This is a genomic window from Stenotrophomonas sp. YJH_SMC_82, assembly GCF_059368875.1.
The window spans coordinates 846,425-1,077,110 of the sequence record NZ_JCAFSE010000001.1; the positions used below are offsets into that span (position 1 = coordinate 846,425).

At 67.1% G+C, this 230,686-nt stretch carries 194 protein-coding genes and 2 tRNA genes (2 of these 196 cut by a window edge); 132 read left to right on the top strand and 64 right to left on the bottom strand.

Annotated elements, in window-relative coordinates; genetic code table 11:
- From AC5P53_RS03820 to AC5P53_RS03855, 8 genes are all read left to right on the top strand, one after another.
- A protein-coding gene (locus tag AC5P53_RS03820) for a citrate synthase (RefSeq protein WP_014648268.1) crosses the window boundary here: on the top strand, positions 1–943 show its 3' portion. 335 nt of this gene lie to the left of the window's left edge; only the last 943 of its 1,278 coding nucleotides appear in the window; its start codon lies beyond the left edge, outside the window; it ends in the stop codon at positions 941–943.
- A 417-nt stretch (positions 944–1,360) separates the two neighbouring features.
- Complete coding sequence (locus AC5P53_RS03825; protein ID WP_164077196.1) at positions 1,361–2,425, top strand: hypothetical protein; 1,065 nt, start codon at positions 1,361–1,363, stop codon at positions 2,423–2,425.
- 449 nt (positions 2,426–2,874) lie between these two features.
- Positions 2,875–3,372 (top strand): CS1 type fimbrial major subunit, encoded by a 498-nt coding sequence (locus AC5P53_RS03830; protein WP_046432313.1) that lies wholly within the window; start codon positions 2,875–2,877, stop codon positions 3,370–3,372.
- Between the two features lie 60 nt (positions 3,373–3,432).
- On the top strand, positions 3,433–6,162 hold the full coding sequence (locus AC5P53_RS03835) for a TcfC E-set like domain-containing protein (RefSeq protein WP_495227124.1): 2,730 nt from the start codon (positions 3,433–3,435) through the stop codon (positions 6,160–6,162).
- The gene (locus AC5P53_RS03840) at positions 6,159–7,304 is read left to right on the top strand and encodes a CblD like pilus biogenesis initiator family protein (RefSeq protein ID WP_241887074.1); all 1,146 of its coding nucleotides are present in this window, start codon (positions 6,159–6,161) and stop codon (positions 7,302–7,304) included. The genes AC5P53_RS03835 and AC5P53_RS03840 overlap by 4 nt, the downstream gene beginning before the upstream one ends.
- An 18-nt stretch (positions 7,305–7,322) precedes the next feature.
- Positions 7,323–8,030, top strand: coding sequence for a pilus assembly protein (locus tag AC5P53_RS03845; protein ID WP_126411314.1), 708 nt, complete (start codon positions 7,323–7,325; stop codon positions 8,028–8,030).
- A 62-nt stretch (positions 8,031–8,092) separates the two neighbouring features.
- The gene (locus AC5P53_RS03850; protein ID WP_495227126.1) at positions 8,093–13,030 is read left to right on the top strand and encodes an ESPR-type extended signal peptide-containing protein; all 4,938 of its coding nucleotides are present in this window, start codon (positions 8,093–8,095) and stop codon (positions 13,028–13,030) included.
- Between the two features lie 69 nt (positions 13,031–13,099).
- On the top strand, positions 13,100–13,846 hold the full coding sequence (locus tag AC5P53_RS03855; RefSeq protein ID WP_014648263.1) for a membrane protein: 747 nt from the start codon (positions 13,100–13,102) through the stop codon (positions 13,844–13,846).
- 357 nt (positions 13,847–14,203) lie between these two features.
- Here the strand turns inward: AC5P53_RS03855 and AC5P53_RS03860 are convergent, their stop codons facing one another.
- Entirely contained in the window at positions 14,204–14,848 is a 645-nt protein-coding gene (locus tag AC5P53_RS03860; protein WP_014648262.1) for a hypothetical protein, read from the bottom strand.
- Positions 14,849–15,060: 212 nt separating this feature from the next.
- Positions 15,061–17,484, bottom strand: a complete 2,424-nt coding sequence (locus AC5P53_RS03865; protein ID WP_014648261.1) for a penicillin-binding protein 1A — start codon at positions 17,482–17,484, stop codon at positions 15,061–15,063.
- Positions 17,485–17,703: 219 nt separating this feature from the next.
- On the opposite strand from AC5P53_RS03865, the gene AC5P53_RS03870 reads away from it, so the two are divergent.
- From AC5P53_RS03870 to AC5P53_RS03940, 15 genes are all read left to right on the top strand, one after another.
- Complete coding sequence (locus AC5P53_RS03870) at positions 17,704–18,762, top strand: pilus assembly protein PilM (protein ID WP_014038321.1); 1,059 nt, start codon at positions 17,704–17,706, stop codon at positions 18,760–18,762.
- A complete protein-coding gene (locus AC5P53_RS03875) occupies positions 18,762–19,643 on the top strand; it encodes a PilN domain-containing protein (protein ID WP_014648259.1) in 882 nt (293 codons plus the stop codon). Before AC5P53_RS03870 ends, AC5P53_RS03875 begins: the two co-directional genes overlap by 1 nt.
- Entirely contained in the window at positions 19,640–20,296 is a 657-nt protein-coding gene (locus tag AC5P53_RS03880) for a type IV pilus inner membrane component PilO (protein WP_014648258.1), read from the top strand. The genes AC5P53_RS03875 and AC5P53_RS03880 overlap by 4 nt, the downstream gene beginning before the upstream one ends.
- On the top strand, positions 20,296–20,829 hold the full coding sequence (locus AC5P53_RS03885; RefSeq protein ID WP_005418914.1) for a pilus assembly protein PilP: 534 nt from the start codon (positions 20,296–20,298) through the stop codon (positions 20,827–20,829). Before AC5P53_RS03880 ends, AC5P53_RS03885 begins: the two co-directional genes overlap by 1 nt.
- Before the next feature lie 21 nt (positions 20,830–20,850).
- Positions 20,851–22,821 (top strand): type IV pilus secretin PilQ family protein, encoded by a 1,971-nt coding sequence (locus AC5P53_RS03890; protein WP_241887072.1) that lies wholly within the window; start codon positions 20,851–20,853, stop codon positions 22,819–22,821.
- Positions 22,822–23,007: 186 nt separating this feature from the next.
- On the top strand, positions 23,008–24,033 hold the full coding sequence (locus tag AC5P53_RS03895) for an AAA family ATPase (protein ID WP_014648255.1): 1,026 nt from the start codon (positions 23,008–23,010) through the stop codon (positions 24,031–24,033).
- Positions 24,034–24,041: 8 nt separating this feature from the next.
- A complete protein-coding gene (locus AC5P53_RS03900) occupies positions 24,042–24,971 on the top strand; it encodes a DUF58 domain-containing protein (protein ID WP_032962159.1) in 930 nt (309 codons plus the stop codon).
- Positions 24,968–25,417, top strand: coding sequence for a DUF4381 family protein (locus AC5P53_RS03905; protein WP_032962172.1), 450 nt, complete (start codon positions 24,968–24,970; stop codon positions 25,415–25,417). The genes AC5P53_RS03900 and AC5P53_RS03905 overlap by 4 nt, the downstream gene beginning before the upstream one ends.
- Positions 25,414–26,418 (top strand): vWA domain-containing protein, encoded by a 1,005-nt coding sequence (locus AC5P53_RS03910; protein WP_014648252.1) that lies wholly within the window; start codon positions 25,414–25,416, stop codon positions 26,416–26,418. The genes AC5P53_RS03905 and AC5P53_RS03910 overlap by 4 nt, the downstream gene beginning before the upstream one ends.
- Positions 26,415–28,253, top strand: a complete 1,839-nt coding sequence (locus AC5P53_RS03915) for a VWA domain-containing protein (protein ID WP_049440451.1) — start codon at positions 26,415–26,417, stop codon at positions 28,251–28,253. The genes AC5P53_RS03910 and AC5P53_RS03915 overlap by 4 nt, the downstream gene beginning before the upstream one ends.
- The gene (locus AC5P53_RS03920; RefSeq protein WP_142235233.1) at positions 28,250–29,959 is read left to right on the top strand and encodes a BatD family protein; all 1,710 of its coding nucleotides are present in this window, start codon (positions 28,250–28,252) and stop codon (positions 29,957–29,959) included. Before AC5P53_RS03915 ends, AC5P53_RS03920 begins: the two co-directional genes overlap by 4 nt.
- 57 nt (positions 29,960–30,016) lie before the next feature.
- The gene (locus tag AC5P53_RS03925) at positions 30,017–31,336 is read left to right on the top strand and encodes a dicarboxylate/amino acid:cation symporter (RefSeq protein ID WP_014648249.1); all 1,320 of its coding nucleotides are present in this window, start codon (positions 30,017–30,019) and stop codon (positions 31,334–31,336) included.
- A gap of 213 nt (positions 31,337–31,549) precedes the next feature.
- Complete coding sequence (gene tkt, locus AC5P53_RS03930; RefSeq protein WP_014648248.1) at positions 31,550–33,547, top strand: transketolase; 1,998 nt, start codon at positions 31,550–31,552, stop codon at positions 33,545–33,547.
- 306 nt (positions 33,548–33,853) lie between these two features.
- Positions 33,854–34,132 (top strand): type II toxin-antitoxin system RelE/ParE family toxin, encoded by a 279-nt coding sequence (locus tag AC5P53_RS03935; RefSeq protein ID WP_032962148.1) that lies wholly within the window; start codon positions 33,854–33,856, stop codon positions 34,130–34,132.
- An 11-nt stretch (positions 34,133–34,143) separates the two neighbouring features.
- The gene (locus AC5P53_RS03940) at positions 34,144–34,449 is read left to right on the top strand and encodes a HigA family addiction module antitoxin (RefSeq protein WP_241887071.1); all 306 of its coding nucleotides are present in this window, start codon (positions 34,144–34,146) and stop codon (positions 34,447–34,449) included.
- Between the two features lie 87 nt (positions 34,450–34,536).
- Here AC5P53_RS03940 and AC5P53_RS03945 read toward each other — a convergent pair whose 3' ends face one another.
- A complete protein-coding gene (locus AC5P53_RS03945; RefSeq protein WP_241887070.1) occupies positions 34,537–36,489 on the bottom strand; it encodes an acetyl-CoA hydrolase/transferase C-terminal domain-containing protein in 1,953 nt (650 codons plus the stop codon).
- A gap of 33 nt (positions 36,490–36,522) precedes the next feature.
- Positions 36,523–37,080, bottom strand: coding sequence for a flavin reductase family protein (locus AC5P53_RS03950; protein WP_241887121.1), 558 nt, complete (start codon positions 37,078–37,080; stop codon positions 36,523–36,525).
- Positions 37,081–37,198: 118 nt separating this feature from the next.
- Between AC5P53_RS03950 and AC5P53_RS03955 the strand changes: the two genes are divergently transcribed.
- From AC5P53_RS03955 to AC5P53_RS03965, 3 genes are read left to right on the top strand one after another with little or no spacing between them, the layout of a single operon-like run.
- On the top strand, positions 37,199–37,564 hold the full coding sequence (locus AC5P53_RS03955) for a BlaI/MecI/CopY family transcriptional regulator (protein WP_049406228.1): 366 nt from the start codon (positions 37,199–37,201) through the stop codon (positions 37,562–37,564).
- The gene (locus AC5P53_RS03960; RefSeq protein ID WP_241887069.1) at positions 37,557–38,798 is read left to right on the top strand and encodes a M56 family metallopeptidase; all 1,242 of its coding nucleotides are present in this window, start codon (positions 37,557–37,559) and stop codon (positions 38,796–38,798) included. The genes AC5P53_RS03955 and AC5P53_RS03960 overlap by 8 nt, the downstream gene beginning before the upstream one ends.
- A complete protein-coding gene (locus tag AC5P53_RS03965) occupies positions 38,795–39,358 on the top strand; it encodes a hypothetical protein (protein ID WP_495227127.1) in 564 nt (187 codons plus the stop codon). The genes AC5P53_RS03960 and AC5P53_RS03965 overlap by 4 nt, the downstream gene beginning before the upstream one ends.
- A gap of 53 nt (positions 39,359–39,411) precedes the next feature.
- Here AC5P53_RS03965 and AC5P53_RS03970 read toward each other — a convergent pair whose 3' ends face one another.
- The 3 genes from AC5P53_RS03970 to AC5P53_RS03980 all read right to left on the bottom strand — a co-directional run bounded on the left by AC5P53_RS03970 (position 39,412) and on the right by AC5P53_RS03980 (position 42,230).
- Positions 39,412–40,212: an MBL fold metallo-hydrolase gene (locus AC5P53_RS03970; RefSeq protein ID WP_197575474.1), complete on the bottom strand. Its 801-nt coding sequence runs from the start codon at positions 40,210–40,212 to the stop codon at positions 39,412–39,414.
- An 11-nt stretch (positions 40,213–40,223) separates the two neighbouring features.
- Positions 40,224–41,042 carry a S1/P1 nuclease gene (locus tag AC5P53_RS03975; protein ID WP_049440438.1) on the bottom strand — a complete coding sequence of 273 codons (819 nt, stop codon included), beginning with the start codon at positions 41,040–41,042 and terminating at the stop codon, positions 40,224–40,226.
- Positions 41,043–41,600: 558 nt separating this feature from the next.
- A complete protein-coding gene (locus tag AC5P53_RS03980) occupies positions 41,601–42,230 on the bottom strand; it encodes an OmpW/AlkL family protein (RefSeq protein WP_014648239.1) in 630 nt (209 codons plus the stop codon).
- Between the two features lie 192 nt (positions 42,231–42,422).
- Between AC5P53_RS03980 and gap the strand changes: the two genes are divergently transcribed.
- The 8 genes from gap to AC5P53_RS04020 all read left to right on the top strand — a co-directional run bounded on the left by gap (position 42,423) and on the right by AC5P53_RS04020 (position 54,250).
- Positions 42,423–43,427 (top strand): type I glyceraldehyde-3-phosphate dehydrogenase, encoded by a 1,005-nt coding sequence (gap, locus tag AC5P53_RS03985; RefSeq protein WP_005414333.1) that lies wholly within the window; start codon positions 42,423–42,425, stop codon positions 43,425–43,427.
- A gap of 125 nt (positions 43,428–43,552) precedes the next feature.
- Positions 43,553–46,231 carry a DUF2339 domain-containing protein gene (locus tag AC5P53_RS03990; RefSeq protein ID WP_241887067.1) on the top strand — a complete coding sequence of 893 codons (2,679 nt, stop codon included), beginning with the start codon at positions 43,553–43,555 and terminating at the stop codon, positions 46,229–46,231.
- Entirely contained in the window at positions 46,228–47,604 is a 1,377-nt protein-coding gene (locus tag AC5P53_RS03995) for a DUF3999 domain-containing protein (protein ID WP_032962132.1), read from the top strand. The genes AC5P53_RS03990 and AC5P53_RS03995 overlap by 4 nt, the downstream gene beginning before the upstream one ends.
- 643 nt (positions 47,605–48,247) lie before the next feature.
- Positions 48,248–49,423, top strand: coding sequence for a phosphoglycerate kinase (locus AC5P53_RS04000; RefSeq protein ID WP_014648236.1), 1,176 nt, complete (start codon positions 48,248–48,250; stop codon positions 49,421–49,423).
- Entirely contained in the window at positions 49,420–50,073 is a 654-nt protein-coding gene (locus AC5P53_RS04005) for an HAD hydrolase-like protein (RefSeq protein WP_241887066.1), read from the top strand. The genes AC5P53_RS04000 and AC5P53_RS04005 overlap by 4 nt, the downstream gene beginning before the upstream one ends.
- A gap of 210 nt (positions 50,074–50,283) precedes the next feature.
- Positions 50,284–51,750 (top strand): pyruvate kinase, encoded by a 1,467-nt coding sequence (pyk, locus tag AC5P53_RS04010; RefSeq protein WP_032959168.1) that lies wholly within the window; start codon positions 50,284–50,286, stop codon positions 51,748–51,750.
- Positions 51,751–51,973: 223 nt separating this feature from the next.
- Complete coding sequence (locus AC5P53_RS04015; RefSeq protein ID WP_014648233.1) at positions 51,974–52,978, top strand: class I fructose-bisphosphate aldolase; 1,005 nt, start codon at positions 51,974–51,976, stop codon at positions 52,976–52,978.
- A gap of 129 nt (positions 52,979–53,107) precedes the next feature.
- Positions 53,108–54,250, top strand: coding sequence for an ABC transporter substrate-binding protein (locus AC5P53_RS04020; RefSeq protein ID WP_241887065.1), 1,143 nt, complete (start codon positions 53,108–53,110; stop codon positions 54,248–54,250).
- 92 nt (positions 54,251–54,342) lie between these two features.
- Here AC5P53_RS04020 and AC5P53_RS04025 read toward each other — a convergent pair whose 3' ends face one another.
- Together AC5P53_RS04025 and cysK are read right to left on the bottom strand one after the other, a co-directional pair.
- The gene (locus tag AC5P53_RS04025) at positions 54,343–54,942 is read right to left on the bottom strand and encodes an O-acetyl-ADP-ribose deacetylase (protein WP_014648231.1); all 600 of its coding nucleotides are present in this window, start codon (positions 54,940–54,942) and stop codon (positions 54,343–54,345) included.
- Between the two features lie 273 nt (positions 54,943–55,215).
- On the bottom strand, positions 55,216–56,175 hold the full coding sequence (cysK, locus tag AC5P53_RS04030; protein WP_046432270.1) for a cysteine synthase A: 960 nt from the start codon (positions 56,173–56,175) through the stop codon (positions 55,216–55,218).
- A gap of 208 nt (positions 56,176–56,383) precedes the next feature.
- Between cysK and AC5P53_RS04035 the strand changes: the two genes are divergently transcribed.
- From AC5P53_RS04035 to AC5P53_RS04080, 10 genes are all read left to right on the top strand, one after another.
- On the top strand, positions 56,384–57,367 hold the full coding sequence (locus tag AC5P53_RS04035; protein ID WP_010481448.1) for a LysR family transcriptional regulator: 984 nt from the start codon (positions 56,384–56,386) through the stop codon (positions 57,365–57,367).
- Between the two features lie 607 nt (positions 57,368–57,974).
- Complete coding sequence (locus AC5P53_RS04040; RefSeq protein WP_049404920.1) at positions 57,975–58,394, top strand: DUF2946 family protein; 420 nt, start codon at positions 57,975–57,977, stop codon at positions 58,392–58,394.
- Positions 58,395–58,466: 72 nt separating this feature from the next.
- Positions 58,467–60,530, top strand: coding sequence for a TonB-dependent copper receptor (locus AC5P53_RS04045; protein WP_241887064.1), 2,064 nt, complete (start codon positions 58,467–58,469; stop codon positions 60,528–60,530).
- A gap of 273 nt (positions 60,531–60,803) precedes the next feature.
- Positions 60,804–61,910, top strand: coding sequence for an efflux RND transporter periplasmic adaptor subunit (locus tag AC5P53_RS04050; RefSeq protein ID WP_032957171.1), 1,107 nt, complete (start codon positions 60,804–60,806; stop codon positions 61,908–61,910).
- Positions 61,907–65,032, top strand: coding sequence for an efflux RND transporter permease subunit (locus tag AC5P53_RS04055; RefSeq protein WP_032957173.1), 3,126 nt, complete (start codon positions 61,907–61,909; stop codon positions 65,030–65,032). The genes AC5P53_RS04050 and AC5P53_RS04055 overlap by 4 nt, the downstream gene beginning before the upstream one ends.
- Positions 65,025–65,627: a GNAT family N-acetyltransferase gene (locus tag AC5P53_RS04060; RefSeq protein ID WP_126411301.1), complete on the top strand. Its 603-nt coding sequence runs from the start codon at positions 65,025–65,027 to the stop codon at positions 65,625–65,627. The genes AC5P53_RS04055 and AC5P53_RS04060 overlap by 8 nt, the downstream gene beginning before the upstream one ends.
- 180 nt (positions 65,628–65,807) lie before the next feature.
- Positions 65,808–67,316: an alanine/glycine:cation symporter family protein gene (locus AC5P53_RS04065; RefSeq protein ID WP_134809222.1), complete on the top strand. Its 1,509-nt coding sequence runs from the start codon at positions 65,808–65,810 to the stop codon at positions 67,314–67,316.
- Positions 67,317–68,150, top strand: a complete 834-nt coding sequence (locus tag AC5P53_RS04070; protein WP_046432259.1) for a TrmH family RNA methyltransferase — start codon at positions 67,317–67,319, stop codon at positions 68,148–68,150.
- Between the two features lie 166 nt (positions 68,151–68,316).
- Positions 68,317–69,303, top strand: a complete 987-nt coding sequence (locus tag AC5P53_RS04075) for a hypothetical protein (RefSeq protein WP_241887063.1) — start codon at positions 68,317–68,319, stop codon at positions 69,301–69,303.
- A 10-nt stretch (positions 69,304–69,313) separates the two neighbouring features.
- Positions 69,314–70,765 carry an alanine/glycine:cation symporter family protein gene (locus tag AC5P53_RS04080; RefSeq protein WP_241887062.1) on the top strand — a complete coding sequence of 484 codons (1,452 nt, stop codon included), beginning with the start codon at positions 69,314–69,316 and terminating at the stop codon, positions 70,763–70,765.
- A 126-nt stretch (positions 70,766–70,891) separates the two neighbouring features.
- Here the strand turns inward: AC5P53_RS04080 and AC5P53_RS04085 are convergent, their stop codons facing one another.
- The 4 genes from AC5P53_RS04085 to AC5P53_RS04100 all read right to left on the bottom strand — a co-directional run bounded on the left by AC5P53_RS04085 (position 70,892) and on the right by AC5P53_RS04100 (position 74,091).
- On the bottom strand, positions 70,892–72,313 hold the full coding sequence (locus AC5P53_RS04085) for a M28 family peptidase (RefSeq protein WP_032957185.1): 1,422 nt from the start codon (positions 72,311–72,313) through the stop codon (positions 70,892–70,894).
- Between the two features lie 245 nt (positions 72,314–72,558).
- Positions 72,559–72,963, bottom strand: a complete 405-nt coding sequence (gene mscL, locus AC5P53_RS04090) for a large-conductance mechanosensitive channel protein MscL (RefSeq protein ID WP_241887061.1) — start codon at positions 72,961–72,963, stop codon at positions 72,559–72,561.
- A gap of 54 nt (positions 72,964–73,017) precedes the next feature.
- A complete protein-coding gene (locus AC5P53_RS04095) occupies positions 73,018–73,734 on the bottom strand; it encodes a fumarylacetoacetate hydrolase family protein (protein ID WP_014648218.1) in 717 nt (238 codons plus the stop codon).
- 75 nt (positions 73,735–73,809) lie between these two features.
- A complete protein-coding gene (locus AC5P53_RS04100; protein WP_005410817.1) occupies positions 73,810–74,091 on the bottom strand; it encodes a hypothetical protein in 282 nt (93 codons plus the stop codon).
- A 178-nt stretch (positions 74,092–74,269) separates the two neighbouring features.
- Here AC5P53_RS04100 and AC5P53_RS04105 point away from each other — a divergent pair, with 178 nt between their 5' ends.
- A complete protein-coding gene (locus tag AC5P53_RS04105) occupies positions 74,270–74,605 on the top strand; it encodes a Rieske (2Fe-2S) protein (RefSeq protein ID WP_012511947.1) in 336 nt (111 codons plus the stop codon).
- Between the two features lie 242 nt (positions 74,606–74,847).
- Here the strand turns inward: AC5P53_RS04105 and AC5P53_RS04110 are convergent, their stop codons facing one another.
- The 4 genes from AC5P53_RS04110 to thiS form a co-directional block, all read right to left on the bottom strand.
- Entirely contained in the window at positions 74,848–76,695 is a 1,848-nt protein-coding gene (locus tag AC5P53_RS04110) for an SLC13 family permease (protein ID WP_032957191.1), read from the bottom strand.
- Positions 76,696–76,722: 27 nt separating this feature from the next.
- Positions 76,723–77,457, bottom strand: a complete 735-nt coding sequence (trmB, locus tag AC5P53_RS04115; protein ID WP_019660186.1) for a tRNA (guanosine(46)-N7)-methyltransferase TrmB — start codon at positions 77,455–77,457, stop codon at positions 76,723–76,725.
- On the bottom strand, positions 77,457–78,251 hold the full coding sequence (locus tag AC5P53_RS04120; protein WP_005418798.1) for a thiazole synthase: 795 nt from the start codon (positions 78,249–78,251) through the stop codon (positions 77,457–77,459). Before AC5P53_RS04120 ends, trmB begins: the two co-directional genes overlap by 1 nt.
- Before the next feature lie 118 nt (positions 78,252–78,369).
- Positions 78,370–78,570, bottom strand: coding sequence for a sulfur carrier protein ThiS (gene thiS, locus AC5P53_RS04125; RefSeq protein WP_005418796.1), 201 nt, complete (start codon positions 78,568–78,570; stop codon positions 78,370–78,372).
- A 207-nt stretch (positions 78,571–78,777) separates the two neighbouring features.
- Between thiS and AC5P53_RS04130 the strand changes: the two genes are divergently transcribed.
- The 10 genes from AC5P53_RS04130 to AC5P53_RS04175 all read left to right on the top strand — a co-directional run bounded on the left by AC5P53_RS04130 (position 78,778) and on the right by AC5P53_RS04175 (position 87,237).
- Positions 78,778–80,631 (top strand): autotransporter domain-containing esterase, encoded by a 1,854-nt coding sequence (locus tag AC5P53_RS04130; protein ID WP_046432240.1) that lies wholly within the window; start codon positions 78,778–78,780, stop codon positions 80,629–80,631.
- Positions 80,632–80,792: 161 nt separating this feature from the next.
- A tRNA-Gly gene (locus AC5P53_RS04135) sits at positions 80,793–80,866 on the top strand.
- Positions 80,867–80,989: 123 nt separating this feature from the next.
- The gene (locus AC5P53_RS04140; RefSeq protein WP_032957205.1) at positions 80,990–81,208 is read left to right on the top strand and encodes a hypothetical protein; all 219 of its coding nucleotides are present in this window, start codon (positions 80,990–80,992) and stop codon (positions 81,206–81,208) included.
- Positions 81,209–81,385: 177 nt separating this feature from the next.
- Positions 81,386–82,264, top strand: coding sequence for a 30S ribosomal protein S6--L-glutamate ligase (gene rimK / locus AC5P53_RS04145; protein WP_005418651.1), 879 nt, complete (start codon positions 81,386–81,388; stop codon positions 82,262–82,264).
- A 258-nt stretch (positions 82,265–82,522) separates the two neighbouring features.
- The gene (locus tag AC5P53_RS04150) at positions 82,523–83,002 is read left to right on the top strand and encodes a hypothetical protein (RefSeq protein WP_049440385.1); all 480 of its coding nucleotides are present in this window, start codon (positions 82,523–82,525) and stop codon (positions 83,000–83,002) included.
- A gap of 95 nt (positions 83,003–83,097) precedes the next feature.
- Positions 83,098–83,568, top strand: a complete 471-nt coding sequence (locus tag AC5P53_RS04155; protein WP_014648207.1) for a hypothetical protein — start codon at positions 83,098–83,100, stop codon at positions 83,566–83,568.
- 115 nt (positions 83,569–83,683) lie between these two features.
- Positions 83,684–84,145, top strand: coding sequence for a hypothetical protein (locus AC5P53_RS04160; protein ID WP_014648206.1), 462 nt, complete (start codon positions 83,684–83,686; stop codon positions 84,143–84,145).
- 163 nt (positions 84,146–84,308) lie between these two features.
- Positions 84,309–84,986: a response regulator transcription factor gene (locus AC5P53_RS04165; protein WP_005410804.1), complete on the top strand. Its 678-nt coding sequence runs from the start codon at positions 84,309–84,311 to the stop codon at positions 84,984–84,986.
- Entirely contained in the window at positions 84,949–86,319 is a 1,371-nt protein-coding gene (locus AC5P53_RS04170; RefSeq protein WP_075676409.1) for a sensor histidine kinase, read from the top strand. The genes AC5P53_RS04165 and AC5P53_RS04170 overlap by 38 nt, the downstream gene beginning before the upstream one ends.
- A gap of 531 nt (positions 86,320–86,850) precedes the next feature.
- On the top strand, positions 86,851–87,237 hold the full coding sequence (locus AC5P53_RS04175) for a hypothetical protein (protein ID WP_032957214.1): 387 nt from the start codon (positions 86,851–86,853) through the stop codon (positions 87,235–87,237).
- 173 nt (positions 87,238–87,410) lie between these two features.
- On the opposite strand, the gene coaE is transcribed toward AC5P53_RS04175, so the two are convergent.
- From coaE to AC5P53_RS04190, 3 genes are read right to left on the bottom strand one after another with little or no spacing between them, the layout of a single operon-like run.
- Positions 87,411–88,022 (bottom strand): dephospho-CoA kinase, encoded by a 612-nt coding sequence (coaE, locus tag AC5P53_RS04180; RefSeq protein ID WP_241887060.1) that lies wholly within the window; start codon positions 88,020–88,022, stop codon positions 87,411–87,413.
- 11 nt (positions 88,023–88,033) lie between these two features.
- Complete coding sequence (locus AC5P53_RS04185) at positions 88,034–88,897, bottom strand: prepilin peptidase (RefSeq protein WP_005418626.1); 864 nt, start codon at positions 88,895–88,897, stop codon at positions 88,034–88,036.
- A 7-nt stretch (positions 88,898–88,904) separates the two neighbouring features.
- Positions 88,905–90,164, bottom strand: coding sequence for a type II secretion system F family protein (locus tag AC5P53_RS04190; protein ID WP_119006713.1), 1,260 nt, complete (start codon positions 90,162–90,164; stop codon positions 88,905–88,907).
- Between the two features lie 354 nt (positions 90,165–90,518).
- Between AC5P53_RS04190 and AC5P53_RS04195 the strand changes: the two genes are divergently transcribed.
- The 3 genes from AC5P53_RS04195 (at position 90,519) to pilB (ending at position 93,404) form a co-directional block, all read left to right on the top strand.
- A complete protein-coding gene (locus AC5P53_RS04195) occupies positions 90,519–90,926 on the top strand; it encodes a pilin (protein WP_241887059.1) in 408 nt (135 codons plus the stop codon).
- 115 nt (positions 90,927–91,041) lie between these two features.
- Positions 91,042–91,449 (top strand): pilin, encoded by a 408-nt coding sequence (locus tag AC5P53_RS04200; RefSeq protein WP_241887058.1) that lies wholly within the window; start codon positions 91,042–91,044, stop codon positions 91,447–91,449.
- A gap of 224 nt (positions 91,450–91,673) precedes the next feature.
- Entirely contained in the window at positions 91,674–93,404 is a 1,731-nt protein-coding gene (gene pilB, locus AC5P53_RS04205) for a type IV-A pilus assembly ATPase PilB (protein WP_014648200.1), read from the top strand.
- A 112-nt stretch (positions 93,405–93,516) separates the two neighbouring features.
- On the opposite strand, the gene AC5P53_RS04210 is transcribed toward pilB, so the two are convergent.
- Both AC5P53_RS04210 and AC5P53_RS04215 read right to left on the bottom strand, forming a co-directional pair.
- Positions 93,517–94,890: a sigma-54-dependent transcriptional regulator gene (locus AC5P53_RS04210; protein ID WP_241887057.1), complete on the bottom strand. Its 1,374-nt coding sequence runs from the start codon at positions 94,888–94,890 to the stop codon at positions 93,517–93,519.
- Between the two features lie 60 nt (positions 94,891–94,950).
- Complete coding sequence (locus tag AC5P53_RS04215; protein WP_014648198.1) at positions 94,951–96,564, bottom strand: sensor histidine kinase; 1,614 nt, start codon at positions 96,562–96,564, stop codon at positions 94,951–94,953.
- 405 nt (positions 96,565–96,969) lie between these two features.
- On the opposite strand from AC5P53_RS04215, the gene sucC reads away from it, so the two are divergent.
- The 3 genes from sucC to AC5P53_RS04230 all read left to right on the top strand — a co-directional run bounded on the left by sucC (position 96,970) and on the right by AC5P53_RS04230 (position 100,851).
- The gene (gene sucC / locus AC5P53_RS04220) at positions 96,970–98,139 is read left to right on the top strand and encodes an ADP-forming succinate--CoA ligase subunit beta (RefSeq protein ID WP_004154430.1); all 1,170 of its coding nucleotides are present in this window, start codon (positions 96,970–96,972) and stop codon (positions 98,137–98,139) included.
- Positions 98,140–98,159: 20 nt separating this feature from the next.
- Positions 98,160–99,035 carry a succinate--CoA ligase subunit alpha gene (gene sucD, locus AC5P53_RS04225; RefSeq protein ID WP_005410793.1) on the top strand — a complete coding sequence of 292 codons (876 nt, stop codon included), beginning with the start codon at positions 98,160–98,162 and terminating at the stop codon, positions 99,033–99,035.
- 181 nt (positions 99,036–99,216) lie between these two features.
- A complete protein-coding gene (locus tag AC5P53_RS04230) occupies positions 99,217–100,851 on the top strand; it encodes an NAD+ synthase (RefSeq protein ID WP_014648197.1) in 1,635 nt (544 codons plus the stop codon).
- Positions 100,852–100,993: 142 nt separating this feature from the next.
- On the opposite strand, the gene AC5P53_RS04235 is transcribed toward AC5P53_RS04230, so the two are convergent.
- Both AC5P53_RS04235 and AC5P53_RS04240 read right to left on the bottom strand, forming a co-directional pair.
- The gene (locus AC5P53_RS04235; RefSeq protein ID WP_111206595.1) at positions 100,994–102,196 is read right to left on the bottom strand and encodes a lipase family protein; all 1,203 of its coding nucleotides are present in this window, start codon (positions 102,194–102,196) and stop codon (positions 100,994–100,996) included.
- 199 nt (positions 102,197–102,395) lie between these two features.
- Entirely contained in the window at positions 102,396–103,283 is an 888-nt protein-coding gene (locus AC5P53_RS04240) for an outer membrane protein assembly factor BamD (protein WP_032960726.1), read from the bottom strand.
- A gap of 113 nt (positions 103,284–103,396) precedes the next feature.
- Between AC5P53_RS04240 and rluD the strand changes: the two genes are divergently transcribed.
- The 4 genes from rluD to AC5P53_RS04260 are packed head-to-tail and all read left to right on the top strand — an operon-like array spanning position 103,397 to position 106,095.
- Complete coding sequence (rluD, locus tag AC5P53_RS04245; protein ID WP_197606113.1) at positions 103,397–104,386, top strand: 23S rRNA pseudouridine(1911/1915/1917) synthase RluD; 990 nt, start codon at positions 103,397–103,399, stop codon at positions 104,384–104,386.
- Positions 104,386–105,156, top strand: coding sequence for a peptidoglycan editing factor PgeF (gene pgeF / locus AC5P53_RS04250; RefSeq protein WP_241887056.1), 771 nt, complete (start codon positions 104,386–104,388; stop codon positions 105,154–105,156). The genes rluD and pgeF overlap by 1 nt, the downstream gene beginning before the upstream one ends.
- A 20-nt stretch (positions 105,157–105,176) precedes the next feature.
- Positions 105,177–105,683, top strand: a complete 507-nt coding sequence (locus AC5P53_RS04255) for a DUF4166 domain-containing protein (RefSeq protein WP_241887055.1) — start codon at positions 105,177–105,179, stop codon at positions 105,681–105,683.
- Positions 105,658–106,095, top strand: a complete 438-nt coding sequence (locus AC5P53_RS04260) for a thiol-disulfide oxidoreductase DCC family protein (RefSeq protein ID WP_241887054.1) — start codon at positions 105,658–105,660, stop codon at positions 106,093–106,095. Before AC5P53_RS04255 ends, AC5P53_RS04260 begins: the two co-directional genes overlap by 26 nt.
- Before the next feature lie 70 nt (positions 106,096–106,165).
- Here AC5P53_RS04260 and otsA read toward each other — a convergent pair whose 3' ends face one another.
- The 4 genes from otsA to AC5P53_RS04280 all read right to left on the bottom strand — a co-directional run bounded on the left by otsA (position 106,166) and on the right by AC5P53_RS04280 (position 112,695).
- Positions 106,166–107,530: an alpha,alpha-trehalose-phosphate synthase (UDP-forming) gene (otsA, locus tag AC5P53_RS04265; RefSeq protein ID WP_014648191.1), complete on the bottom strand. Its 1,365-nt coding sequence runs from the start codon at positions 107,528–107,530 to the stop codon at positions 106,166–106,168.
- Complete coding sequence (locus AC5P53_RS04270; protein ID WP_032960733.1) at positions 107,527–109,308, bottom strand: glycoside hydrolase family 15 protein; 1,782 nt, start codon at positions 109,306–109,308, stop codon at positions 107,527–107,529. The genes otsA and AC5P53_RS04270 overlap by 4 nt, the downstream gene beginning before the upstream one ends.
- Before the next feature lie 41 nt (positions 109,309–109,349).
- Positions 109,350–110,108 (bottom strand): trehalose-phosphatase, encoded by a 759-nt coding sequence (gene otsB / locus AC5P53_RS04275; RefSeq protein ID WP_014648189.1) that lies wholly within the window; start codon positions 110,106–110,108, stop codon positions 109,350–109,352.
- Between the two features lie 151 nt (positions 110,109–110,259).
- Complete coding sequence (locus AC5P53_RS04280; protein WP_180835131.1) at positions 110,260–112,695, bottom strand: TonB-dependent receptor plug domain-containing protein; 2,436 nt, start codon at positions 112,693–112,695, stop codon at positions 110,260–110,262.
- 214 nt (positions 112,696–112,909) lie between these two features.
- On the opposite strand from AC5P53_RS04280, the gene AC5P53_RS04285 reads away from it, so the two are divergent.
- The 5 genes from AC5P53_RS04285 to AC5P53_RS04305 all read left to right on the top strand — a co-directional run bounded on the left by AC5P53_RS04285 (position 112,910) and on the right by AC5P53_RS04305 (position 119,454).
- On the top strand, positions 112,910–113,392 hold the full coding sequence (locus AC5P53_RS04285; RefSeq protein WP_126411289.1) for a DUF3574 domain-containing protein: 483 nt from the start codon (positions 112,910–112,912) through the stop codon (positions 113,390–113,392).
- Positions 113,393–113,428: 36 nt separating this feature from the next.
- Entirely contained in the window at positions 113,429–114,286 is an 858-nt protein-coding gene (locus AC5P53_RS04290; protein ID WP_241887053.1) for an XAC2610-related protein, read from the top strand.
- 108 nt (positions 114,287–114,394) lie between these two features.
- Positions 114,395–115,387: an SH3 domain-containing protein gene (locus tag AC5P53_RS04295; protein WP_241887052.1), complete on the top strand. Its 993-nt coding sequence runs from the start codon at positions 114,395–114,397 to the stop codon at positions 115,385–115,387.
- Positions 115,388–115,495: 108 nt separating this feature from the next.
- A complete protein-coding gene (locus AC5P53_RS04300; protein WP_241887051.1) occupies positions 115,496–117,214 on the top strand; it encodes a thiamine pyrophosphate-dependent enzyme in 1,719 nt (572 codons plus the stop codon).
- 629 nt (positions 117,215–117,843) lie between these two features.
- Positions 117,844–119,454 carry a hypothetical protein gene (locus AC5P53_RS04305; RefSeq protein WP_241887050.1) on the top strand — a complete coding sequence of 537 codons (1,611 nt, stop codon included), beginning with the start codon at positions 117,844–117,846 and terminating at the stop codon, positions 119,452–119,454.
- Positions 119,455–119,619: 165 nt separating this feature from the next.
- Here AC5P53_RS04305 and AC5P53_RS04310 read toward each other — a convergent pair whose 3' ends face one another.
- A complete protein-coding gene (locus AC5P53_RS04310) occupies positions 119,620–120,330 on the bottom strand; it encodes a glutathione S-transferase (protein ID WP_241887049.1) in 711 nt (236 codons plus the stop codon).
- A gap of 169 nt (positions 120,331–120,499) precedes the next feature.
- Here AC5P53_RS04310 and AC5P53_RS04315 point away from each other — a divergent pair, with 169 nt between their 5' ends.
- The 3 genes from AC5P53_RS04315 (at position 120,500) to AC5P53_RS04325 (ending at position 124,727) form a co-directional block, all read left to right on the top strand.
- Positions 120,500–121,321, top strand: coding sequence for a DUF3014 domain-containing protein (locus tag AC5P53_RS04315; protein WP_241887048.1), 822 nt, complete (start codon positions 120,500–120,502; stop codon positions 121,319–121,321).
- 181 nt (positions 121,322–121,502) lie between these two features.
- On the top strand, positions 121,503–124,088 hold the full coding sequence (gene clpB, locus AC5P53_RS04320; RefSeq protein ID WP_012481080.1) for an ATP-dependent chaperone ClpB: 2,586 nt from the start codon (positions 121,503–121,505) through the stop codon (positions 124,086–124,088).
- 93 nt (positions 124,089–124,181) lie between these two features.
- Positions 124,182–124,727 (top strand): hypothetical protein, encoded by a 546-nt coding sequence (locus AC5P53_RS04325; protein WP_227864321.1) that lies wholly within the window; start codon positions 124,182–124,184, stop codon positions 124,725–124,727.
- Between the two features lie 39 nt (positions 124,728–124,766).
- On the opposite strand, the gene AC5P53_RS04330 is transcribed toward AC5P53_RS04325, so the two are convergent.
- The 3 genes from AC5P53_RS04330 to AC5P53_RS04340 form a co-directional block, all read right to left on the bottom strand.
- The gene (locus tag AC5P53_RS04330) at positions 124,767–125,567 is read right to left on the bottom strand and encodes a MipA/OmpV family protein (RefSeq protein WP_046432175.1); all 801 of its coding nucleotides are present in this window, start codon (positions 125,565–125,567) and stop codon (positions 124,767–124,769) included.
- Between the two features lie 140 nt (positions 125,568–125,707).
- On the bottom strand, positions 125,708–126,997 hold the full coding sequence (locus AC5P53_RS04335) for an ATP-binding protein (protein ID WP_049440348.1): 1,290 nt from the start codon (positions 126,995–126,997) through the stop codon (positions 125,708–125,710).
- A complete protein-coding gene (locus AC5P53_RS04340; RefSeq protein ID WP_014648178.1) occupies positions 126,994–127,731 on the bottom strand; it encodes a winged helix-turn-helix domain-containing protein in 738 nt (245 codons plus the stop codon). The genes AC5P53_RS04335 and AC5P53_RS04340 overlap by 4 nt, the downstream gene beginning before the upstream one ends.
- A gap of 179 nt (positions 127,732–127,910) precedes the next feature.
- On the opposite strand from AC5P53_RS04340, the gene AC5P53_RS04345 reads away from it, so the two are divergent.
- Positions 127,911–129,197, top strand: coding sequence for an O-acetylhomoserine aminocarboxypropyltransferase/cysteine synthase family protein (locus tag AC5P53_RS04345; RefSeq protein ID WP_049440347.1), 1,287 nt, complete (start codon positions 127,911–127,913; stop codon positions 129,195–129,197).
- Positions 129,198–129,620: 423 nt separating this feature from the next.
- On the opposite strand, the gene ybaL is transcribed toward AC5P53_RS04345, so the two are convergent.
- From ybaL to AC5P53_RS04365, 4 genes are all read right to left on the bottom strand, one after another.
- Positions 129,621–131,318 (bottom strand): YbaL family putative K(+) efflux transporter, encoded by a 1,698-nt coding sequence (ybaL, locus tag AC5P53_RS04350; RefSeq protein ID WP_041863753.1) that lies wholly within the window; start codon positions 131,316–131,318, stop codon positions 129,621–129,623.
- A 194-nt stretch (positions 131,319–131,512) separates the two neighbouring features.
- Positions 131,513–132,394: an XVIPCD domain-containing protein gene (locus tag AC5P53_RS04355; RefSeq protein ID WP_169410657.1), complete on the bottom strand. Its 882-nt coding sequence runs from the start codon at positions 132,392–132,394 to the stop codon at positions 131,513–131,515.
- Between the two features lie 9 nt (positions 132,395–132,403).
- Positions 132,404–132,712, bottom strand: coding sequence for a hypothetical protein (locus tag AC5P53_RS04360; RefSeq protein WP_005418535.1), 309 nt, complete (start codon positions 132,710–132,712; stop codon positions 132,404–132,406).
- A gap of 279 nt (positions 132,713–132,991) precedes the next feature.
- Positions 132,992–135,379 (bottom strand): TonB-dependent receptor, encoded by a 2,388-nt coding sequence (locus AC5P53_RS04365; RefSeq protein WP_241887047.1) that lies wholly within the window; start codon positions 135,377–135,379, stop codon positions 132,992–132,994.
- A 334-nt stretch (positions 135,380–135,713) separates the two neighbouring features.
- Here AC5P53_RS04365 and AC5P53_RS04370 point away from each other — a divergent pair, with 334 nt between their 5' ends.
- Positions 135,714–137,579 (top strand): ABC-F family ATP-binding cassette domain-containing protein, encoded by a 1,866-nt coding sequence (locus AC5P53_RS04370; protein WP_014648175.1) that lies wholly within the window; start codon positions 135,714–135,716, stop codon positions 137,577–137,579.
- Between the two features lie 79 nt (positions 137,580–137,658).
- Here AC5P53_RS04370 and ampR read toward each other — a convergent pair whose 3' ends face one another.
- The gene (gene ampR, locus AC5P53_RS04375; protein WP_049440344.1) at positions 137,659–138,525 is read right to left on the bottom strand and encodes a LysR family transcriptional regulator AmpR; all 867 of its coding nucleotides are present in this window, start codon (positions 138,523–138,525) and stop codon (positions 137,659–137,661) included.
- Between the two features lie 175 nt (positions 138,526–138,700).
- Here ampR and blaL2 point away from each other — a divergent pair, with 175 nt between their 5' ends.
- The 3 genes from blaL2 to AC5P53_RS04390 all read left to right on the top strand — a co-directional run bounded on the left by blaL2 (position 138,701) and on the right by AC5P53_RS04390 (position 141,610).
- Positions 138,701–139,615 (top strand): L2 family extended-spectrum class A beta-lactamase, encoded by a 915-nt coding sequence (blaL2, locus tag AC5P53_RS04380; RefSeq protein WP_049440342.1) that lies wholly within the window; start codon positions 138,701–138,703, stop codon positions 139,613–139,615.
- A gap of 85 nt (positions 139,616–139,700) precedes the next feature.
- Positions 139,701–140,915, top strand: coding sequence for a cation:proton antiporter (locus AC5P53_RS04385; RefSeq protein WP_032958940.1), 1,215 nt, complete (start codon positions 139,701–139,703; stop codon positions 140,913–140,915).
- 53 nt (positions 140,916–140,968) lie between these two features.
- Positions 140,969–141,610, top strand: coding sequence for a hypothetical protein (locus tag AC5P53_RS04390; protein WP_014648171.1), 642 nt, complete (start codon positions 140,969–140,971; stop codon positions 141,608–141,610).
- Between the two features lie 99 nt (positions 141,611–141,709).
- Here the strand turns inward: AC5P53_RS04390 and AC5P53_RS04395 are convergent, their stop codons facing one another.
- A complete protein-coding gene (locus AC5P53_RS04395; protein WP_032958942.1) occupies positions 141,710–142,444 on the bottom strand; it encodes a DUF3011 domain-containing protein in 735 nt (244 codons plus the stop codon).
- Positions 142,445–142,602: 158 nt separating this feature from the next.
- Here AC5P53_RS04395 and aspS point away from each other — a divergent pair, with 158 nt between their 5' ends.
- The 18 genes from aspS to queC all read left to right on the top strand — a co-directional run bounded on the left by aspS (position 142,603) and on the right by queC (position 158,613).
- Positions 142,603–144,354, top strand: a complete 1,752-nt coding sequence (aspS, locus tag AC5P53_RS04400; protein ID WP_111206115.1) for an aspartate--tRNA ligase — start codon at positions 142,603–142,605, stop codon at positions 144,352–144,354.
- A gap of 16 nt (positions 144,355–144,370) precedes the next feature.
- Positions 144,371–144,694 (top strand): hypothetical protein, encoded by a 324-nt coding sequence (locus AC5P53_RS04405; RefSeq protein ID WP_014648168.1) that lies wholly within the window; start codon positions 144,371–144,373, stop codon positions 144,692–144,694.
- A gap of 31 nt (positions 144,695–144,725) precedes the next feature.
- Entirely contained in the window at positions 144,726–145,247 is a 522-nt protein-coding gene (locus tag AC5P53_RS04410; RefSeq protein WP_014648167.1) for a GNAT family N-acetyltransferase, read from the top strand.
- Between the two features lie 75 nt (positions 145,248–145,322).
- Entirely contained in the window at positions 145,323–145,955 is a 633-nt protein-coding gene (locus tag AC5P53_RS04415) for an esterase/lipase family protein (RefSeq protein ID WP_032958946.1), read from the top strand.
- Positions 145,956–146,130: 175 nt separating this feature from the next.
- The gene (locus AC5P53_RS04420) at positions 146,131–146,862 is read left to right on the top strand and encodes a YebC/PmpR family DNA-binding transcriptional regulator (protein ID WP_495227137.1); all 732 of its coding nucleotides are present in this window, start codon (positions 146,131–146,133) and stop codon (positions 146,860–146,862) included.
- A 105-nt stretch (positions 146,863–146,967) separates the two neighbouring features.
- On the top strand, positions 146,968–147,489 hold the full coding sequence (gene ruvC / locus AC5P53_RS04425; RefSeq protein ID WP_014648164.1) for a crossover junction endodeoxyribonuclease RuvC: 522 nt from the start codon (positions 146,968–146,970) through the stop codon (positions 147,487–147,489).
- A gap of 13 nt (positions 147,490–147,502) precedes the next feature.
- Positions 147,503–148,096, top strand: coding sequence for a Holliday junction branch migration protein RuvA (gene ruvA / locus AC5P53_RS04430; RefSeq protein WP_014648163.1), 594 nt, complete (start codon positions 147,503–147,505; stop codon positions 148,094–148,096).
- Between the two features lie 49 nt (positions 148,097–148,145).
- A complete protein-coding gene (locus AC5P53_RS04435) occupies positions 148,146–150,065 on the top strand; it encodes a potassium transporter Kup (RefSeq protein WP_014648162.1) in 1,920 nt (639 codons plus the stop codon).
- Between the two features lie 136 nt (positions 150,066–150,201).
- Positions 150,202–151,242 (top strand): Holliday junction branch migration DNA helicase RuvB, encoded by a 1,041-nt coding sequence (gene ruvB / locus AC5P53_RS04440; RefSeq protein ID WP_014648161.1) that lies wholly within the window; start codon positions 150,202–150,204, stop codon positions 151,240–151,242.
- A complete protein-coding gene (gene ybgC / locus AC5P53_RS04445) occupies positions 151,232–151,663 on the top strand; it encodes a tol-pal system-associated acyl-CoA thioesterase (protein WP_014648160.1) in 432 nt (143 codons plus the stop codon). Before ruvB ends, ybgC begins: the two co-directional genes overlap by 11 nt.
- A 10-nt stretch (positions 151,664–151,673) precedes the next feature.
- Complete coding sequence (tolQ, locus tag AC5P53_RS04450) at positions 151,674–152,453, top strand: protein TolQ (protein ID WP_005410752.1); 780 nt, start codon at positions 151,674–151,676, stop codon at positions 152,451–152,453.
- A gap of 24 nt (positions 152,454–152,477) precedes the next feature.
- Positions 152,478–152,906 (top strand): protein TolR, encoded by a 429-nt coding sequence (gene tolR / locus AC5P53_RS04455; RefSeq protein ID WP_006438804.1) that lies wholly within the window; start codon positions 152,478–152,480, stop codon positions 152,904–152,906.
- Entirely contained in the window at positions 152,896–153,951 is a 1,056-nt protein-coding gene (gene tolA / locus AC5P53_RS04460) for a cell envelope integrity protein TolA (RefSeq protein ID WP_014648159.1), read from the top strand. Before tolR ends, tolA begins: the two co-directional genes overlap by 11 nt.
- 285 nt (positions 153,952–154,236) lie before the next feature.
- Positions 154,237–155,556 carry a Tol-Pal system beta propeller repeat protein TolB gene (tolB, locus tag AC5P53_RS04465; RefSeq protein WP_014038220.1) on the top strand — a complete coding sequence of 440 codons (1,320 nt, stop codon included), beginning with the start codon at positions 154,237–154,239 and terminating at the stop codon, positions 155,554–155,556.
- A gap of 64 nt (positions 155,557–155,620) precedes the next feature.
- Positions 155,621–156,139: a peptidoglycan-associated lipoprotein Pal gene (pal, locus tag AC5P53_RS04470; RefSeq protein WP_241887046.1), complete on the top strand. Its 519-nt coding sequence runs from the start codon at positions 155,621–155,623 to the stop codon at positions 156,137–156,139.
- 3 nt (positions 156,140–156,142) lie between these two features.
- Positions 156,143–156,961, top strand: coding sequence for a tol-pal system protein YbgF (gene ybgF / locus AC5P53_RS04475; RefSeq protein WP_049406165.1), 819 nt, complete (start codon positions 156,143–156,145; stop codon positions 156,959–156,961).
- A gap of 206 nt (positions 156,962–157,167) precedes the next feature.
- Positions 157,168–157,869 carry a 7-carboxy-7-deazaguanine synthase QueE gene (queE, locus tag AC5P53_RS04480; protein WP_046432157.1) on the top strand — a complete coding sequence of 234 codons (702 nt, stop codon included), beginning with the start codon at positions 157,168–157,170 and terminating at the stop codon, positions 157,867–157,869.
- Between the two features lie 78 nt (positions 157,870–157,947).
- The gene (gene queC, locus AC5P53_RS04485) at positions 157,948–158,613 is read left to right on the top strand and encodes a 7-cyano-7-deazaguanine synthase QueC (RefSeq protein WP_241887045.1); all 666 of its coding nucleotides are present in this window, start codon (positions 157,948–157,950) and stop codon (positions 158,611–158,613) included.
- Positions 158,614–158,731: 118 nt separating this feature from the next.
- On the opposite strand, the gene AC5P53_RS04490 is transcribed toward queC, so the two are convergent.
- On the bottom strand, positions 158,732–159,688 hold the full coding sequence (locus AC5P53_RS04490; RefSeq protein ID WP_241887044.1) for a DUF2268 domain-containing putative Zn-dependent protease: 957 nt from the start codon (positions 159,686–159,688) through the stop codon (positions 158,732–158,734).
- Between the two features lie 177 nt (positions 159,689–159,865).
- Here AC5P53_RS04490 and AC5P53_RS04495 point away from each other — a divergent pair.
- Positions 159,866–159,941: transfer RNA gene (locus AC5P53_RS04495), tRNA-Lys, on the top strand.
- A gap of 290 nt (positions 159,942–160,231) precedes the next feature.
- On the opposite strand, the gene AC5P53_RS04500 is transcribed toward AC5P53_RS04495, so the two are convergent.
- Both AC5P53_RS04500 and AC5P53_RS04505 read right to left on the bottom strand, forming a co-directional pair.
- Positions 160,232–160,600: a hypothetical protein gene (locus tag AC5P53_RS04500; RefSeq protein ID WP_014038214.1), complete on the bottom strand. Its 369-nt coding sequence runs from the start codon at positions 160,598–160,600 to the stop codon at positions 160,232–160,234.
- Positions 160,554–161,060, bottom strand: a complete 507-nt coding sequence (locus AC5P53_RS04505; RefSeq protein WP_041863715.1) for a hypothetical protein — start codon at positions 161,058–161,060, stop codon at positions 160,554–160,556. Before AC5P53_RS04505 ends, AC5P53_RS04500 begins: the two co-directional genes overlap by 47 nt.
- An 85-nt stretch (positions 161,061–161,145) precedes the next feature.
- On the opposite strand from AC5P53_RS04505, the gene AC5P53_RS04510 reads away from it, so the two are divergent.
- From AC5P53_RS04510 to AC5P53_RS04540, 7 genes are all read left to right on the top strand, one after another.
- Positions 161,146–161,406, top strand: coding sequence for a helix-turn-helix domain-containing protein (locus AC5P53_RS04510; RefSeq protein ID WP_014648118.1), 261 nt, complete (start codon positions 161,146–161,148; stop codon positions 161,404–161,406).
- On the top strand, positions 161,396–161,824 hold the full coding sequence (locus AC5P53_RS04515; RefSeq protein WP_014038211.1) for a hypothetical protein: 429 nt from the start codon (positions 161,396–161,398) through the stop codon (positions 161,822–161,824). The genes AC5P53_RS04510 and AC5P53_RS04515 overlap by 11 nt, the downstream gene beginning before the upstream one ends.
- Before the next feature lie 125 nt (positions 161,825–161,949).
- Entirely contained in the window at positions 161,950–162,147 is a 198-nt protein-coding gene (locus AC5P53_RS04520; RefSeq protein WP_014038210.1) for a hypothetical protein, read from the top strand.
- Complete coding sequence (locus AC5P53_RS04525; protein ID WP_014648117.1) at positions 162,144–162,680, top strand: glycoside hydrolase family protein; 537 nt, start codon at positions 162,144–162,146, stop codon at positions 162,678–162,680. Before AC5P53_RS04520 ends, AC5P53_RS04525 begins: the two co-directional genes overlap by 4 nt.
- Positions 162,681–162,683: 3 nt before the next feature.
- Positions 162,684–163,148 (top strand): lysis system spanin subunit, encoded by a 465-nt coding sequence (locus AC5P53_RS04530; RefSeq protein WP_014648116.1) that lies wholly within the window; start codon positions 162,684–162,686, stop codon positions 163,146–163,148.
- Positions 163,149–163,197: 49 nt separating this feature from the next.
- Positions 163,198–164,061: an alpha/beta hydrolase gene (locus tag AC5P53_RS04535; protein WP_100450488.1), complete on the top strand. Its 864-nt coding sequence runs from the start codon at positions 163,198–163,200 to the stop codon at positions 164,059–164,061.
- An 84-nt stretch (positions 164,062–164,145) separates the two neighbouring features.
- The gene (locus AC5P53_RS04540; RefSeq protein WP_046432083.1) at positions 164,146–165,084 is read left to right on the top strand and encodes an alpha/beta hydrolase; all 939 of its coding nucleotides are present in this window, start codon (positions 164,146–164,148) and stop codon (positions 165,082–165,084) included.
- Positions 165,085–165,092: 8 nt separating this feature from the next.
- Here the strand turns inward: AC5P53_RS04540 and AC5P53_RS04545 are convergent, their stop codons facing one another.
- Positions 165,093–165,515, bottom strand: coding sequence for a response regulator (locus tag AC5P53_RS04545; RefSeq protein WP_014648113.1), 423 nt, complete (start codon positions 165,513–165,515; stop codon positions 165,093–165,095).
- A gap of 92 nt (positions 165,516–165,607) precedes the next feature.
- Positions 165,608–166,375, bottom strand: coding sequence for a CPBP family glutamic-type intramembrane protease (locus tag AC5P53_RS04550; protein ID WP_241887043.1), 768 nt, complete (start codon positions 166,373–166,375; stop codon positions 165,608–165,610).
- 149 nt (positions 166,376–166,524) lie between these two features.
- On the opposite strand from AC5P53_RS04550, the gene AC5P53_RS04555 reads away from it, so the two are divergent.
- Complete coding sequence (locus AC5P53_RS04555) at positions 166,525–166,830, top strand: TFIIB-type zinc ribbon-containing protein (RefSeq protein ID WP_046432080.1); 306 nt, start codon at positions 166,525–166,527, stop codon at positions 166,828–166,830.
- A 78-nt stretch (positions 166,831–166,908) separates the two neighbouring features.
- Here the strand turns inward: AC5P53_RS04555 and AC5P53_RS04560 are convergent, their stop codons facing one another.
- The 6 genes from AC5P53_RS04560 to AC5P53_RS04585 all read right to left on the bottom strand — a co-directional run bounded on the left by AC5P53_RS04560 (position 166,909) and on the right by AC5P53_RS04585 (position 173,908).
- Entirely contained in the window at positions 166,909–167,421 is a 513-nt protein-coding gene (locus AC5P53_RS04560; protein WP_111206107.1) for a GNAT family N-acetyltransferase, read from the bottom strand.
- Positions 167,422–167,502: 81 nt separating this feature from the next.
- A complete protein-coding gene (locus AC5P53_RS04565; protein ID WP_111206106.1) occupies positions 167,503–168,513 on the bottom strand; it encodes a copper resistance protein B in 1,011 nt (336 codons plus the stop codon).
- Positions 168,510–170,321: a copper resistance system multicopper oxidase gene (locus AC5P53_RS04570; protein ID WP_046432074.1), complete on the bottom strand. Its 1,812-nt coding sequence runs from the start codon at positions 170,319–170,321 to the stop codon at positions 168,510–168,512. The genes AC5P53_RS04565 and AC5P53_RS04570 overlap by 4 nt, the downstream gene beginning before the upstream one ends.
- A gap of 75 nt (positions 170,322–170,396) precedes the next feature.
- Positions 170,397–170,777 (bottom strand): CopL family metal-binding regulatory protein, encoded by a 381-nt coding sequence (locus AC5P53_RS04575; RefSeq protein WP_014648107.1) that lies wholly within the window; start codon positions 170,775–170,777, stop codon positions 170,397–170,399.
- 204 nt (positions 170,778–170,981) lie between these two features.
- A complete protein-coding gene (gene recQ, locus AC5P53_RS04580) occupies positions 170,982–172,787 on the bottom strand; it encodes a DNA helicase RecQ (RefSeq protein ID WP_032958973.1) in 1,806 nt (601 codons plus the stop codon).
- A gap of 572 nt (positions 172,788–173,359) precedes the next feature.
- Positions 173,360–173,908, bottom strand: coding sequence for a Dps family protein (locus AC5P53_RS04585; RefSeq protein WP_005410730.1), 549 nt, complete (start codon positions 173,906–173,908; stop codon positions 173,360–173,362).
- Between the two features lie 86 nt (positions 173,909–173,994).
- Here AC5P53_RS04585 and hrpA point away from each other — a divergent pair, with 86 nt between their 5' ends.
- Complete coding sequence (hrpA, locus tag AC5P53_RS04590; RefSeq protein ID WP_049440316.1) at positions 173,995–178,077, top strand: ATP-dependent RNA helicase HrpA; 4,083 nt, start codon at positions 173,995–173,997, stop codon at positions 178,075–178,077.
- Between the two features lie 75 nt (positions 178,078–178,152).
- Here hrpA and AC5P53_RS04595 read toward each other — a convergent pair whose 3' ends face one another.
- Entirely contained in the window at positions 178,153–178,677 is a 525-nt protein-coding gene (locus AC5P53_RS04595; protein ID WP_014648104.1) for a hypothetical protein, read from the bottom strand.
- A gap of 130 nt (positions 178,678–178,807) precedes the next feature.
- On the opposite strand from AC5P53_RS04595, the gene AC5P53_RS04600 reads away from it, so the two are divergent.
- Together AC5P53_RS04600 and AC5P53_RS04605 are read left to right on the top strand one after the other, a co-directional pair.
- Entirely contained in the window at positions 178,808–180,964 is a 2,157-nt protein-coding gene (locus AC5P53_RS04600; RefSeq protein ID WP_053496019.1) for a RelA/SpoT family protein, read from the top strand.
- Between the two features lie 30 nt (positions 180,965–180,994).
- A complete protein-coding gene (locus tag AC5P53_RS04605; RefSeq protein ID WP_241887042.1) occupies positions 180,995–182,560 on the top strand; it encodes a hypothetical protein in 1,566 nt (521 codons plus the stop codon).
- On the opposite strand, the gene AC5P53_RS04610 is transcribed toward AC5P53_RS04605, so the two are convergent.
- The gene (locus tag AC5P53_RS04610; RefSeq protein ID WP_014648101.1) at positions 182,557–184,656 is read right to left on the bottom strand and encodes a glycosyltransferase; all 2,100 of its coding nucleotides are present in this window, start codon (positions 184,654–184,656) and stop codon (positions 182,557–182,559) included. The genes AC5P53_RS04605 and AC5P53_RS04610 overlap by 4 nt on opposite strands.
- 96 nt (positions 184,657–184,752) lie before the next feature.
- Here AC5P53_RS04610 and mrcB point away from each other — a divergent pair, with 96 nt between their 5' ends.
- The 4 genes from mrcB to tsaB all read left to right on the top strand — a co-directional run bounded on the left by mrcB (position 184,753) and on the right by tsaB (position 191,089).
- The gene (gene mrcB, locus AC5P53_RS04615; protein WP_032958979.1) at positions 184,753–187,191 is read left to right on the top strand and encodes a penicillin-binding protein 1B; all 2,439 of its coding nucleotides are present in this window, start codon (positions 184,753–184,755) and stop codon (positions 187,189–187,191) included.
- On the top strand, positions 187,188–187,724 hold the full coding sequence (locus AC5P53_RS04620; RefSeq protein WP_014648099.1) for a hypothetical protein: 537 nt from the start codon (positions 187,188–187,190) through the stop codon (positions 187,722–187,724). Before mrcB ends, AC5P53_RS04620 begins: the two co-directional genes overlap by 4 nt.
- A 593-nt stretch (positions 187,725–188,317) precedes the next feature.
- Positions 188,318–190,366 (top strand): DNA repair helicase YoaA, encoded by a 2,049-nt coding sequence (gene yoaA, locus AC5P53_RS04625; protein WP_014648097.1) that lies wholly within the window; start codon positions 188,318–188,320, stop codon positions 190,364–190,366.
- Between the two features lie 9 nt (positions 190,367–190,375).
- Positions 190,376–191,089: a tRNA (adenosine(37)-N6)-threonylcarbamoyltransferase complex dimerization subunit type 1 TsaB gene (gene tsaB, locus AC5P53_RS04630; RefSeq protein ID WP_049440310.1), complete on the top strand. Its 714-nt coding sequence runs from the start codon at positions 190,376–190,378 to the stop codon at positions 191,087–191,089.
- 653 nt (positions 191,090–191,742) lie between these two features.
- Here tsaB and AC5P53_RS04635 read toward each other — a convergent pair.
- Positions 191,743–192,627, bottom strand: coding sequence for an energy transducer TonB family protein (locus AC5P53_RS04635; protein ID WP_495227142.1), 885 nt, complete (start codon positions 192,625–192,627; stop codon positions 191,743–191,745).
- Positions 192,627–193,574 (bottom strand): glutathione synthase, encoded by a 948-nt coding sequence (gene gshB, locus AC5P53_RS04640; protein WP_014648094.1) that lies wholly within the window; start codon positions 193,572–193,574, stop codon positions 192,627–192,629. Before gshB ends, AC5P53_RS04635 begins: the two co-directional genes overlap by 1 nt.
- A gap of 240 nt (positions 193,575–193,814) precedes the next feature.
- On the opposite strand from gshB, the gene pilG reads away from it, so the two are divergent.
- The 7 genes from pilG to AC5P53_RS04675 all read left to right on the top strand — a co-directional run bounded on the left by pilG (position 193,815) and on the right by AC5P53_RS04675 (position 205,822).
- Positions 193,815–194,216, top strand: coding sequence for a twitching motility response regulator PilG (gene pilG, locus AC5P53_RS04645; RefSeq protein WP_005418455.1), 402 nt, complete (start codon positions 193,815–193,817; stop codon positions 194,214–194,216).
- An 18-nt stretch (positions 194,217–194,234) separates the two neighbouring features.
- Complete coding sequence (locus AC5P53_RS04650) at positions 194,235–194,597, top strand: response regulator (protein ID WP_005410717.1); 363 nt, start codon at positions 194,235–194,237, stop codon at positions 194,595–194,597.
- Positions 194,597–195,127: a chemotaxis protein CheW gene (locus AC5P53_RS04655; protein WP_014648092.1), complete on the top strand. Its 531-nt coding sequence runs from the start codon at positions 194,597–194,599 to the stop codon at positions 195,125–195,127. Before AC5P53_RS04650 ends, AC5P53_RS04655 begins: the two co-directional genes overlap by 1 nt.
- Before the next feature lie 41 nt (positions 195,128–195,168).
- Complete coding sequence (locus AC5P53_RS04660; RefSeq protein ID WP_014038185.1) at positions 195,169–197,205, top strand: methyl-accepting chemotaxis protein; 2,037 nt, start codon at positions 195,169–195,171, stop codon at positions 197,203–197,205.
- 100 nt (positions 197,206–197,305) lie between these two features.
- On the top strand, positions 197,306–204,037 hold the full coding sequence (locus AC5P53_RS04665) for an Hpt domain-containing protein (RefSeq protein WP_241887040.1): 6,732 nt from the start codon (positions 197,306–197,308) through the stop codon (positions 204,035–204,037).
- Positions 204,024–205,361: a chemotaxis protein CheB gene (locus AC5P53_RS04670; protein ID WP_241887039.1), complete on the top strand. Its 1,338-nt coding sequence runs from the start codon at positions 204,024–204,026 to the stop codon at positions 205,359–205,361. The genes AC5P53_RS04665 and AC5P53_RS04670 overlap by 14 nt, the downstream gene beginning before the upstream one ends.
- Positions 205,358–205,822 carry a chemotaxis protein CheW gene (locus AC5P53_RS04675; protein ID WP_014648089.1) on the top strand — a complete coding sequence of 155 codons (465 nt, stop codon included), beginning with the start codon at positions 205,358–205,360 and terminating at the stop codon, positions 205,820–205,822. Before AC5P53_RS04670 ends, AC5P53_RS04675 begins: the two co-directional genes overlap by 4 nt.
- 99 nt (positions 205,823–205,921) lie before the next feature.
- Here AC5P53_RS04675 and AC5P53_RS04680 read toward each other — a convergent pair whose 3' ends face one another.
- The 3 genes from AC5P53_RS04680 to bioA all read right to left on the bottom strand — a co-directional run bounded on the left by AC5P53_RS04680 (position 205,922) and on the right by bioA (position 208,312).
- Positions 205,922–206,035: a 16S rRNA (uracil(1498)-N(3))-methyltransferase gene (locus tag AC5P53_RS04680; protein ID WP_080355779.1), complete on the bottom strand. Its 114-nt coding sequence runs from the start codon at positions 206,033–206,035 to the stop codon at positions 205,922–205,924.
- Between the two features lie 157 nt (positions 206,036–206,192).
- Positions 206,193–206,930, bottom strand: a complete 738-nt coding sequence (locus AC5P53_RS04685; protein WP_227864666.1) for a 16S rRNA (uracil(1498)-N(3))-methyltransferase — start codon at positions 206,928–206,930, stop codon at positions 206,193–206,195.
- On the bottom strand, positions 206,921–208,312 hold the full coding sequence (gene bioA / locus AC5P53_RS04690; protein WP_049441317.1) for an adenosylmethionine--8-amino-7-oxononanoate transaminase: 1,392 nt from the start codon (positions 208,310–208,312) through the stop codon (positions 206,921–206,923). The genes AC5P53_RS04685 and bioA overlap by 10 nt, the downstream gene beginning before the upstream one ends.
- 77 nt (positions 208,313–208,389) lie before the next feature.
- Here bioA and nudE point away from each other — a divergent pair, with 77 nt between their 5' ends.
- From nudE to AC5P53_RS04730, 8 genes are all read left to right on the top strand, one after another.
- Positions 208,390–208,953, top strand: a complete 564-nt coding sequence (gene nudE, locus AC5P53_RS04695) for an ADP compounds hydrolase NudE (protein WP_241887038.1) — start codon at positions 208,390–208,392, stop codon at positions 208,951–208,953.
- Positions 208,950–209,753 carry a 3'(2'),5'-bisphosphate nucleotidase CysQ gene (gene cysQ, locus AC5P53_RS04700; protein WP_495227144.1) on the top strand — a complete coding sequence of 268 codons (804 nt, stop codon included), beginning with the start codon at positions 208,950–208,952 and terminating at the stop codon, positions 209,751–209,753. Before nudE ends, cysQ begins: the two co-directional genes overlap by 4 nt.
- A 13-nt stretch (positions 209,754–209,766) precedes the next feature.
- Positions 209,767–210,606 (top strand): nucleoside triphosphate pyrophosphohydrolase, encoded by an 840-nt coding sequence (mazG, locus tag AC5P53_RS04705; protein WP_241887037.1) that lies wholly within the window; start codon positions 209,767–209,769, stop codon positions 210,604–210,606.
- The gene (locus AC5P53_RS04710) at positions 210,603–210,932 is read left to right on the top strand and encodes a YnfA family protein (protein WP_014648085.1); all 330 of its coding nucleotides are present in this window, start codon (positions 210,603–210,605) and stop codon (positions 210,930–210,932) included. Before mazG ends, AC5P53_RS04710 begins: the two co-directional genes overlap by 4 nt.
- A 218-nt stretch (positions 210,933–211,150) precedes the next feature.
- Positions 211,151–211,453, top strand: a complete 303-nt coding sequence (locus AC5P53_RS04715; RefSeq protein WP_014648084.1) for an Mpo1-like protein — start codon at positions 211,151–211,153, stop codon at positions 211,451–211,453.
- 157 nt (positions 211,454–211,610) lie between these two features.
- Entirely contained in the window at positions 211,611–212,723 is a 1,113-nt protein-coding gene (gene gcvT / locus AC5P53_RS04720; protein ID WP_014648083.1) for a glycine cleavage system aminomethyltransferase GcvT, read from the top strand.
- Between the two features lie 93 nt (positions 212,724–212,816).
- A complete protein-coding gene (gcvH, locus tag AC5P53_RS04725; protein ID WP_014648082.1) occupies positions 212,817–213,212 on the top strand; it encodes a glycine cleavage system protein GcvH in 396 nt (131 codons plus the stop codon).
- Between the two features lie 775 nt (positions 213,213–213,987).
- Positions 213,988–214,482: a hypothetical protein gene (locus tag AC5P53_RS04730; RefSeq protein ID WP_014648081.1), complete on the top strand. Its 495-nt coding sequence runs from the start codon at positions 213,988–213,990 to the stop codon at positions 214,480–214,482.
- 124 nt (positions 214,483–214,606) lie between these two features.
- Here AC5P53_RS04730 and AC5P53_RS04735 read toward each other — a convergent pair whose 3' ends face one another.
- A complete protein-coding gene (locus AC5P53_RS04735; protein WP_014648080.1) occupies positions 214,607–215,500 on the bottom strand; it encodes a LysR family transcriptional regulator in 894 nt (297 codons plus the stop codon).
- A gap of 114 nt (positions 215,501–215,614) precedes the next feature.
- On the opposite strand from AC5P53_RS04735, the gene AC5P53_RS04740 reads away from it, so the two are divergent.
- Positions 215,615–216,373 (top strand): SDR family oxidoreductase, encoded by a 759-nt coding sequence (locus tag AC5P53_RS04740; RefSeq protein WP_241887036.1) that lies wholly within the window; start codon positions 215,615–215,617, stop codon positions 216,371–216,373.
- Positions 216,374–216,475: 102 nt separating this feature from the next.
- Here AC5P53_RS04740 and AC5P53_RS04745 read toward each other — a convergent pair whose 3' ends face one another.
- A complete protein-coding gene (locus AC5P53_RS04745) occupies positions 216,476–217,876 on the bottom strand; it encodes a serine hydrolase domain-containing protein (protein ID WP_032960851.1) in 1,401 nt (466 codons plus the stop codon).
- 284 nt (positions 217,877–218,160) lie between these two features.
- On the opposite strand from AC5P53_RS04745, the gene AC5P53_RS04750 reads away from it, so the two are divergent.
- A complete protein-coding gene (locus AC5P53_RS04750; protein WP_014648077.1) occupies positions 218,161–219,489 on the top strand; it encodes an NTP/NDP exchange transporter in 1,329 nt (442 codons plus the stop codon).
- Between the two features lie 74 nt (positions 219,490–219,563).
- On the top strand, positions 219,564–219,914 hold the full coding sequence (locus AC5P53_RS04755; RefSeq protein WP_014648076.1) for a DUF1304 domain-containing protein: 351 nt from the start codon (positions 219,564–219,566) through the stop codon (positions 219,912–219,914).
- 491 nt (positions 219,915–220,405) lie between these two features.
- Here AC5P53_RS04755 and AC5P53_RS04760 read toward each other — a convergent pair whose 3' ends face one another.
- The 3 genes from AC5P53_RS04760 to AC5P53_RS04770 form a co-directional block, all read right to left on the bottom strand.
- On the bottom strand, positions 220,406–220,873 hold the full coding sequence (locus AC5P53_RS04760) for a hotdog fold domain-containing protein (RefSeq protein WP_014648075.1): 468 nt from the start codon (positions 220,871–220,873) through the stop codon (positions 220,406–220,408).
- A gap of 75 nt (positions 220,874–220,948) precedes the next feature.
- Positions 220,949–223,426, bottom strand: coding sequence for an acyl-CoA dehydrogenase (locus tag AC5P53_RS04765; protein ID WP_014648074.1), 2,478 nt, complete (start codon positions 223,424–223,426; stop codon positions 220,949–220,951).
- Positions 223,423–224,340, bottom strand: a complete 918-nt coding sequence (locus AC5P53_RS04770) for an alpha/beta fold hydrolase (RefSeq protein WP_014648073.1) — start codon at positions 224,338–224,340, stop codon at positions 223,423–223,425. The genes AC5P53_RS04765 and AC5P53_RS04770 overlap by 4 nt, the downstream gene beginning before the upstream one ends.
- Before the next feature lie 153 nt (positions 224,341–224,493).
- Here AC5P53_RS04770 and AC5P53_RS04775 point away from each other — a divergent pair, with 153 nt between their 5' ends.
- Positions 224,494–225,096 carry a TetR/AcrR family transcriptional regulator gene (locus AC5P53_RS04775; RefSeq protein WP_005418411.1) on the top strand — a complete coding sequence of 201 codons (603 nt, stop codon included), beginning with the start codon at positions 224,494–224,496 and terminating at the stop codon, positions 225,094–225,096.
- 139 nt (positions 225,097–225,235) lie between these two features.
- On the opposite strand, the gene AC5P53_RS04780 is transcribed toward AC5P53_RS04775, so the two are convergent.
- The 3 genes from AC5P53_RS04780 to hslO form a co-directional block, all read right to left on the bottom strand.
- Positions 225,236–228,124, bottom strand: a complete 2,889-nt coding sequence (locus AC5P53_RS04780) for a TonB-dependent receptor plug domain-containing protein (protein ID WP_053496147.1) — start codon at positions 228,122–228,124, stop codon at positions 225,236–225,238.
- Positions 228,125–228,507: 383 nt separating this feature from the next.
- Positions 228,508–229,356 (bottom strand): XOO1806 family protein, encoded by an 849-nt coding sequence (locus AC5P53_RS04785; protein WP_014648071.1) that lies wholly within the window; start codon positions 229,354–229,356, stop codon positions 228,508–228,510.
- 116 nt (positions 229,357–229,472) lie between these two features.
- Entirely contained in the window at positions 229,473–230,366 is an 894-nt protein-coding gene (gene hslO, locus AC5P53_RS04790; protein WP_014648070.1) for an Hsp33 family molecular chaperone HslO, read from the bottom strand.
- A 77-nt stretch (positions 230,367–230,443) separates the two neighbouring features.
- Between hslO and mtgA the strand changes: the two genes are divergently transcribed.
- Positions 230,444–230,686, top strand: the 5' end (the start) of a protein-coding gene (gene mtgA, locus AC5P53_RS04795; RefSeq protein ID WP_032957384.1) for a monofunctional biosynthetic peptidoglycan transglycosylase. Its footprint extends 507 nt past the window's final position; the window shows 243 of its 750 coding nt (coding positions 1–243); its start codon is at positions 230,444–230,446; the stop codon falls past the right edge of the window.

Below are 230,686 nucleotides of genomic sequence, written 5' to 3' on the forward strand. Positions count from 1 at the left end.
AGCCAATGTCGACGACTCGATCAACACCCTGATCGGCAGCTTCGCCAAGGACGCCCACCCGATGGCCATCCTGGCTGCTGCGATCGCGCAGTTGTCGGCCATCTACCACGACGCGCTGGACCTGTCCGACGCCGAACAGCGCCGCCAGGCCGCCGTGCGCCTGATCGCCAAGGTGCCGACCCTGTCGGCGCTGATCTACCGCCATGGCAAGGGCCTGCCGGCCAACAAGCCGGACACGTCGTTGGACTACGTCAGCCGCTTCCTGAAGCAGACCTTCGAGTCGGCTGACGGCCAGTACGATCTGAACCCGGATGTGGTCAAGGCGCTGGACCTGCTGTTCATCCTGCACGCCGACCACGAGCAGAACGCCTCGACCTCGACCGTGCGCCTGGTCGGTTCGACCGGTGCCAACCCGTACGCGTCGGTCGCCGCTGGCGTCACCGCGCTGTGGGGTCCGGCCCACGGCGGTGCCAACGAAGCCGTGCTGAAGATGCTGGAAGAGATCGGCAGCGCCGACAACGTCGAGTCCGCCGTGGTCAAGGCCAAGGACAAGACCTCCGGCTTCCGCCTGATGGGCTTCGGCCACCGCGTCTACAAGAACTTCGACCCGCGCGCCAAGGTCATCGGCGAGATGACCAGCAAGGTGCTCAAGCAGCTGGGCGTGCAGGATCCGCTGCTGGACGTGGCCGTGAAGCTGGAACAGGCCGCGCTGCAGGACGAGTACTTCGTCGCGCGCAAGCTGTACCCGAACGTCGATTTCTACAGCGGCATCATCTACAAGGCGCTGCAGATCCCGACCGAAATGTTCACCGTCATGTTCGCCCTGGGCCGTACCTCCGGCTGGGTCTCGCATTGGCTGGAACAGCAGGTCGATCCGGAAATGAAGATCGGCCGTCCGCGCCAGGTCTACACCGGCAGCGATGTGCGCGACTACCAGGGCTGATCGCCCCGCGTAGGTTGTGCCGAGAACGCCCCGCATGCGCGGGGCGTTTTTTTTTTTCTGCCGCCCTGGTGGGTGCCAACTTGGGTTGGCACGCTTTCGACATTCGCGGAAAACCATCCACGCATGGCGTGGATCCACTTGTTCCCAACCTTGGTTGGCACGCTCCCCCATCCACGCGTGGCATGGATTTACCGCGTCCCCGCCTTTGGTAGGTGCCAACCTTGGTTGGCACGCTCCCCCATCCACGCGTGGCATGGAGTTACCGCGTTCCCGCCTTGGTAGGTGCCAACCTTGGTTGGCACGCTCTTCAACGCGCCAAGACCGCGTGATCCGGGGGTCTCATCAGCTTCACAAGCGCTCGCGCAGCCTCAGGACGCCAGCTGCATTCGCAGCACCTGAAATGGAGCGTCCATCCCGATGAGTACCCGATTCGACCCACCCGAGCGCGGCCCGCTCGGCGCTGACGTCGCCGCTGTCGTCACTGCCCCCATCGTTCCGCCCGCCAGCGAAAGCGCGGTGTCGTGGGGAGCCATCTTCGCTGGCGCCGCCGCCGCCGCTGCGCTCTCTCTCATCCTGCTGATCCTCGGCGTGGGCCTGGGGTTGTCGTCGGTGTCGCCCTGGTCGTTCGAAGGCGTCAGCAAGGAAACCTTCGGCTGGTCCAGCATCGCCTGGCTCACCTTCACCGCGCTGGCCGCTTCCGGCCTGGGTGGCTATCTGGCGGGTCGCCTGCGCACCAAGTGGACGCAGATCCACGGCGACGAAACCTACTTCCGCGACACCGCGCACGGCTTCGTGTCGTGGGCGGTGGCCACGCTGCTGACCGCGGGCCTGCTGACGTCGGCCATCGGTGGCGTGCTGGGTGCGGGCGCAAAGGTGGCCGGCGCCACTGCCGGTGCCGCTGCGTCCACCGTCGGCGTGGCTGCAGCCGGTGCCAGCGGCGCTGTGGCGGCTGCACCGGAAGGCGACCTCGACTATTGGGTGGATGCGCTGTTCCGCAGCACGACCCACGCAGGGCCGGCCGATCCCGCAGCGCCGCCGCCGGGCACACCGATGGACCCGGATGCCGCGCCACCGCCGGCAGCGGGCGCCGGTCCGCGCGACGCGCGCATGGCCCCGCCGCCGCGACCGGCGCCGGGCAACGGTCCGATCGGCGATCGCCGCGAAGTGCGTGCCGAAGTGAACCGCATCATCGTCAACAGCCTGCAGGGGGAAGGCTTGGATCCGGCCGATACCCAGTACCTGTCACAGCTGATCGCGCGCGATACCGGGATGAGCCCGGCTGAAGCGCAGGCCCGCGTGACCGATGTGCAGACGCGCATGCGTGCAGCGCTGGAGAAGGCCAGGAATACCGCCAAGCAGGCTGCCGACGATGCGCGGAAGGCGACCGCCTACGCCGCATTGTGGCTCTTCATCACCCTGCTGATCGGCGCGTTCTTCGCCAGCCTCAGCGCCACCTGGGGCGGCCGCCGCCGCGACCTGTAATCCACCCTTCCATGCAAGGAGACCTGCCATGAAGATGATTCTGCTCTGGTTGCTGGGCGTGCCGATTCCGCTGCTGATCCTGTACGCGATCTTCTTCTGATCGCGCACCACCGCGCCGTGTCATCAGGCCGCCGAAAGGCGGCCTGATGCCATCCCGCAGGCGTGGATGCCCCACTATAGAGTCGAGCAATGCTCGACTCTACAAAGGCAAAGCAATGAGGTTTGTTGCATTGAGCCGATGAGGAAAATTGCATAACCCTCAAACATTGAACACCTTCAAAAATTCTCCTTAACGTTCAACGATTTAGGAATGCTTGAATGGCCTGCATGGCAATGGATTTCTAACATTCTCTCCGTCGCCCGCACCCATCCCCGCGGGCGGCGCTTCCCTCCCTTTTCTCCTTGGGGAGGGGAGCTTTCAAATTCCCCCTTGTCCGAGAGAGACAACCATGCACGCCATTATCAAGAAGGCCGCGCTCGCTGCAGCGCTGGCTACTGCTTCGCTGTCCGCGCACGCGCTGGAAACCAAGATCACCGTCTACGCCGACGTCGACCCGACCCTGGCGCTGCTGCGCGACGATGGCACCCCGCTGCCGGACACCGTGCAGCTGACCCACGATCCGCTGCGTGGCCTGCTGCCGTCGACGCAGCAGGTGCGCATCCATTCCAATGACGAAACCGCGGACATCGAGGTGCGCCTCGGCCACGATCCGGTGCTGCTCAATGGCGCCACGCGCGTGCCGCTGGCCGTCAGCCTGAACACCGACGCGCTGACCACTGCGGTCACCGAGTTCAAGGCGGCTGACCTGTTCAACGGCGCCAGCTCGACGCCGGGTGCCTCCATCTCGATGCCCCTGACCATCGCCCAGGCGGGTGCCGGTGGCCCGCTTACGGTCAACGGCCGCTACGAAGGCATGGTCTACATCGTCATGAACCAGAAGCCCTGATCCACGGCTTCCCGCGCCGGCCCGCACTCCGGGCCGGCCGCTACTCCAGCGGTACCCCCCATGACCCCACATGCCCCCGCCGTTACACGGTTGGCGGTCGCGCTCGCCCTGGCACTGGCTGCTCCCTCGGTAGCGGCCCACGGCGTCCCCGCCGGCTTCGAGGATCTGGTCGAAGGCCAGACCGAACAACTCGACATCCAGCTGTTCGGCCGCTCGGCCGGGCTGTCGCCAGTACGCGTGACCCTGGAGCACGTGCAGCTGGAAGACCCCGCGCGCGTGCTGCAGGCGCTGGCCCTGCCTGCCGAAGCACAGGCTGCGTTGCTACCGGCGCTGTCGCAACCGTTGCCGCGCAACAGCCACCTGGCCTGCCGCTTTGGTGGCGCCACGGCGGGGTGCGGCTATCTGGACCCGCCCGAAGAGCCCACCGCGGCGCGCGCGCTGTACGACGAAGGCGAGGGCGCCGTGCGCCTGTTCGTGGCGCGGCAGTGGATTCCCGGTGAACCGGCGGCTGAGCGTTACCACACGGTCACGGCCAATGCCGAGAACGCCTTCCTGCACCAGCAGACACTCAACGTCAGCGGCGGCCGCGACTACCAGGCGCTGTCCGCGCGCGGCGTGGGCACGCTGGGCCTGTTTGATCGCGGCCACCTGTCCGCCGACTGGTACTACACCCAGCAGCGCTACCGCAGCCGTGGCAGCAACGACGACTTCCAGTTCGACAACGTCTATTACCGCCATGACCTGGGCCAAGCGCATTACCTGCAGGCCGGGCGCATGGACCGCCGCAACCTGTCCAGCCCGCAGGGCGGCACCTTCAGTTTCAGCATGCTGCCGCTGGACCGTTTCCAGGGCGCACGCGTGGGCACCACCCAGGCCTATGTGGACACCGACGCGGCCGTGCAGGCCACGCCGCTGACCGTGCTGCTGGCGCGCGATGCACGCGTCGACGTGTTCGACGGCGAGCGGCTGCTGCAGACCTTCTACCTGCAGGCCGGCATCAACCAGATCGACACCCGCAATTTCCCGTTCGGCAACTACCTGGTGCGCATGCGCATCTACGAAGATGGTGTACTGGTGCGCACCGAGGAGGCACCGTTCGACAAGGGCGGCAACTGGACCAACAGCCAGTGGCAGTGGTTCGTGCAGGGCGGCCGCCGCAATGAGCGCCGTAGCGACCGCTTTGATGGTGAAAGTGTGGCGATGGCCGGTGTGCGCGTGCCGCTGGGCCGCGATGCCGCCATGACTGCCGGCGCTGCCAACCTCGGCGGCCACAGCTACGGCGAGCTGCGCCTGGACCTGCGCCGCGTGCTGGCCACCCAGGAAATGCGCGCCTCGCTCAGCGGCATGCGGGGAAGCGATGGCAGCAATGGTCAGCAGCACCAGCTGTCATACCGGCGCAAGGCGTCGTGGAATCTTTACCAGCAGCGCATGCGCGGCAAGGCCTGCCAGTTCGAGGCCGATGCACGCGACCAGCTGGGCTGCACCAACTCACTCAGCGGCTCGGTATCGCTGCCGCTGGCCGGTGGCAATGTCTACGTGGGCTATACCCGTCGCCAGACCTGGCGCACCGGCTGGCATCGGCCCGGGTTCGAGCAGGACCCGTTGTTCGGGCTGGATCCCTTGCTGCCGCCCGGTCCGCTGGAACCGCGCCGCGAGCCCGTGCTCAGCCGGACCTGGCAGGCCAGCTTCAGCCGCAGCCACCGCTGGCAGGACTTCAGCGTGTCCACGCGCGTGGGGCTATGGCAGCAGCGCAGCACCGACAGCGTGCGCGGCAGCAACGAGCGTGACCGTGGCATCTACTTCAACCTCAGCCTGACCCGCCTGCAGCGCAGCCATGACAGCAGTGGCCAGCGCCGCTATGCGGTGGACGTGCGCCAGCCGCAGCATCAGCGCCCGGCCATCGACTACAGCGTGGGCCAGAGCCTGCGCCAGGACCGGGACACGCACTATCGGGAGCTGAACGCCGAACTGCGCGCCAACAACAACGATCGCTACAGCGCGTCACTGAGTGGCCAGCTGCAGAACGGCATCGGCAACACCACCGCCAGCATCGCGCACTATCAGCAGCGCGGGCGTGGCGAGACCGGCTACAGCGGCAGCCACAGCTCCGGCTTCGCACTGGGCCGTCGTGGTTTCTACTGGAGCGGTGCCAACGGCGCCGAGGCCGGCCTGGCCGTGCAGGTGGACGGTTTCGACGATGCCGACCTGCATGGCGTGGCCGCGGAATTGCAGGTGGGTGGGCTGCGCCGACAGCGTCTGCAGATCGGCGAGCGCCGGCTGCTGCCGCTGCAGGCCTATCAGTCGCAGCGCGCCGAAGTGCAGGATGCCAGCACGCTGGACAGCATCGCCGCGATCCGCGTGACCGGCGTGGGCGGTGCACGGCCGATGTTCCTCACGCCCGGCAAGCTGATGCGCATGCCAGTGCCGATCGAAGTGACCTACACCTTCATCGGCAACGCCAAGGACCTTGCGGGGGCGCCCCTGGGCGGCGCCCGCATCCTCAATGCGCCGGTGCCCGGCACCAGCGCCAACGGCAGCTTCGTTGCCGATTTCCCGCGCCGCGAAACAACGCTGTACCTGCTGCAGGACGACCGTCTGCTGCATTGCCCGTTGCAGGTGCGCGAGCGCCGCCAGGTGGTGCTGCTGGTCGGCGCCGTGCACTGCGAGCCGCTGGCCGTGGCCCAGCTGCCCCCCGAGATCCGCCAGCAGGCCCGCGTGACCCGCCTGCTGCAGGAACGCGCGTTGATCGCCGCCACGCCCCAGACCGCTGCTGCAGGAGGTGCGCCATGAGCCGGCGTTGGATGTGTGTGTTGATGCTGGTGTGTGCGCTGGTTCTGGTGATGCCACGGGCGTGGGCGCAGTGGCCGCCGGAGACGCATCCGACTGACCAGAGCCGGGACATCGTGATGAGCTGGGATCGCTCGGCGGTGCCGGGTGATGTGGAGCTGTGGGCGCCGCGGACGGTGCTGGGGTTCAGTCACGATCTGGCGTTCAAGTATGGGCAGATCCATGTGGTTTGTGGATCTGCTTCTGATAGTGAATTTGGGAAGTGCCCGACGGAAAGTGAGCCGAGCATGTCAGGGGGGACAACAGAGATTGCGTTGCGTCTCGTTGAGCTGAGGACTGGCCTGCAAACGGAGATTCGTGCGGTGGGAAGCTTGCAGCGGGCTATGTCGGGCTATCGCTGCGCTAGCGATCTCTGGGACAGTGACAAGCGCATTCTGAACGGATCATTCTGGTTCACCTGTGGCATAGGTAGCGGGGCAGATCAGCCGCTCGGAACCGGCGTCGAGATGATCTTGCCTCAACGCGAAATTTCGCGGCTCGTCGCAGGCCACTGGAAGGCCACGATGCGCCTGAACATCAAGGCCGATCCAACCGCACCACCAGTCGCCACAGCCACCTTCAACTTCGACTTCACCGTCACCGACTACGACGCGATCTCGATCTACTTCCCCGGCTTCGACGGCATCGCACCGCTGGTCAACATGGACCTGCGCTACGACCCCATCCGCAAGATGGTCGGCGGCTACAAGGAAGTGGACATGTGCCTGTACGACGGCGTGGGCTCGCAGAGCGAGTTCCTCGGCGTCACCGTGCGCGACAGCGGGCCACGGCCCCCGCCTGGGCGGGACTACGCGGTCTGGCACGGAGATGGCGGCAGTGACGACACTCAACGCCTCGACTACCAGGTCGGCCTGAAATACGGCGGAAACCTGCTGGCCATGAAACACGGCGAGGAACAGCTGCTGCGCGGCATCGACAGCGCGCAGCTGCGCCTGGTGATGCTGCCGGGCATCAATCAACCCGTGTACTGCGTGCCCACGCCGCTGGTGCTGGAAACGCCGCCTACCCCCATCGCCAGCAAGCGGCCCGGTCTTTACGACGGCGAGCTGACGGTAGAGCTGCGCGTGCCGACCGCCAAACCCTGATTCCCACGGAGCCTCATCATGAAGAAGCTGTTGTTCTGTCTGCTGCCGTTGAGCGCGCTGCTGGCGCCGCCGGTACATGCCAACCTCTCCATCCATCCAATGCGCGCGGCCGTCGATGGCAAGCGCGGTACGCAGATCCGCGTCTACTCGCACTCCACCCAGCCGCAGTACGTGCAGGCGCGCCTGCTGCGCATCTCGAATCCTGCGCAGGTTGGCGAGGAAGAGGTGGAAATGGAGGCGGCCGATGCCGCGGTCGCCATCACCCCCGGGAAGTTCGCACTGAGTGGCGGAGGCAATCGCCTGATCCGGGTGATTCCGCTACGCAGCGTGGAGAAGGAAGTGGCCTACCGCGTCTACTTCGAGGGTGTCAGGGGACCAGACGGGACTCTGCTTGAGGGTGACGAGCAGGCGGCACAGGCCAACGTCGGCGTCAGCCTGGTCTGGGGTGCGCTGGTGAACGTGCTGCCCACCAACGGCAGCGTGGATCTGCAACTGCAGGGCGACACCCTGCGCAACGTGGGGACCTTGCGGGTCGGCATCACAGGGCTGGCCGAGTGCACCGGCAGTGGTGCCTGCACGACCCACGACTTTGCCAAAAGCCTGTACCCGGACGCGGAGCTGAAGCTGCCGTTCCAGCCTCAACCGGGCAATACCGTGCAGCTGCATTACCGCCTGTCCAAGGACGGCTACCGCGAGCACGTAACCACCCTGGCGCCAAGCGCCTGATCGTTCCTGGCCCCGCGCTGTTCGCGGGGCCTCATTTTCGATGTCCTGTTAAGGGAGAGAGTATGAATCGCATCTATCGTCGTATCTGGAGTACCGCCAAGCAGTGCTGGGTGGTTGGCAGTGAGTTGAGTGCGTTGCGTGGGAAACCGCACGGTGGCGGAGCACGCTTGTCGGGAAACTGCGCTGTACTGGCTGCTTGTTTCTTCTTCCTGCCGCTGGCGCAGGCGATGGAGCCTGCGCACTGCGAGTCCGAGCAGACCGAGTGCGCCCCGGATGCTTCTGCGACGAACACGGTGCGCATGAATTCGTTGCTCAAGGCAACAGATGACCTTTCCCGTGCCGGTCTCCTGGCCGTAGGTGAGACGATCTGGGGTGACGGCATCAAGCGCAACGGCGATCACAACACTGCCTTTGGCTACCGCGCCGAGGTGACCGGCGGCTACAACACTGCGGTGGGCTCGAACGCACGCGCGCATGGTCTGGGCTCAACCGCGCTGGGCAACAACTCCTGGGGCAGCGGCGTCAACAGCGTAGCGGTGGGAAGTGGCGCGCAGGTCACCACCAATGGCGGCGTGGGTGCCATTGCCATTGGCGCAGACGCTCGTGCTGGAACGAGTGGCGTTTCCGGTGCTGTATCAATCGGCCATCAGGCGGTCGCTCGATACGATGGGGTGGCACTGGGGTACCGTGCCAATGCCTTGGCCTATAACTCGGTTGCCCTGGGAAACGGTTCCACAGCCTATGAGGACAATATCGTATCGGTCGGGAGTTCGAGCAACAAACGGAGAATCGTCAACGTTGCCCGCGGCAGTACGTCCTATGGGAGCACCGATGCTGTAACGGGCGGGCAACTGTACGAAACAAACCAGACTGTCAGCGCCATTGGAAGCGTGGCAGGCACCGCCAGTTCGAATGCCAGTGCTGCGCTGCGCGACGCCAACGCGGCCCAGTCGACCGCAGACACCGCCCTGCTCAGAGCCAACATCGTGACCGGTCTGCTCAATCAGACGTCTCCTTCCAGTAACGTCCGCATCGGCGGGAGCAATAGCGGAACAATGCTCGATGTCCGCAACAGCGCCAGCGCAAATCGCAGGATCACGGGCGTGGCAGATGCCACGCTAAGCACGACAAGCACGGATGCTGTGTCAGGCAAGCAGTTGAATGCCACCAATATCGGTGTCATCGGAGCGCGCTCCATCGCCGACTCCGCGAAGATCGATGCTGGCAACGCACTGGCGAAGGCCAACTCGCTTTGGGGCATTCTGCGCGAGACATCCACCTCGGGAGATGTCCTCCTCGGCGCATCCAACGGTGGCACCATGCTGGACATCCGAAACAGCTCCAGCGCCAATCGCACGATCACGGGCGTGGCGGATGCCAGATTGAACACGACCAGCACGGATGCGGTGTCCGGCAAGCAGTTGAATGCCACCAACACCAAGCTGGCAGATGCACAGCGCGCCGCAGACGCGGCAACCGCGCGCCTGAATGCATCCGCCCCGGCCATCGGGCTGGCGGCAGAAGCGGAGGGGAGCGGAAGCGCTGCGAGTGCAGCGATGGGGCGCTCGGCGAAGGCCTACAACACCAACAGCATCGCAGTTGGCGCAGATGCTCGCGCCGGTGTGGATGCCGATGGTGACAAGAGCGCTGCCACGGGTGCAGTTGCTCTCGGCGCTGCAACGCGCAGTGGCAACGGCGCGGTGGCGGCAGGTCTGCGTGCTTCGGCAGTGGGCGACCGCGCCGTGGCCGTGGGCAATGATGCAACGGCCGCGGCAACCCATGCCGCCGCGCTGGGTTACAAGGCAGATGCGAGCGGCAATCAGGCCGTCGCCGTTGGCCGGGAGGCCGCCGCATCGGGTTTGTATTCGACGGCGCTTGGCAATCTTGCAAAGGCGGGTGCCGAAAGTGCCATAGCGTTGGGCGACCGCGCCCTGGCATCACATACGGGAAGTGTCGCTCTGGGCAACGGCTCGCAGACCACCGGCATCAATCAGGTCTCGGTCGGCAGCTCCAGTATCAAGCGCAAGATCGTCAACCTGGCGGATGGCGCTGTCAGCAGCAGTACCGAGGCCATTACGGGCAAGCAGTTGAATGAAACCAACGGCCGCGTAGCGACTGCGCAGAATGCCGCGAATGGCGCGGAGGCCACTGCCAATGCCGCACAGGTTGATGCCACCAAGGCCTTGGCTGAATCCACCGTTCTGGGTGGGCTGGTCGGGCAGGTTTCGCCCACGGAGGCTGTCCGCCTGGGTGAGAAGAATAGCGGCACCGTGCTGGATGTGCGCAATAGCGCGAATGCGAACCGTAAGCTGACCGGCGTGGCCGATGGCGTGGTCAGCGCCAGCAGCTACGAAGCCGTCAACGGCAGGCAGCTCAATGCCACCAATGAGAAGGTGGTGGCTGTGGAAGGCGTGGCCACCTCTGCAGCTGCGGACGCGACCCTGGCAAAAGCGGATGCGGCCAAGGCGCTGGCCGAAACAGCGGTTCTGGGCGGGTTGGTGGCGCAGGTCTCCGCCTCTGGCGATGTTCGTTTGGGAGAGAAAAACAGCGGTACGACCCTGAATGTGCGTAACAGCGCCAATGCCAACCGGAAGATCAGTGGTCTGGCGGATGGATTGCTGAGCGCAAGCAGTGCTGAGGCGGTGTCCGGGAAACAACTGTATTCAACGAATTCGCGCGTCTCAGATCTTGAGGATGTCGCGCAATTTGTGAGTATCGGCTCAGCTCCCTTCAGTGAGCGCGCACAAGCCGGTGTCGCAGGTGTCGCGGTCGGAAATTCTTCCAAGACGGGACTGGATGGAGGAACCGCGGTAGGCACGTTTGCGGAGGCGATGGGGAAGAACTCCACCGCAATTGGTCGAGCGGCAGCTGTTTCTGAAGGTTCCGAGAATGGATTCGCTATGGGGGCAGGTGCACAGGTTGGCGGAGACGCTGGCAGTGCGTATGCAGGTGTGGCGATTGGTGCTAGCGCAAGCGTTGAAGGTGGTGCTCACGGCTCGCTGGCACTTGGAAATGGCTCACTAGCGGATGAAGAAGGAGTTGCGTCATTCGGAGGTGTCGGCATCCAGCGCCGTCTCGTGAATATTGCCCGAGGCACCGCCGACCACAACGCCACCACCGTTTCCCAGCTCAAGGGCTCCCTCGCCACCCTCGGCGGCGGCGCAGGCATGGATGCCAACGGCAACATCATTGCCCCTACTTATGCAGTGCAGAGTGGAACTCAGGGCACCGTTGAGGAGGCGCTGATGGCACTCGATGGCGCTGTCGTCACCGCAGGCCGTCGCGCGGAAAAGGTGGAAGGCCAGCTCAGCTCGATCTTCCAGGATTCACCTTCGGCCCGTGCCGACGGGATGAAGCAGATCGCGCTGAATGGCGTGAATGGCATGTTGCTGACCAACCTGGCTGACGGCCGAGTGGCGCCGGGAAGCCGCGATGCCGTAACCGGCAGTCAGTTGTACGCCGCAGAGCAGAAGATCTCGCAGAATCGGAACGATCTGGAGGCGATGCGTAAGGAGCGGGAGATAGGTGAGCAGGCCATGCGTGGATTGGATGCGAGCGGCCCGATCGATTTCGGCGGCGCGCGTTTGACTGGTGTGGCTGAGGCGAAGCTGTCCGCTGACAGTTCGGATGTCGTGCGTGGCAGCCAGCTCTATGAGACCAATAGCCGTGTTTCGGCCATGGAAGGCATCGGCCAGTACGTCAGTGTGGGTACCGCTCCAGGCTATGGCCCTGCTCAGGCTGGACCGGTTGGTCTTGCAATTGGGAACTTCGCTAAGACCGGCAACGATGGAGGAACTGCAGTGGGAACCCATGCGAAGGCACTGGGCAGAAATTCCATAGCCCTTGGTCGCGCTTCGGTCGTGCATGAGGATTCCGATAGTGGATTTGCACTAGGTACTGGAGCGGAGGTGGGCATTACCGGAGGTGGCGCACGAGGAGGCATTGCTATCGGCGCTGGAGCAAAAGTGGGTAAAGGAGCGGATGGTTCGCTGGCAATAGGCGAAGGCTCTCAGGCGAATGAGGCCGGAGTGGCTTCATTTGGAAGTGCAACTACTTATCGCCGTCTCGTAAACATCGCCAACGGCACCGCCAACCACAACGCCGCCACCGTCGGCCAGCTGCGCGGCGCACTCTCCGCCCTCGGCAGCGAAGTCGATGCCAATGGCAACATCGTGGGCCCCAGCTTCAACGTGCAGGGCCAGTCCCAATCCACCCTCAACGGCGCATTGGAAGCGCTCGACGGCGCCGTGGTCAGCACCACCTCGCGCGTGAACCAGGTCGAATCCCAGCTCCGCTCCGTGTTCCAGGAAACTCCCTCGGTACGCGCAGACGGTACCGCCCAGCTCACCCTGGCCGGTGCCAACGGCATGGTCATCTCCAACGTGGCCAACGGCCTGATCGCGGCCGGCAGCCGCGATGCGGTCAACGGTGGCCAGCTGCATTCGATGCAGCAGCAGATCAACGGCCGCATGGATGGGCTGGAGCAGCGCATCGACGATCAGCCGCAGGCCCGCGCCATGGCGGCAGCATCCACGCCTTCGCCGTCCACCGAAGACATCGCGCCGGCACCGGAAACCAGCGGCTCGCCGCAGATCGCCTCGACCGGTGAAGGTGACAAGCCCACGCCGCAGCCGAAGCAGGACGACACGCCCAAGCCGCAGGTCGATACCGCCGAGCTGGAAAAGATGCTGGCCCGGGCCAACGAGTACACCGATGGTGCGATCAGCAACTTCGAGCGCCGCCTGGACAAGATGGACAAGCGCTTCAACCGCATGGCGGCAATGAGCAGCGCACAGAGTGCGATGGCGATGAACACCGCTGGCCTGGCCACCTACAACCGCCTGGGTGCGGGCGTGGGCTACAGCCAAGGTGAGTCTGCGATGGCGGTGGGCTACCAGCGTGTGCTGAACGAGAAGGGTTCGGCCACCTTCAGCCTCAATGGTGCGTTCACCAACAGTGGCGAGCGCAGCATGGGCGTCGGCGTGGGCATCGGCTGGTAAGCCGTGCAGCCCCGGCGTGGTGCGCGTAATGAACCCCGCCGCGCCGGGGTCCTTGCCGAGGAGATGGCAATGTATCGATGGGTAAGCCGATTCATCAGCTACCGCACGTTCTATCTGTGGCGGGCGCGTTTTTACTACTACACCCGCAATCTGGATCGCTGGGTGCAGTTCACCTTGTTGTGCCTGGTGGGCATGGTGCTGGTGCTCTGGTACCACTGGCGGGTGGCGAGCGTGCCGCCACCGCGCGTGCATCCGGAGGCCGCCGCGCTGCGCGTGGAGAACATCACCCAGGAGGCGATCCATCGCATCGTGCTGGTGCGGCATGGTGGCCCGACACCGGGCGAGCCGTTCACCACGCCGGAAGACGTCCGCGCGGGAACGCTGCGCACCCTGCGGGTGCGACAACTGCTGGACAGTGAGAGGGTGTGGCAGCTGAAAGCCCACATGCTGGCCGACATGGCGGCGTACATCGAAGCCACGGGCAGCTGCTTCCCCTTCCCATGCTGGCAGGTGAGCCACCGGCTGGAGCTCATGCGTGCGGCGGAGGCGGAGAACGCGGCCATCAACCGGGGGCTGGAGCCGGTGCTGGAGGTGCCGTTGGACAGGATGCCCAACCTCAACGGCGGTGAGCGCGCGCGGATACAGACGGCGTGGTCGGACCCGTTCGGCGATGTCTACAACCAGACTTGGTTGCTGGGCGATCTGCAGAACATGCACGCGCGGATGATGATGGCGTACCCGCAGCGGGTGGGAGCACCGTGGCTGATGCGCCTGCTTGGCGATGAGCCGGAGGAGCAGCACCATGATGTCTGGTAGGTCAGCGCGCCTTCTGTAGAGCCGAGCCATGCTCGGCTGCTCTTGGGCCAGGTGTCCGGATGCCTGATGCACAGTGCGGACCAACGGTCCGCACCCACCAGAAGAAGGAAGCAGGCAGCGCGCCTTCTGTAGAGCCGAGCCATGCTCGGCTGCTCTTGGGCCAGGTGTCCGCATGCCTGATGCATCGTGCGGACCAACGGTCCGCACCTACCAGAAGAAGGAAGCAGGCAGCGCGCCTTCTGTAGAGCCGAGCCATGCTCTGCTGCTCTTGGACCAGGTGTCCGGATGCCTGATGCATCGTGCGGACCGACGGTCCGCACCCGCCAAGGCCGGAACCATCCAAGGTCGGCGCAACCGTCACCCCCCGATATACGCGGTGATCTCCGCCTCGGCCAGCAGCTGCCGCAACTGTGCGACAGACGCGCGTCGCATCGGCTTCTCATCCACCGGCGACAAGGGCGCCTGGCGCAGGGCGTCATACGGCAGCACGGCCAGGTCGAAGGTCAGCTCTTCGGCGCTGAACACCCACACCGGCACGTCCAGGCTCCGTTCGCGGTCCATCCGCAGTCGGCGCGTCCGCGACTCGGCGGGAATGCCGTGCTCGTCCAGGAAGCGGTGCACGGCTTCCGGGTCGTCACTGTGCAGGTGCAGCTGTACGGGGCTGTTGGCATCGGCGGTGCCCTCCAGCACCGGGCCGGCCAGGCGCGGTGCGAAGCCGTGCAGGAACTCCAGCGCACGCAACGCGGCTTCGCGGCGGCGCTGCAGTTCGTTGCCGTGCTGGGGGCCGGAGAACAGCCGCTGGTACTCGCGCAGGGCGTCTTCGATCTCGGTGTTGCGGGGCAGGGAGGCATCGTCGTGGATGCCGAGCCGGCTGGCGGCCTTCAACTTGGCCTGGTGGTAGTCGCGGATGCCGCCTTCGGCCATCAGGCGGGCGGCTTCGTGGGCGAGGCGATGGCGCCGCTCGCGGGTCTGGCTGGCAGCATGCTGACGGGCGCGATGCATGCGATGACTCCTGTTGCGACCTGGCTACAGACTAGCGCAAGGATGTGACATCCGCGTGGGTATTTCATGGAGGCGAGCAAGCGGGTGTCGTTGATCCTGTAGAGCCGAGCCCATGCTCGGCTGCTCTACCGCAGGCGCCCGGAGCCGAGCATGGGCTCGGCTCTACAGCCGCATGGGTGCCAACTCACCGTTGGCACCCACCAGAACCTTCCTCAGAAGATATCGAACGCGGCGGCGTCGGCCTGCGGCGTATTGAGGTTCAGGTCGTAGTCGGTCAGGCGGTCCATGTCTTCCACCTTCACCCACTCGGTCGCGCCGTTGAGGGTGGCCTGGACCATGCCGCTGGGCGGGTCGTTCTGCGCGATCGGGGTGTCCTTCAGCGCGGTGCGCATGTAGTCGATCCAGATCGGCAGGGCGGCCTTGCCACCGTATTCGCGGTAGCCCAGCGAGCGGAAGTCGTCGCGGCCCACCCACACGGTGGTCACGTACGGGCCACCGAAGCCGGAGAACCAGGCGTCGCGGTGGTCGTTGGTGGAGCCGGTCTTGCCGCCCACGTCCTCGCGGCCGAGCACCTTGGCCTGGACGCCGGTACCGCGCTGGACCACGTCGCGCATCATCGATACCAGCTGGTAGGCGGTGCGGGCGTCGATCGCGCGCGGGGCGGTGCGGGCATCCGGGTTGGCCGGTGCCGCCGGGGTTTCGACCTTGGCTTCGGCCTTGGCTGCGGCGGCCGGGTCCACCTTCGGGGCCGGAGCGCCGAAGTTGAAGCCGTCCACCACCTGGTTGACCGGCTGGTCACTGCTGCCGGCGCAGTCGCGGCAGGCCAGCGCCGGGTTTTCCTTGAACACCAGGTTGCCGTCGCGGTCATTGACCTGGTCGATCAGCCAGGTGTCCACGCGCGAGCCGCCGTTGGCGAACACGGCGTAGCCACGCGCCACCGACAGCGGGGTCAGCGAGGCGGTGCCCAGCGACATCGACAGGTTCGGCGGCAGCTCCGATTCGGCAAAGCCAAACTCGCTGATGTACTTGCGTGCGTAGTCCACGCCCATGCCATCGAGCAGGCGCACCGACACCAGGTTGCGTGACTGCACCAGCGCTTCGCGCAGACGCATCGGGCCGCGGAAGCCGCCGCCGTCGTTCTGCGGGGCCCAGGTCTTGCCGCGGCGATCGCGGAACACGACCGGGGCGTCGAGCACGATCGAGGCCGGGTTGTAGCCCTTGTCGAAGGCAGCTGCGTAGACGAACGGCTTGAAGCTCGAACCCGGCTGGCGGCGGGCCTGGGTGGCGCGGTTGAACTTGTTGCCGGAGAAGCTGAAGCCACCCACCAGCGCCTTCAGCGCGCCGCTGTGGGCATCCAGCGAGACCAGCGCGGACTGGCCGCGCGGGATCTGGTCCAGCAGCCACTCGCCCTCCTTGGCCCCGGCGCGCACGCGCACGATGTCACCGCGCTGCACCAGCTTGCCCGGGGTCTTGTTGGTCCACTTGGCGGCGCCGGCCGGCAGCACGATCTCGCTGCGGTTGGCCAGAACCACGGTGGCGCTGCCGTCGGCGCCGGTGCTGGCGACGATCGCCGGCAGCAGGCCGGCCTGGCCGTACATGCCGCGCAGGTGCTCGGCCAGGGCGGCGGCGTCTTCGCCGGCACCCACCTGCACCTGTTTCTCCACGCCGTGCCAGCCGTGGCGGTGGTCGTACAGCAGCAGGCCGTCGCGCACCGACTGGTTCGCGGCGGTCTGCAGGGTGGAGTCGATGGTGGTGGTGACGTGATAGCCCTTGTTGACCACGTCGCCGCCGAAGCGGGCGATCATCTCCTGGCGTACCAGCTCGGCCACGTACGGAGCATCGACCTGCACCGGCGGCTCATGCGCGGTGGCGTGCATCGGCACGGCCTTGGCCGCGTCGGCCTCGGCCTGGCTGACGAATTTCAGGTCGGCCATGCGCTGCAGCACGTAGTTGTCGCGGCGCTGGCGGGCACGCTCCGGGTTGGAGATCGGGTTGCCCGACGAGGGGAACTTGGGGATGCCGGCCAGCGAGGCCATCTCATCCAGGTCCAGCTCGTTCAGTTTCTTGCCGTAATAGAACTCGGCGGCAGCGGCCACGCCGTAGGCGCGGTTGCCGAAGAAACTCTTGTTCAGGTACAGCTCGAAGATCTCGTCCTTGCTCAGCTCGGACTCGATCTTGCGCGCCAGCAGGATCTCGGCCAGCTTGCGGGTGTAGCTGTACTCGGAGCTGAGGAAGAACTGGCGGGCCACCTGCTGGGTGATGGTGGAGCCACCCGGCACGCGCTTGTCGCTGGTGGTGGCCAGCAGCCAGACCGCCCGGCCGATGCCCATGTAGTCCACGCCGCCGTGCTCGTAGAAGCGGGCGTCCTCGGTCGCCAGGAAGGCCTGCTTCAGCTTCTCCGGCACGTCCTTCATGGTGATCGGGGTCCGCCGGGTCTCGCCGAACACCGCCATCAGCTTGCCATCGGCAGCATAGACGTACATCGGCTCCTGCATTTCCACGTCGCGCAGGGTCTGCACGTCGGGAAGCTTGGAGGAAACGGCGTAGTACAGACCGCCCACGGCGGCCGCGCCGATCAGCGCCAGGACCAGGACAATCAAGAAGATCCAGCGCAGCCAGCGGCGGAGTCGAGTCATCGGGTTCAGATTCCGATTGCGAATTTCGTGGTCGCAGAGTATAGATTACGCAAGGTGCCGGCTGGGGTCGGCACCGGGGAGCGCAAGGGGAACAGTCAGGGGCTGCATGGTGAATCCGTGAAGGAATTCACAGCAGGGCCGTTGCCATTTGCTAAGAATACGTTATTAATGCTTGGGCGCAGGTCTTGCGTCCAAGTGCCCGTCGGCAGGGGAGAAACCGTGGGGCTCATCCCAAAAAGTCAGTCGCCGCTCGTAGGCGTCGACATCAGTTCGACTGCGGTAAAGCTTTTGCAGCTGTCCCGCAGCGGCAATCGTTTCCGCGTGGAACATTACGCTGTGGAACCTCTGCCGCCCAATGCGGTGGTGGAGAAGAACATCGTTGAAGTGGAGGCCGTGGGTGAGGCCATCCGTCGGGCGATGAACCGTTCAGGCAGCAAGGCCAAATTGGCCGCTGCCGCCGTCGCGGGGTCGGCAGTGATCACCAAGGTGATCCCGATGCCGGCCGATCTCGACGAAAACGACATGGAAGCCCAGATCGAGCTGGAAGCGGTCAACTACATTCCGTATCCGATCGAGGAAGTGAACCTGGACTTCGAGGTGATCGGGTCGATCCCGAACAACCCGGAGATGGTCCAGGTGCTGCTGGCCGCGTCGCGTTCGGAGAATGTCGAGCTGCGCCAGTCCGCGCTGGAACTCGGTGGCCTGCAGGCCAAGGTGATGGACGTGGAGGCCTTCGCGGTCGAGAACGCCTACGCCCTGGTCGCCAGCGAGCTGCCGGTATCCATCGACGGCGTGGTCGCGCTGGTCGACATCGGCGCCACAATGACCACCCTCAATGTCCTGCGCGGCGGCCGCAGCCTCTACAGCCGCGAGCAGGTGTTCGGTGGCAAGCAGCTGACCGATGAGATCATGCGCCGCTACGGGCTGAGCTACGAGGAAGCCGGGCTGGCCAAGCGCCAGGGCGGCCTGCCGGAAAGCTACGAGATGGAAGTGCTGGAGCCGTTCAAGGAAGCCACGGTCCAGCAGATCAGCCGCCTGCTGCAGTTTTTCTACGCAGGCAGCGAATTCAACCGCGTCGATCACATCGTGCTGGCCGGCGGCTGCGCCGTGCTCGGTGGCCTGCCGGAGATGGTCGAGGAACAGCTGGGCGTGCCGACCGTGGTCGCCAACCCGCTGGCGCAGATGACCCTGGGGCCGAAGGTGAACGCGCATGCGTTGGCCCAGGATGCCCCCGCGCTGATGATCGCGACCGGTCTGGCGCTGAGGAGCTTTGACTGATGGCACGCATCAATCTATTGCCCTGGCGCGCCGAGCGGCGCAAGCAACGCCAGCGCGAGTTCTACGCAATGCTGGGCATGGCCGCCGTCGGTGGCCTGCTGCTGTCGCTGATGATCTGGTTCTACTACGACCGTCAGGTGAGCGGCCAGATGGACCGCAATGCCTATCTGGAAGCCGAGATCGAGAAGGTCAAGGAACAGAACAAGGAGATCGACCGCCTCGACGCGCAGAAGGAACGCCTGCTGGCGCGCAAGAAGGTGATCGAGGAGCTGCAGGCCAAGCGCTCGCAGATGGTCCACCTGTTCGACGCGCTGGTGCGCACCATCCCCGACGGCGTGGTGCTGACCGCGCTGAAGCAGGAAGGGGATGTACTGACGCTGGAAGGCCGCACCCAGTCCAACGCCCGCGTTTCGGCCTACATGCGCAACCTGGAGACCTCCGGCTGGATGACCAACCCGGAGCTGTCGATCATCGAAGCGCGTGACCCGGAGAAGGACAAGGACGGCAAGGCCGGCCCGCTGGCCGACATCAAGGCGCTGCCCTACGTGTTCGTGGTCAAGGTGAAACTGCCGGCACAGAGCGAAGAGGTGTCGGCGACGCCGGGCCTGAACGCCGATGGCTCGGTGGCGACGGCTGCGCCGGCACCGGTGGCTCCGTTGGCCGCAGGTCCGGATGCCGCAACGCCTGCGGCGCCGGCGGCGGGCCAGCCGGCAGCAGCTCCCGCCGCACCGGCCACTGCACCGGCCACGCCGGCCAAGCCGAACCAACCGGCCGCTCCGGCCGCCGCGCCGGCCCCGGCACCTGCCCCGAAGCCTGAGGGCAGCCGCCTGGCGCAGCCGCCGCAGGCCTTCAATGCGCTGCTGCAGGGGGACCGCGCATGAGCCAGAAGATCGACATCAAGAACCTGGATTTCAACGACATCGGCAACTGGCCGCAGAAGGCCAAGATCGTCTTCTGCTCGTTGCTGGCGCTGGTCATCATGTTCGTGGCGTGGATGCTGCTGATCAGCGGCAAGCGCGAAGAACTGGCCGGCCTGGAATCGAAGGAAGTCGAGCTGCGCACCGAGTTCACCAAGCAGCAGGAACGCGCGGTGAACCTGGGGCCGCTGAAGCAGCAGCTGGCGCAGATGGAGCAGGTGCTGCAGCAGATGCTGCGGCAGCTGCCGAGCAAGACCGAAATGCCCGACCTGATCATCGACATCTCGCAGACCGCGCTGTCCAGCGGCCTGACCAACGAGCTGTTCGAGCCGGAGCAGGAGCAGATCAAGGAGTTCTACGCCGAGAAGCCGATCAAGCTGCGCATGGTGGGCAGTTACCACCAGTTCGGCGCGTTCGTCAGTGGCGTGGCCTCGCTGCCGCGGGTGGTGATCCTGACCATGCATGACATCAACCTCAAGCCCAAGGAAAAGACCGGCGGCAACGTCCGCAGCGGTGCACTGGAACTGTCCGGTACGGTCAAGACCTACCGCTACCTGGACGAGACCGAGGTGCAGGCGCAGCAGGCGTCCGACGCTGGCAAGGAGGGCAAGAAGTGATGCGCGCGCAGACCGTACGTGGTGCGATGGTGCTGGCTGTGCTGCTGCTGGCTGGTTGCGGCCGTGGCGTGACCAGCACGCCCGGCGACGCACCGAACCTTGAGAAGTGGGTGGAAGGCGAGCGCGCGCGACCGGCGCAACCGCTGGAGCCGCTGCCGGTGATGCAGCAGTTCGAGACCTTTGAATACTCCGCGCAGGGCATGCGCGATCCGTTCACCGATGCCTGGACCAATCCGCAGCAGGGGAACGGCGGATTGCGACCGGACCCGAACCGGCGCAAGGAGCCGTTGGAAGGCTTCCCGCTGGATGCGCTGGACATGGTCGGCACCATCGGTACCGGCGCAGGTACCGTGGCGCTGGTGATGGGGCCGGACAAGGTCACCTACCGGGTTCGCCCGGGCGGTTACCTGGGGCAGAGCGACGGGCGGGTCACGGCGGTCTTCGAAGACCGCGTGGAGCTGATCGAACTGGTGCCGGATGGCGCGGGTGGCTGGCTGGAACGGCCGGCAACGCTCTCGCTTGAAGATCAATGATCGTTTACTGGGGATAGCACGATGACCTTTCACCAAGCCAAGGGGCTGCGTCCCATCCGGCGCTCTACCTTGAACCGTGTCAGCGCGCTGGGAGTCGCGCTGATGCTGGCCTGCGCTCCGGCGCTGGCTGCCGCACCGGCGGAAAAGACGGTGGGCGCCACCGTGGCACCGGCCGCCGCGCCGGCGGGCCTGTCGGTGGCCAAGATCGATTTCAAGCGTGGCGATGACGGCGCCGGGCGCCTGATCGTGCAGTTCGACGGGCAGGGCGCGATCCCTGACCTGCGCACGCAGGGCAACAGCGTGGTGGTCGACGTCGGCAATGCCCGGCTGCCGGCCAACCTGCAGAAGCCGATGAACGTCACCGACTTCGCCACGCCGGTACAGCGCATCGACGCCAAGCCGTCGGGCGCCGGCACCCAACTGGTGCTGAGCACCGGTGGCGCGGTGGAGTCGCTGGCCTACCAGAGCGGCAACGAATACGTGGTCGAGATCAGCCCGCGCCAGGCCCAAGCCGCCGTGGGTGCGGTCACCGCCGGCAGCGTCACCCAGGCGGCCAAGGCCGTCGGCCAGCGCGGCTTCACCGGCAAGCCGGTGACCTTCAACTTCCAGGACGTGCCGGTGCGCACCGTGCTGCAGTTGATCGCCGAGGAGTCCAACCTGAACGTGGTGGCGTCCGACTCGGTGCAGGGCAACGTGACCCTGCGCCTGGTCAATGTGCCGTGGGACCAGGCGCTGGACATCGTCCTGCGCGCCAAGGGCCTGGACAAGCGTCGCGACGGCAGCGTGATCTGGGTGGCGCCGCAGGCCGAACTGGCCAAGTTCGAGCAGGAAAAGGAAGACGCGCGCATCGCCATCGAGAACCGCGAAGACCTGCAGACCGACTACATCCAGATCAACTACCACAGCGCCACGCAGATCTTCAAAGCGCTGACCGAGGCCAAGGGCATCGGCGGCAGCGGTGGTGGTGGCAGTGGTGGTGGTTCGGGCAGCTCCTCGCAGGAAGACAGTGGCTTCCTGTCCTCGCGCGGCCGCATCGTGGCCGACGAACGCACCAACACGCTGATGATCAGCGACATCCCGAAGAAGATCGCGCGCATGCGCGAGCTGATCAACGTGATCGACCGCCCGGTCGACCAGGTGCTGATCGAAAGCCGCATCGTCATCGCCACCGATACCTTCGCCCGCGAACTGGGTGCGAAGTTCGGTGTCAGCGGCAGCCGTGACAACGTGTACTTCAGTGGCAGCCTGGATGCCAATGCCGAGACCCGCAAGTCGCAGGTCGCAACCGACCTGGCCAATGCCAAGGCCGAGCGTGACTGGGAAGCCGGTGGCCGGGTCGGCCCGCCGCCGGTGAAGTCCGGCTCGGCGATCACCCGCGGCCTGAACTGGAACCTGCCGGTGGCCGCCGCCAGCAACCCGGGTTCGCTGGCGCTGTCGATCCTCAATGCCGGTTACCTGCTGGACGTGGAGCTGTCTGCCATGCAGCAGGAATCGCGAGGCGAGGTGATCTCCAACCCGCGCGTGGTCACCACCAACCAGCGCGAAGCGATGATCAAGCAGGGCAAGGAAATCGGCTACGTCACCATCAGCGGTGGTACCGCTGGCGGCGTGGCGACCCCGAACGTCCAGTTCAAGGAAGTGGTGCTGGAGCTGAAGGTCACCCCGACCATCACCAACGACAACCGCGTGTTCCTCAACATGCAGGTGAAGAAGGACGAAGTCGACCAGCTGATCCAGCTGGAGGGCTACGGCACCGTGCCGTCGATCAACCGTCGCGAAGTCAACACCGCGGTGCTGGTCGAGGATGGGCAGACCGTGGTGATCGGTGGCGTCTACGAGTTCACCGATCGCAACAGCATCAGCAAGGTGCCGTTCCTGGGCGACGTGCCGTTCCTGGGCAACCTGTTCAAGAAGCGCGGTCGCAACAAGGACAAGGCCGAACTGCTGGTGTTCGTCACCCCGAAGGTGCTGCGCGTGGCCAAGCAGAACTGAGCCCGCGCCTCCCGCGAAACGAAGAAGGGCCGCCCCGTGCGGCCCTTTTTCGTTTGGGCTGGCGGCATGCACGAAGCAGATCCATACCCGGTGTGGACGGCTGTTCAGCGGTTCTTGATGCCAATCGCAGGGCACCCTGCGATGATGTCGGGAACCCGTGCCGTCCTGCGCCGGTCAAAGGCCCCCATGAACCTGCCACCGCCGATGCCCGAAACCGTCTCGCCGCCGCCCGCGCCGGCCACCTCCCGCCTGCATGCGGCGTTCACCCAGCTGCGCGACGCGCTGTCGGCCGAGATCGTCGGCCAGGCGGCACTGGTCGAACGCCTGCTGATTGCATTGTTGGCCGACGGCCATCTGCTGGTGGAGGGCGCGCCGGGCCTGGCCAAGACCACGGCGATCCGTGCACTGGCCTCGCGCCTGGAAGCAGACTTTGCCCGCGTGCAGTTCACCCCCGACCTGCTGCCGGCCGACCTCACCGGCACCGAGATCTGGCGCCCGCAGGAGGGCCGCTTCGAGTTCGTGCCCGGCCCGATCTTCCACCCGATCCTGCTGGCCGACGAGATCAACCGGGCACCGGCCAAAGTGCAGTCGGCGCTGCTGGAGGCCATGGGCGAGCGCCAGGTCACGGTTGGCCGCCATACCTATGCGCTGCCGCCGCTGTTCCTGGTGATGGCCACGCAGAACCCGATCGAGCAGGAGGGCACCTTCCCGCTGCCGGAAGCGCAGCTGGACCGTTTCCTGATGCATGTGCGCATCGGTTACCCGGACCAGGCCGCCGAATCGGAAATCCTGCGGCTGGCCCGTGAGCGTGCCCGTGGTGCATTGGGCGAGGCTGCGCCGGCGCCGGACAAGATGCCGATGCAGGACGTGTTCGACGCCCGCCGCGAAGTGCTGGACCTGCACATGGCACCGGCACTGGAGCGCTACCTGATCGAACTGGTGCTGGCCTCGCGCGATCCCGCGCGCTACGACGCCGGCCTCGGCCGCCGCATCGCCTGGGGGGCAAGCCCGCGCGGTTCCATCGCACTGGAGCGCTGTGCCCGTGCGCGGGCGTGGCTGGCCGGCCGTGACTTCGTCACGCCCGACGACGTGCGTGCAGTCGCCGCCGACGTGCTGCGCCATCGCGTGCTGCCCAGCTATGAAGCCACCGCCGAGGGCTGGGACGGCGAGCGCCTGGTGCAGGAGCTGCTGGCCCGGGTGCCGGCACCCTGAGCCTGCGCATGACCGATCCATCCCTGGAACAGGCACCGTCCGCGCTCGAAGGTGACGGGCTGCGCCCGCAGCTGGCCGAACTGGTCGCGCTACGGCGGCTGGCACAGCGTCCGCCGCCGCCGCGCCGTGGCCGCACCGGCAACGCGGGCCAGGCACCGTCCCAACTGCGCGGCCGCGGCATGGAATACGCCGAGTCGCGCGAATATGTAGCTGGCGACGACGCGCGCCACATCGATTGGCGCGTGACTGCGCGCACCGGCCGCGCCCATACCAAATTGTTCCAGGCCGAGCGCGAGCGGGTCAGCCTGATCGTGGCCGATACGTCGCCGGCGCTGTACTTCGGCACGCGCGTGCGCTTCAAATCGGTACAGGCCGCCCGTGCCGGTGCGGTTGCCGCGTGGTCGGCGCAGCGCCGCGGCGACCGCGTGGGTGCGCTGCGCGGCAGCGATCGCGAAGCGCCGATTGCCCCCGCGGGTGGGCCACGCGGCGTGCTGCGCGTGCTCGACGCGCTGACCCGCTGGTATGCACAGCCGCCGGCCGACGATCTGGGCTTGGCGCGCGCGCTGGATCATGCCGGTCGCGTGCTGCGCCCGGGGGCACGCATGCTGGTGCTGGCCGATCCGCAGCAGGCCATCCGCATTCCGCCCGCGCGCTGGAGCGCGCTGGCCCAGCATCACGATCTCAGCCTGGTGCTGCTGGTTGATCCACTGGAACTGCATCCCCCCTCGGCGGCGCTGCAGTTCCAGACCGCACAGCAGCGCATCGGCCTCGACCTGCGCCGCAGTGAAGTGCAGGCGCATTGGCAGGCACACTTCGTCGAACCGCTGCAGGAACTGCGGCGCCAGCTCGGCGCACGCCGTGTCGATGTGCAGGTGCTGTCCACGGATGCGCCCAGCGACGCGTGGCTGGCGCCGTCACCGACCGAGGTGCCGGCGTGAGCGCCGCGCTGCCGCTGCGCGATGTGCAGTTGCCACCGGCACCTTCATGGTGGCCGCCTGCCCCCGGTTACCTGATGGTCGGCGCGGCGGTTGTGCTGGTGCTGTTGGTGATCGCCGTGCTGATGTGGCGGCGTCGCCGTCGCCGCCAGCGTTGGTTGCAGCTGTTCGATAGCGAGCTGGCAGCCACCACCGACGCTGCGGCCGAACTGGCGGCCATTGCCGGATTGCTGCGCCGTGCCGCACGCCGTGCAAAGCCGGGCAGTGAATCGCTGCGCGATGATGCCTGGTGGCAGCGTGTAGACCCGCAGGGCACGTTGCCCGATGCGCGCCGCAGCCTGCTGGCCGAAGGCGCGTATCGCCCACGCGTCGACAGCAACGACGTGGCGGCCGTGCGCAGCTGGGCCCGCGAGCGCTATCTGGCGATGCTGCTGGAGCGCCGCCGATGAACCTCTGGACGACCTATTGGCCATGGCCGGACCTGCAGCTGGCATGGCCACTGGCATTGCTCGCGCTACCGTTGCCGTTGCTGATGCGCTGGTGGAAGCGCCGTGCAGAACCGGGCGCCGCGCTGCGTGTGCCCTACGCCGCCGCCGAGCTCGAAGCGCTGTCCGGTGGGGGCCGCGTCGACGTGTCGTGGCTGCGCACGCTGCTGCTATGGCTGGGCTGGTGCGCGCTGTGCATCGCGCTGGCACGGCCGCAGCAGCTGGGCGAAGCCATCACGCCGCCGCAGCAGGGCCGGCAGATGATGCTGGCGATGGACGTGTCCGGCAGCATGGGCGAGGGTGACATGGTGCTGGGAGCCCAGGCGGTTGATCGCCTCACCGCGGCCAAGGCCGTGCTGGCCGACTTCCTGGATCGTCGTGCCGGCGACCGCGTCGGCCTGCTGATTTTCGGTGATCGCGCCTACACGCTTACGCCGCTTACCGCAGACCTGGCCAGCGTGCGCGATCAGCTGCGCGACAGCGTGGTCGGCCTGGCCGGGCGCGAGACCGCCATCGGTGATGCCATCGGCCTGGCGGTGAAGCGCCTGCGCAGCCAGCCGGAGGGACAGCGCGTGCTGATCCTGTTGACCGATGGTGTCAGCAACGCCGGTGTGCTGGAGCCGCTGCGCGCCGCGGAAGTCGCGCGCGCCGAAGGCGTGCGCATCCACACGGTTGCATTCGGCGGCGATGGCAGCATGCGCCTGTTTGGTATCCCGATTTCCACCGACCAGGATCCGGTCGATGAGGCCACCCTGAAGAAGATCGCCAGCATGACCGGTGGCCAGTTCTTCCGCGCGCGTGACACCGCGCAGCTGGCCGGGATCTACGCCGAGCTCGATCGCCTGGAGCCGGTCGCCGCGAAGGGGCCGAGCCTGCGTCCGCGCGAAGAACGCTATGCCTGGCCGTTGGGGCTGGCGTTGCTGCTGGGCGTGCTGGCCTGGCTGTGGCCGGAGCGTCGCCGATGATCGCGTTTGCTTCGAATCTCCCCGATTGGAGCGCATTGCACTTCCTGCGACCGGAGTGGTTGTGGGCGCTGCTGGCGTTGCCCCTGATCCTCGCGCTCGCGGTGTACCGGCAGCGACGCAGTGATGCGTGGCGGCAGGCGGTGGACGCACACCTGTTGCCACATCTGCTGGCCGCGGGCGCGAAGCGGCGAGTGCGCCTGCCATGGGCGCTGCTGCTGGGCTGGACACTGGCATCGCTGGCCATGGCCGGGCCGAGCTGGCGCCAGCAGGCACAACCGATGTTCCAGGCCAGCGCACCGCTGCTGGTGGTGCTGGACCTGTCCAGCCGGATCACGGCAACCGATCTTCCGCCGTCGCGCCTGCTGCAGGCGCGGGCGAAAGTGGGCGAGCTGCTGCGCGCGCGCCAGGGCGGGCAGGTGGGGCTGGTGGTGTATGCCGATGATGCCTACACCGTGGCGCCGCTGACCGACGACGGCAGCAATGTTGCGTTGTATCTGGATGCGCTGTCGCCGGACGTGATGCCGCGTGATGGCCAGCGTGCCGACCGCGGCATCGACTGGGCGACACGCTTGATGCGGCAGATCGGCGCGTTGCAGGGGCAGATCCTGCTGGTCAGCGATCAGGCGGACAGCGAAGCTGCACTGGCGGCGGCGCAGGCACGCAGCCTGGGCCTGCAGGTGTCGGTGCTGGGCCTGGGCACGCCTGCCGGTGCGGCGTACCGCGATGGCAATGGGCAGATCCGCCAGGCCGCGCTGGATGAGGGCAGCCTGCGTGCAGTCGCCACTGCCGGTGGCGGCCGCTATGCGCGCATCTCTGCCGATGACGGCGATCTGCGTGCGCTCGGTGTACTCGACGCGCGCGACGGCACGGCGGCGCAGCGGCCGGGCGAAGGCAAGCAGTGGCGTGACGAAGGCTTCTGGTTGCTGCCGCCGGTGATGCTGCTGGCATTGCTGGCCTTCCGCCGTCGCGCGGTGCTGGCCGCGGTGCTCGCGGTGGGTCTGCTGCCATGGATGAATGACGCGCAGGCGCAGGCCCCTGCGACGCCTGTCTCGCAGCCGGCGCAGGGCACGCTGTGGAAGCGCAGCGACCAGCTGCAGCATCAACGCCTGGCCGAGGGGGTTCAGGCCTACCGCAAGGGCGACTTCGCCACTGCACGCAGACAGTTCGAAGGCATCGACAGCGATGCCGGTTGGTACAACCTGGCCAACACGCTTGCACGCGAAGGCAACTACGACGAAGCGATCGCCGCCTACGACCGCGCACTGGCGCTGCATCCGGGCATGGCCGATGCAGTGGCCAACCGCGCCGTGGTCGATGCCGCACGCAAGCGCAGGCCATCCGGGGGCGGCCAAGGCCAGGATCAACAGAAGCCACCGCAGAACGGGCAGCAGAAACAACCGCAGGGCCCGCAGGGCCAACAGAACCCACAGGGACAGCCGAAGCAGGGCCAGCAGCAACCCGGCCAGGGCCAGCCGCCGTCGGGCCAGCAGGGCCAGCCCAAGGCGGGTGACAACAACGCGCAGTCGGAGCCTCAGCCTGGCGAACGTGGCCGCGATGGCCAGCAGGCACCACCGCAGGTGGAAGATGCCAAGGCGCAGGCGCAGGCCGATGAACAGCAGCGCCAGCGCATGCAGCAGGCGATGCAGCAGGCACGCGAGGGTGAGGCCGGCAAGGGGGGCAAGCCAGTGCCGGGTGGTGAGGGCCGCACGCCGCGCCAGCGCGAGGAGCAACAGGCGGTGGAGGCATGGATGCGGCGTGTGCCGGATGATCCGGGCGCATTGCTGCGGGCCAAGTTCCAGCTGGAAAACGAACGCAGGAAGAGGGAAGGGCGATGACGCGGTCGATCAACATGCACGGGCACTGGCCTCGACAGGTACTGGCGGCGCTGCTGTTGTGGCTGCCGCTGCTGGCCTGGGCGCAGCCGCGCGCGTGGCTGGACCGCGACCGCATCGCGATGGGCGACACGGTCACGCTCAATGTCGAGAGCGACCAGGGCGCCCCTGACTTCACGCCATTGCGCACCGACTTCGACCTGAGCGGGCAGACCAGCAGCCGCCAGGTGGAATGGAGCAATGGCAGCATGCAGCAGCGCAACCTGTATGGCGTGGCGCTGACACCACGACGTAGTGGTGCGCTGGTGGTACCGGGCCTGCAGGTGGGCAGTGTGCGCACCGCACCGCTGACGCTGCAGGTCGATGCGGCCGCCGTGGCGGGGCCCGACAGCAATGCGATGGCCTTCATCGAAACCGTTGTCGATGACGATACGCCGTATGTGCAGCAGAGCGTGGGCGTGGTGGTGCGGCTGTACTTCGCCTCGCAGCTGGCCTCCGGCGAGCTGGTGCTGGATACCCCGGCGGGCGCGTCGTTGCAGCGTGTGGGCGACGACCGCACCGATGTACGCCAGGTCAACGGGCGCCGCTACAACGTGGTCGAACGGCGTTTCCTGCTGATCCCCGAGCGCAGTGGCGCGTTGCGCCTGGCCGGTGCCCGTTTCAGTGGGCGCAGTGCGGGTGGCTTCTTCGACGACTTCTTCGGCGGTGGCGATGGCCGCATGAATGCCACCGGCGCAGACCGCACGCTGCAGGTGCAGGCACAGCCGGCGCAGGCCCCGCAGCCGTGGCTGCCACTGCAGAGCCTGCAGCTGCGCTACACCAGTGCGCCGACCAGTGCCCGCACCGGTGAGGCCGCCAACGTGGTGGTCGAAGCGGTTGCCGAAGGCGCGACGCGCGCGCAGTTCACCGACCTGCCGGTGCCGGATGTCGGCACCAATGCGCAGGTGTTCGCCGAACCGGCACAGTACGAAGAGACCTTCAACGGCAGCACGCCGCGCCTGAAGATCACCCGCCGCTATTCGATCGTGCCGCGCCAGCCGGGTTCGCTGGTGGTGCCGGGGCCGCGCCTGCCCTGGTGGGATGTGCGTAACGGCAAGGCGCAGGAGGCGAAGCTGCCGGACCTGACGCTGGCCGTCGCGGCCGGCACCGGCACTGCCTCACCGGCGCCATTGCCGCCGATCGACACCGATGCCGCGCTGCCGGGCGCCGATGGCCAGGACAGCCGCATCGCCGCGACCGATCCGCGTGCCAGCGGCCTGTCCGAGCGTCCGTGGCCGTGGATGGCGGCGGCCATCGGCCTGGCGTTGCTGTGGCTGCTGACTCTCCTGTGGGGCTGGCAGCGAGGTCGGCGCCCGCGCGCAGTGGCGCCTGTAGCGGGCAAGCCCTCTGTGCCGACTGCGGCGGGCGGGCGTGCCGGCCTGGCAGAACTGCGCCGCGCGCTGGATGGCGAGGGCTTCGACCAGGTGGAAGCACAGCTGTGTGCGATGGCTGGTGTGGAACGCATCGAGCAGGTCATCGCGCGGCTTGGGGATGCAGCCCAGCGTCAAGTGCTACAGGACCTGCAGCAGGCGCGGTGGGGCGGGCAGGGGGATCTGGCGCCGCTGCGCACGCGCCTGCGCGAGGTCTTCCGTGACGGACCGCACTGGTCGGCGGCTGCGGGCACCGCCGACACTGACCTGGCGCCGCTGTATCCGCCGCGGCGAACCTGAACCGGCGCCGCTTGCGCGCTTTGTTAGAGTGCATTCATTTTTCGAGGAAACCCGCGTATGACAGCAGCTGCTGCCGACAAGAAGAAGTTGCCCCTGCATTGGAAGATGGGCATCGGCTTTGCGATCGGCCTGGTCCTGGGACTGATCGTGCACGCCCTGGGCGGCAGCGTCGATGGTCTGCAGGCTGGTGCCAAGTGGGTAATGGACTACGTCACCACCCCGGCGTCGGGCCTGTTCCTCAACCTGATCTTCATGCTGATCGTGCCGCTGATCTTCTCGGCGCTGATCATGGGCGTGTCGGAGATGGGCGACATCCGCGCCCTCGGCCGCATCGGCTGGAAGACCCTGGCCTACACCGTGCTGCTGTCCGGCATCGCGGTGGGCATCGGCCTGGTGCTGGTCAACCTGCTCAAGCCGGGCGCGGGCGTCGATCCGCAGACTGCGGCACTGATGCTCTCGGAGAACGCCGAGCGCAGCAAGGAAATCGTCGCTGGCATCCACGGCACGCCGAAGGGCATGGACATGCTGCTGTCGATCGTGCCGAGCAACGTGCTGCAGGCCGCGTCGGACAACGGCGCGATCCTGTCGCTGATGTTCTTCGCGCTGATGTTCGGCATCGGCATGGTGCTGACCGACAATGAAAAGGTTGCCCCGCTGCGCCGCGCCATCGAAGGCGTGTTCGAAATCTCGATGACCCTGATCAACCTGGTCATCCGCCTGGCCCCTTATGCGGTGGCCTGCTTCATGTTCAACCTGGCCGCGCTGTTCGGCTTCGAGCTGATCATCCGCCTGGGTGCCTATGTGGGCGTGGTGGTGCTGGCGCTGGGCCTGCACATGATCGTGACCTACGGTACCGCGGTGTGGCTGTCCGGCCGCTCGCCGCTGTCGTTCTTCCGCGATACCCAGGAAGCAACGGTGATGGCGTTCTCCACCGCCTCCAGCAATGCCACCCTGCCGACCGCGCTGCGCGTGGCCGACCAGATGGGCCTGCCGCAGCGCGTGTCGCGCTTCGTGCTGACCGTGGGTGCCACCGCCAACCAGAACGGCACCGCGCTGTTCGAGGGCGTGACGGTGATCTTCCTGGCCCAGTTCTTCGGCGTTGACCTGAGCATCGGCCAGCAGATCATGGTGATGGCGGTCTGCATCCTCGGTGGCATCGGTACCGCCGGCGTGCCGTCGGGATCGCTGCCGGTGGTGGCGATGATCTGCGCGATGGTCGGTGTGAATCCGCTGGGCATCGGCCTGATCCTGGGCGTGAATCACTTCCTGGACATGTGCCGTACCGCGCTGAACGTGACCGGCGACCTGGCCCTGACCACGCTGGTGGCCAAGGGCGAGTCGCACGATGGCCCGGCCCTGGGTCCGCAGCAGGACTGAGTCCAACGCCACTGCTGGCGACCTGATCGGGGTCGGATTCCTTTCCGCAGGGAAAGGGCTCCGACCCCTTTCACATGCGGAATCCGGCGGAGATCATGACGTGCCGGCCAGCGGCCGGCACGACCGGGCAAGGTGAACTGACCCCCCGCCCGGCGACTATGGGACAATAGGCCGCCCGCACGTCCGCGGCCGCCTCCCGATTCCGACAGAACCATGACGCAGCCTACCCGTCGCCAGTTGGCCAACGCCATCCGCTTCCTTGCCGCCGATGCGGTTGAAACCGCAAAGTCCGGCCACCCCGGCATGCCCATGGGCATGGCCGACATCGCCGAAGTCCTCTGGAACGACTACCTCCGCCATAACCCGAGCAACCCGCACTGGTTCAACCGCGACCGTTTCGTGCTGTCCAACGGCCACGGTTCGATGCTGCAGTACGCGCTGCTGCACCTGAGCGGCTACGACCTGCCGATCGAGCAGCTGAAGCTGTTCCGCCAGCTGGGCAGCCACACCGCCGGTCACCCGGAACGCCACGAGACCCCGGGCGTGGAGACCACCACCGGCCCGCTGGGCCAGGGTTTCGCCAATGCCGTGGGCTTCGCCCTGGCCGAGAAGCTGCTGGCACAGCGCTTCAACCGTCCGGAGCTGGAAGTGGTCGACCACCGCACCTGGGTGTTCATGGGCGATGGCTGCCTGATGGAAGGCGTGTCGCATGAAGCCGCTTCGCTGGCCGGCACCTGGGGCCTGCACAAGCTGGTCTGCTTCTGGGACAACAACCACATCTCCATCGACGGCAACGTCGAGGGCTGGTTCACCGACAACACCCCGGAGCGTTTCGAGGCCTATGGCTGGAACGTGGTCCGCGACGTCGATGGCCATGACCCGGACAGCATCAAGGCCGGCATCGAGGCCGCGCTGTCGCAGAGCGACAAGCCGACCCTGATCTGCTGCCGCACCACCATCGGGTTTGGTTCGCCGAACAAGGCGGGCAAGGAATCCAGCCACGGCGCACCGCTGGGCAAGGACGAGCTGGAAGCCACCCGCAAGCAGCTGGGCTGGGAATACGGTCCGTTCGAGATCCCGCAGGCGATCTACGACGGCTGGCGCGCCAATGGCGCCGGCACCCTGCGTCAGGCCGAGTGGGAACAGCTGTTCGACAAGTACGCCAGCCAGTACCCGGCTGAAGCAGCCGAACTGACCCGCCGCTCGCATGGCGAACTGCCGGCCGACTTCGTTGCCAAGGCCGATGCGTACATCGCCCAGGTGGCCGCGGAAGGCCCGACGATCGCCTCGCGCAAGGCGTCGCAGCTGGCCATCGAAGCCTATGCCCCGCTGCTGCCGGAAATCGTCGGCGGTTCGGCCGACCTGGCGCACTCCAACCTGACCCTGTGGAAGGGCAGCAAATCGGTTGCCAGCGACGACGCCAACGCCAACTACGTGTATTACGGCGTGCGCGAGTTCGGCATGACCGCCATTGCCAACGGCCTGGCCCTGCACGGTGGCTTCATTCCGTTCGACGCCACCTTCCTGGTGTTCAGCGACTACGCCCGCAACGGCGTGCGCATGAGCGCGCTGATCCCGGCGCACGCCATCCACGTCTACACCCACGACTCGATCGGCCTGGGCGAAGACGGCCCGACCCACCAGCCGGTGGAGCACCTGGCCTCGCTGCGCTACATCCCGAACAACGACGTGTGGCGTCCGTGCGATGCGGTCGAGTCGGCGGTGAGCTGGAAGGCCGCGATCACCCGCCAGGACGGCCCGAGCTGCCTGGTGTTCAGCCGCCAGAACCTGCCGCACCAGCCGCGCAGCGCCGAGCAGATCGCGCAGATCGAGCGCGGCGGTTACGTGCTGGCCGATGCCGCCGGTACCCCGGATGTGATCCTGATCGCCACCGGTTCGGAAGTCTCGCTGGCCACCGAAGCCAAGGCCCAGCTGGATGCGGCTGGTCTCAAGACCCGCGTGGTCTCGATGCCGTCCACCGACGTGTTCCTGCGCCAGGATGCGGCCTACCGTGAATCGGTGCTGCCGAACGCCGTGCGCAAGCGCGTGGCCGTGGAAGCCGGCGTCACCGGTTTCTGGCGCCAGTTCGTCGGCCTGGACGGTGCCGTGATCGGTATCGACACCTTCGGTGCCTCCGCCCCGGCCGACCAGCTGTACAAGCACTTCGGCATCACCACCGCGCACGTGGTGGAAGCCGCCAAGGCGCTGTAAGCAGCATCGCGACGTAATGAGGAAAGGCCGGCGCAAGCCGGCCTTTTCTTTGCCGCAGGAAAAAGGGGACGGAGGGGATTAAGTCGTTTGTGCACAAACGACTTAATCCCCTCCGTCCCTATTTCTTTGTCCGGCATGTTCCACCCGGCGGTCCCGGCGTCGCGTTGGCCTCTTCATCTGACCTGCGTTCTCTGCGAAAAAAGGACCTGCCGAGGAACCCTCAGAAGTAGGCATGGATAAGAAGCGCGGCGCAGAAGACCACGGTGGATTTGCGGGGTGTAAGGTCATGCCTTACACTTGCGCTGCATGATCGTCAGCTTCAGGCACAAGGGCCTGAAGGCGCTCTATGAGCGGGGCGACATTTCCGGAGTCCGTGCCGATCATGTGGCTCGGTTGCGGCGTTTGCTTCTGCAGCTGGATCAGGCCCGGCTGCCTGGGGACATGGGGCTTCCCGGAAATCGCCTGCACCCCCTGCGCGGAAGCTATAGCGGCTACTGGGCTGTAAGTGTCTCGGCGAGTTGGCGATTGGTGTTCCGCTTTCGTGGGCTTGACGTTGAACTGGTCGATTACCTTGACTACCACTAAGAGGCTGCTCGATGCCGTTGCATGATCCGCCGCATCCCGGAGAATCGCTGCGCGAAGACATCCTGCCGGCGATCAGCATGTCGATCAGTGCGTTGGCGCAGCATCTTGGCTATTCGCGCGGACAGCTGTCGACCATCATCAACGGGCACGCCGGTATCTCCGCGGAACTCGCGTACCGTCTTGAACTTGCAGGTCTGGGCAATGCCCGCATGTGGCTGGCGATGCAGGCGGCATATGATCTGTGGCAGGTCGAGCATCGGGCGCATCCACCGATTGCCCGCCTGTATCTTGAGGAAGCAGTGAGGGTTGGTCAGTAGATCCGCGCCATGCATGGATGAGAAAAGGGGACGGAGGGGATTAAGTCGTTTGTGCACAAACGACTTAATCCCCTCCGTCCCCTTTTCTCAGGCGGTGCGCGCCAGTGCCAGCCGCAGCAGGCGCGCGTCCAGGCGTTCGGCGAAATCCTTCGGTGCCTGCAGGCCCATGCGCTGCAGGTACACCGCATCGCCGTCGCCGGCCGGTTGCCGTAGTGCTGCCCAGACGGCACGCAGCTTGTCGCCGCGGGTCTGCGTATTGGCCTTCAGCCACGCCAGCGCTTTCACCAGCACCTGCTCGATCTCGTTGAAGTCACTGCCCAGCGGATAGTCCGGCAGGCTGCCATCGGCGCGGAACGGGGCCAGCGCCGCTGTCAGCGCCTGCGGCGTATTGCGCTGCTGCCGCTGCGGATCCGGTTGCGCGACCGCCAGCAGTTTGCGCGAGGCGTGCGCCTGCTGCAGCAGGCCGCCCTGGAACGGGGCCTCGGTGATTGCGGTCATCGCATGCACGCAGTCCTCGTCGGTCAGTCCGCGCAGGTCGGCAATGCCGTATTCGTTGAGGTAGATGTCGCGCAGGTGGCGCGGAATGGTGGTGTGCCCGTAGTTCCAGCGCACGTTGGATTCGCGTCGGCCCTTGTCATCGCGCGCGGCGCGGAACATCAGCACGCTGCGGGCTTCCGGCAGGGCATGTGCCATCGCCACGAAGTTGTACTGGCCGCCCACACCGGATACCACGCGTCCATCGTCCAGCGCGTCCGACACCGCCGCGCCCAGCGCGGTGGCCATCATGCAGGAGTTGAAGAAGCGCGCATGGCGGCGCTGCAGGCGTTCCAGCGTTTCGTTGCCGCCGTACAGCTGGTTGATCTCGCTGATGCGGCGCATGCCGATCGCACGGCACTCGTCCTCTGGCAGCGTGCGCAGCCACTCGTAGAATTCCGGCGAGCCCAGGTAGAACGCGCCGTGCAGGTACTCACCTTCGGCCGCCAGGGTGGCGTGGTCGATCGACAGCGTGCTGCCGTTTTCGATGCGCTGCATCAGCGCAAGGTCATCGTGTACCTTGCGCTTGATCACCCCGGTCTGCACCAGCCTGCGGAAGCCCTCGTTGAGCATCTCGCTGCAGCCGTACAGGCCCACTTCGAACGGGTCCACACCGCCGATCTCCTGCACCAGCGGGTGGCTGGCCAGCTGCGGATCCAGCGCGTGCAGCACGCGGCGGTAGCGCGCGTTGTCGGTGTGGCGCAGCACCAGCGCATGGCTGAGCGCGTCGGCCAGCGTACCGATGCCGATCTGCAGCGTGCCGCCATCGCGCACCAGCGTGCTGGCGTACAGGCCGATGGCGTAGTCGACATCGCCGACCGGCTGCCGCGGCAGCCCGAACAGCGCCGGGTACGGCGGCGGTGGGGTGATCACCAGATCGAAGAACGAGACATCGACCGTGGCCGAGCCGCCCAGATAGGGCAACTGGGGATCGATCTCGGCAATCAGCAGCGGACGCGGCAGGCCACGTGCGGTCATCGCGTCCAGCGTGTCCTGGGTGATGTCGTTGTTGCACGACAGGGAAAGCCGGCGGTCGTTCGGGCGCATCGCCACTTTCTGCACGATCACCTGTGGCGCGCGCTGCGCCACCGCATCGGCGGCGTGGGTGTAGTTCAGGCTGGTATAGCTGGACTGCGCCTGGCGCGACCCGAGCAGGGCGCCGGACTGCATGTAGAACTCTTCCACCTGCACATGTGCAGGCAACGCGTCGCGCGCGATCGCATCGGCATAGGCCAGGCGCGGGAAGTCGTCGCCGAAATGGCGCTGCGCGAACGGTGCCAGGAAGCGGGCTTCCAGGCCGTTGCCCCGCGCCTTCGGCGGATTCAGCGACAGCGCGGTATACAGCTGCAGCGGCCGCGACGGATCGTGCTCGACGCGCGCGTAGAGGGCATTGAGCAGCCGATGCGGCTTGCCCAGTGCCAGCGGTGCCCCGATCCGCAGCGGCCCGTCCACGCGCGCAAACAACCAGTCGACGGCGGCGTCCAGGTCGGTGAGGTGTTCGGTCATGCGCGGCGGTCCTGCGTCGGGGGAGTGCGGGCATTACAGCATGTCGGGCTTGAACCGCCGTCGACGCGAGACTTCCGCGCCGGCCACCATGAACTGCCCATCGCCGCGGTAATGCACCGTGCGCGGCAGTTTCGGCCGGGGCGCAACATGGGCGTGCACGATTTCCCAGATGAACAGATTGCTCGCTGCCACCTGGCTGTCGTCGTACAGGCGGCATTCGAAGCACGAATGGCATTGGCCGACGAGTGGCGCGCCGACCTCACGCGCGGGCAGTGCGTCGAGCCCGAAACGGGCGAACTTGTCGACCTCGCGGCCGCTGCAGTTGCCGATGTCCACCACGGTATCGAGCAGCTCCACCCCGGGCACGTTGATCACGCACTCGCCGCTGCCGCGCGCCAACGCGTGGCTGTGGTTTGCGTCCCACAGGTAGGTGGCGACCAGTGAAGGCGAGAAGCCCATGACCATGTGCCACCCCATCGTCATCAGGTTGCGCTGGCCGCCCCATGCCGTGCTGACCAGCACGATCGGGCCGGGTTCGAGGAAGCGGCGGGCCTGCTCGACCGGGAAATCCTTCTTCGGCAGTGCTTTCATCCGGGGCCAGGGGCGGGAGGAACCGATGCTGGCGCAGCCGGGATGAACCCGGAGTCGAGGGGCTTGACAGGCAGTTCGATTACGCGCGTAATCAATCTGTCGATTACGGATGTAAACCATGACCCCGATCAGCGAAGCCGAAGCCGTCGTGATGGAGGTGCTGTGGCAGCAGGCACCGCGTAGTGCCGATGACGTGGTGGCCGCGCTGGCCCATCGCGACTGGGCCGAGCCGACCATCAAGACCCTGCTCAACCGCCTGCTGACCAAGGGCGCGATCACTGCCGAGCGCGATGGACGGCGTTACCTGTACCGGCCGCTGCTGCAGCGACAGACGTGGGTGGAGGCGCAGAGCCAGGACTTCATCGGCCGTGTCTTCGAAGGGCGCGTGGCGCCGCTGGTCGCGCACTTCAGCGAACGCGGCCAGCTGAGCGCGCAGGACATCGCCGAACTGAAGAAGCTGATCCAGGAGCTGGACCATGACTGAGCTGCTCGACGGACTGTGGCGGGCCAGCTTGTGGCTGGCCGTGGGTGTGGCCCTGCTGGCGGTGCTGCGACCGCTGCTGGTGCGGTTGGGGGGCGCTGGGCTGGCCTACCGCAGCTGGTGGCTGCTGCCGCTGCTGCTGGTGGCCCTGACGCTGCCATTGCCACAGGTTGCGGTGTTGCAGCAGGTACCCACGCTGCCGCTGAAAGTGATGCCCGGTGCCCTCGATGCCCTGAGCGGGCCCTCGCTGCCATGGGCCGGGCTGTTGTTCGCGCTGTGGGCATTGGGCGCGGGCATCCGCCTGTTGCGCGACCTGCGCGCACAACATCGTTTCGAACGGAGCATGGGCCCACTGACGCCGCGCACCGATGGCAGCTGGCAGGCCAGCGGCGATCCCGGCTTGCCCGCGCTGGTTGGCCTGTGGCGCCCACGCATCGTGGTTGGTCCCGACTTCGACCTGCAGTTCACCGCACAGGAACAGAGCTTGATCCTGCAGCACGAGCGCAGCCATCACCGTCATGGCGATCACTGGGCCAACGGTGCGCTGCTGCTGGTGCGCGCGGTGTTCTGGTTCCACCCGCTTCTGCCGTGGGCTGCGGGCCGCTTCCTGCGCGACCAGGAACTGGCCTGCGATGCCCGCACCATGGCCCCGCAGCCGGCGCTGCGCGGCCTCTACGCCAGCACGCTGCTGAAGGCGCAGCTGGTCCACCCGGTTGCGCCCGCGGTCTGCCATTGGCGCAGCCAACCCGTGTTGAAGGAGCGTATCGCCATGTTGAAGCAGTCCAAGCGGAAGGCATTGCCGTGGGTGTCCGGGCAGGTGCTGGTGGTCGGGTTGTGTGTGGGCATGGGCGCGGTGGCATGGGCCAGCCAGGGCGGCGCGGCCGGGAGCCCGAGGATCGGTGTCGAGCCGTACGCAACGGCGGAAGAAGGTGCGGCCAAGGCTGGGCTGGACCGTCCGATCCAGATCGACAGGATGCCACCGCCGTCCTATCCAAAATCCGCGTTCGAGCAGCGCCAGGTAGGCGTGGTGAACCTGCGCGTGGAGGTGGATGCGCAGGGGCGTCCCAGCGATGTCCGCGTGCTCAGTGCCACCAATCCGGGCGTGTTCGATGCGGTGTCGATCGCTGCGGCACGCAGCTGGACCTATCGGCCGGCGATGAAGAACGGTAAGCCGGTTGCAGCGGCGGTGAAGATTCCGATCACGTTCGCCATGGACAACACCGAGGACACCCAATGAAGTCCGCTGCGCTGATCATGGCGGCAGCGCTGCTGGTGGGGTGTGCGAGCCAGGACCGCCTGATCACGGTGGATACCCGCAGCGAAAATGTCGGCCACCAGCGCCTGCAGCCGCAGGCGGGCAGCGGCGGTGGACAGCTGCAGGTGTATTCGCTGGGTGCGACCGAAGGCTACCGGATGCCCCAGCTGTACGCGGCACCAGACCCGGAGGTTGGCGATCGTGACCCGCGCGCGGAACTGGCGCCGACCACGATCTGCCTGCAGGTGGTGGTTGATGCCAATGGCGCCGTGGAGCGAAGCCTGCCATTGACCGATCGTCCGGAGTGCGCGGCAGGTGCTGCGGGCGAGAATGCGCCCCTGCTGCAGGCTGCCCAGGAAGCCGTAGCGATGTGGAAGTACTCGTCCGCAGCGGTCTGCCACTTCGCGGCGGGCAAGGTGCCTGCCGACCGCGGTGACTGCCGGGGCGCCGAGCGCGTCGAGCCGGTAGCGGTCACCCTGCAGTACGCCTTCACGTTCGAGATCGTGAAGGGCCAGCACGTGGTGCGGATGCAGGGAAAATGAACACTGGCGGTCCGTGATGGACACCGATGGCGCCGGGCTCTGCCGGGCGTACGTCAGGCCCCGCCCTGGATATTGGCCTTTACCGCAGGCTGCATCAGCTTCGGTTCTTCCAACGTCGCATCGCGGGCCTGGCGCACGCTGACGAACTCCGCCTCGGCCACGCCGTCGTGCACGTGGATGTTGTGCGCGCGCTGTTCACCGATGGTGGTTTCGTTGGCGAAGTCGCGGCCGCCCGGGCCGTAGTCGTGGCAGACGAACACGCGGGTGGCATCCGGCAGGGCCAGCAGGCGCTGGATCGAGCGGTACAGCTGTGCGGCATCACCGCCAGGGAAGTCGCAACGGGCAGTGCCGCCGTCGGGCATGAACAGCGAGTCGCCAGTGAACAGCGCATCGTCGATCAGGTAGGCGATGCTGTCGCTGGTGTGGCCGGGCACGGCGATCACCTGGCAGCGCAGTTCGCCCAAAGTGAAGGTCTCGCCATCACTGAACAGGTGGTCGAAGATTTCATCGGCGCCCGGAAGCTGCAGGCCATAGCGTGGCGCAAACGTCGCCTGCACCGCGCGGATGCCTTCACCGATGGCCAGCGTGGCCTGCGGAAAGTGCTGCTTGAGTCGGCGCCCGGCCGACACATGGTCGGCGTGGGCATGCGTCTCCAGCAGCCAGCGCAGCTGCAGGCCCTGTTGTTCGATGGCCTGCAATGCCGCGCGCAGCGGTGATTCGCTGCTGGCGTCGGTGTCCGGGTCATAGTCCAGGACCGGATCGATCAGCGCCGCCTCGCCGCTGGCCGGGTCGCTGACCAGGTAGCTGAAGGTGTTGCTGTCACGGTGGAAGAACGACTGCACCTGGACCGGCATTGGAGCTCTCCTCAGCGCGTGCCGAGCACGCGGTTCAGCAACTGCGCCAGGTTTTCACCGGCCAGCCGCAGCTGCGCTTCGGCCAGCGGCCGGTAGCGCTCGGTGTACTCGTCACCGATTTTACGCGAGGCCGGATAAACGCCAGCTTGCATGGAGATGCGGCAGCTGGCCTCGGCCCAGACCTGCGGGTCGCGCTGCGGGTTGGACTGGCGCGCCAGCTTCGGTGCGCGCTGGCTCTGCAGCACCGGCAGGTAGCCGGCATCGTCCAGCTTGCGGGTGTTGAGCATGCCGCTGTCCCACAGCGAGTGCAGGTTGGTACCGCGGTTGCCGAACTGCAGCTGGAAATCATTGCCGCCCTTGTCGTGGGCGTAGCCGGCGTGCATCGGCTGGTGGATGTCGCCGACCAGGTGCACGACGAACTTCAGCGCCTGCAGGCGCTCGCCGTCAGTCAGGCTGCGGTCGCCCAGAATGGCGCTCTGCGCCTTGAGGGCTTCGACGATGCAGTTGCCGTTCCTGCAGTGCTTCGGTGCTTCGTAGTGGCAGTCGTCTTCGGCAATGTTGACGTAGTGCCAGCCGGCCGAGCGACGGCCCAGGCCCGGGTCCTTGGCGCGCAGCTGGTCGGCCCAGGGCGCGATGCTGGCCAGGGTGGCGTCCGGTTCGGTGGCCAGCAGGCGGTCCACTTCGGCGCGGGCGGCGGGGGTGAGGCGGGCGTCGGCGACTTCGGCGACAAGGCGGTGGCCTTGCGCGCCCCAGGCATGGGCAGGGGCGGAGACGGACAGCAGGGCCGGCGCCAGGGCGGCGGCGAGGAACAGGGAGTGCAGGGCTTTCATGCGCCCATTCTAGCGGGGTAGGTGGATTGAAGAGCGGCGCGTTCCTGTTCCGAAGTGGAAGCGTAGAGGGAGGGGCGGCGGGACACGCCGTAAATCCGTCCTTGGAGGCTCGATGGCGCCATTCATGCCGCCAACGGTCCCGCCGCCCCTCCCTCTGCGCTCCCCTCCAAACATGGCCGCGGAGGCGGATGCAAACGTCAAATGCAACATCAAAAACAAATGCAGGATCAAAATCGGCCTCCTGCAATTACAGGCAATCACTGCGCCTCGGATGCACGGGTTCTGCTCTTGCCTTTGCTTGAGCTGGTACGCACGCGGTGATGGGAAGGGGCAAGGCGGGGTGCGGAGCCGGGACCGTTGGCGCCATGGATGGCGCCATCGAGCCCCCAGGGATGGGTTTACGGCGTGTCCCGGCTCCGCTCCCTGCCTTGCCCCAGCTCCGGAACCGCTTCAGTCCCAGGCACAAAAAAGCCCCGGCAATTACCGGGGCAACATGCTGCGAGGGTTCTGCGTGTAGCGGGGGAGCGGGGGCGAAGCCCCCGCGCCCAATACACCGCTTTAGAACTTGAAGACGTACGAAGCGCCGTAGACCAGCGGATCGATGTTGACCGTGCCGATCTTCTCGCCGTTCAACTTCACCTTGCTGTCGATGTCGATCCAGCGCATGTCCACGCGCAGGGCGCCCTTCTCGCCGATCGCAAAGTCCACGCCGGCGTGTGCGGCCAGGCCCCACGAATCCTGCAGCTTCAGCTTGCTGCCGGCCAGCGCACCCGTAGTGTCTTCGCTGAAGAAGGTGGTGTAGTTCAGGCCGGCGCCGACGAACGGCGACACCTTGCCCTTGCTATTGAAGTGGTACTGCAGGGTGACCACCGGCGGCAGCTGCTTGGTGCTGCCGACGCGGCCCAGGCCGTTGATGTTGATGTCGTGCTTGAACGGCAGCGCGGCCAGCACTTCGATGCCCAGGTTGTCGGCGATGAAGTACTCGCCGGTGATGGTCGGCTTGACGTCATTGTCGACGTCGACCTTCAGGGTGCCGCCGGCCAGCCAGCCGTTGTTCGACTTCGGCGCCACCTGGTGCACGCCGGCCGAGACGGTCCAGTCGCCCTTGGACTGGGCCATGGCCGGGGCGGCGGCGAGCGACAGGGCGGCGGCCAGGCTGGCCACGATCAGGGGGGAGGTCTTGCGCATGGGGGTGTTCTCGTTGCTGGGTGGATGGCGACAGTCTCGGCCTCACGCCGCGCTAACGCTTTGATCCGGATCAAATCCTGTCCGTGGGCCGGCCGGCGGTCCCGGCTGGCCCACGGTGGCCAGCGGCGGTTTGCTAGACTTGTGGGCCCTATCCATCCCGCCGCACCTGTCGCGGCCGCAGGAGCTTGAGAAATGGCAATCAAGGTTGGTATCAACGGTTTCGGTCGCATCGGGCGTAACGTCCTGCGCTCGGCGGTGCTGAACTTCGGCGACGACATCGAAATCGTGGCCATCAACGATCTGCTGGAGCCGGACTACCTGGCGTACATGCTCAAGTACGACTCCGTGCACGGCCGCTTCAAGGCCGACGTGGCGGTGCAGGGCAATGACCTGCTGGTCAACGGCAAGAAGATCCGCCTGACCCAGGAACGCGACCCGGCCAACCTGAAGTGGGATGAAGTCGGCGCTGATGTGGTGCTGGAAGCCACCGGCCTGTTCCTGACCAAGGAAACCGCGCAGAAGCACATCGATGCCGGCGCCAAGAAGGTCATCATGTCGGCCCCGTCGAAGGACGACACGCCGATGTTCGTGTACGGCGTGAACGACAAGACCTACGCCGGCCAGGCCATCATCTCCAACGCTTCGTGCACCACCAACTGCCTGGCCCCGCTGGCCAAGGTTATCAATGACAAGTGGGGCATCAAGCGCGGCCTGATGACCACCGTGCATGCGGCCACCGCCACCCAGAAGACCGTCGATGGCCCGTCCAACAAGGACTGGCGCGGCGGCCGTGGCATCCTGGAAAACATCATTCCCTCGTCCACCGGTGCGGCCAAGGCCGTCGGCGTGGTCATTCCGGAACTGAACAAGAAGCTGACCGGCATGAGCTTCCGCGTGCCGACCTCGGACGTGTCGGTGGTCGATCTGACCGTCGAGCTGGAAAAGGAAGCCACCTACGCCGAGATCTGCGCCGAAGTGAAGGCACAGAGCGAAGGCCCGCTGAAGGGCATCCTGGGCTACACCGAAGACAAGGTGGTGGCCACCGATTTCCGCGGCGAAACCTGCACCTCGGTGTTCGACGCCGATGCCGGCATCGCCCTGGACGGCACCTTCGTCAAGCTGGTGACCTGGTACGACAACGAGTGGGGCTACTCGAACAAGTGCCTGGAAATGGCCAAGGTCATCGCCGCCAAGTAAGGCCGGCGTAGATCGCAGACGAACCCCGGCCTGGCCGGGGTTCGTCGTTTAAGGGGCCCACCCTGTCGTAGCATGGGGCGGTCGACCGCTGCCGCTGTGGCGCGGGAACGCAATGGAAGCACGCAATGGAAGCACTGATCGCACTGGTCGTATTGGTCCTGTTGGCCATCCCCCTGCTGCTGGTGGTGGCGCTGGTGATGATCTCCGGCCTGCGCCGCCGCGTCGCGGCGCTGGAAAGCGCGATGGCCGCCGCGCCTGCCACCGCCAGGCCGGCCGCCAGCGCGCCCACGCCCGAACGGGCTGCGGCCACGCCCACGGCCAGTGCCGATCCACCGTTCCTGCGGCCGGTCGCCGCTGCTGCGCCGCACCCCCCGCAGCCACCGGTGCGCGAAGCAGCGCCGACCGAGGCGCCTGTTCCCCGACCTGCTGCGCCACCGCCGGTGCCACCGGTGCCGGTGCAGCCGCCGCTGCCTTCCGAGCCGGCACTGCCCAACGTCATCGAGCGCGGCATCAGTGCGGTCAAGCGCTGGTTCACCGAAGGCAACGTGCCGGTCAAGATCGGCATGCTGGTGCTGCTGGCCGGTGTCGCGGCGCTGCTGAAGTACGTCAGCGACCAGGGCTGGCTGGTGTTGCCGATCGAGCTGCGCTTGGCCGGCATCACCGTGGGCGCGCTGGGCCTGCTGGCCTTCGGCTGGCACCAGCGCGAGCGCCGGCGCCTGTTTGCGCTGGCCTTGCAGGGCGGTGCCATCGGCGTGCTGCTGCTGACCATCTTCGCGGCCTTCAAGCGCTTCGACCTGATTCCGCCGGGCTTCGCCTTCGCCAGCTCCATTGCCCTGGTGGCCGGGCTGTGCGTGCTGGCGGTGGTGCAGAACTCGCGCACGCTGGCCGTGCTGGGGATCCTGGCCGGCTTCATGGCACCGCTGTGGCTGTCCACCGGCAGCGGCAATCACGTGGGGCTGTTCAGCTATTACGCGGTGCTCAACGCGGGCATTTTCGCCATCGCCTGGTTCCGCCCTTGGCGCGCGCTGAACCTGCTGGGCTTCGCCTTCACTTTCGGCATCGGCACCTTCTGGGGCGTGCTGCAGTACGTACCGGACAAGTTCAGCAGCACTGAGCCGTTCCTGCTGTTGTTCTTCGTGTTCTACCTGCTGATCCCGCTGCTGTACGCGCGCCGCCAGCCGGCCGGCCGGCGCGATCTGATCGATGGCAGCCTGGTGTTCGGCGCGCCGCTGGTCGCATTCTCGTTGCAGGCAGGCATGCTGCACGAACAACCGATGACGCTGGCACTATGCGCGCTGGGCCTGGCCGCGATCTACGCGGTACTGGCACGGGCGCTGATCGCACGTGCGTCGTACACCATGCTGGCGCAGTCGCATGCCGTGCTTGCGGTGGGCTTCGCCACGCTGGCGGTGCCGCTGGCCTTGTCGGCGCGTGCCACCGGTGCCGTGTTTGCGCTGGAAGGTGCAGGCCTGGCCTGGTTGGGGCTGCGCCAGAAGCGCTGGCTGCCGCAGGTATCCGGCGCGTTGCTGCAGATCGGCGCCGCATTCGCCTTCGTTGCCGGTGGCGACCACTGGCACGAAGACCTGCGCTTCCTGATCAACCCGACCGCCATCGGCGCGCTGTTGCTGGCCCTGGCCGGCTTCGCGTCGGCGTGGAGCTACCAGCGCAGGTCACGTCATGAGGTCGCACTGGTGTACTACCTGTGGGGCCTGCTGTGGTGGCTGGGCGGCCTGATCCATGAGATCACGCGCTTCTTCCCGTACCGCACCGAAGTGGACGCGTTGCTGGTGCTGGCCGCGGTCACTGCCTGGCTGGTGGCCGAAGTGCAGCGTCGCCAGCCGGCGCGTGCACTGGGCGTGACCGCACTGGCCATGCTCGCGCTGGGCTTCCCGCTGGCCCTGGTGCAGAGCGATGCACACCACCAGCCGTTCGCAGGTTATGGCGCGCTGGCCTGGGCGGTGTTCGCGGTGCTGGGCGTGCGGACCCTGCTGTGCCTGCGCCAGGGCGGCGATACCGTGGCCCGCATCGCGCAGTTCCTGTGGTGGCTGCTGTGGCCGTCGCTGCTTTCGCTGCTGGCCCTGTGGGGCGGTGGCGAAGCCGATCTGGCGCAGGGCTGGACGACCCTGCTGGTGACCTTGCCATGGCTGCTGATGGCGGCACTGTCGCTGTGGCGCTGGAATGCGCTGCGCTGGCCATTGGGACAGGCCTTCGACAGCGTGCGCGTCCCGCTGCAGTGCGTGCTGTTCGGCCTGCTGTCGATCGGCTGGCTGTTGGGCCAGCTGCTGCCGGGCGACGCTGCACCGCTGTTGTGGCTGCCGGTGCTGAATCCGGCCGAGATCGGCCAATGGTTGAGCCTGCTGCTGCTGGCGCGCTGGCTGTACGGCGATCAGCAACCGCAGGCACCGCAGGCATTGCTGAACATCCGCATGCCGCTGCTGGCACTGGCGGCCTTCGTCGCACTGACCAGCCTGGTGCTGCATGGCGTGCACCAGTGGGGTGGGCTGGCATGGAACGCGTCGATGATGCGCTTCAGCCTGGCCCAGACCAGCCTGACCGTGTTGTGGAGCGTGCTGGGCGTGATTGCCTGGGTGTGGGGTTCGCGTCGTGGCCAGCGTGTGCTGTGGATGGTCGGTGCCGTGCTGATGGGCGTGGTACTGGCCAAGCTGGTCATTGTCGATCGCCAGCACCTGGGCAACCTGCTGGGCATCGCATCGTTCATCGCCTACGGCCTGCTGTGCACGGTCGTGGGTTATCTGGCACCGGCTCCGCCGAGCGTGGCGCCGACCGTGGAGGAAAAGCAATGAGGAAGTGGAGCAGGGCGCTGCTGCCGGCGATGTTCGGCATGCTGGCCGCCGTCGTGGTGCAGGCGGCTGATTACCGCACGCAGTATGCCGAGCAATGGCCGCTCACATTGTCCAGCGCGCAGTCCGGTGCCTACCGCATCGTGCTGGAGCCGGCGATCTACCGCCGTGCCGTGAGCCCCGACCTCAGCGACCTGCAGGTGTTCAATGCAGCCAGCCAGCTGCTGCCGTCGGCACTGCTGGCGCCGGACCAGCCGCTGGCGCAACCGCCGGTGCAGCGTGAACTGCCGTGGTTCGTGCTGCCGCCGCTGGCCGATGCCCAGCGCAACGATCTGCAGCTGCTGACCGAGCGTGATACCGATGGGCGCGTGCGCCGGGTCGAAGCACGGGTGAGTGGCGGGGCGACGGCGAACGGGCAGGGCGGCTGGCTGATCGACGCCAGCATGCTCGACCAGCAGCCGCTGGCGGCGCTGGTGCTGGACTGGGCCGACAGCGGCCAGCCGCTGCAGGCGCAGGTTCAGCTGGATGCCAGTGATGACCTGCAGCACTGGCGATCGATGGGTCGCGACGTGCCGCTGGTGGATCTGCAGCGCGCCGGCAAGCGCCTGCTGCAGCGCCGCCTGCAGGTGGACGGCACTGCACGCTACCTGCGCATCCTGGCGCAGGGCGACTCGCGGCTGCCGACCCTGCGCGGCGTGTTGGCGGAACTGCCGCCAGCGCCGGCCACGCTGCCGTGGGAATGGCTGTCGCTGGAGCCGACGTCGAAGGGCAAGGGCGAATACACCTTCGAGATGGATGGCCGGTTCCCGGTGGCGCGCGCCGATGTGGCCAGCACCGACAACAGCCTGGTGCAATGGACGCTGTTCAGTCGTGATGACGAGAGTGCCGAGTGGCAGCGCCGCAGCGCGCCGTGGATCGCCTACCAGGTGCAACAGGGCACGCAGGGCCAGCGCCAGCAGTCGGCGGCGCAGCCGCTGGGCGGCGTGCACCGCGACCGCTACTGGAAGCTGGTGGCGAATCCGGCGGAATCTGCCACTGCGCCGACGCTGCGCCTGGGCTACCAACCGGAAGTGCTGGTGTTCCTGAGCCAGGGTGCGGCGCCCTACGCACTGGCGGTGGGCAGCGCGACCGCGCGCCGCACGGACGCGCCGATCGGGGTGTTGATCGAGGAACTTCGGCAGCGCAACGATCCGTCGTGGCAGCCGACGCTGGCGCGACTGGAAGGCAGCCCGGAACCGCTGGCGGGTGACGCGGCGCTGAAACCGCAGCATGACTGGAAGTCGTGGCTGTTGTGGGCGCTGCTGGGTCTGGGCGTGCTGGTGGTGGGTGGCTTGGCGCTCAGCCTGCTTCGGCAGAAGCCGACGCCTTCGGCTTAGGTTCCGGCGAACGGCGCAGCCCCTCGTGGGTGGCTGCAAAGCGCGATCCCGGGGATGGGCCGAGCGGGTGGGCTGGGCAGGGGACGCCGTGAATCCGTCCCTGGAGGCTTAGCCGCGCCATCCATGGCGCGGATACCCCTGCCCAGCCCACCCGCCCGGCCTCTGACAGTTTCCGTGTGCGTCCACCCACGGAAAGAAAAAAAGAAGAGCAAAAGCTGCTTGGCTGGGCGCTCTTTGTAGAGCCGAGCCCACGCTCGGCTGCTCTCCACGAGATCCCCAGCCGAGCATCAGCTCGGCTCAACCTTCCATCTCCCTCCGACACCAGAAACCGCCTTTGCTTTCGCCGTCCGCTCCGCCTCATGAACCTGTCGAGGCCAGGGTGGTCTGGGCTCGCGGGGGCGTAAGCGCCATGGATGGCGCGCCCGAGCCTCCAGGGATGGATTCACGGCGTCCCCCGCGAGCCCACACCGCCCCGGCCCACCCACAGCATCACAAGGCGCCAGCGCTTTGGCTCTGGCTGTTGCAGTTGCAGTTGCAGTTGCGCCGCTGCCTGCCGCAGGCATCGGCCCTCCCACCAGCCGCACCCGATACAATGGCCGCCTGCCGTAGCCCGGCATCCCGTCCCTGAGCCAAAGAGTTGCCCATGTCCATCGTCCGCATGACCGACCTCGACCTCTCCGGCAAGCGCGTGCTGATCCGCCAGGATCTGAACGTGCCGATCGAGAATGGCCGCATCACTTCCGAACAGCGCATCACCGCTTCGCTGCCGACGCTCAAGCGCGCGCTGGAGCAGGGCGCGGCAGTGATGGTCACCTCGCACCTGGGGCGCCCGAAGGAAGGCGTGTGGAGCGAGGCCGACTCGCTGGCGCCGGTCGCCCAGCGCCTGTCCGAGCTGCTCGGCCGCGAGGTTCCGCTGGTGCGTGACTGGGTCGACGGCGTCGACGTGCAGCCGGGCCAGCTGGTGCTTCTGGAAAACTGCCGCATGAACGTCGGCGAGGGCAAGGACGACGAGGCCCTGTCGAAGAAGTACGCCGCCCTGTGCGACGTGTTCGTGATGGATGCCTTTGGTACCGCACACCGCGCGCAGGCCTCGACCCATGGCGTCATCCGCTTCGCCCCGGTCGCGGCCGGTGGCCCGCTGCTGATGGCCGAGCTGGACGCGCTGGCGCAGGCGCTGGACGCACCGGCCAAGCCGCTGCTGGCCATCGTTGCCGGCAGCAAGGTCAGCACCAAGCTGGAACTGCTGGCCAACCTGGTCGGCAAGGTCGACCAGCTGATCGTTGGTGGTGGCATCGCCAACACCTTCATCGCTGCCGCCGGCTACAAGGTCGGCAAGTCGCTGTATGAGCCGGACCTGCTGGACACCGCGAAGAAGATCGTGGCCGATGCCAAGGCGCGTGGCGCCGACATCCCGCTGCCGGTCGACGTGGTCACCGCCAAGCAGTTCATGCCGGACGCTGTTGCCGAAGTGAAGGCGGTCGACGCCGTCGCCGAGGACGACCTGATCCTGGATATTGGCCCGCAGACCGCTGCGCAGTACGCGCAGCTGATCGGAAAGGCCGGCACCGTGGTCTGGAACGGCCCGGTCGGCGTGTTCGAGTTCGAAGCCTTCAGCAAGGGCACCGAAGCGCTGGCCCGCGCCATCGCCAGCTCGCCGGCATTCTCCATCGCGGGCGGTGGCGACACCCTGGCGGCGGTCGACAAGTTCGATATCGCCGGGCAGGTCAGCTATATCTCCACTGGCGGTGGTGCGTTCCTGGAGTTCCTGGAAGGCAAGACCCTGCCGGCCGTCGCCGCGCTCGACGCGCGCGGCGCATGAGTGCCGACCGTAGCAAGGATGTCCTGTTCTTCGACCTCGACGGCACGCTGATCGATTCGCAGGTGGGCATCACCGCCTGCATCGCCTATGCGCTGCAGAAGATGAACCATCCGGTGCCGCCGCAGGAGACGCTGCTGGGCTGGATCGGTCCGTCGCTGCGCACCACCTTCGCGCCGCTGTTCGTCGAACCGGCACGGGTGGAACAGGCGGTGGGCTACTACCGTGAGCGCTTCGACGTCGAAGGCTGGCGCGAACACACGGTGTACCCGCAGATGGAAGACACGCTGCGCACGCTGCATGGCCGTGGCCACCGCCTGGCGGTGGTCACCGCCAAGAACGAGCCGCATGCGCGCCGCATCCTTGCGCACCTGCCGTTTGGCGGGCTGTTCGAGGAGATCATCGGTTCGACCCTGGATGGCTCGCGCAGCCACAAGCCGGAGCTGGTCGGGGAAGCTCTGCGCCGGCTGCAGGTGCAGCCCGCACAGTGCTGGATGATCGGCGACCGCCGCATGGACATCGAAGGCGCGCGTCACCACGGCCTGCGCAGCGTGGGTGTGCTGTGGGGCTTTGGCGGTGAGGCGGAACTCACCGCGGCCGGCGCTGGCCAGCTGGCACGCGAACCGGCGCAGCTGGAAACGCTGCTGGCCTAGCTTCCTGTAGCGCCGAGCCGATGCCCGGCTGCTCCGGCGAGTGGCCAGCCGGGCATGGGCTCGGCTCTACGGAATGCCCTGCGCCAGCGTATGTCCGGACAATGTCCGTTGCATGACCTGCGGAGTCAGGCAGCACAAGGCTGTAACCGTATACATGCGGCGTGAAGGATGTGCTAATTTCCGTTCTTTAACGGGAGAGGCCCATCCACCATGTTCGAGCGTCAGCGTCGCACCAAGATCCTTGCCACCCTCGGTCCGGCCACTGATCCGCCGGGCGTGCTGGAGGATCTTTTCCGCGCCGGCGTCAATGTGGTGCGCCTGAACTTCAGCCATGGCGATCCGTCCGGCCAGGCCAAGCGTGCTGCCGAAGTGCGCGCCGCGTCGGCCCGCGTGGGCGTGGAAGTGGGCATCCTGGCCGACCTGCCGGGCCCGAAGATCCGCATCGAGCGCTTCGCCGAAGGTAAGGTGCAGCTGAAGGCGGGTGACCGCTTCGACCTGATCGCCAGCGAGAACGCCGGCCCGGGCAACGCCAGCCAGGTGGGCGTGAGCTACCTCGGCCTGCCGCAGGACGTGGGCCCGGGTGATGTGCTGCTGCTCGACGACGGCCTGATGCAGCTGCAGGTGGTGGAAGTGCAGGGCGAGCGCATCGTCAACACCGTGCTCAACGATGGTGTGTTGTCCGACCGCAAGGGCCTGAACAAGCAGGGCGGCGGCCTGTCGCTGGGTGCCCTGACCGAGCGCGACAAGGAACTGATCGGCATCGTTGCCAAGATCGGCGTGGACTTCATCGCCGTGTCGTTCTGCCGCAACGCGCAGGACATGAACGACGCGCGCGACATCGCCCGCTCGCACGGCTGTGATGCCGCCCTGGTGTCGAAGATCGAGCGCACCGAGGCGATCGAGAACCTGGAAGAAATCGTCGAGGCCAGCGACGTGGTGATGGTTGCCCGTGGCGACCTTGGCGTGGAAATCGGCGATGCCGAGCTGCCGGGCCTGCAGAAGAAGATCATCAAGGCCTCGCTGGCGCAGAACAAGGTGGTGATCACCGCCACGCAGATGCTGCAGTCGATGGTGGAAAGCCCGATCCCGACCCGCGCCGAAGTGCTGGACGTGGCCAACTCGGTCATCGACGGTACCGACGCGGTGATGCTGTCGGCGGAAACCGCCGCCGGTGCCTACCCGGTCAAGGCGGTGGAAGCGATGGCACGCATCTGCCTGGGTGCCGAGCGCCAGTTCCAGACCGAGACCGATTTCAACGCCTCGCCGCGCAACCTGGAACGTGCCGACCAGGCAATTGCCATGGCCACCATGTTCCTGTCGCAGCATGTGGGCGTGCGCGCGATCGTGGCCATGACCGAATCCGGCGGCACCGCGCGTTACCTGTCGCGTTTCCGCGCCAAGGCGCCGGTGTTCGCGGTCACCCGCCACGACGGCGCGCGTCGCCAGATGGCGCTGATGCGCGATGTGTTCCCGATCAACTTCGACAGCCGCGGCCTGACCCCGCGCGAAGCGGCGCGCGGCAGCATCCGCCTGCTGGTCGAATCGGAACTGCTGCAGGCCGGTGACCGCGTTGTGTTCACCAGCGGCGAGCACATGGAAACCCATGGTGCCACCAACACCCTGCGCCTGCTGGAAGTGGGCGAGGATGGCCGCGCCATCGGCCTGGGCGATCTGTAAGCCCTGACGGTCGGGTCGGCGCTGCCGATCTGGGGTCAGAGCCCTGAAGGGATCTGACCCCGTACTGACCAGGGGTCAGATCCCTGAAGGGGCTCTGACCCCATGCCGCAGGACATCCTTTGTCCTGCGTAGACGTGGAAGCGTTTCCATCCTGTCCTCCACGGCGAGGCAACGGGCAGCAGGGCTATACTTACGTTTTTCCCGCACCCGCCACAGGAAATACATGAGCATCGAACAGCTGGCTGAAACCGCCCAGGCCATGGTCGCCCCGGGCAAGGGCATCATCGCGATCGACGAATCCACCGCTACCATCGCCAAGCGTTTCGCCGGCGTCGGTATCGAGAACACCGAGGAGAACCGTCGCGCCTACCGCGAGCTGCTGCTGACCACGCCGAAGCTCAACGAGCACATTTCCGGCGCCATCCTGTACGACGAGACCATCCGCCAGTCGACCAAGGACGGCGTGCCGTTCGCCAAGTACATGGCCGACCACGGCATGATTCCGGGCATCAAGGTGGACAAGGGTGCGCACCCGCTGGCCGGCTGCCCGGGCGAGCTGGTGACCGAAGGCCTCGACGGCCTGCGCGAGCGCCTGCAGGAGTATTACAAGCTGGGCGCGCGCTTCGCCAAGTGGCGTGCGGTCATCAACATCGGCGAGAGCATCCCGTCGGGCACCTGCATCGAGTCCAACGCCCATGCGCTGGCCCGCTATGCAGCGCTGTGCCAGGAATGCGGCCTGGTGCCGATGGTCGAGCCGGAAGTGATCATGGACGGCGACCACGACATCGAAACCTGCTACGAAGTCACCGAAGCCACCCTGCGCTCGCTGTTCGACGCGCTGTACCAGCAGAACGTGCTGCTGGAAGGCACCATCCTGAAGGCCTCGATGGTCATCTCCGGCAAGGACTGTGAAGAGCAGGCCGATGTCGAGGAAGTGGCCGAGTCGACCGTGATGTGCCTGAAGAGCACCGTGCCGGCGATCCTGCCGGGCGTGGTGTTCCTGTCCGGTGGCCAGAGCGACGAGCAGTCCACCGAGCACCTGAACGCGATGAACCAGCTGGGCAACCTGCCGTGGCCGCTGAGCTTCTCCTACGGCCGCGCCATGCAGCAGGCCGCGCTGAAGCTGTGGGCCAAGGACATGAAGGGCAACTACGCTGCTGCCCAGAAGACGGTGTACGAGCGCGCCAAGGACAACGGCCTGGCCGCGCTGGGCAAGTGGAACGGTTGATCCGTCCCATCGCCGGATGAACAAGGCAGCGCCGGCATCACGCCGGCGTTTGCTTTTGCGGGTATCTTTTCCGCCCCCGCGTGCCTGGCCGGTATGCGGGAACCACATGGAAGGCCAAGGAGAAACAACATGCGTTTGGCAGCAATCACACTGGCCGTTGCCACGGTCCTGGTCGCCAGCGGTTGCAACCGCATCGGCGGCGGCGCGGACGCGGGCAAGGCCGCGTCACTCGATTTCGACAAGCCGGTATCCGGCGAGATCACCTCGCGCAGCGGCATCAACTACAACGACGGCAGCCACCACCAGCTCTACCAGATCAAGCTGGAAGACAAGCAGCTGGTCGGGCTGAAGCTGACCGGTTCGCTGAGCGGCTCGATCGCCGTGTTCAACAACGGCAGCCTGGTGGCCAGCAGCAACACCGGCTACGAGCGCGAAGGCGACGTCTCGGTGGCCTTCCGTGCCAACGGTGGCGGCACCTACCAGGTGGCGGTCAACGCCAACGGCTCGACCGACTACGGTCCTTACCGCCTGCGCGCCGAGAAGCTGGTGCCGTACGACGGCAAGCCGCTGCCGGGCAGCGGCGAGATCGTCGACATGCTGGCCGGTGGTTCCCAGGACTACACCCTGCAGGTGGACAAGGCCGGCCTGTACGAGATCCGCCTGGTGTCGGATGTCTTCGATCCGGTGCTGAAGCTGTCGGGCCAGGGCGTGGATGCAGAGAATGACGATGGCGGCGACAGCACCAACTCGCGCCTGACCCTGTCACTGAAGCCGGGCAAGTACACCCTGACCGCGCGCGGCCTCGGCGACGGCGTCAGCGGCATGTTCACCCTGTCGGCCAACCGCATCGAGCTGCCCGGCAATCTGGTCGAGCGCGATGGCACGGCACTGCCGAAGTCGGGCAGCGTGTACACGATGCTCGACAACGATGGCCGTCGCCGCTTCCTGCTGTCGCTGGACCGCCCGGCCGATGTGCGCCTGGATGCGATATCCAGCCAGGTTGATACCGTGCTGCGCGTGGTCGGCGGCGATGTCGAGCTGACCGACGACGATGGTGGCAACGGCACCAATTCGCGCTTGGAAGAGACCCTGCCGGCCGGTCATTACACGGTCGACGTGTCCAGCCTGAACAATGGCGCGGGCATGGTGGAAGTGCGCGTGCAGGTGGATGGCGCCAGCGCCGATGGGGCTGCGGCCTCGGCGGCACGTGCCGCAGCCGACGCAGCCGCCGTGGCCGATGACGCCGCCGCGGTGGAAGCTGCCAGCCGTTGAGCGTGCCCCACGCCATGCGTGGCTGAGCACGACGGTGCAACGGAAAAGGCCGGGCACTGCCCGGCCTTTTTCTTTACGTCGCGCACCGGGATTCAGTGCGCGGCGGCAAAACCCGCATCGCCCAGGGGCGGCAGCATCGACCCGCGCGGTTCGCTGTCCGCGCTTTGCCCGGCGGCGCTCAACGCCTGCTGGTAGGCCTTGGCCGTAGCGGTATTGAACGCCACCAGCACGATGCGCATCGGTTGCGCATGGCTGCGCTGCCACGCCAGTGTTTCGGTCACTGCGATCTGCGCCGCCTGGTACAGCGGATAGCCATAGACGCCGCAGCTGATCGCCGGGAACGCGATCGACTGCACGCCCAGCGACTCGGCCAGCTGCAGCGACTTCCAGTAGCAGTTGGCAAGCAGCGCCGGTTCGTCGCGCTGGCCGTCATGCCAGACCGGGCCCACCGTGTGCAGTACATGGCGCGCCGGCAGCGCATGGGCGCTGGTGGCGCGCACTTCGCCCGTCGGGCAACGCACGCCCGGGCGCAGCTCCGGCAACTGCGCGCACTCGGCCAGCAATGCGGGGCCGGCCGCGCGATGGATCGCGCCGTCGACACCGCCGCCACCGAGCAGTGTTTCGTTGGCCGCGTTGACGATCGCATCCACCGCCAGGGTCGTGATGTCACCCTGCCAAACCTCGATCTTCATGCGTCCGTCTCCTGCCTGTGAGGTGATCCGCGCAGCATCTGCGCCGGCTGTTCCCACGGTAGGGGACAGGGCATCGATACTGCGTCATGACCGTCTCACGCGCTGCGATCCGACGGCCTTCACGCACGATGGCGGGCGACGCCTTCACGCAGGCTGAAGCAGAACGGGGTCAGATCCTTTCCCGCATGGGAAAGGCTCTGACCCCTGTCGCTGATCCACGCGGGTGGGGTCAGAGCCCTTTCCCTGCGGCAAAGGGATCCGACCCCGGGCGGTTTACGGCAGGCCGGCCAGCCAGTCGTCGTCGGAGCCTTCGTTGACATCGGCGAACAGCGGTGTGGAGAAATAGCGTTCACCAGTGTCCGGCAGCATCGCCAGGATCACCGAGCCGGGTTCGGCGCGGGCAGCCACGTCCAGCGCGCTGGCCACGGTGGCACCGGCAGAGATGCCGACGAAGATGCCTTCCTCGGCGGCCAGGCGGCGCGCGGTGGCGATCGCGCGGTCATCTTCGACCGAGACCAGTTCGTCCACCACATCGCGGTTGAGCACGTCCGGCACGAAGTCCGGGGTCCAACCCTGGATCTTGTGCGGCTTCCAGTCATCGCCCTTGAGCAGGGCGGCGCCGGCCGGCTCGGTGGCGATGATGCGGGTCTGCGGGCGCGCGACCTTCAGCACTTCGCCCACACCAGTGAGCGTGCCGCCGGTGCCCCAGCCGCTGACGAAATAGTCCAGCCGCTTGCCGGCGAAGTCGCGCAGGATTTCCGCGGCGGTGGTGTTGCGGTGATAGGCCGGGTTGGCCGGGTTGGCGAACTGGCTGGCCAGGAACCAACCGTGCTGTTCGGCCAGTTCGGCTGCCTTGCGCACCATGCCGCTGCCGCGTTCGGCAGCCGGGGTCAGGATCACCTTGGCACCATAGGCACGCATCAGCTTGCGGCGCTCGACCGAGAAGGTCTCGACCATGGTCGCCACGAACTTGTAGCCGCGCGCTGCGGCGACCATCGCCAGTGCCACGCCGGTATTGCCCGAGGTGGCCTCCACGATGGTGTCGCCCGGCTTGAGCAGGCCACGCGCTTCGGCGTCGAGGATGATCGCCAAAGCCAGGCGGTCCTTGACCGAGCCGCCCGGATTGAACGACTCGACCTTGGCGTAAACGCTGACCTGCGGCGGTGCCAGACGCTGCAGCTTGACGATGGGGGTGTTGCCGACGGTGTCGAGGATGGAGTCGTACAGGGCCATGGAAGCGCTCCGGAAACGGGGCCGCGCCGGGTTTCGGCGGGCGAAGGGGGAGGGCTGGCTGTTCAGGCCAGCGGCTGCCGGCTGACCGTAGCGCCGGCATATGACGCCCGGAAATGACCAGATACCTTTCTTAAACAACCTTTGGTTATAAGCTGGTGACGGCAATTGACCCTAGAGTGGACCTCCGCCCCACGCCGCCTGCCTGCCCATGACGCTGACCCAGCTGCGCTACCTGGTTGCCATCGCCGACGCCGAGCTGAACATCACGCTGGCCGCCTCGCGCGTGCATGCCACCCAGCCGGGCTTGTCCAAGCAGCTCAAGCAGCTGGAGGACGAGCTGGGTTTCCTGTTGTTCGTGCGCAAGGGCCGCAGCCTGGAGTCGGTCACCCCGGCCGGGACCGAGGTGATCGCCCGCGCCCGCGCCGTGCTGGCCGAGGCCAACAACATCCGCACCTACGCGGCCAACCAGCGGCGCGAGAGCCAGGGCCAGCTGATCCTGACCACCACCCACACCCAGGCGCGCTTCGTGCTGCCGCCGGCGGTGGCGGCGATCAAGCAGGCTTACCCGCAGGTCAGCGTGCACCTGCAGCAGGCCGGTGAAGCCGACGCGCTGGATCGCTTGAACCAGGGTGACGCGGATATCGCCATCATCAGCACCGCTGGGGGGGAGCCCACCGATGGCATCGCGGTGCCACTGTTCCGCTGGCGACGCCTGGTGGTGGTGCCCAAGGGCCACCCGCTGGACCGCGCCGGGCGTGCACCGGACCTGGCCGCGCTGGCCCGGCAACCATTGATCAGCTACGAATCCTCGACCCGCCCGAATTCGTCGCTGCAGCGTGCGTTTGCCGCCAACGGGCTGGTGCCGGATCTGGCGCTGACCGCGCTGGATGCCGATCTGATCAAGACCTATGTGCGTACCGGCCTGGGCGTGGGCCTGCTGGCCGAAATGGCGGTCAGTTCCAACGACGAAGACCTGAGGTCGTGGCCGGCGCCGGACCCGATCAGCGAGTGCATCGCCTGGGCGGTGCTGCCGCGCGACCGCGTGCTGCGTGATTACGCGCTGGAGCTGGTGCATGTGCTGGCACCGCAGATCGATCCCCGCGACCTGCGGCGGGTGCTGGATGGCAACCAGGCGGCCGCGTGGCCGGTGCCACCGACCTGGGAATCACTGACCCAGACCATCACGGTGTGAGGGGGGTCGAGCAGGGCTTGCAGCCCTGCACCTGCCGCGGCATTCAAGCAACAGCAACAGCAGAAGCGGCATTCCGTGGGTTGGCGGGGCGGTGTCGGAGTGCGGGGACGCTGCAAGTACGTCCCTGTAAGCTTGGCAGCCGCATCCATGCGGCTGACACCCCGCACTCCGACACCGCCCCACCTCTGACAGATCTTCGCGGCTGTTGGTAGGTGTCGACCTTGGTCGACACGGTAGATCCACGCCATGCGTGGATGAAAGCTGTCAGATGTCGAAATGCATCTGGGGTCAGATCCGTTTTCCTTCGGAAAACGGATCTGACCCCAAAGCCGTTCCAACAGACCGCAGGAAACTGTCGAAGGCGGGGTGGGTCCGGTTGCGGGAGTGTCCGCGGCATGGATGCCGCGGCCAAGCCCCCATGGATGGGTTTACGGCGTCTCCCGCAACCGGACCCGCCCCGCCTACCCACAGGAACCCGCTTTTGCTGTTGCTTCGGCTCTTGCCGTGGACGTGGCCTCTGCAGGTGCAGGGCGCAGCCCTGCCGATAAACCCCTCCTGCGACGGTTCGTCGCACGGGCAACCCTGGACCCGGCTCTACACTAGCGGGATGACCCGGCTGTCCCGCCCGCAGCGCCTTCTGCTCCAGCTTGCCGTTCTGGCGACGCTGCTGATGGTGCTTGCGCCGCTGGTCAGCCGCGCGCTGCAGGCGCCATCGGTGGGCCACGCTGCGATGGCCGGCATGGACCACGCGCACATGCATCACGATGGCGCCGGATTGGGTCAGAGCCCTCTGCATGGGCAGAGGGATCCGGCCCCACCGGCCGATCCCCACGCCATGCACGGCGAAGCCTGCGAATACTGCGTGCTGGCGATGCGCCTGCTGCCGTGGCTGGCCGTGCTGGTGCTGCTGTTGCCGCTGTTGTGGCGGCCGCGGCTGGTGTTCCCCTGGTCGCGGCAGGTGCTGCCCGCGCTGTGCTGGCCGGCGCATGCCGCGCGTGGGCCGCCGCCTTTCTCCATCGTTCGCTGATGTCCCTGTCGAATCTGCCGCACGACGCCTGACCGGGCGCCGTGCGCGCGTGCGTACCTTGGAGCTGTTCCGATGAAAATGACTTCCCGCCCCGCGGGCGCCTGTGCGCGCCTGCCGGTTGCCCTTGGCCTGGCCGTAACTGCAACGCTCGCCCATGCCGCGCCCGCCGAAGAGGCGCGTACCCTCGACACCCTGGTGGTCACTGCTGCCGCACCGTCCTCGCCACTGCACTGGGTGACCGACCCACGCCTGCCGCGGCAGCCGGTACCCGCCAGTGATGGCGCCGATTACCTGAAGACCGTTCCCGGTTTCTCCGCCATCCGCAACGGCGGCACCAACGGTGACCCGGTGCTGCGCGGCATGTTCGGTTCGCGCCTGAACATCCTCAGCAATGACGGCAACCTGATCGGTGCCTGCCCGTCGCGCATGGACAATCCGCTGTCCTACATCGCGCCGGAAAGCTTCGACCGGCTGACCATCATCAAGGGCCCGCAGAGCGTGCGCTGGGGCGCAGGTGCCTCGGCTGGCACCGTACGCTTCGAGCGCGATACACCGCGCTTCGAAGAGCCGGGCCTGCGTGCCGATGCCAGTGCGCTGGTCGGTTCGCGCAACCGCAACGACCAGGTGCTTGACCTGACCCTGGGCAACCCGACCGGCTATGTGCGCGCCAGTGGCAACCGTTCCGAAGCCGATGACTACAAGGACGGCCACGGCGATGTGGTGCCATCGAAGTGGCGCAAGTGGAACGGTGACGTGGCGATCGGCTGGACGCCGGATGCCGACACGCTGCTGGAAATTTCTGCCGGTGCCGGAGATGCGATCGCACGCTATGCGGGACGCGGCATGGACGGGGCAGCGTTCGAACGCACCAGCTATGCCGCGCGCTTCGAGAAGCGTAACCTGCCGGGTGCGTGGGACACGGTGCAGGCCAACGTGTACTACAACGAGGCCGATCACGTGATGGACAACTACACGCTGCGTGCGCCGAACCCGAACAGCATGATGCCGATGCCGATGGCCTCGAACGTGGATCGCCGTACCCAGGGCGGCCGGGTCAGTTCCGAGTGGCGCTGGCAGGACGTGCAGCTGGTGGCGGGCGTGGATGGCGAGGACAGCCGCCATCGTGGCCGCATGGGCATGGGCCGCGACACCTACCGCCAGGCCGCCTGGGAGACCGATGCCAACTTCCGCCGCTACGGCGTGTTCACCGAGTTGACCCTCGGCGCCGGCACCGACCAGCGTTGGATCAGCGGCCTGCGCATCGATCGCGCCAGCGTGCGCGACGAGCGGCAGTTGCTCCGCGGAATGATGGGCAACATGCCCAATCCGACTGCGGGCCAGCGTCGCAAGGAATGGCTCGGCAGTGGCTTCCTGCGCTACGAGCAGGACCTGGCCGACGGCCTGACCTGGTACGCCGGCCTCGGCCACAGTGAACGCATGCCCGACTACTGGGAGCTGTTCTCGCCCGACCACGGCCCGGCCGATGCGGTGAACGCGTTTGCCGGCATCCAGCCCGAGCGCACCACCCAGCTCGACGCTGGCCTGCAGTACAAGGGACCGCGCGTGCAGGCCTGGGTCTCGGCGTACGCCGGGCAGATCCAGGACTACATCCTGTTCACCTACCACCGCAGCGGCGCGATGGGGATGAGCCAGGCCAGCAACGTCGATGCGCGCATCGCCGGTGCCGAGGCGGGGCTGGAAGTGAGCGTGGCCGAACAGTGGAAGCTGGGTGGCACGCTGGCCTATGCCTGGGGCGAGAACCGCGACCAGCAGCGTCCGTTGCCGCAGATGCCGCCGCTGGAAGCGCGCCTGAGTGCGAACTGGGAAGGCCAGCGCTGGAGCGCCGGTGCGCTGCTGCGCGCGGTGACCCACCAGCACCGTGTCGCAGATGGCCAGGGCAACGTGGTCGCACAGGATCTCGGGCCGAGCGCGGGCTTTGCCACCTTCGCGCTCAACGCGGCGTACCGTTTCGGTTCGCAGCTGCAGCTCAGCGCAGGCGTCGACAACCTGTTCGACCGCGCCTACAGCGAGCACCTGAACCTGGCCGGCAGCGCCGACTTCGGCTTCCCGGCCGACCCGGTGCGCATCAACGAGCCGGGGCGCGCCGTGTGGATGAAGCTGAACTACCGGTATTGATCCGCCGGATGTAAAAAAACGGGGCCGGATCCCCGCCAGGATCCGTCCCCGCCCGACGCCCTCCGTCGGGCAGCTTCGACTCTACGATGACTGACCCGGTGGTGCACGACGGGATACACCCCGATACACGCCGACACTGCCCATGGCAGCCTTGCACGGAATGGGTTCAAGGCGCTATCGCAGCCCTGGTTCCACGCCGGTAAACGCTTGGCACATACCGCTTTCAGGGGCACTTGCCTACACTCGGCGGCCGTGGATCAATTTGGACCGTTCATGTTGGCTCGTATCGCTTCGACCCTGGCCCTTGGCCTCAGCCTGGCCGTGCTGGCCGGGTGCGCAGGCAAACAGGAGGCCGCCGCGCGTCGGCAGGGAGAAGCGGTGCCGGTCACTGCGCAGGTCGTGCAGTCCCGTCAGTGGAGCGACACCCTGCAGGCGCTTGGCACGGCCAAGGCGCGCGAATCGATCAGCGTGACCGCCAAGGTCAGCGAGATCGTCGAGAAAGTGCATTTCGAAAGCGGCCAGCACATTGCTGCCGGTGCGCCGATCGTGACCCTGCGTGGGCAGGCCCAGGAGGCCGCACTGGTGCAGGCGCAGGCGACCTTCCATGAAGCCGATCAGCTGTACAAGCGCCAGCGCGAGCTGGCCGCCCAGCGGCTGGTGTCCAGCGCCACGCTGGATACGCAGAAGTCGATCCGCGATGCCGCCGAAGCGCGCGTGATGCAGATGCAGGCAGACATCGGTGATCGCCGTGTGCGCGCGCCGTTCGCCGGCGTGCTCGGCATCCGCCAGGTCAGCCCTGGCTCGCTGGTGACCCCGACCACGGTCATCGCCACGCTCGACGATATCGAGCACATGCACATCGATTTCCAGGTGCCTGAAGTGGAACTGGCTGCGCTGGGCGTCGGTGACAAGGTCAGCGCCACCAGCGTGGCCTGGCCGGGCCGCACCTTCGAGGGCGTGGTCAGCACCATCGATGCGCGCATCGACCCGGCCACCCGTGCCGTGACCGTGCGCGCCGACTTTGCCAACGGCGACCATGCGCTGCGTCCTGGCATGCTGCTGGACGTGCGCCTGTTCCGCCCCGAGCGCCCGGCGCTGGTGATTCCGGAAATCGCCGTGGTGCAGGTCGGTCGCGATACCTTCGTGTACCGCATCAAGGCTGACGACAGCGTCGAGCGTGTGGACGTGGTGACCGGCGCGCGCCGTGCCGGCGTGGTCGAGATCAGGCAGGGTCTGGAAGCGGGCCAGCGCATCGTGGTCGATGGCACCGGCAAGCTGCGTCCGGGCCTGAAGGTTGCCGCCAAGGACGCAGCGCCCGCCAGTGGTGCAAAGCCCGCTGAAGACGCTGCGCCGGCCGCGGCCGAGGGCCACGGCGGATGAAGCTGTCCGACATCTCCATCCAGCGGCCGGTGTTCGCCGTGGTGATGAGCCTGTTGCTGCTGGTGCTGGGCGTGATGTCCTTCACCCGCCTGACCCTGCGCGAACTGCCGGCCATCGACCCGCCGATCGTCTCGGTCTCGGTGGACTACACCGGCGCCTCGGCGGCGGTCATTGAAAGCCGCATCACCCAGGTGCTGGAAGATGCGCTGGCCGGCATCGAAGGCATCGATACGATCAACGCGCGCAGCACCAACGGCCGCTCGCAGGTCAGCATCGAGTTCACCTCCAACCGCGATATCGAAGCGGCGGCCAACGACGTGCGCGATGCGGTCAGCCGCGTGGCCGACCGCATGCCGGAAGAGGCGCGGCCACCGGAGATCGCCAAGGTCGAAAGCGATGCCGACCCCATCATCTGGTTCAACATGGTCTCCTCGACCATGGACACGCTGGAGCTGAGCGACTACGCCGACCGTTACGTGGTCGATCGCTTTTCCAGCCTCGATGGCGTGGCCCAGGTCCGCATCGGCGGCCGCCAGCGCTATGCGATGCGGATCTGGCTGGACCGGGACCAGCTGGCCGCACGCGGGCTGACCACCGGCGACGTGGAAACCGCGCTGCGCAACGAGAACGTGGAGCTGCCGGCCGGCCGCATCGAGTCGACCGACCGTGATTTCACCCTGCGCGTGGAGCGCAACTACATCAAGCCCGAAGACTTCGCGACCATCCCGCTGGGCAAGGGCCGCGACGGTTACGTGGTGCGCATGGGCGACGTGGCGAAGATCGAGCTGGCCTCGGCCGAACGCCGCGCGTACTACCGCAGCAATGGCGAGCCCGGCATCGGGCTGGGCATCGTCAAGACCTCCACCGCCAACTCGCTGGACGTGGCGCGTACCGCGCGCGCTGAAGCCGAGCGGGTGGCGCTGACCCTGCCCAAGGGCACGCAGATCTTCGTCGCCTTCGACAACACCACCTTCATCGAAGCGGCGGTGGACCGCGTCTACGCCACGCTGGTGGAGGCGATGATCCTGGTGCTGGTGGTGATCTGGCTGTTCCTCGGCAGTTTCCGCGCCGCGTTGATCCCGGCGGTGACGGTACCGGTCTGCCTGGTCGCGGCGTTCATCGCACTGTATGCGTTCGATTTCTCGATCAACCTGCTGACCCTGCTGGCGCTGGTGCTGTGCATCGGCCTGGTGGTGGACGATGCGATCGTGGTGGTGGAGAACGTGCAGCGCCGCATCGACCTGGGCGAACCCCCGCTGGTGGCCTCCAAGCGCGGCACCGCGCAGGTCGCCTTCGCGGTGATCGCCACCACCGCCGTGCTGGTGGCAGTGTTCCTGCCGGTCGGCTTCCTGGAAGGCAACACCGGGCGCCTGTTCCGCGAGCTGGCAGTGGCGCTGGCCGCCGCCGTGGCGTTGTCCGCGTTCGTGGCGCTCACACTGACGCCGATGATGGCCTCCAAGCTGCTCAAGCCGCACACCGGGCAGGCGCCACGTGGCCTGCACGGCTTCATCAACCGCAACCTGGAACGCCTCGCGGGTGCCTATGGGCGGGTGCTCGATCACCATGTCGACCGCACCTGGATCTACCTGCTGGTGATGGTGGCCGCGCTGGTCGCCAGCTGGGGCCTGCTCAAGCTGCTGCCCTCGGAACTGGCGCCGGCCGAAGACCGCGGTTCGTTCCAGATCATGATCGACGGCCCGGAAGGTGCCGGCTACGACTACACCGTGCAGCAGGTGCAGCAGGTGGAGGCGCTGCTGGCCCCGCATGTCGGCCCGGACAAGCCGATCGTGCGTGCCAACCCGCGCGTGCCCGGTGGCTTCGGTGCCAGCGAGGAAATGCACACCGGCCGCGTCAGCATCTTCCTGCAGCCGTGGCGCCAGCGCAGCGAGGCCACGCCGGACGTGGCCAACGAACTGCAGAAGGAACTGGACACCATCCGTGGCGTGCGTGTGCGTACCCAGGTCGGTGGCGGCCTGGTGCGCAGCGGCGGGCAGCCGTTCCAGATCGTGCTGGGTGGGCCGGAATACGCGGAGATCGCGCAGTGGCGCGACCGCATCCTGCTGCGCATGGCCGACAACCCCGGCCTGGTCGGCCCCGACTCGGACTACAAGGAAACCCGGCCGCAGATGCGGGTCAACATCGACCGCCAGCGTGCGGCCGATCTCGGCGTGCCGGTCACCGCGATCGGTTCGGCGCTGGAAACCATGATGGGCTCGCGCCGCGTCACCACCTTCGTCGACAACGGCGAGGAGTACGACGTGCTGGTGCAGGCCGGACGTGACGGTCGCGCCAGCCCGGCCGACCTGGCCGCGATCCGCGTGCGCGCCACCTCTGGCGAACTGGTGCCGCTGTCCAACCTGGTCACGTTGAGCGAAGTGGCCGAGGCCGGCACCCTGAACCGCTTCAACCGCCTGCGCTCGATCACCATCAGTGCCGGCCTGGCGCCGGGCTATCCGCTGGGCGAGGCCATTGCCTGGGCGCAGAACGTGGCCCAGGAAGAGCTGCCGCAGTACGCGCAGGTGAACTGGAAGGGTGAATCGCGCGAGTACCAGAGCGCCGGTGGCGCCGTGCTGCTCACTTTCGCCATGGCCCTGCTGGTGGTCTACCTGGTGCTGGCCGCGCAGTTCGAGAGCTTCATCCACCCGCTCACCATCATGCTGACCGTGCCGCTGGGCGTGCTCGGCGCGCTGGTCGGGTTGTGGGTGAGTGGCGGTACGGTGAACCTGTTCAGCCAGATCGGCATCGTGATGCTGGTTGGCCTGGCCGCGAAGAACGGCATCCTCATCGTCGAATTCGCCAACCAGCTGCGCGACGATGGGCGCAGCGTGCGCGAGGCGATCATTGAATCGGCGATGGTGCGCCTGCGCCCGATCCTGATGACCTCGATCGCCACCGTGGTCGGCGCCATTCCGCTGGTGGTGGCCGGTGGTCCCGGTTCGGCCAGCCGTGGCACGATCGGCATCGTGATCATCTTCGGCGTGACCCTCTCGACCTTCCTGTCGCTGTTCGTGGTGCCGGCGTTCTACGCGCGGCTTGCCCCGTACACCCGTTCGCCGGAAGCGGTGAAGCGCGAGCTGGAGAAGCAGGAAGCGGAATCGCCGTCGGTGGGCGGCCATGCCTGACCGGCACGCCGACGGGGTCGGGTCCCTTGCTGACGGGGTCGGACCCCTTTCCCAAAGGGAAAGGGCTCTGACCCCACTTCGAGGCGACGGCTTCCAGCTGCGCCCCTGGCGCCCGGATGATCTGGAATCGCTGCTGCGCCACGCCAACGATCCCGAGGTGTCGCGCGGCCTGCGCGACCGTTTCCCGTACCCGTACACGCGCACCGATGGCGAGGCCTTTCTCGCCGGCCGCGTCCTGGCCCCCGGAACCCTGAATCTGGCCATCGAGATCGACGGCCAGGCCTGCGGCAGCGTCGCTGCCCAGCAGGGCATGGCCGAGCGTGGGCACACCGCCGAACTGGGCTACTGGCTGGGCCAGGCCTATTGGGGGCACGGCGTGATGACCCGTGTGGTCGGGCTGTTCGCACCGTGGGTGATGGACGAGCTGCGCCTGTTCAGGCTGCAGGCCACGGTCGTCGACTTCAACCTCGGCTCGGCGCGGGTGCTGGAGAAGAACGGCTTCCAGGAGGAGGGCGTGGAGCGCTGCGCGGTCTACAAGCGCGGCGTGCTGCACGACCTTCGCCGTTTCGCCCGGGTACGCACCCAGCTGCCGTGAACACGCGGGCTGGCCGCTGTAGAGCCGAGCCCATGCTCGGCTGCCCTCGGGGGGCCAAGCCGAGCATGGGCTCGGCTCTACAAAACAGCGCTACCGCAGCGGCCTGCGATCAGGGAGAATCGACCGGTCCCTTCCAGCCGACGGGACGTCCTTACAACCCGCCGACTGGAGAGAGCGCGCGTGGAAGCAACCGTACACTTCATCAACAGCATCATCTGGAGCAAGGCACTGATCTTCGTGTGCCTGGGCGCCGGCCTGTTCTTCAGCCTGCGCACGCGCTTCATGCAGATCCGCGGCTTCTTCGAGATGTGCCGCCTCACCGTCAAGGGTGAGAAATCCGACGCCGGCGTGTCCTCGTTCCAGGCCCTGGCCATGTCGATGGCCGGCCGCATGGGCATCGGCAACATCGCCGGCGTGGCTACGGCCATCGCCTTCGGCGGCCCCGGTGCGATCTTCTGGATGTGGGTGATGGGCTTCCTCGGCGCGTCCACGTCTTATGTGGAATGCACCCTGGCGCAGATCTACAAGACCAAGGACGCCGAAGGCCGCTACCGCGGTGGCCCGGCGTACTACATCGAAAAGGCCATGGGCCTGAAGTGGTACGCGCTGGCCTTCGCCATCGCCACGATCATCGCCGCCGGCTTCCTGATGCCGGGCGTACAGGCCAACGCCATTGCCGACAGCATCATCAACGCCTGCCGTGGCACCGCGCTGTGCGGTCCGCTCGATGGCCAGGCCTTCGGCATGGAATCGGTGCAGGCGCTGAAGCTGGGCATCGGCATCGTGGTGGCGCTGCTGCTGGGCGTGGTGATCTTCGGTGGCGTCAAGCGCATCGCCAACTTCGCCGAAGTGGTGGTGCCGTTCATGGCCGCCGGTTTCATCCTGATGGCCATCGTCATCATGATCATCAACTACGACCGCGTGCCGGAGATGTTCAACATCATCTTCAGCAGCGCCTTCGGTACCCACGCCGCGTTCGGCGCGATGATGGGCCTGGCGGTGGAGTGGGGCATCAAGCGTGGCATCTATGCCAACGAAGCCGGCCAGGGCTCGGGCCCGCATGCAGCGGCCGCCTCGGAAGTCTCGCATCCGGCCAAGCAGGGCTACGTGCAGGCCTTCGCGATCTACTTCGACACCATGATGGTGTGCACCGCCACCGCGTTCCTGATCCTGGCCAGTGGTACCTACAACGTGTACTCGCCGGTGGAGGGCGCCGCGCCGATCTTCCAGGGCCTGGCCGGTATTCCCGAAGGTGCGGGCTACGCCCAGGCCGGCGTGGAAGCGGTGCTGCCGGGCTGGGGTTCGGCGTTCGTGTCGGTGGCCATCTTCTTCTTCGCCTTCACCACCATCATGGCGTACTACTACATGGCCGAGACCAACCTCAGCTATGTGAACCACAACAGGAAGCGCCCGCTGACCGTGCTGGTGCTGCGCCTGGGCATCATCGGCATGGTGGTGTTCGGCGCGTTCCATAATGCGACCCTGGCCTGGGCGCTGGGTGACATCGGCGTCGGCCTGATGGCCTGGCTGAACATCATTGCCATCCTCATCATCCAGAAGCCGGCGATGCTGGCCCTGCGTGACTACGAACGACAGAAGAAGCTGGGCCTGGATCCGGTGTTCGACCCTGATGCCCTGGGCATCAAGAACGCCGATTTCTGGCGCCAGCGCAAGCAGGAGAGTGTGTAAGTGAACAACCCCTGGAACAACCGCCGCCCGTCCGCCCGTCCGCCGCGCGCAACGCCGTTGCCGCGCCCGGAGGTGCCGGCCACGGGCGGTGGTGGGCGCGGTGGCAGCGACGAGCTGCGCCTGTACGGCCTGAATGCCGTGCTGGCCGCGTTCGAAGCGCGGCCACAGGCGCTGCGCAAGCTGTACCTGCTGGAGGCGCGCATTCCGCGCCTGCAGCCGCTGCTGAAGTGGTGCGTGGCCAACCGCGTGGGGTATCGCGTGGTTGAAGACGGCGATCTGAACAAGCTTGCCGGCACCACCCACCACGAAGGCGTGGTGGCCGATGTGCTGCGCGCACCGGCGCTGCCGCTGGCGCAGTGGCTGGAGCAGGTCGGCGACGGCCCGGCGCTGGCGCTGTGGCTTGATGGCGTGGGCAACCCGCACAACCTCGGTGCGATCCTGCGCTCGGCCGCACACTTCGGCGCCAAGGCGCTGCTGCTGCCGGCCGGCAGCACGCTGGCGCTGTCCGGTGCCGCCGCGCGCGTGGCCGAGGGCGGTGCAGAAGCGGTGCCGCTGGTGCAGCTGCCGGAGACCGCCCAGGCGATGACGCAGCTGCGTGCGGCCGGCTTCGGCCTGGCGGCGACCCTGGTGGAGGGCGGTGACGACGTGTTCCGCACCTCGCTGCCGGCCCGCCTGGTGTATGTGATGGGCGCCGAAGGCGAGGGCATGGACCGCAGCCTGGCGGGAGCGTGCGACCAGCAGGTCTCGATTCCCGGCAGCGGCGCGGTGGAGAGCCTGAACGTGGCCTCGGCCACGGCGGTACTGCTGGCGCAGTGGGCGAGCCGCCGCGGCTGATCCGGTATCCCGGGTCGGATCCCTCGCCGCAGGCGAGGGCTCTGACCCCTTCCAGGGTCCGTAATTGCGTCAAGCGCGCATGATGTTTTGAAAGTTTCCTTATTGGTCAGCCGCTTCCGGCAACGCAGGGTGGAACTCCATCCCACGTTGTCCAGAAGAGGCTGCCATGCATCACCCACGCTGTATCCTCATCGCATTGCTGGTCCTGACCAGCGTCCTTGCCAACGGCCGTGCCGCAGCCAGCGAACGCAGCCTGGACGGCGTCAACTTCACCGGGCCGCTGATCACCCCCAACCCGGCTGGCCTGCCGCAGGGCAACTGGTACATCGAACCCTATCTGGTGCGGCTCGACAGCCGCGATCATTACGACGATGGCGGCCATCGCCGCCGCAGTGGGCAACGCAGCGGCGCATGGGCAACGGTGGTACCGATCATCTACGGCTTCAGCGACCGGGTGATGGGGCAGGTCAATCTCAGTGCATCGCGTGCCGAACAGGGCGGCGCGCGCAGCAGTGGTTTCCGTGCCGGTGACACCACCGCGCGCCTGCAGTACCTGTTGCAGGCGCCCAATGCCGATGGCACGCGTCCGGCCGTCTCGGTTGCGCTGGTGCAGCGCTTCAGCACCGGCAGCCATGACCGCATCACCGGCAATCCGCTCGATGCGCAGGGCGACGGTGTGCAGCGCACCACTGCCGCATTGGGCGTGCAGCAGGTGGTCTGGCTGGGTAACGACCGCCCGCTGCGCTGGCGTGCCCAGCTCAGCGCCGGGCCTGCGCCGTCGCGGACGGCGATCTCCGGGGCCAGCGTCTACGGCACCGACGACAGCTTCCAGGGGCACATCTCCCGGGGGTCGGTGCTGGGCCTGTCGGTCGGCGCCGAGTACAGCTTCAATCCGCGCTGGGTGGGCGTGATGGAAGTGGCCGCCAGCCGCGAGACCGGCCAGCGCCTGAGGGGTTTCGCGCGCAACCCCAGCGGTGGTTTCGAACGCATCGACGAGCATCGCCCGGCCAGCCGCAGCGTCACCCTGGCGCCGGCCGTGGAGTACCACTTCAGCCCGTCACTGGGCCTGATCGCCGGCGTCGAGTTCAGCGTGGCCGGCCGCAACACCGGCCGCATCATCAGCCCCCAGGTCGCCCTGGGCATGTTCTTCTGAGGGGCCGCCGATGAACATCGAATCCATCGTCAACGCGATCCTTGGCGTCGTCTGGAGCCCCTACCTGGTGGTGCTGTGCCTGCTCACCGGCCTGTACTTCAGCGTCCGCACGCGCTTCATCCAGCTGCGTGCATTGCCGGACATGCTGCGCCTGATGTTCCGCCATGAGCGCTCCGATGCCGGCGTGTCGCCGTTCCAGGCGTTGTCCCTTTCGCTGTCCAGCCGCGTGGGCGTGGGCAACATCGCCGGCGTCGCCATGGCCATCGCCTTCGGCGGGCCCGGCGCGATCTTCTGGATGTGGATCGTCGCCTTCCTCGGCGCATCCAGTGCCTTCATCGAATCCACGCTCGCACAGATCTACAAGGAGCGCGACGGCAAGGGGCAGTACCGGGGCGGCCCGGCGTACTACATCGAAAAAGGCCTCGGCCAACGTTGGTATGCAGTGCTGTTCGCATTGGTGACGGTGCTGGCGGGCGCGATGCTGGCCGGCACGCAGTCCAATGCGATCACCAGTGCGGTGAACGAAGCCTGGGACGTGCCGGTGATGACCACCACGGCGGTTCTGCTGGTGGTGCTGGGTGCCATCCTCATCGGCGGTGTGCGGCGCATTGCGCGCGTGGCCGAATGGGTGGTGCCGCTGATGGCCGTGGCCTACCTGCTGGTCGCGGCGCTGGTGATGGTGCTCAACGCGGACAGGGTGCCGGAGGTGATCATGCTGGTGCTGCGCAGTGCATTCGGCGTGGATGCGGCGTTCGGCGCGATGATCGGCACCGCCATCCAGTGGGGCGTGCGCCGTGGCGTGCTGTCCAACGAGGCCGGCATGGGCAGTGGTGCGCATCCGGCCGCCGCCGCGGAAGTCTCGCATCCGGTCAAGCAGGGCCTGGTGCAGTCGTTCTCGGTCTACATCGACACAATGGTGGTGTGCAGTGCGACCGCCTTCCTGATCCTGTCCACCGGCCTGTACAACGTCTACGACCCGGCGGTGAACGGTATTCCGGATGAGGCGCGCCTGCTGCTGGGCAATCTGCCGGGTGTCGAAGCCGGGCCACGCTTCGTGCAGCACGCGGTGGAATCGACGCTGCCGGGCTTCGGCCGTTCGTTCGTGGCGCTGGCGATCCTGCCGTTTGCGTTCACCACCATCCTCGCGCTGTACTACATGGCCGAGACCAACGTCAGCTATCTGTGCCGCGATCGGCCGGCGGCGTGGCTGATGGGCGTCTTCCAGTTGCTGTTCCTGGCAGCGACCGGCTACTCGGCGGTGAACAGTGCCACAGTGGCCTGGTCGCTGGGCGACATCGGCGTCGGCCTGATGAGCTGGCTGAACATCATCGCCATCCTGCTGTTGCAAAGGCCTGCCCTGGCCGCACTGCGCGACTACGAGCAGCATCGCCAGGCCGGCAAGGATCCGCCGTTCAACCCGAAACTGCTGGGCGTGCGCAACGCCAGCGTGTGGGAAGGCTGACAGGATCGGGGTCAGATCCCTCGCCAGGGCGAGGGCTCTGACCCACGCCATTGCCCGGTGGGTGCGAACCTCGGTTCGCACCGCTCTTCCCGCTGCACTCGCCGGGCATGGCCCGGCGCCAGCGCATCACTCGTTCGGCGGCGTGGTCGCCTTGGCCTCGCTGCCGAAGCTGCCGTCGGCTTCCGCCGCTAGGTAGGCGAACACGGTATACGCGGCCACGTTCTGCGCCAGTGCCTTCGGGTCGATCTTGTCCAGCGTGTCGTCGGCGGTGTGGTGCAGGTGGAAGTAGTCCGAGCCGTCCTGCGCCAGCCACGCCCACGCACCGCCCTTGGCGGCCAGCGGGCCGACGTCCGGGCCCGGGCCACCCTTGTCGGCCTGGTACTCGATGCCCAGCGGCTTCATTACTTCGGCAATCTGCTTCGTCGCTTCACGTGAGCCTTCCGGATTCGGTGAACCAGTATTGAAGGCATAGATGCGGCCTGCGCCGAAGTCGCTCTCGGCGGCCAGCTGGTGCAGGGCCACGTCCTTGGCGTGTGCCTCGGCATAGGCCTTGCCGCCGTAGAGGCCCTGTTCCTCGTTGGCGAAGGCGATCACGCGGATGGTGCGCTTCGGTGCCTGCTTGAGCTGGCCGATCAGGTGGCCGGCGGCCATCGTGATGCCCACGCCCGCGCCGTCATCCACGGCGCCGGTGCCCAGGTCCCACGAATCCAGGTGACCACCGATCACCACCACTTCCTTCGGCAGGCTGCGGCCGGTGATCTCGCCGATCACGTTGTACGAGGTGGCGGTGCCGTCCCAGCCGCAATCCAGTGCCACCTTCACCGTGGTGCTGCCACGCGCCAGCAGGCGGGCCAGCTGGTCGGCATCAGGCACCGACAGCGCGGCCGACGGCACCGGGGTCAGGCCGTCATCGAAACGGGTGATGCCGGTGTGCGGCACGCGGTGCGAGTCGGTACCGGCCGAGCGCATCAGGAAGCCGACCGCGCCCTTGCGGATGGCTTCGGATGGGCCCTTGCTGCGGATCGCACCGCCGCGGCCGTAATCGCGGCCATCGCGGAAGGGCAGCATCTGGTAATCGACGAAGGCGATCTTGCCCTTCAGCGAACCTGCCGGTGCGGCCTGCAGCGCGGCCAGATCGGCGAAGCGCACCACCTCGGCTTCCACGGTGCCACCCGGGCTGCCGCCAAGTGCGGTGATCTGCAGCGGCTGCGGGTTCCTGCCGGTCACGGCGGCGTGTTCGCTGCGACGCTCCCATTTCGGGAACGTCACCGGCTCCTTCCAGACCTTGTCGAAGCCCAGGGCCTTGAACTTGGCTTCGGCCCAGGCAACGGCGCGGGCATCGGCTTCGCTGCCGGCGATGCGCGGACCAATCTCGGTGGTGAGCGACTCGACCACCTTCCAGCCGGTGTCATCGGCCAGCGCCTGGTCGCGCAGCTGCGCGGCGGTCGCCAGCGAGGCGGGGGGCAGGGTGGTGGTGCGCGGTGCCGCGAAGGCCGGGGCGGCCAACAGGGCGAGGGAGGATGCGATGGCAAGGACGCGGCGACGCATGGACAACTCCGGGAAGGGACCTAAGCCTTGGAGCTTAACAGTCGTTCAGCCCGGCGCATGGGCGGGAGGTCATGGCTGGCGCGGATGCTGTTTTCCGCCAGATGCAGCAAAGCGAAAGCCCCGCCGGAGCGGGGCTTTCGCCTGCTTCTGTAGAGCCGAGCCCATGCTCGGCTGCCTTTCGCAGATCAGCCGAGCGTGGGCTCGGCTCTACAGGTGGGAGGGGCGCCCATAGGCGCCCGGTACCCTTACTTCTTCAGGCTGTCGCGGATCTCGCGCAGCAGCACCACTTCTTCGGCCGGCGCCGCCGGTGCCGCTTCCTTCTTGCGCGACAGGCGGTTGATCGCCTTGACCACGATGAAGATCGCGAAAGCCACGATCACGAACTGGATGACGGTGTTGATGAAGTCGCCGTAGCCAACCACCACCGCCGGGATCTCGTTGCCATCCGGTCCGAGCCGGGCTGGCGACAGCGTCCAGGCCAGGCTGGAGAAGTCCACGCGGCCGATCAGGTAGCCCAGCGGCGGCATGATGATCTTCTCGACCAGTGCGGTCACGATCTTGCCGAAGGCCGCGCCGATCACCACGCCGACGGCGAGGTCGATGACGTTGCCGCGCATCGCGAATTCCTTGAACTCGGTGAGCATTCCCATTGTTGTTTTTCTCCGGTGGGGAAGTGGACAGCGCGCAGGGTAGCGCAGGTGATGTCAGCCGGCGATCACGCCGTGGCGCTCGGCCACGTTTTCCAGGCGCGCGCTGAAGCGGTCGCCGGGCTTGAGCGCGGCCACGCCGGACGGCGTGCCCATGAACACCAGGTCGCCGGCACGCAGCTGCCACAGCTTGGACAGCTCATGCAGGATCTCCGGCACGTTCCAGATCATCTGGTCGAGCAGAGCCTGCTGACGCACCTCGCCGTTGACCTCCAGCGACAGGTTCAGCGCGGCCAGGTCGCCGACTTCCTCGGCGTGGACGATTTCGCTGATCGGCGCGGAGGCATCGAAGCCCTTGGCCGCGTCCCACGGGTGGCCCTTGTCCTTGGCGGCGGCCTGCAGGTCGCGGCGGGTCAGGTCCAGGCCGACGGCATAGCCGTAGACCAGTGCGTCGGCGTCGGCCACGGCCAGCTCGCCGGCGGGCGCATCGCGGCCGATCGCCACCACCAGCTCCACTTCGTGGTGCAGGTTGGCGGTCGCTGGGGGGTAGGGGATTGCATCGTCGTGGCCGACCACGATCGCATCGGCCGGCTTGCTGAAGAACATCGGGCGGCCACGGTCATCGGCCGCCGGCACTGCCGCACCCATTTCGCGGGCGTGGTCGGCAAAGTTGCGGCCGACGCAGTAGATGCGGTGCACGGGGAAACTGCCACCACCGGCTACCGGCACACGCGGCAGGGCTACGGCAGGGATCACATCGGAGACATGGGACATGCGGGCATCCAGGAAGAGCGTGCCCGCAGTCTAGAACGCATGGCGCCCGCCGTCAGCGGGCGCGCAGGAGGTGGATCAGCGCGAGGCCGGCAACACCGGCTTGCGTACCACGCGGTACTCGCCTTCGACCACGGTCGGGTCGACCGGGCGGGCAACACCCGGCTTGCGCGAGGCCAGCAGCTTCCACGCCAGGCCGACCAGGATCATCGCCGCACCGACGAACACACCGATGAACACCATCGCGGCCAGGATCGCTAGGCCAAGCAGGCCCACGGCAACGCGCACCAGCGGGTGGCGCGGCTTGCGCGGCGCGAACAGGGTGCGGAACTGGTTGAAGGCGGATGCGCGATTGAACATGGCGGCTCGATAGGCTGGGATCAGCGAAACCAGAGTATCGGGACGCGCCACTGTCATTGAGTGAAAAACTCGTTAAATATAGCCTGTGCTTATTACGGATCAATGACTTGTGTTCATGTCGGAGCCAGTCACCTGAGTGGGCATGCGACAATGCGGGTTTACCGTACGAGCCTTCGCCATGACTGCCGCTGCTGCCCTGATCGCCCTGGATGCCATTGCCGATGGCGCGTTTGCCGAGGTCGAAGCGGTGGTCGATGGAGATGCCGAATCGCTGGTGCTGTACCGCGACGGCGCGCAGGTGCGCGCATTCCTGAACATCTGCCCGCATGCCGGCCGCCGCCTCGACTGGGCGCCGGGGCAGTTCCTGAAGAGCCGCGAGGGCCACCTGGTGTGCGCCGCGCATGGCGCGTCGTTCGCGCTGGACAGTGGCGACTGCATCGCCGGCCCGTGCAAGGGCGACCGCCTGCGCGCGGTGCCGGTGGACGTGCGCGACGGGCAGGTCTACCTGGCTTGAGGCCGGCTAGAGGGCGGATCCGTTTTCCGGAGGAAAACGGCTCTGACCCCATCACGCCAGGAGCAGTCGAGCATGGCTCGACGCTACAAAAGCCGTGTCGACCAAGGTCGACACCTACCAAAGCGATGCACGACGCCGTTCTGACAGATCGCGGCAACCTGCCATGCCACCGAATGCCAGCCTTTGACGTTGACGTTGATTCGGCGGGTGCAGGGCGCAGCCCTGCCAACAAACCCCAACCCTCAGAACATCAGGTTGATCATCAACACCACCACGCAGGTGTAGATCAGCGACAACGGGCCGCCGACCCGCCACATCTCGCGCGGGGTGTAGTTGGCCGGGCCGGTGATCATCGAGATCACCGGGTTGGAGGCCGTCATCAGGTTGTTGGACGCCGACAGCGCCACGATCAGCGCGAACGCGGTCGGGTTGCCACCCGCCGCCAGTGCCAGGTTCACCGCAATGGGGACCATCACGATGGTCGCGCCCACATGGCTGATCACCAGCGAGAACGCCGTGGTCAGCAGCGCCAGCGCCACCTCCAGCACCCACACCGGAATGCCGGTCGGCAGCTTGTCGATGGTATGGCCGGCCACCCACGCGGCCGCACCGCTGGAGTCCATCGCCCAGCCGAGCGGAATCAGCCCGGCCATCATGAACACCGTCTTCCAGTTGATCGAGGCATAGGCCTCGTCCATGCGCAGCACGCCGGTCAGCAGCATGCCGGCCACGCCGGTCATCAGCGTCAGCGCCACCGGCAGCTTGCTGGTCAGCGCGATCAGGATGGTCAACGCGAAGATCGCCATCGCGATCTTGAACTTGTGCGGGCGCTGCTCGCCGGTCGGGTAGTCGGTCACCACCACGAAGTCGCGGCTCTTGGCAGCCTGCGCCAGGTCGGTCCAGATGCTGTGGAACACCAGCATGTCACCGGCGCGCAGCTGCACGTCACGCACGTCCTCGCGGATCACCTGCTTGTCGCGGTTGATCGCCAGCAGGCTGATGCCGCGCTCCTTGCGCAGGCGCAGGTCGGCCGCACTCTTGCCGATCACGTTCGAGGTCGGCGGCACCACCGCCTCGGAAATGCCGGCGCGGCTGGGGTTGAACAGGTCGCCCAGGTGCTTCAGGCGCGAGGACATGCGCAGGAACTGGTTCTGCGCGAAGTCGCTGATCTGCTGGCGCGGGCCCATCGCACCGAGCACGCTGCCGACCCAGATGCGCATCTCCGCCGGCGGCGCCAGGCGGGTGTCATTGCCGGTCTTCAGGGCCAGCAGCAGTGGCGCATCGTGCAGGGTCTCGGCCTCGCCCAGGGTCATGCCGACCAGCGGGCTTTCGGCGCTGACCACCAGCTCGAACACATCGCCTTCGATGCCGTAGGTCTTGGCAAAGTAGCTCTCGGTTCGCGCCGGGGTGACCCCGTCGTTGACCAGGTTTTCTTCCTCGATCAGCTTGCGGTCGCCGTAGTAGCGGAAGTACAGCAGCGAGGCGACCAGCAGTGCCACGCCGATCGGCAGCGGCGCGAACATGCGCAGCGGCTCGATGGTGGCCAGGCCGGAGGGCAGGTTGTTGTTGGCCGAGGCCAGCAGATCGTTCAGCAGGATCAGCGGCGAATTGCCGACCATGGTCAGCGCGCCGCCCATCACGATCGCCGCCGAGATCGGCAGCAGCAGGCGCTGCATCGTCAGCCCGGTGCGCGCTGCCAGTCGCGAGGCGACCGGCAGGTACAACGCCATCACCGACGGGTTCTGCATGAAGGATGAGTTCAGGCCGGCGATGGCCGTGGTCATCATCAGCAGCCGCTGCTCGACACCGTGGCCGCGCCGCAGCAGCCAGGCGGCCAGCCGGTTCAGCGCCCCGGTGCGGTCCAGACCCGCACCGAGGATGGTGGTGGCGATGATGCTCATCACCGCGTTACCGGAGAAACCGCCGAAGATTTCCTCCGGCGCGATCAGTCCGGTGACACCGAGCACCACCAGCACCACCAGCGCGACCACGTCGGCGCGGATGCGCTCGAACAGGAACATCGCCATCGTGAAGCCGACCAGCCCGAGCACGAGCTTCATGTCGTTGGTCAGCGTCAGCGCGGTATCCATGTGGGGCGCGGCGTCCTCAGGCGATCGTCAGGTGCGGTCGTACAGCAGGTCCCAGACGCCATGGCCGAGCTTCTGGCCGCGGGTCTCGAAGTGGGTCTGCGGGCGCCAGTCCGGGCGCGGCACGCTGCCACGCGGGCCGGCACGGTTGACCAGGCCGGCGGTGGCATCGAGCACATCCCACATCTGCTCGGCGTAGTCCTCCCAGTCGGTGGCACAGTGCAGGCGGCCGCCCGGGCGCAGCTTGCGCACCAGCAGTTCGGCGAACGCCGGCTGCAGCAGGCGGCGCTTGTTGTGGCGCTTCTTGTGCCACGGGTCCGGGAAGTAGATGCGCACTTCATCGAGCGCGCCGTCGGCGATCTCGTTCTGCAGCACTTCCACCGCATCGTGGTGGTACAGGCGCACGTGGTCGGCATTGTCCTCGGCCAGCGCGTTCAGCAGACGGCCCACGCCCGGGGCGTGCACCTCGATGCCGATGTAGTCGCGCGACGGGTCGTGCTGGGCGGCGAAGCGCAGCGCGGCACCGTTGCCGAAGCCGATTTCCAGCACCTTGTGTGCCGGGCGGCCGAAGGTGGCGTCCAGGTCACGCGGTTGGCCGGTGTAGTCGAGGCCGAAGCGCGGCCAGCGTTCGTCGAACGCGCGCTGCTGGGCAGGGGTGAAGCGGCCCTGGCGCAACACGAAGCTGCGCACCTCGCGGCGGCCCTCGCTCACGGTGAAGGGCTTGGGCGGGGCCTTGGAACCGGCGCTGTCAAAAGGATTGGTCATCAGCCGATCAGCCCATCCACCGGCGAGGAGGCGCTGGCGTAGCGCTTGCGCGGGATGCGCCCGGCAAGGAAGGCCTCGCGGCCGGCCTCGACCGCCTTGCGCATCGCACTGGCCATCAGCACCGGGCTGCGCGCACCGGCAATGGCGGTGTTCATCAGCACGCCGTCGCAGCCCAGCTCCATCGCGATCGCCGCATCCGAAGCGGTACCGACGCCGGCGTCGACGATGATCGGCACCTTGGCGTCTTCGATGATCTGCAGCAGGTTGTACTTGTTCTGGATGCCCAGGCCCGAGCCGATCGGCGCGGCCAGCGGCATCACCGCAGCGCAGCCGATCTCTTCCAGGCGCTTGGCCAGGATCGGGTCGTCGGAGGTATAGACCATCACCTCGAAACCGTCCTTGACCAGCTGCTCGGCGGCCTTCAGGGTCTGCATCACGTCCGGGTAAAGGGTCTTCTGGTCGCCCAGCACTTCCAGCTTGGTCAGGTTGTGGCCGTCCAGCAGCTCACGGGCCAGCCGGCAGGTACGCACGGCGTCCTCGGCGGTGTAGCAGCCGGCGGTGTTGGGCAGGATGGTGAAGCGCTCCGGCGGCAGCACGTCCAGCAGGTTCGGCTCGCCCGGGTTCTGCCCGATGTTGGTGCGGCGGATGGCCACGGTGACGATCTGGGCGCCAGCGGCCTCGGTGGCCAGGCGGGTTTCTTCCAGGTCCTTGAACTTGCCGGTGCCGGTCAGCAGCCGCGAGCCATAGGTCTTGCCGGCGATCACCAGCGAATCGGGGGAGACATGAACGTTCATGGCGCGATTATCGCTTATCCGCCTGAAGATGGGGTCACGCAGAGGGCGGGGTCGAGCGTGGGGTCAGATCCCTTTGCCATCGGCAAAGGGATCTGACCCCTGAACACCCGCGCAGGCCTCAGCCCCCGCCCAGCGCGTGCACGATCTCCACCACGTCGCCTTCGGCCAGGACGTGCTCGCCATGGCGGCTGCGGCTGACGATCTCGCCGTTGACCTCCACCGCCACCCGGCGCTGCAGCAGCTGCTCGGCCTGCAGCAGGTCGTGGAGGGTCGCCGAAGCCGGCAAGGTACGGGGTTCGCCGTTGAGCTGGATGTTCATCGCCGCATTGTCGCCGATGGCCTGCGCGGATCGGAACCCTTGCAAATTTCGTTGATCGCCAGCCCCGGCACAGCGTGGTCCAGCGCCCTCAGGCGACAATCCATGCGGCGGCGCAGCGTGAGCAAAACGCGGCGCAGTGGAACCATTCACCGTGCGCCGGCGTACGTCCGCCGGGTCCTCAACGATATCCCCACAGGAGTTTTTTACATGCTGCTCAGCAAACGCCCGATCCGCTCCCTGATGGCGGCCGCGATCGCGCTGGCCGCGCTTCCGGCCATGGCAGGCGAATCCCCCTATTCCAAGGCCGTGTTCTTCGGTGACAGCCTGACCGACGCTGGCTATTTCCGCCCGCTGCTGCCGGCCGATGTGCGTCCGGTGACCGGCCAGTTCACCACCAACCCGGGTTGGGTGTGGGCGCAGCAGGTCGCCAACTACTACGGCCTCAACGGCACGCCCAACGGCAATGGCCAGAACGGTGACAACTACGCCGTCGGCGGCGCCCGTGTATCGGCCGACGAAGCGGGTGGCCTCGGAGCCATTCCGTCGCTGAAGTCGCAGGCGACCCGTTACCTTGCTGCGAATGGTGGCAAGGCTGACGCCAATGCCCTGTACACCGTATGGGGCGGTGCCAATGATCTGTTCGCGGCCACGCGCGCAGCGGCCGGTGGTGCCTCGCAGGCCCAGGTGCAGGGCATCATCGGCGCCGCGGTCACCGACCAGATCGCGCTGGTGGGCGCCCTGAAGCAGGCCGGTGCCCAGTACGTGCTCGTGCCGAATCTGCCGGACGTGGGCATCACTCCGCAGTTCCGTGGCCCCAACGCCGCCGCCGCCACTGCACTGTCGGCCGGTTATAACAAGGCCCTGTACGGTGGTCTGAAGCAGGCGGGCATCGAGTTCATTCCGCTCGACACCTTCAGCATCCTGCGTGAAGTGACCGCCAACCCGGGCATGTACGGCTTCACCAACGTCACCAGCACCGCCTGCAAGATCGATCCGGCCAACTCGACGCAGAGCATCCTGACCTGCAACCCGACCAGCTACGTCAGCCCGGATGCGGCCAACACCTACCTGTTTGCCGATGGCGTGCACCCGACCACTGCCGGTCATCAGCTGCTGGGCCAGTACGCGGTCTCGGTGCTGGAAGGCCCGCGCCTGCAGCAGGTGCTGAGCCACTCGGCACAGACCATCGGCCGCTCGCGTGCCGACCAGGTCAGCATGCACCTCGGTGGTCGGCCGGCTGACGGCCTGTCCTGGTGGGGGGGCGTGCGTGGCGACCTGCAGCGCTACGACCACGCCGACCTGTACGACGGCCTGGCCCCGGCCGGCCTGTTCGGTATCGACTGGGCCCGCGACGGCATGGTGTTCGGCGGTTTCGCCGGCTTCGGCCGCCTCAGCGCCGACTTCGGCAACAGCCGTGGCGACTTCACCCAGAAGGACACCACCGCAGGTCTGTTCGCCGGCTGGTATGGCGACCGCATCTGGGTGAACGGCCAGGTCAGCTACACCTGGCTGTCCTATGACGTTAACCGCAAGGTCCAGCTGGGCCCGGCCACCCGTGAGCACGGTGGTTCGCCGGACGGCAGCAACCTGACCGCGGCCCTGAACGCCGGTTACGAGTTCGGCACCGAAGGCGGCTTCCGCCACGGCCCGATCGCCTCGGTGATCTGGCAGAAGGTGAAGATCGACGGTTACACCGAAAGCGCTGCGGCTGGCACCCTGGCCACCGCACTGGGCTACGACCGCCAGAACGTCGATTCGACCGTCGGCCGCCTCGGCTGGCAGGCCCGTTTCGATGGCGGCGCCGTCAAGCCGTACGCGCAGGTGACCTACGATCACGAGTTCGAGGACACCAAGCAGGCCAGCGCCTGGTTGCAGACCCTGCCGGAACTGGGCAGCTACCGCGTGCCGGGCCTGAAGTTCGACAAGAACTACGCCACCGTCGTGCTGGGTGCCCGTACCGAACTGTTCGGCCTGCAGAGCAACTTCGGCCTGAGCGCGTCGACCGGCCAGAAGCGCGCGCAGGACGCTACCCTGTTCGCCAACTTCAGCGGCACGTTCTAAGCAGCACCCGCCGGGGTCGGGGCCCTTTCCGCCAAGGAAAGGGCTCTGACCTTTTGCGCCGGGGGTCGGATCCGTTTCCGCCAGGAAACGGCTCTGACCCCATTGCGGCATGCTGCCATTGCGCAACACTGGCCCAACCGCATAGACTTTCACCGCGCACTGCGGGCGTAGCTCAATGGTAGAGCTGTAGCTTCCCAAGCTACTGACGTGGGTTCGATTCCCATCGCCCGCTCCAATCGCGCCACGCGCGTAGACAGAAGGCCGCTCATCAGCGGCCTTCTTCATTTCTGATTAGTTTCATATCCACGCCCATACGCGCCCGGTTAGCGTTGCCGCATTTCCTACACGGAAGCAGCGCATGGAAACGAAGGACGACGTCGTCGGCAGCCTTCATGAGATCTACAGGAACTCCGGTGCCGGCACCTCCCGCCAGCTGGCCGCAGTGCGCGCACTGGGTCGCGCCGGTGGGCCGAAGGCCGCGCAGCTTCTGTGGCAGATCTATGAGGGGACCTCGGCCGGATCGGTCACGCAGATGGCCTGCATCGCAGCGCTGGGTGAATCCGCGCGCGGGTTCTGAAGCGGAACCAGCCCGCATGGTGATGCGGGCCTGTGGTGTATCCGGCGACGGTTACTCTTTCGCCGGAATCGTCGCCGCAGGAGCCGGCCACTACCGGCGCAGGCGGCACGGGCCAGGCATCATCCACCCGCCACACGCCCGCGCTATGCTTCGCGCCTGCCGACCGATCCCACCGCGATGAAGCTCGCCATCCTGTCCCGCAACAGCTCCCTGTATTCCACCCGTCGGCTGGTCGAGGCGGCGCGCGCGCGCGGCCACACCGTGCGCATCCTGGACCCGTTGCGCTGCTACATGCGCATCGCCGCCGATGGCTTTTCCATGCACTACAAGGGCCGGCCAATGACCGGGGTGGACATGGTCATTCCGCGCATCGGTGCCTCGATCACCCGCTACGGCACCGCGGTGCTGCGCCAGTTCGAGCTGATGGGCGCGCGCACGCCCAATCCGTCCGACGCCATCCTGCGTTCGCGCGACAAGCTGCGCGCGCACCAGCTGCTGGCGGCCAAGGGCATCGACATGCCGGTCACCGTGTTCGGCGACAACCCCGACGACACCGTCGACCTGCTGTCCATGCTGGGCCCGCCGCCGCACGTGGTGAAGCTCAATGAAGGCACCCAGGGGCGCGGCGTGATCCTGACCGAGAAGGCCAGTGCCTCGCGCGGCATCGTCGAAGCGCTGCGCGGCCTGTACGCCAACTTCCTGATGCAGGAATTCATCGGCGAGGCCAAGGGGGCCGACCTGCGCTGCTTCGTGGTGGGCGACCAGGTGGTGGCGTCGATGCAGCGGCAGGCACCGGAGGGCGACTTCCGCTCCAACCTGCACGCCGGGGGTACCGCCGTGGCGGCCAAGGCCAGCCGTGCCGAGCAGCAGGTGGCGGTGCGTTCGGCGAAGGCGCTGGGCCTGTCGGTCTGCGGCGTGGACCTGATCCGTTCCGCGCGCGGCCCGCTGGTGCTGGAGGTCAACTCCACGCCCGGGCTGGAAGGCATCGAAGCGGCCTGCGGGGTCGACGTGGCGACACGCATCATCGAGCACGTAGAGAAGATCAAAAAACCCTGATTATCCATGGGGTTATGATTCTCACCGGCAAATGATCCGGGCCTTTAACGAGGCTTTAATCGGATCGGGCGTAGGCTTCAGCGAACCGCAGCTCTGCCTCTCAGCAGGATCGGTATCGGGATACGACTTCAGGCCCAGGCGGGTGCACCGTCTGGGCCTTTTTTATGCCTGTCGGCCCCATGCCCAAGGTCTCTTGTGGAGGCCGCGTGACGGTCGTAGAGTTGGCCCTTCGTTCCGGGATGGATCGGGAGGTTGGCGATGTACCGCATCATGATGATCGCGTTGCTGCTGGGCCTGTCTGGCGCTGTTGCCGCCAAGCCGGAGAAAGTGGCTGTACAGATGGACCGGCAGGGGTCGGTCGCCGAGCAGATGCGCCAGGTGGAGACCGCCCTGGCCGCCCCCGACTATGCCGAACTGTCCGCCGAGGATCGCGGCCAGGTGCAGCAGTCGCTGTCGCGTATCCGCCAGCACATGGGCGAACGCCAGACCGTGCAGGAGCTGCCGCCGCAGTTGCAGGCCGAGGTCTTCAACGAGCAGGAACGCATCAACACCGTGTTGGCGCGTGGCCATGAAGACAGCCGGCAGATCTGCAGGTACGAACGCACCACCGGCAGCAACATGCCCAAGAGCCGCTGCCTGACCGTGGCCGAACGGCGCCGGATCGAAGAGAAAGGCAAGGCGCTGATCAACGACCAGCGCAGCTACAACACGCTCAGCCCACCGCCCGCCGGGCGTTGACCGCACCGCCCTTCGGCCCATCGAGCGTGCTGTGACGGCGCATCGGTGGCACCGCAGGATCGATGTTCCATTCATGGAAGAACCTGGAGGTAACGATGCAGCGCATGACCCCCTTCGCCCTGATGCTGGGCCTGGCCCTGGCCACCACCGCCCACGCCAAGCCCGAGAAAGGGCAGGTGAAGTTCGACGCCAACGCACCGGTGGCCGAACAGATCCGCAACGTTGAGACGGCGATCAACAGCGAGGACTACAGCGAGATCGGGCTGGAAGACAAAAGCCGCGTGCAGCAGGCGCTGGGCCGCATCAAGATCAAGATGGGCGACCACGAACGCGTGGAGCAGGTCAGCCCGCAGGACCGCACCGAGATCTTCAACGACCAGGAAGTGATCAACACGATCATGACCCGCGCCCACGCCGACAGCCGCATGGTCTGCCGTCGTGAACGCACCACCGGCAGCAACATGCCGCAGAGTGTCTGCCTGACCGTGGCCCAGCGCCGCAAGGCGCAGGAAGACAGCCGCAAGGCGCTCAACGACAACCAGCGCTTCAACAACTACAAGCCCTGATCGCTGCCGGACCGATCGCATGCCGCCATCGGTCACCCTGCCGTGCGTCCCTTGTGGGCGCATCGGCGGAATCGTAAAGTCGAGACCCTATTCATGGACGAACATGGAGCTCGTCATGTACCGCAACACGACACTTGCCCTGATGCTGTCGCTCGGCCTGGTAGCCACCGTGCAGGCCAAGGCGCAGAAGGACACCGTGCAGATGGATGCCTTCACCCCGGTGTCCGAGCAGATCCGCCGCGTTGAAACGGCCATGGGCAGCGAGGACTACAGCGAGATCGGGCTGGAGGACAAGAGTCGCGTGCAGCAGGCACTGAACCGGATCCGGATCAAGATGAATGGCCGGGAGAAGGTGGATGAGCTGGCCCCGCAGGAGCGCAACGACCTGTTCAACGAGCAGGAGATCGTCAACACCATCATGACCCGCGCCCAGGCCGACAGCCGCATGATCTGCCGCCGCGAGCGCCTTACCGGCAGCAACATGCCGACCAGCGTCTGTCTGACCGTGGCCCAGCGTCGCAAGGCCCAGGAAGACAGCCGCCGGGCGCTGACCGACCAGCAGCGCATCAGCCGCTGACCGCTCGCCGAGGGGGCTTTTGTCGGTGTCGGCCCTTCGGTACGAAATGTTAAGAATGGAACCTGTATCGTTCAGCAGGTAGACGTCGCGTCCACCCACGCAGGGGCATCCTGAGCGGGTGGGCCTGGCCCCCCCGACGACCCTTCAAGAACCAGAGGTCCCAGTGCGCATTCTCGTAATCGAAGACAACAGCGACATCGCCGCCAACCTTGGCGACTACCTTGAGGATCGTGGCCACACCGTGGACTTCGCCGCCGACGGCGTGACCGGCCTGCACCTGGCCGTGGTCCACGAGTTCGACGCCATCGTTCTGGACCTGAACCTGCCGGGCATGGATGGCATCGAAGTGTGCCGCAAGCTGCGCAACGAAGCGCGCAAGCAGACCCCGGTGCTGATGCTGACCGCCCGCGACTCGCTGGACAACAAGCTGGCCGGTTTCGATTCCGGCGCCGATGACTACCTGATCAAGCCGTTCGCGCTGCAGGAAGTGGAAGTGCGCTTGAACGCGCTGTCGCGCCGCGGCAAGGGCGTGCAGACCCGCGTGCTGGAAACCGGCGACCTGGAATACAACCTGGACACGCTGGAAGTGCGCCGCCAGGGCAAGCTGCTGCAGCTCAACCCGACCGCGCTGAAGATCCTGCAGGCCCTGATGGAGGCCGCGCCGGCCGTGGTCACCCGCCAGGAGCTGGAAACCCGCGTCTGGGGCGAGGAGCTGCCCGACTCGGATTCGCTGCGTGTCCACATCCACGGCCTGCGTGCGGTGGTCGACAAACCGTTTGAAGTGCCGCTGATCCAGACCCGCCATGGCATCGGATACCGCATCGCCACCCCGGAAGCCTGATTCCGTGGCAACCAAGGGGGAGCGCCGGCGTTCGCCGTATCGCCGGCGCCTGCGCAGCCGCATCATCGTCTCGTTCGTGTTGTTGGGCTTCTGCCTGACGACACTGTTCGCGTTTGCCACCAACTGGGCCCGCATGCGCGTGGAAAACCAGCTGGTGGAAGACGTGATGAACCGCAACATCAACGAGTACGTGCGGCGGTTCTACGAGAGCCCGGATCGCAACCCCGACCTGCCCGTGCAGCAGATGCGTGCGCGCCTCGTCAAGCCCGACAAGTTCGATGCGCTGCGTGAGGAAGAACCTGATTGGGCAGCGTTGCCCGACGGCAACCACAATATCTCGGGCACCGACGAACGTGGGCAGCCTTACGCCTACAAGCTGGCCGTGCGCAAGACGCCGGACGCCTGGGCGTTCCTGGCCTATGACATGACCGACAGCGTGCGCGGTGGGCAGCAGCTCAACCGCGCGCTGGTGCTGTCGGTGCTGGTGTTCAGCCTGTTGTCGCTGGTGCTGGGCTGGTGGTCGGCATCGAAGGTGATGAAGCCGGTCTCGGACCTGGCCGCGCGGCTGCGTGCCTATCGCGGCGGCACCAGTGATCCCGAGCCGCTGGCGCCGCGTTTCCCCGATGACGAAGTGGGGCAGCTGGCGCAGGCGCTGGATGATTATTCGTCGCGACTGACCGAAGTGGTGCAGCGCGACCGCGAGTTCAATGCCGACGTCAGCCACGAACTGCGCACGCCGCTGGCGGTGATCCGTGGCGCCACCGAACTGCTGCTGACCCGGCCCGGCCTGGATGAGAAGGTGCTGCAGCGGCTACAGCGCATCCAACGCGCCGAACAGCAGTGCAGCGACCTGATCGGCGCGCTGCTGCTGCTGTCGCGCAACGAGCGCGGGCAGGGCACCAGCAACGTCGCGCGCGTGGCCGAACAGCTGCTGGACGCCCACCGCGCCCAGCTGGGTGGCAAGCCGCTGGAGCTGGCGCTGGAAGGCGAGCGCAACCTGGTGATCGATGCGCCGGAGGCGGCCTTGTCGGTGGCGCTGGGCAACCTGATCGGCAATGCGGTGAAGTACTCGCAGGATGGCGAGGTGCGCGTCTTTGTCGGCAGCAATTCAGTGTCGGTGACTGACAGCGGCCCGGGCCTGAGCGAAGAAGACGCCGCCAAGCTGTTCCAGCGCGGCTATCGCGGCACCCATGCCGGCCATTCGCAGGGCGGTGGCATCGGCCTGTCGATCGTCAGCCGCCTGTGCGATCTGTACGGCTGGCAGGTCAGCGTGCGCCCCGGTGGCGAGCGCGGCGTGATCGCCACGCTGACGTTCTCGCCGAAGCCGTTGTAAGGGCCCCTGCCTGGGTGGGTGCTCCACTTGTAGAGCCGAGCCTGCGCTCGGCTGCCGTGGCTTCCCGAAGCCGAGCATAGGCTCGGCTCCACAGCGGGTTCGTGTCGCGCCCTCTGTCGCTTGTGCCACCGAATTCCCCTCGCAGGAAGGATGGGCCAGAAGCCCAACACGACATCACCGTGACCGTTGCCACGTAGCGCGCGTGTCCGCATGCACGCATTCGTACACCCAACAGCGGCTTGAGAATTTCCTTACAGATCACAGCGCTGCGTGATGGCCAGATGGGGCGGCCGGGGCAGGTGCCCTGGCCGGGATTGGCGTCCTGAAAAAAACCAACATTCAGCTCTCTTCGACGGCCCCTCGGCCAGTCGTTGAAAATGCACCGCGTGCCTTGCTTCGGCGGGCGGTGCGTGGGGATTCATCAGAATCCGCTGGAGTATTTTTGCTGAATGTCGGATCTCCGGTACGCCAACCCGCACCGTCCGCCACCTCGCATCCGCAGGTGGCTCGTCGTCTGCGAGGAGATTCACCATGTCCGCACGCCCCGTGTTCCCTCAACTGCACGCCCTGATCGGCGAAGCCGCTGACCTGCTGCCGGCCGACGTCGCCGCGCGCATCGAAACCCTGCTCGATGATCCGAAAGATCTGCTGCCTGCGTTGCTTGCCCGCATGGACGGCCGCGATGCCGCCGACGGCCGGCGACTGGAAGCGCAGGGCCTCAGCCCTGCCCAGGCGGCCACCATGGCCGGTCTCAGCCGCACCCTGGCCGGCTTGAATGCACTCATGCAGGTGCTGCACGCCGCCGAAGCCGCCCGCGAACAGGGCGGTGCCCACCAGCAGCTGAGCCCGGATGTCGTCGACGGATTGCTGCTCGGCGCCCGCGAACTGGCCCGCTACGCCCGCCTGCAGCTGGAATAGGTCCACGCCACGCGTGAATGCAGAACGCTTTGTAGAGCCGAGCCCATGCTCGGCTTGATGATCGCCGCCGAGCATGGGCTCGGCTCTACAGCAGTTCCACGCTGGCGCCGGGTAGATCGCCGCCATGTGTGGATTGGCTTCGGTAGTGCCGGCCGCTGGCCGGCAACCAAGCCTCAACCCCCAGCCAGCCCCAGATACCGCTCATGCAGCGCTTCCACCTGCGCCTGCAGCTCTTCCGGGTGACCATCGTTGACCACTACATCATCGGCCAGTGCCAACCGCTGCGCGCGGCTGGCCTGGGCGGCGATCATCTTGTCGGCCAGCGCGGCGTCGATGCCGTCGCGCTGCATCAGCCGGGCGTGCTGCACGGCTTCGGGCGCATCCACCAGCAATACCCGGTCCAACCACGGGTAGGCCTGCCGCCCACCGACCTCAGTCAGCAACGGAATGGCGGCAATCGCATAGGGGCTGGCGGCCTGCTCGCACTGCTGTTGCATCAGCAGACGGATGGCCGGGTGGGTGATCGCTTCCAGCGCCGCCCGTTCGGTCGGGTCGGCGAACACGTGGGCCCGCAGGCGTACCCGATCCAGGCTACCGTCCGCCTGCAGCATGCCGGCGCCGAAGCGCTCGGCGATACGGTCCAGGGCCGGGCTGCCGGCGGCAACCACCGCGCGGGCGGCCAGATCGGCGTCGGCCACCACGATGCCCAGCGCCTCGAAGCGCCGGGTCACCTCGCTCTTGCCGGCGGCAATGCCGCCGGTCAGGCCAACCACATAGCGGCTCATGGGGATTCCCCTCAGCGCAGTCCGCTCAACACCAGGTACTGCTCCACCACGGGCGCGCCCCACATGAAGTACAGCCAGCCCGCGATGGCCAGGTAGGGGCCGAACGGGATCGGCGTGGCGCGGTCACGGCCCCGGGTGTACAGCCAGATCGAGCCGATGATGGCGCCCAGCACCGACGACAGCAGGATGATCGGCAGGATGCCCTTCAGCCCGCACCAGGCGCCGAGGGCGGCCAGCAGCTTGAAATCGCCGTGGCCCATGCCTTCCTTGCCGGTCAGCTGCTTGAACAGCCACCAGACCATCCACAGCGACAGATAGCCCACTGCCGCGCCGACCAAGGCAGGCTTGGCCGGCATGTACAGGTTGTCGATGTTGCCTATCAGGCCCAGCCACATCAGTGGCAGGGTCAATTGGTCGGGCAGCAGCTGGGTGCGCAGGTCGATGCCGGACAAGGCGATCAGGAAGCAGGTCAGCACAATGGCGCCGAAGCCCTGCCAGCCGAAGCCGAACTGCCAGACGCAGGCCAGCACCAGCACCGAGGTCAGGGCCTCGACCAGCGGGTACTGCAGCGAGATCGGCGCCTTGCAGTGGCGGCACTTGCCGCCCTGGATGATCCAGCTGAACAGCGGGATGTTCTCGTACCAGCTCAGCTTGTGCTTGCAGTGCGGGCAGTGCGAGGGCTCGACCACGATCCCCGGTGGCGGGGGCTCGTAGAAGTCCGGTTCTTCCAGAACCTCGCGCGCATCGCGCTTCCACTGCCACTCCAGCCGCTTCGGCAGGCGCAGGATGACGACGTTGAGGAAACTGCCCAGCAGCAGCCCCAGGGCGGCCGCGGCGGGGTAGCCGAGGCCGGGATGCTGGTCGAGAAATGCCATGTAGTGATTATCCGACGACGGAAGCGAGCTTGAAGATCGGCAGGTACATGCCGATGACCATGCCGCCGACGATGGTACCAATGATCACCATGATGATCGGTTCCAGCAGGCTGCTCAGGGCGTCAACGGCATTGTTGACCTCCTGCTCATAGTACTCGGCCACCTTGAACAGCATGGCGTCCAGGGCGCCCGCCTCTTCACCGATGCCGGTCATCTGGATGACCATGTGCGGGAACAGGGCGGTCTGTTTCATGGCCATGTTGACCGGGTAGCCGACCGACACGTCGTCGCGCATCCGCAATACGGCATGCTCGTAAACCGTATTGCCGGTGGCGCCGGCCACGATGCCCAGGGCCTCCACCAAAGGCACGCCGGCCTTGAAGGTGACGGCGGTGGTACGGGCAAAGCGGGCGATCGAGCTGTTGTGCATGATCTGCCCGATGACGGGCAGCTTCAGGACCAGCCGATCTATGCTGTGCTGCATCTTCGGCGACCGTTTATAGGCGGCAATGAAGCCGACGATCGAACCGATGATGACCAACAGGATCAGCCACCACCACGAGACCATGAACCTCGACATGTTCACGATCATCTGGGTAAAGGCGGGCAGGTCCGCGCCGAATCCCTTGAACACGTCCTCGAACTGCGGCACGACCCAGACCAGCAGGATGCCACTGACCAGCAGAGCAACCGCCAGCACCATGGCGGGATAGAACATCGCCTTCTTGATCTTGCCCTTCAGGGCTTCGATGTTCTCTTTGTAGTTGGCGACAGTGTCCAGCACCGTCTCGAGGACGCCAGCGCCTTCACCAGCCCGTACAAGGTTGCGGTAGAGCTCGTCGAACTGCACCGGATATTTGCTGATGGCCTCATAGAGTGACGAGCCGCCTTCAATATCGGTACGCAGGCCATCCACCATCTTCTTCATGCGTGGGTTCTTGTGCCCGTTCGCAATGATGTCCAGCGATCCCACAATGGGTACGCCCGACTTCATCATGGTGGCCATCTGCCGGCTGAAGAAGGCGATTTCCTTCGGCGTGATCTTGCTGCCTGCAGCGCCGAACAGCGGCTTAGGCTTCGGCTTTACTGTGCCTGGGGTGATGCCTTGACGACGTAGCTCTGCTCTCAGCAGATTCGCGTTCTTCGCGGTCTGCTCACCCTTCATCTTCACGCCCCGCTTGTCGGTCCCCTCCCAGACAAACGGCTGCAGTTCCGTGGTGCTGCGCGCCACGGGCTCCTTCTTGATCGCACTGCGACTGACAGACATATCGGCTCCCCAAGACCCGCCATCCCCAGGCGGGCGTCTAGCCGTTGATGGTAGCGGGTTCATGCCCGTCTGGGCAGTTGCCAAGGGGCCCATGATGCGAATTCGTGCCGGGTGCCGACCAAAGGTGACGCACTGCGTCACATTGCCGCGTCCATCGCAGATTCGCATGCGGGGGGTTCCCATCCGTGAAATAGCTGCCATCATGGGCGCGGGGAAATCCAGGGGGAGGCGTGCCGGGGTTGGCACGCAACCTGCGTTGATCCACCCGCAGGGGGCAGGACCCGCTCAGCTGGCCGCCGGCCAGACCGATCCTGTGCTCTGAAATCAACCACCACTATCTTGGGGATGTACCAAATGAAGAACCAGAAGGGCTTCACCCTTATCGAACTGATGATCGTCGTCGCGATCATCGCCATCCTGGCCGCCATCGCCCTGCCGATGTACCAGGACTACGTGGCCAAGTCGCAGGCTACTGCTGGTCTGGCGGAAATCACCCCGGGCAAGACCCAGGCAGAAGTGCTGCTGAATGAAGGCAAGGCCTTCGACAAGTCCGCGGCGCAGATTGGCCTGAAGAACTCGGATCGCTGCGCGATTTCGGTTGACGGCGATGCGACCGCTGGCACCGCATCGATCACCTGCAAGCTGTCGGGTAATTCCAAGGTTGCCAAGGGCTCGCTGGCTCTGACTCGTGCAGCAGATGGTACCTGGGCTTGCACCGCGACCGATCTGGACGCTAAGTACATTCCGGGCGGCTGCAAGTAATAGCTAGCAGCGGTTATGGCAAAAGGCCCCGTATATCGGGGCCTTTTGTTTAATGGGTAATGAAATGCATAGGGGCAGACATCTCGTGAACAAGTCTCTCATTGGGGAGGGGGGCATGAAGCGAAGCAATGGCTTTACGTTGATTGAGCTGATGATTGTCATCGCAATCATCGCAATCCTCGCTGCGGTCTCCATTCCGATCTATATGAACTATGTGTCGCGGGCGCAATTGGCCGCCGCGCTTTCCGACATACGCCCAGGTAAAACCACGTTTGAAGCGGTGGCACAAGACAGCAGGAACGCTGCTGACGTTACTGCTGCATACATTGGATTGAAGGCGACGGAACGTTGCTCCAAAGTAAAGGCCGAGCTTACTGATGCCGGGGTAGGGAGCATCGTTTGCACAGTGAGTGGAGGCGGAGCAGTACAAGGCAAAGACCTCATCCTCCGCCGCGCAGCCGACGGCATCTGGACCTGCGATGGCAGCGCCTTCGAAGCGCGCTATCGCCCAACCGGCTGTTGATCACACTTCGGCCTGCCAATGGGATGTTGGCGGGCCGTTGACGGGGCTATCATCCCCGGGGGAGTCAGGATCGTGCCTGCCGGGCTGGGAGTGCCGGGCGAGGCAGTCATGCTGAAGGATTGGCATCGTCGTCGGCCATCGGGTCGCGTCAGGTTCTGCTGCCCTGTGCGGTGCCTCTGGAAGGCGCGCCGCACTGCCTGACCCATGATGAGCCAAGGATCCATATGAACGCCGTAACCACCGCCAATCTCGTCGGCATCACCGGCCTGGCCCGTCGCCTGGTCCAGGATGGTGCGCTGGACGAGGCTTCCGCCCGCGACGCCATGGCCAAGGCCGCTGCGGCCCGGCAGCCGCTGCCGACCTGGTTCGCGCAGAACAAGGTGGTCGGGGCGGCCCAGTTGGCGGCGGCCAATGCGGTCGAGTTCGGCATGCCGCTGTTCGACGTGTCCACGTTCGACGCCAGCCAGAACGCGATGAGCCTGGTCAGCGAGGAGCTGCTGCGCAAGCACAACGTGCTGCCGCTGTTCAAGCGCGGCGGCAAGCTGTTCGTGGGTACCAGCAATCCGACCCATTCGCTGGACGAGATCAAGTTCCACACCAATCTGGTGGTGGAGCCGATCCTGGTGGATGAAGACCAGATCCGCCGCACGCTCGAGCAGTGGCATGCCAGCCATGACACGCTGGGCGACGCGCTGGGCGGTGACGACGATGGCATGGGCAACCTGGATGTTGCGGCCGGAGACGAGGATCTCGGCGCCGGTGGCGACTCCGGCATCGATGCCAAGGGTGATGACACCCCGGTGGTGAAGTTCGTCAACAAGGTACTGGTGGACGCGATCCGCAAGGGCGCCTCGGACATCCACTTCGAGCCCTATGAAGACGACTATCGCGTGCGCCTGCGCATCGATGGCCTGCTGAAGATGGTGGCGCGCGCGCCGGTGAAGCTGAACCAGCGCATCGCCGCGCGCCTGAAGGTGATGGCGCAGCTGGACATCGCCGAGAAGCGCGTGCCGCAGGACGGACGCATCAAGCTCAACCTCTCCAAGACCAAGCAGATCGACTTCCGCGTTAGCACGCTGCCGACCCTGTTCGGCGAGAAGGTGGTGCTGCGTATCCTGGACGGCAGCGCGGCCAAGCTGGGCATCGACAAGCTGGGTTACGAGCCGGACCAGCAGAAGCTGTTCCTGGACGCCATCCACAAGCCCTACGGCATGGTGCTGGTGACCGGCCCGACCGGTTCGGGCAAGACGGTGTCGCTGTATACCGCGCTGGGCATCCTCAACGACGAGACGCGCAACATCTCCACCGCCGAAGACCCGGTGGAAATCCGCCTGCCCGGCGTCAACCAGGTGCAGCAGAACAACAAGCGCGGCATGACCTTCGCCGCGGCACTGCGCTCGTTCCTGCGACAGGATCCGGACATCATCATGGTCGGCGAAATCCGCGACCTGGAGACGGCCGAGATCGCGATCAAGGCGGCGCAGACCGGCCACATGGTGCTGTCCACGCTGCACACCAACGATGCACCGCAGACCATCGCGCGCCTGATGAACATGGGCATCGCGCCGTACAACATCACCAGCTCGGTGACGCTGGTGATCGCCCAGCGCCTGGCGCGCCGGTTGTGCAACAACTGCAAGCGCCCGGCCAACCTGCCCGAACATGCGTTGCTGGCCGAGGGCTTTACCCAGGCGCAGCTGGATGCGGGTATCGAGCTGTACGAGGCGGTCGGCTGTGACGAGTGCACCGAGGGGTACAAGGGCCGCACCGGTATCTACCAGGTGATGCCGATGACCGACGAGATCGCCACGATCGTGCTGGCCGGTGGCAATGCGTTGCAGATTGCCGAGGCCGCACAGCAGATCGGGGTGAACGATCTGCGCCAGTCGGCGTTGAAGAAGGCGGCGGCGGGTGTCACCAGCCTGGCCGAGATCAACCGCGTTACCAAGGATTGAGGTAGAGCCGAGCCTATGCTCGGCTGATGGTTCGAAGAGCAGCCGAGCGTGGGCTCGGCTCTACAGTAGATCTGCGTCGTGCGTGGATGGGGTGGCCCGCGTCGGGCCCCCCTTACTCCATCCCCAGCTTTTTCAGCTTGTAGCGCAGCGCGCGGAAGGTGATGCCCAGCTGCGCGGCGGTGCGGGTCTTGTTCCAGCGGTTCTCTTCCAGCGCGCGCTGGATGGCGCTGCGCTCGAGCTGTTCGATGTACGAGGGCAGGGCGGCGCTGCCGGGCTGCAGGTCCACCACGGCTTCGGCGTGCGCTGTGCTGCCGGGCGTGCGCGGGGCATGCTGCGGCAGGCGCAGGTCGTCGGCGCCGATGCGGTCTTCTTCGGCCAGGGCCAGCGCGCGTTCCAGGATGTTCTCCAGTTCGCGCACGTTGCCGGGGAAGGCGTACTGGGCCAGTGCGTCCAGCGCCGACGGCGCCAGCAACGGCGTCGGGCGGCCATGGCTGCGGGCCAGTCGTGCCAGTACCGATGCGGCCAGTTCCGGCAGGTCCTGGCGACGCTCGCGCAGCGGCGGCACCCTCAGTTCGATCACGTTGATGCGGTAGTAGAGGTCGTGGCGGAAGCGCCCGTCCTCGACCAACTCGGCCAGGTCCTTGTGGGTGGCCGAGAGGATGCGCACGTCCACCGGCTCCTCGGTGGCAGCGCCGACCGCGCGAACTGACTTCTCCTGGATCGCGCGCAGCAGCTTCACCTGCATCTGCAGTGGCAGCTCGGCCACTTCGTCGAGGAACAGGGTGCCCCCATGCGCGGCCTGGAACAGCCCGGGCTTGTCGGCGTGGGCGCCGCTGAAGCTGCCCTTGCGGTGGCCGAAGAATTCGCTTTCCATCAGCTCGCCGGGAATGGCGCCGCAGTTGACCGGCACGAACGGGCCGGCCGCGCGGGCGCCCTGGGCGTGGATGGTGCGTGCGACCAGCTCCTTGCCCACGCCGGATTCGCCGAGGATGTAGACCGGCGCCTGGCTGCGCGCGACCTTGCCGATGGTGGTACGCAGCACGTCCATGGCCGGCGAATCGCCGAGCAGGCGTGCGCCCTGTTCGGCGGCGGGGCCGGGTGCAGGGCGCTCGGTGTTGTTCAGTTCCAGCGCGTGCTTGACCAGGCCGCGCAGCACGGCGATATCCACCGGCTTGCTGACGAAGTCGAAGGCGCCGGCCTTCAGCGCTTCCACGGCCAGGTCCATGCTGCCGAAGGCGGTGATCATCGCCACTGGCGTGCGCGGGTAGTGCTGCGCGATCTCGCTGACCAGCTCGATGCCATTGCCGTCCGGCAGGCGCATGTCGGTGATGCACAGGTCGTACGGATTGCTGGCCAGCAGTTCGCGCGCTTCTGCAAGGTTGGCTGCCGTACTGATGCGCAGCCCCATGCGGCCGAGCGTCAGTACCAGCAGTTCGCGGATGTCGCGTTCGTCGTCGACGACGAGGGCGCTGCGGGTTTCGTTCATGGGCGTGAAAGATAAACGAGGGGGCTGGAAGCGACAAATGTTTGACGCACGGAATCGAGATCAGGTGGGCAACAGCGTATGCGGGCCGGGCAGCACCAGGCGGAAGCAGGAGCCTCCAGCGGGAACCGGGATGTAGTCCAGCCGCGCCTGGTTGGCCCGGCACAGCTCGCGGGCGATATACAGGCCCAGCCCGGTGCCATGCTCGGACGTGGTGAAGAACGGCCGGAACAACTGTGCGGCCACACTCTCGGGAATACCGGGGCCACGGTCCATCACGTCGATGACCGCACTGCGCTCGTGCTGCGCCACGCGCAGGCGCACCCGCGCCGGCTGCTGGCCGATGCGGCCATATTTGAGCGCGTTGTGCACCAGTACGGTCAGCACCTGGTAGAGGTGCTTGGTGTCGACCTGGGCCAGCACCGAGGTGTCGTTGATGATCGGCTCGATGCTGTCGGTCTCCAGCGTCTGGCCCTGCTTGTACTCCAGCACGAAGCGGCGCACGAAGGCGGCCAGGTCGACGTTCTCCGGCGTGGCGCGCTCGCGCCGGGCCAGGCCCAGCACGCTTTCGACGATGCCGTTGGTGCGCTGGCACTGCTGGCGGATGATCTGCAGCAGGCGGCGGTCGCTTTCGTTGAAGCCGGTGCCTTCTTCCAGCAGCTGCACCGCGTAGTTGATCGCGGCCAGTGGGTTGCGGATCTCGTGGGCGAGGCTGGCCGAGAAGCGGCCCATCGCCGACAGGGTGAGCGATTCGGCGCGGCGCGAGACCACGCTGGAGTCGTCCAGGAACACCAGGGCCAGGTCGCTGCCGGCCAGCAGGCGGGCAAAGCGCGGCTGCACTTCGGGCTGGTCGGGGTTGAGCTGCAGCGGTAGTTCGTCCTGCGCCCAGCCATTGCGCCAGCGCTGCAGGCGACGGGCGAGTTCCGGGGCGGCGCTGGCCAGGTCCAGGCGGCCGCTTTCGCCGCTGCCATCACTGTCACCGAGCAGCATCGAGGCGGCCTCGTTGGCCAGGGTGACGCGGTTGTCGGCGTCGACCACCAGCACGCCGGTACGCATGCGGCGGATGATCAGCTCGTTGATCTGGAACAGGTTGGCCACTTCATCGCCGCGCTGGTTGGCCAGCTGCTGGTTGCGGCGCGCGCGGCTGCCGACCTGGTAACTGATGAAGGCCAGTGCCAGGTAGCTGGTGGCGAACATGGCCAGTTCGGCCAGGGTACGGGTGGGGTCGCCGCCTTCCAGCAGCTTCCAGGTGTACTCCACGCCGGTGGCGAGGCTGGCGGCCAGGGCCAGGCCCAGCCCCAGGCTGAGCGGCAGCAGGGTGGCGGCGGCGGCGATGTTGAACAGCAGCGACATCGAGATGCCGGCGCTGGCACCGGGCAGGGCATGCGACAACAGGGTGGCGGCGACGATATCCACCAGCACGCCGCTGACCACGATCGGGCGCAGCCAGCGTTCGTTGCGGCCGATCACCAGGGCCAGCAGGGACAGCACCAGGTAGATGGCGGCGACGGTGTCGGCCAGCCGCGGGTGGTGGGCTTCGCCGACCATGGCCGACAGCGGGCTGTAGAGCAGGGCGGCGATGACCGAGGCGATCAGCACCCGGTACAGCGCGAAGAAATACAGCTCACGCCGCGGAATCGATTCGATGCGGTCGATCAATGAAGCACTGGGTGACACGCCGGAACTCCCCTTCTGGCTGCCTGGGTCTGGACGCTGCGGCGGGCCTGCCTGGCGTCCCCTGAGGCCGGGCGGGCACGTCGCTTCGATGTGGCCTGCGGTGGAAGCAGCAGGGCAAGCCCGACTCTACACACCTTGGTCGGCCAGTATAGGGCCCCAGGCAGGGCGCCGCCGGAGCCGCCCGGATCGCGCATTTGGCCCGGGATGGATACCGGTGGCCAGTGGGCCGCCGGGCGCAACTGCCTGAATGACCGCGGAAATCTGGCCGGGTCTGGCGTTTTGTACAGACTTCTTTGCGCCCCGGCGCCGGCTCGGCCACAATAGTGGGCCCGCCGCGGTCCATGCCGGCGCCCCGCCGGGGCCCTGAGGAATTGCGTGCGGTCGTTCCTATTCCCACGGTGACGCATGAATTTCCACGAATACCAGTCAAAACAACTGCTTGCCGAGTACGGCATCCCGGTCCCGGCCGGCAAGGTCGCTGCGACCCCGGACGAAGCGGTTGCCGCTGCCAACTCCCTGGGCCAGGGCCCCTGGATGGTCAAGGCGCAGATCCACGCTGGCGGCCGCGGCAAGGCTGGCGGCGTCAAGTTCTGCAAGACCACCGACGACGTGAAGGCCGCTGCGGCCAAGATGCTCGGCACCAAGATGGCCACCTACCAGACCGCAGGCGTTGAACTGCCGGTCAACCTGGTGCTGGTGACCACCGCCGGCGAGATCGTCAAGGAACTGTACCTGTCGGTGCTGGTCGACCGTGGCACCAAGACCATCACCTACATCGCCTCTTCGGAAGGCGGCGTGGAAATCGAGCAGGTCGCTGCTGAAACCCCGGAGCTGATCCACTCGCTGAACGTCGACTTCGTCGAAGGCGTGCAGGGTTACCACGGCCGTGATTTCGGCTTCAAGCTGGGCCTGACCGCCAAGCAGGCCGGCCAGTTCGCCAGCATCATGGTGAACCTGTACCGCCTGTTCAACGAAAAGGACCTGGCCCTGGTTGAAATCAACCCGCTGGCCATCCTGGACGACGGCAACCTGTACGCGCTGGACGGCAAGTTCGACAGCGACGACAACGCCGCGTTCCGCCAGAAGGCCCTGGTCGCCATGCGCGACAAGACTCAGGAAGATCCGACCGAAGTGATCGCTTCGGAGCTGGACATCAACTACGTCACCATGGACGGCAACATCGGCTGCATGGTGAACGGCGCCGGCCTGGCCATGGCCACCATGGACGTCATCAAGCTCAACGGCGGCGAGCCGGCGAACTTCCTGGACGTGGGCGGCGGTGCCAACAAGCAGCGCGTCATCGAGGCGTTCAAGCTGATCCTGTCCTCGGACAAGGTTGAAGGCATCTTCGTCAACATCTTCGGCGGCATCGTCCGCTGCGACATGATTGCCGAAGGCATCATCGCCGCCGTGAAGGAAGTGGGCGTCAAGGTTCCGGTCGTGGTGCGCCTGGAAGGCACCAACGTGGAAGAAGGCAAGCAGCTGCTGCGCGACAGCGGCATGGCCATCATCCCGGCTGACAACATCAACGATGGCGCCAAGAAGATCGTTGAAGCTGTCAAGAACGCTGCCTGATTCGACACCAAGGAATTCCCATGTCTGTTTTGATTAACAAGAACACCAAGGTGATCGTGCAGGGCTTCACCGGCCAGCAGGGCACCTTCCACGCCACTCAGATGATCGAGTACGGCACCCAGGTTGTTGGCGGCGTGACCCCGGGCAAGGGTGGCACCACCCACATCGACCTGCCGGTCTTCAACACCGTTGCCGACGCCGTGCAGAGCACCGGCGCCAACGCTTCGGTCATCTACGTGCCGCCGCCGTACGCGGCCGACGCGATCCTGGAAGCCGCTGCTGCCGGCATCAAGGTCATCGTCTGCATCACCGAAGGCATCCCGGTGCTGGACATGCTGCGCGTCAAGAACGTGCTGACCCGTTCGCATCCGGACACCGTGCTGATCGGGCCGAACTGCCCGGGCGTCATCACCCCGGGTGAGTGCAAGATCGGCATCATGCCGGGCCACATCCACCAGCCGGGCAAGATCGGTATCGTGTCGCGTTCGGGCACCCTGACCTATGAAGCGGTCAAGCAGACCACCGAAGTCGGCCTGGGCCAGTCCACCTGCATCGGCATCGGTGGTGACCCGATCAACGGCCTGAACTTCGTCGACTGCCTGAAGCTGTTCAACGAAGACCCGCAGACTGAAGGCATCATCATGGTTGGCGAAATCGGCGGCGACGCCGAGGAAGCCGGCGCCGAGTACATCAAGAACCACGTGAAGAAGCCGGTCGTCGGTTTCATCGCCGGTGCGTCGGCTCCGGCCGGCAAGCGCATGGGCCACGCCGGTGCGATCGCCTCGGGCGGCAAGGGCACTGCCGAAGGCAAGTTCGCCGCCATGGAAGCTGCCGGTGTTGTCACCGTCCGCTCGCCGGGCGACCTGGGCGCTGCCATCGCCAAGCTGGTGAAATAAGATCGACTGCCTCCGGCAGACGATGCTGTAGAGCCGGCCGCTGGCCGGCTGCTTGAACACAGAAAGGCCGCCTCCGGGCGGCCTTTCTGCGTCTGGCGTGGGGCCAGATCCCTTTTGCTGCGCAAAACGGATCTGACCCCGGCGTTACAATGGCGGCATTGCAACCACAGGCTGGAATCCCATGGCTTCGATCCGCATCGCGATGGCGCAGTTCGACTTCCCGGTCGGCGATGTCGCCGGCAACACCGAGCGCATCATCGAGATGATCGGCCAGGCGCGCGACGAGTACGGCGCCGAGCTGGTGATGTTCCCCGAGCTGGCGGTGAGCGGCTACCCGCCGGAAGACCTGCTGCTGCGCCCGGGCTTCCTGTACGAGTGCGAGCAGGCGATGGCCCGCATCGCTGCCGCCTGCCGCGGCATCACCGCCGTGGTCGGCTGGCCGCAGGCGGCTGGCGCGGTGGTCTACAACGCCGCCAGCGTGCTGCGTGATGGCCTGGTCGAGCAGACCTACCGCAAGCGTGAGCTGCCCAACTACGCCGTGTTCGACGAGCGCCGCTACTTCGATGTCGATCCGGATGGCGGCAGCTGCGTGTTCGAGGTCAACGGTATTCCGGTTGGCCTGCTGATCTGCGAGGACCTGTGGTTTGCCGAGCCGCTGGCCGACACCATGCGCGCCGGTGCGCAGCTGGTGGTGGTGCCGAATGCTTCGCCGTACGAGCGTGGCAAGCATGCCCAGCGCGACGCCGTGCTGGCTGCACGTACCCGCGAGAGCGGGGCGGCGATCGCTTACCTCAACGTGGTTGGCGGCCAGGACGCGCTGGTGTTCGATGGCGCCTCGGTGGTGGCCGACGGTGATGGCACGGTGCACCCGGCCGCTGCTGCCTTCGTCGACCAGTGGCTGGTGGTGGAGTACGACGGCGCCAGCCGCCGCTTCATGCCGCACGTGTGGATGGACGACGGCGACGAGAGCATGGACGCGCTGGCCTGGCGCGCGGTGACCCGTGGCATCCAGGACTACTGCCGCAAGAACGGCTTCAAGAAAGTGTGGCTGGGCCTGTCCGGCGGCATCGACTCGGCGATCGTGCTGGCCATGGCGGTGGACGCGATGGGCGCGGAGAACGTAACCGCCGTGCGCCTGCCGTCGCGCTACACCGCGGGCCTGTCCAACGACCTGGCGGCCGAGCAGTGCCAGGCGCTGGGCGTGAAGCTGGAGGCGGTGTCGATCGAGCCGGCGTTCAAGGGCCTGATGGAAGCGTTGGCGCCGATGTTCGAGGGCACCGCGCCGGACGTGACCGAAGAGAACCTGCAGTCGCGCAGCCGTGGCGTGATCCTGATGGCGCTGGCCAACAAGTTCGGTGGCCTGCTGCTGACCACCGGCAACAAGAGCGAGTATGCGGTCGGCTACGCCACCATCTACGGCGACATGTGCGGTGGCTATGCGCCGCTGAAGGACCTGTACAAGACCGAAGTGTTCGGCCTGTCCAAGTGGCGCAATACCGTGGGCGGCGCGCCGGTGATCCCGCCGGCGGTGATCAGCCGCCCGCCGTCGGCCGAGCTGCGCGAGAACCAGCTGGACCAGGATTCATTGCCGGCTTATGACGTGCTGGACGGCATCCTGTACCGCTACATCGACCAGGAACAGTCGCGCACGGAGATCGTGGCCGCCGGTTACGATGCGGCCGTGGTTGACCGCGTGCTGCGGCTGGTGCGCATCAGCGAGTGGAAGCGGCACCAGGCCGCGCCGGGGCCGAAGGTCTCGCGCCGCGCCTTTGGCCGCGAGCGTCGTTACCCGATCAGCAACGGCTACAAGGGCTGAGGCAGCGGTTGGCAGGTAGTGCCGGCCGCTGGCCGGCAACGCCCTATAGCGCGTATCCACGCATGGCGTGGATCTACTGCATTCGGTAGTGCCGGCCGCTGGCCGGCAACTTCCTGGATCGCGTATCCGGCATGGCGTGGATCTACCGGGCTTCGTCGAGCCGTTGTTCGAGGCCTGCGATCTCCGCAGCGTCGTTGAAGTGGTCGCCCTCCAGTCGTGCACGCACGAACGCCAGGGCATCCGCCGCCGCCGCATCCAGCGTGCCGCGATGATCGACCGGGTAGCGCCGGAACGCGACCGGCTCACCTCGCAAGGCCAGGCTTGCGGCGTACAGCAGGGTGGTCAGATAGGGCACGTCGCGGTCCTCGCTGCCATGGGCCAGCATCAGCGGCTGGCTGAAGCCGCGGCGCGGTACACCCAGATAGTCGTACAGCACCGCCCAGATGCCCGGCACGCTGGTCAGTGGTGCAGTAAACATGCTGCCGGTATCGGCGCCGTCCAGCGTGGCGGTCAGTTCGCTCAGGCACTGCTCGCGGGCCACTGCCACACGGGCACGGCCTGCGTCGCTGAGGACGCGGTCGATCTGAGGCGCGGCCTGCAGCAGGCCGTCGAGCAGATACGCGTGATATGCGTTGGGTGCGCCAGGATTGGCGGTGCGGTTGCCGGGATTCATCACCAGCGCGGTCAGTTCGACTGCGGTGGGCGTTCCGGCGGTGAAACTGCCGCGGTACTGCAGGGATGGGCCGCCATGGGAGGCGGCCAGATGGCCTGCTGTCAATGCGGCCGCGCCCCCCTGCGAATATCCGACCGAGACCCAGCGCGGCGACAATGTTGCCGTCCCCAGGTACTGGCGGCTGGCCTTGACCATGTCGATGGCGTTGCGCGCCGCGGTACGCACGTGCAGGTAGGCATGATTGCCTGGGCTGCCCAGGCCCTGGTAGTCGGCGGCGGCGACGGCATAGCCCTGGGCCAGGAACACGTCCAGGAAGCGTCCGTCGCGTTCGGCATGGGTGGGGCCGGAGACCGAGGGCGCACAGCGATCCGCAATGCCCTGAGTGCCATGTGCCCAGGACACCACCGGCCACCCGCCCGCAGGCGCCGCGCCGGCGGGCAGGTACAGCAGGCCGGTGCCTTCGGCCAGCTGGCCGCGGTGGTCCGGGGTGCGGTAGTGCAGCTTGTAGGCCTGCGCGGCCCTGGACGGCACCCATGACGCGCGATAGGGGGCAGCAGACAGCAGATCGCCCGGCGCGGCCGGTGCAGCGGCCAGGGGGCGCGGGGATAGCGCCAGCAGGGCGGTGGCGATGAGGCAGGACAGGGGACGGAAACTGCAGCGCAGTGGGGCCATGGGACGCTCCGTGATGGCCGGTGTGGCCGTTGCGCCGCAGTGTGGAGCGCCTCACCCAGGCGGGCTGCGACCGGCGTCGCATCCGCGCTGGATTCGTAGCATTCCTAGGTGCCGGCCCCGGCGCGGGGAGGCGGATGAGGAAAGCAGTCGAGCGTGGCTCGACTCCACAAAGAAGAAGGGCCCCTTTCGGGGCCCTCTCTTATTTCTTTTCCAGTCGCGCGTTGCGCTGGCCGGTGCTGGCGGACTTCTCGCCGGCGAACGGGTTCAGCTTGCGGATCATCCACGGGTACTTCGGCCACTTGCCTTCCAGCCACGGGTGATCCGGCTGGTTCAGCTGCAGGACGCGACGGGCGTCGTCGGCCAGGGTCTTGTTGCCCAGGTGGGTGTAGGAATCGGCCAGCACGGCCACGGCGTCGTACTGGAAGGCGCTCTGCGGGTAGGTTTCCAGCAGGTAGTTGGCGCGGCCCACGGCCGAGACCCAGGCGCCGCGGCGCATGTAGTACAGGGCGTTGTCCAGCTCGTGCTGGGCGAACACGTCACGCAGCTCCAGCATGCGCTGGCGCGCATCGGCGGCGTAGCGGCTGTTCGGGTAACGATCAACCACGATGTTGAAGTCCGAGTACGCCTGGTGCGGCGTGGACAGGTCGCGGCGGCTGGCATCCAGCGACCATACGCGGCGCAGGAAAACCGTACTGCGGTTGGAATTGGCCAGGCCGCGCAGGTAGTACAGGTACGCAATGTTGCGGTGGGTCGGGTAGGTGCGGATGAAGCGGTCGATGCTGGAGACGGCGTCATCGTGCTTGCCGGCCTTGTACTGGGCGTAGGCGGTTTCGATCATCGCCTGCTCGGTGTACGGGCCGTACGGATACTGGGCCACCAGGCGGCGGAAGCTGGCTTCGGCGCCGCTCCAGTTGCCGCCCTGCATCAGCTTGTGGCTTTTCTCGTACAGCTGTTCGACCGGCACGCCTTCGTCGGGGCGATCACCCTTCTTGGCGCCGCGGTGGCAGCCGGTTGCGGCGATGACCAGCACCAGCAGCAGGGCGGTGAGGCGGACGGGCGCGGAGAGCATGGCGGAGCGTCGGATCATGGGGTCGAGGCGGGACGCGGCTGGAATACGAAGGGTCGATGATAGCCTAGTGTCCTGTCCAGCGACTGAAACCGGCCGCCGGGACCCCAAAATTTCAAAGAATGCCCCCTGCCATGTCTGAACAACCCTCTGAATCGGCCCGCCAGGCCATCGTCCCCGACACCGCCGCCGGCCGTCGTTTCGATGCCGTCGTGGCCGAACTGTTCCCCGAATATTCGCGTTCGCGCCTGACCGAGTGGATCAAGTCCGGTGACGTCCTGCTGGACGGCGCCCAGGTGCGCCCGCGCGATCCGCTGCGCGGCGGCGAGGTGGTGACCCTCCACGTGGTGCTGGAAACCCAGACCGACGCCCAGCCGGAGGACATCCCGCTGGACGTGCTGTTCGAGGACGAGCATGTGCTGGTGATCAACAAGCCGGTCGGCCTGGTGGTCCACCCCGGCGCCGGCAACCACAGCGGCACCCTGGTCAACGCGCTGCTGTTCCGCGACCCGTCGGTGGCGGTGCTGCCGCGCGCGGGCATCGTGCACCGCCTGGACAAGGACACCAGCGGCGTGATGGTGGTGGCCAAGACCCTGGAAGCGCAGACTGCATTGGTCGAGCAACTGGCGGCCCGTGACGTGCACCGCCAGTACCTGGCCATCGTGATGGGCGCGCTGGTGGCAGGCGGTACCGCCGATGCCCCGATCGACCGCCACCCGCGCGACCGGCTGAAGATGGCGGTGCGCGAAGACGGCAAGGAAGCGGTGACCCACTACCGCCTGCGCGAGCGCTTCCGTGCGCACACCGCGCTGGAGTGCCGCCTGGAAACCGGCCGTACCCACCAGATCCGCGTGCACATGGCACACGTGCGCCATCCGATCATCGGCGACCCGCTGTACGGCGGTGCGCTGAAGCTGCCCAAGGGTGCCAGCGACGCGCTGGTGGCCGCGCTGCGCGGCTTCAAGCGCCAAGCCTTGCACGCCGAGACCCTGGAGTTCATGCATCCGATCACCGGTGAGCCGGTGCGCAATACCGCGCCGGTGCCGGAGGACATGCTGCACCTGATGAAGGTGCTGCGCGAAGACAGCGAAGCCTTCGCCGCCCGCGAGCGGGATCGCTGGTGATGGCCGCCGCGCTGCCGTTGCTGCAGGCGGACTGGCCGGCGCCGGCAGGCGTCCATGCGCTGACCACGCGCCGGCATGGCGCGGGCATTTCGCCGGCGCCGTTCGCGCAGTTCAACCTCGGCAACCGGCACGCGGCCGATGGTGATACCCCGGCCAACGTGGAGCACAACCGCCAGCTGCTGCAGGAGGGGCTGGCACTGCCCTCGGCACCGCACTGGCTGCGCCAGGTGCACAGCAGCACCGTGCTGCGCTTCACCGCGCCACCGGTGGCTGGCGCCAGCGAACCGGTGGCCGACGCCGCGGTGACTTCGGTGCCGGGCGTGGTGCTGGCGATCCTGACCGCCGACTGCCTGCCGGTGGTGTTTGCCGCGGCCGATGGCAGCGAGGTGGGTGCGGCCCATGCCGGCTGGCGTGGGCTGGCTGACGGCATGCTGGAGGCCACGGTGGCCGCCCTGCAGACGCCGCCGGCGCAGCTGCGGGCTTGGCTGGGCCCGGCTGCCGGGCCGGTCGACTACGAGATCGGCGAAGAGGTCTACCACGCCTTCGTCGGCCATGATCCGGCCGCCGGGGCGGCGTTCGTGGCCACCCGCGCAGGCCACTGGAAAGTGGACCTGTTCGCGCTGGCGCGGCAGCGGTTGCAGGCGGCGGGGATGGACCCGGCGCAGGTGTATGGCGGCACGGTGTCGACCATGGCCGATCCTGACCTGTATTCGCACCGGCGCGACCGTCGTACCGGGCGCATGGCGACCCTGGCCTGGATCGCGCCCTGACCACGCCGCTGTTCGCGCGCGTGCTGGGGCCGGCCTTCGCCACCCTGGCAGCGCCGGTGCAGGCGCTGCATGCCGCGCCGTTGCCCTGCCGCTACGTGGGGCAGGCGCGCATCGTGCGAGGGCGGCACTGGCTGGTGCCGCTGTTGGCCGCGTTGGCGCGGCTGCCGAAGGACGGCGACGCGCTGCCCACCGAAGTGGCGTTCAGTGCACGCGGGCAGGGTGAGCAGTGGGCGCGACGGTTCGGCCGCTGGCCGATGGTGTCGCGGCTGTGGGCGCACGAAGGGATTCTGCGCGAGCAGCTGGGCGCGGTGCGCTTGGAGTTCGCGTTGCAGGCCCGCGAGGGTGGTATCGACTGGTCGGTGCGGCGGGTCTGGGCGTTCGGGCTGCTGCCGCTGCCGACGCGTTGGTTCGGCGGTGTGCGCTGCCGTGAAGCCTGGCGCGGCGAGCGTTACACTTTCCTGGTCGATGTGACGCTGCCCTGGGCCGGAGCCCTGATCCGCTATGAAGGCTGGCTCGAACCACAGTGACGGCGCCGCCGGGACTGGCAGCGCGGTGATCGTGTTCGACGGCGTGTGCGCCCTGTGCAACCGCTGGGTGCGCTTCCTGCTGCGTTTCGACCGCAAGGGGCGCTACCGTTTTGCGGCGATGCAGGGGCAGCAGGGCAGCGCGATGTTGCGCGCGCACGGGCTGGACCCGCAGGACCCGATGTCGTTCCTGCTGCTGGACGCGCAGGGCGCCTGGACCGATACCGATGCCATCCTGCGTGTACTGGCCGGGCTGGACGGCGTCTGGCGCCTGACCGGCGTGCTGCGGATGGTGCCGCGCGGCTGGCGTGATGCCGCGTATCGCGCGCTGGCGCGCAACCGCTACCGCTGGTTCGGGCGGCATGATGCCTGTCATCTGCCCGCACCGGAGCAGGCAGCGCGATTCCTGGATTGAAGAAAAAGGGGACGGAGGGGATTAAGTCGTTTGTGCACAAACGACTTAATCCCCTCCGTCCCCTTTTTCCTCAGCCTTCCAGTGCGTCCAGGTAGCTGCGCCGCCAGTGGTTGATGTCGTAGGTGCGCAGGTGCTCCATCATGGCGTGCCAGCGCTCCTTGCGCTTGCGCAGCGACATCGTCGCCGCGGTGGCGATGGCGTCGGCAACGCCATCCAGGTCGTGCGGGTTCACCAGCAGTGCCTGCTTGAGTTCGTCGGCGGCGCCGGCCAGCAGCGACAGCACCAGCACGCCCGGGTCCTCCGGGTCCTGCGAGGCCACGTATTCCTTGGCCACCAGGTTCATGCCATCACGCAGCGGCGTGACCAGCCCCACCGCCGCTGCACGGTAGAAACCGGTGAGGGTGGCATGGGTGAAGTTCTGGTTGACGTAGCGCAGGGGTGTCCAGTCCGGCTCGGCGTGGCCACCGTTGATGTGGCCGGCGATCTGCTCCAGCTGGCTGCGCAGCTGCCGGTACTCGGTGACATCACCGCGCGAGACGGGGGCGATCTGCAGGTAGGTCAGCGACCCGCGCTGGTCGGGATGGCGCTCAAGGTACCGTTCGAAGCCGAGGAAGCGCTCGGGCAGGCCCTTGGAATAATCCAGGCGATCAACGCCGATCGCCAGTTGGCGATCACGCAGGCTGGCGCGCAGGTTCTTTACGGCGGCCTTGGTGGCGGCGGTACCGGCCTGGCGCGCGATCAGCTCGGTGTCGATGCCGATCGGGAACGCCGCCGCGCGGAAACGACGCCCGCCCGGTGCCTCCAGCTCGCCGTTGGCGAGTACCCGACCCCCGCCGAACAGGCGCAGGTAGGTCTGGAAGCGATCGGCATCGCGCTGGGTCTGGAAGCCCACCAGGTCATACGCGTAGAGCGCGGAGAACAACCGCAGGTGGTCGGGCATCGCCTGCAGCAGGTCGGCCGAGGGCATCGGGATGTGCAGGAAGAAGCCGATGCGGCAGCCGATGCCACGCTCGCGCAGCAATGCGCCAAGCGGGATCAGGTGATAGTCGTGGATCCAGACGATGTCATCCTCGCGCAGCAAGGGCGCGAGCTTGTCGGCGAACAGTGCGTTGACCTTGTGGTAGGTCTCGCGGGTGGCACGGTCGTAGTCGACCAGATCCAGGCGGAAGTGCAGCAGCGGCCACAGCGTGCGGTTGGCAAAGCCGTTGTAGTAGCCGTCCACCTCGCGCTTGCTCAGGTCCATGGTGACGTAGTCGATGTCACCGTCTTTCTGCCGGTGCAGCGTGCCGCTGCCGTCCTTTACCGTCTTGCCGCTCCAGCCGAACCACAGGCCGCCGCGTTCCTTCAGGGCGGCCAGCAGGCCGACAGCCAGGCCGCCGGCGCGGTTCTCGCCGGGTACGGCCACACGATTTGAAACCACCACCAGACGACTCACGATGCCTCCTGCCAGGACCGCGACAGGCGCATCGCGGCAGTGATCAGGCCGACGTGCGAATAGGTCTGCGGGAAATTGCCCCAGGCCTCGCCGCTGTCGAAGGCCAGATCCTCCGACAGCAGGCCCAGGTGGTTGCGCTGCTTCAGCAGCAGCTCGAACATCTCGCGCGCCTCGTCCATGCGCCCGATCGCCGCCAGCGCATCGATGTACCAGAACGTGCAGATGGTGAAGCTGGTCTCCGGCTCGCCGAAGTCATCCGGCGCGACATAGCGGTACAGCGAATTGCCATGCTTGAGGTCGCGGCCGATCGCATCGACGGTGGCGATGAAGCGGGCGTCCATCGCATCGATGAAGCCGATGTCGGCCAGCAGCAGGAGCGAGGCGTCCAGGCGATGGCCGCCGAAGGTATCGGTGAAGTGGCCCAGTTCCTCATTCCAGGACTCGGCCATGATGCGCGCATGGATGGTGTCGGCGCGCTCGCGCCAGTAGTGTGCACGGTCATCGCGCTTCAGGCGCACGGCGATCTTGCACAGGCGGTCGCAGGCGGCCCAGCACATCGCGCTGGTGTAGGTGTGTACCTCGGTGCGGCCACGGAACTCCCACAGGCCCGCATCGGGCACGTCATGCAGGGCGAAGGCCTGTTCGCCCAGCGGTTCGAGGCGGGCGAAGGTGTGCGCGTCGCCGGGATCCTGCAGGCGGCGGTCGAAGAACAGCTGCGTGGAGGCCAGCACCACGCTGCCGTAGACATCGTGCTGGCGCTGCACCCAGGCCAGGTTGCCGCGGCGTACCGGGCCCATGCCGCGATAACCGGACAGGCTGGGCACTTCGTCTTCGTCCAGCTTGGCTTCAAAGCCGATGCCATACAGCGGCTGCAGCGTGCCGTCGGTGGTGGCCAGGTTGAAGATGTAGCCGAGGAACTGTTCCATCGTGCGCGTTGCGCCGAGACGGTTCAGCGCCCGCACCACGAAAGCTGCGTCACGCAGCCAGCAGTAGCGGTAGTCCCAGTTGCGCACGCTGCCGGGTGCTTCTGGAATGGAAGTGGTCATCGCCGCGATGATCGCGCCGCTGTCCTCGTACTGGCACAGCTTCAACGTGATCGCACTGCGGATGACCGCGTCCTGCCACTCCAGTGGAATGGACAGGTAGCGCACCCATTCGCGCCAGTAGTCGCGGGTGCGCTGGAAGGCTTCCTGCACGTAGCCGCTGATCGACCGGTTGAGCGACTCATCCACGCCCAGGATCAGGTGGATGGGATGGTTGAGCACGAACGGCAGGCCATCGCGCACGAAGCGCACCGGCACATCGGTGGTCAGCCGCAGCACGTGCTCCGGCAGGATCCAGCGCACATGGTTGCTGCCCCAGGTCGACTCTGGCACGCGTGCGCCCCAGTCGGCCAGCGGGCGCGCACGCACGGTGATGCGCGGGCTGCCAGCCAGCGGACGCACCTGGCGGATCAGGCTGACCGGCCGGTAGAAGCGGTCGTTCTGCCGCCAGCGGGGGGCGAAATCCAGGATTTCCAGTTCGCCGCCGTGCGCGTCGCGGAGCACCGTGCGCAGGATCGCCGTGTTGGTGAGGTATTCCTGCTCGCTGCTGGCGAAGTCTTCCAGCTCGATGGCGAAGTCGCCACCGGTCTGCTGGTTGGGGCCGAGCAGCGCACAGAAGGTAGGGTCGCCGTCGAAGGTGGGCAGGCAGCTCCAGACAACGCGGGCACGTTTGTCGACCAGGGCGCCGAAGCTGCCGTTGCCGACCACGCCCAGATCAAGATCGGGTTGGGTCATCACGCGGTACATCTCGGTTGCGGCCGTGGGGGGTGGCCGGGTCAATAGGCATTCTCACGCAGCCAGGCGTGCACGCTGCGTATGTCGGGCAGCGCGAACACCGCCGCGCTGGGTTCACGTTCACCCACCAGCACGCTCCAGCCATGCTGGCTGTTGGCGGCATCGAAGCCGAATTCATCGGTGAGGTCGTCACCGAGAAACACCGGCAGGCGGCCGCGGAAGGGCAGGTACTGCATCATCCGGCGCACGGCACGGCCCTTGTCGGTGCCGACGGGCACGAACTCGACCACATGGTCGCCGGGTTGCAGGCGGTAGCTGGCGCGGCCCCGCACGTGGCGATCGGCGAAGGCGCGCACATCACTTGCCGCGTGCGGCGCACCGCGCCAATGCAGGGCCAGGCCGACGCCCTTGTCTTCCACCAGCACGCCGGGATGGCCGTGGGCAAAGCGCATCGCCTGCTGGTGCAGCGCGTGCAGCCACTCGGCGGTGTCGTCGTCGTGCTCGTCGCGCAGCACACGACCGTCCTCGCCGCGCAGTTCGTGCCCATGCAGGCCGGCGGCAGGCAGCTGGAGGGGAGCGAACAGCTGGTCCAGCTGTTCAAGCGGTCGGCCACTGACCAGTGCCACGGCGCCTTCCAGGCGGTCACTGATGCGGCCGATGGCTTCGCGCACATCCGGCAGGAGCTGCACGGCATCCGGTCGTGCAGCGAATTCGATGAGGGTGCCATCGACATCGAGGAACAACGCACAGGCGTCGTCCAGCAATGGCGGTGGCGGACGCAGGGGGAGCGGTTCAGCCATGACGACCAGCCTGCCAGCCTGAGCGTGTACGTGGGGTCGAGGGCAGGCTGCGGATCAGCTTCGGTGGGTGCCGACCGTTGGTCGGCACGGCAGGTCAGCCTGCATCCAGCCCAAACAGCGCGGACCAACGGTCCGCACCCACCCAATGCGATCAGAACGTATAGCGGACGCGGCCGTAGTAGTACGCGCCGTTGCTGCCGATCGGCGACAGCACGTCGTACGGCAGGTTGCCGAAGTAGTGGATATCGCTGTTGGATCGATCCGGGTAGTTGTCGGTCAGGTTCTGGCCGCCGATGGCCACGCTCCATTGCGGGGTAATGCGGTACTCGACTTCGGCATCCAGCTGCCATTCGGCCTGGTAGGTCTGGCGCGGGATGTAGCCATCACCGAAGTTGAACACCCGGGTGGCGCTGCCGTAACGGTTCACGCGGGTGCTCAGCGACCAGTGGTCGTTGCTCCAGGCGGCCGAGAAGCTGCCACGCGTGCGCGGGGTGGCATCGGTCAGGGTGTTGGTCTCCTCGATGCCGAACAGTACGTAGTCCGGGTTCAGCGCGCGCAGCTGCGCCGGCGTGGCCAGCACATTCTTCAGCGTGGTCTTGGTGTAGGCGTAGGTGCCGGTCAGCAGCAGCTGGCCATCGCCCAGCGACTGCCGCCAGTTGCTTACCAGCTCGGCGCCACGGGTGCGGGTATCGGCGGCATTGACGAAGAAGCTGGCGCTCTGCAGGCCACTGACGCCGTAGCTGGCGGCCACGTAATCGGTCAGCGCATCGCCGGTGATGCTCTCCGACAGCGCGATGCGGTCGTCGATATCGATCTGGAAGAAGTCCAGCGACAGGTCGAAATGCTCGCCGATGCGGCTGGTGAAGCCCAGCGAGGTGTTGATCGACTTCTCCGGCTTCAGGTTCTGCGCACCCAGGCCACGCGCGATCGGATTGTTGACCGACAGCAGCCGGCCCTGCACCAGCTGGCCGCCGGCGTTGTAGCCGGTGGAGGTGGATTCGTAGCCGATCTGCGCCAGCGACGGAGCGCGGAAATTGTTGGAGATGGCACCGCGCAGTGCGAACGCCGGGGTGAATTCGTAGCGCAGGCCGAGCTTGCCGGTCAGTTCGCCGCCAAAGTCGTCGTTGTGCTCGTAGCGCGCGGCCAGGTCGGTGGAGAACTTCTCGCCGAACTGGCTGGACAGGCTGGCATAGGCGCTGGCCACGTCGCGCGACAGGGTGGCGGCGTCCTGTGGGGTCAGGCCGCCACCGGCCTGCGAGCCGGTCGGGCGGTCGGTGTACGGGCCCGCCGCATAGCTGGCCGGGTCGCCGGGGCGGGTCTGGTAGCGCTCATGGCGCGCTTCCACGCCCAGGCCCAGCGTGTGGCTGATGCTGTCGCTCTGGGTGAACACGCGGCTCAGATCGAGGTTGCCCACGGTCTGCGCGTACTCGTAGTCGGCGGTCTTGAAGCGGGTCGGGCTGGTCGGGCCCAGCGATGCGTTGAGCGAATCACGCAGGCGGTAGGTGAAGTCGTTCTGGCCGTAATCCAGGCTGCTGTCGTAGCTCCATTCGCCCCACTGGCCGCGCACGCCGGCCACGGCCTGTACGTCGCGGTTCTCGCCTTCGGAGATCGGTCGGTAGCCGTTCGGATAGACCTGCTTCCAGTTGGCATCGCCATCGGGATAGCGGAAGTAGTTGGCGCCTTCGGTATCGCGCTGGTTGAAGGTGCCGAACGCGTAGAACGTCGAGGTCTGGCCCACCGGAATCTCGGTGTTCAGCCACAGGTTGATGTCCTTGCTCTTGCCATCGCCCAGCACATAGTTGCGCTTGCCCTGCAGCGCCAGGTTGTCCGGCGTCTGGTCCCACGGCGGAATCTGGTCGAAGCCGGCGCGGTTGGTGCCGTTGCGGTGCTTGTATTCCAGGCCGACGCGCAGGAAGCCGCCGTCCTCGCCCAGCGAAGTACCGACCTTGGCGCTGACGTTGCCGGTCTGGCCGTCGGTGAGGGTGCGGCCGATCGGCTTGAGGTCGGTGTGGTTGGCACCGTAGCTGGCCTCGATCTCGCCACCGTCGCCGCCGTTGTCGAGGATCACGTTGATCACGCCGGCCACGGCGTCCGATCCGTAAAGCGCACCGGCACCATCGCGCAGCACTTCGATGCGCTTGATCGCGCTGACCGGGATCGCATTGAAATCGACCGGGGTGGTGCCCTTGCCGATCTTGCTGTCGGTGTTGACCAGCGCGGTGTGGTGGCGGCGCTTGCCGTTGACCAGCACCAGCACCTGGTCGGGGGACAGGCCACGCAACTGTGCGGCGCGCACGTGGTCGGCGCCACCGGAGTTGGATTGGCGCGGGAAGTTGAACGACGGCAGCAGCGCCTGCAGCGCGCTGCCCAGTTCACCGTTTACCACGCCGGCCTTGCGGATGTCCTCGGCGGTGAGCACATCCACCGGCGAGGTGGATTCGAGCACGGTGCGGTCGGCGGCGCGGGTGCCGGTGACGATCACGGTGTCCAGGTTGGTGGCGTCCTGGGCCAGGACCGGGACGGCAGCGGAGGAAAGCACGAGGGCGATGGCGAGGCCGAGCGGCGACGCGGGCAGGCGGGCGGACATGGGGGCTCCAGCAACAACGACGACGGGGAAGGGGGAGATAGTTTCACTTACATCCATCCGGATGAAGCGATATATTATCTTCGCGTGATGACCGGTGCCGATGCAAGTCCCTGCCGGTCCGGCATGAGCTGATGCCCGGTTGGCATCAGCACGCCGGGCCAGTGGCGCTGTACGCTGCCGGCTCGCCCTGTTCCCCTTCCCCGGAGCTGTACCGATGAAACACTTTGGCCTCGTCTTCGCCGTGCTGCTGGCCACCAGTGGCTGCGCCAGCCTCTCTTCGCAGGCGCCCAGCGCCTATGCCACGGCCACCACCGCCGAACTGAAGGGCGATGCCGCGCGTCCGTCCGCCGGCCACGGCTGGGTGCGCAGCGAGCTGTACTTCGGCGTAGGCGAAGAGCAGGGCGCCGGCAACCGCCCGCAGGCCGACACCATCAGCGAGGCGCAGTGGCGCACCTTCCTGGACAAGGAAGTGACCCCGCGCTTTCCGGATGGCCTGACCGTGTTCGATGCCTACGGCCAGTGGCTGTTCCGCGGTGATGCCTCGCCCAACCGTCTGCGCACCAAGGTGCTGGTGGTGCTGCACGAAGACACCCCGCAGCGCCGTGCCGATATCGAAGCCATCCGCCTGGCGTGGAAGCAGCAGACCAAACATCAATCGGTGCTGTGGTCGCGGCAGCCGGTCGAGGTATCGTTCTGAGTTGAAGGTGCCGCCGCGGTGCTGCAGGGAGCAATGATGAACTACAGGGAATGCCTGCTGGGCCTGGCATTGGCAGGCGTACTGGCACCGACGGCGCAGGCGGGTGGGGACGACGGCGAAACGCTGCGCTTCCAAGTGGCCGCGCACGTGCAGGCGCACGCCGATCCCCAGCAGGACGGCAGCATCGCGGTGCAGCTGTCACCGTCAGGCAAGCGCCAGACGCTTGAGGGCGCGGCCGATGCCGATGGCAATTCGCGATGGTCGCTCGAAGATGTCGATTTCGATGGCTACCCGGAACTGGTCGCGCGCGCCTCGGTGGGCATGGTCAACGAAGCGGTGACGGTGTACCGCTTCGATCCGGCCAGTGCCGGGTTCCGCGCGCTGCAGGCCGACACCCAGGGCAAGGACAGTTGCGGTGACCTGATGGGGCTGGCGGTCGACCGTCCGAGCCGCACGCTGACCAGCAGCTGCCGCAGCGGCCCGATGTGGTACACCGACCAGTACCGGTTTGCAGGCGCGAAGCTCTATCTGTACCGCGCCGAGAGCGTGCTGATGCTGGGCGATACGTTGAACGCCGCGCTGCAGTGGGAACAGACCGGCGAGCAGGGCCCGCTTGCCGTCTGGCGCACCTATGATGCCGCCGGCCGGGTGCTGGAAAGTGCCATCGCCGATGGCCTGGGTGCACCGCCGGATGGACCGTTGCGTGGCCAGCAGGCCACCGTGGTACCCGCGCGGCTGTTCCTGTGCGATCGACCCGGCGCATCCAGCACCAGGCGTTACCTGGTGCAGGGAGACCGCGTGGAGATGCTGGATGAGCGGGACGGCTGGGTGAAGTTGCGCTACCGCAACCCCAGGCAGGGTGAGGTGGTGGGCTGGATCAACGTCAACGATTGATTGAACTGAACTGACAGGCCCCTGGATAGCCGGGCCACTGCTGCCTGGTGTGTTTCTTGCTTGCAGGACTGGTCCCCTCGACGCTGGAAGCAATTTCGGATTTCTTGCATGGAGCTGCCGGGTGCTCCGGCACATGATCGTGGTGGTGGCCGAAAAGCCAGTTTCTGCACGGGCATTCCAATGACAATGGGGATCGGCTTCGAGCCGCGACTGCTTGAGAGAGACGGCCCGCACATGGTTGCGGCGCTGATGTCGCTGATTCTTCTCCAGCTTGGGCTCCTTCTGCCGGGGAGGGCCTGGTCGATGCCAGTCGTGGAACAAGCGCAGCTTATGTTCGAAGTAGCGCCAGCAACACCGGTAACTGTCGTCCATCAACCTGACGGGGGCATCCAGGTCCAACTCCCCTCAGGCGCGACACAGCAGCTGCCGCCAGCTCCTTCGGGGTCGCTGGAATCTGAAACGAAGCTGATGGCGTTGGATGTGGACTTTGATGGTCAGCTTGATCTGGTAGTGCAGATACCCGTTGGAATGGTCAATTTTTCAACACTTGTCTACAAGTTCGATCGGTTTCTTGGCAGGTTCATAACACTGCCAGTCCTGCGGAAAGCAAGGCGAAGTTGTGGGGAGTTCGGCCGGATCGAATTGGATTCTGAGAATCAGGTGCTCCGCAGTAGCTGCCGAAGTGCCGTCTGGCGTGTTGATGTCTACCGCCCATTCAACGGCGTTCTGTACCTTTATCGTTCTGAGCGCATGCTTACGTTGCCCAGGTTGGACGGAGAAGTGCTGAACCTGGAGGCGACGCGGTTTGATGGCCCATTGGCCGTTTGGACCAGCTACTCGGCGACCGCGGAGATCGAAGAGCGAGCCATCAATGACGGGTTGGCAGTGCCCGAAAACGATAGCCCGCTGGTTGCGGTGACAGCCACCGTGGTGCCCGCGCGCCTGTTCCTGTTCGATCGACCCGGCGCATCCAGCACCAGGCGTTACTTGGTGCAGGGAGACCGCGTGGAGATGCTGGATGAACAGGATGGCTGGGTGAAGCTGCGCTACCGCAACCCGAAGCAGGGCGCGGTGGAGGGCTGGATCAACGTCAACGATTGACTCGATCTCCGCCAGTAGTTTGCCTATCGAGGTGATGTGCGCCTTGCCCACGGAGGCATCACTTCTTCGGGTCTAGCCTCGGATGCTCTCCCCTCGAGGATGTATCCGATGAGCAAGCGCGTTGCCGAGAACGTTGTCGATACCCTGCAGCAGGCGGGCGTCCGCCGCTGTTACGGCATCGTTGGCGATACCTTGAATCACGTCACCGATGCCCTGCACCGCAGTGAAATCGACTGGGTACATGTACGCCACGAAGAAGTGGCCGCCTTCGCTGCCGGCGCCGATTCGCTGGTGAGCGGCGAGTTGACCGCCTGTGCGGGTTCTTGTGGTCCCGGTGGCCTGCACTTCATCAACGGCGTCTTCGAGAGCAATCGCAACCGTGCACCGATGGTACTGATCGCCAGCCAGGTGGTGACCAGTGAGCTGGGCATGGAATTTCCGCAGGAAGTGGACTTCAAGGCGGTGTATGCCAGTTGTTCGGTGTTCTGCGAGCAGGTGCACAGCCCGGAGCAGGCGCGGCGCGTCGTGGCCCTGGCCTGCCAGGCCGCGATCAGCCGCCGTGGCGTGGCGGTGGTGATCCTGCCGGCCGACATCAGCCAGGCCGAGGTGAAGCACGATGTGCCGTTCTCGGTGCACTACACCCAGCCGGTGCTGCGCCCGTCCGATGCCGAGCTGCAGCGCATCACCGAACTGCTGGGGCAGGGCAAGCGCATCGGCATCTATGCCGGTGCCGGTTGCCAGGGCGCGCACGCGCAGCTGCTGGAGCTGGCCCGGCGCCTGCAGGCGCCCATCGCGCATACCTCGCGCGCCAAGGATTTCGTCGAGCCGGACAACCCGTACAACATGGGCATGACCGGCATCTTCGGCATCGAATCCGGCTTCCACACGCTGATGGAGTGCGACACGCTGCTGCTGCTCGGCGCCGATTTCGCCTGGGGCCAGTTCTACCCGGACAAGGCCACGATCATCCAGGTCGACCGCGATGGCAGTCACCTCGGCCGCCGCCACCCGGTGAGCCTTGGCGTGGTCGGTGACATCGCACCGACGCTGGACGCGCTGCTGCCGATGCTGCCGCCGCGCGAGGACAGCAGTTTCCTGGACGAGTGCATCGGGCGTCGCGACAAGGCGCTGAAGAAGCGCGAACAGGAAGAACAGCCGGGCGAGGGTGAATTGATCCACCCGCAGCACCTGACGGCATTGCTGTCGAGGCATGCCAGCGACGATGCGCTGTTCACCGCCGACGGCGGTTCGCCGATGGTGTGGGTGCTGCGCCATATCCGCGTCAACGGCCGCCGCCGCACGCTGACCAGCCTGCTGCACGGCACGATGGCCAACGCGATGCCGCAGGCGCTGGGCCTGCAGAAGGCCTTCCCCGGCCGGCAGGTGATCTCGCTGTCCGGTGATGGTGGCCTGGCGATGCTGCTGGGCGATCTGTTGACGGCCGTGCAGGAGAACCTGCCGATCAAGGTGGTGGTGTTCAACAATGGTTCGCTGAACTTCGTCGAGCTGGAGCAGAAGGTGGAGGGCCTGCTGGACAACTACACCGACCTGAAGAACCCGGACTTCGGCCGCCTGGCCGAGGTCATCGGCTTCCACGGCCGCACGGTGACCCGCAGCGAGGATCTGGAAGAGGCGGTGCTGGATTTGCTGTCCCAGCGCGGCCCGGCGCTGCTGGACGTGCATACCAGCCGCGCGGAGCTGGTGATGCCGCCGCAGATCGAGGCCAAGCAGGTGGCCGGTACGGCGTTGTATGCCGCCAAGGCGGTGTTGAATGGCCGCTTCGACGACGTGAAGCATCTGCTGGTGGACAACTTCCTGAAGAAGTAGGGCGCGATGCAGGGCTGCGCCCTGCACCCGCGGTAGTGCCGGCCGCTGGCCGGCCACTCAGAAGCAACGGCGGCCATCCGTGTGGTAGGTGTCGACCTTGGTCGACACGGTAGATCCACGCCATGCGTGGATGAACGAACGAATGATCGAAATAATCTTCTGTAGAGCCGAGCCATGCTCGGCTCAGAGCCTTCGCGTACAGCGGGCGAGCATGGGCTCGGCACTGCAGCGAGAGCCTGCCTTGGCTTTGGATCTTTTGATCTTCTTCCGTGGCTGCCGCGCGCAGGAAACTGTCAGGGGTCGGTCGGGTGGGCTGCGCAGGACCGTTGGCGCCATGGATGGCGCCATCGAGCCCCCATGGGTGAGGGCGCTTTGCTTGCGAAGCACTGCTTCGCAAGGCCCGAACGCACAGCCGCCAGCGGCTGGGCCGGTCTGGGGATTTACGGCGTGTCCTGCGCAGCCCCCCCGACCGGCCGAACTCGCAATGCCGGTCGACTAACAGTCGACTCTACCCGCGACCAGCCACGAGGGGCCCCGCCGTTGGCTGGAACCCATCATTCCACGACGGAATTGGCGCGCCGGCCCCGCTGGGCCTACCATCGGCGCTCCCCACCCCCACCGCCCCTTCCATGTCCGCTCCCGCTTCCGCCGTACCGCGTCGCTGGTTCGTCGCCGGCGACTTCAACGGCTTCTTCGGCCTGGTCGTCGACAACCTCTCCATCCTCGGCTTCATCGCCATGGCCCTGGTCGGGATCTTCCAGTTCCCCGCCGACGTGGTGTTCGGCCGAATGTTCCCCGGCACCGCCTTTGGCGTGCTGGTCGGCAACCTGCTGTACACCCTGATGGCGCGCCGGCTGGCGGCACGTACCGGCCGCGACGATGTCACCGCCATGCCGCTCGGCCTGGATGCCCCCACCAGCATCGGCATGGCCCTGCTGGTGCTCGGCCCGGCCTTCCTCGCCTTCAAGCAGCAGGGCATGGACCCGCACGCTGCGGGCATCGCCACCTGGCAGCTGGGCATGGCCGCGCTGGTCATCATGGGCGTGCTCAAGTTCGTGCTGTCGTTCTTCGGTGAAGCGGTCACCCGCGCACTGCCGCGAGCTGCGCTGCTGGGTTCCATCGCCGGCATCGCGCTGGTGCTGATGGGCCTGCTGCCGCTGCTGGAAACGCTGCGCTCGCCGCTGGTCGGCTTCACCACGCTGGGCCTGCTGCTGTATGTGCTGATCGCCAAGGGCAAGCTGCCGGTGCGTGGCCCGGGCGTGCTGCTGGCCTTCGTGTTCGGCACCGTGCTGTATTACGGCCTTGGACTGGCCGGGCTGGGTGCGCCCGGCTTCCATGTGCCGGAATGGGTGCCGCCGCAGGTGGTGCTGCCGCTGCCGACGCTGGGCTTCCTTGAGGGCCTGCCCACGGCGATGACCTACCTGCCGCTGCTGCTGCCGTTCGGCCTGCTGATGGTGGTCGGCGGCATCAACGTCTCTGAAAGCGCACGCGCGGCTGGCGATGACTACCGCACCCGCGACATCCTGCTGGTGGAAGCGGTGGCCACGCTGGTGGCGGGTGTCTGTGGCGGTGTCGCGCAGACCACGCCGTACATCGGCCAGCCGGCCTACAAGCACATGGGCGCACGCAGCGGCTACACGCTGCTGACCGGCCTGTTCGTCGGCATCGGCGGCATGCTCGGCATCATCTCCGGGCTGGTGCAGTGGCTGCCGCTGGCGGTGCTGGCACCGATCATCGTGTACGTGGCCATCGACATCACCACCCAGGCGTTCCAGGCCACGCCGCGCCACCATACCGGCGCGATGGTGTTCGGTTTCCTGCCGTCGGTGGCCTACCTGCTGGCGATCAAGGCGCCCGGCTGGATCGCACCGGACCAGCTGCCGCAGCTGCTGACCAAGCTCGACGGCCATGGCCTGCCCGAGCTGGCGGTGATTTTCACCCTCGGCAACGGCTTCATCATCACCTCGATGCTGTGGATCTCGGCCGTGGCGGCGATGGTCGATGGCCGCCTGCGCCGTGCCTGTGGCGTCCTGCTGGTGGCCGCCGGGCTGACCCTGTTCGGCCTGATCCACTCGGTGGACCCGCGCGGTGGCATCTACCTGCCGTGGGATCTGGACGGGCTGGCACGCATCATCAGCTTGCAGTTCGCCGGCGCCTACGTGGCATTGGCGCTGCTGCTGGGCCTGCTGTCGCTGCAGAAGCAGCCGGTGAAACCGCTGGATGATCGCACCGATCATTGACTGGTGACGCCGGGCATGGCCCGGCGTTACCGCTCCTTCCACTTCTGGTGCTCTGTAGAGCCGAGCCCGCGCTCGGCTGCTCTGAGCCGAGCATGGCTCGGCTCTACAGGGGCGTGTTGCAGGCGGTGAATGATCACAGCGCGCTCTGCCGGCCAGCGGCCGGCACTACCGTTCGGCGTCCAGTTCCAGGTAATGGCGGAAGATGCCGTTGGTGTTGAACGGCAACCGCCGCTCAGACGCCAGATAGGCGGCGATGTTGGGTCGTTTCGCCACTCGTTCCTGCAGCGCGCGCAGCCGGGGCAGGGTGGGGCCGAGCGCCTGCATGCGGCGCGGAAACATGTAGTCCAGCCCGCTCAGCAGCTGGAACAGTGACAGATCCACATAGGAGTGCTCGCGCAGTGCATGGCGGCCACCGTTGGCGGCCATCACCTGCTCGAAATAGCCGAGGAACTTGGGCAGGCGCTCGCTGCGCAGTGACGCGGCTCGTGCCCTGGCCTCGGTCTTCTGCTGTTCGTAGTACTTCGATGCGGCGATCGGATGGTGGGTGTCGTGCACCTCGGCTACCAGGTCGGCGATGGTCAACTGCAGTTGCAGCGCCTGCATCCGCCGCGATGCGGCCTGCGGCACCAGGTCCAGCGTCGGGCCGAGGAAATCCAGGATTGCCGCGACCTGCGCGATGACCTGGCGGCCGGCCTTCAGGAACGGCGGCGCAAAGGGCTGTGCCCCTTCGTTGCGACCCTCCAGAAACGGCTGCATCACCGCATCGCCGTGCACCCGCGCCATGTCGATGTAGTCGGCGCCGGCATCTTCCAGCGCCAGGCGCACGAACTCGCCACGGCCCTGGATGCCGGTCCAGTAGTACAGCGCGTACTGCATGGCAGAGTCTCCACGGGACAGGACTCCTAGCCTCGCGCGGGTGGCGCAAAGCAGACGTGAGCGTGGACGACGCGTGCCTGAACCCGAACGGCAGCGGAACAGGCGGGGAACCGGCTGCAATCGATGGGGTCACACCTTCTCCATTGCGTGTGAAACGAGGTGCTGCATCATGCAGAGTGGAAAGGCGGTCTGGCCCTGGGTGTTGGGTGTGGTGGTGATCGGTGGCGCGGGCGGCTGGTTGTTCCGCGATCAGCTGAAGAGCCTGGCCGACGGTGTCCCGGTGCCGGTGCAATCAAACCCTGCCAGTACCAGTGCACCGGCACAATCGCAGGCGGCCGCAGAGCCCGCGCCAGCACCACCATCGATCAGGCATCCGCTGGATACCGAGGCCGCCGCCGACCCGGCGCTGCCGAAACTGGCTGACAGCGACGCCGCGGCCTGGGGCGCACTGAGCCAGCTGTTCCAAGGCGAGGGGCCGCTGACCCTGCTGCTGCGTGATCACCTGATCCAGCGCCTGGTCACCCAGGTCGACAACCTGGACAAGCCCAGCGTGCCGCCGACCGCGCTGGCCGCGCGGCCGCTGCCGGGCAACCTGCAGGTCGATACGGGCGAAGGCGGCGAACGCATCGCCGCCAGCAATGCGGCACGCTATGCGCCTTACGTACAGGCGTTCACTGCGCTGGACCCGACGGCAACGGCTACCGCTTACAAGCGCTTCTATCCGCTGATCCAGCAGGCCTATGCCGACCTTGGCCGGCCCGAGGGTTATTTCAACGACCGCCTGGTCATGGTGATCGACCACCTGCTGGACACCCCGGAACTGGCCCAGTCGCCGCTGGTGCAGCGCGATGAACGCGGCCGCTATCGCTTCGTCGATCCCACCCTGCAGTCACGCTCGATCGGGCAGAAGGCCCTGCTACGCATGGATCCTGCACAGGCGCGGGCGATCAAGCAGCAGCTGCGGGCGATCCGCAGCACGATCACCCGCTGAGCCCGTCCACCGTGCGGAACTGATCGGGATCAACGCGCCGACCACACGCGCTCCGGCATGCTGGCCGCAGGCTGACTGGCCCCGGGGTGCAGTCGCAGCCACCCTTGAAACCGGGTGGGGCAACCGCATCTTTCCAGCATTGCCGGCCCAGGCCGGCCCTGAAGACCGATGAGGATTCGCAATGCGGATGGACAAGCTCACCTCGCGTTTCCAGCAGGCGCTGGCAGACGCACAGTCGTTGGCCGTGGGCCGCGACAACAGCATCATCGAACCGGTTCACCTGTTCAGCGCGCTGCTGGACCAGCAGGGTGGCAGCACGCGCCCGCTGCTGGCCCAGGCCGGGGTGAACGTGCCGGTGCTGCGCGAGCGCCTGACCGAGGCGCTGGACGCACTGCCCAAGGTATCCGGCCAGGCCGGCAACGTCTCGATGGGCAACGATCTGGGGCGCCTGCTGAACCAGACCGACAAGCTGGCGCAGCAGCACGGGGACGCCTTCATTGCCAGCGAGTGGTTCGTGCTGGCGGCGCTGGACGATGGCGGCACGCTGGGCATGGCGCTGCGCGCCGCTGGTGCCGACAAGACGCGCCTGCAGGCGGCGATCGACAAGCTGCGTGGCGGCGAGAACGTGCAGTCGGAGAATGCCGAGGAGCAGCGGCAGGCGCTGGAGAAGTACACCATCGACCTGACCGCGCGGGCCGAGAGCGGCAAGCTCGACCCGGTGATCGGCCGTGACGAGGAAATCCGCCGCACCATCCAGGTGCTGCAGCGCCGGACCAAGAACAACCCGGTGCTGATCGGCGAACCCGGCGTGGGCAAGACCGCGATCGTGGAAGGGCTGGCCCAGCGCATCATCAACGACGAAGTACCCGAGGGCCTGCGCGGCAAGCGCGTGCTGTCGCTGGACATGGGCGCGCTGATCGCCGGGGCCAAGTTCCGCGGCGAATTCGAGGAGCGCCTGAAGGGTGTACTCAACGACCTGGCCAAGAACGAAGGCCAGATCATCCTGTTCATCGATGAACTGCACACCATGGTCGGCGCGGGCAAGGCCGACGGCGCGATGGATGCCGGCAACATGCTGAAGCCGGCGCTGGCGCGCGGCGAGCTGCACTGCATCGGTGCGACCACGCTGGACGAATACCGCAAGTACATCGAGAAGGACGCTGCGCTGGAGCGCCGCTTCCAGAAAGTGTTCGTCGGTGAGCCGTCGGTGGAGGACACCATCGCGATCCTGCGCGGGCTGAAGGAAAAGTACGCCGTGCACCACGGGGTGGAGATCACCGACCCGGCCATCGTGGCCGCCGCCACGCTGTCCAACCGCTACATCACCGATCGCCAGCTGCCGGACAAGGCCATCGACCTGATGGACGAGGCGGCCTCGCGCCTGCGCATGGAGATCGACTCCAAGCCGGAGGAGCTGGATCGCCTGGAACGCCGGGTGATCCAGCTGAAGATCCAGCGCGAGATGCTGAAGAAGGAAAAGGACGAAGCCTCGCGGCAGCGCCTGGCCGACCTGGAGAACGACATCGACGGGCTGGAGCGCGAGTTCTCCGACCTCAATGAAATCTGGAAGTCGGAGAAGGCTGCGCTGCAGGGCGCCACCAAGATCAAGGAGCAGGTCGAGCAGGCCAAGCTGGAACTGGAAGCCGCGCAGCGCCGCCAGGATTTCGCCAAGATGAGCGAGATCCAGTACGGCCTGTTGCCGCAGCTGGAAAAGCAGCTGGCCGCGGCCCAGGAAGCCGAGCACAAGGACTTCAAGCTGGTGCAGGACCGGGTCACCGACGAGGAGATCGCCGAGGTCGTGTCGCGCTGGACCGGCATTCCGGTCAACAAGATGCTCGAAGGCGAGCGCGACAAGCTGCTGCGCATGGAAGAAGTGCTGCACAACCGTGTGGTCGGCCAGGAGGAAGCGATCAAGGTCGTCTCCGATGCCGTGCGCCGTTCGCGTGCAGGTCTGTCCGATCCGAACCGTCCGGCCGGCTCGTTCCTGTTCCTAGGCCCGACCGGCGTCGGCAAGACCGAGCTGTGCAAGTCGCTGGCCGAATTCCTGTTCGACAGCGCCGACGCGATGATCCGCATCGACATGAGCGAATTCATGGAGAAGCACAGCGTCGCCCGCCTGATCGGCGCCCCCCCGGGTTACGTGGGCTACGAGGAAGGCGGCTACCTGACCGAGGCGGTGCGCCGTCGCCCGTATTCGCTGATCCTGCTGGACGAAGTGGAGAAGGCGCATCCGGATGTGTTCAACATCCTGCTGCAGGTGCTGGACGATGGCCGCCTGACCGATGGCCAGGGCCGCACCGTGGACTTCCGAAATACCGTCATCGTGATGACCTCGAACCTGGGCTCGCACCAGATCCAGGACATGAGCGCCGACGACAGCCCGGAGGCCTACACGCAGATGAAGGCAGCGGTGATGGGCGTGGTGCAGGCGCACTTCCGTCCGGAGTTCATCAACCGCCTGGACGACATCGTGGTGTTCCACCCGCTGGACAAGCAGCAGATCAAGCAGATCGCGCGCATCCAGATGCGCGGGCTTGAGAAGCGGCTGGCCGAGCGCGGGTTGAAGCTGGCGGTCTCCGATGCGGCGTTCGACCTGCTCGGCAACGTCGGCTTCGATCCGGTGTACGGCGCGCGCCCGTTGAAGCGTGCGATCCAGTCGCAGCTGGAAAACCCGCTGGCGCAGCAGATCCTGTCCGGCGCCTTCGTCAACGGCGATACCATCGAAGTCGGCAACGACGGTGGTCGCCTGGTGTTCGCCAAGGCTTGAACCGGTGGCGCCCCGGCCATGGCTGGGGCGCCATCCGAGCCTTGGCAGCGCACGATGGTCCTGTTTCACTTTCGCAAGGATGAGGAGAACCGCATGGACGTTGCCCGCAGGGCTTCACTCTGCATGACGCTGGCGTTGGCTGCTGTTTGTGGACACGCCGCGGCCGCCGAACAGGTCCAGCTGCCGCCGATGAAGGGCTACCAGCAGGCCCACCAGAGCACCGACGCGCAAGGCAACCGCATCACCGAGTACGTGCCACAGGGCCAGACCGTGCACGACTGGACCGACATGGTCACCGTCAACGATGCGCCGAACAGTGGCCATGTGAGTCCGCGTGAGTTCCTCGGCATCATCGAGGCGGGGTGGCGCATCGCCTGTCCGGCGGCGCAGAGCCACTGGATCCGCGAAGGTGAAGAAGGGGGACGGCCCTTCGCGCTGCTGATGCTCAGCTGCCCGCGGAATCCGGGGACAGGCAAGCCGGAGTTCACCTGGATCAAGGGCGTGCAGGGCAGGCAGGGCTTCCACACCGTGCAGAAGTCGTTCCGCTCCGAGCCGGAGAAGGAGGACGTCGTGCAGTGGATCGGCTGGCTGCGCGAGGTCGGGTTGTGCGGCAACGGCGACGCACCGGCCTGCCGCTGACCGCAGAGGGAAAGGGCGCCCAGCGGCGCCCTTCATGCATCAGAAGCGGTGGGTGTAACCGCTCATCAGCCCGAACTGGTTTGCCTTCTGCACGATCGGGCTGTTGGCCGCATCGCCGAGCAGGCGCGTGCCTTCGGCCGAGATGTACCAGTTGCCGTTGCGGCCCACGCGGTGGCTCCACTTCAGGCCGACACCGGCACTGACCAGGCCGGCCTTAGGCCTGTGCTCGGCGAAGCCCGTGCGTTTGGCCTGTTCCGGGCTGACGCCGTACCAGGTCTGCATGTAGCCGCGGTTGCCGTAGTCGGTGGAAACACTGCCGCTGACCACGCCACCGGCCAGGTCGAACAGCGGCATGCTCAGGTTCAGATGGATCTGCTGGGTGGCCAGGCCGTTCTCGGCCTTGTCCTCGTCCTTGCGGGTGAACTGCCAGGAGCCGCTCAGCACGGCTTCGCCCAGCGTATAACCAGCCGAGACGCCGACCAGGGGACGGGTATCGATATCACCCATGCCGCGCAGGAAGTCCGAACCGCCCAGCAGCGAGTCCTTGTCCTTGCGGATGCCGCTGGCGCCGACATAGGCACGCACGCGCGTGTGCTCGCCGAGGGAGGTGCCCCAGCCGATGCCACTGGTGCCCAGAAACCATCCCCCTGGCGAGGTGACATCAAAGGACAGCGACGGCGTCGCACGATACTCCTCGCTGCCGCTGTAACGCGGTGCCACGCCGCCACCGGCGGCGAGCTCGAAGGTCCAGTGGTCATCCTTGGCGTGGGCGATCGGGGCGGCGAACAGCGGCAACACGGCCAGGCAGAGCAGGGCGGGGGAACGGCGAAGCTGGGACATGGAAACTCTCGGCAATGGGAGGAAAGCAGCGCGCGCATCCGGCGAGTGCTGCAGGGTTGCCAGCGTGGCGATATGCCGGCGACCGATCCGTCCGCAGTTGTGCGGGAGTTGTAATCAACTGTAATCGCGCCCTTGGGCGTTCAGCTGGCAGCCAGCGGCCAGTGCATTTCCAGGCGCGCGCCGCCCAGCGTGGCGCGACTGATGCGCAGCTCGCCGCCGTGGCGGGCTGCAATGCGGCCGACAATGGCCAGGCCCAGGCCGAAGCCGCCGGTATCGCGGCTGCGGCTGTCGTCCAGGCGGGTGAACGGGCGCATCACCTTCTCCCGATCGGCTTCGGCGATGCCCGGGCCGTCATCGTCCACGCGCAGGCAGGCGCGGCCGCTGATACCGACCAGCGAGACCTCCACCTGCGAACGCGCGTGGCGCAGCGCATTGCCGACCAGGTTGCTCAGCGCCAGCTGCAACAGGCGTGGCTCGGCATCCACTCGCGGCAACGCGCTGGGCTGCACGCGCAGGACAATGCCGGCACGTTCGGCATCGCGGCGGGCATCGGCCAGGCAGGCCTGGAGCCAGTCGTTGGCTTCGATGCGCTGCATCGGTTCGCCCTCGCTGGGATGCTCCAGCCGTTCGTAGGCCAGCAGTTCGCTGACCAGCCGGTTGAGCTCGGCCAGGTCGCCGTGCAGGCCCTGCGCCAGCCGTGCGCGGCGTTCGCGGTCATCGCTGTCCTGCATCAGGTCCAGGCCGAAGGCCACGCGCGCGATGGGCGTGCGCAGTTCGTGCGAAATGGCATGGGTCAGGTCGCGCTGGCGCTGCACCAGTTCGGCCACGCGTGCCGCCATGCGGTTGGAGTGTTCGACGATGACCCGGATCTGCGAGCGGGGCGAAACCTGCGCACGTGCCTGCAGGTCGCCGGAACCGATGCGGTCGGCGTGCCGGCGCAGTGCTTCCAGGTCGCGCCAGAGCAGGCGCACCCAGGCATACAGGCTGGCGCCCACCAGCAGCAGGATGCTGAGGTAGGCGGCGATGGTCATGTACGTCGTCATCTGCACCGCGCCGGGCAGGCGCAGGTGCAGCCAGCGGCCGCCGATGCCGTCGATGGGCAGCAGCACCTGCTGGTACTGATCGCGCACGACGAAGCCATCGGCCTTCACGGCCTCCTGTTCCTGCGCGTCGAGCGCGGGAGGTTTGTCGAGCAGGGTCAGGGCGATGCCGTAGTGTGGCTGCCACTGTTGCAGGCGCTCACGCTGCTGGACGGCGTCCAGGCCGGCCAGGCCACTGCGCAGGGCGTACACCTGCCCGCGCACCTGCTGCACGAACACGCGATCCTGCACGGGCGTGTAGATGCCATCCAGGATGTGGTTGAGAAAGAACACCGACACCAGGAAGCAGGCGCCGGTGATGAACCACAGCCACAGGAACAGCCGCTTCATTCCGACCAGGCCGCAGGATTGAACTGGTAGCCGCGCCCCCACACGGTCTTGATCCGCCGCGGTTCGCGCGCATCGTCGCCGAGCTTGCGGCGCAGCTTGCCGATGCAGACGTCGACGCTGCGGTCCAGACCGTCGAAGCCGATGCCGCGCACCGCCTGCAGGATCTGGTCGCGCGACAGGATCTGCCCCGGCTGGCTGGCCAGCAGCCACAGGATCTCGAATTCCGTGGTGCCCAGCTCGACCGGCTGGCCGTGCAGGTGCACCTCGCGCTGCATGCGATCGATCAGCAGCTCACCATGCATCAGCCGGCTGGGCGTGCCGGTATTGCTGCTGCCGTGGCGGCGGCGCAGCAGGGCGCGCAGGCGGGCCAGCAGCAGGCGTGGCTCGATCGGCTTGTGCACATAGTCATCGGCACCCGATTCCAGGCCCAGCACCTGCTCGATGTCGTCCTCACAGGCGGTCAACATCAGGATCGGCACATCGGAGAAGCTGCGGATCTGCCGGCACACATCGATGCCCCCCAGGCCGGGCAGCATCAGGTCCAGCACCACCAGTTCCGGTGCATGCTGGCGGCAGGCGGCGCTGGCGAGGTCGCCGCGTGCCACGTGCTGCACGGCGAAGCCATGTTCGTGGAGATAGTCGCTGACCAGTTCGGCCAGGCGACGGTCGTCCTCCACCAGCAGGACCGACGTGGGCGAACTGCTGGCAGGGGGAGTCCAGGGGGATGGCTGCATGCGTGGGGCCTCCGTTCCCAGGCAGGAGCGCCCGGCGGCGCAGCCTAGCAACGCCCCATGACGACTGCCTGAATCGCGGCCAACCTGATAACCGCGGGTACGGACGTCATCGCCAGCGGCTTTCAGCAGGCGGCCCTGGCTGGCCTATGGTGGCGGTTTCCCGGATGGAGCCTGGTGCAATGAGCGACCCGCAGTGGCAACTGGAAACCCTGGCCGTGCACGGCGGTTACCGTCCCGACCCGACCACCCGCGCGGTGGCGGTGCCGATCTACCAGACCGTGGCGTATGCCTTCGATGACACCCAGCACGGCGCCGACCTGTTCGACCTGAAGGTTCCGGGCAACATCTACACGCGCATCATGAACCCCACCACCGACGTGCTGGAGCAGCGCCTGGCCGCGCTGGAAGGCGGCATCGGCGCGCTGGCGCTGGCCTCGGGGCAGGCCGCGATCACCTATGCCATCCAGACCATCGCCGAGGCCGGCGACAACATCGTCGCCTCCAGTGCGCTCTACGGTGGCAGCCTCAACCTGCTGGCGCACACGCTGCCGCAGTACGGCATCCAGGCGCGCTTCGCCGACCCGGCCGACCCGGCCGCGTTCGCCGCGCTGATCGACGAACGCACCAAGGCGGTGTTCGTCGAATCCATCGGCAACCCGCGCGGCAATGTCACCGACATCGCCGCCATCGCCGAGGTCGCGCATGCCGCCGGGGTGCCGCTGATCGTCGACAACACCGTGGCCACGCCGTTCCTGCTGCGCCCGTTCGAGCACGGCGCCGACATCGTGGTGCATTCGCTGACCAAATACCTCGGGGGACACGGCAACAGCCTGGGCGGCGCGATCATCGATTCCGGCCACTTCGACTGGACCGCACAGCCCCAACGCTTCGCACGGCTCAACCAGCCCGACCCCAGTTACCACGGCGTGGTCTATACCGAAGCCCTGGGGCCAGCGGCCTACATCGGCCGCGCGCGGGTGGTGCCGCTGCGCAATACGGGCGCTGCGTTGTCGCCGTTCAACGCGTTCCTGATCCTGCAGGGCATCGAGACCCTGGCCCTGCGCATGGAACGCATCAATGCCAATGCGCTGGCCGTTGCGCAGTTCCTGAAGGCGCATGCCAGGGTAGCCTGGGTGCGCTACGCCGGACTGGCCGACGACCCCGAGCATGCCGCCGCGCAGCGCTATCTGGGTGGACACGGCTCGGGCGTACTGACCTTCGGTCTGCCCGGTGGGCGCGAGGCCGGCGCCCGCTTCCTCGATGCGCTGAAGCTGTTCACCCGCCTGGTCAACCTGGGGGATGCGAAGTCACTGGCCACCCATCCGGCTTCGACCACGCATCGCCAGCTGGATGCAGCGGAGCTGGCCAAGGCCGGTGTCAGCGAGGACACCGTGCGGCTGTCGATCGGCATCGAGCACATTGGCGACCTGCGCGCGGACCTGGAACAGGCCCTGGCCGGCGCCTGATAGCTGCGCGCTTGGTCGTCATCGCCACAGGCGATCACCGCCGGCACCGCGATGGGTTACGGTGGAACTGCCTCTCCAAGGCGTGGCAACGTGGCGATCCAGATCCCCGGTCGATGCGGGTCGACCGGGGATTTTTTGTTTCCGGGGTCAGATCCGTTTTCCTGTGGAAAACGGATCTGACCCCGCGCGCCGCCGTGTCGACCAAGGTCGACATCCACCAACAGCAGCGGGGAACTGTCGAAGGCGGGGTGGGTCCGGTTGCGGGAGTGTCCGCGGCATGGATGCCGCGGCCAAGCCCCCATGGAAGGGTTTACGGCGTCTCCCGCAATCGGACCCACCCCGCCATCCCACGCTATGCCCGCTTTTGCCGTTGCCGTTGTTTCGGCAGGTGCAGGGCTGCAAGCCCTGCCGCACGCACACCCCTCACACCACCGGAATGCTGTGCTGCCCCAGGTTCCGGTACGGCGGCGTGGACATGATCATCTCCGCCAGCGAATACGCCAGCTCGCGCTCGGCCATCACCGTGCCATCGGCGCCGTGCTCCAGCAGATGCTTCACCTCGGCATCGCTGTGCGCGCGCGCCAGCAGGGTCAGGTCCGGATTGATCGCCCGCAGCTTGGCCAGCGCCTCACCGGCTTCCAGCGGCTGCGGAATCGCCAGCACCGCGATCTTGGCGCGCTCCGGATGGGCCTCGGCCAGCACCCGGTCGGCGGCGGCACTGCCGCGGATCGCCGCCAGGCCCTTGGCATGTGCCTGCTCGACGTGTTCCTTGTTGTCATCGATCACCAGCACCGGCACGCCACGGTCGCGCAGCACCTGCGCCAGTTCGCTGCCGACGCGGCCGTAACCGATCACGATGGCGTGGTCATGCAGGTCGCGCGACGGGCCGATCGCTTCGGGCGGCTCGGGTACCTGCGGAGACTGCTCCTGCTTGGCCTGCCAACGGTCCAGCAGGCCGAACACCAGCGGGTTGAGCATGATCGACACCAGCGCGCCGGCCAGCACCAGCGACTGGCCTTCCTTCGGCAGGATCTGCAGCGCCACGCCGAGGCCGGCGATGATGAAGGCGAACTCGCCGATCTGCGCCAGGCTGGCCGAGATGGTCAGCGCGGTGCTGGTCGGGTGGCCGAACGCACGCACGATGAAGAATGCCGCCGCCGACTTGCCGAACATGATGATGGCGACGGTGGCCAGCACCTGCCACGGATGCTGGACGAGGATGTTGGGGTCGAACAGCATGCCGACCGACACAAAGAACAGCACCGCGAACGCATCGCGCAGCGGCAACGAATCATGCGCGGCCTTGTGGCTCAGCTCCGATTCGTTGAGCAGCATGCCGGCGAAGAACGCGCCCAGCGCGAACGAGACGCCGAACAGCATCGCCGAGCCGAACGCCACGCCCAGCGCGATCGCCAGCACCGACAGGGTGAACAGCTCACGCGAACCGGTACCGGCGATGCGCTCGAGGATCCACGGGATGACCCGCCGACCGACCACCAGCATCACCGCCACGAACAGGCCCAGCTGCACGAAGGTCCAGCCGATGTCGGCCAGCACGCTGCCGAGCGAGTGCGATTCCTTGGCCGCGTCAGGACCGAACACACCGGCCATCACCGGCATCATCACCAGCGCCAGCACACAGGCCAGGTCTTCCACGATCAGCCAGCCGACCGCGATCTTGCCGCGCATCGTTTCCAGCAGGCGGCGTTCCTCCATCGCCCGCAGCAGCACCACGGTACTGGCGGTGGCCAGCGAGAAACCGAAGATGACGCCATGGATGGCCGGCCAGCCCATCAGCGAGGCCACGCCCCAGCCGAGCAGGGTGGCCACCGCGATCTGGCCGATGGCGCCGGGAATGGCGATCGCCTTGACCGCCATCAGGTCCTTCAGCGAGAAGTGCAGGCCGACGCCGAACATCAGCAGCATGACGCCCAGTTCGGCCAGCTGGTTGGCCAGCGCCTGGTCGGCGACGAAGCCGGGAGTGAACGGGCCTACGCAGATGCCAGCAACCAGGTAACCGACCAGGGGAGACAAGCGGAGCTTGTTGGCCAGCGCGCCGAAGATGAAGGCGAGCCCCAGGCCAACGGCAACGATGTTGATCAGGTCGGTGTCATGGTGCATCGGCACTCGCAGGCAATCGGGGGATGCCCCGATTTTCACCGATGCGGTCACATACGGCAAACCTGGCCAGCGTATCGGATCGTTGCGTGGGCGGCTTGTACGGGCCAGATATCAAGCCTTGTTGAGAGATGGCAGGCCCTGACGGGCCGAATGGTGCCTACCTATGGGGGGGCTCCAGGCGTAGCCGTCGATGATCACACCATCTGCCGGCGCTGGGTCTCTTCCAGGGCAGGCTCGGCCTGCTGCGGCGAGGCGGCCAGCTGCTTGTCCAACTGATGAATCTGCCGCAGCGACTCCGCAACGGGTGGCTGAAGGGCCGTTTCAATGTTGATGTGGGCACGCAGATGGCCCGGGTCATCCAAGGCTCCTTGAATGACGAAGATGTTCTCCGGCCTTGGGGGCTGACCAGCCGGCAAGCCCAATACCACATGGTCGATCCGTTCCAGACCTTGTGCCCGGGCAAGTTGGGTGAGGCTGGCCGCCATGCGTTGGCTGGCTTCATCAGATGCGCGACCCAACGATGCGTCCAGCGCGTGGACGCCGGCGAAGGCCTGCTGGTGAAGCGATGCCGAGGCATCGCTCAGCGATGGGATGCTGGTTTCCGGCCGTTCGGCTGCCGGTTGCGGCTGCGAAGGACTGGTGGGCCGCACGCGCTCTGCCTTGCGAATGGACTCGATCAGCTCCCGCGGTGTATCGGTGAACAGCAGTTCGCCTGCATCCAGGGACTGCCCGGTAACCTTGTTCACGGTACTGGTCGCCCACGATGCGCAGGTATTGCCATATGACCAGGTGACATTTTCGCCCAAGGCCTGGTCAAGTCGCTTGACCTGCTCGGGAGTCAATTCGTAATAGCGTGAGGCCGAAGGTGTGGCCCGGGCTTCCATGCCTTCGCGGATGTCCGAACCTGGGCCATTGTCCTCAACGAGTGGATGGTTGTCTGGCCACAGGCCATGGAACGCCGTATGGCCGTTTCGCGTCACCGAGATCCAGGCGTGGCCGTCCACGAACTGATTGAACGACCCCTGTGTATTGGGGTCTACGTGACTATGGATGCCGAGGACGACCTTGTCGCTCATGGGATGCCCTTACGGAAAAATCTGTGTTTCGCCATCGGCGTACAGCATCACCACGCGCGGCGCCATCAAGGGAATTTCCTGACGGGCCGGGCCAGCAGGTCCGGGCTTCACGTCGCGCCGCAGCATGGTTGTGCATTGGCCGGATATGGGGCAGCGATCAACAACGACTTTCATGGTGTCCCCTTCCACGACATAGCTCATCCCTGCCGCGTAATACATGCTTTCCATCGGTTCATTGAACTGGACCTGGAGCTTCGACGCGGAGAGCTGGGTGACGACGACCGGCTCAAGGCTCGATTTGGAATAGCTGGGTTTCACGTGATCTCCTGAACACCCTGACAGGGGGGCCGCCAGCGCAACCCACGCGAGCGCAGCGTACACATGGCGGCGAGTGATGCAGGCTCTCGTCACGGAGCGGCTCCTTCGTTGGTCCGCTGATTATGCACGGGACGACCTATGAGGCGCGTGCAACAGAGCACAGCCTGGAAACCGGGTGCAGGAGCTGGCAACGGTATACGGTCAGGGCCGCGCCTGCCCCGAGGCCGCGGGCGGGTGTGTGGAGCAGCGCCGGGCAGGGCCCGGCGCACCCATTACCCCTTACCAGGTGTACTTGATCCGCCCGTACACATACGCGCCGTTGAAGCCGAACGGCGAGTAGTTGCTGTACGGCAGCATGCCGAAGGTGGAGTTCTGCAGGTCTTCGGTGCGGTCCGGGTACTTGTCCAGCAGGTTGTCGGCACCCACGGTCAGGGTCCAGTTGTTGCTGGGCTTGTAGCTGGCCGAGGCATCCACCACCCAGGCGTCGCCGTAGGTCTGGTCACGCAGCGCGGTGGCCGAGTTGCGCACGGTGAATTTGCCGTAGCGGGTGGCGGCCAGGCCCAGCTCCCAGTGGTCCGAACGCCAGGTGCCGCTCAGGATCGCCTTGTCGCGCGGGTAGCTGTCCTCGATGCGACCGATCTCATCACGGCCGATCAGCGACTGGGTCAGGCCCAGCGTGCCGAACACCGGCGGGGTGCCGCCAACGCGGCGCACTTCGGTGTCGTTGTAGCTGTATGCCGCGGTCAGCTCCAGGCTGCTGGCGCTGAACGGCACCGTGTAGCTGGAGACGAAGTCGACACCGCGGGTGCGCGTATCCAGGCCGTTGGTGAAGTAGGAGAACGCGGTCACCTGCGGCAGGCCCAGGGTGCCCAGCAGCGCGCTGGTCGCGGCATTGGTGGTGATGCTCGACGACAGCGCGATGCGGTCATCGATGTCGATCTGGTAGGCATCGACGGTGATGTACAGGCGGTCGACCGGCTGCAGCACCAGGCCCAGGCTGTAGGAGGTGGAGGTCTCGGCCTTCAGCGGCGAGGCGCCCAGCGCCTGCGCGGCCTGGCTGGTGGTCGGGAAGGTGCCGCGCTCGACGAATACGCCATTGAGGAACTGGCTGGTCACCGCCTGGTAGCCCTGCTGCGCCAGCGAGGGCGCGCGGAAACCACTGGAGGCGGTGGCCCGCAGCGCCACCTTGTCGGTGAACGCGTAGCGCGCCGACAGCTTGCCCGAGAAGCGGTCGCCGAAGTCCGAATAGTCTTCGTAGCGGCCGGTGATGCCGGCCGAGAACTTGTCGGTCAGGTCCGCTTCCAGGCCGGCATAGACCGCGTAGTTGTGGCGGTCGGCATGCACTTCATTGGTCGGGGTGAAGCCGCCGAAGCCCTGCGCGCCACTGCCCGTGTACGAGTTCAGTTCGCCCGGGTTCTGGTCCCACTTCTCCTTGCGGTACTCACCGCCGAAGGACAGCGTGACCGGGTAGGCCAGGCCCCAGTCCAGCGACTTGGTCAGGTCGGCATTGAAGATGTCCTGCTGGTACTTCAGCGTGCCGTCGTAGAACGAGCGCGGGCTGGTCGCACCCAGGCTGTAGTTGATGCTGTTGCGGGTGTGGAAGTCCAGGGTGTTCTCGCCGTGATTCAGGCTCAGGTCCCAGGTCCAGCCGTTGTCGGTGTTGCCCTTGACCCCGGCCACCAGCGAGCGGTCCTTGGAATACTGGTTGATCTCCGGCACGTAGCCGTCCGGGTAGGTCTGCGCCAGCAGCGCGCTCTGCCCGCTGTGGTTGCGCGAACGGTAGAACGCGAACGAGGTGATGTCGCGGTTGCTGAGCAGCGCGCTGGCGTAGCCGGTCACGTGGTCGCTGAAGTCGAAGCTGGCGTTGGCCGAGGCCGCGGTGGCATCCACGCGCGGGTCGCCGACGATGAAGGTCTTCTGGCCGATGCTGGGGAAGTTGCCGGTGTTCGGCGTGGTGCCGCGGTACGGGCCGGCGCGGTTGCTCTCGTCCTGCTGGCTGATCTGGCCGGCCACGTGCACGCGGCCGCGGCCGTTGCCGAACTCGACGCCGGTGTCGCCGGACAGCTGGTACTTGTTGCCGTCGCCGGCCGAGTACTGGCCGTAGTCCACTGCCAGGCTGCCGCCACTGCCGCTGCCCTTGAGCACGATGTTGATGACGCCGGCGATGGCGTCCGAGCCGTACTGCGCCGAGGCACCGTCGCGCAGCACTTCCACGCGCTCGATCGCGGCGATCGGGATCGCGTTGATGTCCACCGCCGACGAGCCACGGCCGATGCTGCCGTTGACGTTGATCAGCGCCGAGGTGTGGCGGCGCTTGCCGTTGACCAGCACCAGCACCTGGTCCGGCGACAGGCCGCGCAGCTGCGCCGGGCGCACGCCGCTGGTGCCGTCGGTCAGCGCCGGGCGCGGGAAGTTCAGCGAGGGCAGGGCGCGCGACAGTGCGGTGGCCAGTTCACTGGTACCGGTGGACTGCAGCACTTCGGGGGTGATGATGTCGATCGGCGACTGCGATTCGGCGACCGTGCGGTCGGCCACGCGGGTGCCGGTGACGATCACCGTGTCCAGGGTGTTGGCGGCGGTGCCGGCCTGCTGTGCAGCGGCGACGAACGGAGAGCCACCGAGTGCGACAGCGACGGCGGCGGCGATCAGGCGGGTCTTGCGGGTCATCGGGATGGGCTCCGGTTGGCGGGGGCGGCACCGGAATCGACATCACGAGCGTGAGGCGGACGGCGGTTGTTGCGGTGCGCAATACAGCAATTAACGGGATATTCAGTGCCTGTCAAATGCCAGGCGTCAGAAAAAACGTTGCAGCAGCAACCATTTAGCCCGGATCAGCGCTGGCAGGAAGGGACCCCGGGACGCGCGCGGCGGGGACGTGGGAGAGAGGAACGTCGGCCACTGCGCATCCCGGGACGCGTCAAGTATTCGTTAACGCTAGAATTGCGTCGCAGGAACAGTGCTCACCAGCACATTCCATCCGGTTATATGGACCCCTCCCCCGATGATCTCCCTTCGTAATTTCGCCTTGCGCCGCGGCGAGCGGCTGCTGTTGTCCAATGTCGACCTGACCCTGCACGCCGGTTACCGGGTAGGTGTGGTCGGCCGCAACGGTGCTGGCAAGTCCAGCCTGTTCGCGGCGGTGAAGGGCGAGCTGGAGGCCGACAAGGGTGACGTCGACCTGCCCGGCAAGGTGCGCATCGCCAGCGTGGCCCAGGAAACCCCGTCGCTGCCGGATCCGGCGCTGAGCTTCGTGCTGGGCGGCGATACCGAGGTGGCCGCGGTGCTGGCCGAAGAGGCCGAGGCGACCGCGCGCGAAGACTGGGAGGCGGTGGCCAACGCGCACACCAAGATGGCCGAGATGGGGGCCTACGACGCCGAAGCGCGTGCCGGCAAGCTGCTGCACGGCCTCGGCTTCCCTGCCGAGACGCACCACCGTGCGGTGTCCTCGTTCTCCGGTGGCTGGCGCGTGCGCCTGAATCTGGCCCGCGCGCTGATGATGCCCAGCGACCTGCTGCTGCTCGACGAACCGACCAACCACCTGGATCTGGACGCGGTGTACTGGCTGGAACAGTGGCTGCTGAAGTACCCCGGCACCCTGCTGCTGATCTCGCATGACCGCGAGTTCCTCGACAACGTGGCCACCCACACCCTGCACCTGCATGGCGGCGGCGCCAAGCTCTACCCGGGCGGCTACACCGATTTCGAGCGCCAGCGCGCCGAACAGCTGCGCCAGCAGCAGATCGCGCACGAGAAGGAACAGGCCGAGCGCGCCCACCTGCAGAGCTTCATCGACCGCTTCAAGGCGCAGGCCAGCAAGGCTGCGCAGGCGCAGAGCCGCATGAAGCGCCTGGCCAAGCTGGCCGGCACCGAAGCGGTGCGCGCCGAGCGCGAGTTCCGCATCGAGTTCGCGCCGCCGGCCAAGCTGCCGTTCTCGCTGATCCGCCTGAACCACGTCGAGGCCGGTTACGGCAAGGACGCGGTGATCCTGCACAACGTCGGCTTCGGCCTGGAAGCGGGACAGCGCATCGGCCTGCTCGGCCCGAACGGTGCGGGCAAGACCACCCTGGTGAAGACCCTGGTGGGCGAACTTGCACCGATCGTCGGCGAGCGCATGGCGCACCCGGACCTGAAGATCGGCTACTTCGCCCAGCACACCGTGGAATCGCTGCACGAAGGCCAATCGCCGATGGAGCACTTCCGCGAGATCGCCCCGGACGCACCGAACCAGTCCTTCCGCGATTTTCTCGGCAAGTGGAACTTCCCGGGCGATCGTGCATTCGAGCCGGTTGATGGCTTCTCCGGTGGCGAGCGCGCGCGCCTGGCGCTGGCGCTGATCGCCTGGCAGCAGCCGAACGTGCTGCTGCTGGACGAACCGACCAACCACCTTGACCTGGAAATGCGCGAAGCACTGGCCGAAGCGCTGGCCACCTTCGAAGGCGCGATCGTGATGGTCTCGCATGACCGCCACCTCATCGGCCTGGTCTGCGATACCTATTGGCGCGTGGCCGATGGTGTGGTCGAACCGTTCGATGGCGACCTGGACGCGTACGCCGCGTGGCTGCGCACCCGCCCGCAGGCGCAGGGCACCAAGGCGCGCATGGAGCAGGTGGAAGAGCCGGTGGTGGTCAAGACCGCACCGGTGGCGCAGGTGGTGCAGAAGAAGCCGGTGAACCCACACAAGCTGGCGGCTGCCGAGGCCAAGGTGGCCGAACTGGAGGGCGCGCTGGCCGAGCTCGACCGCCAGCTGGCCGACCCGGCCAACTATGCCGATGCCACCCGCATGGCGGTGATCGGACGTGACCGCGAAACCACCGCCGCGCAGCTGGAGAAAGCCGAAGCGGCGTGGATGGAGCTGCTGGAGTCCTGATCACGCAAAAAAAAAGGGGACGGAGGGGATTAAGTCGTTTGTGCCACAAACGACTTAATCCCCTCCGTCCCCTTTTTTGTTACGTGCCCTGCGCCTGCAGCCATTCGCGGAAGCGCTTGGCTGGTTCGCGCTCGGCGCGCGAGCGCAGCCGCGTCAGCCAGTAGCGGCCCAGCTCCAAGGTGGTGCCGAAGGGCTGCAGCAGGCGGCCTTCGGCCAGTTCCTGCTCGAACATGCACAAGGGCAGCAAGGCCACGCCGGCGCCCCCGGCGGCGGCCATCGCCACCGTCAGTGAGGAATCGAACACCGGCCCGCGGGCTTCCACGCCGCTCACCCCGGCCGCCTGCAACCAGCGCGGCCATTCGTCGCTGCGGTAGGAACGCAACAACGGCAGTGTGGCGAGGTCGCGCGGTTGCTTCAGCCGCCGCGCCAATGCGGGGGCGCACAGCGGTGCGAAGGGCGCATCGAGGATTGCCGTGCAGGCCTGGCCCTGCCAGTCGCCATCGCCGAAGCGGATCGCCAGGTCCAGCCCTTCGCCGGCCAGGTCGATACGGTTGTTGTGGGTCTGCAGGCGCAGCTCGATGTCCGGGTGCGCGGCTTCGAACGCCGCCAGCCGTGGCAGCAGCCAGCCGGTGGCGAAGGTACCGACCACGCCCAGCGTCAGCACCTCGCGTGCCGGGCCACCGGTATAGCGCGCGATGCTGGCGGAAATGCGCTCGAACGCTTCGTTGAGCACCGGGTACAGCGCTGCCCCTTCATCGGTGAGCGCCACGCCGCGTGGCAGGCGATGGAACAGGCGGATGCCAAGCCGGTCCTCCAGCCCACGGATCTGATGGCTCAGCGCGGCCTGGCTGACACACAGCTCGAGCGCGGCACGGGTGAAGTTCTGGTGGCGGGCGGCGGCTTCAAAAGCGCGCAGCGCGTTCAGCGGCAGGGTAGGGTGCAACATCGAAAAGCCGTGAGCCAGGATGATGGCTGATCGTACTCGTTCAATGAGGAATTTCGTAAATCTCAATGAGTTGATCGCGACAGGCATGAATTCCACTTATGGCTTGCCTTGATTTTTCGCGCTGGTCGGCTGCAGGGGAGGCGCCAATAATCGAGCGGTCACCAGGAGAACCCCTATGCTCGCCCGTCGCCGATTCCTGCAGTTCAGTGGTGCTGCCGTTGCGTCCTCGCTGCTTGCCCCGGCGCTGGCGCAACCGGTTTCCGCCTCGTCTGGCATACCCGCCGCGAACGCCGCCATTGCCGGCGCCGCCGATTTCGCCGCGCTGGAGAAAGCCAGCGGTGGCCGCCTGGGTGTCACCGTGCTGAACACCGGCAACGGCCGTCGCATCGGCGGGCATCGGCAGGATGAGCGCTTCCCGATGTGCAGCACGTTCAAGTCGATGCTGGTCGCCCATGTGCTGAGCCTTGCCGATGCAGGCCGCGTTTCGCTCGACACCCGTGTGCCCATCGCCGGGAAGGATCTGCTGTCCTACGCTCCGGTGGTGCGCCGCCACGTGGGCAAGGATCTGACCGTGCGCGACCTGTGCCGGGGCACGCTGACCACCAGCGACAACACGGCGGCCAACCTGCTGCTGGAGGTGGTGGGCGGGCCGTCGGCGCTGACGGCATTCCTGCGCGGGCAGGGCGACAGCATTACCCGCAATGACCGCAACGAGCCGGACGTGAATCTGTTCGCGAAGGGAGACCCGCGCGATACCACCAGCCCGGCCGCGATGGCCACCAGCCTGGCCCGCTTCGCGGTGGGCAATGGCCTGCAGCCTGCATCGCGCCGGCAGTTCGCCGATTGGCTCATCGACAACCAAACCGGCGATGCCTGCCTGCGCGCCGGGCTGGGCAAGCGCTGGCGGGTGGGGGACAAGACCGGCAGCAACGGTGATGACACGCGCAACGACATCGCCGTGCTGTGGCCGCATGCGGGCGGCACCGCGTGGGTGGTCACCGCCTATCTGCAGGGCGCATCGGTCGATGACGACCAGCGCGCAGCAGTGCTTGCACGGGTGGGGGCGCTGGCCGATGCGATGATCGGATGAGGTAACCGGGGTCATTGGGAAATGGCTTGCCGGATCGGTCGGGCACGCGCATCCTGCGCGCGTTCGAACCCCACGGAAGACCCCGATGAGCCATGAGTTGATCTACCTGCTGCTGATCTTCGCGCTGCTGGTGATCCCGCGCGCACTGCAGCGCTTCAGCCTGCCGGCACCGTTGACCTGCCTGCTGTTCGGCATCATCGGCATGCTCTGGCTGGGCGACCAGGCACACGACGCGGTGATCGGCCTGCTGGCCACGCTGGGCATTTCCTCGCTGTTCCTGTTCGCGGGCCTGGAAGTGGATCTGCAGGCGCTGCGGCGTGGCATGTGGCCGCTGCTGGCGCACCTGGTGATCCGTACCGGCACGCTGTTCGGCGTGGGCTGGCTGGCCTGGCGCTATGCGGGGCTGCCATGGCAGGCCGCTGGGCTGCTGGCGCTGGCGCTGCTGACGCCCTCCACCGGCTTCATCATGGATTCGCTGTCGCGGCTGGGCCTGAGCGAGGACGAGCGGTTCTGGGTCACCAGCAAGGCCATCGCCGGCGAACTGCTGGCGCTGGCGGCGTTGTTCATCGTGCTGCAGGCCGGCGACCCGGGCCACATGGCGCTGTCCAGCCTGGCCCTGCTGGCGATGATGATCGGCCTGCCGCTGCTGTTCATCGCGCTGGGCCGCTGGGTGGCGCCGCACGCGCCGGGCTCGGAGTTCTCGCTGCTGGTGATGGTCGGCATGGTGGCGGCGTACATCACCTATCTGCTGGGCGTGTATTACCTCGTGGGCGCGTTCATCGCCGGCCTGGTCGCGCGCCTGCTGCACCAGCGCATGCCGCTGCTGGCCTCGCACGAGAACCTGCACGCGCTGCGCCTGTTCGCCTCGTTCTTCGTGCCATTCTATTTCTTCAATGCCGGCACCAAGGTGCCCAGCGAAGCCCTCAGTTTCGAGGCGCTGGGGCTGGGCATCGTGATCACCCTGGTGGTGCTGCCGCTGCGCATCGGCGTGGTCTGGCTGCAGCGCCGGGTGATGTTCGGCGAGAGCTTCCGCAGCAGCCTGCGCGTCTCGCTGGCGCTGGCCCCGACCCTGATCTTCACCCTGGTGCTGGCGGCGATCATGCGCGAGCGTTTCCAGATTCCGGCGGTGCTGTTCGGCGCGCTGCTGCTGTACGCCGCACTGACCACACTGTTGCCGTCGCTGGTGTTCCGCACACCCTTCGACGTCGATCCGGTGGAGCAGGAGCCGGCGGGCGAGGGCGAGTCCGCGCCGGTAGCGGCCACCGAGACGCGGCCGGAACCTCACATCGCCGAACGCTGACCGGTTGCCGCGCGCGGTTTGCGCCCGTCGGCCATGGCCGTTAGGGTTGGGGCATGAAACTGCCTGCCGTTGTCACCGCTTCCGCCCTCCTGCTCAGCCTCGCTGCCTGCTCGCAGCGTTCCGATACGGTCGCGCATGATCTGGCGACCGCACCGGCCGATGCCTTCATGGCTGCCATCGCCGCGCATTGCGGCCAGGCCTATGAGGGCCGGGTGGTGGAGGACACGCCGGCACCGACCGGCAAGGACCCGTTCGCCGGCCAGCGCCTGGTCATGCATGTGCGCGGCTGTGCCGACCCCGCCCATGAACTGCGGATTCCCTTCCATGTGGGGGATGACCATTCGCGCACCTGGGTGCTGACCCGCACCGAAAACGGCCTGCGCCTGAAACACGATCATCGCCACGAAGACGGTAGCCCCGACGCGATCACCCTCTATGGCGGCGACAGCACGCCACCGGGCACCGCCGAGCGCCAGCGGTTCCCAGCCGACTCCGATTCGGTGGCGATGTTCCGTCGTGCCGACATGCTGGCCTCCACGCACAACACCTGGGCGATGGAGATCGACCCCGACCAGACGTTCGTCTACGAACTGACGCGCCCGGAAGGCCGCCGTTTCCGCGTGAAGTTCGACCTGAGCAAGCCGGTCGAGCTGCCGCCCGCACCGTGGGGCGACGAGAAGGCGCCGGCACCCTGATCTTCGGGTCGGATCCCTCCTGCGGAGGGTCCGACCCGGTCACTGCATGAACCCACGGGTCAGAGCCCTGGCCGTCGGCCAGGGATCCGACCCCGGGGCTCAGCGCGCGCTGAAGCGTGCGCGGCAGCCGTTGCTCACCCACACCTGGCCGCGTGCATAGCCCCAGCTGCGGCCTTCCTGGCAGGCACTGCCGGACAGCTGCTGCTGCAGCACCGGCCGGCCCTGGCGCTCATCCCAGTCGCAGTTCTGCGTGCGGTTGTTGTTGCTGCTGCAGGTGATCGAATAATTGCTGTTGCCGCCGCCCCAGCCACCGCCGCCGCCCCAGCCGCGGGCCTCGGCGAACTCGGCGCGGCAGCCGTTGCTGACCCAGACCGCGCCGTTGCGCACGCCCCAGGTGCGGCCTTCATCGCAGGGGCTGCCGGACAGCTGGCGGACCAGGCGGGCGTTGCGCCAGCCGACCGGGCAGCTGCGCTCACGGTTGCTCTGGCTCTCGCAGCGGATGGTTTCGCCGGGACGGCCGTTGTTGCCGCCCCAGCCACCGCCATTGCCACCGCCCCAGCCGCCGCGGGCTTCAACAAACTCGGCGCGGCAGCCATTGCTGACCCAGATGCTGCCATTGCGGCTGCCCCAGGTGCGGCCCTCGTCGCAGGCGCTGCCGGACAGCTGGCGGACCAGCTGCGCATTGCGCCAGCCGGTGCTGCAGACACGTTCACGGTTGTTCTGGCTTTCGCAGCGGATCACCCCGTCCTGCGCAGCGGCCGGAGCAGAGGGCAGGGCGAGCACGGCCAGAGTGCTCAGGGTCACGGCCAGGCTGGCCAGGGACAACGATTTCATGGCGGCATCCCATACGGTGGCAGGTGCCCGACTATAGGGACCGGGGCGATCAAGCCGGCGTGACTGCCCGGATTTGCCCCGGCCGGGGCCTCGGCCGCAGAATACGAGGCTTTCCGGCCCCCATCCGGTGCCGGCGTTCTCCAGCGGAGCTTCCCCCCATGCGTACCCACTTCTGCGGCCTGGTCGACGAGACCCTGATTGGCCAGACTGTCACCCTCGCCGGCTGGACCGACGTGGCCCGTAACCAGGGCGGCGTCTGCTTCATCGATCTCCGCGATCATGAAGGCATCGTGCAGGTGACCGTGGAGGTCGACAACGCCGACGTGTTCGCCGTGGCCGCGTCGCTGGGCTATGAGGACGTGCTGCAGGTGGAGGGCGTCGTGCGCGCCCGCCACGCGGTGAACGACAAGATGCGCACCGGCAAGGTGGAAGTGATCGCCACCGCCATCACCGTGCTGAACAAGGCCGCCCCGCTGCCGTTCCACGCCCACGAGAACCCGGGCGAGGAAACCCGCCTGAAGTACCGCTACCTGGACCTGCGCCGCCCCGAAATGCAGCGCATGCAGCGCACCCGCATCAAGCTGGTGCAGGCGCTGCGCCGCCACCTGGACGAAAAGGGCTTCCAGGACATCGAGACCCCGATCCTGACCAAGGCCACTCCGGAAGGCGCGCGCGACTTCCTGGTGCCGGCGCGCATGCATCCGGGCGAGTTCTACGCCCTGCCGCAGAGCCCGCAGCTGTTCAAGCAGATCCTGATGGTGGCCGGGTTCGACCGCTACTACCAGATCGCGCGCTGCTTCCGCGACGAGGCCCTGCGTGCCGACCGCCAGCTGGAATTCACCCAGCTGGACATGGAGTTCGCCTTCGTCCGCGAACGCGATGTGCAGGACTTCGTCGAGGACATGATCCGCGCCATCTTCAAGGAAGTGGTCGATGTCGAGCTGGATGCCAGCTTCCCGCGCATGACCTGGGCCGAGGCGATGCGTCGCTATGGTTCGGACAAGCCGGATCTGCGCATCGCGCTGGAACTGGTCGACGTGGCTGAACTGGTCAAGGACAGCGAGTTCCCCGTGTTCACCGGCCCGGCCAACGATGCCGAAGGCCGCGTCGCCGCGCTGCGCATCCCGGGCGGCGCGGCGCTGAGCCGCAAGCAGATCGACGAGTACGCCGCGCATGCCGCCAAGTACGGCGCCAAGGGCCTGGCCTACATCAAGATCGCCGACAACGGCGAAGTCAGCTCGCCGATCCAGAAGTTCTTCAGCGAAGAGCGCTTCGCGGCGCTGGTGGCCCATGTCGGTGCCGGCAACGGCGATATCGTGTTCTTCGGTGCCGGTGGCTACAACAAGGTCTCCGACTTCATGGGCGCGCTGCGCCTGAAGGCCGGCAAGGACTTTGGCCTGGTCGCCGACGGCTGGGCACCGCTGTGGGTCACCGACTTCCCGATGTTCGAGTGGGACGAGGAAGAACAGCGCTACGTCGCCCTGCATCACCCCTTCACCGCGCCGGCCGTGGACGACATCGCCGACCTGCGCGCCAATGCCCGTACCGCCGTCTCGCGCGGTTACGACATGGTGCTCAACGGCAATGAAATCGGCGGCGGTTCGATCCGTATCCACCGTCCGGACATGCAGAGCGCGGTGTTCGAGCTGCTGGGCATCGGCGCCGAAGAGGCCCGCGCCAAGTTCGGCTTCCTGCTCGACGCGCTGAACTACGGCGCGCCGCCGCACGGTGGCATCGCGTTCGGCATCGACCGCATCGCCGCGCTGATGGCCGGAACCGAGTCGATCCGCGACGTCATCCCGTTCCCGAAGACCACCGGTGCACAGGATCTGATGACCGACGCGCCGTCGCCGATCGTCGACGCGCAGCTGGCCGAAGTGCACATCCAGGTTCGCCCCAAGACCAACTGATCAGGAGATCCAGGCAATGACCGAGTTTGCGTTTTCGCTGGAGTGGGAAAAGCTGGGCAATGAAGGCTCCGAGGCCACCCTGGTCACCGAGCGTGCACGCGTGTTCGGGGGGTGGCTGGTCCGCGTCGGCACCAATCCGGCCGCGATGGCCCTGACCTTCGTCGCCGACGGCGAAGGCCGTTGGGACGGTGAAGACTTCGGCGTCGAGGACTACGAGGACGACGAAGAGGAAGAAGAGTACGACGAGGACGAGGAAGGCGAGGAAGAAGAGGACGAGGACGAAGAGGAATACGAGGAAGAGGACGAGGAAGAAGAAGCGGAATCGCCTGGAAAGGCTTGACCCGCGCTTCGCCCTGACGTCAACTTCCTGCATGTATTCGATCCGCCGCGCCACTGTGGACGACGCGCCGACCCTGTCGGCGCTGGCCGCACGCACGTTCACTGAAACCTTCGGCCATCTGTACCCGCCGCAGGACCTGCAGGCCTTCCTCGAGGAGGCCTACACGGTCGAGCGCCAGCGCGTGATCCTGTCCCACCCCGATTACGCGGTGTGGCTGCTGGAACTGGATGGGGAGGCGGTCGGCCATGCCGCCGCCGGCCCCTGTGGCCTGCCGCATCCGGATGTGAAACCTGGTGACGGCGAACTCAAGCGCCTGTACCTGGTCAAGACGCAGCAGAGCTGCGGCTGGGGCAGCCGCCTGCTGGAAACCGCGCTGGCCTGGCTGGAACACGAAGGCCCGCGCACGTTGTGGCTGGGCGTGTGGTCGGAGAACTTCGGCGCGCAGCGCTTCTACGCCCGCTACGGCTTCGAGAAGGCCGGCGAGTACCTGTTCCCTGTCGGCGACACCCAGGACCTCGAATTCATCCTGCGCCGCGCGCCGCGCGCGGCCTGACGTTCACCGCCGCTTGCCGCGCGCGCGTGTTCAATCACCTCACGTTCCTGCCCCGCTGACCGCCAGGCTGTTTGCATGACTCCCCCCGTATTGCTGCTGCATGGCATCTGGAATGCCCGTGCCTGGGTCGGGCCACTGGCCTGGCGCCTGCGCGCGCGTGGTTTCCAGGTACACGCGTTCGGCTATCCCTCGGTGTTCGGTGGCCCCGATGTGGCAGTGCCGCAGTTGCTGGAACGTCTGGCCGACGCCGGGCCGTTGTCGCTGGTCGGTCACAGCCTGGGCGGACTGCTGGCACTGGAGGCGCTGCGCCGCGATCCGCAGCTGCCAGTGCAGCGCGTGGTCTGCCTGGGCTCGCCGCTGCGCGGCAGTGGTACCGCGCGCTCGTTGTCCGATCATGGCTGGGGCCTGGCGCTGGGGCGCAGCAGCGAGCTGCTGCTGGACGGCCTGCCGGACTGGCAGGGCAAGGCCGAGGTTGGCCTGATCGCCGGTTCGGTGCCGCACGGGCTGGGCAGCCTGCTGGGCGCGATCGACGATGCGTCCGACGGCACCGTGGCACTGGCCGAGACCCGCCTGCCGGGCCTGGCCGACCATTGCGTGGTGCGTACCAGCCACAGCGGCCTGGTGGTGTCGCCCGACGCCGCGCGGCAGACCGCGCATTTCCTGCGCCACGGCCACTTCGACCACAGCCGCGACGCGGCGGCGGCATAGGGGCAGGGAGGCGGGGCCGCCTTGTAGCGCCGAGCCCATGCTCGGCTGCATTCCGTCGGGCCCATTGAGCCGAGCATTGGCCCGGCGCTACAACAATACGGGCCTAGACACGGTTGCAGCGCCCGATCAGGTAGAATCCGCGCCTTGATCCTGAAGCAGCCAGACGGTAGCACCCATGGGTAGAGGCCCCTCCATCGAAGCCCGCAAGAACGCGTCCGACGCGAAGCGCGGCAAGATTTTCACCAAGATCATCCGCGAGATCGGCGTTGCCGCGCGCGGCGGTGGAGGCGACCCCAACAACAACCCGCGCCTGCGCGTGGCGGTGGACAACGGCCTGGCCGTGAACATGTCCAAGGACGTGATCGAGCGCGCCATCAAGAAGGCCACCGGTGAACTGGAAGGCGTCGATTACGAGGAAATCCGCTACGAGGGCTATGCCCCGGGTGGCGTGGCCGTGATCGTCGACTGCCTGACCGACAACCGCGTGCGCACCGTGGCCGACGTCCGCCATGCGTTCAGCAAGTGCGGCGGCAACATGGGCACCGAAGGCTCGGTGGCCTTCATGTTCAAGCGCCTGGGCGTGCTCAGCTTCGCCCCGGGTGCCGACGAGGAAGCCATCACCGAAGCAGCCATCGAGGCCGGCGCCGACGACATCGTGGTCTACCCCGATGACGGCTCGATCGACGTGGTCACCAGCCCTGACGCGTTCAACGCAGTCAAGGACGCAATGGTCGCCGCCGGGCATGTCGCCGACCACGCCGAGATCACCTTCCGCGCCGACAACGACATCAAGGTCGAAGGCGAGGTCGCCCTGCAGGTCAAGAAGCTGCTGGACATGCTCGAAGACCTGGACGACGTGCAGGACGTGTATTCCAACGCCGAACTCGGCGCCGACGCCTACGCCTGAGCCGTCCTCGACGGCCTGGGCGCGGGCCGTTGAACGGTCACCGCGGACAGTCATGAGCCCATACGCCTGCCAGCGCCCCCCGTTCCGCCCCGCCAGGAGCGCGGCATGACCCGCATCCTCGGCATCGACCCCGGTTCGCAGCGGACCGGGGTCGGCATCATCGATGTCGACGCCGCCGGCCGCGTCAGTTACGTGCACCACCAGCCGCTGGTGCTGCTGGGCGCCGACGACTTCCCGCAGCGCATGAAACTGCTGGTGCTGGGCCTGGCCGATCTGTGCCGCGAGTACCAGCCCAATGAAGTGGCCATCGAGAAGGTGTTCATGGCGCGCAATCCCGATTCGGCGCTGAAGCTGGGCCAGGCCCGCGGCGCGGCGATCTCGGCCGTGGTGCTGCGCGACCTGCCGGTGCACGAATACGCCGCCAGCGAGATCAAGCTCGCGGTGGTCGGGCGCGGTGGTGCCGAAAAGCAACAGGTTCAACACATGGTCGGGCTCATGCTCAACCTGAAAACCAAGCTGCAGGCCGACGCGGCCGACGCGTTGGCGGTGGCGATCACCCATGCCCACGTAAGGGCGACGGCCAACCGCCTGGGGCTCAGTGCCCGCCAGGCGTGGGGCCGCAAATGAGGAGCTGCACGCAATGATCGGTCGACTGCGCGGCATCGTCGCCTACAAGGCGCCGCCGTGGCTGGTGGTGGACGTGAACGGAGTGGGCTACGAACTGGAGGCGCCGATGAGCACCTTCTACGACCTGCCCGAGCTCGGCCGCGAGGTCACCCTGTACACCCATTACTCGCAGAAGGAAGACAGCGTCTCGCTGTACGGCTTCCTGCGCGAGGGCGAGCGGCGCCTGTTCCGCGACGTGCAGAAGGTCAGCGGCATCGGCGCGAAGATCGCGCTGGCCGTGCTGTCCGGTGTCAGCGTCGAAGAATTCGCGCGCATGGTCCAGGCCGGCGATATCACCGCGCTGACCCGCATCCCGGGTATCGGCAAGAAGACCGCCGAACGCATGGTGCTGGAACTGCGTGACCGCGCGGCCCAGTTCGGTGCCGGCGGCGCGCTGCCCACCGGCAGTGGTCCGGCCCCGGCCGATCCGCTGTCCGATGCCACCGTGGCCCTGCAGCAGCTGGGCTACAAGCCGGCCGAAGCGGCCCGCATGGCCCGCGATGCCTTCAATGAAGGCGACGAAGTGGCCACCGTGATCCGCAAGGCGCTGCAGTCCGCGCTGCGCTGAACCGCGTCCCTTTCCCCCAACCTACCGCCTGAGCTTCGCCAGGAGTCCCATGTCCAGCAGTCAAACCCCGCACGCAGCCGCCCCCGGCGGCCATGGCCACGCCCCCTCCGCTGGAGGACTGGCGCTGGTCATCGGTGCGATCGGCGTGGTGTTCGGCGATATCGGTACCAGCCCGCTGTACACCCTGAAGGAGGCGTTCTCGCCACACTACGGGCTCAACAGCGACCACGACACCGTGCTGGGCGTGCTGTCGCTGGCGTTCTGGGCGCTGAACCTGGTGGTGACCCTGAAGTACGTCACCATCATCATGCGCGCCGACAACGATGGCGAAGGCGGCATCATGGCGCTGATGGCGCTGACCCAACGCACGCTGCGCAACGGCTCGCGCTCGGCTTATGTGGTGGGCATCCTCGGCATCTTCGGCGCCTCGCTGTTCTTCGGCGACGGCGTGATCACCCCGGCCATGTCCGTGCTCAGTGCGGTCGAAGGCCTGGAGGTGGCCGCGCCCGGACTTCATGTCTTCATCGTGCCGGTCACCCTGGTGGTGCTGCTGGCGGTGTTCGCCGCGCAACGCTTCGGTACCGAGAAGATCGGCAAGGCGTTCGGCCCGATCATGGCAATCTGGTTCGTGTCGCTGGCGGCAATCGGCATCTACAACATCGTCGATGCGCCCGAGGTGCTGAAGGCCTTCAACCCCTGGTGGGGCATCCGCTTCTTCATGGAGCACGGCTGGCACGGCATCTTCATTCTCGGTGCAGTGGTGCTGGCGGTGACCGGCGGCGAAGCGCTGTATGCGGACATGGGCCACTTCGGGCTGCGCCCGATCCGCCACGCCTGGTACTTCTTCGTGCTGCCGTGCCTGGTGCTGAACTACCTGGGGCAGGGCGCACTGGTGCTCAACCACCCCGAGGCCCTGAAGAACCCGTTCTTCGAGGCAGTGCCGTCGTGGGCGCTGTACCCGATGATCATCCTGGCCACCATGGCGGCGGTGATCGCCTCGCAGTCGGTCATCACCGGCGCGTTCTCGGTCTCGCGCCAGGCCATGCAGCTGGGCTACATCCCGCGCATGCGCATCAAGCACACCTCGCACGACACCATCGGCCAGATCTACATCCCGGGCATCAACTGGGGCATTGCGGTGATGGTGTTCGGGCTGGTGCTGGCGTTCCGCAGTTCGTCCAACCTGGCCGTGGCGTACGGCATTTCGGTGTCGGCCACGATGCTGATCGACACCCTGCTGCTGGCCGTGGTGGCGCGGACGTTGTGGCCGAAGTCGCGTGGCTGGCTGCTGCCGCTGTGCGTGGTGTTCTTCATCATCGACCTCGGCTTCGTCATCGCCAACGGCGCCAAGCTGCTGCAGGGCGCCTGGTTCCCGGTGGTGCTGGGCATCTTCCTGTTCACCATGATGCGCACCTGGCGCCGTGGCCGCGAGCTGCTGCGCGACGAGATCCGCAAGGACGGCATCCGCCTGGATACCTTCCTGCCGGGCCTGATGCTGGCCCCGCCGGTGCGCGTGCCGGGCACCGCGGTGTTCCTCACCGCCGACCCGACCGTGGCGCCGCATGCGCTGATGCACAACCTCAAGCACAACAAGGTGCTGCACGAGCGCAACGTGTTCCTGCACGTGGAAACCCTGCCGATCCCGTATGCGATGGAAGGGCAGCGGCTGAAGATCGAATCGGTGGGTGACGAGTTCTACCGCGTCTACGTGCGCTTCGGCTTCATGGAGACCCCGGACGTGCCGCTGGCGCTGATGCGCTCGTGCGACCACGGTGGCATCTATTTCGATCCGATGGACACCACCTTCTTCGCCAGCCGCGAGACCATCGTCGCCACCGCCAACCGCGGCATGCCGATCTGGCGTGACAAGCTGTTCGCGCTGATGCATCGCAACGCCGCCCCGGCCACCGGCTTCTTCCGGATTCCGGGCAACCGCCTGGTCGAACTCGGGGCCCAGGTCGAGATCTGACGCGCGCGGGGTCGGATCCCTTTTCCGCAGGAAAAGGGCTCTGACCCCATGTTCCCGGTGTTCCGGTTCGGGGTCAGAGCCGTTTTCCTCTGGAAAACGGATCCGACCCCATACGCTTTTGCCGCATAATCAGCACATGACCGACGACCGCATCATCGGCGCCGGCGCCACCCGCGAGGATGACGCCGCCGACGCCAGCATCCGCCCCAGGCGCTTGGCCGACTACCTCGGCCAGGCCCCGGTGCGCGAGCAGCTGGAGATCTACATCGAAGCGGCCAAGGCCCGTGGCGACGCGCTCGACCATGTGCTGATCTTCGGGCCGCCCGGCCTGGGCAAGACCACGCTCAGCCACGTCATCGCCAACGAACTGGGCGTGGCCCTGCGCGTGACCTCCGGCCCGGTGATCGAGAAGGCCGGCGACCTCGCTGCACTGCTGACCAACCTGCAGCCGCACGACGTGCTGTTCGTGGACGAGATCCACCGCCTGTCGCCGGTGGTCGAGGAAGTGCTGTACCCGGCGATGGAGGACTTCCAGATCGACATCATGATCGGCGAGGGCCCCGCCGCCCGTTCGATCAAGATCGACCTGCCGCCATTCACCCTGATTGGTGCCACCACCCGCGCCGGCCTGCTGACCGCGCCGCTGCGCGACCGCTTCGGCATCGTCCAGCGCCTGGAGTTCTACAGCGTCGAGGAGCTGACCCGGATCGTGCGCCGCTCGGCCACCATCCTCGGCATCGACTGCACCGCCGACGGCGCCGGCGAGATCGCGCGGCGCGCGCGTGGCACCCCGCGCATCGCCAACCGGCTGCTGCGCCGCGTGCGCGACTACGCGCAGGTGAAGGCCGGCGGCCACATCGACGAGGCCGTGGCACAGGCCGCGATGAAGATGCTCAAGGTCGATCCGGAGGGCTTCGACGAGCTCGACCGGCGCCTGCTCAAGACCCTGGTCGACTACTTCGACGGCGGCCCGGTCGGCATCGAATCGCTGGCCGCGGCGCTGTCCGAAGAGCGCGGCACGCTGGAAGACGTGGTCGAGCCGTACCTGATCCAGCAGGGCTTCCTGGTGCGTACCGCGCGCGGCCGCATGGCCACCCACAAGGCTTACCGGCACATGGGCCTGAAGCCGAAGAACCCGCCGCAGGACCTGTTCGCGGAGGTTCCCGATGTCGGTTGAGCCCCGATTCAGTTGGCCGACACGCATTTACTGGGAAGATACCGACGCAGGTGGCGTGGTCTACCACGCCCGCTACGTGGCCTTCATGGAACGGGCCCGGACCGAATGGATGCGTGCGCTCGGCTACGGCCAGGAGCGCATGCGCGCCGAGCACGGGATGGTCTTCGCGGTGCGCTCGATGCAGATGGATTTCATCAGGCCGGCACGGCTGGATGACACCCTGCAGGTGACTGCCCGCCTGGTCCAGCTGAAGAAGGCCAGCATGGTCTTCGACCAGCAGATCCTGCGCGACGGCGAGCTGCTGCTGTCCGCGCAGGTCCGCATCGCCGCACTGGAAGCGGCCAGTTTCCGCCCGCGTGGCATGGACGATGCCGTCCTTGCCGTGCTGCAACCCCACCTCCACCCCGAATCCGAACATTGAGGAACAACGGATGATCGCAACGCTCCTGGCCCTGCAGGCCACGGTCACCGAGGCACTGCCGGCCGACGTCAGCAACGCCGCGACACAGACCCTTGCCCAGGCCACCACCGGCGGCGGCATCAACTACCTCGAACTGATGGCCAAGGCCAGCCTGCCGGTGAAGATCATCGTGCTGCTGCTGCTGGTCGGCTCGTTCGTCAGCTGGGTGATCATTTTCCGCAAGGCCCGCGTGTTCAAGCAGGCCACCCGCGAAGCCGACGAGTTCGAGAACCGTTTCTGGTCCGGCGCCGACCTGGGCAAGCTGTACAGCGCAGCCACCGACCGCAGCCGCAGCGTGACCGGCCTGGAAGCCATCTTCGAAGCCGGTTTCCGCGAGTACACCCGCCTGCGCGACAAGCGCCGGCTGGATGGCCGTGCGCAGCTTGAAGGCGCGCAGCGCGCCATGCGCACCACCTACACCCGTGAAGTGGACCAGCTCGAGCGCAACCTGGAGCTGCTGGCCAACATCGGCTCGACTGCCCCGTACGTGGGCCTGGTCGGTACCGTGTTCGGCATCATGGTGACCATGCACGACATGATCAGCAGCGGTGCCCAGGCCGGTATCGCCGCCGTCGCGCCGGGCATCTCCGAGGCACTGTTCGCCACCGCCATCGGCCTGTTCGTGGCGATCCCGGCGGTGTGGGCCTACAACCGCTTCACCACCCGCGTGGAGCGCATGTCGGTGCGGTTCGAGACCTTCGCCGAAGAGTTCAGCTCCATCCTGCAGCGCCAGAGCGCTGGCGACGAGTAAGCGCCTGACCCGGGAGTCCAAGCCATGTCCGCTGCCATCGGTCGCCGCAAGCGCCGCAAGCTGAAATCGGAAATCAACGTCGTTCCCTACATCGACGTCATGCTGGTGCTGCTGATCATCTTCATGGTCACCGCACCGCTGCTCACCCTGAGCTTCGACGTCGACCTGCCGCAGTCCAACGCCAAGGCGCTGGAGAGCAAGCAGGACCCGGTGATCGTCTCGGTGCGCCAGGACGGCCAGCTCAGCCTGAAGCTGCCCGACGCCAAGGAGCCGGCCGCCGTGTCGGCCGAGGAACTGGAAGGCCGCCTGGCCGGCATCGCCGCCCAGGACAAGGGCGTGCGCGTGATCGTCGCCGCCGACCGCGCCGTGGCCTATGAGAAGGTCATTGCCGCGATGGACGTGATCAAGCGCGCCAAGGTAGACAAGGTAGGCCTGGCCACCGATGCACGCTGACGCCCTGCCACCCCCGCATCAGCGCGAACCCGGCTGGGGTCTGCCCCTGGCGCTGGCTTTGCTGGTGCACCTGCTGGTCGCGCTGGTCTTCATCGTGGCCTGGCTGTGGTCGCCCCAGCGCAACACCGATGCCGCCGCTGGCGACCCCTCGGTCGAGGCCAGCCTGGCGCTGTCCGCCTCCGAGGCGTCCGCCGCACGCCAGGCGCTGCGCCAGTCAGAGAAGCTGGAGGACCTGCCGCCGCCGGTCGCCGAGCCGATCCCGGTGCCGGAAGACACCATTCCGCCGCCGCAGCCGATTCCCGAGCCGCGCCCGCAGGACGCGCCCACGCCCCAGCAGCAACAGGCGCAGGAGCGTGTTGCGCAGCCGGACACCAAGGACCAGGAAGCGGTGAGCGCACTGGCCATCTCGCAGGAGAAGGCCAAGCAGGAACAGGAAGCCAAGCGCCGCCAGGAGCAGATCGACCTGACCGAACGCAAGCGCCAGGAAGAAGCGGAGCAGAAGCTGCGCCTGGCCAAGCAGCAGGAAGCGGACGAGAAGAAGAAGCAGGCCGAGCAGGAGCGCGTCGCGGCTGACAAGGCCGAGGCCGAGAAGCAGAAGAAGATCGCCGAGATCCGTGCCCGCCGCGAGCAGGCCGAGAAGGAAGCCAAGCTGGCCGAGCGGAAGCTGCGCGAGGTCGCCGCCGCGCGCAATGCCGCAGGCAGTGCCGCTGCCGGCTCCAGCGGCGCTTCCCAGCCGGCGGCCGGTGGTGGTGGCAACAGCGACGATCTTTCAGCCAAGTACGCCGCAGCGATCCAGGCCAAGGTGCTGTCGCAGTGGGTGCGCCCGGATACGGTGCCGCTGGGCCAGCGTTGCCAGATCACCATCACCCAGATTCCGGGCGGCACGGTGATGCAGGCCAAGGTCAGCCCGAACTGCCCCTATGACGAGGCCGGCAAGCGTTCGATCGAGGCCGCGGTGCTCAATGCGCAGCCACTGCCGTACCGCGGCTTCGAGTCGGTGTTCGCGCGTACGCTCAACTTCACCTTTACCGCCCAGGATCGCTGAGGCGGGCAGGGCAGGGGTGGCCTCGGGCCACTCCTGCCCACGGATGTCGCGCTTGCCTCTGGCGTGCTCGGTTTCGGCCGGGCAGGCTGCAGGCTGCTGTCGAACACCGCCCCGCTGGGCGGCGTGATCGGGGCAGGCAGGTGCGATGTTAGCCACGACGTTAACGGTGCGTGAGAGGACGGGCTGGAACTGACCCGGAATTCACGTACCCTTGGTTCATGATTGCGAAGCGGTTCACTCCCGCTTTGTTATCCCTCGTTCCGGTTTCCCCCTATTGAGCGCTCCATGAAAAAGATGCCTCGCTGGCTTGCCGTGTTTGCGGCCCTGTTGCTGCCCTTTGCTGCCGTCGCGCAGCAGAAGGGGCTGGATATCGACATCATCGGCGGCAATGCCTCCGCCCTGCCGATCACCATCGTACCGATGCCCTACCAGGGTTCGTCGGCCGCTCCGCAGACCGACGTCGCCGGCGTGGTCCGCGCCGACCTGGAGCGTTCGGGCCAGTTCCGCACGCTGCCGGAAGCGCAGATCGTCGAGAAGCCCGTGCGTGGCGGTGACATCCAGTTCGCCACCTGGCGCGCGCTGAAGCAGAACTACATCGTGGTCGGCCGCGTGCTCGATGCCGGTGCCGGTGCCTACCGCGTCGAGTACGAACTGTTCGACGTGCCGAAGGGCGAGCGCCTGCTGGGCCTGGCGATGACCGCCCGTGGCAACGCCATGCGCGACGTCGCCCACCAGATGGCCGACGCCATCTACGAGAAGATCACCGGCGTGCGCGGCGCCTTCTGGACCCGCATCGCCTACGTGACCGCCAGCGGCAAGGGCGATGCCATGCGCTATGCGCTGATGGTGGCCGACTCCGACGGTTACAACCCGCAGACCATCGTGCGTTCGGCCGAGCCGCTGCTGTCGCCGTCGTGGAGCCCGGATGGCAGCAAGCTGGCCTACGTCAGCTTCGAGCGTGGCAATTCGGCGATCTACATCCAGAACATCGGCACCGGTGCGCGCGAACTGGTCACCAGCTTCCGCGGCATCAACAGCGCCCCGGCGTTCTCGCCGGATGGCCGCAAGCTGGCCCTGACCCTGTCGCGTTCGGGCAACCCGGAAATCTACGTGATGGACCTGGGCAGCAAGCAGCTGACCCAGCTGACCAACCACTTCGCCATCGACACCGAACCGACCTGGGCGCCGGATGGCAGTGCGGTGTACTTCACCTCCGACCGCGGCGGCCGCCCGCAGGTCTACAAGGTCGGCGCCGGTGGTGGCAGTGCCGAGCGCGTGACCTTCCAGGGCAACTACAATGCCAAGCCCTCGGTGTCCTACGACGGCAAGAAGATCGCCGTTGCGCAGGGCTCGGGCAACAGCTACAAGATCGCGATGATGGACAGCTCGCTGGGTTCGCCCCGCTGGAGCACGCTGTCCCCGGGTTCGCTGGATGAATCTCCGAGCTTTGCGCCCAACGCAAGCATGGTGTTGTACGCCGCCCGCGAGGGTGGCCGTGGTGTGCTGTACGCCGTTTCCGCCGATGCGCGCGTGCGCCAGCGGTTGGTTCTGGCTGACGGAGATGTGCGCGAACCGGCATGGTCCCCATACCGTACCCAGCGCTAAAAGAGTGTTAATATTTTCGCTGTCTTGAACCCCTCATCGGCCTAGGAGCCACAAAGGTATCGCCATGAACAAGTCCACCCGCGTTCTGCTTGTTTCCCTGCTGTCTGTGGCCGTCCTGGCCGGTTGCTCGAAGAAGGTGAAGGAAGAGCCGGCAACCCCGGTCGACACCGGCACCTCCACCACCACCCCGACCGGTCCGTCGACCTCCGGCCTGTACGGCCCGGGCGACCTGGACACCGACGCTTGCCTGCGCCAGCGCGTTGTCTACTTCGACCTGGACAAGGAAGACGTGAAGCCGGAATTCCAGGCCATCATGGCTTGCCACGCCAAGTACCTGCGTGACCGTCCGTCCTCGCGCATCACCCTGCAGGGCCACACCGACGAACGCGGTTCGCGCGCGTACAACCAGGCCCTGGGTGAGCGTCGTGGCAACGGCGTCAACTCGGCCCTGCAGGCCAACGGTGGCGCGGCTTCGCAGCTGACCGTCGTGTCCTACGGTGAAGAGCGTCCGGTCTGCACCGAGTCGAACGAGTCCTGCTGGTCGCAGAACCGTCGCGTCGAAATCGTCTACACCGCGCAGTAATCCATGCGCATTGGCATCAAACTGATGCTGGTCGTTGCGGCAGCCCTCGTGGCTGCCGCACCGGCGCATGCACAGCGACAGAGCCTGGCCGACCGTGTCGGCGCGCTCGAGCAGCAGATGTACAACAACAGCGCCAACCAGGACCTGTTGAACCAGATCAATCAGCTGCGGCAGCAGGTCACCAGCCTGCAGGCCTCGATCGAGCAGTTGCAGCACGACAACGCCCAGCTCAAGCAGTCCGCCCAGGACCAGTACCTGGATCTGGACAGCCGCCTGAACCGGTTGGAAGGGGGCAATGCCGCCCCGGCCCTGCCGCCCGTTCCGGCGAGCGCGCCGAAGGCCGCACCGGCCCCGGCAAAACCCGCAGCGGCGGCCACTTCCGAGCGGCCGCCTTCCGTCCACGGTGATGCCGGCAGTCTTGCCGCCACCGGCGACGAGCGCACCTCCTACAACGTCGCCTTCGATTCGCTGAAGGCCGGCAAGTACGATGATTCGGCGCAGTTGTTCCTGAGCTTCCTGCAGCTGTACCCGAACGGCGTCTACGCGCCGAACGCGCTGTACTGGCTGGGCGAGAGCTACTACGCCACCCGCAACTTCCCGATGGCCGAGACCCAGTTCCGCGAACTGCTCTCGCGCTATCCGACCCACGACAAGGCCGCCGGCGGCCTGCTCAAGGTCGGTCTCTCGCAGTATGGCGAGGGCAAGGTCGACCAGGCCCAGCAGACGCTGGAGGCCGTCGTGGCGCAGTACCCCGGCTCGGACGCCGCGCGCACCGCGCAGGACCGTCTGCAGTCCATCCGCCTCGGCAAGCAGATCCGCTGATCCGCTGACCCGGCGTACAATAGGTGCCCTGTAGAGCCGAGCCCACCCTCGGCTGCTTTCGTTTCCGGTTCGGCAAACCCGCCCGGATCCGGCAGCGCCGGGCCCTGTCTGCCCGGTTGTTTTCGTAGAGCCGAGCCATGCTCGGCTGCGTTCGTTACCGGCCACGGTAGCCCACCCGCCACGTGTCCCACCAAGAAGTACCCGCCATGACCGCCGTTACTCCGTCCAGCGCCGCCGCCACGCCCAGTGAGATCGTGCAGTCGCCCCTGCCACGCCTGAAGATCACCGAGATCTTCACCTCGCTGCAGGGCGAAGCCGATACCGCCGGCTGGCCAACCGTGTTCGTGCGCCTGACCGGCTGCCCGCTGCGTTGCCAGTACTGCGACACCGCCTATGCCTTCCACGGCGGCACCTGGTGGGATATCGACGACATCGTGGCCGAGGTGCTGGCCCAGGGCGTGCGCCACGTCTGCGTGACCGGTGGCGAGCCGTTGGCGCAGAAGCGCTGCCTGGTGCTGTTGGAAAAGCTGTGCGATGCCGGCATGGACGTCTCGCTGGAAACTTCCGGTGCGCTGGACGTCAGCGCGGTGGACCCGCGGGTGTCGCGCGTCGTCGACATCAAGACGCCGGGTTCGGCCGAAGCCGCCCGCAACCGCCTGGAAAACCTGCCGCTGCTGACCGCCCGCGACCAGATCAAGTTCGTCATCTGCAACCGCGAGGACTACGACTGGGCCAAGGCGATGGTCGCCGAGCACGGCCTGGTGCAGCGCTGCACCGTGTTCTTCTCGCCCAGCAAGGGCGAGATCACCGCGCGGCAGCTGGCCGACTGGATTGTCGAAGACCGGCTGCCGGTGCGCTTCCAGATGCAGTTGCATAAAATCCTGTGGAACGACGAGCCGGGCCGATGAGCCGGCGCAGCGTTCCCTGATGTAACTCCGGCGCGGGACAGCGTGCTGGCTTTCCCCTCCCAACCGGATGTTTTTCCCATGAAGAAGGCAGTCGTGCTTCTCTCCGGCGGCATGGATTCAGCCGCCGTCATCGCCATGGCCCAGGAACGGGGCTTCGCCGTGCATGCCCTGAGCGTGCGCTATGGCCAGCGCCATACCTCCGAACTGGACGCTGCCGCCCGCGTGGCCAAGGCCCAGGGCGTGGTCGCGCACAAGACCGTGGATGTGGACCTGCGCAGCATCGGCGGCTCGGCACTGACCGACGACATCGACGTGCCGGAGGCCGGCGGTGCCGGCATTCCGGTCACCTATGTGCCGGCGCGCAACACCATCATGCTGTCGCTGGCCCTGGGCTGGGCCGAAGTGCTTGGCGCCAACGACATCTTCTGCGGCGTCAACGCCGTGGATTACTCCGGCTACCCGGACTGCCGCCCCGAGTTCGTGGCGGCGTTCCAGGCGCTGGCCAACCTGGCCACCAAGTCGGGCGTGGAAGGTGCGGGCATCAAGGTGCACGCACCGCTGCAGTTCCTCAGCAAGGGCCAGATCGTCAGCGAAGGCGTGCGCCTGGGCGTGGACTTCGGCCTGACCGTGTCCTGCTACAACGCCGACGCTCACGGCGCCGCCTGCGGTCATTGCGATGCCTGCCGCCTGCGCGCGCAGGGCTTTGCCGAGGCCGGCGTGCCCGACCCCACGCTGTACGCCTGACCGCGTCTGGTAGAGCCGGCCGCTGGCCGGCTTCACTGCAGGTGCGAACCGCCCCCTCTCGGTGGGTGCGCCCGCCCCCCTCTCGGTGGGTGCGAACCGTTGGTTCGCACTCCTTGACCTACCGGGCCTGCAACCATCCCGATGCCTCGATGAAGCCGCGCACCGCGTCCGGATCGGCGTAGTCCAGTTCGATCATCCGCGCGATGGCGGCCCCCTCGTCGGTCTGTTGGCGCATGTACTCCTGCGCGATGCGGTATCCGGCGTAGTAGCCCAAATCACTCACCCCGAACGGATTGCGCGCGCTGTTGTACAGCCAGTTGTCCAGGCTGTCACCGTGCATCTCGGCAAGGAAGCGCGTGCGGATTTGTGCCTCGTGCGCGGGCCCATAGGCGTACAGCGGCAGTGCCGGACGGCGACCGCTGATGCGCTCTGCCACGTATTCGGCCACGCCTTCGCGTACTGCGTACTGGGCCAGGCTGCCAGTGGTCTCGCGCTGCTGGGTATGCACGTACTCGTGCAGGTTGTTCTGCGCGTTGTTCGCACCGGGGAGGCTGTCGTAGAAGATCCGCAGGCGGCCGCGCATCGGCTCGGGCAGCTCGCTTACGTCCACGCGCTCATCGCCCAGCGCCATCTCCGCCCCGATCAACACCTTGTCGCCCAACGTGGTGCCGCCGGTACGCAGCACGCCCATCGCGTAGGTGATGGTGGCCGGACGCAGTGCAGGGTAGAGCGCGCGGAACGCGTCCAGGTCCCGGTCCAGCGTGGCGCTGGCCTGCTGCGCGTTCGCAGTCAACGGCCGTACCGAAGTCCAGAAGCGTGGCCATGACTGCATGGCCTCGGCGTATTCGCGGGCCGTGTAGTTGCGGACCTGCATCAGTGCATGCAGTCCGGGGCTGCCGGGATCGATGTAGCGTTGCTGGACCAGCACCACGCGGCGTTCGGCATCAGGTTCGGCGCGCACCGCGTCATAGGTGGCCCAGAAGCGGGCGATGTCGCCAGTGACGACCTGGGACGTCGAGGCCACTGCTGTGCAGGGCAGCAGCAGGATGGCGATCAGACAGCAGGTGAGGCGCATCCGTGGCTCCGGGTGGTGAACATGGATGGGATGCGTGGAAGGCCCGGAAGGTTTAAGCGGGCTGACCCGACTGGGTAGTGCCGGCCGCTGACCGGGACACGCAACACCCCTGTACTTCGCGCGACCCGGCAAAGTAGGGTAGAATGCGGACCCCGCCGAAAGGCCGGGCGATGCATCGGGCCGTTAGCTCAGTCGGTAGAGCAGAAGACTTTTAATCTTTTGGTCGAAGGTTCGAATCCTTCACGGCCCACCATTGCATTGACGATCAAGAAGGCGCCCAAGGGGCGCCTTTTTTGTTGCTTCCTTCAAAGCACTTCCGCAATGGGGAAGCGCCGCTGCAACGATGCGGTGTTGCAGGTGCTATCGACTCCCCGGCGCCCGCTGGCAGCGGGTGTGGGGAGGCGGCGCTCCGCGCACCCGCTTCCGTCGCTGCTGCCTCCACGTCGCTCACCTTAAAAAAATTACCTTTAAGGTAACAATAAAGGTAATTTCAGGTAATTGATCTCATCAGAACCGGCCGTTTCCGGCCGGCCAGGGACGCTGTCAGCCGTAATGCGCGCGCAACAGCCCGGCGTCGTGGAAGGAAATGCCCTCGCGGATACACTCCTCCGCGCGCTCCATGTCCTTGTGCAACTGGATCAGTGCGTCGTCGGCGAGCTGCTCGATGTTGACCACACCGCAACATGCCTGATCGATCACATGCTGCATGGGTTCGCCCCAGCGTCGGCGTACGTTGCGGATCATGCGGCAATGCCACTCGCGCATGATCGCGTCCATGCGCCTCTCCCCGCGGACCACATGTGCGTCTCCCGCCACCACCCGCAATGCCGGCGCCGGGGTGCGCTCGCCGCGCAGTTCCTGCGTCCTAGCGGCCAACCGCTGTGCGAGCTCCTCGAGTCGCGTGTGAGTCATCCTTTGCCTCCCTGATCCGTCTTGCCAGAAGCTTCGTCAGGTCGAGCACATTGTCCGGTGCAGAGGGCTGACCGAACTCGTCCACGACCATGAATGCGGTCTCCAGCAGCACGGGATCGTAGATCCATTCCGGTGGATCGCCGACCAGCTCCAGGTAGTGCGAAAGCACCTTGACCGCAGCGCTCATTTTCTCGAAATCCAGTCCCGTAGATTGAGACTGAAGCGACACGTCTCCGTCCTGATCGACGCGATCCAGCGTTCCATGTGGAAGCTGCATCACTGATTCAAGATCGCGCGCAAGCCGATGGCCGATGCTCTTCGGGTTGCTCTCGGAAATCCACTGGCTGACCTGGGGCTGGGCCCAGCGGGTGCCACCGTACAGGCGGGCCCACTCGGCCGGGCCGCCGGCGGCGGCCACGCGGAGGCGCATGTTGAGGGTGCGAGCGGTACTGGCGTCCATCTGTAGATGGTGCGCTGCATTACCAATCCAGCAAATGACCAAAACGGTATTGACTATCCATTACCGTGACAGTAATGTGTGGCCCATGAACCTCATCGACTACGCCATCTCCCAAGGGGGCTACGGCACCCCCAGCTGTCCCGTCATGCGCCGCCTGGCCCACCAGACCGGCTGCGCGCTGCGGACCCTCTACATGATCGCCCGCGGCCACAAGCTGCCCGGCGCGCGCCTGTGCCGGCGCATCGAGCTGGCCACTGCGGGCGCCGTGCGCCGCGAATCCCTGCGCCCGGATGTGTTCGATCCGGCCCCGTCGCCCGTCAAAGGAGAAGCCACCCATGCAGCTTGATACGTTCGGTGAGTATGTCCGCAGCCGCCTGGAGCACTGGGGCGGCGAATATGCGCTGCATCGCGACTGCGAATACCTCGGCTTCCAGTCGCGCAATCTGCTGGCGGTGCTGATCGAGCATCGTGGTGACATGCCGGGGCGGGCCCAGGGCTACAAGCCTCTGGAAACCGATCAGCTGGCGCAGCAGATCGAAGACATCATCACGGCGGTCGCGCGTGACAACGTGGCGATGGCCTGTGCGCTGCGCGGCTACTACTGCGGGCGTGGCCGACGCAAGGTCGAACGATTCGAAACGGCGAATCTGCTGCTGGCCAACAGCGGGCAGCGGCCGGTATCCAACCGGCATTACCTCAACCTGGTCGAACTTGGCTTCCAGCGCGTACGTGGCTGGATGGAGGGCATCGCCCAGGCCGCATGAGCGGCGGAACCGATCTTCCGCCCGCCTCCCGACCGGAACAACCCTCGTGCCGAGCCGGCAGCGGGGCGGGCACCTCTTCGGGCCACGTCGATGCGACGCGGCCTGCATTCCCTCCAGGACCCATCATGAAAGAAGAAATCATCAGCACGGCCGGCGCGGCGGCCATCAAGTCGGCGCCGCCGGTTACCGTCGCCGGTGCGCTTGCAGCCGGCATCACCCTGGACCGCCTGGTCGTGGTCCTCACCATCATCTACCTGGCGGCGCAGATTGCCTATCTGGGCTGGCGCTGGCTGCGCGAATGGCGCCGCAGGGAGCGCGAATGAGCCGGCCCGGCAGTACATTGCCGGTACGCAGCCTGGTCGCCGCGCTTGCGCTGAGTGCTGCGGGCCTGATCGCCATTGTTGACCGCGAGGGATACACCGACGCCGCAGTGGTGCCCACGCGCAATGACCGGCCCACCTATGGCTTCGGCTCGACCGTTCGCGAGGATGGCACGCCGGTGAGGCTGGGCGACCGCACCACGCCGGTACGCGCGCTGCATGCCGTGCAGGCTCATCTGGCCAGGGAGGAAGGGCAGTTCCGCGCGTCGCTGCCCGGTGTGGCGCTCAGCCAGGGCGAGTACGACGTCTATGTCGATTTCCTCTACCAGTACGGCATCGGCAACTGGCGCGCGTCGTCGATGCGCCGGCATCTGCTGCAGGGTGAGTATCACCAGGCCTGCGATGCCTTGCTGCTGTGGAGGCGGGCAGGGGGCTACGACTGTTCAACCCGCATCGACGGCCGCCCCAACACCGTGTGCTGGGGAGTGTGGGAGCGCCAGCAGCAGCGCCATGCGCGTTGCCTGGCGGAGCAGTGACCCATGCCGCGCATGCTGGTGGTGATGGCGTCGCTGCTGCTGTGGTCGTTGCTGATGTTCATGACTGGCTGGCGTTGGCGCGGTGATCGCAGCGACCTCGCGATGGCGCGTGCCGATGTGGAGCAACAGGCCGGCGCGGTGCAGTCCGAACGGCGGTTGCGCCGGGATCAGGAAGAACGGAGCGAGGCGATGGCCTCACTGGGGGAACAACATGAACAGGATCGTGAGCGCGCGGCCGAGGTGGATGCCGATGTGGTGGCTGCCCTGCGCGCTGGCACTCTCCGCCTGCGCGACGACCTCGCCGCGTGCCATACCGGCCGTCTGTCCGAAGCCGCCGCCCGCACCGGCGAACGTGATGCGGGCGCCCAGTTACGAGCAGAGGTTGCGGCAGCGCTTGTTCGAATCGGACGCGATGCCGACGACCAGCTCCGTGCCTGCCAGGCCGTGATCGAACTGGATCGCCGTTGAGGGTGCTGGCGCAGTTATGCTGGCCGTCCTCTCGAAAATGGAAGTTCGCATGCGCGTCGTCGCTCTCTCCGCTCTGATCCTGCTGGCCGCCGCAGGGCCGGGCCTCGCAGCTGTTCCCACCGTGCCGGCAGCACCGCCGGCATCGACCGCTGCGGCCGCACCACTGGTGATCGGCGAGACCTTCACCGTGCAGTCGAAGGCACTGGGCGAGACCCGCCGCATCAATGTCTATCGTCCGCAGCCCTGGGGCCTGGATCCGAAGGCGCCGCTGCCGGTGCTGTACATGGCCGATGGCGGCATCGGCGAGGATTTCCTGCATGTGGCAGGGCTGGTGCAGGTGCTGACCGGCAATGGCAGCATGCGTCCGTTCCTGCTGGTCGGCATCGAGAATACCGAGCGCCGCCGCGACATGACCGGCCCCAGCAGCGACCCGCAGGACCAGAAGATCGCGCCACGCATCGGTGGCTCGGCGGCCTACCGCAGCTTCCTGCGCGATGAACTGATGCCGCAGGTACGCCAGCGCTACCCGACCACAGACGAGCGTGCGCTGATCGGTGAGTCGCTGGCTGGCCTGTTCGTGGTCGAGACGCTGCTGCAGGAGCCGACGCTGTTCAACAGCTATATCGCGCTGGACCCCAGCCTGTGGTGGAACCGTGGTGCGATGCTGGCCGGAGCATCCCGGCAACTGCCGGCGGTGACGCGTGCACAGCCGCACGTGTTCCTGGCCAGCAGCGGGCAACCGGAACTGGCCGCCTCCACGGCACGACTGGCCGCGCTGCTGCAGCAGGCCTCGCCGTCGCCGCTGGTGAAGTACCTGCCGCTGCCGGAGGAAACCCACGCGACCGTCTACCACCCGGCCGCATTGCAGGCGCTGCGCACACTGTTCCCGGCGCCGCCGCCGGCCTCGCCCTGACCGCGCGTGGCGCGGCGCCGCGCGACGTGTGAGGATGCGGTAGCGACGCCACCCGGGTGCGTCGCCCGCAACGGGAGAGTGTGGATGCAGCGTGTGCGTGGATGGAGTGTGGCGGCCTGCCTGGCCATGGGGGGCTGTGCGATGTCGGTGGCGCCACCGGCAACTCCGGATGAAGCGAAGGAAAGCGCGGCCACCGCCGCGCAGGGCGTGGTGCTGCCGGATACCGAGGCGCTGCGCGTGCACGACCCGGTGGGACGCGATTACCCGATCTGGGTGGCGTTGCCGGCCGACTACGCCGCACATCCGGAAAAGCACTATCCGGTGCTGTACGTGACCGATGCGCTGTACAGCTTCCCGCTGGTGCGCAGCGTGCGCAACCTGGTCGGGCAGAAGGGCGTCAACATCGAGGATTTCATCCTGGTCGGGCTGCCGCCGCAGGAAGGCCTGACCTCCAGGCAGAGCCGCTCGCGGGATTACACGCCGAGCGATCCGGCGCGCACCGATCCGCGTGACTACAGCGACGACGTCAGCTACGGCGGCGCCGCGCATTACCGCGACTTCCTCGCCGAGCGCGTACTGCCGCTGATCGATGCGCGCTACCGCACCGATCCGGCGCGGCGAGCCTATGCCGGTCATTCCTATGGCGGCCTGTTCGGCGCCTACGTGCTGACCACGCGCCCGGACATGTTCCGCAGCTACATCCTGTCCAGCCCGTCGCTGTGGTTCGACAACCATCGGGTGCCGCGCATGCTGGCCGAAGCCAAGGCGCCTGCGCAGCCGACCACGGTGGTGCTGTCGATCGGCAGCTTCGAAACGGTCAAGCCGGAGCCGCGCTATTTCACCCGCAACGACATGCTGCGCCACAACGCCGAGTTCGCCGAGCAGCTGCGCAGCAGCGGGCGATCATTGAAGGTGGAGAACATGGTGATCGACGGCGAGGACCATTTCACCGTCTACCCGGACATGATCACCCGCGCGCTGCTGAAGGTGTTCCCGGGTACCGGGCCGTACAGCAGCGGTTGATGAGTGCCTCAGGCCGCCTGTGCGTCCGGCCCGGTCAATACGCCCACATCGGCGTGCCGGAAGCACAGCCGGATCGCGTCGAGCAGCTCGCTCATGTTGTAGGGTTTGGGCAGGAAATGGATGCCGTCGCGGAGCTGCGGCAGCACTTGGTGCTGGTCCATGCCCGACGTCACCAGGATCGGCAGCTGGGGATACAGGCTGCGGACCCGGTTGGCGGCTTCAATGCCACTGATCGCACCCAGATTGACGTCGGTGAACAGCAGGTCGAAACGCTCACCGGCCGCCAGCAGGCCCAGCGCCGCTTCGGCAGAGCTCACGCCCACTACGTGGCAGGCCTGGCTTTCCAGCGCCAGTCGGCTCAGCTCGCGGGTTTCCTCGGCGTCCTCGATGAGCAGGACGCGGGGTTCAACGTGGCGCTTGGACAGCAACATGACGCGACAACTCCGGACAGCAACGGTGAAAAGGCGCGCAAGTATGCGCAAGCCGGTAGTGATCCCGACGTGCACGGCAAGCTAAGCGGGCGTTACAGCCCTCTCTGGCGCCTGAACCGCACGTGCCAGGCCAGCACCGCCACCGCGAGCAGGGCGGTGCCGATGCGCAGGCAGGTGGCCTGCCAACCCAATGCGATGGCGTCATCGAGGCTGAACACATTCCAGGCAAGGTTCATCGAAACATGCAGGACCAGGCCGCACCACAGGGTGTCGTCGTCGAGGTGGTCGAGCCAGGCGAAGATGAAGCCGCCCAGCGCGATCACCGCGCCAATGAACAGTGCGATGCCGCCGCCGTCGAACCCGCCGAAGCCGAGCCAGTGCACCATGCCGAACAGCAGTGCCTGCGGCAGCGCGAGCAACGGCCACGGACCGCGCACGATCTTCACCAGCAGCACGAAGCCGAGGCCACGGAACAGCACTTCCTCGGCCAGCGGGAACAGCGCGGCCAGCATCGTGGCATCCAGCGCAGTCAGCGCCGTGTTCGGAGTTCCGAGCAGCGCCAGTCCCAGCCAGCAGGGCAGGCTGGCCAGCAGCACCCACAACGGGCCGCCCCAGCCGTTTCCGCGCAGTCCCAAGCTGGCCATCAGGCCCATGTCACGGGGCCGCAGCAGCGCGGCCAGCAGCAGTGCCACCAGTACCGCCAGCGCGTTGTCCAACAGGCTGCCGCCATAGGGGATGGGCAGTGCGGGAACCGGTGTGCCGATGGCCGCGGCGATATCCCGCAGGTTCAGGCCAAGGCCGACACCCAGCAGCACCAGCAACAGGCGCGCGGTGGTGGGCAGGCGGGACAACACGGTCATGTACGCATTCCCTGCGGGACAAGGGCGCAGTGTGCCGCGCGGTACGCATGTGGGCACGCGCCGGAAGTCCCTGTGCCATCGGTCACGCGTTGCCGCACAGTCATCGCGGTGCAGGTACAGTCGAAACCAGACCGACAGGAGCAATACCGATGCTGTGCCCCGTGTGCAAGACCCAGACGCTGCAGATGGCCGAACGCCACGGCATCGAGATCGATTACTGCCCAAGTTGCCGCGGCGTGTGGCTGGATCGTGGTGAGCTGGACAAGATCATCGAGCGCGCAGGCGCCGGTGCGGCCGTACCGCCGCCAGCGCCCGTGCTGGCTCAGCCGGCCTCGCCGCCACCGGTGATGCACCGTGATACCCGCCACCTCGGCCAGCGCTACGAGGACAACCGGGGCCAGGGCTACAAGAAAAAGAAGAAGGACAGCTTCCTGTCGGAACTGTTCGATTTCTAGTTTGTAGCGTCGAGCCATGCTCGACTGGATATTGCAGACCCTGGCCAAGCATGGCTCGACGCTACATGGGCTGCATGATCATGGCCGCCGCAGGATGAACTCGCGGTCGTGGGTATCACCGACGATGAAGTCGTATTCGCCGACCTTGCTGCAGCCATAGCGCGCGTAGAAGCGCTGCGCGCCGAAGTTTTCTTCCCATACGCCCACCCACAGGGTGCGGCGCCGCGGCTGGTCCAGCCAGGCCATGAACGCGTCCATCAGGCGTGCACCATGGCCGCCGTTCTGGTGTGCGGCCAGGATGTAGAACCGCTTCAGTTCGATGTCGCCCTCGCGTGCATCGGCATGCGGCAGGGTGTTGGCACCGGCGGCCAGGTAGCCGACCACGGCGTCGCCGTCCATCAGCAGCCAGATGGCACTGCGTGGGTCGGACAGTTCAGTGCGCTGCGGTTCGCTGCTGTAGTGCGCCTGCAGGAAATCATGCAGCTCCTGCGCGGGGTACGAGTCGCCCCAGGTTTCGGTGTAGGTGGTGATGGCGATCGCCGACAGGGCATCGACATCGGCAAGGGTGGCGCGGCGGATCTGCAACGACATGGTGGTGCCTGCAATGGAGCGTGGCGCAGTGTAGCCGGCCCCGGCGGCTGCCGGGGCTGGCCATTGCGCACGAGCCGCTGCTCAGAACCACATGCGCACGCCGGCCACCCAGCGTGTGTCGCGCGCGTGGTCACCGGCGTAGTCGGCGGTGTCGCCAAACGTGCGCTCGTGGCTGATGCCGATGTATGGCGCAAAACGGCGGCTGAACTCATAGCGCAGGCGCAGCCCGGCTTCGACCTTGTTCAGTCCGCGACCAATGCCGTACTCCGGTTCATCCCTGGCAGCGACGGTGGCTTCCAGCAGCGGCTGCAGGATCAGGCGGTTGGTCAGCAGCACGTCGTACTCGACCTCGGCCTTGGCCAGCACCTGGCCGCCGGAACCCATATACAGCGTGGCCGAGCTCTCGAACTTGTACGGTGCCAGCCCCTGGATGCCGATGGCCGCCCACGTGCGCGAGTCGGCCGGGCGGAAGTCCTGGCGCACGCCGACCAGCACGTCCCACCACGGCGACACGCTGCGGCCATACAGTGCTTCCAGCGACGATGACTCGGTGCGGCCGCGGCTGCGTTCGCCATCGGTGCGCAGCCACAGGCGGTTGATGTTGCCACCGATCCAGCCGGTGGCCTCCCAGGCCTGGCCATTGCTGCTCTTGCCGTCCCAATGTTCGAGGCGGTCGATCAGCAGCAGGCTGTTGATCTCCGGCGCATGCTCCATCGCGCCGTGCGCGATCGGTGGGAATGCAGCGGCACGATCGGCATCGGACGGCACCGGGATGGGGTCGCGCGGTTCGGTGGGCGCGGGCGTGGCATGGCCCATTGCCCCGTGGTCCATCTGCGAATGGTCCATCGCCGCCGGTTGCATCGCGCCATGGTCCATCTTCGAGTGATCCATGCCGGCATGATCTGTGGCGCCCGAATCCATCTTCGAATGGTCCATCTTCGAATGATCGGCCTGTTCGACCGGCGCGTTGGCGGTCTTTGCGGGCGGATCCATCGCGGCCATGTCATGCCCGGCGTGCGACTGCGCGAACACCGGCAATGCGGCGGCCAGGCCCAGGGCCAGCAGGCTGGGGGAAAGCAGTGAGCGGCTCATTCTTCGATCCTCACTTCGCGCATCATGCCCGCTTCCATGTGGTACAGCAGATGGCAGTGGTAGGCCCAGCGGCCGAGCGCATCGGCGCGCACGCGGTAGCTGCGGCGGGTGCCGGGCGGCATGTCGATGGTGTGCTTGCGCACCTGGAATTCCTCCTGCGCGTTCTCCAGATCGCTCCACACGCCATGCAGGTGGATCGGGTGCTGCATCATGGTGTCGTTGACCAGCACGATGCGCATGCGCTCGCCGTAGTTCAGCCGCAGCGGTTCGGCGCTGGCGAACGGAATGCCATCGAACGACCAGGAGAATTTCTCCATGTGCCCGGTCAGGTGCAGTTCGATCTCACGGCTGGGCTCGCGGCCATCGGGGTCCTCGAACAGGCTGCGCATCGCGCCATAGGTCAGCACCTGGCGGCCGTTGTCGCGCAGGCCGATGCCGGGGTCGTCCAGCTTCGGTTCGGTCGCCGAGCTCTGCATGTCCACCAGCGGGTTGTTGCGCTCGCTGGGCGGGTGCTTTGGCGCCTTGCTGGCGGCATCACCGCCGCCATGCGCACCGTGGCCCATGCTGGCGCCGCAGCCGCCTTCCATGCCCTTCATCGCGGTCATGTCGTGCCCGCCATGACCGCCACCGCCCATGTCATGCCCCATGTCGCTCATGGTCAGCAACGGGCGCGGGTCGCGTGCAGGGATCGGCGCCTGCAGGCCATGGCGTACCGCCAGCGTGCCGGCGGCGAAGCCGGTGCGGCCCATGTCCTGGCAGAAGATGGTAAACGCGTCCTGGCCGGTGGGCTCGACCAGCACATCGTAGGTTTCGGCGGGAGCGATGCGGAACTCATCGATGCTGACCGGATGGATGTACTGGCCATCGGCGGCGACCACGGTCATCTTCAAACCGGGGATGCGCACGTCGAAGTAGGTCATCGAGGCGCCATTGATGAAACGCAGCAGCACCTTCTCGCCGCTGCGGAACAGCCCGGTCCAGTTGCCGGCCGGGGCGGTGCCGTTCATCAGGTAGGTGTAGGTGTGGGCGTTGATGTCGGAGATGTCGGTCGGCGTCATCCGCATCCGCCCCCACATGCCACGGTCGGACAGCGCGGCTGACCAGCCCCCGCGCTTCACGTCACGCAGGAAGTCGGGCAGGGTGCGCTTGTAGTAGTTGTCATGCTCGGCGAGCTTCTTCATGCGCCGGAACAGCGCACCCGGATCCATGTCGGTCCAGTCGGACAGCATGATCACGTGCTCGCGGTCGTGCCGGTACGGCGCCGGTTCGGCCGGATCGATGATCAGCGCGCCGTACAGGCCGGCCTGCTCCTGGAACATCGAGTGGCTGTGGTACCAGTAGGTACCCGACTGCTTCAGCTGGAAGTGGTAGTGGTAGGTCTCGCCGGGGCCGATGCCGTTGAAGCTCAGGCCGGGCACGCCGTCCATGTTGGCCGGCAGCAGGATGCCGTGCCAGTGGATCGAGGTCGGGTGGCGTTCCAGCGTGTTGCGCACGAACAGGTCCACGGTCTGGCCTTCGCGCCAGCGCAGGATCGGCGCCGGCAGCGATCCATTGACGGTGATCGCCGGGCGGGTGCGGCCGGTGAAGTTGGCCAGTGATTCGCCGATGGCCAGTTCGATGCGGGTGTCGCTGAGCACGGCTGGGGCGCCGGCCAGGCGCGGGGTGGCCGTGGCGGCGGCGAGCGCGCGCTGTGGTACGCCGACGGCGGCGATGCCGGCAACCACGCCGCCGGCGGCCAGGCCCTGCACGAACAGGCGGCGCGACGGCATGGGCACGGCGCCCGGACCGGGGGGAATGCGGGTATTCATGGTGGTGACTCCAGACACGTAAAGACGCCGGCAGGTGGCCGGCTACGGTGCGCAGGGCGCACGGTGCATGTGGAATCAGCCGATGGGAGGGCGTGAGATCGGCGGCAGCGGCGGCGCCGGACGGCCGGTGGCCGGCATCGGCTGTGGTGCCAGCGACAACGCCGGGCCGGCCATGAACGGCAACGGCTGCACCACCAGCAACGGGTGCTGGGCACAGCTGCGCACGCAGTCCTTGATCTGGCAGTGGGCGTCGTGGGCGGGGGCCTTGGCCTGCGGGGCCGGGTCGGCCTGCATGCCGGCGTGGTGGCAGTCGGCGTCACCGCCAGCTGCGGCGGCCGCGACGGCGTGTGCCATCCGCCCCATTTCTTCATGACCGCTGGCCATGGCCGCGTTCAGCCCGTTGAGCAACAGGCTGAGCATGAGCACGACACGAAGCAGGGTCGAGGCCAGGGACATGGCGCTAATCTAGCCGCAAGCGGGCGCGGATGCACTTCCGGCTGAATGGCCGGTTCAAGGTTGGAGCTGCACCAAGGTGGAGCCGGGCCCGCGCTCGGCTGCTGTTCGCGCAGGGGCAGCCGAGCGTGGGCTCGGCTCTACCGGGGCGCCCGCGCGCCGTTGGGACCATGCCCGGCGGCCGCGCAGCGCGGCAACGCGATACCGTCAGCCCTCTTCGCGCACGATCTCGACCAGGCGCGGGCCGTAACGGCTCAGCTTGGTGCCGCCGATGCCGCCGACCCGTGCCAGTGCATCCAGGCTGGTCGGGCGCTGTTCGGCGATGTTGCGCAGGGTGCTGTCGTGGAAGATCACGAACGCCGGCACGTTCTGTTCGCGGGCCAGTTCGGCACGCAGGCCGCGCAGGGCGTTGAACAGCGCCAGATCCTGCGGCAGTACCGACAGCCCGGTACGCTGCGCACTGCGCTCGCGCCCGCTGGTGCTGCTGGCCGGGTCGCGGCGCATGCTGATCTGTCGGCGGCCGGTCAGTACGTCGCGGCTGGCGTCGGTCAGGCGCAGGCCGCCGTGGCCCTCGCTGTCCACTTCCAGCAGGCTGGCGGCGACCAGTTGGCGGAACACGCTGCGCCAGGTGCGCGCATCCAGATCGCGACCGATCGCATAGGTGCTGAGCTTGTCGTGGCCCTGCTGCTTCACCTTCTCGTTCTCGCTGCCACGCAGGATGTCGATCAGGTGGCCGACGCCGAAGCGCTGGCCGCTGCGGTAGACGCAGCTCAGCGCCTTCTGTGCCGGAATGGTCGCGTCCCACGAGGCCGGCGGTGTCAGGCAGTTGTCGCAGTTGCCGCAGGGCTGGGGGTAGGTCTCGCCGAAACCGGCCAGCAGCACCTGGCGGCGGCACTGCATGGATTCGCAGTAGCCCAGCAGATGGTCGAGCTTGGCCCGCTCCAGCTGCTTGCGCTCTTCGCCGGCCTCGGACTGCTCGATCATCTGCTTGAGCAGCACCACGTCGCCCAGGCCGTAGCACAGCCAGGCCTCGGCGGCCTCGCCATCGCGACCGGCGCGGCCGGTTTCCTGGTAGTAGCCTTCCATCGACTTGGGCAGGTCGGTATGCGCGACAAAGCGCACGTCCGGCTTGTCGATGCCCATGCCGAAGGCGATGGTGGCGCACATCACGATGCCGTCCTCGCGCAGGAAGCGGCGCTGGTTGTTCGCGCGCACGTCCGGCGGCAGGCCGGCGTGGTAGGGCAGGGCGTTGAAGCCCTGGCCGCAGAGGAATTCAGCGGTCTCCTCGACCTTGCGCCGCGACATGCAGTAGACGATGCCGGCCTCGCCACGGTGGCTGCGCAGGAAGTCGGTCAGCTGCTTGCGGGCGTTGTCCTTCTGCACCACGGTGTAGCGGATGTTGGGGCGGTCGAAGGAGCTGACGAAGTGGCGTGCTTCCTGCAGATCCAGGCGCTCGGCGATCTCGCGCTGGGTTGGCGGATCGGCGGTGGCGGTCAGCGCGATCCTCGGGATCTGCGGCCAGCGCTCGTGCAGCACGGTCAGCTGGCGGTATTCCGGGCGGAAGTCGTGGCCCCACTGCGACACGCAGTGTGCTTCGTCGATGGCGAACAGGGCGATCTGGCTGCGCGACAGCAGCGACAGGAAGCGACCGGTCAGCAGCCGCTCGGGAGCGACATAGAGCATGTCCAGCTCACCGGCGAGCAGTTCGCGCTCGACGCGGCCGGCAGTCTCGGCATCCAGGGTGGAATTCAGGTACTCGGCGCGCACGCCGAGCTGGCGCAGGGCTTCGACCTGGTCCTGCATCAGCGCGATCAGCGGCGAGATGACGATGCCGCAACCGTCACGCAGCAGGGCCGGGACCTGGTAGCACAGCGATTTGCCGCCGCCGGTGGGCATCAGCACCAGGGCATCGTGACCGGCAGCCACATGCTCCACGATGTCCTGCTGCGGACCACGGAAATCGTCGTAACCAAAGACGCGTTGGAGCAGGTCGTGCGCGGGACGGGAAGCCATCCGGTTAGTTTACCCCGGAGGGAGGGGTAGGGGTTCGGCAGGGCTGCGCCCTGCACCTGCTGCAAGCCAGTGCAACGTCAAAGGCAACAGCCGGCTCTGGGCTGTCTGCTTATTGGGCGGGGCGGTGTGGGCTTGCAGGACACGCCGTAAACCCGTCCTTGGGGGCTCGATGGCGCCATCCATGGCGCCAACGGTCCTGGAAGCCCACACCGCCCCACCCCCGACAGTTTCCCGGTGACGGGGGGCCAGATCAATCCACGCCATGCGTGGATGAAAACTGTCAGAACTCGACAAACAAAATGGGGTCAGATCCGTTTTCCTGGGGAAAACGGATCTGACCCCAATGGCTTTGCCGGCAGATCGCGGAGAACTGCCGAAGGCGGGGTGGGTCCGGTGGCAGGGGTGTCCGCGGCATGGATGCCGCGGCCAAGCCCCCAAGGACGGGTTTACGGCGTCCCCTGCCACCGGACCCATCCCGCCTACCCACAGGAGGCCAGCTTTTGCTCTGGCTCTGGCCTTGGCTTTAAGGCCTCTGCGGGTGCAGGGCGCAGCCCTGCCGGGCCCCCCAACTCTTACTGCAGCAGCGAGCGCAGCATCCAGGCGTACTTCTCGTGGGTCTGCAGCCGCTGGGTCATCAGATCCTCGGTCGGGGCGTCGTCTCCCTTGGCCGCCACCTCCAGCACTTCACGTGCCGTACGGCAGACTGCTTCGTTGGCGACCACCAACTGGCGTACCATTTCACGCCAGTCCGCGCTGTCGGTCAGGCCCGGTTCCTCGGCGATCGAGGTCAGCGCAGCGAATTCCCGGTAGGAGCCCGGGGCATTGAAGCCCAGCGCGCGGATGCGCTCGGCCACGTCGTCCAGTGCCGCCCACTGCTCGGTGTACTGCGTCTCGAACATGGTGTGCAGCGAGTTGAACATCGACCCGGTCACGTTCCAGTGGAAGTTGTGCGTCTTCAGGTAGAGCGTGAACGCATCGGCCTGGAAGCGCGACAGACCGTCGGCGATCTTCTTGCGGTCGCCCTGGGTGATCCCGATATCGATGTTCGGCGCCGACGGTGCCGCCGCTGCAAGCTTCTGCTTGCCGGTCTTGGCCTTGGTCGTGCTCTTGGTCTTCGCCATGGGGTTCCTCCTTGTGGAATCGTTGGCCTTCACAATAAACCGGTCGTGATGACTGGTCGCTATCAAAGTTTTGAACGAACCGATTGATGAACTCTATCGATAAAAATCCATCGTCCCGCCTGCGCCAACAGCGCGCCGCCATCGACGGCGCCATGAGCCGCGACCGGGGCCGTTTGCTGGGGATGCTCTCGCGTTGCCAGGCCAAGCCACAGGATGCGGCGTTGGCCGCTACCTTCGAGCAGGCCTTGCAGGCGTCGGTGCAGCGCCGGCAGGTCCGGGCGCAGCAGCAGCCGTCCATTACTCTGGACCCGCAGCTGCCGATTGCGCGTGAAGCCGACGCCATCATCGGGCTGATCCGCGACCATCAGGTGGTGGTGATCGCTGGTGAAACCGGCTCGGGCAAGACCACCCAGCTGCCGAAACTGTGCCTGGCCGCAGGCCGTGGCCAGGCCGGCATGATCGGTTGCACCCAGCCGCGACGGATTGCCGCACGTGCGGTGGCAAGCCGCGTGGCGCAGGAACTGCAGAGCGAACTGGGCCAGCTGGTCGGCTACCAGGTGCGCTTCAACGACAAGGTCAGCGACGACAGCCGCATCAAGTTCATGACCGACGGCATCCTGCTGGCGGAGATCGCCAGTGACCGCTGGTTGTCGAACTACGACACGATCATCGTCGACGAGGCGCACGAACGCAGCCTCAACATCGATTTCCTGCTGGGCTACCTGAAGCAGCTGCTGCGCAAGCGCCCGGACCTGAAACTGATCGTCACCTCGGCCACCATCGATACCGAACGCTTCGCCCAGCATTTCGACAATGCGCCGGTGATCAGCGTCGAAGGCCGCACCTACCCGGTGGAAGTGCGCTATCGCGCGCTGGAAGGCGAGGGCGAAGACCAGGGCGAACGCACCGTCAACGACGCCATCGTGTCGGCCATCGACGAGATCACCCGCCTGGATGCGCGCGGCGACGTGCTGATCTTCCTGCCGGGCGAACGCGAGATCCGCGATGCGCACCAGTCGCTGGAGCGCCGCAAGTACCGCAACACCGAGGTGCTGCCGCTCTATGCGCGGCTGTCCAACCAGGACCAGGACCGGGTGTTCAATCCCGGGCCGAACCGGCGCATCGTGCTGGCCACCAACGTCGCGGAGACCTCGCTGACGGTGCCGCGCATCCGCTACGTGGTCGATCCGGGCTTTGCCCGCGTCAAGCGCTACAGTCCGCGCAACAAGCTGGACCGCCTGCACATCGAGCCGATCTCGCAGGCCAGCGCCAACCAGCGCAAGGGCCGCTGCGGCCGTATCGCCGAGGGCATCTGTTACCGCCTGTACGCCGAAGCCGATTTCCAGGCGCGGCCGGAGTTCACCGATCCGGAAATCCGCCGCTCCAGCCTGGCCGGGGTGATCCTGCGCATGCTGCAGCTGGGCCTGGGCCGCATCGAGGAGTTTCCGTTCCTGGAAGCGCCGGACGAGCGTGCGGTGGCCGATGGCTGGCAGCAGCTGACCGAACTGGGTGCGATCGACGCCGAGCGGCGCATGACCACCATCGGCAAGCAGATGGCACGCCTGCCGGTGGACGTGAAGCTGGCGCGCATGCTGGTCGCCGCGCAGGCCGCCGGCTGCCTGCGGCCGATGCTGGTGATCGCCTCGTTCCTGGGCATCCAGGACCCGCGCGAACGTCCGCCCGAAGCACGCGGTGCCGCCGACAGCGCGCATGCGCAGTTCGCCGATGGTCGTTCCGAGTTCGTTGGCGTGCTGCGCCTGTGGGATGCCTACCGGCAGGCCCATGAAGACCTGACCCAGTCCAAGCTGCGCGACTGGTGCGGCCGTCATTTCCTCGGCTTCCTGCGCATGCGCGAGTGGCGCGAGCTGCACCGCCAGCTGCGGCTGCTGTGCGAGGAACTGGGCTGGAAGGAAGAGGCCAGCGAGGCGTCGATGGCGCCGTTGCTGGCCGGCAGCAGTGCGCCGGCGGCAGCGCGTGATGATGCCGCCGCAGTGAAGGCCACCCGTGGCCAGCTGCACCGCGCTGCACGCCTGGCCCGCGAAGGCAAGGCCGAAGCGGCGCCGACGCCGGTGGCCGTACGTGCACAGAAGGAGCAGGCACCGGCGGGCGGCGGCTTCAGCGAACGCGTGCGCGCGGCTGCCTACCAGACCCTGCACCGGGCGTTGGTGGCGGGCCTGCCGACGCAGATCGGGCACCGCACCGAGAAGGGCGATTTCCAGGCGCCACGGCAGCGCCGTTTCCTGCCGTTCCCCGGTTCGGCGCTGTCCAAGCGCCCGCCGCCGTGGTTGCTGGTGGCCAACCTGCTGGACACGCAGAAGGTCTGGGGCATGACCCTGGCCGCGATCGAGCCGGACTGGGTCATCGCCGAACTGCCGCACCTGCTGCTGCGCAAGCACTTCGACCCGCACTGGTCGCGCGCGCAGGGCCAGGTGCTGGCCTCCGAGCAGATCAGCCTGTTCGGCCTGGTGCTGGCACCGAAGAAGCCGGTGCACTACGGCCGCATCGCACCGGGCGAGGCGCACGACATCTTCGTGCGCCAGGCGCTGGTGACCGGCGAGATCAACACCCGCGCCAGCTTCGTGGCCGACAACCAGAAAGTGCTGGAGGTCGCCCGCGAGGAGGAAGCGAAGCTGCGCCGCGCCGGCATCGTGGCCGACGAGGACTGGCAGGCGCGCTGGTACCTAGACCGGGTGCCGCCGCAGATCCATTCGGCCGCAGGGCTGGATACCTGGTGGAAGGGGCTGGCGCCGGAACAGCGCAAGACCCTGCACTGGTCACTGGTCGACCTGTTGCCGGGTGAGGGCAGCGAACAGGAGCGCTACCCGAAGTACCTGCCACTGGGCCAGGCGCGCCTGCCACTGCACTACCGCTTCGAGCCGGGTGCCGATGATGACGGCGTGACCCTGGACGTGCCGCTGCACCTGCTCAACGCGCTGGACCCGGTGCAGCTGGGCTGGCTGGCGCCTGGCTTCGTCGCCGACAAGGCTTCGGCACTCATCCGCAGCCTGCCCAAGGCGATGCGCCGCAACTACGTGCCGGCACCGGACTTCGGTCGTGCGTTCTTCGAGGCATTCCCGCAGCCCAGCGCCGATGCCATCACTGGCGAACTGGCGCGCTTTTTGTCACGTGCCACCGGCGCGACGGTGACGGCGCTCGATTTCGAACCCGCTTCGATCGAACCGCACCTGCACATGAACCTGCGCCTGCGCGACGAGCACGGCAAGGTGCTGGCGACCTCGCGGGATCTGGATGCGTTGCGCGCGAAATTCGGCGGCCGTGCCGGCGATGCCTTCGCTGCACGGGCGGGGCGCGAGATGGCGGCCGATGGCCTGCGCACGTTCCCGGCCGCGCCGATTCCGCTGCAGGTGCCCGGTGAAGCCGGCGTTCCGGCCTATCCGGCGCTGCTGGACGAGGGCGACAGCGTGGCGCTGCGCATCTTCGCCGATCGCCAGCAGGCGCAGGAGGCCCACCCGCTGGGTGTGCGCCGGCTGCTGGAGATTGCCCTGGCCGAGAAGGTCAAGCAGGCGCGCAAGCAGCTGCCGGTGGGTGCCAAGACCGGCCTGCTGTATGCCGCGATCGAATCGCAGGAACGCCTGCGTGGAGACCTGGTGGATGCGGCGATGAACGCGGTGCTGGCCGAAGGCCTGGAAGACATCCGCGATGCGGCAGCCTTCGAGCAACGCCGCGAGCATGCGGCCAAGGCCCTGTTCGGCGAGGCGATGTCGCGGCTGAAACTGGCCGAGTCCATCCTGGCGCTGGTGGCGGAACTGAAGCCGTTGCTGGAGGCGCCGTTGATGGGCTGGGCGCGTGGCAACCTGGACGACATGGAAGCGCAGCTGGCCGGGCTGATCCACCCCGGCTTCCTGCGCGACACGCCGGCCGACGCGCTGGCGCAGTATCCGCGCTACCTGAAGGCGATGATCCTGCGCACCGAGCGTGCCAAGCGTGATCCGCCGCGTGACCAGGCGCGCATGCTGGAATTGCACCCGTTCCTGGAGGCGCTGGAAGCGGGCGAGCAGCAGGGCCTGCGTGATCGCCCGCAATGGCAGGCGCTGCGTTGGGATCTGGAAGAGCTGCGGGTGTCGTTGTTCGCGCAGGAGCTGGGGGCACGCACCGGCATTTCGGCGAAGAAGCTGGCGCAGCGGGTGGCTGCACTTCGCCAGGCGTGAACGCGCGCCATGGTCGCCCCATCGGGCGACCATGGCCGCCGGGCATGGATCCGGCACGGCCGGAATGCCCGGGCGTTACTTGGTGCGACGAACCTTCGGTTGCACGTTCACCCCGTCCACCTTCATGTACCAGGCGCCCATCACGCCTGGGCGCATGCTGACGTTCGGCGCTTCCTTGCGGCCACCGGAATAGTGCGTGGCGTCTATCTGCTCCCACTCCTGGCCGTTCTGCAGCACGTAGCGGCGGCCCTGGCCGAAGCCACGGAATTCGCCCTGCAGGGTGCTTTCGATCGGTTCGCTGCTGCCGAAGTCCAGGAAGCCGCGGTTCTTCTTGATCACTTCCTGGCGGCCTTCTTCGCGCGCTGCGGCGACGGCCTGGGTGGTGGCCGCCTCGACCTTGCCCTGCAGCCAGCGGTTGAGCGTGGCCAGTTCAGCGGCGCTGAGCTTGTCCAGGCCGGCGGCCTTGAACTCGGTGGGCGACATCTGCTGCTGCAGGTCGCCCTCCACCACGCGCTGGGCCAGCGCAGGCGCGGACAGGGACAGCAACACGGCGGCACAGGCCAGCAGCCGTGGACGGACGCGCAGGGCAATCGAAGGCATGGCGGGTCTCTCCTGGATGTGTTGGCGAGTGTAGCGGCATGTCTTCATGCCGGGTGATGGTGGCCGCAGTGATTGTCCCTGAACGACGCCGGCGCTAGTGTAGGGGCCTCTGTCTTGCCTGCTCGATGCTGTGAACCGCGCTTCCGTCCCTGGCCTGGATGCCTTGTTGAACCGTCCCTCGGCAGCGGTGCTGCCTGCTCCGCTGCGCCAGGCCCTGCGCGAGCATTGGGAAGCGCCGGATTGCGACCACCAGATGCGTGCCACCTGGTCGGTGCTGGGCGATACCCTCGATGCGCTGGCGATGCTCTCGGCCGACGAAGGCGCGGTGGTGGCAGCATTGCTGTTCGACCTGCCGGGCCTGCGCGCCAGCCTGGACCAGCTGCCGCTGGGCAGCCACCAGGCGGCGGTGATCGGCCTGCTCGATGGCCAGGATGCGGCCGACCCGGTGTGGGCGCTGCACGCCGGCCGTGAGGCCGGACGCAACAGCGAGGGCCTGCGCCGGCTGCTGCTGGCGATCATCCGCGACCTGCGCGTGGTGCCGATCCTGCTGGCGCGCCAGCTCGCGAGGATGCGCGCGGCCGACAAGCTGGACGACGAGCAACGCCGCGCGCTGGCCCAGCTGACCCGCGACATCCACGCGCCCCTGGCCAACCGCCTGGGCATCTGGCAGCTGAAGTGGGAGCTGGAGGACCTGGCGTTCCGCCACCTGGAACCGGAAACCTACCGCCGCATCGCCCGCGAGGTGGACGAAACCCGCATCGCCCGCGAGCGTTACGTCGAGAACGTCAAGAAGGTGCTGTCGCGCGAGCTGGTCGCCCAGGGCATCAAGGCCGAAGTCAGCGGCCGCCCGAAGCACATCTACAGCATCTGGCGGAAGATGCAGAAGAAGCGGCTGGCCTTCGACCAGCTGTATGACATCCGTGCGGTGCGCGTGATGGTCGACGACGTCGCCGCCTGCTACGCCGCGCTGGGCGTGGTGCACGCGCTGTGGGCGCCGGTACCAAGCGAGTTCGATGATTACATCGCACGCCCGAAGGCCAACGACTATCGCTCGCTGCATACCGCCGTGGTCGGCCCGGAAGGTCGCACCATCGAAGTGCAGATCCGTACCCATGAAATGCACTCGCAGGCCGAGCTGGGCGTGGCCGCGCACTGGAAGTACAAGGAAGGCGGCAAGGGCGCGGAGAAGTCCTTCGATCGCAAGATCACCTGGATGCGCCAGCTGCTGGAGCAGGCGCAGGACGGGCAGGGCAATGAACTGGCCGGGGCGCTCGATGCCGAGCTGACCGAGGACCGGGTCTATGCGCTGAGCCCGAAGGACGAGGTGCTGGACCTGCCGCAGGGCGCTACGCCGCTCGATTTCGCCTACCAGGTGCACACCATGGTCGGGCACCGCTGCCGCGGCGCCAAGGTCAACGGCCGTATCGTGCCGCTGACCTATCGCCTGCGCAGTGGCGACCGCGTCGAGATCCTGACCGGCAAGGAGGCCGACCCGCGCCGCGACTGGCTGATGCCGGCCAATGGCTTCCTGGCCAGCAACCGCTCGCGCGAGAAGGTGCGCAGCTGGTTCCACAAGCTGGACCGCGCGCGCAACGTGCAGGCCGGTCGCGAGCTGCTCGAGCGCGAGCTGAAGCGGCTGGGCCTGCAGCACTCGGACCTGGCCGTCGCGGCCAAGAAGTTCCATGCCGACAGCGTCGATGACCTGTACATCCAGGTGGCGCTGGGCGATACCGGCCCGAACCAGGTCAGCCGGACGTTGCTGGAGGCGGAACGTGCCGCCAGCCAGCCCGCGCCCGCGCCGCCCCTGCCGCGGCCGACCGCGCGCCGCGAGAACCTGGGCAAGTCCAAGTTCACCGTGCAGGGCGTGGGCAACCTGCTGGTGCAGCTGGCACGCTGCTGCCAGCCGGTGGCCGGCGAGCCGATCGTCGGCTACCTGACCCGTAGCCGTGGTGTCACTGTGCATCGTGCAGACTGTGCCGCGCTGGCCCGGCTGGCCGCCGCCAGCCCGCAGCGCATCCTGCCGGTGGAGTGGGGCCAGGCCGGTGGCGGCTACGAAGTGGACGTGGTGGTCGACGCGGTCGACCGCCGCTGGCTGCTGAAGGACATCACCAACCTGATCGCCCAGGAAGACGCCTACGTGCTCGACATCCACAGTGACAACGTGCGCAACAGTGGCCGTGCCCATCTGCGGCTGCGGCTGAAGGTCAGCGACTACGGGCAGTTGTCGACGCTGCTGGGCAAGCTTGATGCGCTGCCGGGCGTGAGCGAGGCACGTCGCCTCGGCTGAGCTTCACGCTGCCCCGGCTACCCTGCACGCATGGAACGCGAGCCCCCGCATCGCCCGCATGGCGCTGAACATCCTGCGCTGGACCGCGTCCGTCGCGAGGGTCGCTGGTGGTGGCTGCAGGCACGCCATGCGCGCCGGGTCTGGCGCTGGGCGCTGCTTGCGGCGCTGGCCGTGTTCGTGCTGCTGGTCCTGCTGCGCAAGCCGCTGGCCGACTGGTTCTGGGATGAGCCGCAGATCGAACAGCTGCTGGCCGAGGGGGATCGTGCGCTGGCCGCCGGTCGTTTGAGCGATGCCGATGGCAGTGGTGCGCGCGAGCGCTACCAGGCGGTGCTGGCGCTGGACGGTGATCGCCCGCAGGCGCGCCAGGGCCTGGCCAATACCGGCGCGGCAGCGCTGCAACAGGCGCGCGATCGCCTGCACGCCGGTGACCTGGACGGCAGCGCGCAGGCACTGGCACTGGCCCGTGAGCTGCAGGTGCCGCAGGGCGAAGCCGATGCGGTCGCCCGCCAGCTGCAGGCGCGACGCAGTGCCGGAGCCGGTATTGGTGCGTTGTTGGCCCAGGCACGCAACGCGTTCGCGGCCGGACGCCTGGATGATGGCGACAGCAGTGCGTTGCCCTTGTTCCAGCGCATCCTTGCCCTGCAGCCGGACAACCTGCCGGCGCTGGAAGGTCGCGAAGATGCGCTGAGCGACCTGCTGCTGCAGGCGCGCACGCTGGCAGGGCGCGGAGAGCTGGCCGAGGCGGCCGCGATCCTGCGTCGTGCCCGCCAGTTCGATGCCGGTCATGCCGATCTGCCGGCCAGCGAAGAAGCCCTGGCGCGCGCGGTGGACCAGCGCCTGCGGCAGGCGCAGCGGGCACTGCAACGACAGCAGCTGGACGCCGCGGCCCAGGGTTTCCTGGCAGTGCTTGCGGTGGCGGCCGATGATCCCAATGCCCAGCGGGGGCGTGAGCAGGCGCTGCAGGCGGTGGTCGTGCGCAGCCAGACATCCGCCGACGACTTCCGGTTCGATGCGGCGCAACGCGATGCAGCCCTGGCGGCGGAGCTGGGCGCTTCGCAGGCAATCCGGCAGCAACTGGCACAGCGCCTGCAGCGTGCGCGCCAGGCGCAACAGGCCCTGCAGCAGCCCGCGATCAGTACGGCGCAGCGCGAACGCCAGCTGCGCGACCACCTGCGCAAGATCGAGCGTGCTGAACGTGCAGGGCAGTGGATCAGCCCACCGGGGCACAGCGCGTTCGACGCACTGCGCGAAGCCCAGTCACTGGCCCCCCGCGACACGCGGGTCAAGGCTGCCGCAGCACGCCTGCTGCCCGCCAGTCGCCGCTGCTTCGACGACAATCTGCGGCAGAACCGGGTACAGGCGGCGGGTGCCTGCCTGCAGGCCTGGCAGACGCTGTCACCGACCGCAGCGGGCCTGCCCTCGGCGCGGCTGCGGTTGGCCCAGCGCTGGCTGGCGATCGGCAGCGAACGGCTCGGCAATGGCGACCTGGCCTTTGCCGCGCACGCTGCCGAACAGGCGCGGTTGCTGCAACCGGACCTGGCCGAACTGCCGGCGTTCGAAGACCGCCTGCGTCGCGCCGGTGGACGGGCGGACTAGGCGAAGAACACCCGCTGCACGGTCGCGCGGGCGGCATCAAGTGAGAAATGCTGGGCGACGTTGGCCAGGCCGGCATCGGACAACTGCTGCCACAGCTGTGGATCCTGGTACAGGCGGATCACCGCATCGGCGAAACCGACAGCGTCATCGGCCACCAGCACGTCCTGGCCGGGATGCAGGTGCATGCCTTCCACGGCGCAGGTGGTACCGACCACCGGCTGGCCGTGGGCCATGCTCAGGTTGATCTTGCCCTTCACGCCGGCGCCGAACCGCAGCGGCGCAATGGCGATGCGCGCGCCGTCCATGTAGGGCGTGATGTCTTCGACGAACCCGTGCATCTGCACACCGGGCTGGCGTGCGGCCAGTGCCAGCAGCGACTCCGGCGCCGCGGCGCCGATGCAGTGCAGGCGCACTTCCGGCAACCGGGCGCGGATGCGGGCAAAGACCTCGCCGATGAACCATTCCATGCCGTCCAGGTTCGGCGGATGACGGAAGCCGCCGACAAACACCAGGTCGCGCCGCTGCTCGAATACGGCGCCGGCACCCGCGACCTCATGCAGGTTGGAGATCAGCTCCACCCGCACCTGCGGCGCATCGGACTGCAGCTGCTCCCGTTCGGCCGCACTGACCAGCACGGTGATGTCGCACTGCTCCATCACGGCCAGTTCGCTGCTGCGGGTACGTTCCGCTGCACGCAGCAGGGTTGCGTCGCCGGCCACTTCGGCACCGCGGCGTTCGCGCAGGTAGTGCAGGTCAACGGTGTCGAACACGGTCCGTGCCTGCGGTGCATAGCGCTTGAGCAGCGGCAGGCATTCGTGGGCGACGTGGTGACGCACCAGCATTGCCACGTCGAAACGCGATCCGTGGCTGCGCAGCCAGCCGGCTACGCCGTCCAGGAAGGGCGCGTACCAGACTTCCACGCCCATCCGTTGCAGCGCTTCGGTGGCCGCACCGGCGTGCTCGCGCCGGGTCGGTACGAACACAACGTGGGCGCCGCCCTGCAGCAACAGGCGGATCAGATTGACCTGGCGCAGTGACCCGGAATCGCGATCCGGTTGCGGTACTTCCTCGTCCAGGATCAGCACCTGGCGCCGGCCGCGCAGCAGCAGCGCCGGAGACGGCACTTCGCCGACCGCCGGATGACGGCCCAGTTCGGTGGCCCAGCGGGCGGCGAAGATGGCCTGGTTGCGTACCTGGTAGGCCTTCACCCCGCTGCCGGTGTCGGTACCGTTGCTGGTGCCTTCGTCGTGGATCACCCGGCTGGCCGGCTGCACCAGCACGCGCAGGCCGTGTGCACGCACGCGGAAGGCCAGGTCGGTGTCCTCGTAGTAGGCCGGCTTGTAGCGGGTGTCGAAGCCGTCCAGCTGCTGCCAGAGGGCGCGTGGCAGCATCAGCGCCGCGCCCGAGCAGTAGTCGACGTCGCGCAGGCTGGCAAAGCGCGGATCATCGGCGGCCTCGAAGCGGCCGTAGCTCCAGCCACTGCCATCGGCGAAGATCACCCCGCCCGACTCCTGCAGGCGGCCATCCGGGTACAGCAGCTGGCTGCCGACCAGGCCGGCGTCGGGCACGCTGCCGAAGGTGTCCAGCAGGGCGTCGAGCCAGCCCGGCTGCGGCACCGTATCGTTGTTCAGCAGTACCACGTAGCGGCCGCGTGCGCGCGATACACCGTCATTGCAGGCTTCAATGAAGCCGCCGTTGTGCGCGCGCACTTCATAGCGCAGCCCGGCCACCTGCGGCATCCACTGCACGGTGGCATCGCTGCTGCCGTCATCCACTACCAGGATCTCGCACGCGGCGGCCGGCGGGTGCGCCGCCAGGGCGCGCAGGCAGGCCACGGTGTGGGCGACGTGGTTGTAGACCGGGATGACGATGCTCACCTCCGGCGACTCGCTGAACGGCACCGTGAAGGGGGCGAAATCCTGCGCTGGCGGCAGGAACAGTGGCGTGCGCGGGGCGGGGACGGCGCGCTGGGCATGCACGCGGATGCGTTGCCAGGTGGCCCGCCAGCCACGGGTGCGCAGGCTTGCCAGGCTCCGGCGGGCCAGGCCCGACAGGCGGTTGATCAGGTATCGGATCTCGGCCAGGGACATCGCCATCCGGTTGCAACTCCAGCTTAAGCAGGGGAACCCGGGAGAATTCGCCAGCCGCAGCGGCTGGGGTAGACTCGCCAGACCCTACATTCTCGCATTCCCGTGCCCCGACGCTACGATTCCGACGACATCGACGATTCCGACGACGACCAGCAGGACAACGGTCCGCTGTGGCGGCGCCGGCTGATCACCTGGAGCATGGCTGCGGTCGCGTTGGGATTGGGTTTCCTCATTCCCTATACGCTGTACCTGAACCAACAGGTGACCCAGCGTTTCGGTGAACTGCGCTGGCAGATCCCGACGCGCGTGTACGCGCGCCCGCTGGTGCTCACCCCCGGCAAGGCGATGGATGCGTCTACGCTGAAGACCGAGCTGGCCGCCTCTGCCTACCGCGATGACGGGCAGGGCAAGGAGCCGGCCACCTATGCGGTGAACGGCGGGCGCTTCGTCATCTCCAGCCGCGGCTTCAACGACGTTGACGGCCGGGTGGCCCCGCGCCGGGTGGAGCTGTCGCTGGCCGATGGCGGCGTGGCCTCGCTGCGCGACGCCGACAACCGCAAGGCGCTGAAGGCCGCGCGGCTGGATCCGGCGCGCATCGCCACCCTGTACGGCCAGAAGCAGGAAGAGCGCCGCCTGATCCGCATGGACGAGGCGCCGGACCTGCTGGTGACTGGCCTGCAGGCGGTGGAGGACAAGGACTTCAACCGCCACCACGGCATCGACCTGTCCGGCATCGCGCGCGCGGTGTGGGTGACGATCCGTTCCGGTGGCCAGAGCCGCCAGGGCGCTTCGACGCTGACCCAGCAGCTGGCCCGCAGCGGCCTGCTCGGCATCGGCAAGGAGCAGACGGTCACCCGCAAGTTCAATGAGGTGCTGTACGCACTGATCATGGAAGCGCGTTATGACAAGCGCACCATCTTCGAGGCCTATCTCAACCAGGTGTACCTGGGCCAGCGCGGCAGCCAGGCGATCCATGGCATGTCCTCCGGCGCCGAGTTCTGGTTCGGCCGTGACCTGCAGTCGCTGGAGACCGAGCAGATCGCACTGCTGATCGGCCTGGTCAAGGGGCCGTCCTTCTACGACCCGCGGCGCAACCCGGAGCGCGCGCTGGATCGCCGCAACTTCGTGCTGGGCAAGCTGCACGAGGCCACGCTGATCGACGATGCCGAGTACCAGCGCGCGCTGAAGGCACCGCTGGGCGTGCCCAAGACGCCGGGCCTGGTGGCAGCCAACCGCTTCCCGGCCTACGTTGACCTGGTCCGCCGCCAGCTCGGCCATGACTATCCGGAATCGGCGCTGCAGGGCGCGGGCCTGAGCGTGATGACCGGCATGTCGCCGTCCGCGCAGGCCTATGCCGAAGGCGCGGTGACCCGCACCATCAAGTCGCTGGAAAGCAAGCGCCGCCCCGAGCTGCAGGCCGGCATGGTGCTGACCGACGTGCACAACGGCGACGTGCTGGCGGTGATCGGCAGCCGCGAGGTGTCCGAGGTCGGCTTCAACCGCGCGATCGAGGCGCAGCGTCCGGTCGGTTCGCTGCTCAAGCCGTTCGTCTACCTGCTGGCCCTGGCGCAGCCGGACCGTTACTCGCTGGCCAGCTGGGTGGATGATTCGCCGGTGACGGTGCAGCTCGGCCGCGGCCGCAACTGGAGTCCCGGCAACGCGGACAACCGCAGCCACGGCACGGTGCGCCTGATCGACGCACTGGCGCATTCCTACAACCAGGCCACGGTGCGCGTGGGCATGCAGGTCGGCCCGGAGCGCGTGACCCAGCTGATCCATGTCCTGGCCGGCATCAAGGCTGACGCCAACCCGGCGGTGATCCTCGGCTCGACCGACCAGAGCCCGTACGCGATGGCGCAGCTGTACCAGTTCCTGGCGTCCGGCGGCGAGATCCAGCCGCTGCACGCGGTGCGTGGCGTGCTCGATCCGCAGGGCAAGCTGCTCAAGCGGTACGACAAGACCCCGGCACCGGCGCAGGAAGGCGACTCGATTGCCGCCAACCTGATCAGTGTCGGCCTGCAGCAGGTGGTCGCCAGCGGTACCGCGCAGCGGCTCAATGCCGATGGCCTCGGCCGCCTGCAGCCCGCCGGCAAGACCGGCACCACCAACGATGGCCGTGACAGCTGGTATGCCGGCTACACCGGTGATCACCTGGCAGTGATCTGGATCGGCAACGACCAGAACGCGCAGGCCGGCCTGTATGGCGCCACCGGCGCGATGCGGGTCTGGTCGGGCATCTTCCAGCGCCTGCCGAGCGCGCCGCTGCGGGTCAGCAACAAGGGCCTGGACTGGCAGTCGGTGGCCCCCACCGGCCTCAACAGCACCGATGAAGGCTGCCCCGGCGCGCGTCGTTTCCCGTTCGTGGTGGGCTATGCGCCTGCCTATGCGCCGTGCGCGCCGGCCGCGTCGCCGGAGGGGCAGGGCGAGGCCGACGGCGAGGGCGGTGGCTGGCGCAGCTGGTTCGGCCTGGACCGCAAGCCGGAAGCGCCTGCCGAACCTGCCGCGGCACCTGCCGCCGCCACTCCTCCCCCGAGCCGATGATGCCGATGAACATGCGATCCCTGCTGCAGCCCCTGGCCCTGACCGGCCTCAGCCTGGCCCTGGCCGCCTGCGTGAGCAGCGCACCACCGGTGGTCAAGCCGGTCGATACCACCACGCCGGCGCAGCGCCTGGCTGCGGTGGATGCTGCAGCGGGTCCGGACGACAAGGAATTGTCGGTACAGCCGCTGCGTGATTCGCAGGTGGAAGATCTGCGGGTGACTGCACTGGCACAACGCCAGGCGAACGACCTGGCCGGCGCGGCCAGCAGCCTGGACCACGCGCTGGAGATCGTGGCGGGTGACCCGGCAGTGCTGCAGGAACGTGCCGAACTGGCGCTGCTGCAGGGCCAGTGGGCGCAGGCGGAGACGTTCGCGCGCAAGGCGGTGGATCTGGGCTCGAAGACCGGGCCGCTGTGCCGCCGGCATTGGGCGACGATCGAGCAGTCGCGCCTGGCGCGGGGCGAGAAGGAGAATGCGGTGTCGGCGCATGCGCAGATTGAGGGCTGCACGGTGCCGGGGATCAAGCGGTACTGAATTTCCAGCCAACGGCACAGCCCCTCGTGGCTGTGGGTTGGTCGCTGAAGCCAGAAGCAAAAGCCGCGCTTGGCCGGGCGGGGTGGGTTCGCGGGGGACGCCGTGAACCCGTCCCTGGGGGCTTGGCCGCGGCATCCATGCCGCGGACACCCCCGCGAACCCACCCCGCCCAACCTCTGACAGTTTCCGTGTGCGTCCAGCCACGGAAAAGAAAAAGAAAATCAAAAGCGGGTCGCGCGCTGCGCGCACTCGTTGTGGGGTCGGATCCGTTTTCCGCAGGAAAACGGATCCGACCCCTTCTTGTTTCCGTTCCACCCACCGCTTCTGAAAGGGCAGTCGAGCAAGCTCGACGCGACGCCGCGCGTGCATCCGTCACTGGGAAACTGTCGAGGGTGGGTCGGGAGGGGCAGGCAGGACCGTTGGCGCCATGGATGGCGCCATCGAGCCCCCATGGATGGGTTTACGGCGTGTCCTGCCTGCCCCTCCCGGCCTGCCCAGTACGTAAAAATCCAGAGCCATGAACACCGCTGTTGCTGTTGCCCTGGCTTGAAACGGGTGCCGGGCAGCGCCCGGCCGGGTATCCTCTCCCTCTGATGTCCGACCTTGTCCATGCCAGCCGCGAAGCCCTCAGCGAAGGCGGCGCGCTCGCCTCGCATCTGGATGCCTTTGTCCCGCGTCCGGCACAGCTGCACCTGACCGACGCCATCGCCGAAGCGCTGCAGCAGCGCGACCTGCTGCTGGCCGAGGCCGGTACAGGCACCGGCAAGACCTTCGCCTATCTGGTGCCGGTGCTGCTGTCCGGGCTGCGCACCATCATCTCCACCGGTACCCGCGCGTTGCAGGACCAGCTCTACCACCGCGATCTGCCGCGCGTGCGCCAGGCACTGGGCGTTGGCCTGCGCAGCGCGCTGCTGAAGGGACGCGCGAATTACCTGTGCCGCTACCGCCTGCAGCAGGCGCGGGGCGAACCGCGTTTTTCCAGCCCGGAGCAGGCTGCGCAGTTCCAGCGCATCCTGGCCTGGTCCGGCCGTTCGGAGTTCGGTGACATCGCCGAACTGGAAGGCCTGGCCGATGACTCGCCGCTTCTGCCGATGGTCACTTCCACGGTCGACAACTGCCTGGGTACCGATTGCCCGTTCTGGGACGACTGCTTCGTGGTGCGCGCGCGCCAACGTGCGCAGGCTGCCGACGTGGTGGTGGTCAACCACCACCTGCTGCTGGCCGACCTGGCACTGAAACAGGACGGCTTCGGTGAGTTGCTGCCGGGGGCGCAGGCCTTTGTCATCGACGAGGCGCATCAGCTGCCCGAGTTGGCCGCGCAGTTTTTCGGCGAAGGCTTCGGCATGCGCCCGTGGCAGGAACTCGGCCGCGACTGCCTGGCCGAGGCGCGCGGCGTAGGCGGCGCGCAGTCGGCCCTGCAGGAACCGGTCGACCAGTTGCAGCAGGCGTTGCTGGCGCTGCGCTCGGCGATGGAGGGGCTGCCGCCAAGGGGTACGCAGTGGCGTGCGCTGGCGATGCCACAGGTGCGCGATGGATTCGATACGGTGATGGCCGGCCTGGTGACGCTGGAGCAGGCACTGCAACCGCTGCGCGAGGCGGCGGCGGGTCTGGATGCCTGTCATGCGCGGGCACGCGAGGCGGTGTCGCGGCTGCAGCGCTGGCTGGGCGATGATGAGCCCACCCTCGATTTCGATACCGATCCGGCGGAGACCCCCCGTGCCGCCGATGTGCTCTGGTATGAGCTCACCCCGCGTGGTTTCCGCTGCCAGCGCACGCCGATGGATGTGTCCGGCCCGCTGCGCGAGCATCGCGAGCGCAGCCGCGCGGCATGGATCTTCACCTCGGCCACGCTGACCGTGGGCGGTGGCTTCGACCACATCGCCACGCGCCTGGGCCTGGACGATCCGCACACGCTGGTCCAGCCGAGCCCGTTCAACTGGCCCGAGCAGGCGTTGTGCTACCTGCCCGAAGGCCTGCCCGATCCGGCGGCGCGCGGGTTTGGCACCGCGCTGATCCAGACCTTGCGGCCGGTGTTGCAGGCCTCGCAGGGCAGGGCGTTCCTGTTGTTCGCCTCGCACCGTGCATTGCGCGAGGCCGCCGAGGCACTGCGCGACGGGCCGTGGCCGTTGTTCGTGCAGGGCGAGGCGCCACGCGCGGCGCTGCTGCAGCGTTTCCGCGAATCGGGCAATGGCGTGCTGCTGGGCTCGGCCAGTTTCCGCGAGGGCGTGGACGTGGTCGGCGAAGCGCTGAGCGTGGTGATGATCGACAAGCTGCCGTTCGCGGCACCGGATGACCCGGTATACGAGGCGCGGCTGGAGGCGATCCGCAGCCAGGGGGGCAACCCGTTCCGCGACGAGCAGCTGCCGCAGGCGGTGATCGCCCTGAAGCAGGGCGTTGGCCGCCTGATCCGCAGCGAAAGCGACCGGGGCGTGCTGGTCCTGTGCGATCCGCGCCTGCTCAACCGTGGCTATGGCCGGGTCTTTCTTGAGTCGCTGCCGCCGTTCCGGCGCACCCGCAGCCTGGCCGATGTGCAGGCCTTCTTTAGGCCACAATGGCTGCCCGTGGCCGATGATGCGGCTGCCCCGGCCGCCGTTGCGGCGGGCCCGGAGCCTGCTCCCGGTGCCACGTTCCCCTTGTTCTGACCTGATCCAATGAAACTGCTTGCCTTTGAAACCGCCACCGAAGCCTGTTCCGTTGCCCTGCATGTCGATGGGCAGGTCCTGGAACGCTTCGAGATCGCCCCGCGCCGGCACGCCGAGTTGAGCCTGCCGTGGGCCGAGGCGCTGCTGGCCGACGCCGGCATCAGCCGTCGCCAGCTTGATGGCATCGCCCTCAGTCGCGGTCCGGGTGCGTTCACGGGCGTGCGCCTGGCGATTGCCATTGCCCAGGGCATCGCACTGGCACTGGACCGCCCGCTGCTGCCGGTCTCGACGCTGCAGGTATTGGCGCTGCGCGCACCGGCGGAAGAAACGCAGATCCTGTCGGCCATCGATGCGCGGATGGGCGAACTCTACGTCGCCCGCTTCGAGCGCGTGGACGGCCTGCCGGTCGCGCGCGATGCCGAGCGCGTCTGCGCGCCGGCAGCGGTGGCGCTGCCGGAAGGGCTGTCGGCCTACGGTGTCGGTACCGGGTTCGCCGCAGCCGAGGGTGCGCTGGTCGCGCAGCTCGGTACTGGCCTGCGCGGATTCGACGCCACGGCATTGCCGCGTGCGTCGGACGTGCTCGCACTGGCGGTGCCGGCGTTCGCGCGCGGCGAAGCCATTGCACCGGAGAAGGTCGAGCCGGCCTACCTGCGCGACAACGTGGCACTGACCCTGGTCGAGCAGCAGGCCGCGCGCGAGGCGAAGGCGAAGGCCAACGGCTGAGCCCCTCGTGGCGGGGTTGGTTGATCGCATAAACCAAAGCCGCGCTTGGCCGGGCGGGGTGGGTTCGCGGGGGACGCCGTAAACCCCGCTCCGCGGTCCGGCCCAGCCGCTGGCGGCTGTGCGTTCGGGCGCTTGCGAAGCAGTGCTTCGCAAGCAAAGCGCCCTCACCCATGGGGGCTTGGCCGCGGCATCCATGCCGCGGACACCCCCGCGAACCCACCCCGCCCGAACTCTGACAGTTTCCGTGTGCGTCCGCCACGGAAAATCAAAAGAAAATCAAAGTCAACAGCGGATCGCTTCGCTCGCATCCACGCGTAGCGTGGATGTGTGTCGACCAAGGTCGACACCTACCAACAGCAATGATGCGTCGGGATCTGTCAGAGGCGGGGCGGTATGGGCTTGCAGCACCGTTGGCGCCATGGGCCCGAGGCACGCCTCGGGCGGGTTGGGCAGGACGCTCAACCCCGGTCTTGCCGCGTGCGCAGGACAGCGCACACGAGCAAGGCGCCATCGAGCCCCCAGGGACGGGTTTACGGCGTTTCCTGCAAGCCCATACCGCCCCGCCAAACCCAATATCCCAACCGCCGCTGTTGCTGTTGCCGTTGCTCCAGCCTTCCAGCGGGTCCCGGGCCGCAGGCCCGGGCAACAAACCCCTACCGGTCGTCGTGCAGGGTGCCACCCGGCAGGAACACCCAGGTGCGGGTGACCTGCAGGATGTCGATCTCGTCCTCGGTCTTCGGCAGCGGCGGGAATGGCTGCGCAAGCTGCACCACCCGCAGCGCCGCCTCATCCAGCAACGGCGTCCCGCTTGAACGCAGGATCCGGCTGCTTTCCACGCTGCCATCGCGGCGCACGCCCACGCTGATCACCACCTGGCCGCCGAGCCGGCGCTGCCGGGCCTCGTCCGGGTAATTCAGGTTGCCGACGCGCTCGGCGCGGTCGACCCAGGCGCGCAGGTAATTGGCGTAGGCATATTCGCGCGTGCTGGCCGACACGAACTTGCGGTTCGGGCGCTTGGCGTACTGCGCCGTGCGCAGATGCACCTCGGCCGCCAGCCGTGCCATCTCGGCGTCGCGCTGTTCGCGCGCGGTCAGCGGTGCATCCGGTTCGGGCTGCTCCGGTGTCGGGCGTGCCTGCGCCTGGGCCACTGCCTCTTCGCCGTTGCGGCTGCTGACCACCCGCGCCTGCGGCGGGGGCGCCGGCGCGGCCGACTGCTGCTGTTGCGGCACCGGGCTCAGCCCGGCCTGGGCCTGCGGAACGATGCCGGCCTGGTTGTCGCGCGGGCGCTGCGCACGGTCGTGCTCGCCGCCACCTTCCTGGCTGGCGGCGGCAAGGAAATCGGCCTGCTTCGGGGTCAGTGCGGTGCGGGTCTGGCTGAAGATCACCTCCAGCGTCGGCACCAGTGGTGCGTCGCCTTTCACCGCAAAACCCACGCCCAGGATCAGCAGGGCGTGGACCACGATCGACAGCGCGATGGTCGCGCCCAGCCGTTGCGCTTCGCGCGCCGGCGGGGGCAGGACGGCAGGTGCGGCCGCCATCAGCGCAGGCCGGCCTCGAGCGCGTCGAACAGGGTGCCGGCGATGTTCAGGCCGTACTGCGCGTCGAGCTCGCGCACGCAGGTCGGGCTGGTCACGTTGACCTCGGTCAGGTAATCGCCGATCACGTCCAGGCCGACGAAGCGCATGCCACGGCGCTTCATCTCCGGGCCAACCTGGCCGGCGATCCAGCGGTCACGCTCGCTCAGCGGGCGCCCTTCGCCACGGCCGCCAGCCGCCAGGTTGCCGCGGAACTCGTCACCCTGGGGAATGCGCGCCAGGCAGTAGTCGACCGGTTCGCCGTCGACCAGCAGGATGCGCTTGTCGCCGGCCGTGATGTCGGGAATGAACTTCTGGGCCAGCGCCAGCTTGCGGCCGCCGTCGGTCAGGGTTTCCAGGATCACGTTCAGGTTCGGATCGCCCTGGCCGCTGCGGAAGATCGAGCGGCCGCCCATCCCATCCAGCGGCTTCAGCACGGCCTGGCCGTGCTCCAGCGCGAAGGCCTTCAATGCCTTGGCATCGCGGCTGACCAGGGTCGGCGGGCAGCACTGCGGGAACAGCAGGGCGGCCAGCTTCTCGTTGTAGTCGCGCAGGCCCTGCGGGTTGTTGACCACGCAGGCGCCGGCAGCGGCAGCCACGTCCAGCACCTGCGTGTCGTAGATGTACTCGGCGTCGACGGGCGGGTCCTTGCGCATCAGCACGATCTGGCCGCGACCGAACTCGGTACGGCTGAACGCGCCCAGCTCATACCAGCCGGCCGGGTCGTCGCGCACCTGCAGCGGTGCGGTCTGGGCCACCGCCACGCCACCTTCCAGGGCCAGCCCGCCGGGCCGCACGTAGTGCAGGGCATGGCCACGGCGCTGGGCTTCCAGCAACATGGCGAAGGTGGTGTCCTTGGCGATCTTGATGTGGGCGATGGGGTCCATCACCACGATGACGTTCAACGGCATGGGCGCACCTGTCAGGCAAGGCGTTGATGGTAGCGGCAACGCCGGCCGTGTGCCTCCCCGCCGTAGTGCAACGCAGCGTCCGCCTGCCGGCAGCGCAGTCATTGCGAACCCGGTCACGTTCAGCCCGGTGCTACCCCCTGCGCGGCAGGCCGGCCTTGAAGCGGGCGCGGGAAGTGCGATATAGATACGCTTTCGCAGCGGCTCCCGCCAGAGATTGGGCCGTGCGCTTGGGGATAGGCAATGACTGAAAACACGACTGCGGGCGGGGAACTCGCAGGACTCCGGGTGATGGTCATCGATGATTCGAAGACCATCCGCAGGACTGCGGAAACGCTGCTCAAGCGCGAAGGCTGCGAGGTGGTCACCGCCACCGACGGCTTCGAAGCGCTTGCCAAGATCGCAGACCAGCAGCCGCAGATCATCTTCGTCGACATCATGATGCCGCGCCTGGATGGCTACCAGACCTGTGCGCTGATCAAGGGCAACCAGCTGTTCAAGGCGACCCCGGTGATCATGCTGTCGTCCAAGGATGGTCTGTTCGACAAGGCGCGGGGGCGCATCGTCGGCTCGGAGCAATACCTGACCAAGCCTTTCACGCGCGAAGAACTGCTGGGTGCCATCCGCACATACGTCAACGCCTGACCAGGGGGGAAAGGCACAATGGCTCGTATCGTCCTGATCGAGGATTCACCGACCGACCGCGCGGTGTTCACCCAGTGGCTGCGCCGTGCCGGCCACGAGGTGCTGGAAGCGGACAACGCCGAGGATGGCCTGCAGCTGGTCCGCGACCAGGTGCCGCAGCTGGTGCTGATGGACGTGGTCCTGCCCGGCATGAGCGGGTTCCAGGCCACCCGGGCGATGGCCCGCGATGCGGCGATCAAGCACATCCCGGTGATCATCGTCAGCACCAAGGCGATGGAAACCGACAAGGCCTGGGGCCTGCGCCAGGGCGCAGCCGATTACATCGTCAAGCCGCCGCGCGAGGATGAACTGATCGCGCGGATCAACGAACTGGTGGCCTGATGCGCTCGCCCTTCGACATCCTTGAAGCCTACGAACGACGCAGCCTGGCCCATGCAGTGCAGCTGCCCGGGCGGCAGTTCGCCCAGGACCTGTGGCGTGGCGTCGGTTACCGCGTCGGCCAGCGCCGGCTGGTGTCCGATTTCCGCGAAGTGGTGGAAATCGTGCCGATGCCGCCGGTGACCCCGGTGCCCTGCGCGCAGCCCTGGCTGCTGGGCGTGGGCAACCTGCGTGGCAACCTGTTTCCGGTGGTCGACCTGAAGTACTTCCTGGAAGGCACGCGCACCGTGCAGCAGGAAGGCCAGCGCGTGCTGATCATGCGCCAGGCTGGCGGCGACGTCGCACTGACCATCGATGAACTGTTCGGCCAGCGCAGCTTCGAGCTGGACCAGCAGATCGACGCGGGCACGTTGGCCGAAGGCCGCTACGGCCATTTCGTTGACCGTGCCTTCCATGCCGACGGCCATGACTGGGGCGTGTTCTCGCTCTCGCTGCTGTCGCGCACCCCTGAATTCCGGCAAGCCGCGGCCTGAGGCCGGGCATCGCCCCCTGCATTGAAGATCGAGGTTGAACGATGAGTACTGCTTCGGACGCCACCAAGACCGGCAAGCTGCGGCTGGGCGGCAGCAACCTCTGGCTGTTCCTGCTGCTGGCATCGATGATCCTGTTCGGCGTCAACACCGGCGTCGCCACCTGGCAGGGCAGCCGCCTTGCCGACGCCGGCTCCAAGGCCGCCGACCTGCAGGTGCTGTCGCAGCAGCTGGCCAACCAGGGACGTGACGCGGTCGGCGGCAACGCCCAGGCCTTCACCGCCTTCAAGGCCACCCGCAACGCGATCGAACAGAACGTGTCGACGCTGCAGGGCCGCTATGGCAAGGAGCCGGGCGTGTCCGGCGCCATCGCCACCCTGGGCGAAACCTGGGCGCCGCTGGGCAAGCAGGCCGGGCAGCTGGTGGCCAGCGAGCCGGCGGTGCTGGCGCTGGCCGGCAATGCCAACAACTTCACCGGCGCGGTACCGGGCCTGCAGGCCCAGCTGAACGAGCTGGTGCGCGCGATGTCCGCCTCCGGCGCCCCCTCGTCGCAGGTGTACAGCGCACTGCAGCAGGTCGTGGTGGCCGGTTCGATGGCCCGTCGGGTGACCGAAATGCGTGCCGGTGGCAGCGCCGCAGCGACCTCCGGGGATGCGCTGGCGCGTGACATCACCGTGTTCTCGCAGGTGCTCGACGGCCTGCGCAACGGCAACGAGGAACTGGGCATCACCGCCGTGCGCGGTGCTGCCGCCGTGGCCGCACTGGAGCAGTCGCAGCAGAAGTGGGAAGCGATGAAGCAGGACGCCGACGCGATCCTGGCCAGCTCGCGCCAGCTGTTCGCGGCGCAGTCGGCGGCGACCGCGCTGGGCCAGGGCTCGGCCCACATGCTGGACGACAGCCGCAAGCTGTTCGATGCGTTCTCCTCGTTCGGCTCGGTGTCCGACACCCGCCTGTTCCCCAACTTCTGGATCGGCGTGGTGTCCGGCGCGCTGTCGCTGATCGCGATCATCGGCTTCGTCTCCACCAACGTGCGCAGCCGCTCGCGCGAGCAGGAACTGCGTTACCAGACCCAGGTGGAATTCAACAGCCGCAACCAGCAGGCGATCATGCGGCTGCTGGACGAAATCTCCTCGCTCGGTGAGGGTGACCTGACGGTGAAGGCCTCGGTGACCGAGGACATGACCGGCGCGATCGCCGACGCGATCAACTATGCGGTGGACGAGCTGCGCCACCTGGTGACCACCATCAACGACACCTCGGCCAAGGTCGCGATGTCCACCCAGGAAACCCAGGCCACCGCGATGCAGCTGGCAGAGGCGGCGGGCCACCAGGCCAACCAGATCACCTCCGCCTCGGACCGCATCGGTGAAATCGCAGCGAGCATCGAGCAGGTGTCGCGCAACTCGGCCGAGTCGGCCGACGTGGCACAGCGCTCGGTGGTGATCGCCGCCGAAGGCGCCGGCGTGGTGCGCGAGACCATCCAGGGCATGGACCAGATCCGCGACCAGATCCAGGAAACCTCCAAGCGCATCAAGCGCCTGGGCGAGTCGTCGCAGGAAATCGGCTCGATCGTGGAACTGATCAATGACATTTCCGAGCAGACCAACATCCTGGCGCTGAACGCGGCGGTGCAGGCGGCGTCGGCGGGTGAAGCGGGCCGCGGTTTCGCGGTCGTGGCCGACGAAGTGCAGCGCCTGGCAGAACGTACCTCGGGTGCGACCCGACGCATCGAAAACCTGGTCCAGGCCATTCAGGCCGATACCAACGAAGCGGTCACCTCGATGGAGCAGACCACGGCCGAAGTGGTGTCCGGTGCGCGCCTGGCCGAGGACGCCGGTACCGCGCTGACCGAGATCGAGCGCGTGTCCAACGCCCTCAATACCCTCATCAAGAACATCTCCATCGCCGCCCAGCAGCAGTCGGCCGCGGCCTCGGACATCACCCGCACCATGGGCGTGATCCGGCAGATCACCGGCCAGACCTCGCAGGGTGCCGGGCAGACCGCAGAGTCGATCGGCCACCTCGCGCAGCTGGCGGCGGACCTGCGCCGTTCGGTCGCCGACTTCAAGCTGCCGGCGTGACGCGGGCAGGGCGGCGAGCAAGGAACCAGTCGATGAAGCATTTCCATTCCCCACGCCAGAATCCGCGCGGCCACCGCGCGGCGGCGAACGGAGCGCGTCCATGAGCAGTCTGCGCGATGCGATGAGCCACGCAGCGCTGGGCTGGGTCAAGCCCGAGCTGGACGAGACCCTGCGCCAGGTGCGCAACGAGGTCGAGTACTACGCGGAAGACCCGAGCGATGCCAGCCGCATGCGCATCTGCGCCGGCTACCTGCACCAGGTGCAGGGCACCCTGCGCATGGTTGAACTGTATGCCCCGGCGATGGTGGCCGAAGAGCTGGAGCAGCTGGCCAATGCCATCGGCGCCGGCCAGGTGGCCGACCGGGATGAAGCCTGTGCGACCCTGATGCGTGGCAGCGTGCTGCTGCCGGACTATCTGGAGCGCCTGCAGAACGGCCATCGCGACATTCCGATCGTGCTGATGCCGCTGCTCAACGAGATCCGCGCGTCGCGTGGCGAAGAAGGCGTCAACGACAGCGTGCTGCTGGCCTTTGCGCCGGACAGCATCACCGCCACCGAGGCCGAACTGGACCATGCCCGGGGCAGCCTGAGCGGGCGCAACCGCGAGCTGCTCGATACCGTCGGCAGCGCAGTGAAGGAAGAACTGCTGCGCATCAAGGATGCGCTTGACCTGCACCTGCGCACCGGCGGTGCACCGGAACAGCTGCAGACCCAGGCCAACGAACTGGGCGCCGTGGCCGACACGCTGGGCATGATGGGCCTGGGCGTGGCCCGTGGCGTGGTCGTGCAGCAGCGCGACGCGCTGCGTGGCGTGGTCGAGGGGCGCCAGCAGATCGACGAGAACCTGCTGCTGGATATCGCCGGTGCGCTGCTGTACGTCGATGCCTCGCTGGACGACCAGGTTGCCCATCTGGGCGCCGGCGGCAGTGGCGAGGACGATCCGAGCGCGGTGGAGAACCGGCGCACGGTGGAAGTGCTGGCCCATGAAGCCATCGCCAACTTCGCTGCCGCCCGCGAGCATTTCGTCGCCTTCATCGAAACCAGCTGGAACCATGCCGAGCTGCAGGATGTACCGCGCCTGCTGGGCGATGTGTCCGGCGCGCTGCGCATGCTCGACCTGGGTACCGCCGCCGATTACCTGCGTGGCGTGCAGCAGTACATCGAGGCCGAGCTGATCGGCCGCCAGCGCGTGCCCAGCGGCCGCCAGCTGGACACCCTGGCCGATGCCATGGCCAGCCTGGAGTACTACCTGGAAGCCCTGCGCGATCGTCGCCCGGGCCGCGAAGACATCCTCGAAATCACCCGCAGCAGCCTCGAGGCACTGCGCTACTGGCCGCTGCCCGAACGCAACGCCGCCGCACCGGAAGCGCCGGCAGCGCTTGCGATCGAACGTGAGCCGCTGCCGGTGCAGGTCGAGCCGCTGCAGCCCGAGCGCATCGAGGTACCGGTGCAGCCTGCTGCGCCCGCGGCCGGCGACGTGCCGGTATCGCTGCCGGACTTCACCTTCGATCCGCCGCCGGCCACACCGGCACCGAGGGTGCCCGACAACAGCCTGATGTTCGGCGCGCTGGGCACCGCGGGCGTCGTGGCCGCCAGCCCGTTGGATGCTGGCGCCTCGCCGCTGCCAACACAGGATGATGCCGAGGCATCGCTGGTCTTCGCCGCGTCCAGCGCACCTGCGCCTGATGTCCCACAGTGGGAGCTGGCGCCGTTCTACCCCGAAGCCGAGGCGGCCGCGCCCGCCGGCGACGAACGCGCGCCGACGTTCGCCAGTTTCGATCCCGTCAGCTTCGAACTGGCCGACAGCGATCACGCCGATGCACCGCAGTGGTCGCTGTCCGAGGCGCCGCAGGTGCTCGAGGAAAGCGCAGCGCCTGCGATCGACGAGACGACGGACAGCGTGGTTTCGCCCGTGACCGGATTCGATGCTGCGCCGGTGTTCGATCCGGTAGCGGCCGAACGGGGCGCGGTTGCCGAGGCCGACGACGTGGTGTTCCGCTTCGACGCCGATGCATTGGACAACGCTGACGATGTGCTGTCGCTGCACGCGATGGAAACGTTGTCGCTGGACGATGACGCCGGGTTGCATCCGTCGCTGGAGATCGTCGATGCCGTGGCGCCGCCGCTGGCCGATGCATCGCCTGCGGCGGAGGTCAGGGTGGACGAGGCTCCGGATGACCTGCCGGCATCGTCGATCACGCCGCCGTCGATCGAAGCGCCCGCCCCGGCAGCGGAAACGTCGGCGCCGGCCGTGTCGGTGATCGATATCGACACCATCGCGCCGATCGATTTCAGCGAAGCCGATGCCCAGTTCTTCGCCGAGCTGAGTGCAGCTGCTGCCGGCTTCAATCCGCAGGCGATGCCCACCGCGACGGCACCGGAGGCGGTCGTTGCGACCGGCGCCGACGCCAATGCCGACGCGACTACGGGCTTCGACGCCGGCTTCGACGACGACGCCGAGAACATCGACGAGGACATCCGCGAGGTGTTCCTGGAAGAGTTCGACGACGAGCTCGCCAATCTGGGCACGCTGCTGCCGGCGTGGCGCATGCAGCCGGACAACATGGACCGGCTGCGCCCGATCCGCCGCATCTTCCATACCCTCAAGGGCAGTGGCCGCCTGGTTGGCGCACGTACGCTGGGCGAGTTCGCGTGGAAGATCGAAGGCATGCTCAACCGCGTGCTGGATGGCAGCCGCGCCGCCTCGCCGGCGGTGCTGGCGATGGTCGACAACGCACATGCGGCGCTGCCACAACTGAACGCAGCGCTGCGCCACGGCCAGCGCATCAGCGTCGACCTGCAGGCCATGCAGGCCATTGCCGATCGTGTCGGCGCAGGCGAGGAAACCTACTACGTACCGCTGCCGGGTGCGGCTGCGCCGGTTGTACCGGTTGCTGAAGCTGACGGCGAAGACGAGATCAGCCGCATTCTCGATGTGGAGGCTGCCGCCTCGGCGCCGGCCGATACCGACGTGGAGGCCGAAGTGGCCGGTACGCCGGCCAACATCGACAGCGTGCTGCGCGAGATTCTCGAGGCCGAGGTGGAAGTCCACCAGGCCACCCTGCAGGACTGGCTGCGTTCGGCGCAGCAGGCGCCGCAACCGGTCAGCGATGCACTGCTGCGCGCGGTGCACACCATGAACGGCGCCTTCGCGATGACCGAAGTGCCCGAGATCACGGCGGTGACCGGCGGCGCGGAGTCCTACATCAAGCGCGCACTGGCCGCCGAGGTGGTCCCGGGTGATGAAGGCGTAGCCGCCCTGGATGCGACTGCGCAGGCGATCACCGCCACCATGGAAGCGTTGCAGGCCGAACAGCCGCGCATCGCGCCGCAACAGGTACTCGCGCAGCGCCTGCAGGCGCTGGCTGGCGCGTTGCCGGAAGCGCGCTGGCCGATGGTGGGCCTGGAAGACGAAGAAGACGATCTGGCGCTGGATGACGAACCGCCGGTGGAACTGGACGCGGATGCATCGACAGCCGTCGCGCCTGAATCCGATGCGGTGCCGCATTCGTTTGCCGCACCGGAGCAGGACGCGGAAGCACGTGCCGATACTGTCGAAGCCCCGGTCGCCGACGTGGCGATCGAGGCCGGGCTGGAGGTCGGTGAGCTGACGGCCAGCGATGATCTTTCGCGCTACTTCGATGCCGGATGGCCGTCCGTACCGGGTGAGGAGGATGCGTCGCTGCCGGTGGTCGAATCGATCCAGGTGGCCGACGACGTTCCAGCCGTTGCCGTAGCCGGTGTCGAGGCGGAGGCCGAAGGCGTGCTGCGGTTGTCCGACGATGCCGGTTTGACCGTCGTGGATGATCTGTCGCCGTACCTGGATGCCAGTGCGCTGCCGGTTGACGACCGCGACGCCGAAGAGACTCCGGCCGCTGTCGAAGCCGTCGCATCTGACCTGAATGCGCCCTCGGCCGATCGCGCGCACGTCGCTGATGCCACGGCGTTCGAAATGCCTGCTGCACTGCCACTCGACAGCGAGCTGTCGAGCCTGCAGGATGAAATGGCTGCGCCGGGGTTTGCAGAACCGGTCTCGCTGGAAGCCGCGCTCGAGGCCGGCCTGCACGTGATCGACGAAGAGCAGCCCCTGGCCGACGACGGGCAATGGCCCGTGCTCGGCCTGCAGGCCAGCGAACTCGCGCCGGGCGAGGCGGAAGCCTTTGCCGAGGATGCGGACGTCGGCGGGGAGGCGGCGATCGGTGAAGGAGAGAGCGCCGATCAGCCGTCCCCGGCGACGGTGAATGAGGAGATCGCGGAGGCCGCAGCGCAGGCCTCCGCCGAACCGGTACGCTTCTTCGAACTGGAAGACGCGCCGGGCCAGGCGGAGGTCCACGCCGAAGCCGCCGACGTCGATGCGGTTGCGGTACCGGATGCCGTGGCAGCCAGCGCGCCCGAAGCCGACGTGCCTGAAACCGTGACACCTGACATCCTTGCCATGCCGGTGCCTGAAGACAGCACCGATACGCTCGACTTCAGCGTCTACGATCGCGAGCTGGTCGACATCTTCGTCGAGGAAGGCAAGGACCTGCTCGACCACTGCGATGGCCTGATCAGCGAGCTGCGTGATGCACCGCAGGACCGCGAGGTGCTGGCCGGCCTGCAGCGTGACCTGCACACCCTGAAGGGTGGCGCACGCATGGCCGGCATCAACGCCATCGGTGATCTCGGCCACAGCATCGAATCGTTGCTGGAGGCGGTCGCCGCCGGTCGCACCGAGATCGAACGCCGCGATGTGCAGTTGCTGGAGCGCGGATTCGATCGCCTGCACCAGTTGCTGACCCGCACCGGTAACCACCGCGTGGTGGAACCGGCGCAGGATCTGGTCGATGCGTTCGAAGTGCGTACCACCACCGATATTGCCGCAGCAGCAGCGGCTGCCGCAGGCGCAGCGGACGTGGCGAGCGTTGCAGAAACCGCGTCGGCAGCGGTCGCCGGCCCTGCGCCGGCACTGCTCGATGCGCCGTTGTCGGCACCGCTGCCGGCCGAAGGCGTGATCGATGAAGATCCGCTGGCGCGCCCGCAGCAGGAACAGGTGCGCGTGCGCGCGGATCTGCTCGACCGCCTGGTCAACCATGCCGGTGAGGTGGCGATCTACCGCTCGCGCCTGGAACAGCAGCTTGGTGCCTTCCGCGGCGCGATGGGCGAGCTGGAGCGCACCAATGCGCGACTGCGCGACCAGCTGCGCCGACTCGACCTGGAAACCGAGGCGCAGATCGTCGCCCGCTACCAGCGTGAGCAGGACCAGGCCGATCAGAAGTTCGATCCGCTGGAACTGGACCGCTTCTCCACGCTGCAGCAGCTCAGCCGTGCACTGAACGAGTCGGCGGCCGATCTCGGGGGCCTGCAGGGCGTGCTCGACGATCTGTCACGCCAGTACGATTCGTTGCTGCAACAGCAGTCGCGCGTCAGCTCCGAGCTGCAGGATGGCCTGATGCGCGCGCGCATGGTCCCGTTCGATGGCCTGGTGCCGCGCTTGCGCCGCGTGGTCCGCCAGTCCGGAATGGATACCGGCAAGCAGGTGCACCTGACCCTGGAGGGCACCCACGGCGAACTGGACCGCAATGTCCTCGATCGCATGGTCGCGCCGCTCGAACACATGCTGCGCAACTCCGTGGCCCACGGCCTGGAGGCGCCGGAACAGCGTCGCGCCGCCGGCAAGCCGGAGGAGGGCGAAGTCGCCATCCGCCTGCACCGTGAAGGCTCGGAAATCGTGCTGGAAGTGGCCGATGACGGTGCTGGCCTGGACCGCGAAGCGATCCGACGCCGCGCCATCGATCGTGGCCTGTTGGCCGCCGACGCGCAGCCCAGCGAGCAGGAACTGGACAACCTGATCTTCGCCTCCGGTTTCTCCACCGCCGACCAGGTCAGCCAGCTGGCGGGTCGTGGCGTGGGCATGGACGTGGTGCGCAACGAAGTGCGCCAGCTCGGCGGCTCGGTCGACATCCAGTCGGTGCGTGGCCAGGGCGTGCGCTTCACCTTGCGCCTGCCGCAGACGCTGGCCGTCACCCAGGCGGTGTTCGTGCAGATCGGTGAAACCACCTTCGCCGTGCCGGTGGCCTCGGTCAGTGGTATCGGCCGCCTGTCACGCGAACGCTTCGAGGCCGCCGACAGCAGCTACCGCTACAGCGGCGAAGACTATCCGCTGTATGACCTCGGCAGCCTGGTCGGGCAGGCCCCGGCACGCGCCGATGGCCAGGACCAGGTGCCGCTGCTGCTGGTGCGTGCCGGTGACCTGCGCGCTGCCGTGGCGATCGACCAGGTGCTGGGCAACCGCGAAATCGTGGTCAAGCCGGTCGGCCTGCAGATCGCATCGGTACCGGGCATCTACGGTGCCACCATCACCGGCGATGGTCGCGTGGTGGTGATCCTGGACGTCGCGCCGCTGGTGCGCCGTTTCCTCGCCAATCCGACCGCACCGGTGCTGGCCAATGCACCGCGCGACGAACGCCAGGTGCCGCTGGTGATGGTGGTCGATGACTCGCTGACCATGCGCAAAGTGACCGGACGGATCCTCGAACGGCACAACTTCGAAGTCAGCGTCGCCCGCGATGGCGTGGAAGCACTGGAGCGGCTGGAAGAGCGCGTGCCGGACCTGATGCTGCTGGATATCGAGATGCCGCGCATGGACGGCTACGAGCTGGCCACGGCGATGCGCGCCGACCCGCGCTACAAGGATGTGCCGATCGTGATGATCACCTCGCGCAGCGGCGACAAGCACCGCCAGCGCGCCTTCGAGATCGGTGTCCAGCGGTATCTGGGCAAGCCGTACCAGGAACTGGACCTGATGCGTAACGTGTACGACCTGCTGGGGATCGCCCGTGTCCGTGAGTGAAACCCATCCGGCCCCGGCCGTCGCCCTGCTGGCCCGCCCCGGTGCGGCGCGCGAACGCCTGCGCGAGGCGCTGTCGCATGCAGATGTGCAGCTGGTCCTGGAAGATGACCCGAACGGCCTGGAGCCACAGGTCCTGCAGGCTGCGGATCCGCAGTTCGTGGTGATCGCGCTGGAAGCGGCCATCGAGGACGCACTGGAACGGCTGGACGCCGCGCTCTCGGCACCGGGGCTGACCCTGGTGTTCGATGAGGCCGAGCTGGCCGCGCGCCGCGACGGCTGGGAGGCGCAGCGTTGGGGGCGCCATCTGGCCGCCAAGCTGCACGGCCACCAGCAGGTGTTGCCGCCGGGTGCCGAGGAAGAGCCCAGCCTGCAGCTGGAGCCCGGCCATCCGGCGCCCGCGCCGGCACCGCAGGAAGAAGCCCTGCAGCCGCATCTGGCGCAGGCGCTGAGCTGGGCCGATGACGTTCCGGCCGACGGTCTGTATTCGCCGCCGGCACACCTGCACGAACCGATCGCGCTGGAGCAGGCCCTGGCGGCACTGCAGCCGGACGTGCCCGAACCACGGGATCCGCCTTCGCCGCCGCAAGCGCCGGCCGAACCGGCGGCGCCTGCGGCACCGCCGATCTCCTTCGATCACACCGCCTGGTCGCTGGTCGAGGAATCGATCGAAGCGCCGGCACCGGCAGAAGTGGCGGCGCCGGCCGCCGCGCCGCAGCCCTCCTTCGATACCGATCATTTGACCCTGGTCGATCTGGATGCCGCCGCCCCGGCCGGTGCGCGCGCCGCATCACTGCTGGTGCTGGCCGGCATCGGTGGCCCGGATGCGTTGCGTCGCCTGCTCGGCGCACTGCCCGCGTCGTTGAGCGTGCCGGTCCTGGTGCACATGCGCCTGGACGGTGGCCGCTACGGCAACCTGGTCAAGCAGATGTCGCGTGTTTCGCCGTTGCCGGTGCAGCTGGCCGAGGCCGGCCAGCGCGCCGCGCCGGGCGAGGTCCACGTGCTGGCCGATGATATCGGCGTGCGCGCGGCCAGCGATGGCCTGCATTTCCAGAGCGATGCCACCGGTATTTCGCTCGCTGCATTGCCGGCCGCACACACTGCGCTGGTGCTGCTCAGCGGTGCCGACCTGGCCCATGTCGGCCCGGCGCTGGACCTGGCGGCCGCCGGTGCGTGGGTGGCCGGGCAGGTAGGCGAGGGCTGCTACGACCCGGCTGCGGCCACCGCCGTGGTTGCTGCCGGCATGGTGGCCGGTGAACCGCAGGAGCTGGCGCAGGCAATTGCCGCGCGCTGGGGTGAGCAGGACGACAACGGAGAGGCACCATGAGCTACGCCAGCAACGACGAAATCCGCGGCGTCCTGATCCAGGCCGGCAACGAGCGCGTACTGCTGCCCAATGCCACCGTGGCCGAAATGATGTCGCGCGTACCGGTGCAGCCGGTCTCCGATGCGCCGCGCTGGCTGGTTGGCGAGATCGGCTGGCACGGCTGGCAGGTGCCGCTGGTGTCGTTCGCACGCCTTTCCGGGCTGGGCGAAGAGACGGTGGCCGGCCACAACAAGGTGGTGGTACTGAAGTCCCTCAGCGGCAACGCGCAGCGCCCGTACTACGCGCTGCTGACGCAGAACTTCCCGCAGCTGATCTCGGTGCCGCGCGACGGCCTGCTGGCCGACGCCTCCGAAGAAACCCTGCCGCAGATCGTGCACATGCGCGTGCTGCTGGGTGAGCAGAGCGCGCTGCTGCCGAACCTGGATGCACTGGAAGCGGCGCTGGATTCGCTGGCGGCCTGATCGGCAATCCGCCGGTCGGGTAGCTGGTAGTGCCGGCCGCTGGCCGGCAACCTCATGATCCCGTGGATGCCGGCCAGCGACCGGCACTACCACGAAGCCTTACCCCAGATCGCCCAACCGCGCCTGCAACGCCGCGATCGCGGCCAGTCCGGCCGTTTCCGTGCGCAGGATCCGCGGCCCCAGTTGCAGCCCCTGGAATCCCGCCGATTGCAATCACGATGCCGCCAGCGGGAGCGGCTTCCAGCGTCGACATTCGCTGGCGGCCTGATCGGCAATCCGCCGGTCGGGTAGCTGGTAGTGCCGGCCGCTGGCCGGCAACCTCATGATCCCGTGGATGCCGGCCAGCGGCCGGCACTACCACGAATCAGCCTTACCCCAGATCGCCCAAGCGCGCCTGCAACGCCGCGATCGCGGCCAGTCCGGCCGTTTCCGTGCGCAGGATCCGCGGCCCCAGTTGCAGCCCCTGGAACCCTGCTGCGGCCAGTTGATCGCGGTCGCGTGGCGACCAGCCGCCTTCCGGGCCGATTGCAATCACGATGCCGCCAGCGGGAGCGGCTTCCAGCGTCGACAGGCGATGTGCTCCGTGCGGATCCAGGGTCAGCCGCAGCGAATCGGCTGGCAGCGCCGCCGCAGCCTGCGCCAGCGACAGCGGCGATCCTACCGGCGGAATGCGCGCGCGCCCGGACTGGCCGCAGGCCGAGGTCACCACGTTGTTCCAGTGCGCCACGCGCTTCTCCGCCCGTGCCGCGTCCAGCTTCACCTCGGTGCGCTCGGCGTTGACCGGAATGATCGCGGCCACGCCCAGCTCGGTGGCCTTCTGCAGGATCAGGTCCATCTTCTCGCCACGGGCGATGCCCTGCAGCAGGGTGATCGCCAGCGGGGATTCATTGTCGATGGCCTGCACGGCGTCGATGCGGACCTGCACCTCGCGCTTGCCGGCCACGGTCAGCGTCGCGCTGTAGTCGTGGCCATCGCCGTTGAACAGCACGCAGGTATCGCCTTCGCGCAGGCGCATCACCCGCACCAGGTGGTTGGCGGTCTCTTCCGGCAGGGTCACGGTCTGGCCGCTGTGCAGCGCCAGGTCGATGGGGCAGCGGGTCACGCGCATGCAATCGCCTCGTCGATGGCCGCCAGCGTGGTGTGCGCCAGCAGCTCCAGTTGTTCGTCGTCCACGCAGTAGGGTGGCATCCAGTACAGCACGTCGCCCAGCGGGCGCAGCACCACGCCGCGCTTGAGGGCGGCCTTGTAGGCCTGCAGGCCCAGCCGCAGGCCCGGATCGAACGGCGTGCGCTTGTTGCCGTCGCGCGACAGCTCGAACGCCACCACCATGCCGGCCTGGCGCACGTCGGCCACGTGCGGGTGGTCGGCAAACGGTGCCGCCAGCGTGCCCATCACCGAGGCGATGCCCCGGTTGCGCGCGATCACATCGTCGTCGCGGAAGATGTCCAGCGTCGCCAGTGCCGCGGCGCAGGCCAGCGGGTTGCCGGTGTAACTGTGCGAATGCAGGAAGGCGCGCTCGCGCGAGTCGTCGAGGAAGGCGTCATACAGCGCCTGCGTCGCCAGTACGGCGGCCAGTGGCAGGAAGCCGCCGGTCAGGCCCTTGGACAGGCACATCAGGTCCGGCATCACCCCGGCCTGCTCGCAGGCGAACAGGGTGCCGGTGCGGCCGAAGCCGGTGGCGATCTCGTCGGCGATCATGAACGCGCCATGGGCATCGCACAGTTCGCGCACGCGCTGCAGGTAGACCGGGTCATGCATGCGCATGCCGCCGGCACACTGCAGGCGCGGTTCCAGGATCACCGCGCAGACCTCGCCCGGGTGCTGGTCGAACAGCGTGGCCAGGCCATCGGCCGCCTGCCGAGCGCGATCGGCCGCGCTCTGGCCCGGTTCGGCCAGGTAGGCATCGGGAGACGGCGCGAACAGGCCCTCGGCCAGCAGCGGCGCATAGACGCGGCGGTACAGCGGAATGTCACCCAGCGCCAGCGCGCCCAGGGTTTCGCCGTGGTAGCCGTTCTCGAGCGCGATGAAGCGCGTGCGCCGGGGCTCTCCGCGGTTCTGGAAGTACTGGAAGGCCATCTTCAGCGCCACTTCCACGCCGGCGGACCCGTTGTCGGCGTAGAACACCTTGGCCAGCGGTTCGCGGCCGGCCTGGCGTGGCGCCAGTGCCAGCAGGCGTTCGGCCAGGGTGATCGCCGGCTCGTGGCCGAAACCGGCGAGCATCACCTGTTCCAGCTGCCCGGCCTGGGCAGCGATGGCGCCCCCGATGCGCGGTTCGGCATGACCGAACAGATTGGTCCACCAGCTGCTGACCGCGTCCAGATAGCGGTTGCCGTCGTGGTCGATCAGCCATGCGCCTTCGCCACGGGAAATCGGTACCAGCGGCAGGGTGTCCGGATGCTCACGCATCTGCGTGCACGGGTGCCACAGCACCTGCAGGTCGCGCTGCCGCCAGTGGCGGGCCAGCGGGGAGGGGGTTGGGTCTGCTAGCATTTCGGGCTCATGAACATGTTGCTGCCTGCACATTCTATCGGCCCCGGCGCAGCCGCCGGTCGCCGCGGAGATTCCGCATGAACGATGACCGTGCCGGCCGTCGCTTGCCGATCATCCATCGGGTCACCGATGAGGAGAACGGCCCCTTCCAGCGCCAGCACCTGGACCTGGAGTTCTCCAACGGCGAACGCCGCCGCTTCGAGCGCCTGGTCAGCCGTGGGCACGGTGCGGTGGTGGTGGTGCCGATGCTCGACGACGAAACCGTGCTGCTGGTACGTGAATACGCCGCTGGCATGCACCGTTACGAACTGGGGCTGGTGAAGGGCCGGATCGATGCCGGCGAGACGCCCGAGCAGGCGGCCGACCGCGAACTGAAGGAAGAGGCCGGTTATGGTGCGCGCCGGGTCGACGTGCTGCGCGCGATGACCCTGGCCCCGACCTACATGAGCCACCAGTCGTGGCTGGTGGTGGCGCGCGACCTGTACCCGGAAAAACTGGCCGGCGACGAGCCGGAGGAGCTGGAAGTGGTGCCGTGGAAGCTGGCCGAACTGGACCAGCTGATGCTGCGCGAGGACTTCTCAGAGGGACGCTCGCTGGCGGCGCTGTTCATTGCCCGCCAGTGGCTGCAGGGAACGCGATGATCAAGCTGACGACGGACCTGCGCGAGACCGCCATCGCCATCGCCCAGGAAGCCGGACAGGCCATCATGCAGGTGTATGCCGATGGCTTCGACGTGCAGATCAAGGACGACAACAGCCCGGTCACCGCAGCTGACCTGGCCGCCAACCAGGTCATTGAACTGGGCCTGCGCCAGCTGACCCCGGACCTGCCGATCCTGTCCGAGGAATCGGCGCAGGTGGGCTGGGAGCAGCGCCGCCACTGGGGCGCCTACTGGCTGGTGGACCCGCTCGACGGCACCCGCGAGTTCGTCAAGCGCAACGGTGAGTTCAGCGTCAGCATTGCCTTGATCTACCAGGGCGCACCGGCATTCGGCGTGGTGCTGGCGCCGGTCACCGGCATTGTCTGGCATGCCATGCGCGGGGAACTGGCCTATCGGCGGCAGGGTCTGCACGACACCGTGCTGCGCACCCGCACGCCGGCCACTGCTCCGCTGCGCGTCGCCGCCAGCCGATCGCACCGTTCGCCGGAAACCGAGGCGCTGCTGGCGCGCATGGGCCGCATCGAGACCATCGCGCAGGGATCGTCGCTGAAATTCTGCCGGATCGCCGAAGGCGGCCTGGATGTCTATCCGCGGCTCGGCCCGACCTCTGAATGGGATACCGCCGCCGGCCAGTGCGTGCTGCATGCGGCGGGTGGCGCGGTGCTGTCGGCCGCGACCGGCAAGCCGTTCCGTTACAACCGCCGCGAAACGCTGTTGAACGGCGATTTCATTGCCCTTGGTGATACCAGCCTGCCGTGGCGCGACTGGTTGTCCGACTGAACCTGGAGGCCGCATGAGCGCGCACGACACCCCTGCCACCGGCAGCGAGGCAAGCCATCAACTGGAACGCCTGCTGGTCATCATGGCGCGCCTGCGCGACCCGCAGGGAGGTTGCCCATGGGACCTGGAGCAGGACTTCTCGACCATTGCCCCGTACACCATCGAGGAAGCCTACGAGGTGGCCGATGCGATCGACCGCGGCGACCTCGACGATCTCTGCGACGAGCTCGGCGACCTGCTGCTGCAGGTGGTGTTCCACGCACGCATGGCCGAGGAGCAGGGGGCATTTGCCTTCGCCGATGTCGCACGTGCGATCAGCGACAAGATGCAGCGCCGTCACCCGCATGTGTTTGCCGATGTCAGCGTCGACGATGCCGACGGGGTGATGCGCAACTGGGACGCGATCAAGCGCGCCGAGCGTGCCGCCAAGGGCGAGCAGGACACCTCCGCACTGGCCGGTATCTCGCGTGGCCTGCCGGAATGGCAGCGCGCCGTGAAGCTCCAGTCACGCGCGGCCAGGGTCGGTTTCGACTGGCCGGGCCCGCTGCCTGTGCTGGACAAGGCGGCCGAGGAGCTGCAGGAGCTGCGAGAGGAATTCGAGCGCGGCGATATCGCGGGCAACAAGGCGCACCTGCAGGAAGAACTGGGCGACCTGCTGTTCGTCTGCGCCAACCTGGCCCGGCACGCCGATATCGATCTGGGCGCCGCACTGCGCGGGGCCAACCACAAGTTCGAGCGGCGCTTCCGCGCGATGGAAGCGCAGGCCGAGGCGCAGGGGGAGGCGTTGGCGGCACTGGACCTGGATGCGCAGGAAGCGCTGTGGCAGCACGCCAAGGCAGCAGAAAAAGCGTGAAGACGCTTGGCCTGTTCCTGCTGACCGCGCTGGCCGAGATCGTCGGCTGTTACCTGCCATGGTTGTGGCTGCGCAAGGGAGGCAGCGTCTGGTTGCTGCTGCCGGCCGCGGCCAGCCTGGCCCTGTTCGCCTGGCTGCTGACTCTGCACCCGACTGCCAGTGGACGGGTCTATGCCGCCTACGGTGGCGTGTACATCGGCACCGCGCTGTTCTGGTTGTGGCTGGTCGACGGCATCCGCCCCAGCCGCTGGGACCTGTTCGGTGCAGCCCTGTGCCTGGCCGGCATGGCGGTGATCATGTTCGGTCCGCGCACGCCCCCGGTGTAGCGTCGAGCCAGGCTCGACCGCGCCCACCCTTTTGTAGAGCCGAGCCATGCTCGGCTGCTTCTCCGGGGAGCAGTCGAGCAAGCTTGGCGCTACAAAGGCCAAGGCAGCCGAGCATGGCTCGGCTCTACAACGGCCGCCGGGCCATGCCCCGCAAGCGCGCAGCGCTGCATCCCGGTAAGGCGCATGATGGCAGTGACCACGGCCCCCGGAGCACGCGCATGTCCCGCTTCGCCAGCTTCCGCGAGTTCTATCCGTTCTATCTCAGCGAGCACCGCCACCCGGTCTCGCGGCGCCTGCATTTCATCGGCAGCTGCGGAGTGCTGCTGCTGGCTGCGGCTGCCGTGTTGCGCGGCCAGCCGACGCTCCTGCTGGCCGCGTTGTTCTGCGGTTATGGATTCGCCTGGGTCGGCCACTTCTTCTTCGAGAAGAATCGCCCGGCCACCTTCCGGCATCCGCTGTATTCATTCATGGGTGACTGGGTGATGTTCGTCGACATCCTGCGTGGGCGGGTGCGCCTGTAACAGGCGGTTGCGGGGAGCGCAGCCATTGCCTTGCCCGAAAGGGAAAGGGCAAGGCGGGCCGCGCTTCCGCTTCCACGAACCGCTGCGCTGCGGCACGCCTGCGGGCGACCGATCTGGGATAATGGGAATTCCTGTTTCCTCTGCTGCCGGACCGGTCATGACCCAGAAGACGCTGCTCAACGATACCCACCGCGCCCTTGGCGCCAAGATGGTCGATTTCGGGGGTTGGGACATGCCCATCCACTACGGCTCGCAGCTGGACGAACACCACCTGGTGCGTCGCGAAGCCGGCGTGTTCGACGTCAGTCACATGACCGTGGTCGACCTGCGCGGTGACCAGGTCAAGCCGTTCCTGCGCCGCCTGCTGGCCAATTCGATCGACAAACTGAAGGTGACCGGCAAGGCCCTGTACTCGTGCATGCTGAATCCGCGCGGCGGCGTCATCGACGACCTGATCGTCTACTACCTGGGCGACGATTTCTTCCGCATGGTGGTCAATGCCTCCACCCGCGAAAAGGACCTGGCCTGGCTGCGTGAGCAGGCGGCACCGTTCGGTGTTTCCGTCGAGCAGCGCCCGGACCTGGCCATCCTCGCCGTGCAGGGCCCGCAGGCGCGCGACATCGTGATCGGCCTGGCCCGCGAAGCCGACCGTGCAGCACTGACCAAGCTGGGCCGCTTCGCCGCCCTGCAGGCGCAGTCCGACGACGGCGTCGAGTTGTTTGTCGCCCGCACCGGCTACACCGGTGAAGACGGTTTCGAGATCCTGCTGCCGCAGGATGCCGTGGTCGCCTTCTGGAACCGCCTGCTGGCGGCAGGCGTGAAGCCGGCCGGCCTCGGTGCGCGCGACACCCTGCGCCTGGAGGCCGGCATGAACCTGTACGGCCAGGACATGGACGAAGAGATCAGCCCGTATGAAGCGGCACTGGCCTGGACCGTGTCGCTGGACGAAGGCCGCGACTTCATCGGCCGCGACGTGCTGGAGGCGCAGAAGGCCGCCGGCACCGCGCGCCAGATGATCGGCCTGGTGATGGACGAGAAGGGCGTGCTGCGCCACGGCCAGGCGGTGACCACCGCTGGCGGCCAGGGCGAGATCCTGTCCGGCACCTTCTCGCCGACCCTGGCCAAGGGCATCGCCTTCGCCCGCGTGCCGGCCGGTGAACTCGGCGAGGTCACCGTCGACATCCGCGGCCGGCAGGTGCCGGTGCGCGTGGTCAAGTTCCCGTTCGTGCGCGAAGGCCAGGCCCAGCCCGGCGTGCTCGCCGACGCCTGATCCGAACGTGCCGGTCGTCACTGACAGCAGTGGCGGCCGGTTGGTTACACTAGCCCCGTTTTTTCCACCCCTGCATATCTCTGGAGCAGTCCCATGAGCGAGATCCCCGGCGACCTCAAGTTCCTCAAGTCCCATGAGTGGGCCCGTGTCGAAGGCAATGGCCGCGTCACCGTCGGTATTTCCGACCACGCCCAGGGCCTGCTGGGTGACCTGGTCTACGTCGAACTGCCGGAAGTCGGCGCCGACGCCAAGGCCGGCGAACAGATCGCCGTCGTCGAGTCGGTGAAGGCCGCCTCGGACGTCTACAGCCCGATCAGCGGCAAGGTCGTCGAGGTCAACTCGGCCCTGTCCGACAAGCCGGAAACCATCAACGAAGATGCCTACGGCGAAGGCTGGATGTTCGTGATCGAACTGACCAACGCCGAAGAGGTCAACGAGCTGCTGGACCCGGACGCGTACGCCGAAGCCCTGGAGAACGACGACCACTGAGTCGTCGTTTCCGGATTCTGGAACGGCCACCTTCGGGTGGCCGTTTTTGTTTTGGCGACCGCGTCGGACTCATGACGCGGGGTTCGCTGTGCACCCTCGGCGTGGCATCAGCCGACAGGCGAACGGTGCCGATGGGCGTGCGCAGTTTTGCGCAAATCCGCGTTTCAGCCCCGCGCCGAAGCGTTCGAATGTGAAAACTTTTCGCCCCCCGTTGCGGCGCCGTTGTGCTGGCGTTGGCGGCGGTGCCGGTGACCACCGACGATGCGCGTACGCCGTTGTGCCTTGCCTGCGCCTGTCTACGCGGAGTGCTTATTTCAAGTGTTTTTTGATCAACGCCTGCATTGGCATCGATGCAGGCAACGTGCGTGCGCGCCGCTTCCACCGTCGTTGCAGGCCGTGCAGAGTGGTGGCGCCGGCGGCGCCCGGGAAGGCGCGGATGTGAAAATTTTTCGCGGGGGTTGTTGACAGTAAAAAAAACCGTGATTAGGTTTCGCCTCAGCAGACCTTGCCTGCCCAACCGAGTGCGCAGAATCAATCGTCCGATGCGAAGCAGCCCCTTCAAGACCACCGCGACCCTGATGACGGTGGACATGGCCCCGCTTCCCCCGGAGAAATGCAAGGCAACTCCCGTTCCGATGCCCGCTCCGCCGATCGAGGCGGGCATTGCCGCATCCGTAACGGCGCGCCTGACGCGCCGGCGGTCCCCGCACGCAGCATCCGCGGGTTTGATCCAACTGGGCGTTTCAACTCCCTATCACTGACGAGGAGCCATCCCATGGCAACCAAGAAAGCTGCGAAGAAGAAGCCCGCCGCCAAGAAAGCGGTGAAGAAGGTCGCGAAGAAGGCCGCTGCCAAGAAGGCAGTGAAGAAGGTCGCGAAGAAGGCAACCGCCAAGAAGGCAGTGAAGAAGGCTGCGAAGAAGGTCGCCAAGAAGACCACTGCGAAGAAGGCAGTGAAGAAGGCGGCGAAGAAGGTAGCCAAGAAGTCCGCTGCCAAGAAGGCCACCAAGAAGGTTGCCAAGAAGGCCACCAAGAAGACTGCCAAGAAGGCCGCGGCGCGCAAGCCGGCCAAGAAGGTCGCGAAGAAGGCCACTGCCAAGAAGGCCGTCAAGAAGACCGCCAAGAAGGCAGTGAAGAAGACCGCGAAGAAGGCCACCAAGAAGGCTGCCCCGAAGAAGGCAGCGAAGAAGGTTGCCAAGCGCAAGCCGGCCGCCCGCAAGAAGAAGGCCGCTCCGGTCGCTCTGCCGGCAACCCCGGCGCCGCTGATCTAAGTACTTCCCGATAGCCGCATCCTGAAACCCCCTTCCCTGGCTGCCCAGCGGGGAGGGGGTTTTTTTATGGGCCACTTGTAGCGTCGAGTCGAGCCAGGCTCGACCGCTTTGCTGACGGTCGGCGCTAGCCGTGCGGCGCCGCTGGAAAGCGCTCCATCAGGAAGTCGAGGAAGCTGCGCAGGCGGGTGGAGTGGTAACGGTCGTGCGCATAGACCACGTGCATCGGCCGACCGGCCTGACCGTATTCCGGGAACAGCTGCACCAGACGCCCCGCCTCGACATCGGCGGCCAGCAGCAGCGTCGATTGCAGGACGATGCCAAGGCCGTGCAGCGCCGCCGAACGCAGCGCTTCGCCATTGTTGATCTGCAGTCGGCCGTCGGGCACGTGGTCGAGCTCGCCAGCGTCGTGCTGCAGCCACTGGGCAAGCGCACTCGGTTCGAACGACAGGCATTGATGGCCGGCAAGTGCGTGCACGCTGCGTGGCGTGCCGTGCCTGGCCAGATACGCCGGCGAGGCGCACATCATCAAGCGATAGGGGGCCAGTGCTCGGGCCACCAGCACGCTGCTGTCGGCCAGCGTGCCGATGCGCAGTGCCGCCTCGAAGCCCTCTTCGGCCAGGTCGACCACACGATCGGTCAGCGTGGCTTCGACCCGGACATCCGGATGACGGGCCATGTACTCGGCCAGCGCCGGTACCAGCGCGTGTGTACCGAAGATCACCGGTGCGCTGATGCGCAGCGTGCCCGCCGGTGAGAGCTGCTGGTGCTGCGCCTGCGCGTCGGTTTCCTCCACCAGGCGCAGGATCTCCTTGCAGCGCGCGTAGTAGTCCTCGCCGAACGGTGTCATGTGCTGGCGCCGGGTGGTACGGCTCAACAGCTGCATGCCCAGCCGGGCTTCCAATGCGCGCAGGTGCTTGCCGGCCATCGTTGCCGAGATATCCATCGCCGCGGCTGCCGCACTGAGGCTGCCCTTGTCCACGATCAGCACGTAGACCTGCATGCTCTCCAGCAGGTTCATCTGACACCCCGGGTGTTGAATGCTGAAACCTGCGTGGAGTTTATCAATCAGGGGTGATCAAACAGCATGTCGTGCACGGACCGGATTCGCCGGCCACGCTGACAGGAGAACACCATGGACTTGAATCTTGCTGGCCGTACCGCGTTGGTGACGGGCGCGGCCAGCGGCATCGGTGCCGCCGTCGCCAGGCAGCTGGCGGCCCAGGGCGTGCGCATTGCCATCACGTCGCGGCAGCGGGCACCGCTGCAGGCGCTGGCGGCGCGGATCGAAGCCGAAGGCGGCGCTGCACCGGTCATCGTGGCCGGCGATGTCACGGTTGCCGGCGACCTCCGGTACATCGCGGACGCATCCCGTGAGGCATTGCAGCGTGTCGACATCCTGGTCAATGCCGCAGGCGGTTCCCGGCCGACCACGGTCGATGCCGATGACGATATCTGGGAGGAAGCGATCGCCCTGAACTTCTCCGCCGCACGACGGCTGACCCAGGCGCTGTTGCCCGGCATGCAGGCGCAGGCATGGGGACGGGTGATCAACTTCAGCGGTTCGATGGAACCGCGCGCGGTGAACGCGACCACCGCGGCGAAGGCGGCATTGCACCTGTGGAGCAAGGGCCTTTCGTCGGAGGTGGCGGGGCAGGGCATCACGGTGAACGCGATTGCACCGGGGCGCATCAACAGCGCGCAGATCCTGGACCGCCTGCACCCCACCGAGGAAAGCAGACGCGCGTTCATTGCCCGCAACATCCCGATCGGACGCTTTGGTGAACCGGAGGAAGTGGCGCCGCTGGTGGCGTTCCTGGCCTCGCCGCTGGCGGGTTACATCACCGGTGCGGTGATTCCAGTGGACGGCGGCATGCACTACTTCGCGCACTAGCGCTGCGGAACTGCAGAGCCGAGCATGGGCTCGACGCTGCAACGGCCAACAAAAAGGGCGACCGATGGGCCGCCCTTCGCACACACGGTCGAGCCCGCCTGGTCAGCGCGGCGAAGCCACCGCGCGGTTGCCCGAGGCGCCCTTGCCCTTGCGCTTGTCCTGCTGCGCCGGGCTTGCGCCCTCGGCCATCAGGTTGTCGCTGCCGAAGTCGGTGTCCACGTCCAGCCAGCGCTGCGCCGGCAGGCCGAGCGCCGAGTCGAGCACGGTCGGCAGCAGGCCGCTGGGCAGGCCGCTTTCGCCATTCCAGAGGATGGCGATGCCGAGGTCACGTTCCGGCACCAGCGCGACCAGGCCGCGATAGCCCTGCACGGCACCTGCATGGAACACCACGTCGTGGCCGGCGTAGTCGAAGGTACGCCAACCCAATGCGTAGCCCGCCGAGTGCAGGCGCTCACGGCGCCAGCCCGAACGCATCTCGCCCGGCGTGTTGATCAGGCTTGAATGCAGGGTGGCCAGCAGCGGTGCCGGCAGCACGTCGGGGCGATGGCCGGTGTGGGCCAGCAGCCACTGCGCCATGTCGCTGGCGCTGGCGTTGACGCCAGCCGCCGGAGCGACGCGGTAATAGGTGGGCTTGGGCGTCAGCGAGACCCAGCCGTTGCGGCTGCGCACGTGCGGACGCGCCCAGCGCGAGCTGGCCTGGATGCCGGCCAGACCGAGGCTGGCATCATTCATGCCCAGCGGCTTGAAGATGCGGCGCTCGACCGACTGCTCGTAGAAGCTGCCCGAGGCCGCATAGACCACGTCGCCGATCAGGCTGAAGGCCACGTTCTGGTAGGCGTAGCAGTCGCCCGGCAGGCATTTCAGGCTGGTGTTGGCCAGCTTCTGGGTCAGCGCGTAGTACTCGGCGTTGCCTTCGATGTCGCGGTCGTAGGCGTTGTACGGCAGGCCGACGCGATGGCTGAGCACGTCGGCCACGGTCAGGCGGTCGGTGGCTTCGGGCGAATTGAGGCGGAAGCCCGGCACGTAGTCGGTGACCTTGCTGTCCCAGCGCAGCGTGCCGTCGTTGACCAGCAGGCCGGCCATGGTGCCGGCGAAGGCCTTGGACAGCGAGGCCAGACGAAACACGGTGTGCGCATCGACCGGCAGCGGGTTGTTGACGTCGGTGACGCCATAGCCACGCGCGCTGAGAATGCGGCCGCCCTGCACGATCGCCACCGCCATGCCTGGCACGCGCTCGCCATAGGTCAGCTGCTGCGCCATCGATTCGATGTTGGCGACGTTGAAGCCAGCCGCCGGCGCCTGGACGCGCGGCACCAGACCGGTGCGGTAGGCCGCAGGCTGGGTGTGGGCGACGGTGGCAGCCGTCGCGGATTCGATGTTGGTCGGCATCGGCGGCAACGCCGGCGGTGTCTGCGCGGTGGTGGACAAGGCAACGGGCATCAACATGCCCAGCAAACCGGTGGCCGCCGAACGGATCGGACGACGCAGGCTGTTCTTTTTCATCGGTTGGACCCGTGCGCGACTGCTGATGGCGATTCTAGCGCCGCTTTTCCCCTGTGCACAAACAAAGCGAAGATGAATGCGCATCTTGTTGAAAAAGTTGGAATTTTGACGCCCCGAAAGTGTGTATCGGAACGTGTCGTCCAGGCCGGTCGTCGCGTCCGTCCGCAGGCGCGAGGGCGCGTCGCGCTGGCGATGTTGCAGTGCATTGGCTAACGTACGCGCTTCACCGCCCCGGAGCCTGCCATGCTGCTGTCCAACCGCCGTCTGTGGGCGAGGGGCGCTGCATGAGCGCTGCATCGGGCAAGGGGCCGCTGCAGGGCCTGGCGGCGGCGCTGCGCGAGTCGCCGGCGCTGTGGTGGTCGTTCCTGTACTTCTTCTGCCTGCTCAGCGGCTACTACGTGCTGCGCCCGGTGCGTGAGGCCATGGCCGCCTCGGCGGACCTGGAAACGGTGTTCCCGCCCGTGCTGATCACCTGGTTCGCCAGCCATGGCATCGCGTTGAAGGACTTCGTCCTGCAGTTCCTGTTCTCCTGCGTGTTCGTGATCATGCTGGTGCTGCAGCCGGTGTACGGCTGGCTGGTCAGCCGCTTCCCGCGCCGTGTGTTCCTTCCCGTGGTGTACGGCTTCTTCATCGTCACCCTGCTGGGGTTCTACGCACTGTTCGACAGTCACGTGCCAGGGCGGGGCATGGCCTTCTTCCTCTGGGTGATGGTCTTCAACCTGTTCGCGGTGGCGGTGTTCTGGAGCTTCATGGCCGACGTGTTCTCCAACGCACAGGCGCGTGCCTACTACGGCTACATCGGTGCGGCCGGCACCGTTGGCGCGTTCCTCGGCCCGTTGATCACCAGCGCGCTGGCCCAGCGCGTGGGCATCGCCAACCTGATGCTGGTCTCGGCAGCATTCCTGGTCGTGTGCCTGTTGTGCATCTGGCGGCTGCGGCATTGGGCGGTGCTGCGCGAACGCGAGCAGCAACTGGTGTCCGGCGAGCAACCGATGGGCGGCAGCGTGCTGGACGGCCTGAAACTGATCGTGCGCGAGCCGCTGCTGCGCTGGTTGGCGGTGATGGTGGTGTTCGGCGTGGGCGTCGGCACGCTGCTGTACAACCAGCAGGCCAGCATCGTGCGCGCGGCGTTTACCGACCCGGCGGCCAGTACCGCGTTCTTCTCGCGCATCGACCTGGCGGTGAACGCGCTGGCGCTGCTGATGCAGGTGGGCCTGACCCGCTGGCTGCTGTCGCGCCACGGCATCGCGCCGGCGCTGCTGATTCCCGGTTTCGCGATCCTGATCGGCTTCTCGGTGCTGGCAGCCTCGCCGATGCCGTTGATGGTCGCGGTGGTGCAGGTGATGACCCGCGCCAGCGAATTCGCACTGGCCAAGCCGGCGCGCGAGACCATCTACACGCGCGTGGACCGGCAGTGGCGCTACAAGGCCGGCGCGGCGATCGACACCGTGGTGTACCGCGGCGCGGACCTGGGGTTCACCTGGATCCACAAGGCACTGACCCTGTTCGGTTCGCACGTGGTGTTCATCGGCGGCGTGCTGGTGGCCGGCTTCATGACCCTGGCTGCGTTCGGCGTGCTGCGCGAAGAAAAGAAGCTGCCGCGCGACCGTTGATTTGCCGGGGTCAGAGCCTTTTCCCGCGGATAGGGCGCTGACCCCATTCTCCTTCCCTGTCCAAGGAACCGCACATGTACTGGATCGCACTCGCCCTGACCTTGCTGGTCGCACTGCTGCACGTCTATTTCCTGGTCCTGGAGATGTTCCTGTGGACCCGCCCGCTGGGCCTGAAGACCTTCCGCAATACGCCGGAGAAGGCCGGGGCCACGCGCGTGCTGGCGGCCAACCAGGGCTTGTACAACGGCTTCCTGGCGGCAGGCATCGTGGTGGGGCTGGTGATCGATCAGCCGGTGCTGGTGACGTTCTCGCTGGCCTGCGTGGTGGTGGCGGGGTGCTACGGCGCGTACAGCGTGAGCCGCCGTATTTTCATGATCCAGGCGGTGCCGGCGATCCTGGCGTTGGTGTTTCGCGCGCTGGCGTAGTTTCCAGCCAACGGCGCAGCCCCTCGTGGGTCGGTCGCGTGGAGCGGGTCATGTGTTGGGGGTGGCGGGTGGGCCGTGCAGGGGACGCTGCAAGTACGTCCATGTAAGCTCGATGGCGCCATCCATGGCGCCAACGCCCCTGAACGGCCCACCCGCCACACCCCTGACAGTTTCAGGGCGCGGCCAGCCCACGGAGAAGAAAAAGAAGTTCAAGAGCAACAGCAACAGCAACAGCAACAGCAAAAAGCGGCCGGTGGGCCGCTTTTGCTTTTGCTTCTGCCCTTCTTTTTTCTCTTGCGTGGGTGGACGCCGCAGAGATGCGTCCGAGGCTGGGGGCGGTGGGGTCGCGGGGATGTCCGCGGCATGGATGCCGCGGCCAAGTCCCCAGGGATGGGTTCACGGCGTCCCCCGCGAACCCACCGTCCCCAGCCTAACCAGGGCTTTCCGCGATCAACCGTCCACCCACGAGGGGCTGCGCTGTTCGCGGGAACCTACTTCGCCGGCGACAACCACATGTCGATCACCGCGCTGAACACCTCCGTGCCCGCACGGTCGCGCACGCTCACCGTCACCGGCAGCGCATAGCCCTCGGCCGCGACGACAATCGGCTGTGCCGGCAACGCCACCGCCTGCAGCGTGCCACGTGCCTTGGCCAGGTACTGCACCTGCATCCCCTTCGGGATCCAGCGCATGCCCTTCGGCAGCGATGCATCGACCATCAACCCGGCGGTCAGTTCGGCCAGGTTGCACATCGCGATCGCGTGCACCGTGCCGATGTGGTTGCGCACCCTGCGGCGGTCGGCCAGCGTGCCTTCGCAGCGGCCGTGTTCCAGGCGGGTGATGCGTGGCGCGATGCTGGCGAAGTAGGGCGCCTTGAAGCACACCGCGCGCGAGAACAGCCAGGTCCCGGCGGGCCAGCGCTGCAGCCGGTGGTAAAGCGAGAGCAGGGGCGTGGACATGGTGGGTATTCCGGTCGGCGGATAAAGCGACGGCGGGCCGAGGCCCGCCGTCGAAGCAACGCGTGTCTCGGGCGATCAGGCTGCCTGCGAATGCGGGTCCTTGTGCTGGCGGTCGTAGTAGCTGGCCGCGCGCAGTTCGTGGGTGTCGAAGTCGTCCACGCTGATGGTGTCCAGGGTCAGCGTGCGCAGCTCTTCCAGCAGGCTGCGCTCATCCTGGGTGATCACGCCCTCGGCCACGGCTTCGTCCAGCTGCGCCTTGAAGTCCAGCGCCTCGATGCCCTTGCTCTTCAGCGCCTTCAGGAACTTGCGCTCCACCGGCTCGGCCATGATCGCCTTGCTCAGGTAGCTGTTGATACGGCCGCCCGGGTTGTTCTCGCACGGGGTCAGGAACACGCCACTGGCCAGACGGTCGCGGGCTTCATTCGGCGCCATCAGCAGGGCGGCGACACGACGGCTCAGGCGATCGCCCGGAGCCTCGGCACGACGGCCCAGCGGGAAGATCAGTGCCCACATCAGCCAGCCGATCGGACGGATCGGGAAGTTGCGCAGTGCGGCCGACAGCGACTCTTCGATCTTGTGCACGCTGTCATGGAAGGCCCAGGCCAGCAGCGGCTGGTCGGCCTGCGGTGCGCCTTCGTCGTGGTAGCGCTTGAGCATGGCGCTGGTCATGTAGACGTGGCTCAGCACATCGCCCAGGCGGCCGGACAGCGATTCCTTGAACTTCAGCTTGCCGCCGAGGGTCATCATCGAGATGTCGGCCATCAGCGCCAGGTTGGCCGAGTAGCGGTCCAGCTTGCGGAAGTAGCGGCGGGTATAGGCGTCGCCCGGGGCGGCACCGAAGCGCGCGCCGGTCAGGCCGAACCAGAACGAACGCACGGCATTGGAGATGCCGAAGCGGATGTGGCCGAACAGGCTGCGGTCGAAGTCCTGCAGGCCGGCGCGGGTATCCGGATCCTGCGCGGCCTTCATTTCCTTCAGCACCCACGGGTGGCACAGGATCGCACCCTGGCCGAAGATCAGCAGGCTGCGGGTCATGATGTTGGCGCCCTCCACGGTGATCGCGATCGGCGCGGCCTGCCAGCTGCGGCCAGCGAAGTTGCGCGGCCCCAGGATGATGCCCTTGCCGCCGATCACGTCCATCATGTCCGAGATCACTTCGCGACTCATGGTGGTGCAGTGGTACTTGGCGATCGCCGACGGCACCGACGGCACGTCGCCACGGTCAACCGCGGCGGCGGTGGCCTGCGACAGCGCACTGATCTTGTACGCCTTGCCGCCGATGCGGGCCAGCGCTTCTTCCACGCCCTCGAAGCGGCCGACCGACAGGCCGAACTGCTTGCGGATGCGCGCATAGGCGCCGGTCACCGCGGCACCGGCCTTGGCACCACCACTGGCGGTGGACGGCAGGGTGATCGAGCGGCCCACGGCCAGGCACTCGTTGAGCATGTTCCAGCCCTTGCCGGCCATCGCCGCGCCACCGATCAGCTGGGTCAGCGGAATGAACACGTCCTTGCCGCGGATGGGGCCGTTCTGGAACGTCGAGTTCAGCGGGAAGTGGCGACGGCCGATTTCAACGCCAGCGGTGTCGCGTGGCAGCAGGCCCAGGGTGATGCCGATGTCGCGGGTATCGCCGATCAGGCCATCCGGGTCGTACATGCGGAACGCCAGGCCGATCAGCGAAGCGACCGGGGCCAGGGTGATGTAGCGCTTGTCGAAGGTGAGCTTGACGCCGAGCACCTGCTCGCCGTTCCACTCGCCCTTGCAGACGATGCCGTAGTCCGGGATCGAGGTGGCGTCGGAGCCGGCGAACGGACCGGTCAGGCCGAAGCAGGGCACTTCGCGGCCGTCGGCCAGGCGCGGCAGGTACTGGTCCTTCTGTTCCTGGGTGCCGTAATGCACCAGCAGTTCACCCGGGCCCAGCGAGTTGGGCACGCCGACGGTGGAGCTGACCACCGAAGACACCGACGCCAGCTTCTGGATCACCTTGTGGTGGGCCAGTGCGGAGAAGCCCAGCCCGCCATATTCCTTCGGGATGATCATGCCGAAGAACTTGTTCTTCTTGATGAAGGCCCACAGTTCCGGCGGCAGGTCCGCATGGACATGGGTGATTTCCCAGTCGTTGACCATCGCGCACAGCTCTTCCACCGGGCCATCGAGGAAGGCCTGTTCCTCGGCGGTCAGCTGCGGCTTGGGATAGTTGAGCAGGATGTTCCAGTCCGGATCACCGGTGAACAGTTCGCCCTCGAAACCGACCGAACCGGTTTCCAGTGCGATGCGCTCGGTCTGCGACAGCGGCGGCAGCACCTTGCGGAACACCTTCATCATCGGGCCGGTCAGCAGCGGCTTGCGGATGAACGGCAGCAGCAGCGGCACGGCGATGACGGCCAACACGGCGGCCGCGACGATCGTGGCGGTCTGGTTGACGTAGGGAATGAACCAGCAGGCGGCCAGCAGGGCCACGCTGATCAGCGTCCAGGTAACCAGCCGCATGCGGTGGTAGGCGACGAACGCGCCTGCCAGCAGCAGGGCGAGGAAGGGAAGAACGATGCTCATGAGCGTGCTCCGGTGACGTGCTCGTTTGTGGCGGACGAAGCCGCAGCGTCCGCTGCGGGCAACACGTCCAGATAGTCCAACACAGTAGCGGTAAAGGCGTCGTTGTCATCGCCGGCGACCATATGGGTGGCCTGCGGCAGCTGCACATGGCGCGCATGCGGCGCCAACGCCAGGAACTCGGCCACGGTCTGCGGCGTGACCAGGTCGCTGCGTCCGCCGCTGACCAGCAGCAGCGGGCACTTCACCTGGCGCGCGGCCTCGGCCAGTGCGTCCTGGTGCTGTTCGCTGTCGCGGGCCAGTTCGGCCACCAGGCGCGGATCCCAGTGCCAGCGCCAGCGGCCGCGGCCGTCCTCGCGCAGCAGCGCACGCAGCGACTGCTCGGATTTGCGCGGACGGTGCGGCATGTACGCCGAGATCACGTCGGCGGCCTGGGCCAGCGAAGCGAAGCCGTCGGGATGGGCGGTCATGAAGGCGAGGATGCGCTCGACGCCGGCGGTATCCCAGCGCGGGGTGATGTCGACCAGCACCATCGCCGAGAACAGGCCGGGCCAGCGCGACTCGGCCAGCAGGCCGAACAGCCCGCCCATCGATGCGGCAACCAGTACCGGCGGGCGCGGCTGCTCGCCGGCCAGCACGATCAGGTCATCGGCGAACTGTTCGCCGTGATAGGGCAGGTTGGCGGCATTCCAGTCCGAATCGCCGTGGCCGCGGGCGTCGTAGGCCAGCGTCTGCAGGCCGGCGGCATTCAGTGCGCGGGCAGTGGCATTCCAGGCGTGGCGGGTCTGGCCGAAGCCATGCGCGAACAGCACCCGGCCGCGCCGGCCATGGTCGCTGGCGGTGGCGGCCAGGCGGGCGCCATGGGCGGCGTCCAGGCGCAGGTCATGGAACGCAGCGGGAGGTGGGGACGTAACCATACTTGCTAGTATGGATCGGTTCGGGGGGAAGTCAATACTGCACGGTATGGTGCGCTGCGGAAGTCCCCTGAATGGACCTCGCCTGGGAGGCTGCGACGGTTTCGACCGCAACCGCGTACTGCAACGAACCCCGGCGTATGGTTAAATCAGCCCATGAATCAACCTGACGCTTCCGCCGGCGAACCGCGCGCCGGCCGCAACAGCCGCCTGAGTGCCGAAGACTGGGCCCAGGCGGCCCTCGATCTGATTGCTGAACAAGGTGTCGGCGCCGTCGCGGTGGAGCCGCTGGCACGGCGGCTCGGCGTCACCAAGGGCAGTTTCTACTGGCATTTCCCTTCGCGCGATGCATTGCTGCAGGCGGCGCTGGAGCGCTGGGAACTGTTCGAACAGGAACAGGTGTTCGGCAGCCTGGAAGACGTACCGGATCCGCGCGTGCGCCTGCGCCAGCTGTTCCAGATGGTGGCGCATGAAGTGCAGCCGCACATCATCTACAGCGAGCTGCTGAAGGCACTGGATCATCCGATGGTGCGGCCGGTGATCGACCGCGTCTCGCAGCGCCGCCTCGATTATCTGGTCGCGTCGTTCCGCCAGGCGGGCCTCAGCTCGACCGATGCGCGTCATCGGGCACGCCTTGCCTACGCCGCGTATGTCGGCTTCCTGCAGTTGTCGTTGCAGCTGCAGCAGCCCAAGCAGGCGCGCGAGGATTTCGAAGCGTACGTCGAGCATCTGATCGAGACGCTGATTCCGAACGGATGAGCACCCGGGAATGATGTTGAAGCAAGGCCGCGGCGACACCGCGGCCTTTTTTGTTGTGCCTGGCCAGCTGTTTCCATGCGACACAAAGAGCAACGGCCCCTTGCGGGGCCGTTGCTGCATCAGCTGATCAGAGTGCCGATCAGAACTTCTGCTTGTACTGCATGTACATGAAGCGACCGATGTCGTAGCCACCGTAGTAGGAGTACTGCGAGTTCGGCGCCGAGTACATCTGCGGGCCGTAATGATCGAACACGTTACGCGCGCCCACGGCGATGGTTGCATTCCACGGTGCGTTCCAGGAGACCTGGACGTCGTGGAAGGTGGTGGCGCCACGGCGGTTCATCGGCTGGTCGCGTGCCGGATCCGGCGAGCCGAAGTCAGGCAGGCTGCACTCGGTCGAGAAGTAGCACTGTTCCTTCACGCTGGAGAAGTAGCGCGTACCCCAGGTAATGCCCCAATCGCCGTATTCCCAGCCCAGCACCAGGTTCGAACGCAGGCGGAAGTTGCTGCTGAAGCCGTTGAGGATCGACACCGGCACCTGCTGCGCGTTGGTGGTCTTCAGCACGTTCTTGCTGACGTAGGTGTTCTGCAGGTTGGCGTTGAAGCTGCCCCAGCTGCTGGTTTCGAAGCGATAGGCCACATCGAAGTCGAAGCCTTCGGTTTCCTGGTAACCGGCATTACGTGGTGCGTAGGTCAGGTTGGTCACGATGCCACGGGTTGCGTCGCGGGTGAACGAGTTGCAGCGGTCGGCGATGCCGAGTACGTAGCAGTCGTTGAGCTGGGTGGTCGGATCGTCGGTGACGATGGTGTTGGTGATCTTGATGTTCCACCAGTCCAGGCTCATGTTCAGGCCCTGGGCAAAGGTCGGGCTCCACACCAGGCCGACGGTCTTGGACTTGGACTTTTCCGGAGTCAGGTTCGGGTTGGAGACGGCGTTGAACGGCACCGGGCTCTGCTCATCCTGACCTTCCGCCGGGACGTAACCCTGCTTCAGCTGGCGGAAATTCGGGGCCAGCGCGCCCAGAGCGGCGGCGCAACGCTGGGCGGTGGCCGGATCGCTGGCAGCCAGGCCGAAATCGGTATCGCACGGATCGGTGAAGTAGGCGAAGGTCTGCGAGCTGCCACCGTACAGATTATCGATGGTCGGTGCGCGGAAGCCCTCGGCATAGGTGGCACGCACCAGCAACTGGTCGATCGGCTTCCACTTGAGGCCGAACTTGTTGTTGGTGGTGTTGCCGAAGGTGTTGTACTTCGAGTAGCGCGATGCGGCGTTGAAGCTCAGTTCCTTGGCACCCGGCAGGTCGGCCAGGATCGGAACATTCAGCTCCAGATACACTTCGTTGACGTTGTAGCCACCACCGGTCGGGCCGGCCGCCAGATCGGTCGAGTAGCCCGACTGTGACAGCGCATCCGGGACGTAGGTGCCCTTGTCTTCGCGGTACTCGTAACCCAGCGCGAAGCCCAGGTCGCCGGCGGGCAGGGTGAACAGGCTGCCGGCGATGTTCGCGTAGTAGGTTTTGGTGGTGACTTCACCGGTGTTCTTGGTGGTCGGGAACAGGAACTGCTGCAGGGCAGGATTGCCGGTCAGGCCGCCGTCGCCGGTACGGCCGTACGGAATGGCCGGATTCCACGGAATGCAGCCGCCCGGGCCCGGGCCATAGATCGGGTTGGTGCCCGCGGCCAGGCCGGCGGCCGTGCCGCACTCGACGCGGCCGGTGGCCGGGTTGAGGAACGACGCGCCGGTGGCCTGGGTGACCGCCAGCATGTTGTAGTTGCCGGTCTGGGTCTGCAGGTTCTCCGAGTTCTGGTAGATGTAGCCGGCTTCCCAGTCGAAGTACTTGTCATTGAACTGGAAGCTGCCCTGCAGGGCGCCGGTGAAGCGGAAGGTGGTCAGCTTGTTGGTCGACAGGCGCGGCACTTCCCAGCCACGGCGGATGAAGCCCATGTCGGTGCCGAACGGGTTGTAGTAGCTGTCCTGCGAGAGCACGGTACCCAGCTGACGCTCATAGTCGGCCGACTGCAGCGGATAACCGGCGACCTGGGCCTGCGACTCGCGACGGGTGTACAGCAGGTCGGAGACGAAGCGGATGTTGTCGGTCAGGTCGTACTGTACGTTGGCGAACACCGAACGACGCTTGGTCGGCGTCAGCAGGTGCATCTGCTCGTTGGAGTTGCTGACGTCACCGGTGATCGGGGTGAGGTCGGTCTCGTGATAGGCGTTCGGATCGAACGGATTTCCACCACGGTTCAGCGTCAGCAACGGTGCATTCGGATCATTGACGTCATAGACCGCGCCCCACTGGCTGACCGGGGTCCAGCCGCGGTCCGGGTGGCGATCCGTGCGCTGCGACTTGCTGAACCAGCGATTCTTGGCCCAGACGGCCTTTTCTTCGGCGTATTCCGCACCGATGGTGACCGAACCACGATCACCGGTGAAGCCGGCCACGAAGTCGAAGCTGCTCTTCTGGCCGTCGCCTTCGCCGTACTGGCCGACGTAGGCGTTGGCTTCCAGGCCCTGGAAGTTCTTGCGGGTGATGATGTTGATCACGCCGGCGATCGCGTCGGAGCCGTAGATCGACGAGGCGCCGTCCTTCAGGACGTCGATGCGCTCGACGATGGCCGACGGGATCTGCGACACGTCCTGCAGGCCGCTGACGCTGGCGCCGAGGCGCTTGCCGTCGACCAGCACCAGGGTGCGTTCGGCGCCGAGGTTGCGCAGGTCGATGTAGAAGCCACCGACGGCTTCGCCGGAGGACAGCGGCTCGGAACGGCTGATGGCCGGGCTGCCAGCGGCAGAGATGTTCTGCAGGACGTCGGCAACTGTCTTGAAACCGCTCTTCTCGATCGAAGCGCGGCTGATGCTCAGAACGGGCTGGGCGGTTTCGGTATCGACCTGACGGATGCGCGAACCGGTGACCTCGATGCGGTCGAGGTTGGTGGCTTCCTGGGCGTGGGCCGTCGCGGTGGTGGCACCGGCGACAAGCGCGATCACAACTGCGTCACGCAGCTGGCTGGACTTGAGTTTCATTGGCTCTCTCTCTCCAAGAAATCTTGGCTGGGGTTAATGCCCGGCGGGGGAGCGAAAAAGCGCTCCCAAATCGCGAGGCTGACCCGATAGTAACGGGCGTTCGCCAAGAATTAAAGCTGTGTTAATCAAGCCTGTGATTTTGGTAAAGATGCGCTTTTTCCATGCCACTCAATAGTTTACCGGCATCGTCAGAGCGCTCTGCCTCGTTTGTTAACGCAGAATGATGAAAAAAGTTTCGATTGAAATGTATCTCACTATGTCCGTGCGCAGCGTTTCATCGCCCAGCGGCGATACCGGTTACGCAAGTGCGCGGTAGGCTTGCACATGCAAAAGGCGCCTTTCGGCGCCTTTGGGAATATCGTTGCTGAGCCTGTTTACCGGGATCAGAGATCCTGTTCGTAACGCACATACGGCACGGTGCCGTCGTCGTTGCTTTCGTTGCGCGGGGAGAACGGATTCTTGCCGCGGCTGATCACATTCTCGGCGCCGACGGTGAGCTGGCCGGACCACGGGGTACGCCAGGTCAGGCCGATGCCCAGGCCTTCCCACTTGCCGGGCTTGCCCGGGACGTCGACCACGCGGCCGATGATGCTGCCGGTGAAGTTGCCGTAACCGGCGCCGATGCTCAGGCTCTTGCTGTCCCAGCGATCGACGATGGCCGGCGAGGCGTCGGCCAGCGGAACCAGGCGCGCCTTGGCGTAGGTACCGGCAATGGAGACGAAGCCTTCGCGACCGATGTTCTTCTGCGCGAACACGGTCAGATCGTTCTGCTCGGCACGCAGCGAGGGCGTCTTGTTCGGGCCCGACAACCAGGCGGGCAGGGTTTCACGGCCAGTGCCGGCGGTGATGCCCAGGCGGCTGTTGCCGCGGTTCAGCGCGGCGGTACCGCTGAAACGACGGCTGTTCAGATCATCCTCGTCGCCCAGGCTGGCCAGCATGCAATGGCTGGCCAGACCGCTGATGCTGGTGCCGCTGCTGCTGTTGCAGAGCAGGCCCAGCGAATCGCCGGAGGACAGGCCAAAGGCCGCGTCCAGCGAGTTGCGGCCGAAATGCCAGCGGGCGCCGGCCGCCTGTTCGCCGGTCGGCTCAAGGTACAGCAGCGCCTCGACCTTGCCGCTGCCCTTGTTCCAGACCGGCAGCACGGTGCGGGTGTCCTTGCTCTGCGCATGCACGCCCGTGATCGCGCCAAGGGCGATCAGCAGGGCCAGCGGTAGACGCAGGAAGGTACGCATCGGACCAGTTCAGACAGGGACAGACAACGGAAGTTCCCGTGGGGACGGGAACTCGATCCTAGGGTGTTTATGAATTCTTAACAAGCCTTGATCCTCCCCAGGTACAAGACTGCCGTTCACTGAAGTCGTTCAGGCGCCGGTACAGCCCCCTGAGCGCCGTGGAACAGTATGCCGAACTCCGTCAATGGAAAGTGATACTCGCGTCCGCAGAATTCGCAACGCACCTCGACGGCGCCAGTGTCCTCGGCGGCCGCTCGGGCCTCCTCTTCCCCCAGCGACTGCAGCATGCCGGCCACCCGCTCGCGCGAGCAGGAGCAGGCGAAAGAGAGCGGCTTTTCACCCAGCAGCTCCGGCCGCTCCTCGTGGAACAGGCGGTGCAGCAGCTGCTCGGCCGGGGTCGCCAGCAGTTCGGCCTTGCCCAGGGTCTCGAACAGGGCGCTGGCGCGCGCCCAGCCATCTTCGTCGCCTTCGTCGCCCGGCAGTTTCTGCAGCAGCAGGCCGGCGGCACCGTTGCGGTCGGCCGCCAGCAGCAGGCGGGTGGGCAGCTGCTCCGACTGGCGGAAGTAGTCCTCGAAGGCCTCGTCCAGTTCCGGCGCGGTCAGCGCGACCAGGCTCTGGTAGCGCTGCGGCTCGCGCGGGTCCAGGCCGGGGTTCTCGATGGTGATGGCGAGGATGGCGTCATCGCCGAGGCTGGACAGGTCACGCGGCGCGTCGGCGCCTTCGCTGAGCTGGGCGATGCCACGCAGGGTGCCGCCCGCGGTGCATTCGGCGAACAGGGTGCGCAGGGCAGTGCTGCTGCGCAGCTGCACTGACAGGCGGCCGTCGATCTTGGTGTGGCCGGTGAACAGGGCCGAGGCGACACAGGCCTCGCCGAGCAGCTCGGCAGCGGCGTCCGGGTACACGGCGTGGGACAGGATTTCCTGCCAGGTGGCCTGCAGGTGCACATGCACGCCGCGGACGCCGGCGTCGGGGAGCAGGAAACGGATCAGGGAATCGGAGTTGGCGGTCATCGGCTCACATCGCGCGTAAACGGGGGCGGTTGCCGGATAATGCGCCGACAACCAGACAGAAGAAGGATGCACCAGTAATGGGGGCAGCGGGAGAGCAGCACAAGGTAGTGGCGGAGGTGGCCGCACCGCGCCGGCGACGCTGGCGCTGGAAGCGGCTGCTGTGGCTGCCGGTGCTGCTGGCCGCCTTCAGCTGCCTGCAGGTGCTGGTGCTGCGGTTCATCGACCCGCCGGTGTCCACGGTGATGCTGTGGCGTTATGGCGAGGCGCTGGGCGAGGCCGACTGGTCCTATCGGCTGCATTACCAATGGCGCGACCTCGAC

Bases quoted from the DNA above. Each gene is read 5' to 3' on its own strand.
- AC5P53_RS04490 (WP_241887044.1), bottom strand. From the start codon at position 159,688: ATGCGCCTCACCTGCTGTCTGATCGCCATCCTGCTGCTGCCCTGCACA.
- AC5P53_RS04745 (WP_032960851.1), bottom strand. From the start codon at position 217,876: ATGAAAAAGAACAGCCTGCGTCGTCCGATCCGTTCGGCGGCCACCGGT.
- AC5P53_RS04355 (WP_169410657.1), bottom strand. From the start codon at position 132,394: ATGAGCGACAAGGTCGTCCTCGGCATCCATAGTCACGTAGACCCCAAT.
- AC5P53_RS04550 (WP_241887043.1), bottom strand. From the start codon at position 166,375: ATGACCGTGTTGTCCCGCCTGCCCACCACCGCGCGCCTGTTGCTGGTG.
- AC5P53_RS04435 (WP_014648162.1), top strand. From the start codon at position 148,146: ATGTCCAGCAGTCAAACCCCGCACGCAGCCGCCCCCGGCGGCCATGGC.
- AC5P53_RS03960 (WP_241887069.1), top strand. From the start codon at position 37,557: ATGACTGAGCTGCTCGACGGACTGTGGCGGGCCAGCTTGTGGCTGGCC.
- ybgF (WP_049406165.1), top strand. From the start codon at position 156,143: ATGCGCATTGGCATCAAACTGATGCTGGTCGTTGCGGCAGCCCTCGTG.
- AC5P53_RS04740 (WP_241887036.1), top strand. From the start codon at position 215,615: ATGGACTTGAATCTTGCTGGCCGTACCGCGTTGGTGACGGGCGCGGCC.
- AC5P53_RS04555 (WP_046432080.1), top strand. From the start codon at position 166,525: ATGCTGTGCCCCGTGTGCAAGACCCAGACGCTGCAGATGGCCGAACGC.
- AC5P53_RS03830 (WP_046432313.1), top strand. From the start codon at position 2,875: ATGCACGCCATTATCAAGAAGGCCGCGCTCGCTGCAGCGCTGGCTACT.
- AC5P53_RS04750 (WP_014648077.1), top strand. From the start codon at position 218,161: ATGAGCGCTGCATCGGGCAAGGGGCCGCTGCAGGGCCTGGCGGCGGCG.
- tolQ (WP_005410752.1), top strand. From the start codon at position 151,674: ATGATCGCAACGCTCCTGGCCCTGCAGGCCACGGTCACCGAGGCACTG.
- AC5P53_RS03840 (WP_241887074.1), top strand. From the start codon at position 6,159: ATGAGCCGGCGTTGGATGTGTGTGTTGATGCTGGTGTGTGCGCTGGTT.
- AC5P53_RS03900 (WP_032962159.1), top strand. From the start codon at position 24,042: ATGACCGATCCATCCCTGGAACAGGCACCGTCCGCGCTCGAAGGTGAC.
- bioA (WP_049441317.1), bottom strand. From the start codon at position 208,312: ATGCTAGCAGACCCAACCCCCTCCCCGCTGGCCCGCCACTGGCGGCAG.
- AC5P53_RS04155 (WP_014648207.1), top strand. From the start codon at position 83,098: ATGCAGCGCATGACCCCCTTCGCCCTGATGCTGGGCCTGGCCCTGGCC.
- gcvH (WP_014648082.1), top strand. From the start codon at position 212,817: ATGAGCGAGATCCCCGGCGACCTCAAGTTCCTCAAGTCCCATGAGTGG.
- queE (WP_046432157.1), top strand. From the start codon at position 157,168: ATGACCGCCGTTACTCCGTCCAGCGCCGCCGCCACGCCCAGTGAGATC.
- AC5P53_RS04075 (WP_241887063.1), top strand. From the start codon at position 68,317: ATGCATCACCCACGCTGTATCCTCATCGCATTGCTGGTCCTGACCAGC.
- recQ (WP_032958973.1), bottom strand. From the start codon at position 172,787: ATGGCTTCCCGTCCCGCGCACGACCTGCTCCAACGCGTCTTTGGTTAC.
- AC5P53_RS04675 (WP_014648089.1), top strand. From the start codon at position 205,358: ATGAGCTACGCCAGCAACGACGAAATCCGCGGCGTCCTGATCCAGGCC.
- AC5P53_RS04525 (WP_014648117.1), top strand. From the start codon at position 162,144: ATGAGCCGGCCCGGCAGTACATTGCCGGTACGCAGCCTGGTCGCCGCG.
- AC5P53_RS04200 (WP_241887058.1), top strand. From the start codon at position 91,042: ATGAAGCGAAGCAATGGCTTTACGTTGATTGAGCTGATGATTGTCATC.
- AC5P53_RS04685 (WP_227864666.1), bottom strand. From the start codon at position 206,930: ATGCGCGTGACCCGCTGCCCCATCGACCTGGCGCTGCACAGCGGCCAG.
- AC5P53_RS04130 (WP_046432240.1), top strand. From the start codon at position 78,778: ATGCTGCTCAGCAAACGCCCGATCCGCTCCCTGATGGCGGCCGCGATC.
- AC5P53_RS04650 (WP_005410717.1), top strand. From the start codon at position 194,235: ATGGCTCGTATCGTCCTGATCGAGGATTCACCGACCGACCGCGCGGTG.
- AC5P53_RS03860 (WP_014648262.1), bottom strand. From the start codon at position 14,848: ATGCATCGCGCCCGTCAGCATGCTGCCAGCCAGACCCGCGAGCGGCGC.
- AC5P53_RS04775 (WP_005418411.1), top strand. From the start codon at position 224,494: ATGAATCAACCTGACGCTTCCGCCGGCGAACCGCGCGCCGGCCGCAAC.
- AC5P53_RS04405 (WP_014648168.1), top strand. From the start codon at position 144,371: ATGACCGAGTTTGCGTTTTCGCTGGAGTGGGAAAAGCTGGGCAATGAA.
- AC5P53_RS03845 (WP_126411314.1), top strand. From the start codon at position 7,323: ATGAAGAAGCTGTTGTTCTGTCTGCTGCCGTTGAGCGCGCTGCTGGCG.
- AC5P53_RS04230 (WP_014648197.1), top strand. From the start codon at position 99,217: ATGGCTTCGATCCGCATCGCGATGGCGCAGTTCGACTTCCCGGTCGGC.
- AC5P53_RS03945 (WP_241887070.1), bottom strand. From the start codon at position 36,489: ATGACCGAACACCTCACCGACCTGGACGCCGCCGTCGACTGGTTGTTT.
- AC5P53_RS04545 (WP_014648113.1), bottom strand. From the start codon at position 165,515: ATGTTGCTGTCCAAGCGCCACGTTGAACCCCGCGTCCTGCTCATCGAG.
- AC5P53_RS04315 (WP_241887048.1), top strand. From the start codon at position 120,500: ATGCAGAGTGGAAAGGCGGTCTGGCCCTGGGTGTTGGGTGTGGTGGTG.
- AC5P53_RS04345 (WP_049440347.1), top strand. From the start codon at position 127,911: ATGAGCGACCCGCAGTGGCAACTGGAAACCCTGGCCGTGCACGGCGGT.
- AC5P53_RS04570 (WP_046432074.1), bottom strand. From the start codon at position 170,321: ATGAATACCCGCATTCCCCCCGGTCCGGGCGCCGTGCCCATGCCGTCG.
- thiS (WP_005418796.1), bottom strand. From the start codon at position 78,570: ATGAACATCCAGCTCAACGGCGAACCCCGTACCTTGCCGGCTTCGGCG.
- AC5P53_RS04560 (WP_111206107.1), bottom strand. From the start codon at position 167,421: ATGTCGTTGCAGATCCGCCGCGCCACCCTTGCCGATGTCGATGCCCTG.
- AC5P53_RS04395 (WP_032958942.1), bottom strand. From the start codon at position 142,444: ATGAAATCGTTGTCCCTGGCCAGCCTGGCCGTGACCCTGAGCACTCTG.
- pgeF (WP_241887056.1), top strand. From the start codon at position 104,386: ATGGCCGCCGCGCTGCCGTTGCTGCAGGCGGACTGGCCGGCGCCGGCA.
- AC5P53_RS04260 (WP_241887054.1), top strand. From the start codon at position 105,658: ATGAAGGCTGGCTCGAACCACAGTGACGGCGCCGCCGGGACTGGCAGC.
- ampR (WP_049440344.1), bottom strand. From the start codon at position 138,525: ATGTTGCACCCTACCCTGCCGCTGAACGCGCTGCGCGCTTTTGAAGCC.
- gshB (WP_014648094.1), bottom strand. From the start codon at position 193,574: ATGCCGTTGAACGTCATCGTGGTGATGGACCCCATCGCCCACATCAAG.
- clpB (WP_012481080.1), top strand. From the start codon at position 121,503: ATGCGGATGGACAAGCTCACCTCGCGTTTCCAGCAGGCGCTGGCAGAC.
- tkt (WP_014648248.1), top strand. From the start codon at position 31,550: ATGACGCAGCCTACCCGTCGCCAGTTGGCCAACGCCATCCGCTTCCTT.
- tsaB (WP_049440310.1), top strand. From the start codon at position 190,376: ATGAAACTGCTTGCCTTTGAAACCGCCACCGAAGCCTGTTCCGTTGCC.
- AC5P53_RS03835 (WP_495227124.1), top strand. From the start codon at position 3,433: ATGACCCCACATGCCCCCGCCGTTACACGGTTGGCGGTCGCGCTCGCC.
- AC5P53_RS04605 (WP_241887042.1), top strand. From the start codon at position 180,995: ATGGAACGCGAGCCCCCGCATCGCCCGCATGGCGCTGAACATCCTGCG.
- AC5P53_RS04045 (WP_241887064.1), top strand. From the start codon at position 58,467: ATGAAAATGACTTCCCGCCCCGCGGGCGCCTGTGCGCGCCTGCCGGTT.
- AC5P53_RS04785 (WP_014648071.1), bottom strand. From the start codon at position 229,356: ATGCGTACCTTCCTGCGTCTACCGCTGGCCCTGCTGATCGCCCTTGGC.
- AC5P53_RS04635 (WP_495227142.1), bottom strand. From the start codon at position 192,627: ATGGCGGCCGCACCTGCCGTCCTGCCCCCGCCGGCGCGCGAAGCGCAA.
- AC5P53_RS04385 (WP_032958940.1), top strand. From the start codon at position 139,701: ATGAGCCATGAGTTGATCTACCTGCTGCTGATCTTCGCGCTGCTGGTG.
- AC5P53_RS04540 (WP_046432083.1), top strand. From the start codon at position 164,146: ATGCAGCGTGTGCGTGGATGGAGTGTGGCGGCCTGCCTGGCCATGGGG.
- AC5P53_RS03970 (WP_197575474.1), bottom strand. From the start codon at position 40,212: ATGCCGGTCCAGGTGCAGTCGTTCTTCCACCGTGACAGCAACACCTTC.
- AC5P53_RS04325 (WP_227864321.1), top strand. From the start codon at position 124,182: ATGGACGTTGCCCGCAGGGCTTCACTCTGCATGACGCTGGCGTTGGCT.
- AC5P53_RS04780 (WP_053496147.1), bottom strand. From the start codon at position 228,124: ATGAAACTCAAGTCCAGCCAGCTGCGTGACGCAGTTGTGATCGCGCTT.
- AC5P53_RS04340 (WP_014648178.1), bottom strand. From the start codon at position 127,731: ATGCAGCCATCCCCCTGGACTCCCCCTGCCAGCAGTTCGCCCACGTCG.
- AC5P53_RS04510 (WP_014648118.1), top strand. From the start codon at position 161,146: ATGAACCTCATCGACTACGCCATCTCCCAAGGGGGCTACGGCACCCCC.
- AC5P53_RS04665 (WP_241887040.1), top strand. From the start codon at position 197,306: ATGAGCAGTCTGCGCGATGCGATGAGCCACGCAGCGCTGGGCTGGGTC.
- AC5P53_RS03865 (WP_014648261.1), bottom strand. From the start codon at position 17,484: ATGACTCGACTCCGCCGCTGGCTGCGCTGGATCTTCTTGATTGTCCTG.
- sucC (WP_004154430.1), top strand. From the start codon at position 96,970: ATGAATTTCCACGAATACCAGTCAAAACAACTGCTTGCCGAGTACGGC.
- AC5P53_RS04085 (WP_032957185.1), bottom strand. From the start codon at position 72,313: ATGCGTCGCCGCGTCCTTGCCATCGCATCCTCCCTCGCCCTGTTGGCC.
- mscL (WP_241887061.1), bottom strand. From the start codon at position 72,963: ATGGGAATGCTCACCGAGTTCAAGGAATTCGCGATGCGCGGCAACGTC.
- mazG (WP_241887037.1), top strand. From the start codon at position 209,767: ATGAGCGCGCACGACACCCCTGCCACCGGCAGCGAGGCAAGCCATCAA.
- AC5P53_RS03935 (WP_032962148.1), top strand. From the start codon at position 33,854: ATGATCGTCAGCTTCAGGCACAAGGGCCTGAAGGCGCTCTATGAGCGG.
- AC5P53_RS04015 (WP_014648233.1), top strand. From the start codon at position 51,974: ATGAGCATCGAACAGCTGGCTGAAACCGCCCAGGCCATGGTCGCCCCG.
- AC5P53_RS04150 (WP_049440385.1), top strand. From the start codon at position 82,523: ATGTACCGCATCATGATGATCGCGTTGCTGCTGGGCCTGTCTGGCGCT.
- AC5P53_RS04295 (WP_241887052.1), top strand. From the start codon at position 114,395: ATGGAGCTGCCGGGTGCTCCGGCACATGATCGTGGTGGTGGCCGAAAA.
- AC5P53_RS04365 (WP_241887047.1), bottom strand. From the start codon at position 135,379: ATGACCCGCAAGACCCGCCTGATCGCCGCCGCCGTCGCTGTCGCACTC.
- AC5P53_RS04330 (WP_046432175.1), bottom strand. From the start codon at position 125,567: ATGTCCCAGCTTCGCCGTTCCCCCGCCCTGCTCTGCCTGGCCGTGTTG.
- AC5P53_RS03825 (WP_164077196.1), top strand. From the start codon at position 1,361: ATGAGTACCCGATTCGACCCACCCGAGCGCGGCCCGCTCGGCGCTGAC.
- AC5P53_RS04235 (WP_111206595.1), bottom strand. From the start codon at position 102,196: ATGGCCCCACTGCGCTGCAGTTTCCGTCCCCTGTCCTGCCTCATCGCC.
- AC5P53_RS04735 (WP_014648080.1), bottom strand. From the start codon at position 215,500: ATGAACCTGCTGGAGAGCATGCAGGTCTACGTGCTGATCGTGGACAAG.
- AC5P53_RS03920 (WP_142235233.1), top strand. From the start codon at position 28,250: ATGACGCGGTCGATCAACATGCACGGGCACTGGCCTCGACAGGTACTG.
- AC5P53_RS04620 (WP_014648099.1), top strand. From the start codon at position 187,188: ATGATGCCGATGAACATGCGATCCCTGCTGCAGCCCCTGGCCCTGACC.
- AC5P53_RS04760 (WP_014648075.1), bottom strand. From the start codon at position 220,873: ATGTCCACGCCCCTGCTCTCGCTTTACCACCGGCTGCAGCGCTGGCCC.
- AC5P53_RS04415 (WP_032958946.1), top strand. From the start codon at position 145,323: ATGACTCCCCCCGTATTGCTGCTGCATGGCATCTGGAATGCCCGTGCC.
- AC5P53_RS03995 (WP_032962132.1), top strand. From the start codon at position 46,228: ATGAGGAAGTGGAGCAGGGCGCTGCTGCCGGCGATGTTCGGCATGCTG.
- AC5P53_RS03885 (WP_005418914.1), top strand. From the start codon at position 20,296: ATGCGCGCGCAGACCGTACGTGGTGCGATGGTGCTGGCTGTGCTGCTG.
- coaE (WP_241887060.1), bottom strand. From the start codon at position 88,022: ATGAGCCGCTATGTGGTTGGCCTGACCGGCGGCATTGCCGCCGGCAAG.
- AC5P53_RS03910 (WP_014648252.1), top strand. From the start codon at position 25,414: ATGAACCTCTGGACGACCTATTGGCCATGGCCGGACCTGCAGCTGGCA.
- AC5P53_RS04080 (WP_241887062.1), top strand. From the start codon at position 69,314: ATGAACATCGAATCCATCGTCAACGCGATCCTTGGCGTCGTCTGGAGC.
- AC5P53_RS03895 (WP_014648255.1), top strand. From the start codon at position 23,008: ATGAACCTGCCACCGCCGATGCCCGAAACCGTCTCGCCGCCGCCCGCG.
- AC5P53_RS04095 (WP_014648218.1), bottom strand. From the start codon at position 73,734: ATGTCCCATGTCTCCGATGTGATCCCTGCCGTAGCCCTGCCGCGTGTG.
- AC5P53_RS04195 (WP_241887059.1), top strand. From the start codon at position 90,519: ATGAAGAACCAGAAGGGCTTCACCCTTATCGAACTGATGATCGTCGTC.
- gap (WP_005414333.1), top strand. From the start codon at position 42,423: ATGGCAATCAAGGTTGGTATCAACGGTTTCGGTCGCATCGGGCGTAAC.
- AC5P53_RS04535 (WP_100450488.1), top strand. From the start codon at position 163,198: ATGCGCGTCGTCGCTCTCTCCGCTCTGATCCTGCTGGCCGCCGCAGGG.
- cysK (WP_046432270.1), bottom strand. From the start codon at position 56,175: ATGGCCCTGTACGACTCCATCCTCGACACCGTCGGCAACACCCCCATC.
- AC5P53_RS03880 (WP_014648258.1), top strand. From the start codon at position 19,640: ATGAGCCAGAAGATCGACATCAAGAACCTGGATTTCAACGACATCGGC.
- AC5P53_RS04660 (WP_014038185.1), top strand. From the start codon at position 195,169: ATGAGTACTGCTTCGGACGCCACCAAGACCGGCAAGCTGCGGCTGGGC.
- pal (WP_241887046.1), top strand. From the start codon at position 155,621: ATGAACAAGTCCACCCGCGTTCTGCTTGTTTCCCTGCTGTCTGTGGCC.
- AC5P53_RS04280 (WP_180835131.1), bottom strand. From the start codon at position 112,695: ATGTCCGCCCGCCTGCCCGCGTCGCCGCTCGGCCTCGCCATCGCCCTC.
- ybgC (WP_014648160.1), top strand. From the start codon at position 151,232: ATGTCGGTTGAGCCCCGATTCAGTTGGCCGACACGCATTTACTGGGAA.
- cysQ (WP_495227144.1), top strand. From the start codon at position 208,950: ATGATCAAGCTGACGACGGACCTGCGCGAGACCGCCATCGCCATCGCC.
- AC5P53_RS04000 (WP_014648236.1), top strand. From the start codon at position 48,248: ATGTCCATCGTCCGCATGACCGACCTCGACCTCTCCGGCAAGCGCGTG.
- ruvB (WP_014648161.1), top strand. From the start codon at position 150,202: ATGACCGACGACCGCATCATCGGCGCCGGCGCCACCCGCGAGGATGAC.
- aspS (WP_111206115.1), top strand. From the start codon at position 142,603: ATGCGTACCCACTTCTGCGGCCTGGTCGACGAGACCCTGATTGGCCAG.
- AC5P53_RS04715 (WP_014648084.1), top strand. From the start codon at position 211,151: ATGTCCCGCTTCGCCAGCTTCCGCGAGTTCTATCCGTTCTATCTCAGC.
- AC5P53_RS04755 (WP_014648076.1), top strand. From the start codon at position 219,564: ATGTACTGGATCGCACTCGCCCTGACCTTGCTGGTCGCACTGCTGCAC.
- AC5P53_RS04390 (WP_014648171.1), top strand. From the start codon at position 140,969: ATGAAACTGCCTGCCGTTGTCACCGCTTCCGCCCTCCTGCTCAGCCTC.
- AC5P53_RS04055 (WP_032957173.1), top strand. From the start codon at position 61,907: ATGAAGCTGTCCGACATCTCCATCCAGCGGCCGGTGTTCGCCGTGGTG.
- AC5P53_RS04770 (WP_014648073.1), bottom strand. From the start codon at position 224,340: ATGGTTACGTCCCCACCTCCCGCTGCGTTCCATGACCTGCGCCTGGAC.
- AC5P53_RS04290 (WP_241887053.1), top strand. From the start codon at position 113,429: ATGAACTACAGGGAATGCCTGCTGGGCCTGGCATTGGCAGGCGTACTG.
- AC5P53_RS04105 (WP_012511947.1), top strand. From the start codon at position 74,270: ATGACTGCCGCTGCTGCCCTGATCGCCCTGGATGCCATTGCCGATGGC.
- AC5P53_RS04110 (WP_032957191.1), bottom strand. From the start codon at position 76,695: ATGGATACCGCGCTGACGCTGACCAACGACATGAAGCTCGTGCTCGGG.
- AC5P53_RS03925 (WP_014648249.1), top strand. From the start codon at position 30,017: ATGACAGCAGCTGCTGCCGACAAGAAGAAGTTGCCCCTGCATTGGAAG.
- AC5P53_RS04035 (WP_010481448.1), top strand. From the start codon at position 56,384: ATGACGCTGACCCAGCTGCGCTACCTGGTTGCCATCGCCGACGCCGAG.
- AC5P53_RS04285 (WP_126411289.1), top strand. From the start codon at position 112,910: ATGAAACACTTTGGCCTCGTCTTCGCCGTGCTGCTGGCCACCAGTGGC.
- blaL2 (WP_049440342.1), top strand. From the start codon at position 138,701: ATGCTCGCCCGTCGCCGATTCCTGCAGTTCAGTGGTGCTGCCGTTGCG.
- AC5P53_RS04300 (WP_241887051.1), top strand. From the start codon at position 115,496: ATGAGCAAGCGCGTTGCCGAGAACGTTGTCGATACCCTGCAGCAGGCG.
- AC5P53_RS04530 (WP_014648116.1), top strand. From the start codon at position 162,684: ATGCCGCGCATGCTGGTGGTGATGGCGTCGCTGCTGCTGTGGTCGTTG.
- AC5P53_RS03980 (WP_014648239.1), bottom strand. From the start codon at position 42,230: ATGCGCAAGACCTCCCCCCTGATCGTGGCCAGCCTGGCCGCCGCCCTG.
- AC5P53_RS04020 (WP_241887065.1), top strand. From the start codon at position 53,108: ATGCGTTTGGCAGCAATCACACTGGCCGTTGCCACGGTCCTGGTCGCC.
- tolA (WP_014648159.1), top strand. From the start codon at position 152,896: ATGCACGCTGACGCCCTGCCACCCCCGCATCAGCGCGAACCCGGCTGG.
- AC5P53_RS04210 (WP_241887057.1), bottom strand. From the start codon at position 94,890: ATGAACGAAACCCGCAGCGCCCTCGTCGTCGACGACGAACGCGACATC.
- AC5P53_RS03850 (WP_495227126.1), top strand. From the start codon at position 8,093: ATGAATCGCATCTATCGTCGTATCTGGAGTACCGCCAAGCAGTGCTGG.
- AC5P53_RS03965 (WP_495227127.1), top strand. From the start codon at position 38,795: ATGAAGTCCGCTGCGCTGATCATGGCGGCAGCGCTGCTGGTGGGGTGT.
- nudE (WP_241887038.1), top strand. From the start codon at position 208,390: ATGAACGATGACCGTGCCGGCCGTCGCTTGCCGATCATCCATCGGGTC.
- AC5P53_RS04595 (WP_014648104.1), bottom strand. From the start codon at position 178,677: ATGCCTTCGATTGCCCTGCGCGTCCGTCCACGGCTGCTGGCCTGTGCC.
- AC5P53_RS04240 (WP_032960726.1), bottom strand. From the start codon at position 103,283: ATGATCCGACGCTCCGCCATGCTCTCCGCGCCCGTCCGCCTCACCGCC.
- AC5P53_RS03990 (WP_241887067.1), top strand. From the start codon at position 43,553: ATGGAAGCACTGATCGCACTGGTCGTATTGGTCCTGTTGGCCATCCCC.
- queC (WP_241887045.1), top strand. From the start codon at position 157,948: ATGAAGAAGGCAGTCGTGCTTCTCTCCGGCGGCATGGATTCAGCCGCC.
- hrpA (WP_049440316.1), top strand. From the start codon at position 173,995: ATGAACTCTATCGATAAAAATCCATCGTCCCGCCTGCGCCAACAGCGC.
- AC5P53_RS04520 (WP_014038210.1), top strand. From the start codon at position 161,950: ATGAAAGAAGAAATCATCAGCACGGCCGGCGCGGCGGCCATCAAGTCG.
- AC5P53_RS04040 (WP_049404920.1), top strand. From the start codon at position 57,975: ATGACCCGGCTGTCCCGCCCGCAGCGCCTTCTGCTCCAGCTTGCCGTT.
- AC5P53_RS04025 (WP_014648231.1), bottom strand. From the start codon at position 54,942: ATGAAGATCGAGGTTTGGCAGGGTGACATCACGACCCTGGCGGTGGAT.
- AC5P53_RS03940 (WP_241887071.1), top strand. From the start codon at position 34,144: ATGCCGTTGCATGATCCGCCGCATCCCGGAGAATCGCTGCGCGAAGAC.
- AC5P53_RS04175 (WP_032957214.1), top strand. From the start codon at position 86,851: ATGTCCGCACGCCCCGTGTTCCCTCAACTGCACGCCCTGATCGGCGAA.
- AC5P53_RS04160 (WP_014648206.1), top strand. From the start codon at position 83,684: ATGTACCGCAACACGACACTTGCCCTGATGCTGTCGCTCGGCCTGGTA.
- pilG (WP_005418455.1), top strand. From the start codon at position 193,815: ATGACTGAAAACACGACTGCGGGCGGGGAACTCGCAGGACTCCGGGTG.
- otsB (WP_014648189.1), bottom strand. From the start codon at position 110,108: ATGGCTGAACCGCTCCCCCTGCGTCCGCCACCGCCATTGCTGGACGAC.
- AC5P53_RS04655 (WP_014648092.1), top strand. From the start codon at position 194,597: ATGCGCTCGCCCTTCGACATCCTTGAAGCCTACGAACGACGCAGCCTG.
- trmB (WP_019660186.1), bottom strand. From the start codon at position 77,457: ATGACCAATCCTTTTGACAGCGCCGGTTCCAAGGCCCCGCCCAAGCCC.
- rimK (WP_005418651.1), top strand. From the start codon at position 81,386: ATGAAGCTCGCCATCCTGTCCCGCAACAGCTCCCTGTATTCCACCCGT.
- AC5P53_RS04730 (WP_014648081.1), top strand. From the start codon at position 213,988: ATGGCAACCAAGAAAGCTGCGAAGAAGAAGCCCGCCGCCAAGAAAGCG.
- yoaA (WP_014648097.1), top strand. From the start codon at position 188,318: ATGTCCGACCTTGTCCATGCCAGCCGCGAAGCCCTCAGCGAAGGCGGC.
- AC5P53_RS04270 (WP_032960733.1), bottom strand. From the start codon at position 109,308: ATGACCCAACCCGATCTTGATCTGGGCGTGGTCGGCAACGGCAGCTTC.
- AC5P53_RS03875 (WP_014648259.1), top strand. From the start codon at position 18,762: ATGGCACGCATCAATCTATTGCCCTGGCGCGCCGAGCGGCGCAAGCAA.
- AC5P53_RS04310 (WP_241887049.1), bottom strand. From the start codon at position 120,330: ATGCAGTACGCGCTGTACTACTGGACCGGCATCCAGGGCCGTGGCGAG.
- AC5P53_RS04505 (WP_041863715.1), bottom strand. From the start codon at position 161,060: ATGGACGCCAGTACCGCTCGCACCCTCAACATGCGCCTCCGCGTGGCC.
- rluD (WP_197606113.1), top strand. From the start codon at position 103,397: ATGTCTGAACAACCCTCTGAATCGGCCCGCCAGGCCATCGTCCCCGAC.
- AC5P53_RS04305 (WP_241887050.1), top strand. From the start codon at position 117,844: ATGTCCGCTCCCGCTTCCGCCGTACCGCGTCGCTGGTTCGTCGCCGGC.
- gcvT (WP_014648083.1), top strand. From the start codon at position 211,611: ATGACCCAGAAGACGCTGCTCAACGATACCCACCGCGCCCTTGGCGCC.
- AC5P53_RS04190 (WP_119006713.1), bottom strand. From the start codon at position 90,164: ATGTCTGTCAGTCGCAGTGCGATCAAGAAGGAGCCCGTGGCGCGCAGC.
- AC5P53_RS03890 (WP_241887072.1), top strand. From the start codon at position 20,851: ATGACCTTTCACCAAGCCAAGGGGCTGCGTCCCATCCGGCGCTCTACC.
- AC5P53_RS04335 (WP_049440348.1), bottom strand. From the start codon at position 126,997: ATGAAGCGGCTGTTCCTGTGGCTGTGGTTCATCACCGGCGCCTGCTTC.
- tolB (WP_014038220.1), top strand. From the start codon at position 154,237: ATGAAAAAGATGCCTCGCTGGCTTGCCGTGTTTGCGGCCCTGTTGCTG.
- AC5P53_RS04120 (WP_005418798.1), bottom strand. From the start codon at position 78,251: ATGAACGTTCATGTCTCCCCCGATTCGCTGGTGATCGCCGGCAAGACC.
- AC5P53_RS04500 (WP_014038214.1), bottom strand. From the start codon at position 160,600: ATGACTCACACGCGACTCGAGGAGCTCGCACAGCGGTTGGCCGCTAGG.
- sucD (WP_005410793.1), top strand. From the start codon at position 98,160: ATGTCTGTTTTGATTAACAAGAACACCAAGGTGATCGTGCAGGGCTTC.
- AC5P53_RS04050 (WP_032957171.1), top strand. From the start codon at position 60,804: ATGTTGGCTCGTATCGCTTCGACCCTGGCCCTTGGCCTCAGCCTGGCC.
- AC5P53_RS04140 (WP_032957205.1), top strand. From the start codon at position 80,990: ATGGAAACGAAGGACGACGTCGTCGGCAGCCTTCATGAGATCTACAGG.
- AC5P53_RS04610 (WP_014648101.1), bottom strand. From the start codon at position 184,656: ATGGCGATGTCCCTGGCCGAGATCCGATACCTGATCAACCGCCTGTCG.
- ruvC (WP_014648164.1), top strand. From the start codon at position 146,968: ATGACCCGCATCCTCGGCATCGACCCCGGTTCGCAGCGGACCGGGGTC.
- AC5P53_RS04410 (WP_014648167.1), top strand. From the start codon at position 144,726: ATGTATTCGATCCGCCGCGCCACTGTGGACGACGCGCCGACCCTGTCG.
- AC5P53_RS04185 (WP_005418626.1), bottom strand. From the start codon at position 88,897: ATGGCATTTCTCGACCAGCATCCCGGCCTCGGCTACCCCGCCGCGGCC.
- AC5P53_RS03975 (WP_049440438.1), bottom strand. From the start codon at position 41,042: ATGAAAGCCCTGCACTCCCTGTTCCTCGCCGCCGCCCTGGCGCCGGCC.
- AC5P53_RS04585 (WP_005410730.1), bottom strand. From the start codon at position 173,908: ATGGCGAAGACCAAGAGCACGACCAAGGCCAAGACCGGCAAGCAGAAG.
- AC5P53_RS04515 (WP_014038211.1), top strand. From the start codon at position 161,396: ATGCAGCTTGATACGTTCGGTGAGTATGTCCGCAGCCGCCTGGAGCAC.
- hslO (WP_014648070.1), bottom strand. From the start codon at position 230,366: ATGACCGCCAACTCCGATTCCCTGATCCGTTTCCTGCTCCCCGACGCC.
- AC5P53_RS04005 (WP_241887066.1), top strand. From the start codon at position 49,420: ATGAGTGCCGACCGTAGCAAGGATGTCCTGTTCTTCGACCTCGACGGC.
- tolR (WP_006438804.1), top strand. From the start codon at position 152,478: ATGTCCGCTGCCATCGGTCGCCGCAAGCGCCGCAAGCTGAAATCGGAA.
- pyk (WP_032959168.1), top strand. From the start codon at position 50,284: ATGTTCGAGCGTCAGCGTCGCACCAAGATCCTTGCCACCCTCGGTCCG.
- AC5P53_RS04765 (WP_014648074.1), bottom strand. From the start codon at position 223,426: ATGAGCATCGTTCTTCCCTTCCTCGCCCTGCTGCTGGCAGGCGCGTTC.
- AC5P53_RS04060 (WP_126411301.1), top strand. From the start codon at position 65,025: ATGCCTGACCGGCACGCCGACGGGGTCGGGTCCCTTGCTGACGGGGTC.
- AC5P53_RS04100 (WP_005410817.1), bottom strand. From the start codon at position 74,091: ATGTTCAATCGCGCATCCGCCTTCAACCAGTTCCGCACCCTGTTCGCG.
- AC5P53_RS04575 (WP_014648107.1), bottom strand. From the start codon at position 170,777: ATGTCCCTGGCCTCGACCCTGCTTCGTGTCGTGCTCATGCTCAGCCTG.
- ybaL (WP_041863753.1), bottom strand. From the start codon at position 131,318: ATGCACCATGACACCGACCTGATCAACATCGTTGCCGTTGGCCTGGGG.
- AC5P53_RS04370 (WP_014648175.1), top strand. From the start codon at position 135,714: ATGATCTCCCTTCGTAATTTCGCCTTGCGCCGCGGCGAGCGGCTGCTG.
- AC5P53_RS04170 (WP_075676409.1), top strand. From the start codon at position 84,949: ATGGCATCGGATACCGCATCGCCACCCCGGAAGCCTGATTCCGTGGCA.
- pilB (WP_014648200.1), top strand. From the start codon at position 91,674: ATGAACGCCGTAACCACCGCCAATCTCGTCGGCATCACCGGCCTGGCC.
- AC5P53_RS03855 (WP_014648263.1), top strand. From the start codon at position 13,100: ATGTATCGATGGGTAAGCCGATTCATCAGCTACCGCACGTTCTATCTG.
- AC5P53_RS03955 (WP_049406228.1), top strand. From the start codon at position 37,199: ATGACCCCGATCAGCGAAGCCGAAGCCGTCGTGATGGAGGTGCTGTGG.
- AC5P53_RS03915 (WP_049440451.1), top strand. From the start codon at position 26,415: ATGATCGCGTTTGCTTCGAATCTCCCCGATTGGAGCGCATTGCACTTC.
- AC5P53_RS04420 (WP_495227137.1), top strand. From the start codon at position 146,131: ATGGGTAGAGGCCCCTCCATCGAAGCCCGCAAGAACGCGTCCGACGCG.
- AC5P53_RS04565 (WP_111206106.1), bottom strand. From the start codon at position 168,513: ATGAGCCGCTCACTGCTTTCCCCCAGCCTGCTGGCCCTGGGCCTGGCC.
- ruvA (WP_014648163.1), top strand. From the start codon at position 147,503: ATGATCGGTCGACTGCGCGGCATCGTCGCCTACAAGGCGCCGCCGTGG.
- AC5P53_RS03950 (WP_241887121.1), bottom strand. From the start codon at position 37,080: ATGAAAGCACTGCCGAAGAAGGATTTCCCGGTCGAGCAGGCCCGCCGC.